This window comes from Pseudomonas sp. AB39(2026) (assembly GCF_059831485.1).
Genome location: NZ_CP195212.1, coordinates 3,250,689 through 3,478,126 on the forward strand (window position 1 = coordinate 3,250,689; position 227,438 = coordinate 3,478,126).

Consider the following 227,438-nt stretch of genomic DNA (forward strand, 5'->3'; position numbering starts at 1 on the left):
CCGACCAGCGGCCCGCCGTAGTAAGCGCGCACCGCCACGAGCTGGGCCTTGCCGCCTGCGAAATCGATCACCTGCAACGCGCCGGGATGCTCGATCAGCCGCTTGATATGGTGGGTGACCACCTGCTCAGGGCTGATGAGTACGTCCACTGGAATGGCAGCGTTGGCAAACAGTTCAGTGTTGGTCAGGTACGCCGCCTCTCGGACGCGCGCAATGCGCCGGGGCGTGTGAAACAGGGTGTAGGCCACCTGACAGGCCACCATGTTGGTTTCATCGCTATTGGTGACGGCGACCAGCATATCGGCATCGTCTGCGCCGGCCTGGCGCAGTACGGCGGGGAATGACGCCTTGCCCTGAACCGTGCGGATGTCCAGACGATCGCCCAGGCTGCGCAGGCGCTCGCTGTCCGTGTCAACGATAGTGATGTCGTTGGCCTCGCCAGCCAAATGTTCAGCCAAGGTGCCGCCCACCTGGCCCGCACCCAGAATGATGATTTTCACTTCGGTTCGCTCAACGGCCGCTCGACGCGGCGATTTTCATCAGTTTGGCGTAATAGAACCCGTCGTGCCCGCCATTCTGCGGGAACAACTGGCGCCCGTGGGGTTGGCGAACTCCGGCTTCAGTGGCCAGGTCCAGCTCGCGGGCCCCTGGGGTACGCCCCAGGAAAGCTGCCAGGGTGTCACTGTTCTCCATGGGCAGTACTGAACAAGTGGCATACACCAGAATACCGCCCACTTCCAAGGTGCCCCACAAGGCATCCAGCAACTCGCCTTGCAGGTGGGCCAGTGCAGCAATGTCATCGGCCTGCCGTGTGAGTTTGATGTCCGGGTGACGGCGGATCACCCCCGTGGCCGAACAGGGGGCGTCCAGCAAGATACGCTGGAACGGTGTACCGTCCCACCAGGCAGCAGTGTCTCGGCCATCCGCTGCGCGCAGGTCAGCGCTCAAGCCCAGGCGTGAAAGGTTTTCCTCCACCCTGCCGAGCCGTTTGGCCTCCAGGTCGATGCCTAGCACATGGCTCAGCCCTGGCATGCTTTCCAGAATGTGGCAGGTTTTGCCGCCAGGCGCACAGCAAGCGTCCAACACCCGCTGGCCGGGCTTGAGGTCCAGCAGGCCGGCGGCCAATTGAGCGGCCTCGTCCTGCACACTTACCCACCCCTCGGCAAACCCTGGCAAGCCCGTCACATCCATAGCGCTTGCCAAGGTGATACCGTCCGAACTGAAGCGGCAGGCGGTAGCAGCAATTTGTGCATCCGCCAGTAGCGCCAGGTAGCCGTCACGGGTGTTATGGCGAGCGTTCACACGCAGTGTCATGGGCGGGTGCTGATTGTTGGCGTCGCACAGGGTTTCCCAATGGTCCGGCCAGGCGGCCTTCAAAGCCTTCTGCAACCAGCGAGGGTGTGCAGTACGGGCCACGGGGTCGCGCTCCAGCCCGGCCAGCAATGCCTCCCCTTCACGTTGGGCTCGACGAAGTACGGCATTGAGCAGGCCCTTGGCCCAAGGCTTTTTGAGCTTGTCGGCACAGCCTACGGTTTCAGCGATGGCTGCGTGGGCAGGTACACGGGTATAGAACAATTGGTAAAGGCCCAGTAGCACCAGCGCGTGAAGGTCTGCGTCAGCAGCCTTGAAGGGCTTTTGCAGCAGGTGCTCCACCAACAGAGCCAGGCGTGGTTCCCAGCGAGCTGTACCAAACGCCAACTCTTGGGCCAGCCCGCGGTCCCGCGGTTCTACACGGGCCAATTGCGCTGGCAGCGCACCATTGAGCGAGGCTTTACCGCTGAGCACTGCGGCCAATGCATGTGTTGCAGCCAAGCGCGGGTTCATTGGCCCAACACCATGCCAACGCTGAAGTGCTCACGGCGGCTGTTGTACAGGTCAGCGAAGGCCAGCGGTTTTCCCCCTGGCAGTTGCAGGCGGGTCACGCACAATGCGCCCTCACCGCAGGCCACTGTGAGCCCATCCCTGCCGGCGGCGATTATTTCGCCAGGCGCGCCGACACCTTCTTCTGCATGGGCAGCCAGTACCTTAACCACTTCACCGTGCAACAGGCTGTGAGAAACGGGCCATGGAAAAAACGCGCGTGCTTGCCGATCCAGTTCGATGGCCGGGCGAGACCAATCCAGGCGTGCTTCTTCCTTGTTCAACTTATGGGCATAGGTGGCCTGGGTGTCGTTCTGCACCTCGCCCTCTAAGGTACCTGCTGCCAGGCCGGCAATGGCTTCAAGCACCGCAGGTGGGCCCAGCTTGGCCAAGCGGTCGTGCAGGCTGCCACCGGTGTCCTGGCCGCTAATGGGCGTGGTCACCTTGAGCAGCATTGGCCCAGTGTCCAGGCCTGCCTCCATGCGCATCACGGTAACGCCGCTTTCGCTGTCACCGGCCTCGATGGCACGCTGAATAGGCGCCGCACCGCGCCACCGCGGGAGTAGTGACGCATGGCTATTGATGCAGCCCAGGCGGGGAATATCCAGTACCACCTGAGGAAGAATAAGCCCGTACGCCACGACGACCATAAGGTCGGGTGCAAGGGCTGCCAGTTCAGCCTGCGCATCGACGTTACGCAAGGTAGGTGGTTGATAAACAGGAATGTCATGGGCCAGCGCCAGTTGTTTCACCGGGCTGGGCATCAGCTTCTGGCCGCGCCCTGCGGGCCGGTCCGGCTGGGTGTACACAGCCACTACCTGATGGGCACTGCCCAATAAGGCTTGCAGGTGTTCGGCGGCGAATTCGGGGGTACCGGCAAAAACTAGGCGCATGAGCTTCTCGCTGAAATGAAAAGGGCTTGCCGAAGCAAGCCCTTGGGCACGGGGCAGGTCACACCTGCTGGCGGTGCTGCTTCTCGAGCTTTTTCTTGATTCGATCACGTTTGAGCGTGGACAGGTAATCGACAAACAGTTTGCCGTTGAGGTGATCGCATTCATGCTGGATACATACGGCCAGCAGGCCTTCGGCAATCAGCTCGTACGGCTTGCCGTCGCGGTCCAGGGCCTTGACCTTTACCTTCTGAGGGCGGTCGACGTTCTCGTAGAAACCGGGAACGGACAAGCAGCCTTCCTGATACTGGTCCATTTCATCAGTGAGCGACTCGAACTCGGGGTTGATGAAAACCCGTGGCTCGCTGCGGTCCTCGCTCAGGTCCATGACCACGACACGTTTGTGTACATTCACTTGGGTAGCGGCCAACCCGATGCCAGGCGCCTCGTACATGGTTTCAAACATGTCGTCGATTAGCGTACGCAGCTCGTCGTCCACCACTGCAACCGGCTTGGCCAAGGTGCGCAGGCGTGGGTCCGGAAATTCGAGGATGTTTAAAATAGCCATATGCTTTAGTGATGCACTGTAAGGTAAAGTCAGTGGGAATGGCGCCGAGCGCTTGTTGAGCAGCTGCTGCTCATGGAAAGCCCCGCGGTACACAGGCCATGCCGGCGGCGGGGTTTGACGAATGCGTACATGATAAAGGGATTCACGGCATGAGGAAATCATTACTCGCCCTGTTGCTGCTTGCCGGCGCAAGCCTGGCGCAAGGCGACGAACTGCTTCGCGAGGGCCATCCGCAGCGCTATACCGTGGTGCAGGGTGATACCTTGTGGGATATTTCAGGCAAATTTCTCAACCAGCCCTGGCAGTGGCCCCGTATCTGGCACGCCAACCCCCAGATTGCCAACCCAGACCTGATCTACCCCGGCGATTCGCTGATTCTGGGCATGGTGAATGGCCAGCCCCAGTTATTCCTTGAACGAGGGCAGTCACGGGGTACGGTCAGGCTGTCGCCCCATGTGCGCGCTACTCCCGTTGCCGAAGCTGTACCCAGTATTCCCCTGGGGGCGATCAACGCGTTTCTGATCAATAACCGTATTGTGGACAGCGCCTCGGCGTTCGACAGCGCACCTTATATCGTGGCCGGTAACCAGGAGCGCGTGCTCAGTGGCATGGGGGACCGGATCTACGCGCGTGGGCAGTTCAACCCGGCCCATACGGTGTATGGCATCTTCCGCCAAGGCAAGGTGTATACCGACCCTGATACCCAAGAGGTGCTTGGCATCAACGCCGACAGCATCGGTGGGGGCGAAGTAGTCGCTACCGAAGGCGATATCGCAACGTTGAGCCTGCAACGCTCCAATGCTGAGGTGCGGTTAGGCGATCGCCTGTTCACCGGTGAAGAGCATGCCGTCAACTCCACGTTCTTCCCAAGCCCGCCAGTGACACAAATTGAAGGGAAGATTATCGACGTACCGCGCGGTGTCACTCAGATTGGCAAGTATGATGTGGTGACGCTGGACAAAGGGCAACGGGACGGATTGCAGGAAGGCAATGTCCTGGCGATCTACAAGACAGGCGAAACAGTGCGCGACCGCCTCAATGGCGATCAGGTCAAGGTGCCGGATGAGCGCGCAGGCCTGTTGATGGTATTCCGGGCCTATGAAAAATTGAGCTATGGGCTGGTACTGACCGCTAGTCGCTCCCTTGCAGTTCAGGACAAGGTGAGGAACCCATAGCGGGGATTCCAAAAAGTTATAAACATAGTTATCCACAGGTTGCTACGGTCTGTGGAGGCTAACGATCAAGGATGATCATATGCCTTTGTTTGCGTCCTGTACCCCTGCACTAGGTGAGCTTGAAGCACGCCTTCGGTTGCACCGCTTGCCTCACATCGGGCCTGCCCATTTCCGTACCTTGGTCAGCGCCTTTGGTTGCGCCAGTACAGCGTTAAGTGCGCCGACCGCAGCCTGGCGGGCATTGGGGATGCCCCTTGCTGCTGCCAGCGCACGAGGCGACATCGCCGTAAGAGAGGCTGCCACTGCCACCCTTCATTGGCTAGACTCACCGCAGCACCATGTGCTGGGATTCGACAGCCCTGATTATCCTGCCTTGCTGGGCGAAATTCCCAACCCGCCCCCACTACTGTTCATCGCCGGAGAACCCGGTTTGCTCGATCGCCCGCAGCTGGCGGTTGTGGGAAGCCGTCGCGCTTCGGCCCCTGGCCTGGATACCGCCAAAGCCTTTTCCCGGGCTTTGGCAGGCGCAGGTTTTGTGATCACGTCAGGCTTGGCGACGGGCATCGATGGTGCGGCACATCGGGCGGCACTGGACGTAAACGGCGCCACCATTGCCGTACTGGGCAGTGGCCTCCAAAAACTTTATCCACAGCGCCATGTTCGCTTGGCTCAAGCCATTGTCGACCAGGGTGGTGCATTGGTTTCCGAGTTCCCACTGCAGACGGCCCCTACCCGAGAAACCTTTCCACAACGCAACCGCATTATCAGTGGTTTGTCCTTGGGCGTACTCGTAGTGGAAGCCAATATTGCCAGCGGGTCACTGATTACTGCGAGGCTGGCAGCCGAGCAAGGTCGGGAGGTATTTGCCATTCCTGGCTCGATTCATCATCCCGGCATGAAAGGTTGCCATAAACTGATTCGTGATGGGGCTCAACTGGTGGAATCGGTGCAGCATATCCTTGAAGGCCTGCGCGGCTGGCAGGGGCCTTTGCCCAATAACGATACAACGGCACGTGCATCGGTGCCTTGCGATCCTCTCTTGCGACAACTCCTGGCAGCGCCACAGACAGCCCAGCAATTGGCGAGCAGCCTGTGCTGGCCCATGCCCAAGGTACTGGCTGCCCTTACCGAACACGAGCTAGCGGGCCGTGCGGTTTGTGAAGCCGGGCGTTGGTTTGGCCGCCCTGCCTAGTTACACTGCCTGCATTCAGGGGTATGAAGGGGCTCAAACTATGGAAAGCAGCTGGCGTGTGCAGCAAGCCGCTCGAGAAGTCCGGGCGGGTGCAGTGATCGCTTATCCAACCGAAGCTGTATGGGGCCTGGGCTGCGATCCTTGGAACGAGGAGGCCATGTATCGTCTGCTGGCCATCAAGGGCCGATCGGTGAACAAAGGGGTTATCCTGATTGCCGACAACATTCGGCAGTTCGATTTCCTGTTCGAAGATTTCCCTCAAGCGTGGCTCGACAAAATGTCCAGTACCTGGCCGGGCCCCAATACCTGGTTGGTACCCCACCGCAACTTGCTGCCTGAATGGATCACAGGCCAGCACGACAGTGTAGCGGTGCGAGTCAGTGACCACCCTTTGGTGCGGGAGCTGTGCGCGCTGGTGGGGCCACTGGTTTCAACGTCGGCCAACCCCCAAGGTCGCCCCCCTGCCCGCAGCCGGTTACGGGTTGAGCAGTACTTCAGGGGCGACGTGGATGTTGTGCTGAGCGGGGCACTGGGAGGGCGGAAAAGCCCGAGTGTAATCCGCGACCTGCGCAGTGGCGAGGTAGTGAGGCCCTGACAGCGCCAGCCCTGCAGGCGGAATAAGCCTGCGCAGCTTCTGGTCAGGCTGGCGCTTGTAAAACAGTCAAGGCAGCAGGATGCTGGACCCTGTGGTCAGGCGGCTGGAAAGCTCGGTATGCGCCTTGGCGGCATCGCTAAGTGCGTAGCGCTGGTTGATGTCTACAGTAATCTTGCCGCTGGCAATCATATCGAACAGCTCATCAGCCATGCCTTGCAAGGCGCCGGGTACTGCATAGGTGCCCAGCGTGGGCCGGGTTACGTAAAGCGAGCCTTTGCTGGCCAGTATGCCTAGGTTCACGCCGCTGACCGCCCCAGAGGCGTTGCCGAAACTTACCAACAACCCACGCGGCGCCACGCACTCCAGAGAGGTTTCCCACGTGTCCTTACCTACGCCGTCATAAACCACCGGGCATTTCTTGCCGTCGGTGAGCTCCAGCACCCGTTTAGCCACGTCCTCATGGCTGTAGTCGATAATTTCCCAAGCACCCGCAGCCTTGGCCTTTTCAGCCTTTGCTGTGGAGCTTACGGTTCCGATCACCTTCGCACCCAGCGCTGTGGCCCATTGGCAGGCCAGCAGGCCTACCCCTCCGGCGGCGGCATGAAACAGGATGGTCTCACCACTTTGGAGCCGGTATGTCTGGCGTAGCAGGTACTGTACCGTCAGGCCCTTGAGCATGACCGCGGCGGCCTGTTCGAAACTTACAGCGTCTGGCAGCTTCACTACGTTGGCAGCAGGCAGCACATGGACTTCACTGTACGCCCCCAAGGGCCCACCGGCGTAGGCCACGCGATCGCCCACTTGTAGCGCAGTGACCTGAGCACCTACGGCTTCGATCACGCCAGCCGCTTCGGTGCCAAGCCCGGAAGGTAACGATGGCGCGGGATACAAGCCGCTGCGGTAATAGGTGTCGATGTAGTTCAGGCCAATGGCGTGATTCCGCACCCGAACTTCAAGAGGGCCGGGTTCGGCCGGCTCAACGTCGACGAGTGTGAGTACTTCGGGACCGCCATTGCTGGAAAACTGGACGCGCTTTGCCATGGGTGTCTCCTTTTTCTTTTCAAGGGAAAGGCCTATCGGACGCTTTCCATAGACCGGCGTCAACTGCCCATGCAATTGTCAGTGGTATGCTACGCGCCGATTTCATTGGCCGTTTCCCTTGGCCATGGACACAGGCGTGCATGAGGTAATCAATGAACACTCGCACCGAGGCTGTGAAAGCCTATCTGCTGGACCTGCAAGAGCGCATCTGCAAGGCTTTGGAAGATGAAGACGGCGGCGCCCGCTTTGTTGAAGACGCCTGGGCGCGCCCGGCAGGTGGCGGTGGCCGCACGCGGGTGATTGATAGTGGTACGGTACTGGAAAAAGGGGGCGTCAATTTTTCCCACGTGTATGGGACCGGCCTTCCGCCTTCGGCCAGTGCCCATCGCCCCGAGCTGGCAGGGCGTGGGTTCGAGGCGCTGGGTGTTTCCCTAGTTATGCACCCCCACAACCCTCATGTGCCGACGTCCCACGCTAACGTGCGCTTCTTTATCGCCGAGAAAGAAGGCGAAGCGCCCGTATGGTGGTTTGGCGGCGGGTTCGACCTTACGCCCTACTATGGCAATGAGGCGGACTGTATTCATTGGCACCGGGTGGCTGAACAGGCCTGCGCACCGTTTGGCGAAGAGGTGTACTCCAATTACAAAGCCTGGTGCGACCGCTATTTCCACCTCAAGCACCGTAATGAACCTCGTGGGGTGGGTGGGTTGTTTTTCGACGACCTCAACCATTGGGACTTTGATACCAGTTTTGCCTTTATGCAGGCGATTGGTGATGCCTACATTGAGGCCTACCTGCCTATCGTGAAGCGCCGTCGGGATACGCCCTGGACCGATCAGCAAAAAGCCTTCCAGGAATTTCGACGTGGCCGTTATGTTGAGTTCAACCTGGTGTATGACCGTGGCACGTTGTTTGGCCTGCAGTCGGGCGGGCGTACTGAGTCGATTCTCATGTCATTGCCCCCCACCGTACGCTGGGGCTACGACTGGAAACCCGAGCCTGGCACTGAGGAGGCTCGCCTGACCGAGTACTTCCTGCAGGACCGTGATTGGTTAGGGAAGGGACCAGCTGTGGGCCTGAAGCCCTGAGGAGTACAGATGGACCGCTATGTTGTATTCGGTAACCCCATAGGGCATAGCAAGTCGCCCTATATCCATGCGTGCTTTGCCGAACAAACGGCTCAGGTCATGGAGTACAGCCCGCTACTTGCGCCTCTGGATGCCTTTTCCGCTACAGCCCGGGCGTTTTTCGAACAGGGCCTGGGCGGTAACGTAACAGTACCTTTCAAAGAAGAAGCCTGGCGCCTGTGTGACATACGGACGCCACGCGCGGAACGCGCAGGCGCAGTGAACATGCTTAGCCGCCTTGGGGATGGGCGGCTGGAGGGTGACAACACGGACGGAGAGGGCCTTGTACGTGATATGTTGCACAATTGCGGCATACCCTTGAAGGGCGCACGCATTATGCTGCTGGGGGCCGGTGGAGCAGCACGTGGTGTGATAGAGCCCTTGCTGGACCAGCAGCCGGCCTCTCTGGTAATCGCCAACCGCACGGTTGAAAAGGCACACGCCCTTGCAGAGCTGTTTGGTTCGCTTGGCCCGGTGTCTGCCTGTTCGTTCCAGGCGCTGCAGGGGCCTGTGGATTTGATCATTAATGCCACGGCCGCCAGCCTGGCAGGTGAGTTGCCACCCTTGCCGGCTGGCTTAGTCACGCCTGGCCATACTGCGTGCTACGACATGATGTACAGCGCCTCCCTCACACCGTTCAATGCCTGGGCATTGGAAAACGGGGCGTGGCAGGCAATCGATGGCCTTGGCATGCTGGTTGAGCAGGCGGCAGTAGCGTTCCGCAGGTGGCGCGGTGTAGACGTGTCCACCGCACCCGTACTGCAGGCGCTACGCGAAGGTAGCGTTTAGCGGAACGTAAAGGGCGGCAGGTCTAGCGCCTTGCGCAGGGCATTCTCGTTGAAAGGAAACGGGTTGGTATCCAGCGCAATGCTGTCCTTTTCGGTATCGAATGCATAAGGGGCCAGGCCTGTGGCGACCCCGATAGCTTGCAGCTCGCAGGCTGGAACATCGATGTCACGGCCACGGTACTTCACGCGTACTTCACCTCTGAAAACGGTGCCATTGATGGAGTTCCAGGCCATGCATAAGCTTCGGTAAAGCTCCAGTAGCGGTAGCTCTACAGTTCCAGCGCGGTAGGGCGCGAATAGAAGCGTACCGCCACTAAAGCCCAGCCCAGGCCTGCCGTTGTCTATGAAATGAGAGCCTTCGTCGCTTTCCTCGGTTGAGGGTAGGTAGGCTGTCCAGCCAATACCTGTCTGCTCGGTGATACGTACGGGATAGCCACGCCCCGGGCGCTCCAGGGCAGCCAGCAGGGTGCGCCCGATGGGCAAGCGACGTAACAGTTGCAGGTAGCTTTCAACTTCCTGCTTGAACCGGTCGGTGCCTGTGACCTCAAGGCCTTCTGCCCCGAGTGTTCGTGCCTCGTCGGGCACTGGCGCAGCCAGCAGATCATCGCCTTCTGCATTGCGTACCAGCACCGCACTGTCGCCAGGAGCACCCTTAAGGTAATAGCCGTCGATCACTACTTGGTCTGGCTCAGCGGCTTGAATAAAGGCCAGGCCTTCGCCAACGGTCACATGATGGTTTCCCTGGCCCAAGTGGACTTCAGCTAGCCCCGCCCCGGTCTGGAGGCGCGCGGGTCCATTTCCTGTATAGATCACCAAGGGACAATCCACGTCTGCAGCGACCTGCAGATTCAATGAACCACCTTGAGCGTCCAGGCAAAGGGCCTGGCCTGGCTCCAGGCGTACCGCGAACCGTTGGCCATTGATGGTCAAGCGAGTAACACACAGATACTGTGTCAGCTTGATCTCGTTTTGCGATGCCGTGCTTTTGAAAATGAGCCTGTCAATGAATGTGACCAACCCATTACGCGCAGGCAAGTAATGCTCTCGGCTGATCTCCAGCTTGTCACCGGAATAAATGCGTGTGTGCCGGACCACATGGTGGGGGTAGGCGTCGTCGTCGAAAGCTTCTTGGAAATAACCTGTCTCATTGCCAGCGATGAACAGCGCGGGTGTTCGCATGATTGGCCTTCCTGGTTCGAAATGATGAGCCAGGAAGGTTACGTACAGAGACTTTTACCGAGGCGGTAGAGATGTATGGCTCAGGTGATTACAGCGTAGCGGTCACTGCAGGCAAGGCTTCTTTGCCGTCCATGGTTTTCAGGCCAGCCAGCCAGCTCTTTAGAACCTCCGGGTGAGCCTTGAGCCAGGCTTTGGCCGCTACCGTATTGCTGACTTTGCTATCAGCCACTTCCGCCATGATGGCGTTTTCCATCTCCTGGGTGAAGGTCATCTGGCTGAACAGCTTGGCCACTTCTGGGCAGGCGTCGGCGTAACCATTGCGCGTCAGGGTATACACGCTTCCGGAAGCGCCGAAGTAGGCTTCGCCACCGGTGAGATAATGCATTTTCAGCTTCACGTTCATGGGGTGGGGTGTCCAGCCCAGGAAGGTCACGAACCGCTGGCTTTTCACGGCGCGGTTCACTTCTGCCAGCATGGCCTGCTCACTGGACTCCACCAGCTTCCATTGCCCAAGGTCAAAATCGTTTTTCTTTATGATGTCGGCAATGGACTGGTTAGCGGGCGCACCCGAACCGATGCCATAGATCTTGTGGCCAAACTTGTCGGCAAACCGGTTCAGGTCTTTGAAATCATGGACGCCTGCCTCATACACATAATCGGGAACGGCCAGGGTGAACTCGGTCCCTTTCAGGTTTTCGGCCAGGCGTGTCACTTTTCCGTTGGCCACGAACTGTTCGTCGAACCCCTTCTGCGCTGGCATCCAGTTACCGAGGAATACATCCACCTGTCCATCACGCAGTCCGCCATAGGTAATAGGAACAGCCAGCGAGTCTACTTTGGTTTTGTAGCCCAGGCCTTCCAGAACCACGCCAGCCAAGGCATTGGTTGCAGCAATATCACTCCAGCCAGGGTCGGCCATTTTGACAGGGCTGCAGCTGTCGGCTGCCTGCCCTACTGAAGCAGCGACGCTGCACGTTGCAACCAACAGCACGGTGGATAAGGTTTTCATGGTCTTCCCCCTTCGTTCTCGTTTAATGGGCAGGGTTGCGGAAAACGCGCCTTGCGCTCCAGATCGTCTAGGTCGATATGGTTGCGCATGTACTGCTGACTGGCATCTACCAGTGGCTGGTGGTCCCAGCTCTTGAGCGTGCCCAGCGTCAAGGCATGCCCTACAAAACGGCGGCGACGCTGGCTTGCCAGTACCTGGTGGTGGATCTGTGGCATATCCCATTTGGCCTGGGCTTCGATCACGAAGGCTGCCAGCACCTGAGCGTGGTCCAGTGAAGTGGCCAGGTTCTCAAGCTCTTTTGGGTCGTTGTGTACGTCATACAGCAAGTAAGGATCTGTTTCACTGTAGATGAATTTGTAATTGCCCCGGCGGATCATCATTAGCGGGCTGGTTGTACCCTCAGCCATGTATTCACCAAACACTTCGTCATGCCCACCCTCTCCTATCAGGTGCGGCACCAACGAACGGCCGTCCAATGGCAACTCAGGCATCGGCTCACCGCCCGCCAGCTCTACCAGCGTGGGCAACAGGTCGACAGTGGAAACACTGGCCTTTACGCGCCCAGGTTCAAACGTACCGGGCGCCCATACCAATAGCGGGACCCGCGCTGCCATTTCAAACCAGTGCATCTTGTACCACAGGCCACGCTCACCCAGCATGTCGCCATGGTCGCCACTGAATACCACAATCGTATCCTTGAGCAGGCCGGTGTCTTCCAGTACGGAAAGCAGGCTGCCTACTTGGTCATCAATGTAGCTGCACGCACCGAAATAGGCGTGGCGAGCATCGCGTACCTTGTGTTCTGGCAGTGGCTTGTCCCACAGGTCGTATACCTTCATCAGGCGTTTGGAATGAGGGTCAACGGTGTCCTGGGCCGGTGCTATACCCGGCAGAGGAATGTCGGCCTCGTTGTAGCGATCCCAGTACTGGCGCGGGATGGTGTAAGGGTCGTGGGGGTGGGTCATGGACACTGTCAGGCAGAACGGCTGGTCGGTGCCTTTGCGGACATGGTCGTAGAGGTATTGGCGAGCCTTGAATACCACTTCGTCATCGAAATCGAGCTGGTTGGTCCGCACGCATGGGCCTGCCTGAAGCACAGAAGACATGTTGTGATACCAGCTGGGCCGATCGTTCGGCTCATCCCAGTTCACAGCCCAGCCGTAATCGGCAGGGTAGATATCGCTGGTCAAACGCTCCTCATAACCGTGCAGTTGGTCTGGCCCGCAGAAGTGCATCTTGCCGGAGAGGGCTGTGTGATAGCCCAAGCGACGCAGGTAATGCGCATAGGTCGGAACGTCGGCAGGAAAGTCTGCAGCGTTGTCGTAGGCACCGATACGGCTGGGCAATTGCCCGCTGACCAGCGTAAAGCGTGATGGCGCGCAAAGCGGGCTGTTGCAGTAAGCCGAGTCGAACACCACCCCTTCTTCAGCCAGGCGTGACAGGTGAGGCATCTTGAGCGGAGACGACTGATAAAACGGCAGCATGGGCGCTGCCATCTGGTCAGCCATGATGAATAGAATGTGCTTGCGCTTGGCCGTGTGAGGGCGTTCCATACGGGGACCTTATGCCAGTGAGCTTTCTTTCAGCATGCAGGCCAGCAAGGCTGGCGGTAAATCCCGTATGTGCTAATGCCTAGGATAAGTACCGGTTATGTTTGAACAGCTAGGGCCGTTGTCGCTGGATACGCTGCGCACTTTCGAGGCAGCCGCACGCCATAGCAGCTTTACGGCGGCGGCCCTTGAGCTGGGCTCCACTCAACCCGCAGTAAGCCAGCAGATCAAGCGGCTTGAAGGGCAACTCAAGCACCGCCTGTTTGATCGCATCTACCGTGGAATTGCCCTGACCGAGGCAGGTGAGCGGCTATTCCAACAGGTTGCCGAAGGGTTTGGCAGCCTTGAAAACGGCTTGCTTGAGCTGGCCAGCCACCACCAGCGCGAGGTGCTGGAGGTCGCCACGGACTTTGCCTTTGCGGCCTATTGGTTGATGCCACGGCTACACCGCTTCCACCAGGCTTACCCTAACGTGGATGTCAGCATTGTTACCGGAGATCGCACCCCCGGCGCCCTGCGGGGAGATACGGACATTGCCATTGTCTTCGGCGACGGTCGCTTTCCTGGCCATGGGCACAGCCATTGGCTGTTCAACGAAGAGGTTTTTCCTGTCTGCAGCCCTCGGCTTATGGAGGGCCGCAGTATGCCAATGTCGCCAGCGTCGTTGCGAAGCCTGCCGCTGCTACATCTGCGAGGTGCCCAAGGCAACCGTTGGTTCGACTGGGCAGGGCTATTCAATGCGCTAGGTATCAGCACGGCTCCCGCACCTGGCCAATTGAGGTTCGACAATTACACATTATTGATTCAAGCGGCTATCGGCGGGCAAGGCGTCGCCATTGGCTGGCGCCACTTGGTGGATGGGCTGATCGAACAGGGCCTGCTGTGCAGGCCTGTCAACGGCAGTGTACGTTCCGAACTGGGCTACCACCTGCTGTTGCCGCCTCGTAAAAGACGGGGGCGGATGATCGAGCACTTCGTGGCGTGGTTAATGACTGAGCAGGCGCAATAAACAATATCGGGGTGATCTTAATCCAGAACGCCGTTCAGAATCTCGTAGACGATACCCGTGCCCACCGCAATCAACACAACATCCGTCCCCAGCCGGCGCCATTCGTAACCTTCGTAATGGGGCAGACGTGACAACGCGGAGCGGTCCAGGCGGTGGCCATATCCTTGAGGCAACGGGTGACCCTTGGCAACCTGAATACCTGGGGGTAACGGTGTGCCACGGCCAAAGTCGGTGCGGTGCTCGCGAATGGTGTCGCGTACGGGCCCGAAATCCTGCGGCGGGTGAGCGCCATTTCCTTGATTCCCGTGCTGGCCATTCTGGCTGTGGCCCCGGGCTTCGCCGTGGCCGTTACCCTGATTCTGTTGATGCTGCGGGCCGCCTGGTGGCGGATTGTCAGGGCCTGGTGCAGCCTGAGCCAGTGGCGTGCCCAAGGTGATCAGTGTGCCAAGGGTTATCGCAAGAAGAGCGCGTGAAGACGTGGCCATAGGGTTCCTCTAAAGTACGAAAAGGGAGCGTTCATCGCTCCCTGGATTCATACCTTCTTAGTCTGCGAAAACAGAGGGCAATTCCTCTGTATCAGGACCGTTACCTACGTGCGCTCCTAACCCCTTCCGCCAGTTCCCCACACAGCCCTAGCACATCGTTTACAGCCTGCTGCGGCGTGGCAGCCTTGGCTATCTTGTCCACCAGGGCCGAGCCTACAACCACCCCGTCTGCCAAGCGAGCAATGCCTGCGGCCTGTTCTGGCGTACGGATGCCAAAACCCACGCTTATGGGCAATGAGGTATGGCTACGCAGGCGTGCAATGGCTGCACCTACGTGTTCTGCGGTGGCAGCCCCTGCCCCAGTCACACCTGCCACAGAGACGTAGTAAACAAACCCAGAGCTTCGCTCCAGCACACGCGGCAGGCGGCTGTCGTCGGTGGTAGGTGTAGTCAGGCGAATGAAGTCGATGCCAACGGCCTGGGCGGGCTCGGCCAGTTCGGCATCATGTTCTGGCGGCAGGTCCACAATGATCAGGCCGTCTACACCCGCTTCCCGCGCCTGCGTCACAAAGTTGTCCACACCGAAGCGATGGATAGGGTTGTAATACCCCATAAGTACTAGCGGGGTTGTGGTGTCTTTTTCGCGGAATGATTTCACCATCGCCAGGGTCTTGAGCAATGTCTGGCCAGCATCCAGGGCACGCAGGGTGGCCAGCTGAATAGCCACCCCGTCGGCCATAGGGTCAGTGAAGGGCATACCCAGTTCGATCACATCGGCGCCCGCAGCAGGCAAGCCTTTCAGGATCTCCAGGGACGTTTCGTAACCAGGATCGCCCGCTGTCACAAAAGTAACCAATGCCGCACGGCCTTCGGCCTTCAAGTCAGCAAAACGTTGTTCTAGACGGCTCATGCCTGAGTCTCCTGCTGTGCAGCCATATGGTTCATCACGGTTTGCATGTCCTTGTCACCACGGCCTGACAGGCACACCACCATCAGGTGATCCTTGGGTAAAGAGGGCGCGCGGCGGATGGCCTCGGCCAAGGCATGAGCTGTTTCCAGCGCAGGAATGATGCCTTCCTTGCGGCAGGTCACATGGAACGCCGCCAGCGCCTCCTCGTCTGTGATGCTGACGTATTCAACGCGCTTGATCTCATGCAGCCAGGCGTGTTCCGGGCCAATACCGGGATAATCCAGGCCAGCGGAAATGGAATGGGCATCGGTGATCTGGCCATCACCATCCTGCAGCAGGTAGGTGCGATTACCATGTAGTACGCCAGGCACGCCCCCGTTCAGGCTGGCTGCATGCTTGTCAGTGGTCACGCCATGCCCGCCGGCCTCCACCCCAATGATTTGCACGCTGGCATCGTCCAGGAAAGGATGGAACAGCCCCATGGCATTGGAGCCGCCACCCACGCATGCGACCAGGCTGTCTGGTAACCGCCCTTCCTTTTCCTGGAGTTGCTGGCGAGTTTCCTTGCCGATAATGGATTGGAAATCTCGAACCATGGCTGGATAAGGATGCGGGCCTGCTACGGTTCCAATCAGGTAGAACGTATCTTCAACGTTGGAAACCCAATCGCGAATCGCTTCATTCATGGCGTCCTTGAGCGTGCCAGTGCCGGAGGTGACCGGTACGATTTCCGCGCCCAGCAGGCGCATGCGGAACACATTGGCCTGTTGGCGCTCAATGTCGGTAGCGCCCATGTAGATCACGCAAGGCAGGCCGAAACGTGCGGCTACGGTAGCAGTAGCTACACCGTGCATGCCGGCGCCGGTTTCGGCGATCAGGCGCTTCTTGCCCATGCGCTTGGCCAGCAATACCTGGCCAATGCAGTTGTTCACTTTGTGGGCGCCGGTATGGTTGAGCTCTTCACGCTTGAAGTAGATTTTGGCACCGCCACAGTGCTCGGTCAGGCGCTCGGCAAAATACAGAGGATTGGGGCGGCCAATGTAATCCCGTTGGAAATAGGCCAGCTGCTCAAGGAATTCCGGGTCCTGCTGGGCGGCTTCGTACTCACGGGCCAGGTCCAGTACCAGTGGCATAAGCGTTTCGGCAACGTAGCGGCCACCAAAGGTGCCGAACAGGCCATTGGCATCAGGGCCGTTTCGTAAGGTTTGAGCAGTCATGGCAGGTACCCAGGCAAAAAACAGATGCATGAACTGTAGCCGCGACAGCGTCGGTTGAAAACCGATAAGATCTCATCAACCTGTAAGGAAAACTCACATATCATGAGCCGTGACCTGCCTTCCCTAAATGCACTGCGTGCCTTTGAAGTCACGGCTCGCCTCGGCAGCCTTACACGGGCGGCTGTGCAGCTCAGCGTTACGCATGGGGCAGTAAGCCGACAATTGAAAGCCTTGGAGGCTGAACTAGGCATTGCCTTGTTTACCAAGGAAGGGCGAGGGATAAAGCTTACCGAGGCAGGTGTACGGCTACGTGATGCCAGTACCCAAGCTTTCGATGAGTTGAGGCAGGTATGTGCCGAACTGGCTGTAGCAGAAGCGGACGCGCCGTTCGTACTGGGTTGTTCAGGCAGCTTGCTGGCGCGCTGGTTTATCCCTCGGCTTGGCCGGTTGAATGCAGAGTTGCCGGACCTTCGTTTGCACCTATCGGCTGGTGAGGGTGATTTGGACCCTAAAAGCCCAGGTATCGATGCGTTACTGGTCTTCGCTCAACCGCCTTGGCCGGGTGAGGTGCACGTACACGAATTGATTGAAGAGCGTATCGGGCCCGTTGTCAGCCCTCATTACACAAAGTGTTCGGCACTGTTAGGTAGCGCACCTGAAGCGGTGCTGGGCGAGACGCTTCTGCAAACCGTATCGAGGCCGCAGGCATGGCCGGAATGGGCATCCGCTCATGGGGTAGATGCGTCGAAACTGGAGTTTAGCCAGCGCTTCGAGCATCTGTACTACCTATTGGAGGCTGCGGTAACTGGCTTGGGAGTGGCCATCGCGCCACACGCGTTAGTGGCCGATGACCTGCAGGCAGGGCGCTTGTTAGCGCCTTGGGGTTTCACTAAAACCCCAGCCTGCCTGGCACTCTGGGTACCGCATCGGCGAGCAGGCCGTCGTGCCGAACGCTTGGCTCATTGGCTACGACTGGAACTGGCTCGCCAGGCGGACTAGTCAGAGCGCTTGCACATCAGGTAGGCCGCAATCAGGCCAACGGCGCCAACAGCGATGCCGGCAGCAGTCAGCGGGTGCTCTTGTGCATATTCCTTGGTGGCCAGGCTGGTTTCGCGAGTTTTGACCTTGACGTCTTCGTACACGTCAGCCAACAGGCTGCGTGAATGCTTGAGTGCGGTTTCAGCGTTGGCCTTCAGCGCTTTGAGGGTTTTGCGAGACTCTTCCGAGGTATCGCCCTTCAAGCTTTCCAGTGAACGAAGCAGGCTTTCGATTTCTGCTTCCATGCTTTGCAGCGACGCTTTACGCAGCGAATTAGTAGCCATTGTTTCACTCCTGCTTGGTGATTGCGGTGTATGTGTCCGACTACGCCGCTCCGCAAAAGTGCAGTGCCTGTGAACTTTTGCCTGTCCTTGGCGCACAGATGTAAACGTAGCCATCTGCCGGTTGCCGATGGCAGTGCCATTGACCAAGGAGTTGTACATGAGTGATCACCACACTTACAAAAAAGTCGAGCTGGTAGGATCGTCTACCATTGGCGTTGACGACGCTATCAAAAATGCCATCGCTGAAGCTGCCAAATCCATTGAGCACATGGAATGGTTCGAAGTGACTGAAACACGTGGTCATATTCAAGACGGCAAGGTCATGCATTTCCAGGTGACCTTGCGAGTAGGTTTCCGAATCAGCAATAGCTGATCGAGCGAAAGGGCGCGGATGGCCGTCAAGTAAGGAGCTGCATACAGCTCCGCCGACTTTGTTTGAATCGACTCAAGGACTGTGAACGATGAAAAAAGTAGTGTTGGCAACGGTAATGGTCATGCTGGCCGGCAGCGCCCTCGCAGCAGGCAAGCCTTGCGATGAACTCAAGAGCGAAATTGACGCGAAGCTTCAGGCCAAGGGTGCCTCAGGCTACTCGCTGCAAGCGGTAGACAAGGGCAGCGCCACAGACGGTAAAGTAGTAGGTACCTGCGAAGGCGGCACCAAAGTGCTTGTTTACAAGCGTTGATTTGCCCTTGAATGAAGCGCCCGCACGCTGCGGGCGCCCTGCCGTTTTCAGCCCCGCATCAGCTGGGCCAGTAGCTCATAGGAGCGCAAACGGTCTGCGTGTTCGTACAGGTCACAGGTGAAGATAAGCTCGTCCACCTGTGTCTGCTCCATCAGTACATCCAGCCGAGCCCTTATCTTGGCTGGGCTACCGATCACCGCCATTCCCAGGAAACTGCCCACAGCTTCCCTCTCATGAGGCAGCCAAAGCCCTTGCATGGTGTCGACCGGAGGTTGGAGCAGCAAGGTCTGACCACGAATCAGGTTCAGGATACGCTGGTACACCGATGTTGCCAGATACTCAGCCTGCTCGTCTGTGTCTGCGGCTACCAGAGGTACGCCCAACATGACATAAGGCTTGTCTAGATAGGTAGACGGTGTGAAATGATCGCGGTAGACCCGGACCGCCTCGTGCATCATCCGCGGGGCGAAGTGAGACGCGAAGGCATAAGGTAAACCTTGCATCCCGGCCAGCTGTGCGCTGAACAGGCTTGAGCCCAACAGCCAGACAGGTACCTTGGTTCCCATACCCGGGACAGCCACCACTCGCTGCTGTGGTGTGCGCTCACCTAGGTAAGCCAGCAACTCTTCGACGTCCTGCGGAAAGTCATCCGAGCTGCCGCTACGCTCGCGGCGCAGGGCGCGTGCTGTCAACTGGTCCGAGCCAGGCGCGCGGCCCAGGCCGAGGTCTATGCGGCCTGGGTACAGGCTTTCGAGTGTGCCAAATTGCTCGGCAATCACCAAGGGCGCATGGTTGGGAAGCATGACACCACCGGAGCCTACCCGGATGGTGGAGGTGCCACCTGCCAGGTAACCCAATAGTACAGAGGTCGCCGAGCTGGCGATGCCGTCCATATTGTGGTGTTCAGCTACCCAAAACCGATTGTAGCCGTAACGCTCAAGGTGCTGAGCCAGGTCCAGGGAGTTGCGCAGTGCTTGCGCCGGGCCGGTCTCCTTGCGAACAGGTACCAGGTCCAAGGCTGAATATTTGATGTCGTTCAACGATTTCATGATTACTCCAAAAAGAGACACCCCCGCGCCTTTTCTTGTCTATGAATACATTGAACGCTTTGGGCCGCTTTCGCAAATCTGCGCTGAACTTGAGGCAACTGCCTGCTCTCTGAAAATAGTACTCTCCATTAATGAGGAACTCCGCACCATGGCGATCAAAACAGCTTCTGCAGTCTGGAAAGGCGACCTGAAAACCGGTACCGGTGAAATTTCTACCGAAACTGGCGTGCTCAAAAATGCACCGTATGGCTTCAAAGCCCGCTTCGAAAGCGGCCCAGGCACCAACCCTGAGGAGCTGATCGGTGCTGCGCACGCAGGTTGCTTCTCCATGGCACTGTCGATGATCTTGGGCGAAGCCGGGCTTACAGCTGACCAGATCGATACCACGGCCCAGGTCACGTTGGACAAGCAAGCGGATGGCTTCGCCATTACCAAGGTTCACCTGATTACCAAGGCAACCATCCCGAACGCTTCAAAAGAGCAGTTCCAAGAACTTGCCAACAAAGCCAAGACCGGCTGCCCAGTATCCAAAGTACTGGCTGGCGCTGAGATCACGCTCGATGCTTCGCTGGCTTAAGCGCGCAGCGCCAAGCGCTATAAGTAGTGCTTGCTTGGCCGGGGTTCTTGCCCTGGCCACGGCCCTGCCAGCTACCGCTGCCCCTTTGGACTGTGCTGAGCTCAAAGCTGAGATAGAGGCCAAGATTCAGGCTCAAGGTGTGGTGGCCTATACGCTGGAGGTAGTCCCTGCAGAGGAAGCCAAGGACCCGAGCATGGTGGTGGGCAGCTGTGAAAATGGCACGCGCCGCATTCTTTATCAGAAAAACGATACGTAAGCGCACGGTTAACCATACCGGCTGCTATGCAAGCAAACTCGTGCCTGTGAGGCACTGGCCATTCGTTGCTCAGTAGGTCAGAACAGGCAGTTGACTTGGCGCTCTGTGGCGACCCTTTCGCCCTTCGCGTTATAAAGAAAGGCAAAGGTTTGCAAGCCCAGGTGCCTTGCCTCAAACCGGTAACGTTCACCGGCCTGGAAACTGTCGTACTGCAAGCGGATATAGCAGATGCGCTCTGATGGTTGGCCAAAGGGCAGCGAGGGCACTGCTACGTCGTAATCAAAGCGTACCTGCAGCTCATGACTGCCTGGGGCGAATTGGTAATAACGGCCATCATCTAAGCGTGTGCCATCGAGTTTGTCGGCCATGACCAGCTTGCCGTTACGGGTGAACATCTCGACCCAGGCTTTGGTCGGGTCCTGCGGCGGTATGGGGGTTGTAGTGCAGGCCCCAAGCAGTAGGGCGGGCAGCAGCACAAGGTAGCGTTGCATAAGGCGCTAGACGCCCTGGCAGCCTGCCGGTTGAGCGCGGCCTACCAAACGCCGTTGCTGGTCATACAGTTTGGCCCATGGGGTAAAGCCCAGGCTACCGGCTTCCAGCTGGTATCGCTCACCCGCATTGAAACTACCGTATTTGATGTTTAGCTGGCAGTCCCGAGATAGCGGGGCGGCTTGCGGGCCAATGTTGTCAGGTGCAACGGTGAACTGGTAACGCACAGTGAGTTCATGGCTGCCTGGCTCTACTTCAAAGTAGCGAGCATCGTCCTGCACCTGGGCATCCACTTCCTGGGCCTGGAGCGCATTTTTCTCAGGGCCGTGCAGGTCAATCCATGCCTGGTTAGGGTCTGGCTTGGGCAAACCCATACACCCGGTAAGGGCAAGGGCAGCGGCGAACGGTAGGATTTTACGCATTAAGGGTTCCACGCAGGCATGATAGAGCACTGGAACAGGCTTATTCGAGGCAAGCTGCCCTATGCTCGGATTTATTGTCTGGCGCTCACGCCACGGCTCTCTCGACACTCTGAACAGGGTATTGGTTCCCCTGTTGGCAACACTTCTGCTCAATGGGTGCTCGTCATTGGATTACTACACGCAATTGGCCCACGGCCAATTTGACCTGTTATGGTCCCGTGAGCCGATCGAAAAGGTTATGGCTGATCCCGCCCGGGATGCAAGCCTGCGTGCACGGCTGGCTGATGCCCAGCACGCTCGCGTATTTGCCAGCGAGCAGCTGGGTTTGCCGAACAACCGTAGCTATCGTTTGTACGCTGATATCCACCGGCCCTTCGTGGTGTGGAACGTCTTTGCAACGCCTGAGTTTTCACTGAGTCCCGTGCAGTACTGCTTTCCCATCGCCGGCTGTGTGGCCTATCGAGGCTACTACCAGCAGGGGCGTGCCCGTGGGGCAGCAGCATTGCTTCGTCAGCAGGGCTTGGACGTGTACACCGGCGGTGTGGAGGCTTACTCCACGTTGGGCTGGTTTGACGATCCCATCCTTAGCTCCATGGCAGGCTGGAGCAGCGAACGCTTGGCTACGCTTATTTTTCATGAGCTGGCACATCAGCAGGTGTATGTTCCCGGCGATACCGCCTTCAATGAGTCGTTCGCCACCTTCGTGGAACAGGAAGGCACTCGGCAATGGCGCGCCGCACAGGGCATGCCACCTGAAAACGACCAGCAGGCCGCCCGCCGAGACGCCTTTGTGCACCTGGTGCTGGGCTTGCGGGATCGGCTTCAGGCTGTGTATTCCAAGCCTCTTGCAGCCGCTGCTATGGGCGAGGCCAAGCAAGCGGAAATCGAGCGGTTCAGGCGTGATTATTACCACCTTAGAGACAGCCAGTGGGGTGGCAAGGGCCTATACGATGCTTGGGTAGCGGCCCCAATCAATAATGCCAAACTGCTGCCGTTTGGGCTTTACGATCAATGGGTGCCGGCCTTTGCTGCCTTGTTCAACGACAATGAACAGCATTGGCCCGCCTTCTATCAGGCAGTACGTGCGCTAGGCGCATTGCCCACTGTGCAACGTACTCAGGCGCTACAGGCGCTGTTGAACAAACGCCAGGTGTAGCTGCGCCAGCGTATCAAAGCGGAACAGCGGTGCCTCGGCGATCAGTTCTTCAGCGCTGCCAAAACCGTAGCCGACCGCTACGGCCGCAAGGCCGTTGAGGCGTGCACCGATCAAGTCATGCTTGCGGTCGCCGACCATTACGGTGTCGGCAGGAGCCAACTGCTCCGTTTTCAGCAAGTGAGCAATCAGTTCAACTTTGTTGGAGCGAGTACCGTCGAATTCGCTGCCGTAGATGACTTTGAAATGGCTGTCGAAGCCAAAGTGGCGAGCGACCTCTTGGGCGAATACCCAAGGCTTGGAGGTGGCAATGAACAGGTGCCGGCCTTGAGCTTTCAGTGCTTCAAGCAGTTCGATAACGCCTTCGAACAGTTTGTTTTCGTATAGGCCAGTGACTTTGAAGCGATCGCGGTAGTGATTGACGGCTGCCCAGGCTTTTGTTTCGTCAAACCCGTAGAACTGCATGAAGGCCTCAAGCAGAGGCGGGCCAATGAAGGGTTCGAGCTTGCTCAGGTCGGGTTCGTCGATACCCAGTTGAGCGAGGGCATGCTGGATAGAGCGGGTAATGCCTTCGCGTGGGTCGGTGAGCGTACCATCGAGGTCGAACAGCACGTTGCGATAGGGCATCAGGCGTGCTCCAGGGCAGCGTTGTCAAAGCCTTCAGCCAGGTGCTGGGCCTTGAGCTTGACGTAGTTGCCGGCCGTATAGGCGAAAAACCCTCGCTCCTTTTCGGTCAAGGGCCGTACCTGCTTCACGGGGCTGCCCATATACAGAAAACCACTATTGAGGACCTTGCCAGGCGGCACCAGGCTGCCCGCGCCAATGATGACCTCGTCTTCCACAACGGCCCCGTCCATGACGATGCTACCCATGCCGACGAGAATCCGATTGCCAAGGGTGCAGCCATGCAGGATCACCTTATGGCCAATGGTGACCTCATCCCCGACAGTCAATGGAAATCCACCGTCGTTATAAGGCCCGGCATGGGTAATATGAAGCACGCTGCCATCTTGTACGCTGGTGCGGCGCCCAATTCGAATGCGGTGCATATCGCCGCGAATGACGGTCAAAGGCCATACGGAGCTATCCTCACCGATTTCCACGTCCCCGATGACCACTGCGCTAGCATCCACAAAGGCCCGTAGCCCGATCAAGGGCGTAGCGTTGGCAAATGTACGTATCACGATAGGCTCCTTCTGTTGTCCCAATAGCCGCCGCGGTTGCTGCGGCGCCCGGTGATTGTAATTAAGATGACCGGTGTTATCTCTCAAGCCAAGGTGTGTGACCGTGACCGAGACCAATCCGCTGCTCCAGCCCTATGACCTGCCGCCCTTTTCAGCGATTCTTCCAGAGCACGTGCAGCCGGCGATCGAGCGTATTCTCGCGGACAACCGTGCTGCGGTCAGTGCGTTGCTCGAGCAACAAGGTAGCCACCCCACCTGGGAAGGCCTGGTGCTGGCCATGGATGAACTCAATGACCGCCTCGGGGCCGCCTGGAGCCCAGTGAGCCATCTCAACGCCGTGTGCAACAGCCCTGAGTTGCGCCAGGCTTACGAGGCCTGCCTGCCGGCCCTGAGTGCCTACTCGACCGAAATGGGCCAGAACCCCAAGCTGTTCAAGGCGTTTGAAGCCCTGGCTAGCGGCCCAGCGAGTGAAGGTTTTGACGTGGCTCAGAAGACCATTCTGGAGCACTCGCTGCGCGACTTTCGACTGTCTGGCATCGACTTGCCACCTGAGCAGCAGCAGCGCTATGCCGAGGTGCAAAGCAAACTCTCGGAGCTTGGCAGTACGTTCTCCAACCAATTGCTGGATGCGACCCAGGCCTGGACCAAACACGTCACTGACGAAGCGGTATTGGCCGGCCTTACGGACTCTGCCAAGGCACAGATGGCCGCTGCGGCTCAAGCCAAAGGGCTTGAAGGCTGGCTGATTACCCTGGAGTTCCCCAGCTACTATGCCGTGATGACGTATGCCGAACATCGTGGGCTCCGTGAAGAGGTCTACACCGCCTACTGCACCCGTGCATCGGACCAAGGCCCGAATGCTGGGCAGAATGACAACGGCCCGGTGATGGAAGCTATCCTTACGCTACGCCAGGAACTGGCTCACCTGCTGGGCTTCGCCAATTATGCCGAACTGAGCCTGGCCACCAAGATGGCTGAGTCCAGCGATCAGGTGCTGGGGTTCCTTCGCGATCTGGCCCAGCGCAGCAAGCCCTTCGCCGAAAAGGATCTGCAGCAGCTCAAGGCTTATGCTGCCGAGCAAGGCTGCCCGGACCTGCAAAGCTGGGACAGTGGCTATTACGGTGAAAAGCTGCGAGAGCAACGTTACAGCGTGTCCCAGGAAACGCTGCGAGCCTATTTCCCCATCGACAAGGTGCTCAGTGGCTTGTTTGCCATTGTGCAACGCCTCTACGGGATCGAAATCAGCGAACTCAAGGGCTTCGATGCCTGGCACCCAGACGTGCGCCTGTTCGAGATCAAGGAAAACGGCCAGCACGTGGGCCGGTTCTTCTTTGACCTTTATGCCCGGGCCAACAAGCGTGGTGGCGCCTGGATGGACGGCGCGAAGGATCGCCGCCGTACGGCCGATGGCAGCCTTCAAAGCCCGGTGGCTAACCTGGTGTGCAATTTCACGCCTGCGGATGCTGGCAAGCCCGCCTTGCTTACCCATGATGAGGTCACCACCCTCTTCCACGAATTCGGCCATGGGCTGCATCACCTGCTGACCCGAATCGAGCATGCGGGTGTATCAGGCATCAACGGTGTGGCCTGGGATGCGGTAGAGCTGCCCAGCCAGTTCATGGAAAACTGGTGCTGGGAGCCGGAAGGCCTGGCGCTGATGTCTGGTCATTACCAGACCGGCGAGCCTCTGCCGCAAGACCTGCTGGAAAAAATGCTGGCAGCGAAGAATTTCCAGTCGGGGCTTATGATGGTGCGCCAGCTGGAGTTCTCATTGTTCGACTTCGAACTGCATGCCACCCATGGTGATGGCCGCACTGCGTTGCAGGTGCTTGAAGGCATTCGGGATCAGGTCTCGGTGATGCGTCCACCGGCCTACAACCGCTTCCCTAACAGCTTTGCGCATATCTTCGCAGGGGGCTATGCAGCGGGTTATTACAGCTACAAATGGGCAGAAGTGCTATCAGCTGACGCATTCTCTCGCTTCGAAGAAGACGGGGTACTGAACCCAGAGACCGGCCGTGCCTTCCGCGAGGCCATTCTGGCCCGAGGTGGGTCACAGGCGCCGTTGGTGCTGTTCGTGGACTTCCGCGGGCGTGAGCCTTCCATTGACGCTCTGCTGCGGCACAGCGGTTTGACGGAAAACGAAGCAGCCTGAGGGGGCATTGTGAGCATAACCATGAAGCGCTTTATTGCCGGGGCTGTGTGCCCGGCATGCAGCGAAATGGACACACTCAAGATGTGGAACGAGGATGATGTTCCACACCGCGAGTGTGTAGCCTGTGGCTACTCGGATACGTTGAATGCCCAGGGCCAGTCTATCCCGCGGGAATTGGGCACCCGGGTGAACAAGGCCGAGCCGAAACCGGCTCAACCGAAGGTGCAGACCGTACAGTTCTTTCCGAACCCCAAGCTTAAAAAACCATAGGCGACTGTTCGCAGGCTTGGCCTGCTCTTGCAAAGGCGCATGGCCTTTGAACTGGAGAACACACGCCTTAACCTTCAACCCGCATGAAACCGCTCCATGCTGTTGCTCAAATGCAGCAGCATGGCGGCGCGGGCAGCGTCGGCGTCCTGTCGGCGGATGGCTTGGTAAATCGCCTCGTGCTCAGCCTGGGCAACCTTGCCCAATTCACTGAAGTCTTCCCCACCCCGCTCCTGAGCATTGAGCTGTGTTCGTGGAATAAGTGCAGCCCCCAAATGCATCAGCATGTCTGGGAAGCAGTTGTTGCCTGTGGCCTGGGCAATCAGCACATGGAACCGGCGATCCGCGTCCACGCAGCTGTCGTTGTTAGCCAATAGCCGGCCATAGTCATCCAGTGCTTCACGCATCTGGGCCAATTGGCTGTCGCTTCGCCGCCGCGCAGCCAAGGCTGCCGCCTGGGTTTCCAGTCCCATGCGCAATTCCAGAACGCTTCGTACGTTGGTCAAGGTATCCACGTTCAGGCGAAGGCCTGCCTGTGGCTGACGCTCCAGTACAAAGGTGCCGACCCCATGGCGTGTTTCCACAAGCCCGGCGGCTTGGAGCTTTGACAGGGCCTCGCGCACTACGGTGCGGCTGACACCATGCTCGCCAACAATGGCCGTTTCCGAAGGCAGTTTCTGGCCTGTAGCAAAGTCGCCACGCAGGATGCGCTGGGTCAGTTCATTGACCAGGTCATGGGCCAGGTTGGGCGTGCGGCGCTTTGCAGGCGGGATGGTTTCCAAGAGGGCGTGGCTCATGTCTGGGCAATGTCGCTCATCTTAGCATTCACCCTCCAAGGCGGTATCTTGTATGACAACGTCCTGATATGGCCGCGAAGCGACTGGGGCTATCTGATGAATTTCCCTTATTTGTTGGCTTTGGCGTTGTTTGGTCAGCTTGTCAGTTGTATGATCTCATTCAGCGAGTCGCCTGCTTTTCTCGGCGACGCTGCGCTCGTTCAGGCGCGCCGCGCCTTTACCCCGCATAAAAATAACAGTGGGAGTGTTGAATGTGAGCAATCCAGGTCTGACTGCCGGCGCCGGCGAGATGGACACGGTGCTGGCCCGTGCCGTGAAAAAAGTAAAGAACCGCGTACTGCCGTTGTTCGTCATCATGTTTATCGTCAATTACATTGACCGGGTAAACATCGGCTTCGTCCGCACCCACCTTGAGCATGACCTTGGCATTGGTGCAGCGGCCTATGGGCTGGGTGCAGGGTTGTTCTTCATCGGTTACGCACTGTTTGAAGTGCCCTCCAACATGTTGTTGCAACGGGTTGGTGCCCGTGTGTGGCTTACCCGCATCATGTTTACCTGGGGCATCGTGGCTACGATGATGGCGTTCATCCAGAACGAAACCCACTTCTACATATTGCGGTTCTTGCTGGGCATTGCTGAAGCAGGCTTCTTTCCCGGCGTTATCTATTACTTCACTCGCTGGCTACCAGGCGTAGAGCGCGGCAAGGCTATTGCCATTTTCCTCAGTGGTTCGGCATTGGCCTCGCTGATCTCAGGCCCCCTCTCCGGCGCATTGCTGGGCATTGAGGGTATGAACCTGCATGGCTGGCAGTGGATGTTCCTGATCGAAGGCCTGGCCTCAGTGTGCCTGTGTTTTGTGGTGTGGTTCTGGCTGGACTCCCGCCCTCACGATGCTAAATGGCTGGCACCCGAGGAGCAGGATGCGCTCGTGAGTGCCATTGAGCAGGAACAGCGCGACCGTGAAGCACAGACCACCACCAAGCCTACGTTGGGAAAACTGCTCAAGGACGGCCAGATCCTGCTGTTCTGCGTGCTGTACTTCTGCATTCAGCTCACCATCTATGCCGCAACGTTCTGGCTGCCCAGCATCATCAAGAAAATGGGTACCCTGACAGACTTCCAGGTAGGGCTGTTCAACTCCATTCCTTGGCTGATTTCGATCATTGCCATGTATGCCTTTGCGGCAGCGTCGGGTAAATGGAAATTCCAGCAGGCCTGGGTCGCCTGCGCGTTGTTGATTGCCGCCTTGGGCATGTTTCTGTCCACCACGGGCGGCCCTGTGTTCGCCTTCGTGGCCGTGTGCTTTGCGGCCATTGGCTTCAAGTCTGCTTCTTCACTGTTCTGGCCTATTCCCCAGGCGTACCTGGACGCGCGTATTGCCGCCGGTGTCATTGCCTTGATCAACTCCCTGGGTAACTTGGGTGGTTTCTTTGCGCCAGCAACCTTCGGCTTTCTGGAGCAGCAGACTGGGTCTATTGTCGGTGGCCTGTATGGCCTGGCCGGTACCTCGGTGCTGGCAGCGATCCTTGTGTTTTTCGTGAAGGTACGCCCCGGCAGCCAAGCCCCTGCGCCTACCCCTATTGCCGGCCCTGCACTGGGCAAACACCACTGAACAAAGGACATAACCATGAATGACAGTGCCTACGTGGCCGGCCAGGCCCCAACCGTGACTGACCTGCAAGTTGTCCCCGTAGCAGGGCATGACAGCATGTTGCTCAACCTCAGCGGTGCCCATGGCCCGTTCTTCACCCGTAACATCGTGATTTTGAAGGACAGCGCTGGCCATATTGGCGTTGGCGAAGTACCCGGTGGTGAACGTATCCGGGAAACCTTGGAAGATGCCCGCAGCCTGGTGGTCGGCCAGCCCATCGGCCATTACCAGCAGGTGCTCAACCGCATGCGCGAAACCTTCGCGGCCCGTGACAGCGCTGGCCGCGGCCTGCAAACCTTCGACCTTCGCATCACCATCCATGCCGTAACGGCTATCGAAGCGGCTTTGCTCGACCTGCTGGGCCAGTTCCTGGACGTGCCGGTAGCGGCATTGCTAGGTGAAGGCCAGCAGCGAGACGCTGTGAAAATGCTGGGCTACCTCTTCTATATTGGCGACCGCCGCCAGACCACATTGAATTATCGTGGCGAGGCCGACGGGGATGACTGGTTTCGCCTGCGCAATGAACAGGCACTTACGCCTGAGGCGGTGGTGCGGTTGGCCGAAGCGGCAAAGGCCCGCTACGGTTTCAACGATTTCAAGCTCAAAGGCGGCGTATTGCGCGGCGAAGAGGAAATCGAGGCCGTGACTGCGCTGGCTGAGCGTTTCCCGGATGCACGTATTACGCTGGACCCTAACGGCGCCTGGTCACTTAAAGAGGCCATTGGGCTATGCCGCGATCAGCACGCTGTACTGGCCTATGCCGAGGACCCATGCGGGGCCGAGGAGGGCTATTCGGGGCGCGAAGTGATGGCCGAGTTCCGCCGAGCGACCGGTTTGCCTACCGCGACCAACATGATCGCCACCGACTGGCGCCAGATGGGCCATGCCATACAGTCTCAGGCCGTGGACATTCCATTGGCCGACCCTCACTTCTGGACGTTGCAGGGTTCTGTGCGGGTCGCGCAGATGTGCAATGACTGGGGGTTGACCTGGGGGTCGCATTCCAACAATCACTTCGACATCTCGCTGGCCATGTTCACTCAGGTGGCGGCCGCCGCACCGGGGAATATCACTGCGATCGACACGCACTGGATCTGGCAGGATGGCCAGCGCCTGACACGTGAGCCCCTGCAGATCAAAGACGGCTATGTGCAGGTCCCGAAAAAGCCTGGGCTGGGTGTCGAGATCGACATGGATGCAGTGGCGCAGGCGCACGAGCGGTACAAGGGCATGGGGCTAGGCGCACGGGATGACGCTGCGGCTATGCAGTTCTTGATTCCGAACTGGCACTTCGATAACAAGCGGCCGTGTCTGGTGCGCTGATTGATAAAGGGGCGGCGGGAAGCGGCAAGCGCGTTTATACTGTTTTTATATACAGTATTGAGGTTCTTGCATGTCTACCCGAGTGCCCCAGCGTGGTCGTGGCACGGCCAGCAACCCTGTCAATCGCTTCCACGGTCACCATTCGGTGGCCGAGGATGACGGCTGGTATCAGGATGTACCTGCCAGCGTAAATACTGAAGTGCGTATCGAGCTGGCCAAAAGCATCATCGCCCGCAACACCTCGCCAGATATTCCTTTTGACCGCTCCATCAACCCCTACCGAGGTTGCGAGCACGGCTGCATCTATTGTTTCGCCCGCCCTACTCACGCGTACTGGGACCTGTCACCTGGGTTGGATTTTGAAACCCGCCTGATTGCCAAGACCAACGCTGCCGAGCGCCTTGAAGAAGCCCTGAACAAGCCTGGGTACCGCTGTGCGCCTATCGCACTGGGTGCTAACACGGACCCCTATCAACCCATCGAGCAGCAGTACCGGATTACTCGGCAGTTGCTCGACACCTTGCTGCGGTACCGCCACCCGGTAACCATCACTACCAAAGGGGCGTTGGTGCTGCGGGACCTGGACGTGCTGCAGGAACTGGCCAACCACCGATTGGTACGGGTGATGGTCAGCCTTACCACCTTGGATGACGAACTCAAGCGTGCACTGGAACCTCGTGCAGCCTCAGGTAGCGCCCGCCTCCGGGCCATTCGTGTACTGGCCGAGGCCGGTGTCCCGGTGGGCGTGATTTGTGCACCTATTATCCCGATGATCAACGAACGGGAACTGGAAGCAATGATCCAGGCTGCTGCAAAAGCCGGCGCCAGCTCCGCTCATTACGTTCTTTTACGCTTGCCGCTGGAGGTTGCACCGTTATTCGAGGAATGGCTGAGTGTGCATTATCCGCAACGCGCTGCGCACGTTTTGAGCCTGATTCGGCAAAGCCGCGGCGGCCAACTGTACAACTCGGCGTTCGGTGAACGCATGAAGGGCGAAGGCGTTTTTGCTCAGTTGATTGCCAGGCGTTTTGCCGCTGCGATCAAGCAGGCTGGACTTGGCCTGCGAGAACAGGACCGGCTGGACTGTTCGCAGTTTTGCCCGCCAGGGCGTCAAATGACATTGCTATGACACCTGTCACACTATTAAAAGGGTTAAATCATATTGCCACTATTTCGGTATAAGCAACACGCATCCGGTTTCAGCTTTACTTAAGAAAAGGTGACTACTTTAGGATTTGTCTTATCCAGTCACATTTTCTGTAATACGTACTTTTAAGCTTTCAGTGTAGGATTTTTCTCCCGACCTTGTGGGACCTTTCCTACCACCAAGAGGATGCACTATGGACTCTAAGGATCAACCCGTGCCAGACCCTTCCACGCTGGGTGAAAGCGCGGACCAGGCACTGCAGCGTATTGTCGATGGCTTCCGGCACTTTCAACAGGAAGTGTTCCCGGAACAGGAAGCTTTGTTCAAGAAACTGGCCACCGCCCAGAAACCTCGTGCGATGTTTATTACCTGCGCCGATTCTCGCATCGTGCCTGAGCTGATTACCCACAGTTCCCCGGGTGACCTGTTTGTAACCCGCAACGTAGGTAACGTGGTACCGCCCTATGGGCAGATGAACGGTGGTGTGTCTACGGCACTTGAATACGCCGTAATGGCACTGGGTGTGCAGCACGTAATCATCTGTGGCCACTCCGACTGTGGCGCCATGCGTGCAGTGCTCAACCCCGATACGCTTGAGAACATGCCTACTGTAAAGGCCTGGTTACGCCACGCTGAAGTGGCCAAGACGGTTGTGCATGAGAACTGCAGTTGCACGACCGAAGCCGAAACCATGGCGGTGCTGACCGAAGAAAACGTCATTGCCCAACTGCAGCACCTGCGTACGCACCCTTCCGTCGCCGCAAAGATTGCCAGCGGCCAGTTGTTCATCCATGGCTGGGTGTACGACATCGAAACCAGCGGGATCAAAGCATACGACGCCGCCCAAGGCCGGTTCATGCCACTGGATGGCCCGCAACCCACGCCCAACGCAACGCCCAAGGGCCGTTATTGAGCTGGCTCAGCATTCGAAGGCCAAGCGAGCTACGTAACCCGTAGTTCCAGCTGTTTCCGTTTTAATAAAAATAATCAATAAACGGGTGTTATTTGCGTGCCAGGAACACAGGCAGCTTCAAGCGGCCTGTCGAGGGTGCGCGAACGGCCTGTTGCTACGGTTCGGCCATGGCCTGAAATGACTTCAGGAGAACGACATGGATATCTCGCAAATCAAGGCCGCAATTCCTCGTGAGCTAATGGCGTCGGTGGTGGTGTTCCTGGTGGCATTGCCACTGTGCATGGGCATCGCCATCGCATCAGGGGTCCCCCCTGCCAAAGGCTTGGTGACCGGTATCATTGGCGGCCTGGTAGTGGGGTTCCTTGCCGGTTCTCCTTTGCAGGTCAGTGGCCCAGCAGCAGGCCTGGCCGTGCTGGTCTTCGAACTGGTTCGCCAACATGGCCTGTCCATGCTGGGCCCGATTCTTTTGTTGGCAGGTGCACTGCAACTGATTGCCGGGCGGTTCAAGCTGGGTTGCTGGTTCCGGGTAACAGCACCTGCAGTGGTGTACGGCATGCTTGCAGGCATTGGCGTGCTGATCGTGCTTTCTCAAGCGCACGTGATGCTTGATCAAGCCCCGCAGCCCTCGGGCGTAAGCAACCTGCTTGGCTTCCCGGGCGCGGTCAGTGAAGCATTGCCCGTAATGGGCGGTGGGCTGGGGTGGCAGGCAGGGGCATTAGGCTTGCTGACCATTGCGATCATGTGGGGTTGGGAAAAGCTCCGCCCGGCACGGTTGCGTTTTGTACCTGGCGCGCTGCTAGGTGTGGCTACGGCCACTGTGTTAAGTGTGGCTTTAGCGCTGCAGGTCAAGCGTGTGGTAGTGCCTGCCAACCTCATGGATGCTATCGACCTGCTCAAGCCGGCAGACCTAATGGCCATGGCCGATCCTGCGCTGCTGATCGCCGCCGTGGCGCTCGCATTTATTGCCAGCGCTGAAACGCTATTGTCGGCAGCAGCGGTGGACCGCATGCACAATGGTGTGCGTTCGGATTTTGACCGTGAACTGTCTGCCCAAGGCGTTGGCAACATGCTATGCGGCTTGTTAGGCGCATTGCCAATGACGGGCGTGATCGTGCGCAGCTCGGCTAACGTGCAGGCGGGCGCCCAGACCCGAGCCTCGGCCATTCTCCATGGCGTGTGGTTGCTGGCATTCGTGGTGTTGCTCTCCAGCGTATTGCAGCAGATCCCTGTGGCGAGCCTTGCCGGGGTGTTGGTGTACACCGGCTTCAAACTTGTGGATCGGAAGGCCTTCAAGGGGCTGAGCCGTTACGGGCGCATGCCCATGTTGACCTATGCCGCCACGGCCTTGGCCATTGTATTCACTGATCTTTTGACAGGTGTGCTGCTGGGCTTTGCATTGACGCTGGTGATGCTTGCACTCAAGGCCGCGCGGCTGAAAATTGCAATAGTGCCTACAGGCGAGCGCCAGGTAGAGCTGAGGTTGGTTGGCGCGGCAACCTTCCTGAAGGTGCCAGCCCTCACTAAGGCGTTGGGTACGATCGAACCTGGGACAGAGGTCAATGTACCGCTGGGCGGGCTGAGCTACATCGATCACTCCTGCCTGGAGTTGCTTGAGGACTGGGGGCGCGCCAATGCCGCCAATGGCTCCCGATTGATCATCGAAAGCCGTGGGTTGAAGCGTCGGGTAGAGGGACGGTTGCGCACCTCTACCGAATTGAACGCACCGGCTTGAGGCCGCTTAGGGCATGTTGATTTCGATGCCCAACTGACGGGACAGGCAAGGCCAGCGTTTCCAGGCTGCGCCTGTCTCCGGGCTGGTAAGGCGGTCTTTATAGGCCTGGACAGCTTCATGTTCGAAGGCTTCTTCATTGAGCATTTGGTCTACGGAGTGGTGCACCACCTCGTCCAGCTCATTAGCAAAGGGCTCGCCGATCAGGTTATGAGCAATCAGGTTGGCCACCGTCGTATCCAGCGGGATCAAGGGTTGGGCGAAGTGGCGGATATATAGGTCGTTCACTTCCTCCACCAACCGATGGGCCAGGTAGGCCTCATCCAGCAAGCTGTCCAAGCCTTCATGCCCGGCCAGTATTTTCGGTGGCTGTATGAAGTATTCCAGCGCGATGTTCAAGACAGGCTGAATCTGGGCACTGATGCCGGCCTCCACCGCTACATTGGCCGCCGCGTCGATCAGGTCTGGCACCTGGTTAAGGTAAGCTTGGACAAAGCGATACAGGGTAGCTTCCGACTCCTGTGTAGCATCGCCCAAAGTAATAGAGGGGTGCAGGTCAGCACGACGACCATTCAGTAGCCGGGCCAGGTGGCCAGTCTGTGCCTCGTGGGCATGGGCCCGTTTGATCAGCTCGCGTAATGCGGCGGTATTCATGGTTTCTCCAGCAAATGCGTTACGCAAAGCCCCTACGATAGTCGCCGCTATGTCAGGGGTCAGATGAAATTCTCATAACCGCTCCCTGGTTATTTCGTCGAGTTACGTCAAAGCAGTGGTATGTCGTATTGGCTTGGCAGTCCTTGCCGGGAACGGTCAGATCCCATTACCGTATCCGCCTGTTTGAAAGAGCCCGAGTCATGACCCGAACTGAGATAACCGTCGCCGTGTTGATCATCATTGCTGCCTTGGGCACAGGCTGGATGATCGAAAAAGCCGTTACTGCCCGCGACCTGGACAATAACGCCAAACTGATGCAAGCCGGAATTATCCTATTGCAGCAAGGCCGCCCGATGCCCGCACTGCGCATGACCGACGAACAGGGCCAGCCAGTGGTGGTGAACGAACTCAAGGGCACGTGGAGCCTGTTGTTCTTCGGTTATACCTTCTGCCCAGACATCTGCCCTACGACCTTGGCCCAGCTGCGTGAAATAAAGCGCGCCTTGCCAGCAAAGAGTGCGGAGCGGTTACAGGTGTACCTGGTGAGTGTAGACCCCAATCGCGATACGCCAGCCCAACTGAAGGATTACCTCAGCTACTTTGACAAAAGCTTCAAAGGCCTTACCGCGCCCGAGGACATACTGGCCCAGTTCTCCACGGCTACCAGCATGCCTTACTTACCGGCTGATACCCGCCAGCCCAATTACACCGTGCAGCACGGCGGCAACCTGGCGATCATTGGGCCAGACGGGCAGTTGCGCGGGTTCATCCGCGCGCCCTTCGATACTCGCCTGCTGCTCAAGGCGCTACCTGACATGCTTGAGGGTAGCTGAACCGGCTTAAAATGCGGGTAGCACCGCACCCTTGTACTTTTCCAGAATGAATTGCTTGAGCTCAGGGCTATGCAACGCCGCTGCAAGTTTCTGCATGGCAGGCGTGTCCTTGTTGTCTTGGCGCGAGACCAGAATGTTCACGTAAGGCGAGTCGTTGCCTTCTATCACCAATGCATCGTGAGCCGGGTCCAGTTTAGCGTCCAGGGCATAGTTGGTATTGATCAGCGCCAGGTCCACTTGGGTCAGTACGCGCGGCAAGGTGGCCGCTTCCAATGCACGGATTTTGAGGTCCTTGGGGTTCTCGATAATGTCCTTTGGGGTCGCGAGGATATCCCGAGGGTTTTGCAATTTGATCAAGCCCGCTGCCTGCAGCAATAGCAACGCACGGCCGCCGTTGGTGGCATCGTTGGGAATCACAACATTAGCGCCACCTGGCAGTTCGTCTAGTTTTTTGTACTTGTTTGAATACGCCCCTAACGGCTCAAGGTGTACGCCGGTCACGGCCACCAGGTTGGTGCCCTTACCGTTATTGAACTCGTTCAGGTACGGCTGGTGCTGGAAGAAGTTGGCGTCCAGGCGCCCTTCCGCTACTTGAACGTTGGGCTGTACGTAGTCGGTGAATACTTTAACGTCCAAGTCCACACCCTCTGCTGCCAAGGCAGGCTTCACGAACTCGAGAATCTCGGCGTGGGGCACAGCGGTAGCGGCCACGGTAAGGGTGTCATTGGCCTGAGCGGCCAGGCTGAATACGGCAGCAAAGGCGACCAACAGTTTTTTCATGATGCAGCTCCTGTGCGCGACCAAGGTACGGCGCGCTACCACTCATTTACGGGAATAATGAACCACCAAGCGATCGCCAATGGTTTGCAGCACCTGCACCAGCACGATCAACAGCAGCACGGTGACAACCATCACGTTGGTCTGGAAGCGCTGGTAACCGAAACGGATGGCCAAGTCACCCAGCCCGCCAGCGCCTACTAGCCCGGCCATCGCGGTATAGGACACCAGCGTGATAGCAGTGACGGTAATAGCGGCAAAAATGCCAGGCCGTGCTTCAGGCAACAAGGCGTTGAGAATGATCTGCCATGTAGTGGCGCCCATGGATTGGGTAGCCTCGATGATGCCGCGGTCCACCTCTCGCAGCGCGGTTTCCACCAGCCGGGCAAAAAAGGGCGTGGCGCCGATGACCAGCGGCGGGATCGCCCCAGCGATGCCCAGTGACGTGCCGGTGATCAGGATGGTCAGCGGGATCATCACAATCAAAAGGATAATGAACGGCAAGGACCGCAACACGTTCACGACCAGCGATAGCAAGGCATAGACCTTGCGCTGCTCAAACAGTTGACGAGGGCTGCACAGGAACAGCAACACGCCCAGAGGCAACCCCAGCAGTACCGTGAACAGCAGGGAACCGCCCAGCATGAGCAACGTGTCTACAGTAGCCAGCCAGATGTCAGCCCAATCGATGTTAGCGAAGAATTCCATCAGCGCAGTACCTCCATATGAACGTCTGCCTGGGTGAAGCGAGCGAAGGCTGCGTCCATGTCACCCCCGGTAATGGCAAGGGTGAGCTGGCCGTAGGGCGCATCTTTGATACGGTCGATGCGGCCGGCCAGGATACTGTAGTCCACGCCTGTTTCACGGGCGACGGTGCCTAGCAGCGGCGCGTAGGTGGCATCGCCTTGGAAAGTCAGGCGCACGATGCGGCCTGGAACATGGGCAAAGTCGTTGCGCTGTTCGTTTTCATCGACCTGTTCGTCTTCCTGCACAAACCGTTTGGTGGTGGGGTGCGTCGGGTGCAGGAACACTTGGGCCACAGGGCCTTGCTCTACGATACGACCAGCATCCATGACGGCCACCTGGTCGCATACGCGACGTATTACATCCATTTCGTGAGTGATCAACACAATGGTGAGGTTCAGCTCACGGTTGATCTCGGCCAGCAGGCGCAGTACCGAAGCCGTGGTCTGAGGGTCCAGGGCGCTGGTAGCCTCGTCACATAGCAGTATCTTGGGTTCGGTCGACAAAGCACGGGCAATACCAACACGCTGCTTCTGCCCGCCAGACAGCTGGGCCGGGTATTTGCGCGCGTGTTCGCTCAAGCCCACCCGTGCCAGCAAGCTAGCGACCCGCTTATCGATATCGGCCGCCGATAGCTGGCCAGCCAGGCGTAACGGCAGTGCAACATTGTCTGCGACAGTCTTGGACGCCAGCAGGTTGAAGTGCTGGAAGATCATGCCCACTTGTTGGCGAAGTTGCCGAAGGCGGTCTGGGCGGTACGCGGTCACGTCCTCGCCATCAATGAGAATAGTGCCGCCACTGGGCTGCTCCAGGCGATTTATCAGCCGTAGCAATGTGCTTTTACCCGCGCCGGAATGGCCAATAAGGCCAAATACTTGGCCGGAAGGAATCACCAATCGGGTGGCATGAAGGGCGGGAATGTCCCGGCCAGCTACCCGGTAGGTCTTGTGGACGTCTTGAAACTCGATCACGGGTCACCTGCGTGCCACGCACCAAAGGTGCGCATGGGGGCGGTTGGCCAAAACCGCGTATTTTAGCCTGAGCATGGCGCCGGCTTCAGTATTTCTTTCGTAACCATTTGCCGCAGTGATGGACTGCATTTCAACGGAACGGTCACGCGCGTGGCGAGTCACTAACCAACGAGCCACCGTGACCACGACTGTTGCGTGCCCTGACCGGGCCGCTGCCTGCTAGGAGAAAAGCCAACATGGCAAACGAAACGAAAACGCCAAGCGAGATGGCAGGAACCGATACCCCAGACCGCGCCAATACCAATGAAAAACTTGAAGCGCTGGAAACTTTCCGCTCCGATGCCACAGGCCAGGCGCTACGCACCAACCACGGTGTGAAAATCAGCGACAACCAGAATACGCTGCGCGTGGGCGCGCGTGGCCCCTCGCTGCTTGAAGACTTCATCATGCGCGAGAAGATCACTCACTTCGACCATGAGCGCATCCCAGAGCGCATTGTGCATGCACGGGGCACAGCGGCCCACGGCTACTTTGAAACCTACGAAGACCATGGTGCGCTGTCCAAAGCCGGCTTCCTGCGCAACCCAGAGAAAAAGACGCCTGTATTCGTACGTTTTTCTACCGTACAAGGCCCTCGCGGTTCGGGCGACACCGTGCGCGATGTACGGGGTTTCGCGGTGAAGTTCTACACCGACGAAGGCAACTTCGACCTGGTGGGCAACAACATGCCTGTGTTCTTCATCCAGGACGCTTTCAAGTTCCCGGATTTCGTACACGCCGTGAAGCCAGAGCCGCACAACGAAATCCCAACAGGTGGCTCTGCACACGACACCTTCTGGGACTTCGTATCCTTAGTGCCCGAATCCGCGCACATGGTGGTCTGGGCAATGTCCGACCGGGCCATTCCGAAAAGCCTTCGCACCATGGAAGGCTTTGGTATCCACACCTTCCGCCTGATCAATACCGAAGGCAAAGCCGTCTTCGTCAAGTTCCACTGGAAGCCTGCCCAAGGCGTGTGCTCCCTGGTGTGGGACGAGGCCCAGAAGTTGGCAGGCAAGGACACTGACTACCACCGTCGGGACCTGTGGGAAGCTATCGAAATGGGCGACTACCCAGAATGGGAACTGGGCGTTCAGATCGTGCCGGAAGAAGACGAACACAAGTTTGACTTCGACCTGCTGGACCCAACCAAGATCATCCCGGAAGAACTGGTCCCTGTTACCCCACTGGGTAAAATGGTGCTCAACCGTAACCCGGACAACTACTTCGCTGAAACCGAGCAGGTTGCGTTCTGCCCGGGCCACATCGTGCCTGGCATCGATTTCACCAACGATCCCTTGCTGCAGGGCCGTCTGTTCTCCTACACCGATACTCAGATCAGCCGCCTGGGCGGGCCGAACTTCCATGAGATCCCGATCAACCGCCCCGTAGCCCCCAACCATAATGGCCAGCGTGACGGTATTCATCGCATGACCATCGACCGTGGTCGTGCCTCCTATGAGCCTAACTCCATTGACGGCGGCTGGCCGAAGGAAACCCCGGCAGCTGCGGAAAATGGCGGGTTCGAGACCTACCAGGAGCGCGTGGAAGGCCATAAGGTTCGCGAGCGCAGCGAATCGTTCGGCGACCACTTCTCCCAGGCACGGTTGTTCTTCCAGAGCATGAGCGAGCCTGAGAAAGAGCACATCATTGCCGCTTACAGCTTTGAGTTGGGCAAAGTGGAGCGTGAGTTCATTCGCGCCCGTCAGGTCAACGAGATCCTGGCCAATATCGACCTCACGCTGGCCAAGCGCGTTGCTGAAAACCTGGGCTTGCCCGCGCCGACAGCAGGTACTGTGGACGTGAAGGAGCAGACCCTCAAGGACTCTCCAGCACTGAGCCAGATGAACCTGCTGGTGGACAACATCAAAGGCCGCAAGGTCGCGGTGCTGGTAGCTGATGGGGTGGATGAAAAAGCTGTGGAGTCGGTGAAAGCTGCTCTGAAAGCTGAAGGTGCTCATGCCAAGGTGCTGGGGCCAACCTCTGCACCCGTCAAGACCGCCGGTGGTGCCACACTGCCTGTGGACGCGTCCATGGAAGGCTTGCCATCCATCGCCTTTGACGCGGTCTGGATTCCGGGTACTGACAAGTCAGTCAAGGCCATGAGCACCAATGGCGTGGCTTTGCACTACGTGCTGGAAGCTTACAAACACTTGAAAGCCATTGGTGTAAGCGACCAGGCCAAGGCCTTGATCGAGCAGTTGAAGCTGGAAGAGGACGCTGGCCTGCTGATCGGTGATGGCAAGGTGGCGGATTTCATTACTGCCATCAAGCAACACCGCGTGTGGGCTCGTGAGCCTAAGGCAAAGGCGATACCTGCCTGATGCCGGTTAACCGGTAGCTTGTAGAAAGGGACCTTCGGGTCCCTTTTCTATGGGCAAAGGTAACGTGCCGGCTGGGCTCAGCGCTTGGCCGGGCTGAGGATGACCATGGCGGGCTGGCGTTTCTCAAGGCGGTGGCTGAGCTTCCACTGCAAGCCTGGTGCACGCTGGGCGACACGCTTACGGAGCAAGGTTTCGAGCCATGGAATGTCGGCTTCCCGTGGGGCCTGCACAACAACATCGCATTGGAAGTTCACGATATCAGTTGTGAGGTCGTCCAGTTGTGCCCATAACTGCCGTTGGTTTCGCGTAGCCAGGGTGATGGGCGTACTGGCCGCATCAGGGTCGACTACCCGAGCGGCAGGCTTGGCTTCTGCCGCCCGCAATGCCGCTTCGGCCTTTTCCAGCTCAGCCTTGCGTGCCTGTGCAATAGCGCCATTTACCCCGCCGATCAGTGCCGGTGCCTGAGGCATCAATGAGCGCGCTCGTGCCAGCGCAGTGGCAGCAGCGTTCACGTCGCCTTTCTGCAACATGAGCTGGCTGCGCTTTAGGTAGGCCTCGGCCAGTTGCCGCTGAAGGTTCTCCAGCTGAGGATCATTGGGTGCCTGTGCTTGCAGGGCTGCAAGCTGAGCTTCGGCGGTCACCAGTTCGTTGCGGGTGATACTCTGCTGGAGCATGTCCGCCACGCTAGGCGGCGGCGGTTGAACAGGCGCACTCTGGCACCCGGCGAGCACCAGCGAAAACGTTGCAATCAGCAGACAACGACACGTAAAGGGCTGCATTGCGCCACTCTCTTTATGGGCAAAATCGAGCAAGTTTACACGCCCGATGCCTGCCGGAAAAAGCCCTGCGTGTACGCGCGTCTCATGTGCGCCTTGGCAAGGCATAACTGCACAGGAACAAAGCGCCTGCACACACTACGATCGAAGGCCCTGCTGGGGTGTCCTTGAACCAGGACATGGCCAGGCCTGCTCCCACGGCTATGATGCCAAGTAGGCTTGCACCCAAGGCCATCTGCTCGGGTGAGCGAGCATGGCGCTGTGCTGCAGCTGCAGGGATGATCAGCAGCGATGTAATAAGTAGCACCCCTACGATCTTCATGGCCACGGCAATTACGATAGCGATCAACAGCATCAATGCAAGCCGCAGCGGCGCTACCGGCAACCCTTCCACCTTTGCCAGTTCTTCGTGAACCGTGATGGCGATCAAGGGGCGCCACAACACGGCTAGCAACCCAAGTACCAATGCACTGCCGCCCAGAATCCAGTAAAGGTCTGTAGCGCTCATGGCCAGCAGGTCGCCGAACAGGTAACCCATCAGGTCGATGCGTACGTCACGCATGAAACTCAGTGCTACCAGGCCCAGTGAAAGGGTGGTAGGTGCCAGGATGCCCAGCAGGGTGTCCGAAGCCAGGGGCTGGCGCTGTTGCAAAGCCACCAGCACAAGGGCCAGTAGCAGGCAGCCTACCGTAACGGCCAGCGCAGGGCTCACATCCAGTGCAAGGCCCAGCGCCACCCCCAGCAGCGCCGCGTGGGACAGGGTGTCACCAAAGTAGGCCATGCGACGCCAGACCACAAAAGAACCTAAGGGGCCGGCTACCACGGCAAGCGCCAGGCCAGCAGCCAGGGCATAGATTAGAAAGTCATCCATGGTTGCAATGAGCCCCATGTTGGTGGGCCTGCCCCGCGACCACGTCCCCATGAAGCGTGTGGGCATGGTCGTGATGGTGATGGTAGATGGCAAGGCCGGGGGCATGCTCGCCAAACAATTCGATGAAGGCCGGGTCACCACTGACTTGCTCGGGATGGCCTGAGCAACAGACATGGTGATTCAGGCAGACCACCTGATCGGTCGTGCTCATGACCAGGTGCAGGTCGTGGGACACCATCAGCACGCCGCACCCGTATCGGTCCCGCAGCCGGGTGATAAGCCCATACAGTTCGGACTGCCCAGCCACGTCCACGCCTTGAACCGGCTCGTCCAGCACCAGCAGTTGCGGTTCTCGCAGCAGCGCACGTGCCAGCAGCACCCGCTGCATCTCGCCGCCAGAAATGGTTTGCACTGGCTTGTGGATCACCTGCGCAGCGCCGACTTCCTCAAGCGCAGCTTCTGCTTTGCTGCGACTTACGCCAGGTAGCAGGCGTAGAAAACGCAGGACTGACAGCGGCAGTGTGGGTTCCACGACCAGCTTTTGCGGCATGTAGCCGATACGCAGCCGGGGCTGACGCCATACCACACCGCTGGTGGGCTGCAATAACCCCAGCACGGCGCGCACCAGCGTGGTCTTGCCAGCCCCGTTGGGGCCAATCAGCGTTACGATTTCCCCAGGCCGCACCTGCAAATCGATACGCTCAAGCGTGGATTGGTCAGCGAAGGTGACGGATACCTGTTCCAGGCGGATAAGCGGGCTTGTCATCAGGCGGCCTTGCAGCTCGCGCACAGCCCAACAACCTCGACGGTCTGAGTTTCCACCGAGAAGCCTATGCCTGCGGCCCCTTGGTCGATCGCTTCGCTGATACCTGGGTTTTCCAGCTCCACGGCCACGTGGCAGGTACGGCAGATCAAGAACTGGCCCTGATGGCTATGCTCGGGATGGATACAGCCAATGAACGCGTTGAGCGAGGCAATCCGATGCACCAAGCCGTTATCGAGTAGGAAGTCTAGTGCTCGATACACAGTAGGCGGGGCAGCCTTGCGGCCATCCTGTTCGCTTAGTACACCCAGGATGTCATAAGCACCCAATGGCCTATGGCTTTGCCACACCAGTTCCAGCACCCGGCGCCGCAAGGCCGTCAGGCGCAGGCCTTTCTGTTCGCACAACACGTCCGCCTCTGCCAAGGCAGAATGGACACAGTGAGAATGGTCGTGAGGGCGGTTGGCTAGAGGCGTAATAAACATGAGCGGGGCACATCTGGTGGAGAGACGTTATTATGTTACCCCTTTCCGCGGCTAAAGGTGCCTACCGTGTCCCGTCTTTTTTCATTGCTACTGTGTAGTGCGCTAAGCCTGGGCTTCAGCGCTGCGGCCTGTGCAGACCTCAAGGTGCTCACCAGCATCAAGCCGTTGCAGCTTATCGCCGCCGCCATTCAGGACGGCGTAGGCACGCCGGACGTGCTGCTGCCGCCAGGGGCCTCGCCTCATAACTACGCATTGCGGCCCTCAGAGGTACGCCGCGTGGGCAGCGCAAACCTGCTGTACTGGATCGGCCCGGACCTTGAAGGTTTTCTACAGCGGCCACTGACTCAGCGCACCTTGCCCAGTGTGGCTGTACAGACGTTGCCAGGTCTGCATTTGCGCCATTTCGACGACCATGGGCAGGCCCATGACGAGGACAGCGACGAACACGACCACGATCACCGCCCCGGCTCACTGGATGCTCACCTATGGTTAGACCCAGCCAATGCCCAAGTGATTGCCACTAAAATGGCCACGGATTTCGCACAAGCCGACCCGGCCAACGCACAGCGTTATGAGCAGAACCTGGCCAGCTTCATCCAGCGCCTGGGCCAACTGGACACGCGTATCCGCCAGCGGCTGGCCGGCGTAGCGAATAAACCGTTTTTCGTATTTCACGAGGGGTTCGATTATTTTGAGCAGGCCTATGGGCTGAAGCACGCCGGTGTATTCACAGTAGGCGCCGAGGTGCAGCCAGGGGCCGCGCATGTGGCAGCCATGCGGGCGCGGCTGGCTGAAGCGGGTAAGAGCTGTGTGTTCAGCGAGCCGCCCGCACGGCCACGGCTGGCAGATACGCTGACGGCTGGCCTGCCGGTTCGCCTGGCAGAGCTGGATGCACTGGGCGGTTTCGACGAGGCCACCCCTCAAGGCTATGAGCATTTGCTCGAACGGCTTGCAGACGGCCTTGCTGGGTGCCTTGAAGCGCTCTAGAGCGCAAACGGCAGCATCTGCGTGACCTGCTGACGTTGTGCAAGGCGGTGCTCGAACTCGGCAGGGTCATGAATCAGCACGTCACGGCCAGCGAAGGACTGTGCAGCGATCAGCCGGGACAGCCAGAACCGTACGCAAGCAATGCGCAGCATCACTGGCCATAGCTGCACCTCGGTCGGGGTAAAGCGCCGCTGGCGCGCATAACCGCCAAGCAACGCATTGGCCAATGCAGGCTGGAGGTGGCCATCGGCAGTGGAGCACCAGTCGTTCACGCTGATGGCCACGTCATACAGCATCGGGCCTGCGCTGGCATTGTAGAAGTCGATCACGCCGGTCAGGTGCGTACCCTCGAACATAGCGTTATCTCGGAACAGGTCGCCGTGCAGGTTGGCCATGGGCAGCGCCAGTATGGCTTCACGGTGCTCGCGAATGTCGGCCAATGTTCCTTTCAACAGGTTGGCCTGGTCGGCCGCCATACCCTGCATCAGTCGCTCACCTTCGTTAAGCATCCAGGTCATGCCCCTGTCCGTACGCCGGTGCAGGATGCGGTCACGCGTGGCCACATGAAGGTGGGCCAGGAAACCACCCAGCTCCGTACAGTGCTGGGCGTTGGGCGTGCCGATATGCTTGCCGGCCAGGCGTGGCTGCAACAGGGCCGGCTTGCCGGCGAGTTCGCGCAGGGCGACGCCATCCTTGCCTGCAATGGCAAAGGGCACCGGCAATTCGGCCTGGTGCAGCACTTCGAGCAGTTCCACAAAGAAAGGCAAGTCCTGAGTGGGGCCGCGCTCGACCAAGGTCAATACGAACTCACCTTGCTCCAGGCTTACGAAAAAGTTGCTGTTCTCGGTGCCGGCGGCAATGCCTTGGAAGTCTCGCAGCCGGCCCAGGTCGTAGGCTTCAAGGAAGGTTTCCAGTTGTGGGCGCGACAGGGGAGTAAACACAGACATGGGTCAAGGCCTAAGGGTTAAACAAGCGCGGGCCAGTCTACCACTTGAAGATTTCCCATTGGGGAATGAGCATGTCGGGCTGGTCCGAGCGGATAAAGTTGGGGCTGGTGCCATCAGCACGCACCAGGAAGTAGGGCTTGCCGTGCTTGGGGGTGACTTTTACCGCATACAGAAAGCCATTCTGGCGATATTCCTGGATCGTTTTGTCGCCGTCCTGGCGGATGGTGACATCCGGGTCTGCCGAGGGCGCGTCATCAGCCGCCATGGCGGCCAATGGCGTGGCGATGAGTAGGGTAGCGAGCATCAGGCGTTTGAGCGAGCACATGATAACCTTGTCCTTTTGTGGTCCATAGTGTCGGTATTCTAGCCCCGGCCCTGTTCAAATAGGTTGATTCTGCTCATGAGCCAAGCGCCTCTCGTTCTGGTGGACGGTTCGTCCTACCTCTACCGCGCCTTTCACGCCCTGCCACCGCTGACGACCTCCAAAGGGTTGCCCACAGGCGCGGTAAAGGGCGTGCTGAATATGCTGCGTAGCTTGCGCAGGCAATACCCCGAAAGCCCCTTCGCAGTCGTGTTCGACGCCAAGGGCGGCACCTTTCGGGATGAGCTGTTCGCCGAGTACAAGGCCAACCGCCCGAAAATGCCTGATGACCTGCGCGTACAGGTAGAGCCCTTGCACGCTTCAGTGCAGGCCAGTGGCTACCCGTTGCTGTGTGTGGAGGGGGTGGAAGCTGACGATGTGATCGGCACCCTTGCCCGTATCAGCGCTGCCCAAGGGCGCCCAGTGGTAATTTCTACCGGCGATAAGGACATGGCGCAGTTGGTAGATGGCCATATCACCTTGGTAAACACCATGACCGGAACGGTGCTGGATATTCCAGGCGTGCGAGAAAAATTCGGCGTGGGCCCGGAGCACATCATCGACTTTCTGGCCTTGATGGGCGACAAGGTAGATAACATCCCAGGCGTACCAGGGGTGGGTGAAAAAACCGCCCAAGGCCTGCTGTTGGGCATTGGTGGTGGCCTGGCTGAGCTGTATGCGAACCTGGACAAAGTCCCGGCCTTGCCTATCCGTGGCGCCAAGTCACTGCCTGCCAAGCTTGAAGAGCACCGCGACATGGCCTTCCTGTCCTACGAGCTGGCCACCATCAAGACTGATGTGGTGCTGGACGTGGTGGTGGATGAATTGATGTGTGGAGAGCCGGACAGGGAAATGCTGGCGGCACTGTACTCGGAGCTGGAGTTCAAGGGATGGCTGGATGAACTCAAGCGTGAGACGGCGGCGACCCATGCGCCACTGGACGTACCCCCGGCCGCGCCCAAGGTTGAGCCTAAGTACGACATTGTTCTGGAGCAGGCACAGTTCGAACAGTGGCTGGAAAAGCTGCGTACGGCTGAACTGTTCGCATTCGATACCGAGACCACCAGCCTGGATGCTCAACAGGCTTCGCTGGTGGGGTTGTCCTTTGCAGTAAGCCCTCATGAAGCGGCCTACATACCGCTGACGCACACTTATATGGGGGCGCCGCCCCAATTGGACCGCGATACGGTACTGCGTGCGCTCAAGCCGCTGCTTGAGAACCCTGAAAAAGCCAAAGTGGCCCAGAACGCCAAGTACGACCTGAACATCCTGGCCAACTGCGCCATTGGTGGCGACCTTAACGAAGGCATCATTGTACAAGGCGTGGCCTTTGACACCATGCTCGAATCCTACGTGCTGGACTCCACGGCTACCCGACATGACATGGACAGCCTGGCGGTAAAGTACCTTGGCCACCAGACCATTCTGTTCACAGATGTAGCGGGCAAAGGCGCCAAGCAGGTCACCTTCGATCAGGTCCCGCTGGAGCAGGCGGGGCCTTACGCTGCCGAAGATGCGGACGTGACACTGCGTCTGCACCATGCGCTCTCGGCGCGGTTGGCTGCGGTACCCACCGTAGAGAGCGTGCTGCACACTATTGAAATGCCACTGGTGCCCGTACTTGCACGTATGGAGCGGACTGGCGCACTGGTAGATGCAAAACTGCTTGGTATTCAGAGTGTCGAGCTAGGTGAAAAGCTGCTTACGCTGGAGCAAGAGGCGTACACCATCGCAGGTGAAACCTTCAACCTGGGCTCTCCCAAGCAGCTAGGCGTGATTCTCTACGAAAAGCTTGGCTTGCCCATCATCAGCAAAACTGCAAAAGGCCAGGCCTCAACGGCCGAAGCGGTGCTGGCCGAGCTGGCCGAACAGGATTACCCGCTCCCCAAGGTGTTGATGCAGTACCGGACGCTGAGCAAGCTTAAAAGCACCTACACAGACAAGCTGCCCGACCAGATCAACCCTCGTACCGGTCGCATCCATACGTCGTATCAACAAGCCGTGGCGGCCACCGGCCGGTTGTCGTCCAGCGATCCCAACCTGCAGAACATCCCGATTCGTACCGCCGAAGGCCGCCGCATCCGCCAGGCCTTCGTACCTGCGCCTGGCTATAAGCTTCTGGCGGCGGACTATTCACAAGTTGAACTGCGGATCATGGCGCACCTGGCCCGGGACGAGGGCTTGCTGCATGCCTTCCAGAACGACCTGGATGTGCACAGGGCCACGGCAGCCGAAGTTTTCGGTGTGGAGGTATCAGCTGTCACTGTCGACCAACGCCGCAGTGCCAAGGCTATCAACTTTGGCTTGATCTACGGCATGAGTGCCTTTGGGCTGGCCAAGCAGATTGGCGTAGACCGCAAGCAGGCGCAGGAATACATCGACCGCTATTTCACGCGCTACCCTGGCGTTCTAGGGTACATGGAGCGCACGCGGGCGCAGGCGGCTGAAAAAGGCTATGTGGAAACCTTGTTTGGCCGCCGCCTGTATGTGCCAGACATCAATGCCAAGAACCCAAGCCTGCGCCGCGGTGCAGAGCGTGCTGCCATTAACGCGCCACTGCAAGGCACGTCGGCCGACATCGTGAAGCGCGCCATGGTAGCGGTGGACAATTGGCTGATGGATAGCGGATTGGATGCCCGCATGATTCTGCAGGTGCACGATGAACTGGTACTTGAAGTACGTGAGGATCTGGTTGACGTGGTACGTGAGCAGATCCAACCCCATATGGCCGGTGCTGCCGAGCTGGAGGTGCCGCTGCTGGTAGAGGTAGGCGTAGGCGATAACTGGGACCAGGCCCACTGATTCAGTTTATGAAACCTTGCCGCATTTGCGATTGATTAGCATCGGCAAGGAACTAACGCTGTGAATTTCAGCTCTGAGGGTGTGAATGGCTGCGAAGCCGTTCAGCTCCTATGTTGTGTTAAGTGTTGGCAGATATCCGGCCCGCCCCGGCGGCCCGGAGCTTGGACCCCGAACTTCACCCTCCCCATACGAAGTCCGGGGTTTTTTTTGCCTGCGCAAAAGTGCTACCAAGTGCCAGCCCTGGAACAGGTTTGCCTGCCCCAGCGTTACGCCTGCACAGCGTCGGTGGGGTCTTCCGGCATCAGGTCCAGCCAGGTCGCCAGCACTTCATAGGCTTCGTCCAGGCCGCTGCGCTTGGGAGCCGAGAACAGTTGGATGGTGACACTGTTGCCCCAACCCTTTCGGATCTCGGTCTGTACCTTGAGCAAGGTGCCCTTGGCTGCGCCATAGGTCAGCTTGTCGGCTTTGGTCAGCAGGATGTGCATAGGCATGCCACTGGCCACGGACCAGTCCAGCATCATCTTGTCGAAGTCAGTCATGGGATGCCTAACGTCCATCAGCAAAATAATGCCCTTGAGGCTTTCCCGGCTGCCCAGGTATTTCTCCAAGTGCTTCTGCCAGTGCTGCTTCAGGGGGATGGGCACCTTGGCATAACCATAGCCAGGGAGGTCCACAAGGCGTCGGCTGTCATCCAGGCTAAAAAAGTTCAGCAGCTGGGTACGACCCGGTGTCTTGGATGTGCGTGCCAGGCTGGCATGGGTGAGCGTATTAAGCGCACTGGACTTGCCGGCGTTGGACCGGCCAGCAAAGGCGACTTCGAAGCCCTGGTCTTCGGGGCATTGGTCGACCTTGGCAGCGCTAAGCATGAAGGACGATTGCTGGCACAGGCCAAGCACGGGGTTTTTGAACGACATTGGAATCCTGAGGGCACGGAGGCCGTGGCACGATGGGCGGCAGTATATCGGTTTGGCCACGTGGCTGTCGTTGCTGTGCGACAGGCTTCCATTTTACAAATGCAAATGTATTGTTACTTGCCATGCCAGCCTTGGCCATGTATTGAAGGCCATCCCTTAAACGCTCAGGAGTTAACCATGCGTAATCTGTTCATCGGCGCGGTAATGGCGCTGGCCAGCCTGTTCGGCGTCGCCGCCCACGCAGATGACACCCCGGCTGAAAAATACACCGTACTCACCAGCCCGGTACCCGTCTCCGAGCCAGGCAAGATCGAAGTGGTAGAGCTGTTCTGGTACGGCTGCCCGCATTGCTATGCCTTCGAACCTACTATCAACCCGTGGATCGAAAAGCTGCCCGCGGACGTTCACTTTGTACGTATTCCTGCCATGTTCGGCGGCATCTGGGACGTCCATGGCCAAATGTTCCTGACCCTCGAAGCCATGGGTGTGGAGCACAAGGTTCACACCGCTGTGTTCGATGCCATCCATAAGGAACACAAGATGTTCAAGACGCCGGAGGAGATGGCTGACTTCGTAGCCACCCAGGGCGTGGACAAGGCCAAATTCCTGGAAACCTACAAATCCTTCGCAGTGGCCGGCATGGTCAAGAAAGACAAAGACTTGGCTGTGGCGTACGGCGTAACAGGTGTTCCGACCATGATCGTCAACGGCAAGTACCGGTTCGACCTCGGTTCGTCGGGCGGCCCTGAAGAAGCGCTCAAGCTGGCCGATACCTTGATCGAGAAAGAGCGTGCGGCCAAGGGTGCCGGCCAATAATCCCACCGTAGTGCCTCTCTCGCACCCTTGCCAGGCAAGGGTGCACTTGCCTTGTTCAGTTTCTGCGCGCCGGCTTGTTTGCCTATGACCGATGAAGCCCAGCGCTGGAAAGAAAAGTACCTTCAAAGCATCGAAGCTCAGGAGTCGCAAGAGCGGCGCTGGAATGCTCGCCTGGACTTGCTTCGCCACGGGCTAGTACGCAGCACCTTGGCTGCCGAAGGGGCTGACACGGCCGTTGACCAATGCATGAAGGAAATGCGCGAGGTAGTGCGTAGCGACAACATGGACGCTGCCTTGGCCACCCTTATCCCGCGTTTGGAAAAGGCCGTGCTGGATTCCGAACAACGCCGAGAGGCCAGGCTTGACCAGATCGGCACCGCGCTGGGCTCGCTGGTAGCGCAACTCCAGACCTTGCCACTTCCCCGCGATGCAGCCAGACCTCTCAAGAAATTCGGTGCGGGCCTGGACAAGCGCCTGTCTCAGGTTAGGGAACTACCACTTTTGCTCAGCGAGCTGAGCCTGCTGCAGGGCAACGCGCTAGCCAGCCTGGACCCTGCCACGGCATCACGCCCAGGCCTGCTTGAGCGTTTGTTTGGGCACAGAGAAGCTGAGCCTATTCAAACACTTGTGAATACTCAGACGGCTCCCATGCCGCTGGCTATACCAGAGGTGGAGCCAGCGCTCACCCTCCCTGAACCGCTGGAAACCGCACCTTCCCCGGCCCATGTCGAGCCTGCACATGAAGATATTCCTCCGGGGGTAGTGGACACACAGGCCGTACCTGCAGTGCCAGCCGAGGCAGAAGAGGACGTATGCGAGAGCAAGGTCCAGCCTGAAGCGGCTATCGTCGAGGAGCAGCAAGCACCTACCCATGCTCCACAGCCGATGGCCGAAGCGCTTGCCCCTCATGCCATACCTGAACAGGAAGGGCCTGTTACTGCCGGCGTGCAGGCTGTGCTGGATGTATTGCCGCTCACTGCTGCCATGGTGCAAGCCCTGGTACCTACCACCGAACCGGCTGAAGCCACAGACGTCAGCTTTTCTCTGCCCGCTAGCCAGGAGCCTACCTACAGCTCAGTAGCCACGCATATCGAAAGCACGCTACTGAAAATGCTCGACGGCCTGGTGCTGCCACCCAAGTTGCTAGAGACCGCTGACTCCATGCGCGAAAGGCTGGAGCACGGGCTCAACTGGTACGAGCTGTTGCCCATGCTGGACGATGTGGCGCTCATGACGCTGACGATCAGTGATAACGGGCAACAGGAACTGCAGCGATACCTGCAACAGATCAATGAGCGGCTAGCGTGGTTCCAAGGCCAGCTTCACGAAGCCAGCCAAGGCCAGGCAGACAGCCAGGACCAAGCGCGCCAACTGGACACTGAGCTGCGTGAGCAGGTGGGCGACCTGCACGAAAGCGTGGCAGCGGTCGAGGATGCAGACGGCCTTAAGCGGTTGCTGGAGTCCCGGCTGGATGGGCTGCTGGGTTCTGTAGACGAGCACCGTCGCCGCCGTGAAGCCCATGAAATGGAAGTGGCCGAGCGTATGCGTGGCTTGTCCGATCGTGTGGCCAGCATGGAGCGCGAAGCCGAAGCCTATCAGAATGTGCTGGAGGAACAGCGCCAGAAAGCTCTGCTGGATCCGCTCACCGGCCTGCCAAACCGGGCCGGCTTGAATGAGCGTTTGGAAGCTTTGGTAAGCCAGCGTGCAACCGACGAGTTTCCTGCCCAGGTCGCCATCATGGACTTGGACCACTTCAAGTCCATCAATGACAACTATGGGCACCTGGCGGGCGACCGTGTGCTGAAAATCGTGGCTGACCAGTTGCGTCGTCAGCTCCGTAACGGGGATTTCCTGGCTCGATTCGGAGGTGAGGAATTTGTAGCACTTTTCCCAGAGTCAGCGCCCGAAGAAGCACACGCGGTGCTGGAACAGATGCGCCAGGCTATCGAAGCCTGTCCCTTCCACTTCAAGGGTATGCGCATTGTGGTCACCGTCTCCATGGGCATGGCCACCTTGCGCAGTAAGGAAGTTGCCCAGGCTGCCCTCAAGCGTGCCGACGAGGCGTTGTACCGGGCTAAGGACACAGGGCGCAACCGTATAGAAACCAGCCAAGTCGTGGGCTTGGCAAGGCATGTAGACTAAGGTTTTACTTTGAGGGCTAGCCTACACCATGAATGTGCGAAACCTGGCGGCAGTAGCCTTTGCAGCGTTGCTTGGCGGTTGTACCAATGGCCTGCACATAGATACCAGCCACCCCTCTGCCAATTACGACAGCCGTGTACAATTCATTGTGCTTCATTACACGGCGGCTTCGCTTGACCGGTCCTTGGCCTTGCTGACCCACGGCGAGGTTAGTGCGCACTACCTAATAGGCGATGGCCCTGCCACTGTCTATAAGCTGGCCGATGAACGCTACCGTACCTGGCATGCTGGAGAAAGCGAGTGGGACGGGCGTACCTGGCTTAATTCGAGCTCCATCGGTATCGAAATCGTTAATCCGGGTTTCCATGACACGCCTACAGGACGCGTCTGGTACCCCTATACCGACGCTCAGGTCAATGCCCTGATCGCCTTATTGAAGGACATCAGTACGCGTTATCGCATCGACCCTCGCTATATCGTAGGGCACAGCGACATTGCACCCCTGAGAAAACTTGACCCTGGCCCCTTGTTTCCTTGGCAGCGGCTAGCACAGGCCGGGTTTGGTCGGTGGCCTGACGCCGCTGCAGTAAGCCGCGCCCGGCAGCGGTTCGATACCAGCCTGCCTGCAGTAGGCTGGTATCAGGAGCAACTGGCAAAAGCGGGGTACGCCATCGAGCGTACCGGGGAGCTGGACGTCACGACGCGCCATGTACTAGCGGCTTTCCAAATGCATTACAGGCCTGCACGTTTTGACGGTGAGCCAGACGCCGAGACTGCCGCGTTGCTGCAAGTGGTGGCCGGCATGCGCTGAACCGGCGTTGCAGGAGGTTACACAGGCAGCGCCATATAAAACTGTGTGCCTTGGCCAGGGCGTGAATACACGCCCATCCGGCCGCCGTGCAATTGCACGATTTCCTTGCACAGTGCCAGGCCTAGGCCTGCACCGCCTTTCTTGCGACCTACCTGTACGAAAGGCTCGAAAATGCGCCCTTGCTGGCCGTAGGCAATACCCTCTCCGTTGTCTTCGACACTGATAATCACCCGCTCTGCATGGCGGCGGGCCTGCAAGCGGATATGCCCATTGGTAGGCGTATGACGCAAGGCATTGTCGATCAGGTTGTCTAGCACACGGTCCAATTGTGCAAGGTCGGCATGGAGGCGAGGCAAGCCTTCGGAGTATTCAAGGGTGAGCTCGGTGCCTTGGGCCAGCGCCGCTTCGCTGAACCGCCCCCGGGCGCGGAGCAGCAGGTCCTCAATGTCGCATGGCCCTAATGTCAGCTTCTGCAACCCACTTTGGTAGCGCGAGAAATTCAGCAGGTCATTGATCAACTGCATCAGGCGCTGCATTTCTTCGTTGACGGTTTTGAGCAGGTCGGCTTCCCGAGTATGCGCTTCGAACCGTACCCGTTCCTGCAGCAAGCCAAATGCCATGTGCATACCCGTAACCGGGGTGCGCAGTTCATGGGAGGCTCGCAACACGAACTCACTACGCACCCGTTCAAAGGCCCGCTGTTCCGTTACATCATGAAGCACCATCACCGCACCTAGAATATCGCCCTGAACATGGCTCACGGGGGTAAGGCTATAGGCCAGCAATCGAGTCTCGCCATCGACCTCAAGGCTCAGGTCATCAGGGGCGCGTTCTAGTGTTCCGCCGCGTAATACGGTTTGAAGTTGAGCATCGAGGTCTGGGCGGTCGAGCGCTTCGCCCAGGCTCCGCCCTTTGCGGTCGTTATCCCAACCCAGCTGGCGTTGGGCAACCGGGTTCAAATGCTCAAGCAAGCCCTGCCGGTCAATCATCAGCAAGCCGTCATCAATGCTGTCCAACACTGCCTGCATGCGTTGCTGGCCAGCAATCAGCTCATTGACGTTGGTCGCTTGATGGATACGCAATGCCTCGGCCATGGTGGCAAAGCGCTCACTGAGGCGGTTCATTTCGGGCGCCCTGGACACCGGCAGGGCGACGTCATAGTGACCGCGGCTGATGTCGTCCGCTGCGCTGACCAGCGCTTGAATCGGCTCGCCAAAGCGTCGAGCGATCCGGTGCGCGGTCACAAACCCTACACACAGCACACCGATGCCTATCAGGCCCAGGAGCGCGGATACCCAGACAGCTTGATCGTGAGCGGCTTGCTCATTGGCCGTAACGCGGTTCAACGCCGCCCTGTGCGCCTCAAGCAGGTCGTTGCGTACCCGGTTAAAGGTTTCGCTAAGCATACGATCTGAGCGTGGGTCGGTGCCCGCTTGTATCACTTGCGCGAAACGCTGCCTGAAAGCTTGGTAATGCTCCTCAATCAGTTCAAAGCGCAATTGTTGCTCAGGTGTATTGCCGGCTTGAGCTTTGGCCATAGCCGTTTCGAAATCTACGCGAGCACGTTCGAACGCAGGCATGTCGGGCGTTTGGGCCCATACCACGATCAACTGGTCACCTAGCGCCTGCCGCATGCGTAACCCGCTTTCCAGGTCATGGAAGCTGCCATGCAAGGCGCTTTGCTGGCTAGACGCCATTTGCGTCACACTCACCAGCCCCAGCACCAACCCCAGCAGTGCCATCGTGATAAGGGCAGAAATGCTGAGGAACAGCCGGGTACGCAGTGTCATCCCAGGCATCACAGGTTGTATTGCTTGCGTTTACGGTAAAGGGTAGAGGCATCGATACCCAATGTCCGTGCCGCTTGGTCCAAGGTGTCACTGTTTGCCAGAATGGCGCCGATATGCGCTTTCTCCAGCTCGTCCAGGCTCAGTGCAGCACCCACACGCGGAGCGTTGGTAGCAGGTTGTTCGGCCATTCCGAGGTGAATGACTTCCACGCGCTCTTGAGGGCAGATAATGCTTGCCCGCTCGATCACGTTGCGTAATTCACGAATGTTGCCAGGCCAGCGGTAGTTGAGCAGCGCCGAACGCGCTTCTTCGGTAAAGGTACGGGCCGGGCGCGCATAATCTTTTACAAAGCGTGCGAGGAACCGGTCGGCAAGGGTGAGGATGTCTTCACTGCGTTCACGCAGAGGCGGAAGGTGAAGCGTAATAACGTTCAGGCGGTAAAGGAGGTCCTCACGGAATCGCCCTTCCTTGACCATATCTTCAAGGTTAAGGTTGGTTGCCGCTAGAATCCGTACATCTGCACGGCGGGTTACGGCGTCACCTACGCGTTCGTATTCCTTGTCTTGGATGAACCTCAGCAATTTTGGCTGCAAAGCCAAAGGGAAGTCACCGATTTCGTCAAGGAACAGCGTGCCGCCGTCCGCTTGGTTCACTCGGCCAAGCGTACTTTCGCTCGCGCCGGTAAATGCCCCTCTGCTATGGCCGAACAGTTCACTTTCCATCAGGTCCGAGGACAATGACGGGCAGTTGATCGTGACAGAGGCTTTTTTTGCTCGCTTGCTCCAGCCGTGAATAGCCCTGGCCAGCTCCCCTTTCCCCGTACCCGACTCACCTAGGATGAGAATGTTGGCATCGGTATTGGCCACTTGCCGTGCTGTTTCCAGCACCACCATCATGGCAGGGCTATGAGAATCCAGACCGTCTTTGGGCTTGCGGATCTGACCTTCCAGCGCCTCAAGGCGCTGCGACAACTGCCGCACCTCTAGCTGCTTGGCTGTGGCCAGTCGGAGCTGGTCCGGGCTGCAAGGTTTTACCAGGTAGTCTGCTGCGCCAGCCTGAATAGCGTCCACAGCGGTGTCTACAGCCGAATGCGCAGTGACGATGACTACACGCATCCAAGGGGCAAGGGTGCGCATCTGCGCCAGTACATCCAGGCCGTTGTCCTCGCCCAGCCGAAGGTCCAAGAAGCACAGGTCGAACACCTGGCGCTGCAACAGTGCTTCTGCCTGGTTAGCACTGCTGGCAGTGGCGACGCTGTAGCCCTCGTCTTCTAAACAGTAGCGGAAGGTGCGAAGAATGGCTGCTTCATCATCAACCAGCAGGATACGGCCTTGATGATCCGCCCCAGATTCCATTTTCCTACGCTCCTTTAAAAAAGATCTTCTCTTAGTCCGAGAATTATCGGGCAAGTTGCAAGGTCAATTCTGAACGATTTTCACCCCTGCAGGTAGCACTGCCTTGCGGCTGGCTAATGCCATTGTCAGGCAGGCACTGAGCAGGGCAGTACGGAGCTGAAATGACACATTCCCGCCTGAACCTCACCAAAACCCTCGCTGCCTTGATGTTGTGCAGCGCCGGCATTGCACAGGCAGACCCCGTTGTTGATGCCCGCAAGGAGGGTGCTGCCAATATGGCATTGTCATTCAACGAGCGGCTTGCCTCAGATAACATCAAGGTGAAAGTGACCGATGCCAAGGCCATCGTGAGTGGCAAGGTTGCCAGTGAGGACGATAAGCAGCTCGCCGCTCAGATAACAACGGCAGTAACCGACGTAACAGCGGTTGAAAACCGGCTGGTGGTGGATGCGGCGCTGGAAGAGCAGCCTTTGGCCAAACCGGCACAGCTGATTGCGCTGGAGGACCTTACGTTGGCCACTACTCTGCGGGCACGGTTCAGCTGGAGCACGCCTACGATGGGCTCACCGCTAGACGTACGTGTGGAGGGAGGCGTTGTAACACTGAGAGGCCAGGCAGCCACTGCGCAAGCCAAGGAGTGGGCGGGGGTACTGGCGACCAATACGAAGGGTGTCATCGTAGTGAATAACCTGATTGGCTTGCGTGCATCGGATGCAAGGACCACCGAAGCGGAAGTGCAGGCCCGATCGCCAGACGAAAGAGTGACTGACGCATGGATCGCTAGCAAGGTAGCCAGCAGCTTCAAATATGACCGCGGGCTGGACGCCCTGCGTCTAGTGGTCAAGGTAGCAGACGGTGTAGTAAGCCTTAGCGGTGAGGCAGATAGCCAGGCACATAAGGCACATGCAGTAGCGATTACGCGACAGATCCGAGGTGTCAGAGGGGTGGATGCCGACTTGCTACGGGTAGCTTCTACAGCCGCTTCGGTAGAGGGGTGAATAATGATCATGCAAAACGCCCGGTCACTGACAGGGCATCGTGCAGGTTGCGCTCCCTATAGGGGGCGCAAGGTTAAGTAAACCCCCGAAAAATAAGACTTTTCCTACAAACTCAAAGCTGGCATGCAGCCTGCAATATCTTCTTCAAACGCATCAAGCGATGCAGGAACTTGGAGGGGGTGCATATGAAACAGTCAGCGAATCAAGGTGGCAGCTCAGCGCCCGTTGTCTCCATGCACACCCTTCGTCAAGGCCTGTTTGCCTCGCTTGCCCTGATGCTTACCCTAATTGGTGCTCAGCAGTATCACGCATGGAACCAGCCGGCCGAGCCGTTGATCCATACCTTGCACTCGATGCACACGCCAGCCTTCCACGCTGTCAGTGCGCCGGCTTCCCAAGCCAACCGCTTGCAAACGGTTGAACAAAACGACCAGTTCCAGCGACCAACCGAAACCCGCTGGGTGTTTTGAACAACCAACGAAATCACAACATAAAGGAGTATCAATATGCTGAGTTGGGCCATTACTTTCCTGATCATTGCAATCATCGCCGCAGTACTGGGCTTCGGTGGTATCGCTGGTACGGCTGCAGGGATCGCTAAAATACTGTTCGTTATCTTCCTCGTGCTGTTCGTGGTGTCGTTCTTCTTCGGCCGTCGTGGTCGGCCGTAACATGAACAAAGCAATCAGGGTAATGATGTTTGCCGTCGCGATGGCAACAACTGTGCCGGCGCTTGCCGACAATGACGGGCAAGAGCGGGCGGGTAACCTGATTGCAACGAACAAGCAGTACCGTGAAGCCTGGCAGGACGCTATAAGGAAGCAGGAACGCCTTCCCGAGTGGGTTATCAACCTCTCTGGAGCCTCCTCTCCAATGACTGCCGTTACGGAAGACGGCGACAAATACCTTGTTGGGCAGGTGTGCGAAACAGCAGATGATTGCCTGCACAACCGCGTCATTGTGGCTTTTAGCTGGGATAAGTCTAAAGCGTACGTGCTGTGGGTAACCGTGCCGACAGCAGTACCGGATGACAAGACGCCTTCCCGCCATGCGGATTACCGCTGGCTGGGCGACCCGGACGAAGGCATGCAAGGCCTGCTGAGGGAGCAACTCAAAAGCGACCCTAAGTGGTACTGATTGCTCGTATCGGCGTTTGTTGAAGTGTTGTGTACCTGTACAGCCCAAAAGGCTGATGCATGACCAGGGGGCCGGGATGTTCTAGCCGTAGTAGCGCTGGAGTGACCTAGGGGTACAGGGAGTACCTCCTATTCGGGCCGGGTTAGGTAAAGAGCCTCGTTGCATGAGCGATAACGTCTTTAAAAGGCATCGCTACCTGCTGCGGGGCTTTTTTGTTGCCCGACTATCGAGCAATCGGTGCCTTCACTCCGTTACCTATGTGTTCGGAAAACCGAATACGACAGAAGGTAATATCCCCCAACCCTAATAAAAGGGAACGCTTCGGCGTTCGGCCTTCCGAACGCATATTCCAAGCCTTGCTTTTGTCATTCAAATCAATAGATTACGCATGCTGATCTGGCATGGGGCACTCATTTCCGGCATTAGACGCCTCTTAGCGACTTCTCGATAGTCCCTCTCCTGCTGTCACAGGCCTATTGCCTATGTGACGCAATCACATCGGCATGCTTCAGGGCATGGCCTCGATGAACCTGACCAAGGGTGCATAATGACAAAGCCAAAACTCAGCCTTGCGTGGCAAATTCTTATTGGCCTGGTGATGGGCATTGCCCTAGGCGCTGTGCTTAACCATTTCGGGAGTGAAAAGGCCTGGTGGATCAGCAATGTGCTTCAACCGGCTGGAGACATCTTCATTCGCCTGATCAAGATGATCGTGATTCCTATCGTGATCTCGTCATTGGTCGTTGGCATCGCAGGCGTAGGGGATGCCAAAAAACTTGGGCGCATTGGTCTCAAAACCATCATCTACTTCGAAGTCGTAACCACGATCGCGATTCTGGTAGGCCTGGTGCTCGCCAACCTGGTTCATCCAGGCACAGGGATCGACATGAGTACGCTAGGTACTGTGGACATCTCGCAATATCAGAAAACGACTGCTGAAGTGCAACACGATCATGCGCTGATCGCTACGATCCTCAACCTCATCCCCTCCAACATCTTTGCTGCCGTGGTACGGGGAGAAATGCTGCCGATCATCTTCTTCTCTGTACTGTTTGGTTTGGGCTTGTCCAGCCTTCCAGGCGAAGCGCGCGAGCCATTGGTACGTACGTTCCAAAGCATTTCGGAAACCATGTTCAAGGTCACTCACATGATCATGAACTACGCGCCTATCGGCGTGTTTGCTTTGATTGCCATCACCGTCGCCAACTTTGGCTTCGCTTCGCTGATTCCTTTGGCCAAGCTAGTGGTGCTGGTGTATGCCGCGATTCTGTTCTTTGCGTTAGGCGTGCTAGGGCTGATCGCCAAGCTGTTCGGGTTCTCGGTATTCAAGCTGATCCGTATCTTCAAGGATGAGCTGATCCTGGCGTACTCCACTGCCAGCTCGGAAACCGTATTGCCCCGCATCATCGAGAAGATGGAAGCCTATGGTGCGCCAAAGGCTATCAGCAGTTTTGTGGTACCCACGGGGTACTCCTTCAATTTGGATGGCTCAACGCTCTACCAGAGCATCGCAGCCTTGTTCATCGCGCAGTTGTACGGGATCGACATGCCTATTGGGCAGCAGATCCTTCTGGTACTCACACTGATGGTGACGTCCAAGGGTATTGCAGGCGTACCGGGTGTGTCCTTCGTGGTATTGCTGGCTACGCTAGGCAGTGTGGGTATTCCGTTGGAGGGCCTTGCGTTTATCGCAGGTGTAGACCGCATCATGGACATGGCGCGTACTGCCCTGAATGTGATCGGCAATGCCCTGGCTGTGCTGGTAATTGCGCGTTGGGAAGGCATGTATGACGATGCCAAAGGCGCTCGCTACCTGAACAACTTGCCTCGCTTGCGCAGCCGTGAGGCCACTGCCGAGGTCTCCACCTCGCGGTGACCGACCTCAAAAGCATGTACCCCCAAGTGCCGGGCCGATTATGATGCCGGCATTGAAATTCGGGGGTGCATGATGCTGAACGGCCTGTGGCTTGGCTTTTTCGTGGTAGCAGCCGTTGCTGCGCTGGCTCAGTGGTTGGTAGCAGGCAACAGCGCCGTTTTTGCGGCCATGGTGGAAGCTATTTTCAACATGGCCAAATTGTCGGTGGACGTAATGGTGTTGTTGTTCGGCACCCTTACGCTCTGGCTGGGCTTTCTCAAGATTGCCGAGAAAGCCGGAATCGTGGACTGGTTTGCAAAGGTGTTGGGGCCATTGTTTGCACGGCTTATGCCCGAGGTACCGCGCGGCCACCCGGCCCTGGGCCTGATCACCATGAATTTCGCCGCCAATGCACTAGGGTTGGATAACGCCGCCACCCCTATCGGGCTGAAGGCCATGCGGGCCCTGCAGGAGCTGAACCCACGGCCGGAAAGTGCCAGCAATGCGCAGGTCCTTTTCCTGGTGCTCAACGCTTCGTCTCTTACCCTATTGCCCGTCACCATTTTCATGTACCGCGCCCAGCAAGGCGCACCAGACCCTACCATGGTGTTCCTGCCCATTCTGCTAGCGACTAGCGCGTCTACACTCGTAGGCCTGCTGTCTGTCGCGTTCATGCAGCGGCTGCGGCTCTGGGACCCGGTAGTACTGGCTTACCTGCTACCGGGTGCGCTGCTGTTGGGCGGTTTCATGGCTTTTCTGGCGGGCTTATCAGTTACTGCCGTGGCCAGCTTGTCGTCGCTGCTGGGTAACCTCACGTTATTCGGCCTGATTCTTGGGTTTTTGCTAGTAGGCGCTTTACGCCGGATACCGGTGTACGAAACTTTTGTAGAGGGGGCGAAGGAGGGGTTTGACGTTGCCAAAAGCCTGTTGCCCTACCTGGTGGCCATGCTGTGCGCCGTAGGTGTACTTCGGGCGTCTGGCGCATTGGACCTGCTATTGGAAGGTATCCGGCATGCCGTGCAATGGTTAGGCATGGACACGCGGTTTGTAGATGCCCTGCCTACGGCGCTGGTGAAGCCGTTCTCGGGTAGCGCAGCCCGTGCCATGTTGATTGAGACCATGCAAAGCAAAGGTGTGGACAGTTTTCCTGCCCTGGTAGCGGCCACCATTCAAGGCAGTACCGAAACAACCTTTTATGTGCTGGCCGTATACTTCGGCGCGGTCGGCATTCAGCGTGCCCGCCACGCTGTAGGCTGTGCCCTGCTGGCAGAGCTGGCGGGGGTTATCAGCGCAATCCTGGTGTGTTACTGGTTCTTTGCCTGAGCCTGCGCATTCACTTGGGTTGCCCCGTCTGGCGTGACTGTAAAGCGCAGGGCACCAATGATCTGGCCGTCTTCGGTTTCCACCCGTACTTTCCAGTTGCCTGCGGGGTCGCCTGGGAAGTTCTGCTTACGGGTCCAGGCACGGTAGCCTTCCTTGCGGCCGCCATGAATATCCAATGCAATACGGTCTACTTCGTCGCCGTTCAGTTCCCATACGTGGAAAATCCGTTCATCGAGGCCACGTGGCGCATTGATAGCGGTGTAGGCGTATATACCGCTTCGAGCCTGGCTAGAGGTAAGTGTATTCAGGGCATCGCCGGGCGTTCGCGTCTGGTTGTCTAGGCTCAGCGTGATCACGTCCTCGGTCATCCACAGCGTGGCAGGCGGCACCCAGGTGCGCAGCACCCAACCGGCCCCCCCGATAGACAATGTCATAACGATCAGCCCCAGTGCACGGCGCCAATGGTTGAAAGGAAAGCTGCTGGCCAGGCTAGGGAAAGACAGCACCATGGCCACTGCCAAGGCAATCTTGAACGTTTCTGCCGTGGTCAGGTGCAGAATGATCGGCATCGCCGTCAGCATGGCGGCAAACAGTGTAAAGGTGTGCAGGGCCAGGAACAGCCATCGCCTTGGCGCTACCCAATGGTAGTACAAAGGGTCAATGATCGAGACGAGCCCGGCGATGGCCAACAGCCCGGTGAACACCAGTTGCCCACTGTTCCAGGTGGTGGTCACAAAGAAGAAGGGCAGTACGAAAAACAGGCTTTCCTGATGGATCATCTGGGTGGCATAGCGCAGCAAAGGCTGCGGTATTTCACGCTTGAAGAACCGGCTGAACAAGCGGTTGAAACTGTTCTCCAGCATCAGCCATACCCAACTGACCAGCAGCAGGATAGCGATAGGGCTAGCCAGGGTGGCCTGACGGTCTACTAATACAAAGCTGCCCAGGCCGGAACAGAAGCCAAAGGCCGCGACAATGCCTGGGTAGCGTTTGATCAGGTCAATGACTTTGAGCACAACGGGCGGTAATGACTTCATAAGGAGCACACGCTAGGGGCACGCCCCAAAAATAGTGGTTTGAGCGTTACGCCATTCATCGGCTGGCCGACCGCTGCCGGTAGCGTACCAGCACGATGCAGGCTGACAGGATGAGCAAGGCACCCAGGATTGCAACAACAGTGATTGACAGGGCCAAGTCGTCGTAGCCTATGAGAGGCTTTTCAATGCGTACATAGCCGGAGTCGGCAAACAGCTGTTGGACCGCTTCGTTGGCCTGCGCCAGCGTGACCTCCTTGAGCGCACGGGCAGGGTCGGCAAAACGACCCTCTTCATAGTCGCTCAGTGCCCCCCAATAGTAGTCGGCCAAACCGCTGTCCCCTTGAACCGCCCAGGCTAGGCGAGCCACTGCGGCAGCCTTGAGCCGCTCGAACATGACACGGTCCAGGCCATGGGTATGTAATTGCTGTGTAAGGTTCTTGAGAGCAGCCTGGGCCTTCTTGATATCGCTTCGGTCCAGGTCAGCGTTCAGGCTTATAAGGCCGGTATCACCGAACGCTTCCACTTGGCTGCCAGGGCTGTAGGACAGTCCCTCTTCAAGCCGCAGTTTTTTGTACATCGCCCAGTCCAGATAGGCCTGCAACAGGTCCCATACCCCCGGAGGCAGGTCTTCGGCCGTCGGCTGCACGAAATACCAATGGAGTTTGGCAGCGTCGCCCACCCAGCCCTGCATCAAGGTGCGTTCGCGCTCAGCTGCTCGACGCGTCACCGGAGGCGCCGGGTGATCGCTGGGCAGGATGGCAGCCAGCTCACCGTAGGTACGTTGTAGGTAGGCCGGAAGGAGCTTGTCCAGTTCGCCCACCACAATCAACGTCATGTTGTTAGGGGCATACCACTGCTGCCGCACCTGCTTTATCTGTTCCAGTGTAATGCCTGCCGCGGAAGCGCGGTCGGCACAGCGCAGGCCCATTTCGATGGCCAACTGGTTGCTGGCGTCTTTACCCAAGTCTTGGTGGTCCAGCCAGCGTTGCAGGTGGGAATAATGGCCCCCGTCTTCACGCTCCACGATCTTACGGGCAGCCTCAAGCCGTGCTTCAGTCAGTTCCGTCTGCGTAACGGCCTGGAATAATAGATCGAGCACCTTACGCTGGTTACGTGCGGGCGCCTCAATCACAAACGTAGTATCTGTTTCGCTGGTGAACGCATTCCACTCGCCACCTAGCGACTGCATACGCTCTTCAAGGCCACCTTCGCCGGAATCGTCCAGGCCACTGAACAACAAGTGCTCAAGCACATGGGGTAACTCTTGCTGAGCACAGCTGAAGTCGCTAAGGCCCACGCCTACTACTAACCGTATGGCCACGTGAGCGCGGTCTGTGCCTGGCTTGAGCAACACCTGCAGACCGTTCGGCAACAGGTACCCTTCCACTTGCAGCCGGTCCAGCGCCAGGCTGGGCAGGGCAATCAGCAGCAGGCAGGCGAACAACATGCAACGCATTACGGGCTTCCTTGCGATAACCGAAAGGGCCGGGCGCCTCCCGGCCCTTGTAACAGACTGCAACGAAGCGGTGATGTTCAGGAAGGTAGAACAGTAGACCCTTCATCGTCCGCCAGCAGAGCCCCGGTATCCCCTGTACCCAATACGGCATAAGCGCTGCCGCAGAACAGGGAGTTGAGGCGCTTCATGTCGGCAATCAGCTCCAGATGCAATGAACTGGTTTCGATGCTTTGCACAACCTTGTGCTGCAGGCGGCTGACATGGGCATGGGTAAGTTTGCGTTCCTGTGCCCTGAAGCGACGTTTCTCCTGCAGCAATTGACGAGCGCTTTGTTCGTCCCGGCTGAGAAATACATTAAGACCCAGGCGCAGGTTGCTCAGTAATTGAGCATGAAGGGTGGTGAGTTCGTTCAAGCCCATGTCGGAAAATGACCGGCGCTGGGAGGTTTTCTGCTGTTGCACCTTGCGTAACATACGCTCTATCAGATCACTGGCCAGGTTGAGGTTGACCGATAGCTCAATGATCTCTGCCCAGCGGTGCCGGTCCTGGTCGCTGAGGTCATCTCGTGGCATTTGTGCCAAGTACAGCTTGATGGCGTTGGACAAGGCTTCGGCATCATCGCCCAGGTTACGCACCTCCGCCGTCACGGCAGTCTGTGTACCTCTGAGTACGTTGAGCATGGCGCCCATCAGGCTCTCGATGATGTCGCCCATGCGCAGGGTTTCCCGCACGGCGTTAGCCAGGCCGAGGCTAGGGGTGCTGATAGCCGTAGGGTCCAGGTGCCGAGGTGTGGCGCGGCCCCCGGTGTCCGGGCGCTCAGGCAGCAAGGCAGCGCACAGCCGCCCCATGAGGCCAGTAGTGGGCAGCAGCAGCAGGCAGCGCAGGCTGTTATAGAACACGTGGAACCCAATCACCATGGCCTGCGGGTCAAAACCAAGGGTGTCCATCCAACCGACCAGCGGGCCCAGTACCGGAATGATCACTACCAGCCCGATTAACTTGTACAACAAGCTACCCAAGGCTACCTGACGGCCAGGGTTGTTCTGCATGTTGGTGGACATGAACGCCAGCAGCCCGCTGCCAATGTTGGCACCGATCACCAGGCCTACGGCCACAGGCAAGCTGATCACACCGGCTTCGGCCAGGGTGGCCGTTAGCAGCACAGCTGCCAGGCTGGAATAGGACACCATGGCGAAAAGAGCGCCTACCAGTGCATCCAGCAAAATATCGCCTGTAAGGGACGCGAACAGCACCTGCACGCCTTTGGCCTGGGTAATGGGCGCTGCGGCTTCGACAATCAGTTGCAAGGCCAGCACGATCAGGCCTAGGCCTATGCCCACACGGCCCATTTGGCCAAGGCGGGTTTGCTTGCGCGACAGGAAAAAAACCACCCCGAGGAAGATCAGCAGTGGCGATAGCCATGACAGGTCGAAAGTGAGCACCCGTGACATGACGGCAGTACCCACGTCCGCCCCTAGCATGATCGCCAAGGCAGGGGTAAGGCTCATGAGGCCCTGGCCCACGAATGACGTGGTCAGCATGGCCGTAGCATTACTGCTTTGTACAACGGCGGTAACCAGTATGCCGGCCAGAAAGGCCAACGGCCGGTTGGCCATGTTTTGCCCGAGCAGGCGGCGCAAGGCTGTGCCGTATACCCGCAGGATACCGGTACGCACAATATGCGCACCCCATACCAGCAAGGCGACAGCAGAGAGAAGATCCAGCAGGGTGAGCATAGGCAGCAGCCTCCCTGTTAAGCCCCAAAGGGCGAACATCCAGAACCGCAGAGGCCTGTACTAGAGCCCGGCAGCGTACAGGCCGGGTTGAAACAAAATTGTAACATATGCCGCAGGCCTGGCAGCGGCGTGCCAGGCCTCATTAGACAATCAAGCTTGTGTGTTACGTTTTTTCGCCACGCTGGTGCGCATCTTGATATTGATGGCTTCCACGGCGAGTGAGAACGCCATGGCAAAGTAAACGTAGCCCTTGGGCACGTGAACGTCGAATGCTTCACCGATCAGTACAGTCCCGACCACCAGCAGGAAGGATAGCGCCAGCATCTTCAAAGAGGGGTGTTGATCGATGAAGCGGCTGATGGTCCCTGAGGCCAGCATCATGACCAGTACGGCGACTACGATCGCGGCAATCATCACCGGTACATGAGAGACCATGCCCACGGCTGTGATGACTGAGTCCAGTGAGAACACAATATCGATGATTGCGATCTGAATGATGGTGTAAATGAAGTTTCCGCCTTTGCCGGAGGGCTCGTCTGCGCCTTCTTCTTCACCTTCCATGCCATGGTAGATTTCCTGGGCGCTTTTCCATAGCAGGAACAGCCCGCCGAAGAACAGAATCAGGTCGCGGCCGGAAATGCCTTGGTCGAATACCGTGAACAGGTCTGCCGTAAGGCGCATGACCCAGGTGATGGACAGCAGCAGCAAGATGCGCGTGACCATGGCCAGGGCCAGGCCAAACAGGCGGGTACGGGTCTGCATTTCCTTGGGCATGCGGCTCACCAGGATCGAGATCATGATGATGTTGTCGATGCCCAGCACAATCTCCAGTGCCGTCAGGGTGAAGAAAGCAACCCAGATTTCCGGGCTGGTCAACCATTCCATTATTGATTCCTTTGAGAAGACAATCGCGCCCTAAGGCGCGGTAACAACAGATTGAACAATTAGAGGCTGCCCACCAAGGGAAAGATCCCCATCAGCAGCGCGGCCAACATTATGCACAGGCATACCAGCACCGCCCACTTCAGGGTGAACCGTTGGTGGTCGCCGAACTCGATGCCTGCCAAAGCCACCAGCAGGTAAGTGGAGGGTACCAGCGGACTAAGCAGGTGTACGGGCTGGCCGACAATGGAGGCCCGGGCCATTTCAACAGGGGAAATGCCGTAATGCGCAGCCGCTTCGGCGAGCACCGGCAAAACGCCGTAATAGAAAGCATCGTTGGACATGAAGAAGGTAAACGGCATGCTGACCAAGGCGGTGATCACAGCCAAGTAAGGCCCAAGCGCATCTGGAATCACAGCCAGCAGGCTTTTGGACATGGCGTCCACCATCCCGGTACCCGACAGAATCCCGGTAAAGATACCTGCTGCGAAAATAAGCCCTACTACCGCCAATACACTGCCAGCGTGAGCGGCCACGCGGTCTTTCTGAGCCTGAAGGCACGGGTAGTTGACCACCATGGCGATACTGAAGGCGATCATGAACAGTACAGGCAACGGCAGCAGGCCGTTGATCAGCGCGATCATCAGCACCAATGTAAGCAAGCCGTTGAACCAGATGAGCTTGGGGCGGCGGGCTTCGGGGAATTGGGATACCGTAATGTCACTGGAGGGCAATTCGTCGCCGGGCAGGTGCAATTCGCCAAGGCGCGCGCGCTCGCGTTTGCCATACCACCAAGCGATAGCCAGAATGGCGACTACACCGGCGGCCATAGCCGGGATCATCGGCACGAAGATATCAGAAGGGTCTACATGCAAGGCGCTGGCAGCGCGGGCAGTTGGGCCACCCCAAGGCGTCATGTTCATAACGCCCCCGGCGAGAATGATCAGGCCGGCCATGATTCGAGGGCTCATGCCGAGACGGCTGTACAGCGGCAACATGGCGGCGCAGCAGATCATGTAGGTGGTTGCGCCATCGCCGTCCAGGGAAACGACCAGTGCCAGTACGGCAGTACCGACGCTCACCTTGAGCGGGTCGCCTTTGACCAGCTTGAGGATCTTGCGTACGGCAGGGTCGAAGAGCCCAGAGTCGATCATCAAGGCGAAATACAGGATAGCGAACATCAGCATCACGCCTGTTGGCGCCAGCTTGCTGATGCCTTCGAGCATCATGGGGCCGATCTTGCTGGCGAAGCCACCAAAGAGCGCGAACAGGATAGGGACGATGATTAGAGCAATGAGGGCGGACAGTCGCTTCGTCATGATCAGGAACATGAACGTCACGACCATGGCGAAGCCAAGGAAGGTCAGCATAGTGGATCTCTTGTTGTCTGTCTTATTGAGCCCGGGCACGGCGGCCGGTTAAGGCAGATCCTAAGAGCTGACGCTTTCAACTCCCTTTCAGGGCAAAACAAACCCGCCGCTGGCTTTGTGCAGGTCGCGCAGGTGCTGGCCGATCTGCTTGAGGTTGGCTTCACTGGCTGCAATGTCGGCGGCACGCTCAGGCGTAAGCAGTGCGCGTACTTCTTTGTCCAGGTCCAGGCTCAGCTTCTGCAACTGCTGTTGGCGTTCGCCAGACACCTGTTCAAGGCGCTGTACCTCGTTTGCCTGTGGCAAACCATACCCGTCACTGCCCAACAGCTCGGCCGGGCGGCTGAGGAACCCGCTGTTAGCCAGAATCGCCTGAAGCGTTTCATTGGCATTGCCGACGCTGTTGTCATTAACCTCGCGGCCACTGAGGTAGCGCTGCTTTACTTCTTCCTGGGCCAGCAGCAGCTGCCGTCGGTAACCCGCTTGTTCGAGCAGCAACAAGGCTGCGCTGGTACGTAGATCGGCCTTTGCAAACCACATACGCCGTTCAGTGGCCGGCTGTTCCAGCCAGGCCTCGACGGTGGCTTGAGGAATGGGCAGGTGCTGCTTGAGCACTGTGAACATGGCCTGATAGCGATCCCGGAAGGAGTCGAACAGGTAGCCACGCCGCAGTGCCTGGCGTTTGTCGTTCAGCACGCTGCCGTCGGCCAGCCCCCGAGATTCCAGTACGCTCAACAGGCCATTCGGCACAATGCTGTCCATGTTCTGCAAGCGCGGATCTCGGGTGCCTGCGCGTAGCAGTTTGAGCGTTTCCACCGCGCAATTGTTGGACAGGAAGTAGTAATTGCCGTCATAGCTCCAGTGCATTTCTGCTGCATGCCGAACCAGCGAGTTGATTTCGTCCCGCTCCAGCTTCAAGGGGACGGAGGCCAGGCTGCGCAGTTCGGTTTTGGTGTATTCGTCGATCACCTGGGACAGAGGGAGCACGAATAGCCGCGAGGGGTATGCGCCGTTCAACCCACCCCAGGTGGAGAGTTGGACGTCGTTGACGAAAGCACGGAACGACAGCACCAAACTGTATTCCAGGTCTAGACGGCAGTCCGGCCCACGCGGGCGGCCTGGGGCGCAAATCACCAGCCGCAGCATGCTGTGGCCCCAGCGGCTTACCCAGTTTTGGTTGGCTTCTGCCAGCAGGTAATCCACCTCATATACCCGCTCCGGATCGATCATGCCCAGCGGCTGGCGGCCAAAGTCACTGCCTGCATTAAGAAAGGGCAATACGGTTGGACAGGTAGCTCGGTTAGGGGGCGCCCAGCCAAAGTGATTGCGCAGGTAGCCGTACAGTTCGGGGCGGCGGCAGGCATAAGCGGGGTCCAACAGGAAATACTCCATGTTGACCGCGATGAATTCCTTCGGGTTGCTGGTTTCGTACAGGTCTGGGCTGCGGGCGACCTGGCGATTGTCTTGTTCGCGCTCACCTCTTCGCCCCACGGCCTGGGGCCATCCGGCCAGGTCGAGCAATTGGGGATCGTCGCTCAATGTAAACCGGCGTTCAGCTTGCCCCTGGCAGGCCTGGGCCAGCCCGACCTTACCCAATGTGGCCTGTTGCTGGCGGCAACGGTTCAGTAAGGTGCGCTCAGGCGCAGGCCATAGACGTGCCCGGTCATAGAGGTGAGTCAGTTCGTGCAGCACCGTGGCCAGTAACTCCTCGCGTACAGTGCCGTGAGGTCGCCCTGTTTTCGCTGTAGCTGCGCTGCCATCGACCAGGCCAGGTAACAAGCGCTGGTTAAGCTCAAGGGTGGAGACCAGCGACGCTTGGCCGTAGGCGGCATCTGGCATGCGAGTGGTCCAGCTGACGCGAACCTCTCGATCCAGTTCGGCGATAAACACTGGGGGCAGCGCAGCTGTGGCTTCGTTGAGCAGCGTTTGGGTGGCACTTCGCTCGGCAGGGGTCAGGCCTGGCTGGTCAATGACCAGCCGGAGCCCAGCGTTGGCGGCAACGCTGGACAGGAACAGGCCGCCGGCCAGCAGCCAGGCGGCAAGGGTTTTCACAGGGCCAGAATAGCTTCAGCCAGGGCCTGGTCGCTGGCACCTTGGGCTTGTGGCAGGTGAGCACGCAATGTAGCGAAGGCTGATTCGAGCTGGGCGCCGCGGATGTCACCTTTGCTGGCAACATAGCTTGCGGCATCTTCCTTGGCCTGCAGGACTACTTTGGCATCACGCACAGAGGTGGTGGTGTCGGACGTGAAGTCGATCGAACGGCCGAAGGCGCGGACAATGATATTACTGGTTTGAACCAGGGTTTGAGCTTGCGCTACATCTGCCAAGGCAAGAAAGCCCAAGGTAGCGGCGATCAACAGGTTACGCATGGATGTCTCCGGTAATGCAGGATCGAAAAGTGACTATTGGACGAGGATCGACTGTGCCAGTTCAAGGTCACTGGCTGTCAGGTGTGGGATGTGATGCCGCAAGGCATCAAGCGCAGCTTCAAGCCTTACACCTCGATCAAGGCCTTCACTGGCCACGAACACCGCCGCATCGTCGCGCGCATGAATGAGCAGTTTCCGATCAAAAGGCGCGGTAGTGACTTTGCTGGTGACGTAGCCACTGACGACCAAGCCCTGGGTGGTGGCGTCGAACGCGTAAGCACCAGGGGCCCAGAGCAGGCAGGGGGCAAGTAGCAACAAATAGCGCATGTGTAAGGGATAGCCTCGGGCAATGCCGCTAGGCTAGCGTATGTACGCATTCGAGGCCAGCACGCTCCCCTTGTACCTTAGCCTCTGCCCCTCTTGGTTAGCCTGCCAAAATGGCCTGGGCCAACTGTGCATCACTGGCCTGCGACTGGGGAAGTTGTACGCGAAGCCAGGCCAGTGCGCTTTCAAGCCGTGCGCCACGAATCTCGCCATTGCTGGCAATGAAACTTGCAGCATCGTCTTGGGCCTGACGAACGATCTTGTTGTCCCGCAGTGAGGAGGACACGTCTGACGTTGCATTAGTACTGGCATCCACTGCACGTACAACAGCATCAGTGGTGACCACAAAGCTGGAAGCCTGCACGCTGCTGGCGAGCGCAAGCGCCATTGCCCCAACGATGCTTAGACACTGTTTACCTGTACGCATGCTCTTCTCCTGTTCCGGCCGGCAAAGCGCCAGCCCGCAAGCCGTTTATTAGAGCTTGGCGGAGGAAAAGGTTCCAGTGCAATGAAGTGCTGGTAAGTACAGTTATCAAAAACCTTATTTCAATGAAAACTGTATTTACCGAATGCCAGCCATGAAAAAGCCCGCTGCGGCTGACCGGAGCGGGCTTTGTTGCAGCCTTAGGTTGGCACTTAGCGCCAGAAAGGCTTGCTCAGCTCTTCATAACGCTGAGATTCGCTAATGCCAGCGTCGGCCAGCAAGCGGCTGTCCAGGCGAGCCAGCTGATGACGGCTGGCAAGGCGGCGCTGCCACAAGCTCAGGTTGGCCAGGATGCGCAGCGGCAGGGAAGCTTGGGTGCGGCTAGCGGTGTTATCGAAATGCAGGTCGGAACTGAGGGTACGTTCCATGATGTTGTCCTTCCGCTTGTGGCGGGCTAGAGAGTGATTTGAATATGGGCAAATGATGCGCCTTAGCGTCCCCTATTCATACATACAGTTCTCTTTTAAGAGAGGCATTCAGTTATCTGTTTAGCGGCACTGTGCTGCTCATCATGGTGCAGACTGTACCGGTCCGCACCTTAATGATGCATTTCTGTGAGTTTGACTGGCTGGGCGTCAGTATTTTGGGCGGTCAGGACAGGTACAGCAGAACAGTTTTATAAAAAACTACTGTTGCGTACCCAAAGCGTTTCAAACTGCATAGGTATACAACCGCTCTGTCAGCGAGCCAGCATGTGCCCGGTTTCTTCAGCGTTGATATGCCAAGCTAATGCATCCCGCAGAATATGAGGGGTGTGGCCACCTTTGGCGCAAGCTGCATCGAAATACGCCTGCAGCGCAGGCCGATAGTCAGGGTGAACGCAGTTATCGATAACAACCTGCGCGCGCTCTCTTGGAGCGAGGCCTCGGAGGTCCGCCAGGCCCTGCTCGGTAACCAGCACGTCCACATCGTGCTCGGTGTGGTCCACATGGCTGACCATGGGTACTACGCTGGAAATGGCACCGCCTTTTGCAACGGACTTGGTCACGAAGATGGCCAAGTGAGCATTGCGGGCAAAATCGCCAGAGCCGCCAATGCCGTTCATCATCCGTGTGCCTGCGACATGGGTAGAGTTGACGTTGCCATACAGGTCGAACTCCAGCGCTGTGTTGATCCCTATGATGCCAAGGCGACGAATGACCTCCGGGTGATTGGAGATCTCCTGAGGCCGTAGTACCAGCCGGGATTTGTACCGGTCCAGGTCTCCAAAGACTTGTGCATGCCTACGGGCTGACAGCGTGATCGAGCTGCCGGAGGCAAAGCTCAGCTTCCCAGCGTCGAACAAGTCGAACGTGGAGTCCTGAAGCACTTCGGAATACATGGTGAGGTCGTGGAAAGGCGAGTCGATCAGGCCATGCATCACCGCGTTGGCAATGGTGCCGATTCCCGCCTGAAGCGGCATCAGCTTAGGGGTAAGGCGCCCCAAGGCTACTTCCTGATTGAAAAAGGCAACCAGGTGGTCAGCAATGGCCTTAGTGTCGGTGTCAGGTGGCAACACCGTTGAATTGGAGTCAGGCTGATTGCTGATCACGATGCCTACGATTTTTGCCGGGTCAATGGGTATGGCTGTTTGGCCAATACGGCTGTCGCAGGCGACGACAGGAATAGGTGTGCGTGTGGGGCGGTAGGTAGGAATGTAGATATCGTGCAGCCCCTCCAGCGACATGGGCTGTGCCAGGTTGATTTCAACTATCACCTTGCTGGCCAAGATGGCAAAGCTGGCGGAGTTGCCAACAGAGGTGGTGGGCACGATATGGCCTTGCTCGGTGATAGCCACGGCTTCGATCACAGCAATGTCTACCGGTTTGATCTGGAGATTGCGCAGTTGCTCCACGGTCTCAGACAAGTGCTGATCGATGAACATGACGCGCCCCTCATTGATGGCCTTGCGCAGCGTACTGTCCACCTGAAACGGCATGCGTCGCGCTAGCACGCCGGCTTCGGTCAACTGTTTGTCCAGGTCATTACCCAGGCTAGCGCCTGTCATCAGTGTTATCTGCAACGGCTGTTCCCGTGCGCGATCGGCAAGGGCCTGCGGTACTGCCTTGGCCTCACCCGCGCGCGTAAAGCCGCTCATACCCACCGTCATGCCGTTTTCGATTAACGCAGCGGCTTGCGAGGCAGGCATGACCTTGTTGTGGAGGTCAGTGAGGCGGATGCGGTCGGAATACATGCTAAGGTCTCGCAGGAAATAATCAGGCGAGAAGTCTATTCAACCTATCCCTGTTCCCGCCTACGACAATGGTCTTAAAAGCGGCCTAAGAGCGCTCATCTGGCTGTAAAACACTATTGCGCCATACGTAACGAATTTATGTTTGAGCCAGGTTTTCAGTAGCACACGTGGCGTAGTTTCTTGCCGTTTGCCATAGCCAATCCCTGAACGCTTTCAGTGAGGCCGATTCCACTTTCCGTTCAGGGATCATCAGGTGGTAAGCGCGGTTGTCTGAAAAGGCTTGAGGCACTGCAATGACCAGTTCGCCCCGGCTCAACTCCTGCTCGATAAGAAACGGTGGGATCAGCGCCACCCCCATCTGATGAATGGCAGCCTGGGCAAGCATTGAGAACAGCTCGTAGCGGGGGCCAGTAAGGTCTCGAGCGACCTGCAGGCCAGCAGCATTGAACCAGTGGCGCCAGGCATAAGGGCGCGTGGTTTGCTGTAACAAAGGAAGCGTGGCCAGGCAGGTAGCGTCCACGGGCGCATTGCCCGGCAGCAAGGCGGGGCTGCATACGGGCACAACCTGCTCGCTCATCAACCGGTAGGCATGGGCGCCTGGCCATTCTCCATCGCCACAATAAATAGCCGCATCGAAAGGCGTGTCGGCGAACAGAAATGGCCGAGTGCGGTTGGTAAGGTTCACCGTAATTTGAGGGTGCAAATGCTGAAACGCCTTGAGTCGTGGCAGCAGCCAGCGAGTCCCGAAGGTGGGTACCACTGCCAGTTCAAGCGCCACTGCGCCTTGCTGGCCCATCACGGATAGCGTGTCGCGTTCCACAGCATCCAGCTGAATAGCCACTTGGCGGGCATAGGACAAACCCGCCTCAGTAAGCTTTACCCCTCGGCGCGAGCGCCTGAACAATTCCACATTAAGAAAAGCTTCAAGGGCAGCGATCTGCCGACACACAGCACCTTGGGTCAGTGACAATTCTACCGCTGCCTTGGTAAAGCTTTCATGCCTGGCGGCAGCTTCAAAGCTGATAAGGGCGGCGGTACTGGGGATCTTTCTGCGCATAGCTCATAACCTTGGCTTGCATACCGGCCTTTGTGCAACGTTCGGAGTGAGAAATCAACACAACCTCTTGTTTAAAGCTCGTTTGAGGTGCGCCTATAGAGCTTCTAGGCTTAGGGCATGTGACTATCTGAAGGAGCAAAAGCCATGGCGACCCGTGCAAGCTTTAACTGGATCGACCCGTTGCTGCTGGACCAGCAACTGACAGAAGAAGAGCGCATGGTGCGCGACAGCGCAGCTCAGTTCGCCAATGCTAGCCTGGCGCCGAGGGTGCTTGAGGCCTTTCGCCATGAGCGCACAGACCCGTTGATTTTCCGCGAGATGGGGGATATGGGGCTATTGGGCGCCACTATTCCCGAGCAGTACGGCGGCAGCGGCCTTAATTATGTGTGCTATGGCTTGATCGCGCGTGAAGTAGAGCGCATCGATTCCGGCTACCGCTCCATGATGAGTGTGCAGTCCTCACTGGTGATGGTGCCTATCAATGAGTTCGGCACTCAAGCGCAGAAAGAAAAGTACCTGCCTAAGTTGGCTAGCGGCCAATGGATTGGCTGTTTCGGCCTCACCGAGCCCAACCACGGGTCAGATCCAGGGGCCATGCTTGCTCGCGCCAGGAAAGCCGAAGGCGGCTATCGCCTGAGCGGCAATAAGATGTGGATTACCAATAGCCCTATCGCTGATGTGTTCGTAGTGTGGGCCAAGGATGACGCTGGCGACATTCGTGGCTTCATCTTGGAGAAGGGCTGGGAAGGGCTTAGCGCGCCAGCGATTCATGGCAAGGTGGGGCTGCGCGCTTCCATCACCGGCGAAATCGTAATGGACAACGTGTTTGTTCCTGAGGAAAACGCGTTTCCAGACGTACGAGGCCTGAAGGGGCCTTTTACTTGCCTTAACTCTGCGCGCTACGGCATTGCTTGGGGGGCCTTAGGGGCTGCCGAGTACTGCTGGCACACCGCTCGGCAATACACGCTTGACCGTCAGCAGTTTGGCCGGCCCCTGGCCGCGACCCAGCTTGTACAGAAGAAGCTTGCAGACATGCAGACCGAGATCACCTTGGCGCTGCAGGGCTGCCTGCGACTGGGCCGTATGAAGGACGACGGTACAGCTGCGGTGGAAATCACCTCTATCATGAAACGCAACTCCTGCGGCAAGGCGCTGGACATTGCTCGCCTGGCGCGGGACATGCTGGGCGGCAATGGCATCTCCGACGAATTTGGGGTGGCCCGCCACCTGGTAAACCTGGAAGTGGTGAATACCTACGAAGGCACGCACGACGTTCACGCGCTCATTCTTGGGCGCGCACAAACGGGTATCCAGGCCTTCTATTAAGGAGCGGCTCAGATGGGGGCGTTATCGTCTGTAAAGGTACTCGACCTTTCTCGCGTACTGGCCGGCCCCTGGGCTGGACAGATACTGGGTGACCTAGGCGCAGAGGTGACGAAAGTAGAGCGCCCTGGCTGTGGCGATGACACCCGCGCATGGGGGCCGCCTTACCTAAAGGATGGCAATGGCGAAAGCACGGGCGAGGCGGCGTATTACTTGTCAGCCAATCGCAACAAGGCTTCGGTAACCATCGATTTCACGCGCCCGCAAGGCCAGCAGTTGATAAGGGCCTTGGCTGCCAAGGCCGACGTAGTGATCGAGAACTTCAAGGTAGGGGGCCTGGCCGCCTATGGGTTGGACTATGCCTCGCTGAGCGCCATCAACCCAAGGCTGATCTATTGCTCCATTACAGGCTTTGGGCAAACAGGCCCGTATGCCAAGCGAGCAGGCTACGACTTCATGGTGCAAGGGCTGGGTGGCTTGATGAGCCTGACGGGGCGCCCACAGGGCGAAGAAGGCGAGGGGCCGGTAAAAGTTGGCGTAGCGTTGACCGATATTCTCACCGGGTTGTATTCGACTGTAGCGATACTGGCGGCACTGGCTGAGCGCGAGTCCAGCGGCCAGGGGCAACATATTGATATGGCCTTGCTGGATGTACAGGTCGCGTGCCTGGCCAACCAAGCCATGAATTACCTGACTACCGGGGTAGCGCCAAAGCGGCTTGGCAACGCACACCCTAATATAGTGCCTTACCAAGACTTCCCTACTGCCGATGGCGATTTCATCCTGACCGTAGGGAATGATCAGCAATTTCGCAAATTTTCCAAGGTGGCGGGTTTTGAACATTGGGCAGATGACCCCCGCTTTGCTACCAATGCAGCGCGTGTGGCCAACCGGATGACGTTGGTGCCTTTGATTCGCCAGGCAACCGTGTTCAAGACGACTGCACAATGGGTTGCGCTCTTGGAGGCAGCCGGCGTGCCTTGTGGCCCTATCAATAACCTGGAGGACGTGTTTGCAGACCCTCAAGTAAAAGCCCGTGAGCTTGAGGTGGTACTGAATCACCCCTTGGCAGGTGTATTGAAGCAGGTAGCGAGCCCATTAAGGTTGTCGCGTACACCTGTGAAGTACCGGTCAGCCCCGCCTTTGCTCGGTGAGCACACTGATGCCGTACTTAGAGAGCAGCTAGGGCTTGAGCCCGAGGCCATTGAACTATTAAGGCACGAAGGGATAATTTGAACTAATTTGAAAATACCTGTTGACGCCCTTTCAAATCCCCTTATAATGCGCCCCACTTCCAGCGACAACGGAACAGCAAACTTCTTGAGAATCAAGGGTTTACAGTTTCAGATGTGCTGGAAGCGCTTCGGTCTCCGGATCGGATGCGGTGAAAAAGGGAGTTGACAGCAAGTTGTAACGCTGTAGAATTCGCCTCCCGCTTCGAGAGGTTGGTGAAGCGGTCAAGTGTTTGAAGTTGAACGAGAAATTCTGAAAACTTCGCAAAATAAACGCTTGACAAGATGTACAGGCAGCGTAGAATGCGCGCCTCGGTTGAAGCGAAACACTTCAGCCACCGCTCTTTAACAAATGAATCAAGCAATTCGTGTGGGTGCTTGTGAGTTGGACTGATTGTCACAATGATTATCAGCATCACAAGTAACTCAGCGAAGAAATTCGAATGAGTGGCTTCCTTCGGGAAGTCTTGCGATTGCTGAGCCAAGTTTAGGGTTTTCTCAAAACCCAAGCAGTATTGAACTGAAGAGTTTGATCATGGCTCAGATTGAACGCTGGCGGCAGGCCTAACACATGCAAGTCGAGCGGCAGCACGGGAGCTTGCTCCTGGTGGCGAGCGGCGGACGGGTGAGTAATGCCTAGGAATCTGCCTGATAGTGGGGGATAACAACCGGAAACGGTTGCTAATACCGCATACGTCCTACGGGAGAAAGTGGGGGACCCTCGGGCCTCACGCTATCAGATGAGCCTAGGTCGGATTAGCTAGTTGGTAGGGTAAAGGCCTACCAAGGCGACGATCCGTAACTGGTCTGAGAGGATGATCAGTCACACTGGAACTGAGACACGGTCCAGACTCCTACGGGAGGCAGCAGTGGGGAATATTGGACAATGGGCGAAAGCCTGATCCAGCCATGCCGCGTGTGTGAAGAAGGTCTTCGGATTGTAAAGCACTTTAAGTTGGGAGGAAGGGCAGCTAGCGAATACCTGGTTGTCTTGACGTTACCGACAGAATAAGCACCGGCTAACTCTGTGCCAGCAGCCGCGGTAATACAGAGGGTGCAAGCGTTAATCGGAATTACTGGGCGTAAAGCGCGCGTAGGCGGTTTGTCAAGTCGAATGTGAAATCCCCGGGCTCAACCTGGGAACTGCATCCGAAACTGGCAAGCTAGAGTATGGTAGAGGGTGGTGGAATTTCCTGTGTAGCGGTGAAATGCGTAGATATAGGAAGGAACATCAGTGGCGAAGGCGACCACCTGGACCAATACTGACGCTGAGGTGCGAAAGCGTGGGGAGCAAACAGGATTAGATACCCTGGTAGTCCACGCCGTAAACGATGTCAACTAGCCGTTGGGATCCTTGAGATCTTAGTGGCGCAGCTAACGCATTAAGTTGACCGCCTGGGGAGTACGGCCGCAAGGTTAAAACTCAAATGAATTGACGGGGGCCCGCACAAGCGGTGGAGCATGTGGTTTAATTCGAAGCAACGCGAAGAACCTTACCAGGCCTTGACATCCAATGAACTTTCCAGAGATGGATTGGTGCCTTCGGGAACATTGAGACAGGTGCTGCATGGCTGTCGTCAGCTCGTGTCGTGAGATGTTGGGTTAAGTCCCGTAACGAGCGCAACCCTTGTCCTTAGTTACCAGCACGTTATGGTGGGCACTCTAAGGAGACTGCCGGTGACAAACCGGAGGAAGGTGGGGATGACGTCAAGTCATCATGGCCCTTACGGCCTGGGCTACACACGTGCTACAATGGTCGGTACAGAGGGTTGCCAAGCCGCGAGGTGGAGCTAATCTCACAAAACCGATCGTAGTCCGGATCGCAGTCTGCAACTCGACTGCGTGAAGTCGGAATCGCTAGTAATCGCGAATCAGAACGTCGCGGTGAATACGTTCCCGGGCCTTGTACACACCGCCCGTCACACCATGGGAGTGGGTTGCACCAGAAGTAGCTAGTCTAACCTTCGGGAGGACGGTTACCACGGTGTGATTCATGACTGGGGTGAAGTCGTAACAAGGTAGCCGTAGGGGAACCTGCGGCTGGATCACCTCCTTAATCGACGACACAGCCACCCATAAGCACCCACACGAATTGCTTGATTCCTTGTAAAGACGATTAGGTGAAACGCCTCACGTCGGTCTGTAGCTCAGTTGGTTAGAGCGCACCCCATGCTTTGTGGTAAAGAGCAGGGTGAGGTCGGCATGCAGCGACCCAGTATTTGGGTCTGTAGCTCAGTTGGTTAGAGCGCACCCCTGATAAGGGTGAGGTCGGCAGTTCGAATCTGCCCAGACCCACCAGTTGTTTGGGGCCATAGCTCAGCTGGGAGAGCGCCTGCCTTGCACGCAGGAGGTCAGCGGTTCGATCCCGCTTGGCTCCACCACCTACATCATCGGTCAAAAGCTTAGAAATGAGCATTCCCTCAAGGCGAGGTTGAATGTTGATTTCTGGTCTTTTCCAGAATCGTTCTTTAAAAATTTGGGTATGTGATAGAAAGTTAGACTGAATAGCACTTTCACTGGTGTTCATTCAGGCTAAGGTAAAATTTGTGAGCTGTTCCTAGAACAGAAGTGCGAATTTTCGGCGAATGTTGTCTTCACAACCGTAATCCCGAGATTGCTTGGGGTTATATGGTCAAGTGAATAAGCGCATACGGTGGATGCCTTGGCAGTCAGAGGCGATGAAAGACGTGGTAGCCTGCGATAAGCTTCGGGGAGTCGGCAAACAGACTTTGATCCGGAGATCTCTGAATGGGGGAACCCACTCAGCATAAGCTGGGTATCTTGTACTGAATCCATAGGTGCAAGAGGCGAACCAGGGGAACTGAAACATCTAAGTACCCTGAGGAAAAGAAATCAACCGAGATTCCCTTAGTAGTGGCGAGCGAACGGGGACCAGCCCTTAAGTTGGTTTGAGATTAGCGGAACGCTCTGGAAAGTGCGGCCATAGTGGGTGATAGCCCTGTACGCGAAAATCTCTTGTCAATGAAATCGAGTAGGACGGAGCACGAGAAACTTTGTCTGAACATGGGGGGACCATCCTCCAAGGCTAAATACTACTGACTGACCGATAGTGAACCAGTACCGTGAGGGAAAGGCGAAAAGAACCCCGGAGAGGGGAGTGAAATAGAACCTGAAACCGTATGCGTACAAGCAGTGGGAGCAGACTTGTTCTGTGACTGCGTACCTTTTGTATAATGGGTCAGCGACTTATATTCAGTGGCGAGCTTAACCGAATAGGGGAGGCGTAGCGAAAGCGAGTCTTAATAGGGCGTTTAGTCGCTGGGTATAGACCCGAAACCGGGCGATCTATCCATGGGCAGGTTGAAGGTTAGGTAACACTGACTGGAGGACCGAACCGACTACCGTTGAAAAGTTAGCGGATGACCTGTGGATCGGAGTGAAAGGCTAATCAAGCTCGGAGATAGCTGGTTCTCCTCGAAAGCTATTTAGGTAGCGCCTCATGTATCACTGTAGGGGGTAGAGCACTGTTTCGGCTAGGGGGTCATCCCGACTTACCAAACCGATGCAAACTCCGAATACCTACAAGTGCCGAGCATGGGAGACACACGGCGGGTGCTAACGTCCGTCGTGAAAAGGGAAACAACCCAGACCGTCAGCTAAGGTCCCAAAGTTATGGTTAAGTGGGAAACGATGTGGGAAGGCTTAGACAGCTAGGAGGTTGGCTTAGAAGCAGCCACCCTTTAAAGAAAGCGTAATAGCTCACTAGTCGAGTCGGCCTGCGCGGAAGATGTAACGGGGCTCAAACCATACACCGAAGCTACGGGTGTCACGCAAGTGACGCGGTAGAGGAGCGTTCTGTAAGCCTGTGAAGGTCAGTTGAGAAGCTGGCTGGAGGTATCAGAAGTGCGAATGCTGACATGAGTAACGACAATGCGAGTGAAAAACTCGCACGCCGAAAAACCAAGGTTTCCTGCGCAACGTTAATCGACGCAGGGTTAGTCGGTCCCTAAGGCGAGGCTGAAAAGCGTAGTCGATGGAAAACAGGTTAATATTCCTGTACTTCTGGTTACTGCGATGGAGGGACGGAGAAGGCTAGGCCAGCTTGGCGTTGGTTGTCCAAGTTTAAGGTGGTAGGCTGAGATCTTAGGTAAATCCGGGATCTTAAGGCCGAGAGCTGATGACGAGTGTCCTTAGGACATGAAGTGGTCGATGCCATGCTTCCAGGAAAAGCTTCTAAGCTTCAGGTAACCAGGAACCGTACCCCAAACCGACACAGGTGGTTGGGTAGAGAATACCAAGGCGCTTGAGAGAACTCGGGTGAAGGAACTAGGCAAAATGGCACCGTAACTTCGGGAGAAGGTGCGCCGGCGAAGGTGAAGGGTTTACCCCGTAAGCTTTTGCCGGTCGAAGATACCAGGCCGCTGCGACTGTTTATTAAAAACACAGCACTCTGCAAACACGAAAGTGGACGTATAGGGTGTGACGCCTGCCCGGTGCCGGAAGGTTAATTGATGGGGTTAGCGCAAGCGAAGCTCTTGATCGAAGCCCCGGTAAACGGCGGCCGTAACTATAACGGTCCTAAGGTAGCGAAATTCCTTGTCGGGTAAGTTCCGACCTGCACGAATGGCGTAACGATGGCGGCGCTGTCTCCACCCGAGACTCAGTGAAATTGAAATCGCTGTGAAGATGCAGTGTATCCGCGGCTAGACGGAAAGACCCCGTGAACCTTTACTATAGCTTTGCACTGGACTTTGAGCTTGCTTGTGTAGGATAGGTGGGAGGCTTTGAAGCGTGGACGCCAGTCTGCGTGGAGCCAACCTTGAAATACCACCCTGGCAACCTTGAGGTTCTAACTCAGGTCCGTTATCCGGATCGAGGACAGTGTATGGTGGGTAGTTTGACTGGGGCGGTCTCCTCCCAAAGAGTAACGGAGGAGTACGAAGGTGCGCTCAGACCGGTCGGAAATCGGTCGTAGAGTATAAAGGCAAAAGCGCGCTTGACTGCGAGACAGACACGTCGAGCAGGTACGAAAGTAGGTCTTAGTGATCCGGTGGTTCTGTATGGAAGGGCCATCGCTCAACGGATAAAAGGTACTCCGGGGATAACAGGCTGATACCGCCCAAGAGTTCATATCGACGGCGGTGTTTGGCACCTCGATGTCGGCTCATCACATCCTGGGGCTGAAGCCGGTCCCAAGGGTATGGCTGTTCGCCATTTAAAGTGGTACGCGAGCTGGGTTTAGAACGTCGTGAGACAGTTCGGTCCCTATCTGCCGTGGACGTTTGAGATTTGAGAGGGGCTGCTCCTAGTACGAGAGGACCGGAGTGGACGAACCTCTGGTGTTCCGGTTGTCACGCCAGTGGCATTGCCGGGTAGCTATGTTCGGAAGAGATAACCGCTGAAAGCATCTAAGCGGGAAACTTGCCTCAAGATGAGATCTCACTGGAGCCTTGAGCTCCCTGAAGGGCCGTCGAAGACTACGACGTTGATAGGTGGGGTGTGTAAGCGCTGTGAGGCGTTGAGCTAACCCATACTAATTGCCCGTGAGGCTTGACCATATAACACCCAAGCAATCTGTGCCTGCACAGAGCGCGGTGGTGAAGACGCATCCGAAAAGACGCACACTCACACATCACATACCCAGATCTGCAGCCGCGTGAACACGAGGCCGCAACCCGAATTTCTTGACGACCATAGAGCATTGGAACCACCTGATCCCATCCCGAACTCAGCAGTGAAACGATGCATCGCCGATGGTAGTGTGGGGTTTCCCCATGTGAGAGTAGGTCATCGTCAAGATTCAAACCCAAAACCCCTGGTCGCCCTGCGATTAGGGGTTTTGCTTTTAAGTAGAAGTATCAAGAATTCTGCCAAGGCGCCTGTAAGGCGAAACGGCACCCCGAATTTCTTGACGACCATAGAGCATTGGAACCACCTGATCCCATCCCGAACTCAGTAGTGAAACGATGCATCGCCGATGGTAGTGTGGGGTTTCCCCATGTGAGAGTAGGTCATCGTCAAGATTCAAACATAAAAGCCCTGGCCGCTCACGCGACCAGGGCTTTTGTCTTTTAAGTCCAATTACACCGTTGCAGCATTCACCACACGGCTGGCCTCCTGCATAGCCCCATCAGCGAAGCCCTGCAGGAACGCGCTGAATGCATCACCGTTCAACTCGGCATCAGGCAAGGGCTCCGCTTGAATTGTCCAAGTGGCCCTCGACCTTTCCTCTCCAAGCACATTCACCTCCATGGCCGCCCATAGGTTGGCTACGGGAAGCGATGTATGAATCAGCGTCCAGGTCATACGCATCTCAAGTGAGTCATGGCTGTTAAGCTGTTCCACAGCAAAGTGGCCATCCTTGAAGGTTTTCCAGCGTACCTCCCCCACGCCTTGCCCGATCAGCTGAGTCCCCTCCAATGCTGTTATAAACCGTTGGAAGCCACCAAAATCGCCCACCACCGCCCAAGCCTCAGAAGCCGGTGAATCGATTTCCACAGTAGCCTGAACACGTACGCCAGTAGGGTTGTGAATGCGGGTATCGGGTTTGAGTTGAGCCATGGTCGTGCTCCTCTGGATAAAGCCAATGGATTGAAGGTAATCACAGCCGCGTGCGAGCAGTGCTGCGTCTTTAACGGGATAAGTGGCTGCCATGCGCTGAACCACACCAGCAGCGTTGTGGTAATCGATATTGGAGATGTCGCCAATGTCTTCTTCGAAGCCGCTCAGATAGAACCCCAGTACGCCAAATAGCGCATTGGCGCTGTCGACCTCAGCCAGGCGACGCTGCCAAGCTTCAACGGGCACCACGTCAAACGTGTGGCCTGCTGAGGCAAAAGCACGCACATAGTCCATCCAGCGCAATGGCATAGGGTTATGCAGGTTGAACACCGCGGCAGAAGCGTCGTGCCGGCTGGATTGGAAGGCGATCAGCTTCGCAAGGAAGTCCACTGGCATCAGATCGAAATCCAACTCCAATGCAGGGACGGCAGCGAGCTGCAGGGACCCCTTAAGCATCAGCATCAAACGATTCTTGTAAGGCTGAGATACCCCAGTTGTACTGTTGAAGCTGATATTGCCCGGGCGGAAGATATTAATGAAACAGCCGGCCTGATGTGCACGCTCTAGTATTCGCTCACCCGCCCATTTGGACAGGTTGTAGCCATTACGGATATACAAGGGGGGAGTAGGGGCAGGCCAGGTTTCCAAGACGGTGCCTGAAGGATCTATAGCGCTGCATGCAGACAGCGTGGAAACGAAGCTCAGGATCTTTTTACGTTTGCTCTCGCAAAAGCTCAACAAATGGAACAGCGGCTCAACGTTGTCGCCTGCAAGCGCAGCGTAATCCAGTACGTGATTCACATTAGCTGCGTTGTGGATAACTGCACCGCAGTTATTTTCAAGCTGTTGATAATCTGATTCAGATAAACCAAACCGGCGTTGAGCAATATCGCCTGAAACAACTCGCACACGCGACCTGTCCACAGCCAAACAGTTATCCACAAGTGCTGCTGAGAACCTGTCTTCTGCCGTTTCATTCACTCCAGGCCTGACCAGGCACGTTACTTCCGTTGCACCCCAGTCCAGCAGAGAGGCTACGATATGCACACCCAAAAAGCTGTTTGCACCGGTGACCAGAGGTTTATGCACATCCCCCAGCGCACTCAGCAACAAGGGAGTTATCCCCAGGGGCCGCGAAAGGTGATTCGCGATCTGTGGATCAATCGAATGCGCTGTTTCGGGTTCCCCGGCAGCGAGTAGTTGTTCAAGACATTCGATCGTCGGCCGCTCAATAAACCGATTAATCGAAATCACACAGTCAAATTGTTCCTTGAGTGCAATGAGTAAGCGTGACAACAGGATGGAGTGCCCGCCCAGATTGAAGAAGCTCTCATCGACAGGCATCTCTGCTGCACTCAATTCCAGCAGATCCGCCCATAGCGCTTGAAGCGTCCGCTGTCGATCCGTTCGAGGCGCATTTGCGCGAGAGGCTGTTGGGGGAAGGGGATAGGATTTAAGCGCCTGCCGGTCCACCTTGCCGTTCGCGCCTGAGGGCAATTGCTCGACCTGAACGTACATGGCGGGATGCATATAAGTAGGCAGGCGAGCTGCAACGTATTGCCCCAACTCATGTGCCATATCCGTACGAGAGGTTAGAGGCCCCGCAATAAAGGCAATGATCCGACGGTCATCGTTTACCATTACGGCTACTTGTTGACATAGCCGCGCATCACGCAAGCAACATTCGATCTCCTCCGGTTCCACCCGAAAGCCTCTGATCTTTACCTGGTTGTCCTTACGGCCTACCAGCTCCAGACCGCCCGCGCCCCAACGTGCAAGGTCACCGGTGCGGTAGGCACGTACCTGGTGCTCGTCTGGCAGCGTAAGGGATACGTAGCGTTCGCAGGTTAAGGCCGGGTTGTTCAAATAGCCCAGGCCAACACCTGGGCCAACGATATACAGTTCACCGGCCTCGCCATTGCCCACAGGCTGCCCTTGTTCATCCAGCAACCAGCATTGGCTATTGGCGATAGGGCTGCCCAGGGAGCGATTGGTGCTTGAAACATCGAACTGGGTAGCCGTCACCAGAACGGTCGCTTCTGTGGGGCCATACAAATTGAGAAAGCGGCACCGGCCCGCAAGCGCCTCGATGATCCACGGTTCACAGACATCGCCACCGGTGGCGATGCAGGTGATACCGTCCAAGCGGCTTAGCGGCAAGATGGCCAGCAAGGCGGGGGGCAGGAATCCTTGGCTCACGTGCTCGTTGGTCAGCAAGTCCAGAAGCCGCCCAGGATCACGCCGCTCGTCGTCGTTGGCAACGATCAAACATGCACCGGTCAGCCAGGTAGGGAAAAGGTCGATAGTGGCAGAATCAAAGCTTAGGGTGGAGAACTGCAGCACCTTTGAGCACTGGTTGAGCCCTGTGTAATCGGCATACCAAGCCGTGAAGTGGCTGAGGTTATGCTGACTTAGCAGTACTCCTTTGGGCTGCCCCGTGGTGCCAGAGGTGTAGAGCGCCATGCAAGGCCTGTCTGCGCTAAACGCTACTGGCTCCGAAGCAGTATTGCAGTGGGATAAATGCGAAGGTTCTACCGACTGCCAGTTTCCACCCGCCACTGCGCCTTCGCTGTCATGAAGCAACAGGCTGGCGCCGCTGTTCTCAAGAATATAGCGCCGGCGCTCCAAAGGATGACTGGGCTCGAGTGGTAGATAAATCGCACCCGCCAACAGTATGCCGAGCACGCAGGCAAACAATTGGGGGCTTTTACCCATGCATAGCCCCACCACTGGCGGTGACCCTGAACTCGCTTGGGCGACGATATGCTGGCGAACAACTTCTGCAGCCGCTCTGAGTTGCCCATAGGTGTGGCTCTCACCTTCCCAGCGAAGTGCAATGTGGTCGGTATGGCAAGCAAAGCTTTCCTCCAAGCGCACGCTTAAAGGCACATTGGCTATGGCCAGCAAATCGGGCCTTGAGGTCTGGTTAAGGCTGTGACGGTAGGCGATGGCATCGAAGGCTAATAAATGGCGGCGTAGGCCTGCAACAGGGGTAATCGGCGCAAGGGCCGCTAGCGCTGCTGCATCGCGTGAGTATTGGCCTACCCAGTCGCACAACGCTTGGACCCATTGCTGCAATGCCATGTGGTGCAGCACCTGGCCGTTGCCACGATGGTCGGCCTGAGCCGTGCAATGCGCTACTTCCTGCCCCTGGCACGTTACGACTAACGTCGCGAACGGCAGGCTGCCATGTGCTTCTATTCCGAGGTTCACACTTAACAGCAGTACCGTCGCATTGCCAAAATCGCGCCTTGCGGTAGCTTCCAGCACCAGGCTGCCGTCATCAATGATCAGGCTAGCCGCTACGCGCGGGAGGTCGAAGGGCGTTGTGTGTAAAACGCACAGGTGCCCATAGGCTTCAAGTTCCTGTGCCAGCGCACGCGCCAGTGCACTGTGCCCAAGCACCCAGATAGTAAGTTGTTGCATAACGTTCTCCGGCTATCAAGTGAGGTAGGACGCCAAGGCGGTATTGACACAGGGCGCGTCGAGCAAACTGCTGCGCCTGAAAAAGCGAACAATGTTCATGACCAGCGGATGACTGGGACCTATGGGAAATGCCAGTTCTGCCACTTCTCGCTTGAGTGCCTCTGCAACAGAGGCCGGTACGGGCAGCGCATCGATCAGCCGGATGTCGAATGCCTTCTGGATGTCGTTGGTAAGGTATTGCTCAATAAAGACCGGCAGCAGGCCAGCAATCACTTCACGGTCAGGCTGTGAAGCATTAGCCCAATACAAACGTGTCAATGCTGCCCAGAAACTGGAGTGCCTGCCTTCATCAGCCAAGTGATCAGCCATCAGCCCTTTTATGGACGGCTTTACACTGTCGTCTTTGGCAAAGGCTGCTACATCGTTGGTCACTGTATTTTCAGCAATGGCCACGCAAATCAGCTCCATGGCTGCCTTGAGGGATTCAGGCGCGCGAGCGACGGCTGCGGGAATGGCACGGCTGAGTTCTATCTCTTGGGGCATGTCGATGGGTTCGATACCCGTGGCTGCAATGGTTTGCTGCAGGAAGTCCATGGCAACTAGCGCGTGATAGTCCTCGTCCACCACAACCGTCATTGCGTCATAGCGGCAGGGCAAAGGGAAGGCCACACCGAAACGGCCCTTGGCAATATTGCGCGCCGTCTTGTCAACGATTTCCGTTTCAAAGATCACGATGTCGTTGATGAACTTGTATAACGTCTGCAGCAGAATAAAGTCCCTTTGTTCTGGGCAAGCGCGTTGAAGCACGGCGCTCATTGCCAAGGGCTGTCGGCTCAGCGGGTATATAAGCCGGTTATCGTTTTCCAACCGTCGGCGAGGGCGTGTACGAATAGTGGCCCGTTGTTCCCATTGCTCGGCAAATGACACGTAGGTAAATGCGCTCATGCCACCGCCTCCTTGCGAGAAGTCTGCAAGCTGGCCTGAAGGCGATCCCACAGGCGTAGTCGGCTGTCGACTGCTGAGATCGCGGCTTCAAAGACTTCCCTACGTAGAACTGGGTCATCGCCGGTAAGGCGATACAGCAGCCTTTCGGCGGCAGGGCCATGGTCTTCACTGTCCACATCGATGTGGCGCTGCAGGTAATAGCGGAAAGTAGGCGCCTGGGCCTGTGATACGCCCAAATCATCCAGCAAGCGCTGAAACATGGCAGGAATCACGCTCTCGCGACCATGCAGGAAGGCAGCCGCCACCTGGTGGGCAGGCGCGTGACAAGCCGTTTCCAAGGTATGCTTCACGAAGTGCATCGCCGCGCCATCGGCACCTGCGCTTACCAAGGCTTGTTGGTAACCTTCGCCATTACGCTGCAGCGTAATGAAGTGCTCGATGGACTGGGTACTAGCGCCTACTTCACGCATGGCATCAAGGTAAAGTTCGAAGTGACTGTAGTGCCCACCACCCAAACGTTTGTCAGATTCTTCACCCGCTACAATTTCATTGATCAAGCGGGCAGATTCCGGATCAGTAGGGGGTAACCAAGGCAGGCCTGTGCAAGTAAGCTCGTTCTGCAGGCGTTTTGTCAGAGACATGAAGTCCCATACTGCGTACACATGGGTCTGCATGAAAACACGCAAGTCTGCCAAGGTTGTTATTGCCGAGAATATGGGATGTTGGGCAAGCGCCTGTTTGCGGACAAGCAGGGCGTTTTCAAGTACATGCATATGGAGCCTCCAAAGTATAAAGATGTAGTCCATCCATCCCCGGAAAAATGGGCAAAACCGTAACAGTGGCTCTAGGCCGCAGTTTTCAAGCAATGTAGGACGTTGTGCCGTGGTACGGGCGTATAAAGACAGCGCAGACGCGGCTGGGCTTATACAAAAATGGATCCGTATCGGCTTATTTAAGCTAGTTCAGTGGAAGTGCGTTTTGCAAGAACTTTTAAGTATATTTCTTATTCTATGTTTTTTAGGGGCGAGCAACTTCATAAAACCTCTTTTTCAGGTTTTTAAAGGCGTAGAACTTCCTTCCGATCAAATATGATCGAAACCAGGAGGTGCGCATGAGGGCGCAATACGCTAAGGGCTTGGGCGTTCAGATAGGGGAATTTGTAAGCCGCTTTACAGGCGGCAGGCGCAGCCTCCTCGAACCGGCGTCTCGGAACGAGACTTTTACCGATCAAAATAAAGAGTGTGCGTTTTGTCCGCGCATTACCATCAGGCCAATGTGTATCTGTTAATTACCTGAATGGCGCGCAGCAGGGTGCAGCACGCAGGGCGTGCCGTCAGAAGGAAGGGATTAGCGCCAGCAGGCTGGCGCAGACGTTACTTTTTCTGTGCGCTTTCCAGGTAGCGAGTAATAACTTCGATACCCCGCTGGAGATGAACTGTAAGCAATTGAACGGTTAAGTCCACATCGCCGGCCCGTGCTGCAGCAACCAGCTGGCGATGGTCATCCTGGGATACCTTGCCAAGGCCCATAGCCTTCAGGTTGAACCGCAAGAACCGTTCTTCCTCTTCCAGGCCTATAGTCACAAGCGTCATCAGGCGACGGTTGTGTGCCTTGCTGTACAACCTCAGGTGAAGCTGTTTGTTGAGTTCGCCCATCAGCGAATAGTCTGTTTCAGCTTCCAGGCGTTCGATCAGCTGATCCGCTTCGCCCAGCTCCACCTCGGTGAGGTGCGGCACCGATTGGCGCAAGGCCTCACACTCCAGCAGAATCCTGAGTTCGTAGGTTTCAGGGGCGTCCCAAGTAATCAATGGCGCAACCACAGCGCCCTTGTGTTGTTCTACTGTGAGCAGCCCTTGTGCTTCAAGTTGACGCAGGGCTTCGCGCACGGGCATGCGGCTTACGCCAAACAGCGTGGCCAGTTCCTGCTGACGGACGGCCATCCCAGTGGGCAAGCTTCCATCCAGGATAGCGTTGCGCAAGCGCTCTTCGATGATCGACCGAGCAAGGTGAGGTGGAAGCTGTTCTGCAGACAGCACAACACTCAAAGGGCTGGGTTTTCTAGGCACGTTGACTACCTTGATAAATGTGAAACTACTAAATGCTATCGACCGAAGTCCTGCCGGATTTAGCTCCCTGCTATTCAAACACGCCAATTGATGTGTGGGCCGGGACCTACAATCACAATGGAAAGGAGCTTACGTCCTTTGCGGAACGTTTTCAGCACTTACCATTGCCGTTCAGTGGCTTATCGCGCTTATTTGACAACCCATCGACAAATGTCGATAAAGTGATACCACGTTGCCATTGTATTTTGCTGACTCTACCCTCACCATCCGTTTCTTTCCAGTGTTGGTCAGGCCGGCCGTAGTGGTGAAAGGTCGTTCCATAGGTGTACTGCTACGCCGCCTAGCGATGGTGATGGCGGTGAGCTTTGGCTTGCTTGGGGTTTTACAGGCCGACTGGGACTTTTCCGCGATCAGCCGCCGTGCACAGGCACTCTATGGCCCCTTAGGTGCAGGCCAGCAGCGGATCGATGCATGGCAACGGCTGCTTGCAACCGAGAAACAGGTTCCTGAAGCCGAACAACTGAACGTAGTGAACCTGTTTTTCAATCATCAGATGCAGTACCGGGAAGATATCGATCTTTGGCAGGAGGTCGATTACTGGGCCACCCCCGTACAGTCTCTGTGGAAAGGCGCCGGTGATTGTGAAGACTATGCTATCGCGAAGTATTTCAGCCTGCGCCATCTTGGCGTTTCAGGGGAGAAGCTACGCATCACCTACGTCAAGGCGCTGCGACAGAACCGTGCCCATATGGTACTCACCTATTATTCAAGCCCTGAGGCCATGCCTTTGGTGCTCGATAGCCTGATGGATGGCATTCTTCCGGCCAGCCAGCGTACGGACCTCTTACCCGTGTATGCCTTTAATGCCGAGGGCCTGTGGTTAACCGGCGCTGGCGGGAACAAGCGGGTAGGGGATACCAAGCGGCTTTCCCGCTGGCAGGATGTACTGAAGAAAATGGCCGCCGAAGGCTTTCCGGCTGACCCTACTCAATAAACTGGAGCCATGATGTCCCTGTTCAAGCAATTATTGCTCGCCATCTGCCTGTTTCTGATCGTGGCGTTCAGCGGGAGCTTCATGGTTAGCCTGGAAAGTTCGCGCGCCCAGTACGTCAATCAGTTGCGTTCCCATGCACAGGACGCCGCCACGGCACTGGCGCTATCCCTGACCCCGAATATCGATGACCCAGCCATGGTCGAACTGATGGTCAGTTCGATCTTTGATAGCGGCTACTACGCCAGCATCCGTGTGGTGGACTTGGCGGATAACAAGGTAATGGTCGAGCGCAGTGCCGAACCGGACAGTGCAGGAGTACCTGGGTGGTTTATCCGGCTCATTGGCCTGGAGGCAGCGGGCAGTGATGCTTTGGTCAGCCGTGGTTGGCAGCAGGCTGCGCGGGTTGAGGTGGTAAGCCACCCCATGTTTGCCCTGGCCAAGTTATGGGAAAGCGCCTTGGGGAGCCTGAGCTGGCTGCTGATCTGTGGCGCTGTCAGTGGCGTGCTTGGTGCGCTGCTGCTAAAACGGCAGTTACGTCCGCTTGATTATATGGTCGAGCAAGCCCACGGCATTGCCCGTCGAGAATTTCTGATCTTGCCGCAGTTGCCTCGCACACCTGAACTGCGCCGTGTCGTGCAGGCCATGAATCAGATGGTAGAGAAGCTCAAGGCACTGTTCATGGAGCAGGCCGAGCGTAGTGAGCGGCTGCGGGAAGAGTCGTACCAAGACACCCTCACAGGCCTTGCCAACCGTCGTTATTTCGACATGCAGTTGCAGGCTCGCGTGAGCCACGCTGAAGAAAACGGCGCTGGCTATCTGCTTCTACTACGCGTCAATGATTTGGCCGGCCTTAACCTGCGCATGGGGGCACCTGCTGCCGATGCCTTGCTCAAGGAAGTTGGGGCCATGCTGGTCAGGCACTGCGCACGGCACCCCGAAACCAGTAACCTGATCTGCCGCAGCCGCGGTGGTGAGTTTTCCGTGCTGGCGCCAGGCGTTACCCTCGAAGAAGCCAAGCAGCTGGCTGAAACGCTGGATACTGCACTGCACAGCCTGTATGAAACAGGTGCCTCGGACGTGTACCCCGCCGCCTGGATGGGGTTAGCGCCCTATACGGCAGGTGAGGCACCCCAGGACCTGCTCAAACTCGCAGACCAGGCATTGGCTCAGGCGGAGGGCGCTGGCGAAGCCCATTGGGTATGCCTGGATCAACAAGCCGCACAGGTGGGGGGTGACGACCACCATGCGTGGTATCAATTGCTGGACGAAGCGTTAACGACCTCCCGCTTTCAGCTGTTCTTCCAACCGGTTGTCAATACCCACGATGCCACGCCCTTGCATTACAAGGTGCTGTCTCGCGTGCTGGATGCCCAAGGCCAGGCCGTCGCGGCGGGGCGGTTCTTGCCGTGGATTGAGCGGTTTGGCTGGTCCAGCCGGCTGGACCTGATCATGCTGCGCCTGGTGCTGGCACATTTGCAAGCACGCCCAGGGGTACTGGCCCTCAACCTCTCTGCCGCTACCTTGGACGACCCCCAAGCCCTAGGCCGTATCTTCGAGCTGTTGAACCAGCACACTGCGCTGGGGCCTCGGCTGGTCTTCGAAATCGGCGAAGAACAATTACCAGAGCAACAGGTGCTTGAACATGTCACACGGCGCCTTCACGCCTTAGGCTTCGGCCTGGCGCTACAGCACTTCGGTGGGCGCTTCAGCATGATTGGCAACCTGGCGAACCTGGGCCTGGCGTACCTGAAAGTGGACGGTAGCTACATCCGCGCCATCGACCAGGAAAACCACAAGCGGCTGTTCATTGAGGCCATTCAGCGGGCAGCACACAGTATCGACTTGCCCGTGATCGCCGAGCGGGTAGAAACCGAGGGCGAACTGGCGGTTATCCGCGAGATGGGTATTTCAGCCGTGCAAGGCCGGCTGGTAGGTGAGCCCGGCCCTTGGCAATAAGCCGCCCGTCGCGGTTTAGCGCAGCATGCCCCAGCGCCTGATGGTCAGGCGCTCTAGGGTATCGAACACGAGGTTTTCTACCAGCAATCCGATCACGATGACCACGGCAAGCCCGGCAAACACTTTGTCGGTAAACAGCTCATTGCGGTTTTGGTAGATGTACCAGCCCAGGCCACCTTTGCCGTTTGTGGCACCGAATACCAGCTCTGCCGCAATCAACGTGCGCCAGGCAAAGGCCCAGCCGATCTTGAGGCCTGACAGAATCGATGGCAGCGCTGCCGGGATAAGGATCAGCCCCACCAGCCGCAGACCACGCAAGCCGTAGTTGCGGCCCGCCATACGCAGGGTTTCGGACACCCCCATAAAGCCTGAATACGTATTGAGCGCCAAGGGCCATAGCACGGAGTGCACCAGTACAAACACCAGGCTTTTCTCGCCCAGGCCGAACCACAGCAGCGCCAAAGGCAGCAGGGCAATGGGTGGCAGGGGGTTGAGCATAGAGGTGAGCGTACTGAGTAAATCTCGACCCAGCTGTGTTGTGACCGCCAATGTAGTGAGGGCAAATGCCAGCACGATACCCAATGCATACCCTTTGAGCAGCACACCCATGGACACCATGACCTTGGCCGGTAGCTCGCCACTGAGCGTATCCTCTACCAGTGCGCGGGCGGTCTGGGTCACGCTGGGCAGCAGCAGGTCGTTGTTGGTATAGAGCGCCGCAGCCTGCCACACCAGGCCTATTACCAGCAGAATAATCCCCTTGCGCAGCCAGCCCTGTTGCCACAGCCGCTTTGCCAGCGAAAGCTCGCGCTCCAGTGGTACGTCCACCAGTGGGGCGAGCGCAACTTCATATTCCTGTCTCATGGGCGGCCCTTAATAAGCGATACGCAAATCATTGAAGGTGGTGTGCTGTTCGCGCGGGCATTGCGGCACTTCATCGAACAGCAGCGTATGAATGTGCCGAGCAGATGCCTGGAAGGCATCGCTTCCCAGGCTATGCAGGCCATAGTGATGGCTGTGAACCTCTGCCCGAACACGGCCAGGGTGTGGCGATAAGAGCAAAATACGGTTGCCTACTACCAGTGCTTCTTCAATGGAGTGAGTGACGAACAGCAACGTGAAACGTACCTCTTCCCACAGCGCCAGCAGTTCTTCCTGCATCTTGCGGCGGGTAAGGGCGTCCAGGGCGGCGAAGGGCTCGTCCATCAGTAGCACCTTAGGTTGTGTGGCCAAGGCGCGGGCGATGGCAGCACGGGCTTTCATCCCCCCAGAAAGCGTGTGTGGGTAGGCATCGACAAAGCGCGCCAGCCCCACCTTGTTCAGGTAATGCAATGCTCGCTCTTCCGCCTCTGCACGGCTGGCAGCGCGTGAAGCCAGCAAGGGGAACATCACATTCTGTTTGACCGTTTTCCAGGGCGGCAACTGATCGAATTCCTGGAATACCACAAGCCGATCCGGCCCTGGGCCGGTCACTGGGTTGCCAGCCAAACTGATAGTGCCGTCCGCCGGCTCGATGAAGCCGGCAATGGCTTTGAGCAGCGAGCTTTTGCCGCAGCCCGAAGGGCCTAGCAATATGAACCTGTCGTTGGCATCTACTTCAAAGCTTACCTGGTGCGTGGCACGCACAACCTGGCGGGGCGTCTGGTACTCAAGGGTTACCTTGTCTACTGCCAGCAGCGGCGCAGAGGCAGAGGGCTGGCCATTCGCAGGAAGGGTCATGGGGGCGGTTACCTGATAGCAGCCGCCGCACGGATCGACGCGTGCGGCAGAGGGGCATGGGGAAGGTATTGACGCTGTAGCAGGCCGCGTCAGTAGGGCGCGTCGCCCTGAATGGTGGTGCGGTACAGTTTTCGCCGTAGATGGCTTGGGCAACCGGCCGCCAGATGAATCAACGAGCGGTTGTCCCAAAACACCAGGTCATGGGGCTGCCACTGGTGCCGATAAATGTTTTCAGGCAATACGCTGTAGCGGTAGAGCTCCTCAAGCAACTGCCGGCTTTCATCCTCAGGCAGGCCCACAATACGCGTGGTAAACCCTTCGCTGACGAACAGTGCCGGGCGGCCGTTTTCAGGGTGTGTACGCACGACGGGGTGTACCACTTCCTGCACTTGAGCTAATTGCTCGGCGCTGAGCGTAGGGCGCCAATTGCCTTCAAACTTGGTTTCACTGTAGCGAGCGGTGTAGGAGTGCGCGGCACTGCGGCCTTCTATGGCTTTGCGCAGTTCGGCAGGTAGTGCAGCCAAGGCCTTGTGCATGTCAGCAAAGAGGGTATCACCGCCTTCGCTGGGCAGCTCTTGGGCATGAAGCATGGAGCCCAGGCTTGGCAGTGGCTTGTAGGACAGGTCCGAATGCCAGAATTTGCCAGCGTCTCCCAGGCCCAAAGGCGTGCCGCCCTCCACGATATTGGAGACGATCAGAATTTCGGGATGGCCCGCCAGCAGGAACTGCTTGAGCACATGAATCTGCAGCTCGCCAAAGCGGCGGCTGAAGGCAATCTGCTGTTCAGGGGTAATGCGCTGGTCGCGAAACACCACCACGTGGTGATCCAGGTGTGCTTGATGCACGCGGGCAAAATCAGTGTCTGAAAGCGGCTGGGTCAGGTCCAGGCCGATGATTTCGGCGCCTACTGCGCCATCGAAGGGAATGATCTCGAACGCCGGCCCGTGGGCTACGGTAGGGGCGTTAAGGGCCGAAGGCATAGTGACTCTCCACACATTGACGAGAAACTCACGGGGACGACCGTGTTCGTTCTATTCATGCGGCGCGCCGGTTGGCCGGCAGGTACGCGAGAGCCAATATAAAAGAATAAAAAAAGCGTATTAAATACCGTTAGGGAATAACGTTAGTACAGATGGCACAGTGCTTGGTACGTATGTGCAACGACGCCGTAAAGCGCCGTTGCACCATGCACCTGACGGGGCTAACCCTATCGCTCGTGCAACGCCTCGGCGCGTGCGCGCAGAATGGGCTTGAGCAGGTAGCTCAGGATGCTTTTGTGGCCCGTAATGATATCCACCGACGCCACCATCCCCGGGATAATCAACAAGGGTTTGTCATCCGGCCCCAAGTGATTACGGTCAGTGCGTAACCGAATCATGTAATAGGTCTGCTTCTTGTCTTCGTCGGTGACGGTATCGGCACCGATCTGCTCCAGCTCGCCCTTCAAGCCCCCGTAGATGGTGTAGTCATAGGCCGTAAACTTGATCATGGCCTCCTGGCCTGGATGCAGGAAAGCAATGTCCTGGGGGCGGATCTTCGCTTCCACGATCAGCGTATCGTCCAGCGGCACAATCTCTACGATATCGCTGCCCGGCTGAATTACGCCACCTACGGTGTTCACCAATACCGACTTGATGATACCCCGCACTGGCGAGGACACCATGGTGCGACTCACTCGATCCTCCAGCCCCTTGGCCGTGGCGGTGTACTTGCTTAGGTCCGTGCGGGCTTCGTTCAATTGGGTCAGGGCATCGCTGCGGAATTTGCCGCGGGTCTCATCGATCTTGCGCTGCACTTCGGAAATCGCCGCCTGGGCCCGCGGCATGGCCAAGGACGTTGCGTCCAGCTGGCCACGGGTCTCAACTTCCGAACGTTTGAGGCGCAGTACTTCCACGGGTGACACGGCGCCTTGCTTGACCAACGGTTCAGACATGCCGATTTCCTGGCGCAGCAGGTTCAGGCTGTTGCGGTACTGCTCTTGCTTGGAGCCGAACTCACGCAGTTCCTGCTGCTTCTGAGTAAGCTGCGCCTGCAGGCCGCCTATTTCGTCTGCCAATTGCTGGCGACGGCTGCGGTACAGCTGCTCTTCGTCATTGGCTTGTTTGGGTGCGTTCTTGCGCAATTCAGCATCAAAATTCAGCGGGCGGTCTTCCACTTCGGCACTCAAGCGTTCTACACGCAGGGCCATGCCTACACGGTCGGCCTCGGTTTCGCCTACGTTGGAGGCAAAGCGGGTGTCATCCAGGCGAATCAGTGGCGCGCCGGGGTCCACGATCTGGCCTTCCTTCACATAGATCTGCGCAACAATACCGCCTTCCAGGTTCTGGATTTTCTGGATCTTGGAAGAGGGGACTGCCTTGCCTTCGCCCTTGGTCACTTCATCGATCACGGCAAAATGCGCCCAACCGATCAAGAACACGAAGAACAAAATGACGCCCCAGATAGTCAGCCGCACAATACGTGGAGCATCGTCGATCAGCGCCTTGTTCACTTCCGGCAGGGGTTGCCCGGAGAGGTTGTCCCGGCCTTTGAAGTAGGCGCCAATGCCGCCGCCCTGCTTTACATTAAGCGACATTGACTTGCCCCTTCTTCAACGCTTCAAGCACAGCCGCTTTCGGGCCGTCCGCCACAATCTGTCCGCGATCGATCACGATCAACCGGTCCACCAACGAAAGCAGCGACGCTCGGTGGGTAACCAACACCATGGTCTTGTCTGCAATGAACGGTTGCAGGCGCTGCTTCAGGCGCTCCTCACCGCTGTTATCCATGGCGCTGGTAGGTTCGTCCAGCAACAGGATCTGTGGGTTCAGCAACAGCGCGCGAGCCAGGGCGACGTTCTGCCGCTGGCCGCCTGAGAGGTTCTGGCCGCGCTCGCCCACTTGCATTTCATACCCCTGTGGGTGAAGGCGAGCGAACTCATGCACACCTGCCAGTTCAGCGGCCTGCAATACCATTTCGTCTTCCACGTAGCGCGCGCCTGACACCAGGTTGTCGCGCAGGGTGCCGGCCAGCAGCTGGATGTCCTGGGGTACGTAACCGATGTTGTGGCGCAGTTCGCTGACATCGATCTGGCGGATGTCCACGCCATCGACCAGCAAGGCTCCTTCATCGGCTTCGTACAAGCCCACCACCAGCTTGGCCAACGAGCTCTTGCCCGAACCGCTCCGGCCAATGATGCCGATCTTCTCGCCAGGGCGAATAGCCAGGTTAATACCGCGAAGGGCCACGTTCTGTTGGTTCGGGTAGGTAAAGCCCAGGTTACGGAATTCTATAGCCCCTTGAAGAATAGGCCGACTAAGCGGGCGCTCCTCGAAATTGCGTTCCTGGGGCAGCTCCATCATCTGGTTGACCGACACCATGGTGACTTTCGTCTGCTGGTAGCGGGTCAGCAGGCCGGATAGCTGTGCCAATGGCCCCAGTGCACGGGTGTTGAGCATATAGCAGGCGATCAAACCGCCCATGCTCAGGTTATTGTCGATGATCTGGTACACACCAAAGATGATCATTGCCACACCCGCCAACTGCTGGATCATCAGCGTCAGGTTCATGGCCAGGCTGGACAGCACCTTCACGCGCAGCTCAAGGCGGCTAAGGGTGCCGATGGTTTGCTCCCACTGGTACTGGCGTTCGCTCTCGGCATTGTTGACCTTGATGCCATCCAGCCCTCCCAGGGTTTCGATCAGCGCAGACTGCCGCTCGGAGGCCAGTTGCATGGTGCGCTCAAGGGTGGCGGTCAGCGGCTTCTGCAACAGGTGGCCCAGCAGAAGGGCCAGGGGGAAGGCCACGATAGGAATCCATACCAGGTTGCCACCCAGGATGGCGATCACCAGCAGAATGAGCACGGTGAACGGCAGGTCGATCAGGGTGGTTAGGGTAAGCGAGGTCAGAAAGTCTCGCATGCCCTGAAACTCGTGGATGTTCTGGGCGTAGCTGCCCACACGGGCTGGGCGCATTTTCATGGCCATGCCCACCACGCGCTCGAACAGCGTGGCGGAGATGATCAGGTCAGTTTTCTTGCCAGCAAGGTCCAGGCACAGGCCCCGCAAGCCCTTGAGCAACAGGTCGAACAGGTAAGCGCCGGTAATGCCTGCGGCCAGCACCCACAAGGTTGCTGTAGCCTGGTTGGGTACAACCCGGTCATACACGTTCATCACGAACAGCGGTGCGGCCATGGCAATCAGGTTGATTACCAGGCTGGCGGCGATGGCATCCATGTACAGCCAGCGCGAACGCTTGAGCGTGTCCTTGAACCAGGATTTTGCCCGTGGAATCAGGGAACCATGGCTTACGTCAAATTTATGCTGAGGCTGAGCGAAGAAGACGCGACCGCTGTAGTCCTCCTGCAGCAACTCACGGGCAACGCGCACTTCACCACCGTCGCTCTCGCTGAGCAGTAGCCGTGCGCTGTCGCCTTCCCACCCCACCAGTACGGCGCTGCGGTTGTCTTTCAATAGCAGCAGGACCGGCATGGCAATGGCCGGGATTTGCTCCAGCTTGCGCGTCAGCAAGCGCCCTTGCAGGCCAGCCCGTGCTGCCGAACGGGCCAACAGCGCAGGCGACAGGCGCTGGTTGGGCAGCGGCAAGCCTGTGGTGAGCATGGCGCGGCTGGCCGGCTTCTGGTGCAGGTAGCAGAGAGACAGCAACCCGTCGAGCAACGGGTCATCGTGCAAGCTGCGTGGATCATGAGTGGGTAGGTCTCGACCGGCTTCTGAATCCACGCTGCGCTCTCTGTTTTTCGAAGTTACAAGGAATGATTCGTCAAGGTTTGTTCAGGCCGGGCACTTTAACGCCGGTGGCTGCTTTTCGGGCGCCACCAGCGTACAGGTTGAGGGTCACGCGTGCCATGGCTGGCCTGCCATTGTCATGGCCTTTTCACGACTACTGCGGTTATCGGCACTGCATAAGGGTTCTGTATCAATTTGCAGGCTGGGCGATGAGCGGGCCCAGGAAACAGACCCTTTAAATGGCCGGCAACAGGAAGCGCCTTGCCAAACCTCATCAAAAAGCAGCCACAGCGCTTCAGATTTTCTTTTACCAGCCGAACCTATTCTCGACAGGTGATGGCACTTGGGTAACGGTTGCGCTGCCGCTGGTCTGGAGAAGGGCGCGACAAGCCGTTAGCGACAGGCAGCCGGACAGATATTGCAAGAGTGCTAAGCCAAGGGAATCAATAAATAATTCCTTTATAAACAATAAGTAATGGCAGAAGAACGTGCAGCGTATGTGTGTAGTTGCCAGGTGCTTAAACCTGCGTGATCACGGGCGGGACATACAGGCGCGTTAAAGCTGATATGGCGTATTAATATCAAAGTGACATTACTGAATCAATTGTTTAGGATGCGCGTCATTCGGTCAATAGTTTGCAGAATGCTGTTGCCTCAAGCCAGCCATTAAAACGGCGTCAAAAAATAAAGCGCGCTTCCCAGTGAAATGGCCGGGGTTTCCTCGCCAGTCGTACGGCAGCGACCTAGAACGGAAACCCTCGGAGCAGTCCCATGAGCAGTGTCGTTGCCATCGTTAAAAGCATTGTTGGCCAAGTCATCGCAGTCTCACCAGAAGGCATCCGCCGCGTCCTCGTCGAGGGTGATCGGTTGATGACTGGAGAGGTGGTTGAAACCGGCGCTGCCGGTGCGGTGACACTGACACTGAACGATGGCCGCACACTGGATGTAGGCCGCGACAGCCAATGGAACGCAGGCGCACCAGATATGGTGCGTGCTTCGGAAGACGATGCAGCCCAGGCACCTTCTGTTGCTGAGCTTCAAAAAGCCATCGCGGCCGGCGCAGACCCTACCACTGAGCTTGAGGCCACTGCCGCAGGTGATACTGGCGATACCGGCGGGTCTGGTGGTGGCAGCCACAGTTTCGTCATGCTAGAAGAAACGGCAGGTGCCGTAGACCCCACGGTCGGCTTCGACACGGCAGGCCCTTCAGGTGGGGACAACACGGCTGCCGTGCAAGCAGCGCCCACCGAAAGCCCGACCATCGCTACGGCAGATACCGTAACGATAAGTGAAGACGGGGTGGCAGCTGGCAACGTGCTGAGCAATGACAGCGACGCCGACAGCACGTTGGCGGTGAGGGGGTATACCGTGGCGGGCGTGGCCGGAACGTTCGCCGCCGGCCAGAGTGCAGCCATCGCAGGTGTAGGAACCCTGGCCCTTGCGGCCAATGGGGACTACACCTTTACGCCTGTCGCCAATTACAGCGGCACCGTGCCAACCATCACCTACACCACCAACACCGGCGCCTCCAGCACCCTGGAGCTTACGGTTTCGCCAGTTGCCGATGCGCCTGCGATTGCCACTACCACCCTCACTACGGCCGAAGACACGCCTATTGCATTGGGTACCGTGGCAACCTACGCCGACAATGACGGTTCGGAAACCCATACGACGGTCATCAGTGGGGTGCCTGTAGGGGCCACCCTTACAGACGGCACCTTTACCTACACCGCACAGAGCGGTGGTACGGGGTCGGTAGATGTCAGCGGCTGGAACTTGACCGCCATCAGCCTTACACCTGCCGCCAACTCCAGCGACACTGTCACCCTGACCGTGACTGGCACGTCCACTGAAACGGCCAACGGTAGCTCTGCGACCAACAGCAATACCATTGTGGTCAACGTTACACCGGTGGCTGATGCGCCAGTAGTCGTTCAGCAAACGCTGACGACTAACGAAGACACACCTGTGACCCTAGGCACCGTCGCCACCTACGCCGACAACGACGGCTCAGAAACCCACACCACTGTGATCAGCGGCATTCCCGCTGGCGCCACATTGACCGATGGCACTCATACCTACACGGCAGGCGCTACCGCAGGCAGCGTGGACGTGAGCACTTGGAACCTGGGCAGCATACGCGTCACGCCCCCTGCCAATTCCAGCGACACCATCACGTTGACCGTAACGGGCACCTCGACCGAAGTGGCCAACGGCAGCACCGCTACGACCAGCAACACCATCACCGTCAACGTAAATGCTGTGGCAGATGCGCCGGCCATCACAGACCCCCGTGCGGTGACTGGCGACGAAGACACCAACATTGCCTTGGGCACTGTAGCCACCTATGCCGACAACGATGGCTCGGAAACCCATACCACTGTGATCAGTGGCATTCCTGCTGGCGCTACCCTGACCGATGGCACCCACAGCTACACCGCGGGCGCTGCCACTGGAAGCGTGGACGTCAGTACCTGGAACCTGAGCGGCATTAGCTTCAATGCTGGTACCAACGTAAGTGGCGATTACACGCTCACCGTCACCGGTACTTCGCTTGAGGCCAACGGCAGCACCGCCACAACGACTGGCACCATCGGTGTGACCGTAACGCCTGTGGCGGATGCGCCTGTGATTGCCGCGCAAACCCTGACCACCAACGAAGACACCAGTATCGCCCTGGGCACCGTCGCCACCTACGCAGACAACGATGGCTCGGAAAGGCACGTGACGGTCATCAGTGGCATTCCGGTAGGTGCGGTGATTACTGACGGCAGCCACAGTTATACGTCCAAGGCGACGGGTGACGGCGCTGTGGACGTGAGCACCTGGAACCTGAGCGGCATCCGTATCACACCGCCAGCCAACGCCAGCGACACCATTACCCTGACGGTAACCGGCACCTCGACCGAAATCGCCAACGGCAGCACCGCCACCACCAGCAATACGCTCACCCTTACTGTGACCCCGGTTGCCGACGCGCCCGCTGTGGCACACCAGGAACTGACCACGCCCGAAGACACACCTGTCACCTTGGGCACTGTGGCTGCCTATGCCGATAACGATGGCTCGGAAACCCATACCACCGTTATCAGCGGCATCCCGGTGGGCGCCACCCTGACCGATGGCACCCACAGTTACACCGCTATCACAACCGGCGACGGTACCGTAGACGTAAGCGGCTGGAACCTGAGCGGCATCAGCCTCACACCACCAGCCAACGCCAGTGGCACCATTACCCTGACCGTCACGGGCACGGCAACCGAGGGCGCCAATGGCAGTACCGCCGCACCGGTGAGCAACACCATTGTGGTCAACGTTACGCCAGTGGCCGATGCGCCTGACATTGCGCATCAGGTACTGAGCACCCGCGAAGACACAGGCATTGCCCTGGGCACCGTGGCCACTTATGCCGACAATGACGGCTCGGAAACACACGTGACGGTCATCAGTGGTATCCCGGTGGGCGCCGTGATCACCGACGGCAGCCATAGCTACACGTCCAAGCCCACGGGCGATGGCACGGTGGATGTGAGTACGTGGAACCTGAGCGGCATTACCCTCACGCCGCCTGCCAATGCTGGAGACACCATTACCCTGACAGTGACCGGCACCTCGACCGAGACCGCCAACGGCAGTACCGCCACCACCACCAACACCATTGTGGTCAACGTGGCGCCTGTAGCGGACGCGCCAACCGTGGCTCATCAAACTGTCAGTGGCAGTGAAGACACGGCGGTTGCTCTGGGCACGGTAGCGACCTATGGCGATAACGACGGTTCGGAAACCCATGTTACCACCGTCAGCGGTATTCCATTGGGCGCTACCCTCACCGACGGCACCCACAGCTATACCGCCGCGGCGGGAGGCGATGGCACGGTAGATGTGAGCGACTGGAACCTGTCGGCGATTACCTTCAAGGCCGGCGAAAACGTCAGCGGTAACTGGACGCTGACGGTCACAGGCACTGCAAAAGAAAACGCCAACGGCGACACCTCTGCGCCAGTGGTCAATACCATTGATGTGACCGTCACCCCGGTTGCCGACGCACCTAGCATTGTGGTCAACCCGGTAAGCATTGGGGCAGAAGACAGCGCCATCAAGCTGAGCCCGATCACTATCGCGCTGGTAGACACTGACGGTTCGGAAAGCATCACCAGCAAAACCTTGTCGGGCATTCCGGAAGGCGCCACCCTTAACGATGGTGGAGGCCACAGCTTCACGGCGACCGCAACCAGTGGTGCCCTGAACCTGGAGGGCTGGGACTTGGCCAGCCTGAGCCTTACGCCCCCCAGCAACTACAATGGCACCTTCAGCCTGACTGTGAGCGCGACCTCCACCGAAAGCGCGAACCAAAGCGCTGCCACTAGCACCGCCACGTTCAACGTGACAGTGGTGCCGGTCAACGATGCACCGGTTATTACCCACCAGGACGGCCGCACCGAAACCAATAACTTTGGCAACACCTTTATCGAAGCCCCGGCCCTAGGCGAAACCCCGCACGTGGGGCAGGGCGTGGCGCTGATTGCCGCCGACCTGAAGCTGACGGACGTAGACAGCCCTACCCTCAAGGGCGCCACCGTGGTGCTGACCAATGCCTTCCAGGAAGACAGCCTGGCCGTGAACACCGGCAACACGGGCATCAAGGCAGAGATCACCAAGGTGATCGATGCCAGTGGCAAAGGTACAATCACGATCAACCTGGGCGGCGACGCGACTCCTGACCAATACCAGGCCGTGATCAGGACCATCACCTACGACAACAACTCGCAGAACCCGGACCCGACCACGCGCGACATTACGATTACGGTCACCGATGACCAGGGTGCCAAAGCCACGGCTACCGCCCACATTGGCGTGATTCCGGAAAACGATGCGCCTGTGGTAACAGGTTCGCCTACGCAGTTCACCGAGGGCGATTCAGCCACGTCCATCGTGAAGGGCCTGGCTATTTCCGACGTGGACAACACCACCTTGAAACAGGCGGTGGTCACGGTTGATCACTTGGGTACCGGAGACAGCGTAGCGTTCAGCGGCAGCCTCCCGGCAGGTGTCAAGCTGACGGTAGGCGACGTGGTCAACGGCACACAGACCTTCACCTTCAGTGGTACTGCGTCCATTGCCACCTACGAAACGCTGATCAGCGCGCTGAAGTTTTCCAATGCCACGGACAACCCTGCAGAAGGTGTTCGTAACGTAACAGTGGCCGTGACCGATGTGGGTGGCCTCGACCAGGCGCGTGCACCGGCTTCGACGACTGAGTACAAGAGCACCCTGACTGTTACCGTTGTAAACGATGCGCCGGTTATCACTCACCAGGACGGCCGCACTGACACCAACAACTTTGGTAACACCTTCATCGAAACTCCGGCCCCAGGCGAAACCGCGCACGTAGGCCAAGGCGTGGCGTTGATCGCCAAAGACCTTAAGCTGACCGACGCGGACAGCCCTACCCTCAAGGGCGCCACCGTGGTGCTGACCAATGCCTTCCGGGAAGACAGCCTTGCTGTAAACACCGGCAATACCGGCATCAAGGCAGAGATCGCCAAAGTGATCGATGCCACTGGCAAGGGCACGATCACGATCAGCCTCAGTGGTGACGCAACCCCGGCTCAGTACCAGGCCGTGATCAGGTCCATCACCTACGACAACAACTCGCAGAACCCGGACCCGACCACGCGCGACATTACGATTACGGTCACCGACGACCACGGTGCCAAAGCCACGGCTACGGCACACATCGGCGTGATCCCTGAGAACGACGCACCTGTGGTGACTGGTTCGCCAGCCAGCTTCACCGAGGGTGACTCCGCCACCTCCATCGTCAAAGGCCTGGCCATTTCCGATGTGGACAACACCACCCTGGCCAAGGCCGTGGTGAGCATCAGCGGCCTGGGCGCAGGCGACAGCGTGGCATTCACCGGCACGCTGCCGGCTGGCGTTAAGCTGGTGGCCGGTGAGGTGGTCAATGGGGCACAGACCTTTACCCTCAGCGGCAAAGCCTCTATCGCTACGTATGAAACCCTGATCAGTGCGATCAACTTCTCCAACGCCACGGACACGCCAGTGGACGGCCTACGCAACGTGAGCGTTGCTGTGACCGACGTCGGCGGCCTGGACCTGGCACGTGCACCGGCTGCGACCACCACGTACAACAGCACGCTTAAAGTGACTGCCGTGGACGACGCCAGTGTGCTCAAGGCGGACACCAACACGATCAACGAAGACGGCAAGGCCAGCGGCAACGTGCTGGCCAATGACAGCGACGTGGACAGTGTGCTCAGTGTTCGCTCGGTCACCGTGGGCGGGCAGACGTATGCCGCGGGCAAAGACATCAGCACCGGCGTAGGCACGCTTAACATTGCGGCCGACGGCAGCTACACCTTTACCCCTACAAAGGACTGGGCCGGTACCGTACCGGTGGCGACCTACACCACCAATACCGGTTCGACCAGCACCCTGAGCATCACCGTAAACCCGGTGGCCGATGTGTCCACACTGACCACCACCGGTAAGACCACCGTGGCTGAAAACGGCTCGACCACGCTTAAGCTGGTGGCCAACGCCACCGACATCGATGGTTCGGAAACGGCGTCGGTCACCAAGATCAGCAGCATCCCCGTAGGCGCGACCCTGTCCGACGGCAATGGCCATAGTTTCACAGCGACCACGGGTGCTACATCCGTGGATGTGAGCCAGTGGACCGTCAACACCCTCACCTACACCCCGGCCGCGTACCACAACGGTACCGATACGCTGCAAGTGACCACCACCTCTGTGGACGGAACGTCCACCCTGGATACCGTGACCAGCCTGCCGATTACCGTAACGGCTGGCGTGTACAAGCATCAGGATGGTAGCGCCGGTGATGGCACCTCTACGGGCACCGAGCACAACGACATCATCACCGGGGACACGTCTGGTACGCAGTTCGTGGCGGGTCAGAACTACAACATTGCGTTCATCGTCGACACCTCGGGCAGCATGGGCAGCCAGTCCGTGGCCGACTCCGTGAAATCACTGACCGCCATGTTCGAAAGCCTGCAAAACAGTGCGGCCAGCAAAGGCGCCGGCACCGTGAACATTTTCCTTGAAGACTTCGATACCACGGTCAAGAAATCGGTGACCGTCAACCTGGCAGATCCCACCGCCCTGGACCAGCTCAAGGCTGTGCTGTCCAGCATGACCAACGGGGGCAATACCAACTACGAAGACGCCTTCAACGCGGCGTCCAATTTCTTCCAGAGCCCCACAGCTACCAGCAATACCAACGCTCAGAACATCACCTACTTCATTACCGACGGTGAACCGAACACGTACCAGAAGAACGAAAGCAACCCAACGGTCTACACCAAGGGCGCTACCTCGTACACCCTGGACCAGCTGGTTACCATGAGCAACTACACGCTCGGCTCTGGAAAAGCGTTGGTACAGACCATCGATGGCCGGTCGGTCACCTTGGTCGATGCCACAGGCCATGTGATCAAGACCACTGTCACGGCCACAGGCGTCAGCACCGCCACGGTCGGCACCATTCACGCCCAGGGCGATGGGACCTTCGACGTGTCGACGACCGACAACAGCGGGGCCAGCAGCGGCGGCAATGTGGATACCGCGACTGCAGAAGCGAAGGCCGCGTTCCTGGTGCTCAAGGACCTGAGCCCTACGGTCGAAGCGATCGGGATCAACGACTCTATCAGCGCCGAAAAGCTTAAGCCCTACGACACTGACGGCAACGTACAAACCAACGTTGACCCTTCGAAGCTGGCAGAGGCAATCCTTGGCCACGACGTAGCTATCCCAGCCGGTGCCGACACCATCTCAGGTGGGGCAGGTAATGACATCATCTTCGGCGATGCCATCAGCCTGTCGGGGTACAACAACGAAGGTGTTGAAGCGCTGCGCTCGTATGTGTCGGACGTCACCAAGGTGTCTTCCGTAACCGACTCGGCGCTGCACCAGTATATAACTGAGCATGTGGCAGACATCGCCAAGCTCACCGGTACAAGCTCAGGCGGCGCGGACACGCTCTATGGCGGTGACGGCAACGATATTCTCTTCGGCCAAGGGGGCAATGACATCCTCAACGGTGGGGCAGGCCATGACATTCTGTTGGGTGGTGCTGGCAACAATACCCTGACCGGTGGCGCTGGCGCTGATACCTTCATGTTTGTGAAGGGCGATGCCGGCACCAGCACCATTACCGACTTCAATATCGGCCAAGGGGATGTGATTGACCTGAGCGACCTGCTGTCCGGCCACGGCGAAGACCTGACCCAATACCTGCAGGTAGGCAAGGATGCGGATGGCACCGCCACCTTGCTGGTTAGCAGCGCGGGTAAGTTGAGTTCCACGGCGGCAGACAGCACCAATGCCTCGGCAGCCGATGTGAGCGTCAAGGTCAGCGGCATTGGCTACGACGCGCTCAAGAGCCTGGTAGCGGGCGCGGACAGTCATATCAAGGTCACCCCGGACCACGCCTGATGCAACACGGCCCGGTGAGTTAACCCTCACTGGGCAACCGGTCCATGGCCTATGCTGTGGCCCGCTGAAGGCAATGATCATTATGAGGGTTGAAAGATGTTTTACGTCCAGCGCAATGCCGAGGGCCGCCTGCTTAAGGTGCAGCCCACGGAATTTGCCGGCTACACCGAAACCTTGGCCGCTGACCACCTGGACGTCCAGGCTTGGTTCAGCAGCGAGACCGTTGAGCTGAGCCTCAAGCAACTGCAGCAAAGCGACTTGGACATGATTCGGGTACTGGATGACCTTATCCAGTTACTCACCAGCAAAGGCGTGATCCGTATTACCGACCTGCCGCCGCCTGCCCAGGCCAAGCTGATGGAGCGTACTCAGGCACGTTCCAACCTTGGCGGCTTGAGCCGGCTGATCAACGACGACGAAGAAACCGGCCTCATTTGAGGCCGGTTTCATTTCCACAGCTGTTCACAGCGTGGCGAGAAGTTGTTGGACCGGGCAAAGCCCGGGAACAGGCACCACCAGCGATCGGCTCTTATTTGTAACTATTGACTACAAAGGCAACTTGATCGAGTATTGATAGTTAGCAACCTATCAATTATGTGGCCTGCGTGAACTCACTCGACAAGCTCCAGCTCAACATCAGCAGTGGCATGGTGGCCGCCGCCCGGCACTGGCGGCGTATCTGCCAGACCACCTTGGCCAACTATGGTATTTCCGAAGCCTGCGCTGTGCCGTTGCTGGCCATCGTGCGATTGGGCGACGGCGTGCGCCAGGTTACCGTGGCACAAGCTTCCGGGCTTGAAAGCCCCTCACTGGTACGGCTGCTGGATCAGCTGTGCGCCCAGGGTTTTGTGCAGCGTACCGAAGACACCACCGACCGGCGCGCCAAGGCCCTAAGCCTTACGCCGCAAGGGCGTGCCTTGGCGGAGGCCATTGAAAGCGAACTGGTGCGTTTGCGCCGGGAAGTGCTCAAAGGCGTGGACCAGGCGGACTTGGAAGCTGCTTTGCGCGTGGTGCGGGCCTTTGAAGACGCAGGCCAGGGGTCGGCTGTATGGGCATCCTGAAGGGCTTTTTCAGCGACCTGCCGCCTGCACGAGACTGGTGGTATGGGGTCCGCACGTTCTGTGCGTCCATGCTGGCGTTGTATATCGCCCTCAAGCTGGAAATGCCCCGGCCCTATTGGGCCATGGCCACGGTCTACATCGTTTCCAGCCCCTATGTAGGCCCCACCAGTTCCAAAGCGGTGTATCGGTTCCTAGGTACATTGCTAGGAGCCAGTGCCGCCGTGCTGCTGGTGCCGCTGTTCGTTCAAGCACCCGTATTGCTGACGACGGTCGTTGCCTTATGGACAGGTACGTTGCTGTTTCTGTCCCTGCACCTGCGTACCGCCAATTTCTACGCCCTCATGCTGGCGGGCTACACCATGCCCATGATTGCGCTACCCGTGGTAGACAACCCTGCTGCCGTGTTCGATGTGGCGTCTGCACGCACCCAGGAAATCTTTATCGGCATCGTCTGTGCTGCAGTAGTAGGGGCTATCCTGTGGCCACGGCGGCTGGCGCCCGTGGTATCGGGCGCGTTGAACAAGTGGTTTACCGAAGCTGATGCCTACAGTTCCCGCTACCTCACGCGCACCGTAAGTGCCGAAGAAATAGGACCGCTACGGGCCTCCATGGTGGTGACCTTCAACTCGCTGGAACAGATGATCGGCCAGTTACCCCATGAGGGGGCAACGCCGCAGAGTGTGCGTAACCGCAAGGAACTGCGAGGGCGCATGATCCACCTGTTGCCTACCGTCGATGCGCTGGATGACGCCTTGGTAGCAGTGGAGCGGCGCACGCCCGACGTGATGGCACACCTGTCACCCGTGCTGGCGCATGCCCATGACTGGCTGCAATCCACGGCAGATAACCCTAGCGAAGCCGCCTGGCGAGCCCTGCACCAGCATATCGAGGCTGCACGGCCGGCGACCGAAGCGCTCAGCGACCGTCACCAATTGTTGCTGGCCAACGCCCTGTACCGGCTGGAAGAGTGGGTCGACCTCTGGCAGGACTGCCGCATGCTGCATGTGGCTATCCGCGATGAGCATCGTACGCCGTTCAAGGCCGTGTACCGACACTGGCGCCTGGGCCGGCTGACGCCTTTCTTCGACCGTGGCCTGATGCTGTACTCCGCCCTGTCCTCAGTGACTGCCATCATGGCGGCCTGCGCCATCTGGATAGCGACAGGCTGGGCGGACGGCGCCAGTGCGGTGATCCTGGCGGCCGTGTCCTGCAGTTTCTTTGCGGCCATGGACGACCCTGCGCCACAGATCTACCGGTTCTTTTTCTGGACACTGGTGGCGACAGTCATCTCAGGGTTGTATCTGTTTCTGGTACTGCCCAACCTGCATGACTTCGCCATGCTGGTGCTGGCCTTTGCAGTACCTTTCATCTGGATCGGTGCACTCACCGTGCAGCCCAAGTTCTATCTGGGAACCTTGCTGACCATCGTTAACAGTTCCACGTTCATCAGCATCCAGAGTCAGTACGACGCAGACTTCATGAACTTCATCAATGCCAACATCGCCGGCCCAGCCGGCTTGCTGTTCGCGTTCTGCTGGACGTTGGTGGTGCGGCCGTTCGGCACCGGGGCGGCGGCCAAGCGCCTGACCCGCTTTGGCTGGGCGGACATCACCCGGCTGGGCAAGCCGGGCACACTTAACGAACACCGGCAAATGGCCGTGCGGCTGTTGGACCGGTTGATGCAGCTGTTGCCCCGTTTGAGCCAGATTGGCCAGGACACGGGCGGCGCCCTGCGTGACATCCGTGTGGCGCTCAACCTGCTGGACATTCTGGCCTATGCCCCGCGCGTGCAGGCCAATGCCCAAGTACTGCTGCAACAAGTGGTCGATGAAGTGGCTGTGTATTTCGCCGCCAACCTCAAGGCCGGAGAGCGGTTGCCGCCCTCAATGAACATGCTCAAGACCATGGACCGTGCCCGCCGCACCTTGAACGAGTGCCTTGATGTTGACGCCTGCCCGCACCTGTTGCTGGCACTGAGCGGGCTACGCCTGGCGTTGCTGCCCGGCACCGAAGTGGTGGTGGAGGGTGAGGTGGTCGAAGAACAGCCCCCTCAGGGTATCGACGGAGCGCCGCTGTGATTGGTGAACTGGACATTGGCGGTATCTACCTGCCTACGCTGCTCGGAATCATGGGCCTAGCCTACGGGCTGTTCCTGGTCGTGCATGCGGTGCTCAACCGGCTGCATTTCTATCGTCTGGTGTGGCACCGGGCCCTGTTCAATATTGCCCTTTATGCCGTGCTGGTTAGCGCGGTAGACGTAATCTGCCGAAGCCTCATGACATGAAAAAACCTCTGCTTACGTTTGGCCGCTTTTTGCTGACTTTGATTGTGGTGATCCTTGCCGCCGTGCTGGTGTGGCGCATGGTGATGTACTACATGTTCGCCCCCTGGACCCGGGATGGGCACATCCGTGCTGATATCGTGCAGGTCGCCCCCGATGTATCCGGGCTGATTCAGCAGGTGGCGGTGCACGACAACCAACCTGTAAAGCGTGGCGATGTCCTGTTTACCATCGATCAGGACCGCTTCCGGCTGGCCTTGCGCCAAGCCCAGGCTTCCTATGCCGACCGTAAGGAAACCCTTGCCCAAGCCCAGCGGGAAAACAAGCGTAACCGAGGCCTTGGCAACCTTGTGGCCAGGGAGCAATTGGAGGAAAGCCAGTCCCGCGAAGCCCGGGCCCAGGCAGCGCTTCTGGAAGCCCAGGTATCCGTGGACGCCGCACAGCTCAACCTTGACCGCTCCACCATTCGCAGCCCGGTGAACGGTTACGTGAACGATCGTGCCCCGCGCGAGCATGAGTTTGTGGCCGCCGGGCATCCGGTATTGTCCGTGGTGGACAGCGATTCCTATCACATCGACGGCTACTTCGAAGAGACCAAGTTGTCCCACATCCGCATTGGCCAGGCCGTGGACATTCGCGTCATGGGCGACTCGGCTCACCTCAGCGGTACCGTACAAAGCATTTCCGCTGGTATCGAAGACCGTGACCGCAGCAGCGGCAGTAACCTGCTGCCCAACGTGAACCCAGCCTTCAGCTGGGTACGGCTGGCACAGCGGATTCCCGTGCGTATCGCCTTTGACCAGGTGCCGGCGGACTTCCGCATGATTGCCGGGCGTACCGCTACGGTGTCCTTGCTGGAGGATGCGCAGGCCGCGAGCGAGCAGGGGGCTGCACAATGACGAGCGCCTTTCGTGCTTTGGCACTGGCCGGGCTAGCGAGCCTGGCTGCTTGCCAGGCTGTCGGCCCTAACTATCATGTGCCAGCCTCGGCGGCTGTTCAGCGGCCCGACCTCCAAGGCGCGCTCGGCACAGGCAACCCTAATGTGGTGTCCGCGCCTGTACCCGCCAACTGGTGGCGGCTGTATCAAGACCCGCAACTGGACCAACTGGTGCGTGAAGCCCTGGGTTCGAATACGGATTTGCGCGTGGCCGCGGCGAACATCGCCCGTGCTCGTTACCAGACTGAACAGGCTGAAGCCGAAGGCGGCTTCAATGCCAGCGCGAGCGCAGAAGCGCAGCGTTTGCAGGAGTCTGGCCAGGCTTTCCTGTTAACGGAAAAAGTACCGGTTTCCAATATTGGTGCGGCTTCCATCAAAACCTCCTACCAGTTTGACCTGTGGGGCACCCTCAAGCGCGGGGTAGAGGCGGCCAATGCCAATGCTGATGCAGCCCAGGCGGCAGCCGATACAGCCCGTATCACGGTGGTGGCTGATGTGGTGCGGGCCTATACCCAAGTGTGCGCCGCCAACGAAGAGCGCCATATCGCGCTGGAGTCGCTTGACCTCCAGCAACAAGGACTAAAGCTGGCTCAGCGGTTGCGGGATGCAGGCCGCGGCGACGAAACCCAGGTCACGCGTACCACCACGCAGTTCAAGTCCCTGCGCGCCGAGTTGCCGCGTTACCAGGCCGAGCGTGCGGCGGGGTTGTATCGGCTGTCCATGCTGCTTGCCAAGCCTGTCAATCAATTACCTGCAGGGGTAGGTGACTGCGCCGAGCTACCTCGTATCGGCCAGGTACTGCCAGTGGGTGATGGGGCCAGCCTGCTCAAGCGCCGGCCCGATGTACGTCGCGCCGAGCGTCAGTTGGCGGCTGCTACGGCACGCATCGGCGTTGCGACTGGCCAGCTGTACCCTGATATCAGCATTGGCGCTACGGTGGGTACTGTAGGGCTGCTTGAAGACCTGGGTGGGCCGGCTACCAACCGCTGGGGCTTTGGCCCCATGATCAGCTGGACCCTGCCCACCAACGGCGCCCGTGCACGCATTCGTGAAGCCGAAGCGGCCAGCCAAGGTGCACTGGCCAGTTTCGACGGTGTGGTGCTCAATGCCGTGCGTGAGGCGCAAACTGGCCTCACCACTTATGCGGCAACACTGGAACGTCGAGATGCCTTGGCCGAAGCCGAGCGTTCTGCACATGAGGCAGCGGACCAATCTCACCGCTTCTACCTGGCCGGTCGTCAGTCCTTTCTAGAAGACCTGCAGGCCACCCGTACCTATACCAATGCCCGGGCACAGTTGGCCGAAGCCAATACCCGCGTGGCCATGCAGCAGATCGACCTGTTTCTGGCGCTGGGGGGCGGTTGGGAGGGAACACATTAACGTCTTTCCATGTGGGAGTGGGCGCAGCCCGCGAACAGGGCGCTCACCGAACCTACCGCAGTGTACGGACCTGACCAAGTTCGCAGGCTGTCGCCTGCTCCCACACAGGGCGCGCGGGGTTTTGTAGCCAACAAGGCACTCACCGCAGCAGGCTGAACACGCCTTTGACCCCGCGCTTGATGCGGTCCATTTCCTTAGTGACAGAGAACTCGCCTGCTTCGCGGCGGCGGCGGTTGAGCTGCACATTGACCGCCTTGGCGTATAGCGTCTGCAAGCGCTGCTGCAGGTCGCTTAAACCAACGGCCGGCTGCTGCGGCGGCAGTGCCACCGCGACCAGTTCAGGCAGCGCTAGCAATTGCTGGTTGTAGGTCGATGCGTCCTCAATCGCTCGGGCAGCTTTGCTGCCGTCTCCAAACGCGAAACCCTCCGGCCAACTGCCGCCTGGCAATAGCCGGTCAGCCTGGGTCAGCACCGCCAGCAGGGCTGGGGGCTCATGCTCAAGGTTTTCAGGGCGAGCAAACCAGGTGTTGAGCCTTTCTCGAAACTGCCGATCCAGTGCCCGTGCTGGCTGGTTGGCTTTCAAGGCCCAGAGCAGCAGGTCGCACTCCCGTGCTTCCTTGAACACAAGGTCGCCCACGGCCTCACTACCGTCCAGGCCAGGCAGGTCGATCAGGCGAATATTCGGTGCGCCTTCGATAGCGCACTCATACACCGCCACGCCATCGGTCGCCGGCAAGGCGCTCACTTCCGCGTTCAGGCTGCCGGTCAGGGCATTGATCAGCGAAGATTTGCCCGCACCTACCTGGCCCACCAGGCCAATACGCACCGGGTCCAATACAGGCGCCTTGCGCTCATCATCCTTAGAGGTGACCCGCGCCTGCTGCAATTGATCATCCTCCAGGCGGAAATGCCCACCGTAAAGGTCGATGGCGGCACGCAGCACTTCCATCAGCAACAGGTACTTCAAACGGTCCTGCAACTCGTCACTCAGGCCATCAAACACTTCACCTCGGATCTGCGTGAGCGCTTCGGCCACAAGCCCCTGTGGCGAAATCAACCGGGCAGCGCGGTACAGGTTGAATACCTTTCGCGCCAGCGGCCCATAACGCTCTACCTGGTCGTTGAGGTTCATAAGGGTGGACAGGCGTACGTGTTCCACACCCGGCACATGGGCTTTGAGCACACGGCGATAGCGCCGGCTCACCTGCTCTACAATGGCCAGCAGCTCAGGCGCTGTAAACGCCCAATGGGCACGGTCAGAGCGCTCGTCGTAACGCACCGCGACCAGCCTCACCACCGCCAGGCCGGTTTGCGGAAGCGCTTGCCAAGAGAAGTCAGTGGCCACCAGCGCTCGCACCTCAGGAATCAGTGCTTGTTGCACCTCTCGGTCCTTGGCGCGCCAGTAGTCTGGCGTACGAGGGCTGGCTTCCAAGGCTTCCTGCACCGCCGGGCCTACCCGCTGGCCAAAGCGCCGGCGTGCCACCAGCAGGCCCAGGCTGGTGAGCAGGGTGCAGGCCAGCATGATCATGATCAGGTGCAGGATGTAGCCATACCGTACGGCGGCATACAGGCCAAAACCTGCCATTACCAGCACCGGCATCACGACAGACAGCAACGCATAGGGCACCGCCCGGTCGGACAGCCGGGCCAGGGCTGCCAAACCGCTAAAGGTTCTTTTCATCACGGGCTACCGGAAGAATATGAGTGAACGCCTGCTTGTACAGCGCCTGGAGTTCAGCTGCGCTGATGGGTTCGCCATGGGATAACCGATAGAAATACATGCACGCTGCCCGCCCTAGCGCGTAGGTCAGCCCATAGCTGGAGGCGGCGGCCGAAGCACTGCCCACGGTCTGCCCTACCACCGGGATCAGCTTCACCAACTGGCGCACGCCAAGGCGCGAGGCGTATTGCAGGCCGAAGCCGGTACCCAAGGCGGCGGCAAATTCGGCCAGCAGTCGCCGGCTGTATGTCACGTTGTAACGGTTGGCCAGGCTATGCAGCATTTTCAATTGCAGTGTAGGAACTGCAACCAGCCCCACGGCAGGCAGCGCATCGGCCGCACCCGCTGCGCCGGCATACCACATGACCTCTTTCTTCAGGCGCTGGAAGTTACGGTCTTCTACGTCCGAATGGCCTTGGTCCACAAACAGTTCAGTGATGATGGGCAAACGCGCCCCCAACTGTTCGGTCAAGGCCTGCACGCCGAAGGGCTCACCGTTTGCACCGATAAAGTCCACCTGCGCCTGTGCCATTTTCCCCCAGGCCTTTTCAACCTGCTGTTGGTTGAGGGCAATACAACGCTCGCGCTCGCTGGGGTCGGTGATCTGCAGTACGCCGGTATGCACTAGTAGCGTTTCGCGAATCTTGCCAGCGCGGCGTATCTGTTTAAGTGCGTTGATTACCTGGGATTGCTCCGGATCTTCGGCTTTCATTACCACGATCAGCGCGTGGCTGGCCCGCTCGAACGCCAGCAGGTCTTCGTGGGCATCGTAATCAGCTTCTGCCAGGCCACGGGTGTCCATGAAGGCCATTACCGGTGTATCAGCAGGATAGGCGTAGCGGGAGGAGGTCAGGGTGCAGGGGCGAAAGCCTGTGCCTACTTCTACCCGGTCCAACCCTGTAAGGGCGCGCACCAATGAGGATTTGCCGGCCCCTGTCTTGCCCAGCAGCCACAAGGTGGGCAAGTGATCCTCGCTTCGCTGGAAAGCCGTTTCCAGTGCCGGGTTGGCTTCGGGGTTAAGCGCTCGGTACACGCGGTCAAGCAGGCTCATGGTGGGAAGCTTCCAGTCAAATACGAGGTATTAGGCCCGTTACGCTCGAGAAAGGTCCTGGTACCCCAGGGTGCGGCACCCTGCCGCAACGGCGCCATAGGGGAAATTGACCCAGGTCAATATCGGCGCCGTTGCGCTGAGGACAATGCGCGCACCCCCAAGAGTATCCACCATGGCCGCCCATTTCGACCTTCTGAACAAGCCGCTGGCTAAAGAAATCGCAGTGACCCTCGTGCTCAAGCTGGTGTTGCTGTTGGGTATTCGCGCGCTCTGGTTCGGGGCGCCAGACACCATCACGGACGATAGCGTCAAGGTCGGCCAGCACCTGCTTGGCTCTGTTGCAGACTCTCCTGAGAAACTTCAAAAATGATTACCGAATCGGTTGTCGACCTGTCGCGGCTACAGTTTGCCATGACCGCGCTGTACCACTTTCTGTTTGTGCCGCTTACCTTGGGCATGACGTTCCTGCTGGCCATCATGGAGTCGGTGTACGTCATGACCGGCAAGCAGGTGTACAAGGATATGACCCAGTTCTGGGGCAAGCTGTTCGGCATCAATTTTGCGCTGGGCGTGACCACCGGGCTGACCATGGAATTTCAGTTCGGCACCAACTGGGCGTACTACAGCCACTATGTTGGCGACATCTTTGGCGCGCCGTTGGCAATTGAAGGCTTGATGGCGTTCTTCTTGGAATCGACCTTTATCGGGTTGTTTTTCTTCGGCTGGGATCGCCTCTCCAAGCGCCAGCACCTGGCGGTGACCTGGCTGGTGGCACTGGGCTCCAACTTGTCGGCGTTGTGGATTCTGATCGCCAACGGCTGGATGCAAAACCCTGTGGGTGCGGCGTTCAACTACGAAACCATGCGCATGGAACTCACCAGCTTTTCGGCATTGGTGTTCAACCCGGTGGCGCAGGTGAAGTTCGTGCACACCGTGGCCTCGGGCTACGTGACCGGCGCAGTCTTTGTGCTGGCCATCTCCAGTTTCTACTTGCTCAAAGGCCGCGATGTTGCCTTTGCCCGGCGTTCGTTCGCCATTGCCTCGGCATTTGGCATGGCCTCTATCCTGTCCGTGATCGTGCTGGGCGACGAGTCTGGCTACGAAATCGGCGACGTGCAGAAAACTAAGTTGGCTGCTATCGAAGCCGAATGGGAGACCGAGCCAGCTCCCGCAGCTTTCACCTTGTTCGGGCTGCCCAACCAAGCCGAGCAACGCACCGATTACGCGGTAAAGATCCCCTATGTGATGGGCATCATCGCCACCCGCTCATTGGACACACCCGTCACCGGCATCAAGGACCTGGTAGCCGAGCACGAAGGGCGTATCCGCAATGGCATGGTTGCCTACGAACTGCTGGGCAAGCTGCGTGCCGGTGACCGTACAGACGCTACCCGTGCGGCCTTTGACAAGGTGAAGGGCGACTTGGGCTATGGCCTGCTGCTCAAGAAGTACACCGACCGGGTAGTGGATGCCACAGATGAGCAGGTCCGCCAGGCTTCGCTGGATTCCATTCCTGGCGTGGCGTCGATTTTCTGGACCTTCCGCATGATGGTATTCAGCGGCGTATTGATGCTGGCGCTGTTCATCTGCGCGTTCTGGGCCTCGGCGCGCAAGGTGGAACACCGTCAGCGCTGGTTGCTTAAGTGGGCACTGTTCAGCCTGCCGCTGCCTTGGGTCGCCACGCAAACCGGCTGGTATGTGGCCGAGCACGGTCGCCAGCCTTGGTCCATCGGTGAGGTACTGCCGACCCACCTGTCGGCGTCCAGCCTTACCACGGCTGACGTATGGGGTTCGTTGCTGGCCTTGGTGGCGTTCTACACCGTGCTGCTGGTGATCGAGATGTATCTGATGATCAAGTTCGCCCGCCTGGGGCCAAGCAGCCTGCATACCGGGCGCTATCACTACGAGCGTGAAGAGGTACCCCTACGGAACGTACCGGTCACTGGAGGCGTTGCACATGTTTGATTATGAAACACTCAAGCTGCTGTGGTGGGTGCTGGTGGGCGTGCTGCTGATCGGCTTTGCCGTGGCCGATGGCTTTGACCTGGGCGCCATGTTGCTGATGCCGCTGGTAGGCCGTAATGACAGGGAGCGCCGCGTGGTGATCAATACCATCGCGCCTCACTGGGACGGGAACCAGGTGTGGCTTATCACCGCTGGCGGCGCGCTGTTCGCAGCCTGGCCGCTGGTGTACTCGGCCGCCTTCTCGGGGTTCTACTGGGCCCTGCTGCTGGTGCTGTTCGCCTTGTTCGTACGGCCAGTTGGGTTTGACTACCGCAGCAAGCTGACCAATGCACGGTGGCGTAAAAGCTGGGACTGGGCGTTGTGGGTCGGGGCCATCGTACCGTCGCTGGTGTTCGGTGTGGCCTTCGGCAACCTCTTGCTGGGTGTGCCTTTCCGTTTCGACGACACCTTGCGCCTGAGCTATCACGGCACCTTCTGGCAATTGCTCAGCCCCTTCGGCCTGGTGGCAGGTGTGGTCAGCCTGGCGATGCTGGCCGCCCATGGTGGCAGCTGGTTAATGATGCGCACCGACGGCCTGTTGGCTGAACGCGCGCGCCGGGCCGTGCTGGGGTTCAGCCTGTTGTACCTGGTGGCCTTCATCGGGGCAGGTGCGTGGCTGGCCATTGGCTCGGTCTCCGGCCTGGTGCTCGACAGCGGCCTGGACCTGAGCGCTGCCATCAATCCCTTGGTGAAATCCGTACACACTGGCAACCCCGGATGGATGGACAACTACCGCCTGTACCCCTACACCGCAGCCGCACCATTGCTCGCCGTACTCGGCGCATTCATGGCATTGCTGGCCGCCACCCTGGGCCGGGGAGGCTGGTCTTTCCTGGGCACCGCGCTGGCTATTGTCGGCACCTTGTGTACCGCAGGTTTTGCGCTGTTCCCGTTCGTAATGCCTTCCAGCCTGGACCCTACCTCCAGCCTTACCGTATGGGACGCCGTCTCCAGCCGCACTACCCTGAGCATCATGACCGTAGCCGCCGGTATCTTTGTACCGATCATTCTGGCGTATACCGCGTGGTGCTACTGGAAGCTGTGGGGGCGGGTAACGCCTGCACATATCGACCAGAACCCCCACGGCCTTTACTGAGGAGTTTGAACATGTGGTACTTCGCCTGGATTCTCGGTGTACTGCTGGCGTGCAGCTTCGGCATCATCAATGCCCTCTGGCTCGAGGGCGCCGGCTGCCTTGAGGACGTTCACCATGATCGCTAAGGCTTTTCTGGCACGCGGCCTGTTGTCGGGTCCCAGCCGGGCCCTATCGCTGGTGCTGGCGGTGCCGCTGAGCCTGGTCCTGCTATTGCACCCCTTTGCACTGGTCAACGCCGATGGGCACTACAGCCACGGCCTGCTTGCCCTGGCCATGTGGGGCATCAGTGCTGGCTTTGTGCACGGCATGGGCTTCGAGCCTCATGCCCTGGCATGGCGGTGGCTCTTCAGCCCACTGGTGGCCTGGCCACTGATGGGGCTGGGCTATTCATTGCTTGCCGTTTGATAGCAGCCCGCCTGCGACAGGGGTTCGCAGGCAGGGCGGCCACTTTCCTACGCCAACTTAAGGCCGGGCCTATATAGGCTTCGGCCTGGGCGAGCCTATAGTCCCGGCTGAATTCGTTAGGAAGGACGCCAGGGCATGTTCGACCATCGCCAGTATGTACCGGTGCTGAAATGGCGCCAGGGGGGCTACGAAGCGCTTGCGCGCATGAGTGACGTGTTGCGAAGCCGGGTAACGCCCTTGCTGGAAATCCCTGCCGAGGCGTGGGATTACGAGAAGGAGCGACCGCAGCGCAGCATTGATGAGCACATCGGGCTGTTTGGCCATCGGCTGATCGGCGCCTGGGGCAGCCTGCCTTGCTTCGTGGATTCCTGCTATTTACCACCTGATGCGCTCTGCGCTGATGGCACCCACCACTTCGAACGTTTGCTGGCATTGGCGGCTCAGGCAGGCTGCCAGGCGCTTCCGGTGACCAGCCTGGCTCGCCATTATCAGTACCAGGCCGCCACCGCACGCGTCGTTCGGCGGTACGGGCGAGGTTTCTGCCTGAGGCTGTTCTGTGAAGACTTCGACCACCCGGAACTGGCCACACAGATAGGTGCCTTGCTGGCGTACATGGGGGTAAGCGCCGGCCAAGTGGACCTGCTGATCGATTTCAGCCAACACGTAGCGCGAAGTGCAGCCGCCCAGGCGGGCCATGCCTACGCCTTGCTGGCACAGACGCCACTATTGGCACACTGGCGCAGTCTCGCGATCATTGGCACGGCTTTTCCTGCGCTCTCGACTACCCAGCAGGTGTGCTCCGGCAGCCTTTTCCCACGCTATGAGTGGCTGGCCTACAAGCAATTGCTAAGGCGGCTCAGCGCTGGCGAGCGGCGCCCTGCATTTGGCGACTATACCGTTGCCCATCCGCACACGGGTGTAATGGACCCTAGGCTCAATGAGCCCTGTGCACGTATCGAATACACGGTGGCCGATGGTTGGTTGGTTATGCAGGGCTGGTCTGCCCAAAGCAATAACGGGGCACAGTATCGAACGCTCAGCCAACGCGTACTTGCTTCCGGCCACTTCGACGGCGCGTGTTTTTCTTGGGGGGATGATTTCCTCCACCAATGCGCCGAGCTGAGCGAGCCTGCGGGAGACAGTTCGACCTGGGCCTGCGTGAGTAACAATCACCACCTCACACGTGTGGTGCTGGAGCTGGCCAATTTTCATGCGGCCTAGGGAATGGCGTTTCTGGCCATTGATCGCTGGCAGCAACCTGACGTGATTTCGTACGCCATTCGTGCCTTTGAGGCGCTTTCATGAAAAGCTGTGCAGCTTGAAAGCAAGGAGCCCTTCCATGAGCAAAGTTCTTCCCGTTGTCGTTGGTGTTGTCGTTATCGCAGGCGCGGCCATTACCGGTGTCGCCTGGTACACCGGTACGCAGGTTGAACCCCTGCTGCGCCAGCAGGTGGTGGAGGCCAACACACAACTCAAGTCAGCCCTGGCAGGGTATCCCGCCACCGTTACGCTGGAGCTGACAGGCTTCGAGCGGCGGCTGTTCAGCAGTACCGCTCACTACGTCACCACTGCCCAAAGTGCCGATTTCAACGCCGGCGCGCCGTTGCGTATGGAAGCGACTGCCGACATCGAACATGGCCCATTCCCTTGGTCGCAGGTGAAGCAACTGAAGCTGTTGCCTGTGATGGTGGCAGCAAATTACCGCACTCAAAGCAGCCCGGAACTGACCCAGTTGCTGGGCATGCCCAGCGGTGAGCCGCCTTTGCAGGCATACGCCACGGTAGGGTACGGCCGCACACTGGACAGCCATATCCAGATACTGCCCAGCAAATGGCAGAGCAACCAGAGTGCGCTGGTGCTGTCCGCCGTAGACGGCACCCTGGCCGGTACACTCGACAGCGCGAAAATGGAGTTCAACGCGCGCGTTGACAGTGCCGAATTCACGGGCGTGGGCCCACAAGGCGAAGTGCAGCTGAACCTTAAAGGCGTGAGCGTGCATAGCGGCGGTATCAAGGGCGCCTCAGGTTTCTATCTGGGTAACAGCGCTTTCCAGGCCGATCGCCTGACGGTCGGCGAGGCCTCGGCCCCTCTGCTTGAGATAGCCAAGCTCACGGCTCAAGGCTCGCTTGAAGAGCTTGAAGGCAAGCTTAAAGGCACTGGCGATTATCAAGTTGAACACATGAACATTGCCGGCTTGCCCGTTGGCAGCCTGCAACTGCGCATGCTGTTCGACAACTTGAACATCGAGGCCATGCGCAACCTGGCGGTGTTCTATCAAAACGTGGTCGCGCCTCAAGCTGCCCAGGCCACTCAGGCGCAGCAGCCTTTGCAACTTCAGCTAACACCACAGCAACAGGCCGAGGTTCAAGCTGACCTAGACAAACTGTTGGAAGGCCGCCCTCATATGGAACTGCAACCGGTAGGGTTGAAAACAGCCAATGGCGAAAGCCACTTGAACGTAGCCCTGGACTTGGCCAAGCCCACAGCGCCGAACCTGCCGCCCGAGCAGTTGATGCAACAGATGATCACCCGCCTGGACGCCAACCTGTCCCTGGCCAAGGGCACACTGCGCGACTTGGCAACGGTGCAAGGCCAATTGGGTGGCCTAACCGACCCCGCAGCCCTGGCCAAGAACGCCGAAGGCGCCGCCAACTTGGCCGTCACCCTGGCCACCCTGCAAGGGCTGGCGAAGCTGGAAGGCGAAGCGCTGGTGTCATCACTGCACTATGAAAACGGTATGGTGGATTTCAATGGGCAGAAACTCACCTTGGAGCAGTTCGCGCAGTTTCTGATGGGGGCGGTGGGGCGGGGGTGAGGTGCTTTGCTACAAAGCAATGGTATAGTCCTGCCTCTATTTTGCAGAACAGCGGCAGGATGCTGCTGGAGGAAAACACACATGGCAATTTATACAGCAGGCTATGAAGGGTTGAGCATTGACGCCTTCATCGCACGCCTCAAGCAGGCCCGGATCGATAAGGTTCTGGATGTTCGGGAATATCCTCTTTCCAGGAAAAAAGGATTTTCCAAAAAAGCGTTTGCTCAATGCCTAGCTGATGCAGGCATTAGTTACGAGCACTGCCCGCCTCTCGGCTGCCCTAAACCCATTCGCAACAGTTACAAACTTACAGGCGATTGGGCGGATTACGCCCGCGACTTCCGAGCCTACGTTCAAACGCAAACGAATGTGCTACTAGACTTGGCTGCGAAGGCTTCGGTACAACGTATTTGCATGGTTTGCTACGAGGCAGACGCAAATTTCTGCCATCGTAGCTTGATTGCGGAAGCGGCACAGCAGCTGGATGCTGATTTAGAGACTCGGCATCTTCCTCTCAAAATAGAAGCATTTGCCGACTTGCTTCTGGTTGCTTAGGGGGGTAGATCAGGCTAATGATCAGCCATTGGTGGGGAAAGCGGTGAATTGTCCCCATCAATAGCATTAGATCTCTACTTGGCAGTTCTACCTCAAGTTTTTGACGAAAAGGGGTTTCCCAACCTGCAGGTCCGTGAATTCGAAGAAGATTTCTGTAGAGCTGACTTGCCTCCCAGTCTACGATTTTATGCCGGTTGGCTTCCGAATTTTCTCCTGAAGCGCACTCGTATCTGTAGTGGAAATCATAGGGTACTTTTTCAAGGCGCTTCAAGCTTGACTTAACGTCATCTTGCTCGAATAGGCCCGGTTGAATCTGTAGCTTCTGCAGTTTTTCTAACTCTTCATCGGTCCAGCTTTCCGAAGAAGCCTTTTTTATCTCAAGTGCTGTAATTCGGCGAGGTCGTATCAAACCCAAGGTCACGTTACATTCAAGACGAGCTTGTTCAAGCGCCGCAAAGCTTTCGTAGATAGGTAGCTTTTCCAATACGGCTCGCCGCAGGTTCCAACCCTTTTTGGCTGGGACCATTTCACGCGGCTGGATCGTATCGACGCCTATTTTATGGCTTTCCGGTCGATGATCGTTGGCTGTTTTCTCAATGGATGCCTCAATCCACTGCCATTTTGAAAACTGTTGATCTTCTGTAATCAACCGAAACGGCACTGGATAAAGTCTAATCAAGTTTCCTTCCGTATCGACGCCTGCAACACACGATGTTTCCATATGTGCTGCACTAGGGGAGGGGTAGGTCTTGCAAAGAATGAGTATACGAGCTTTCCTTCTCATAAGGCCTTTGTCCTTACTTTTCTAAATTTTTATAAAGGGCTATGATAGTTTCTTGCGCAGTATAGTATCCAGAAGTGGTTTTGTAATTGGTTGCGGAAAAATTAATTTAAATGTATTGCTTGATTCACGTTGGCACGGTTTTATCCAAAGTCATATAACTATTATATATTATTTGATGCTTTTTTTGTTTTGGTTGCGGTTTTAGCTTGTTCTTGCTGTGTTTCTCTAGAAGGCTGCATAGGCTTCAACGGCGCCGACCACTTTTCTGCATCGTTCACATAAGCCTTCTGTGCTTTTTTGTCGTACAGGCATAGCTTGGCTTTGGAAGATCCGCGCGTGCGGTCCTTCACCAGCATGGCAACCGTGCCCACGCGATCGTCAAAACCGATGATGGCTGAAGGCGCTGGCTTGCTGAGACCACTGGCCGCTATACAGGCGCGCGTTACCCGCGTGTCGAACTCCGCCCAGGCTTGGTCGCTTGAGGCATGGGCGGAACCGATGGCCAGCCAAGCAAAGGTAACTGTCCCTACAATCGTTGAAACCCGCATAAAATCTCCTGAAAGGGGTGGGCCTTGGGCTGTCGCTTAACGACTCATCTCATGCAAGCATAACGAACCGTAGCGGTTTGGCCGCGCCGGTTCTCATTCACAGGTCTATATGACGAAAATCCTGACCCTTCTCGGCTCGAACATCCACGACATTCCGTCGTTTTATGCCGAGATCAACCGCGTGTTCATGGCAGGCGAAGACTGGGCGCTGGGGCACAGCCTCGACGCCTTGGATGACATGCTATACGGCGGCTACGGTGCCATCCGCGGCAAAGAGCCCATAAGGCTTGTGTGGCAGGGCATGGCGCAGAGCCGTACGAGCCTTGGTGTGAGCGTCACACAGGCGTTTTTAAGCGAAAAGCTCAAGCAGCCCGAGGTGTTCAACGTAGCGCACATTCGTACTCAGCTGGACGCGCTGGAGCGAGGCGTGGGCAAGACCTACTTCGAGATCGTGATGGATATTTTTGCGGCACATCCGACTATCGAGGTTGTGGCGGAGTAGGCGCAATGAAGAGACCAGGGGGATGGTGTTGATTTGAGACCTGAAGGGTCAGCCCTTGGGGCCAAGGGAAAGAAAAGATGGCGCACTCGACGGGATTCGAACCCATGACCCCTGCCTTCGGAGGGCAGTACTCTATCCAGCTGAGCTACGAGTGCAACGCGGGCGCCATAATACCCATGTACGGGGTGCCCGTCCATCCTCTCAGGCTATGCATCGTTTCAGAACCTGCACGGTCCTATAAACAGAAGCAAAGCCAACACCCTGGCTGAGCCTGCTGTTCTTTTTTTCGAACACCCCTTGTCCTTTTTCGCCCCAGATCCTAGGATGCGTTTGAGATTTCAAACGCCCGATGCCTGGGCCATCCTCCGCCAACTTCAGGTTTCGCCACGGCGAAGCCCGCCATGGGAGCCGACATGCAGCTTAAAGATGCTCAATTGTTCCGCCAGCAAGCCTATGTAGAAGGTGCCTGGGCCGATGCCGACAGTGGCCAGACGCTCAACGTCTCCAACCCAGCCACGGGTGAAACCCTGGGTACCGTACCGAAGATGGGCAAGGCCGAAACCCGCCGGGCCATCGAAGCCGCTGACCGCGCCCTGCCGGCCTGGCGTGCCCTCACTGCCAAAGAGCGCGCAGCCAAGCTGCGCCGCTGGTATGAGCTGATGCTGGAGCACCAGGACGACCTAGGCCGCCTCATGACCCTGGAGCAGGGCAAGCCGCTGGCTGAAGCCAAGGGCGAAATCGCCTACGCCGCTTCTTTCCTGGAGTGGTTCGCTGAGGAAGCCAAGCGCGTTTACGGCGACGTAATCCCTGGCCACCAGCCAGACAAGCGCCTGATCGTGATCAAGCAGCCTATCGGTGTTACTGCGGCTATTACGCCCTGGAACTTCCCGGCAGCGATGATCACCCGCAAAGCCGGCCCGGCCCTGGCCGCTGGCTGCACCATGGTGCTCAAGCCCGCTTCGCAAACCCCGTACTCGGCCCTGGCCCTAGCCGAGCTGGCCGAGCGTGCCGGCATCCCTAAAGGCGTATTCAACGTTGTGACCGGCAGTGCCGGTGAAGTGGGCGGCGAGCTGACCAGCAACCCCATCGTGCGCAAGCTGTCGTTCACAGGCTCTACCGATATCGGCCGCCAGCTGATGGCTGAATGTGCCCAGGACATCAAGAAAGTGTCTCTGGAGTTGGGTGGCAACGCGCCCTTTATCGTGTTCGACGACGCGGACCTGGATAAGGCCGTCGAAGGCGCCATGATTTCCAAGTACCGCAACAACGGCCAAACCTGTGTATGTGCCAACCGTCTCTACGTGCAGGACGGTGTGTACGACGCCTTTGCCGAGAAACTGAAAGCTGCTGTGGCCAAGCTGAAAATCGGTAACGGCCTTGAAGAAGGCACGACTACTGGCCCGATGATCGATGAAAAGGCCGTCGCCAAGGTTAAGGAGCACATTGCTGATGCCGTTGGCAAAGGCGCCACCGTGCTGTTTGGCGGCGAGCAGATCGAAGGCAACTTCTTCCAGCCTACCGTGCTGCTGAACGTGCCAGCGAACGCGGCTGTGGCCAAGGAAGAAACTTTTGGCCCGCTGGCGCCGCTGTTCCGCTTCAAAGATGAAGCCGAAGTGATTGCAGCCGCCAACGATACCGAATTCGGCTTGGCGTCCTACTTCTACGCCCGCGACCTGAGCCGTGTGTTCCGCGTAGCCGAAGCGCTGGAGTACGGCATGGTGGGGATCAACACCGGCCTGATCTCCAACGAAGTGGCACCCTTCGGTGGTGTGAAGGCCTCCGGCCTTGGCCGTGAAGGGTCCAAGTACGGTATCGAAGACTACCTGGAAATCAAATACCTCTGCCTGAGCGTTTAACGCCGGCAGTTACTTTCAGGCACTGAGTACCGCTGGGCAGTCGATCATCGCATGCTGCCCAGCTTCGTCGAAGTGCCTCATCCCGATCAGCGCCGACGATGAGCGGCGATTGAGGAGCTTCCATGAGCAAGACCAACGAATCCCTGATGCAGCGGCGCATGGCCGCTGTACCGCGTGGCGTAGGCCAGATCCACCCGATCTTCGCTGACCACGCGAAAAATTCCACCGTGACCGACGTGGAAGGCCGTGAATTTATCGATTTCGCGGGTGGCATCGCCGTATTGAACACCGGCCATGTACACCCGAAGATCATTGCCGCAGTGGAAGCACAGCTGCACAAGCTGACCCACACCTGCTTCCAAGTGCTGGCCTACGAGCCCTACGTGGAGCTGTGCGAGAAAATCAACGACAAGGTGCCCGGCGACTTCGCTAAGAAGACCTTGCTGGTCACCACAGGCTCTGAAGCCGTCGAGAACGCCGTGAAGACCGCCCGTGCTGCAACGGGCCGTGCCGGTGTGATTGCCTTCACCGGCGCCTACCATGGCCGCACCATGATGACCTTGGGCCTGACCGGCAAGGTCGTGCCTTACTCGGCGGGCATGGGCCTGATGCCAGGCGGCGTCTTCCGTGCACTGTTCCCTTGTGAGCTGCATGGCGTGAGCGTCGACGATTCCATTGCCAGCATCGAGCGCATCTTCAAAAACGATGCTGAGCCACGTGATATCGCGGCCATCATCATTGAGCCGGTTCAGGGCGAAGGTGGCTTCTATGTGGCGCCCAAGGCCTTTATGCAGCGCCTGCGTGCCCTGTGTGACCAGCACGGCATTCTGTTGATCGCCGATGAGGTTCAAACGGGCGCCGGCCGTACAGGCACCTTCTTTGCCATGGAGCAGATGGGCGTAGTGCCAGACCTCACCACCTTTGCCAAATCCATCGCGGGCGGTTTCCCACTGGCGGGCGTGTGCGGCAAGGCCGAGATCATGGACGCTATCGCACCCGGCGGCTTGGGCGGCACCTATGCAGGCAGCCCACTGGGTTGCGCGGCTGCGCTGGCGGTGATGGAGGTATTTGAGGAAGAACAGCTGCTGCAACGCTGCAAGGACGTGGCCGAGCATCTGACCTCGCGCTTGCGCGGCCTCCAGGCCAAGTACCCGGTGATCGGCGATGTGCGTGGCCTGGGTGCCATGATCGCGATCGAGCTGTTCGAAGGCGGCGACAGCCACAAACCCAATGCCGCTGCTGTGGCACAAGTGGTTGCCAAGGCGCGCGAGAAGGGCTTGATCTTGCTGTCTTGCGGTACTTACGGCAACGTACTGCGCATTCTGGTACCGCTTACCGCGCCTACCGAACAACTCGACCAAGGCCTGGCTATCCTGGAAGCGTGCTTCGCTGAGCTGTGAAGTACCGGTTTCCCTGAGTACAAGACCCGCCGGAAGGCGGGTTTTTTATTTGGAGAACTGGCCATAGCCGCCTATACCTTTTTAATGACTGGATGCTGCGCTACCGCCATCAGGGAGGCTGGATGATAGGGCTATCAACTGCTGTACCACGGATACTGGTCGCTGAGTCAGACCCCTGGAGCCGAGACCTGCTCATGCAGCTGCTGTTAAGCGTGCGCTGCGATGCTAAGGTCGAGCTGTGTGAAAACGGTAAGCAGGCCATGCAGGCACTGGAAAACCTGCCGGACCTGGTCATTGCCAGCCGCGAGCTGTCGGGGACCGACGGCCTGGAGTTGCTGCGGCAGGTTCGCCGTGGCGGGGCCGTACCAGGGTTGCCATTTATTCTGCTGAGCAGCCGTAGTGACAGCGCCAGTGTGCGTGATGCCGTGCCGCTCCAGCCTACCGCTTACCTGAGCAAACCGCTCAATTTTGAAGCCCTGCGTGAACGCCTCAGTGCTTTGCTCCTCGACAACGGCGAAGCCATCGTATGCGAGCTTCCACCCGTAATGCCAGGCATCGATCTGAATGGGTTTCTGGACATGCGGCGAGAAGCCTCCGACGGCGCCCCCATAATGAGCGAAGTGCATGACGCCGTGGTGCGCAGCTTGAAGGCACGGACCCTGAACCTCCGGTTGCTGGAGCAAGATATCCGACGTGACCCGCAAACCACGGCTGTTCTTTTGGCAGCGGCCAATAGCGCTGCACGTCAGCGTGAGGCCCCGGCTACGACACTGCTGCAGGCCCTGAGCCAGTTAGGTGCTACCCAAAGCATGAACCTTATTCTAGGCTTGGCACTAAAGCGCAGCGCAAGGCTGGACAATCCTCTACTGGCTAAACAGGCCCAAGCGTACTGGACGCTGTCCCGACAAACCGCCGAGTTGGCCCGCACGCTAGCGCGACAGCAGGGTATCGATCACGAGTTGTGCTATTGCGCCGGGCTATTGCATAGGCTGGGCGAATTGGCCCTGTTGCGTACCCTACACGAGTGGACATTGGCCGGGGGCGCACTAGAAACGGCCCAAGTCAGCGCCTCGCTTGATCGGCTCGGGCCCAACTATGGTTCGGCCCTGCGTGCGCGCTGGCGCCTGCCCCACGACCTGCGAGACTTGATCGCCTCGGTGTATGCGCTAATGGGCGTCTACGGCAAGCCGTCACTGGTAATGAACCTGGCCGGCCAATTGGTGAACCTGCCTGCACAAGCGGACATCCAGCTTGTGGCCAACAGCAAGGCAGGGCGCCTATTAGGCGTAGAGGTAGCAGAGCTAACGGCGTTGCGCAAAAACGTAGGGATTGTGGCCGCTGGCACCTGAGCGCACAGGTACCTGCTTCAGGACATGATGATTTGGTTCTTGCCCTGGCGTTTGGCCTGGTACATGGCCGCATCAGCACGGGAATAAAGGTTGTCCAAGGCCTCATCGTCAGCTTTGAGGTTGGTCAGGCCCTGGCTGACGGTTACGCCATAGCTTTTGCCATTGCGGCTAAAGCTTAAGCGTTGCACTTCCCGCTGCAGTCGTTCGGCGATCTGCCGCGCCATGTCTGGCGCACAACCCGGAAACACCGCTGCAAACTCTTCACCGCCAATTCGGCCGAACAGGTCGCCTCGGCGCAAGGCACCCTTGCCACTTTCAGCAATGCGCTGAAGCACCAGGTCACCGTCCTGGTGACCATAGGTGTCGTTGATCATCTTGAAATCATCGATGTCCAGCAGCAGGAAGGCCATGGGCGTGTCATTGAGCCTGGATTGCTCGAACTCGCGGTGGGCACATTCGAAGAAGTGCCGGCGATTGCTGCTCTGGGTAAGCACGTCAGTTGTGGCAAGGCGTTGAAGCTCGTCTTCCAGGTGCTTCTTTTCAGTAATGTCCTCCGCAATGCCTACCACAATCACCCGCTGACCAGACTCAGGGCGATGGCTTATGAAGCACTTGTCGCTCAGCCAACGGATTTGCCCGTCTGCACGAATGATCCGGTATTCGCGATCTTCCACAGATCCCTTTTCCAGTACCTCGGCACGGCTGCGCTCAGCGTAATCCAGATCATCCGGGTAGATGCTGTCCCGCCACTCATTGAAGTCTGCCAGCAGCAGCCCGGCGGAGCGACCGAAGATGCGTTCGTAAGCAGGGCTTACATACACCATCTGTTGGGTTTCCCAATCGAATGCCCATAGCACGGCATTCACACTGACCAACAGCGCACTAAACAGCTCTTCCCGCTCTTTGAGCCGTGCCACTTCACCTTGGGCATGCATAAGGGCAAGCAGGGTTTCCGCAGCTTCCGGAATTTGCTCAAGCGATGTGGAGGGAGCAGGTGTGTTGGCCATCATCACGGCTTCTTGGGAACACGTCGAGGTCGAGGGTGAGCCCACCGACAGGTGGCCATGGTAAGGCCCGCCGAACCAGCGAGGGTCTTCCTCAGAGCGAAAAACCCGCTTAAAGTTCCCTGAATCTGGGCTCGGGCAGGGCTCGGGCTCCGATTGGATCACGCCATGGCAGGGCGTAATGAATACGTCTTGAGGTTGCCGGCGAACTCATGCAACGACTGGATGCCGCTTGCCTCGGCTTCTTGAACCCATTCTTTGATAGCAGCGAGCATGTCATGACCATTGGCACTGGTGCGTGCCCAGATAAGCTGCAAAGCCAGGCGTTTTTCATAGATCACCTTCAGTGCGTGGCTGGTCTCCAGCATGCTGTTGATGCACGCATGGTGGCGGTCGTCCAGCAAGCTGGGCTCGCGTGACAGCAGCCGTTTGGCCCGGTGCAGGCGATGGCGTACGGAATGGTCGACCCGTGCTACCTCCTGTTTAACCAAAGGGCCGATCACTTGTTTACGGTACTGGGCCATGATCTGGAAACGGTTGTTCAAGATAGCCATGGCCGTGTCCATGTCCATGGAGCCCTTGCCAGGAATTCGATGAGCGATGGGTGCTACTCGGTTTACCTTTGCCAGGCGCAGCGCGCTGAACACGCGAATCCACAGCCAACCCATGTCGAATTCCCACTTTCTTACCGACAATTTGGCTGAATTGGGGTAGGTGTGATGGTTATTGTGCAGCTCCTCCCCACCAATGATGATGCCCCACGGCACCAAGTTGGTGGCCGCATCCCGGCATTCGAAATTGCGGTAGCCCACCGCATGGCCTAGCCCGTTCACTACGCCAGCAGCCCACACGGGAATCCACATCATCTGCACAGCCCACACCGTGATGCCAATCACGCCAAACAAGGCTAGGTCGATAAGCGCCATCAGCACAATGCCGCCCATTGTGAAGCGGCTGTACAGGTTGCGCTCAATCCAGTCATCAGGGCAATTCTTGCCATAGATACGCAAGGTTTCCGCGTTTTTGGCTTCCTCGCGGTACAGCTCTGCGCCTGTGCGCAACACTGTTCCCAACCCCTTGATCACAGGGCTGTGCGGGTCGTCTGGAGTGTCACATTTCGCATGGTGCTTGCGGTGGATAGCCGTCCATTCGCGGGTGTTCTGGCCTGTGGTCAGCCAAAGCCAGAAACGGAAGAAGTGCTTCAGGCCGCCGTTGAGTTCCAACGAGCGATGGGCCGAATAGCGGTGCAGGTAAACCGTCACGCCAACGATAGTGACATGCGTAAGCAGCAGAGTTGCAGCGACCACTTGCCAAGGGGTCAGGTCCAGCAAACCGTTGTACCACATAGGTGGAAAAGCCTCGGTCAGGTATTGAATAACGCTGCTGAATCTATCGGTAATACCAGGCAATCACCAGCCATTCGGGGTGAAGGGTCGGGGATAAGCCGATTCTTTGGTAAGTAGATATTTCCTAGCGTTAAACCTCATTCGCATAAGGTTTTTATTACTTTTACGTCTATAAAAATTCTTAAATATTATTTTTAAGAATAAAATCACGCTTTTATAGTGCGCCTATGCCGGGTACCGCACCAGGCCATTCTTTTTTCAGGAGCTAACCATGAGCGCACCACTGCGTAGCGTCGACGGGCAGGACGAAACCGCGATTCTTCGAGAAATTCAGAGCGCGTTGCGTGATCTGCGTTTTGGCGCGGTGGAGATCACGGTTCATAACGCTCAGGTCGTACAGATCGAGCGAAAGGAAAAATTCCGCCTGCAACAGGCAAGTCCTAAATCAAGCTAAAGGCTTAACGCCGGCCACCGGAAAACCGGAAGTCGCCGCCCTTTGGCAGCCACTTTTCGTACAAAGCCTAATAAAGCGCTGCCATCAGGAGCATCACCATGTCCACCCGCCGTTACGCGCTTGCCGCCCTGGCCGCTGCGCTGTTCACAGGCTCCGCTGTTGCCAAGGATTATGAACTGCTGAACGTGTCTTACGACCCCACACGGGAGCTGTACCAGGAATACAACGCGGAATTCGTGAGCTACTGGAAACAGCAGCACCCGGATGACGCTGTAAAAATCCAGCAGTCCCATGGCGGCTCGGGCAAGCAGGGCAGGTCGGTGATCGATGGCTTGCCTGCCGATGTGGTAACCCTGGCACTGGCCGGTGATATCGATGAAATCGCCAACCTGAGCAAGAAATTGCCTACCGATTGGCAAAAGCGGCTGCCAGACGCGAGCACACCCTACACCTCCACCATTGTATTCCTTGTGCGCAAGGGCAACCCCAAGGGCATCAAAGACTGGGGCGACCTGGTAAAAGAGGGCGTATCGGTGATTACGCCTAACCCCAAAACCTCGGGCGGTGCGCGCTGGAACTTCTTGGCCGCCTACGCCTATGGCCTGAAGGCCAACAACGGTGATGAAGCCAAGGCCAAGGCTTACGTGCAGCAGCTGTTCAAGCACGTACCCGTACTGGATACCGGTGCCCGCGGCTCGACCATTACCTTCGTTAACAATGGCCAGGGCGATGTGCTGCTAGCCTGGGAAAACGAAGCGCACCTGGCGTTGAAAGAAGACGGTGGGGCTGACAAGTTCGACATCGTAACGCCTTCGCTATCGATCCTGGCCGAACCTCCCGTGGCCGTTGTAGACAAGAACGCAGAGAAAAAGGGCAACACAGCCATTGCCACGGCCTACCTGGAGCACCTGTATAGCCCAGCCGGACAGGAAATTGCTGCGAAAAACTTCTATCGGCCACGTAACGCCGAGGTGGCGAAAAAATACGAAGCCACGTTCCCGGCACTGAACCTGGTGACTATCGACAAAGACTTCGGCGGCTGGAAAACTGCCCAGCCAAAGTTCTTCAACGATGGCGGGATCTTCGACCAGATCTACCAGGCCCAGTAGTTTCCAGGTACTGGCAAGAGCGCGCCCGGGTATAGCCCGGGCTCGGTTCGTTTAACACAAGGACCTTTATGTCGCGTCGGATCTCTCCCGTCATACCCGGCTTCGGGCTGACGCTGGGCTACACCTTGGTGTACCTCAGCCTGATTGTGCTGATCCCTCTCGGGGCCATGTTCGTCAACGCTGCGCAATTAAGCTTTGATCAGTTCTGGGCCATTGTCAGCGCCCCTCGCGTGCTCGCCGCGCTTAAGCTCAGCTTCGGAACAGCCCTGTACGCTGCGCTACTCAATGGCGTGATGGGCACACTGCTGGCTTGGGTGCTGGTGCGCTACAGCTTTCCAGGCCGGCGCATCATCGATGCCATGATCGACCTGCCTTTTGCACTGCCTACGGCGGTAGCCGGTATCGCGTTAACAGCGCTCTACGCCCCCAATGGCCTGGTAGGCCAGTTCGCCACGGACCTGGGCTTCAAGATTGCCTATACCCCTTTGGGTATCACCTTGGCGCTTACCTTCGTAACGCTGCCTTTTGTAGTGCGTACGGTACAGCCCGTGCTGGCCGACATTCCCAGGGAGGTTGAAGAGGCGGCCGCCTGCCTGGGCGCCAAACCTTGGCAGGTATTTCGCCACATTTTGGCCCCTGCCTTGTTCCCGGCCTGGCTGACTGGCTTTGCACTGGCCTTCGCACGGGGGGTGGGGGAGTACGGTTCAGTCATTTTCATCGCGGGCAACATGCCGATGAAAACCGAGATTCTGCCGCTGCTGATCATGGTCAAGCTGGACCAGTACGACTACACAGGCGCCACCGCCATTGGTGTGCTGATGCTGGTGGTGTCGTTCATCCTGCTGCTGTTGATCAATCTGCTTCAGCGCCGTATCGAAACTCCTTGAGGGAAGGCCCATGTCCAGTTCGACCGTTTCGGCCGCGCAGGCGGCCAATGCTGCCCGGCGTGGCAGCCCTGTAGCCAGAGGGGTGCTTATCACCTTGGCCTGGTTGTTTTTTGCACTGTTCCTGCTATTGCCGTTGTTTATCGTAGTGTCCCAGGCACTTAAAGCAGGTGTGGGTACCTTTTTCAGCGCCATGTTGGAGCCTGACGCGCTCAGCGCCCTGAAACTAACCGTGCTGGCCGTCGCGATTTCGGTACCGCTGAACCTGGTATTCGGTGTGAGCGCCGCATGGTGTGCCAGCAAATATGAGTTTCGTGGCAAAAGCCTTCTAATTACGCTGATCGACTTGCCGTTCTCGGTATCGCCTGTTATTGCCGGCTTGGTCTACATACTGATGTTTGGGGCGCGTGGCGTGATGGGGCCCTGGCTGTCAGACCACGACATCCAGATTGTCTTCGCCCTGCCTGGCATCGTACTGGCCACCATTTTCGTGACCGTGCCTTTCGTCGCACGTGAGCTGATTCCGCTGATGCAGGAGCAGGGTACTCAGGAGGAAGAAGCTGCGCGCCTGCTGGGCGCCAACGGCTGGCAAATGTTCTGGCATGTCACGCTCCCTAACATCCGCTGGGGCCTGATCTATGGCGTGGTGCTGTGCACGGCACGGGCCATGGGTGAGTTCGGCGCCGTGTCCGTGGTGTCTGGGCATATTCGAGGGGTGACCAACACCTTGCCGCTGCACGTGGAAATTCTCTACAACGAATACAACCATGTTGCTGCCTTCGCCGTAGCCAGCCTTCTGCTGGCCCTCGCCCTGTTCATTCTGCTGCTCAAGCAGTGGAGCGAAAGCCGTATTAACCGCCTGCGCCACAGCGCCGCGGAGGAATAAGCCATGTCCATCGAAGTACGTAACGTCAGCAAGCGTTTCAACCAGTTCCAGGACCTCGACCGTATCGATTTGGACATCCGCAGCGGCGAACTGGTCGCCCTGCTAGGGCCGTCAGGGTGTGGCAAAACCACGCTGCTACGCATCATTGCTGGGTTGGAAACCCCCGACCAGGGCAGCATCGTGTTCCACGGTGAAGACGTGTCCGGCCACGATGTGCGGGATCGCAACGTGGGCTTCGTGTTTCAGCACTACGCCTTGTTCCGGCATATGAGCGTGTTCGATAACGTAGCGTTCGGCCTTCGGATGAAGGCCAAGCATGAGCGGCCAAGCGAGGCGAAGATTGCTGAAAAGGTGCATGAGTTGCTGAGCATGGTGCAGCTGGATTGGCTGGCCGACCGCTACCCCGAGCAGCTCTCCGGTGGCCAGCGGCAGCGTATTGCCCTGGCCCGCGCTTTGGCAGTAGAACCCAAGGTACTGCTGCTGGATGAGCCTTTCGGTGCACTGGATGCCAAGGTACGCAAAGAGCTGCGTCGCTGGCTGGCCCGCTTGCACGAGGAGATCAACCTGACGTCTGTGTTTGTGACGCACGATCAGGAAGAGGCCATGGAAGTGGCGGATCGCATCGTGGTAATGAACAAGGGTGTGATCGAGCAGATTGGCTCACCTGGCGAAGTGTACGAACAACCGGCCAGCGATTTTGTGTACCACTTCCTGGGCGACTCCAACCGCTTGCACCTGGGCCAGGACCAGCCGATGCAGTTTCGCCCCCATGAAGTGGCGCTGTCGCGTTCAGCCTTGGACGCGCACCATGCCGCCCAGGTGCGCGACATTCGCCCACTTGGCGCAACCACGCGGATCACGCTGAAAGTGGAAGGCCAAGATGAGCTGATAGAGGCTGAAGTGGTTAAGGATCACGACAGCCTTTCAGGCCTGAACAAAGGCGATACGCTGTTCTTCAAGCCTAAAAGCAGGTAACAGCGCTTTACTCGGCCAGTTCGATCTGCCCCTTGAGTTCGTCGCCTAACCCCAGCAGGAAGCCAAATTCCACCACCACAAACAGCGGGCCAATCAACAGCCCGCTGAGGTCATCGGTAAACGCAGGCTTTCGGCCTTCGTAATGGTGCCCCAGGAACTGGATAGCCCAACCAATCACAAACATCCCGACACCGATGATCAGCCAAGGTGTGGTGGACAAGACGGCCACTGCATGGCCAAACCACAGGCTAAGGCCAAGAATGGCCGCCATCAGAAAGCCCAAAAGCTTGTCCAGCCGAATATAGAACGCACTGGTCGCTAGCATCACCAGTACTGCCGGGGAAAGGCCATGCCAATGGGGCCGGGAAAGCAGCACCGCGACCGCCAATACGATAAATGGAATGCCGATAAAGTGGGTGGCGACATTGCGGGGGTCTCGGTGATAGGCGGCGTAGTCCCCCAGGTACTGTGTCAGGCTTTTCATTGTTAGCATTCCTGGTTATTAATAAATAGCTTCTTATTCCTTAACGTATATATGGTGGATCCCTATACTTGCCTCATGAAAGCAGACAGGGGCAGGAGATGCCATCATGCGTACTGAATCCATTCGATACCTGATCGTCCCCGGCTGGCAAGGCTCGTCGTCGGAGCACTGGCAACATCACTGGCATGTGACCTTGCCCCACAGCGACTGGCTCGAACAAGCCGACTGGATGACGCCCCACCGCGACGACTGGTTAGCCGCACTGCACCACGCCATTGAACGAAGCAGCCAACCTACGGTGATCATTGCTCACAGCCTGGGCTGTATTACGGTGGCGCACTGGGCTGCGAAGGCACCGGCCCACCTTCTGCAACGCGTACGGGGCGCACTGCTGGTAGCGCCGGCAGATGTAGAGCGACCCAACCGACCCGCGGCCTTGGCCAACTTCGCTCCTGTGCCGCGTAACGTGCTGCCCTTCCCTAGCCAAGTGGTCGCTTCGGACAACGATCCTGCCGTGACAGTCGCTCGTGCATTGGACATGGCCAGAGACTGGGGCGCCGAAGCAGGCGTACTGACAGGTGCAGGGCATATCAACGTAAAGTCTGGCCATTGCCGCTGGGAGCAAGGTTTTGCCTATCTGTATCGCCTGCAAAACCGCGCGCAACGCAGCGCGCTCCGCCGTGCATGATGTCGCCTTTGCCAATCGGGCAGGGGCAGGAGTGAACCCATGAGTTTGAGTGCCGCTACAGGCCTTCCCTTGCTAACGTTCCCGGACGCAGACCGCAGTCCCTTGAGCATCCGTGCCAAGGCGCTGGTATTCGTTGACCCTCGCTCCAAAGCCTTGCGCGAGCGCTTGGAGGCCTTGGCGCCTAGCGCACTGCCTGTGTTGATTCATGGCGAAACTGGTACAGGCAAAGAGTTGCTCGCCCGGCACCTGCACAAGGCCAGTAATCGCCCCGGCCTGTTTGTATCGGTTAATTGTGGTGCCCTTAGCCCCGCTTATGCGCAGGCCGAGCTGTTCGGGCATGCGCCGGGTGCCTCGCCAGGGTCTGCAGCCAGCCGAGCGGGCTGGTTTGGGTCAGCCAACGGCGGTACCCTTTACCTGGATGAAATTGCTGATTTGCCGCTGGCCATCCAGGCGGCCTTGCTCGACGCCTTGGAAAACCATGAGGTGATACGCCTGGGTGCAGCGCAACCCACACCTGTAGACGTGCGCTTAGTCGCAGCGTCCAGTATCGACCTGAGCCGTGCCGTAGCGGCTGGCAAGTTCAATGAGCAGTTGTGGCGCTACCTGGATGAGGGTCGGCTGGTGCTGCCAGCCTTGCGTGAACGGCCGGGGGATATCCTGGCGCTTGCCGATTATTTTCTTGGTGTATACAGCCACCGCCTCAGCCTACCTGTGCCAGCGTTCAGCGAAGACGCAGCACAGCTGTTATTGACCCATGCCTGGCCAGGCAACACACGAGAGCTGGAGAACGTGGTGCACTTTGCACTGCTGATCAGCGAAGGCGACGATATTCTGCCCACTCACCTCCACCAAGCGGGCGTAGGGAACCACTTGGCTGCTTTGGAACACCATCTGGTTCAGTGCATAAAGGTGTCGGCAAAGGGTGAAAAAGCGGCGGCGTTGGCATTGCTGCAGCGCTATACGGCTGTACTTGAAAATAATTCATAAGCAGCTATCAAAAAGATATTTCAATGGCATAAGGGAATTGCGTATTGTCGCGGTCATGCCAGCCTAATGGCACTTCGACCAATAAGGACCCTCCATGAAAAAGGCTTTACTGTTTTCCGCATTCGCTGCTGCTTTGTCCGTTGCAGGCTTTACTCATGCAGGTGAGAAGCTGGTCGTAGCGGCTACGCCTATTCCTCACGCGGAAATTCTGGAGTTGGTCAAGCCTACGCTGGCGAAGGAAGGCGTGGACTTGGAAATCAAAGTGTTCACCGACTACGTACAGCCCAACGTGCAGGTGGACCAGAAACGCCTGGACGCTAACTATTTCCAGACCCTGCCTTACCTGACCAGCTTCAATGAAGGCAAAGGCACTCACTTGGAAACCGTAATCGGCGTTCACGTGGAACCCTTCGGCGGTTACTCCAAGAAAGTGAAAAGCCTGGCTGACCTCAAGGATGGCGCTACCGTGGCCATTCCTAACGAAGGCAGCAACAGTGGCCGTGCCTTGCTGCTGCTGCAAAAGGCTGGCCTGATCACCCTCAAAGACCCTAGCAATGCCCTGGCTACCCCCAAGGACATCGCCACCAACACCAAGAACCTGAAGTTCAAGGAGCTGGAATCGGCCATGCTGCCGCGCGTGCTCAATGAAGTTGACCTGGACATGATCAACACCAACTATGCGCTGGAAGCCGGGCTGAACCCCGCCAAGGACGCGCTGGTGATCGAAGGCAGCGACTCGCCTTACGTGAACTACCTGGTTGCCCGCCCGGACAACAAGAACAGCGATGCCATCCAGAAGCTGGCCAAGGCCCTGACCTCGCCTGAAGTCAAAGCCTTCATCGAGAAAAAGTACAACGGCGCAGTCCTCCCCGCTTTCTAAGCTTCTTCTCTAGCTGCCTGCTTTGCAGGCAGCTACAGGGGCTGTGCGCATAGCACAGGCCCTGTAGGCATGATGCTTTGCGCAAAGCCACAATCACGCCCCCACAATCGGTTACAGTTGCACCACAAAAATCTCGTGCAAGGAGTGTGCATGACGCGCGCGTGGGGCAGGATAACCGCCTGGGTGGTGATGGCAGTGCTGTGTGGCTGTGGCGAAAAGCCCGCCCCTGAGCCCGAACGCCCTCGGGTGAAGGTACAGACTGTAAAGGCTGTGGATTTCACACCCAAGGTTGAAGTGTCGGGTGATGTGCAGGCACGTGTGCAAACCCAATTGTCGTTTCGTGTAGGCGGCAAGATCATCCAGCGCACAGCGGAGGTGGGCGACAGGGTAGGCCCTCGCCAGGTGCTCGCCCGCCTGGACCCTAAAGACCTCCAGATCAATGTGGCTTCGGCAATGGCCGCGGTAGGCGCCCAACAGGCCCAGGTCACACAGGCCAGCCTGGCGTTCGAGCGTCAGGCCAAACTCTTGCCCAAGGGCTACACCAGCCGCAGCGAATACGACTCCGCACAAGCAGCACTTAAAGGTAGTCAGAGTGCCTTGGCGGCGGCCCGTGCTGAACTCGCCAATGCCCGTGAGCAATTGGGTTACACCGAGCTGGTGGCAGACGCAGCCGGTGTGATCACTGCACGGCAGGCCGAGGTAGGCCAAGTGGTGCAGGCCACACAACCCATGTTCGGGTTGGCGCGAGACGGCGAGCGTGATGCCGTATTCAATGTCTACGAAGCCTTGCCCGTGAAACCTGCCAGCGATGCGCCTATTACGGTGCGGCTGCTCGAAGACCCGACTGTGACCGTTCAAGGCAAGGTGCGTGAAGTCACGCCTACCGTTTCTGCACAGACCGGCACCTTGCAGGTAAAAGTCGCGCTCGAAGCGCTCCCTACGCGCATGCACCTGGGGTCAGTGGTCAGCGGAACGCTGATGGCACCTGCTCGGCAGGCCATAGAGCTGCCGTGGTCGGCCCTCACCAAAGACATACATGACCCCGCCGTATGGCTGCTCAAGGGCAACACAGTCAGCTTGCACAAGGTTGCCGTAGGCCGTTACCTCACCGGCAAGGTCGTGATCACCGAGGGCCTGGCTGCAGGCGACAAGGTGGTGGTGGCGGGTGGGCAGTTGCTGCACCCGGACATGCAAGTGGAAGTTGCCGAGGAGGCCGCGCAATGAAGCTTTGGTATGCGCTGCCATTTGTAATGCTGGCGGGCTGTGGCGAAGACGCTCCACCGCCTGAGCCCGTGCGGCCTGTATTGTCAGCCACAGTCACTGCTGTGAATGAGCAGGTATTGGGCCGATTTGCAGGCAACATCGCCCCACGCTATGAAAGTACGCTGGGCTTTCGGGTGGGTGGCCGTATTGCCCGCCGCTTGGTAGATGTGGGCAGCGAAGTCAAAAAAGGCGATCTGCTTGCTGTGCTGGACCCTACCGACCAGCAGAACCAGCTGCGCTCGCGCCAGGGCGATCTAGCCCGCGTCGAGGCACAATGGATCAACGCCCAGGCCAACAGCCGTCGTCAGCAGGAGTTGTATGACCGGGGTGTGGGTTCAACTGCGCTGCTGGACCGTGCAACGGCGGATTTGAAAACGTCCCGCGCTTCCCTTGAGCAAGCCCGAGCAGCGGCCAGCCAGGCCAAAGACCAGGTGGGTTACAGCGAGTTACGCGCCGACCACGACGCGGTTGTCACGGCCTTGAGCGCCGAAGCCGGGCAAGTGGTTACGGCCGGCCAGGAAGTGGTCACGCTTGCCCGCCCGGACATCAAGGAGGCGGTAATCGACCTGCCCACAGCGCTGGTAGAGCAACTATCCCCAGCGGTGGACTTCTTTGTGCAGGCCCAGCTGGACCCCAGTGTGGCCACTCAGGCCACCTTGCGGGAAATCGAGCCCCAGGCCAACAGCACCACGCGCACACGTCAGGTGCGCCTTAGCCTGGCAGAGGCGCCCCCTGGCTTGCGTCTGGGCACGGCCATTAGCGTGAGCGCCTCGCGCAAAGTGGAACCGCAAGGGGAGGTGCCCCTGCAAGCGCTGCAGGAAAAAGACGGTAAAACCCAAGTGTGGGTGATCGATGAGCAGGCCCACACCGTGTCACCGCGCTCGGTTCAGGTCATGCAGCGTAAAGACAGTACCGCAATCATCGACGCCAGCGTTCGCCCAGGTGAGCGTGTGGCCATTGCCGGGTTGAACAGCCTCACGCCGGGGCAGCAGATAAAAACAGATCAAGGAAAGGCCCCATGAGCGGCAGCAAGTTCAACCTCTCAGACTGGGCGCTGCGGCATCAGTCGTTCGTGTGGTACCTGATGTTCGTGGCACTGCTCATGGGCGTGTTTTCCTATATGAAGCTGGGCCGCGAAGAGGACCCGGCCTTCACCATCAAGACCATGGTGATCCAGACCCGGTGGCCGGGTGCCACACAGGAAGAGACGCTTAAGCAGGTCACTGACCGTATCGAGAAAAAGCTCGAAGAGCTGGATTCTCTGGATTACACCAAAAGCTACACCCGCCCTGGGGAGTCCACGGTATTCGTGTACCTGCGTGATACCACCAAGGCCGGGGCGATTCCCCATATCTGGTATGAAGTCCGTAAAAAGATCGACGACATTCGTGGCGACTTTCCCCAGGGGTTGCAAGGGCCTGCGTTCAATGACGAGTTCGGAGACGTGTTCGGGTCTATCTATGCCTTCACCGCCGATGGCCTGAGCATGCGCCAGCTGCGCGACTACGTGGAGCAGGTACGCGCTGGTATTCGGCAAGTGCCCAACCTGGGCAAGGTCGAAATGATCGGCGAGCAAGATGAGGTCATCTACCTCAACTTCTCCACCCGCAAGCTGGCGGCTCTGGGGCTGGATCAGCGCCAGGTGGTGCAGGCTTTGCAGGCCCAGAACGCTGTCACGCCGGCCGGTGTGATCGAAGCCGGGCCGGAGCGCATTTCTGTGCGTACCACGGGGCAATTCCGCTCCGAAGCGGACTTGCGTGAACTGAACCTGCGGGTCAACGATCGCTTCTACCGGCTGGCCGACGTGGCCGACATCACGCGCGGTTATGCTGAGCCGCCTACGCCACAGCTGCGTTTCAATGGCCAGCCTGCAGTAGGCCTGGCGGTAGCTATGCGCGACGGTGGCAATATCCAGGCCTTCGGCAAGGCATTGCACAGCCGCATGACTGAGCTGACGGCCGAGTTGCCCGTTGGGGTAGGCGTACACACGGTGTCCGACCAGGCAGCGGTGGTGGAAAAAGCGGTGGGCGGGTTCACCAGTGCGTTGTTCGAAGCGGTGGTGATCGTGATGGTGGTGAGCTTCGTCAGCCTCGGTATCCGGGCTGGCTTGGTAGTGGCCTGCTCCATCCCCTTGGTGCTGGCCATGGTTTTCGTATTCATGGAGTACAGCGGCATCACCATGCAGCGGATTTCCCTCGGCGCACTCATCATCGCCCTGGGCCTGCTGGTGGACGATGCCATGATTACCGTGGAGATGATGGTGACTCGGCTGGAGCTGGGGGACAGCCGGAAGAAGGCCGCTACCTTTGCCTATACGTCTACGGCTTTTCCGATGCTCACCGGTACGCTGGTAACGGTCGCAGGCTTCACGCCCATCGGCTTGAATGCTAGCTCAGCCGGCGAGTACACCTTCACCCTGTTCGCCGTGATCGCCATTGCCATGCTGGTGTCGTGGGTCGTGGCGGTGTTCTTCGCGCCGGTAATCGGCGTGCACATTCTCAGCGAAAAGGTTGCCAAACAGCAGTCCGAGGAACCGGGCCGCATCGGCCGAGCTTTCAATAGCGCATTGGTGGGCTGCATGCGCCACCGCTGGCTGACCATCATTGGCACCTTGCTACTGTTTGCCTTGGCGTTGTTCTGCATGCGCTTTGTGCAGAATCAGTTCTTCCCGTCGTCGGACCGCCCAGAGTTGTTGGTGGACCTGAACCTGCCGCAAAATGCGTCTATTCACGAAACCGCCAAAGCCGTGGACAAGCTGGAAGCCATGATCAAGGACGACCCGGATATTGCCCGGTGGAGTACCTACATCGGTGAGGGCGCTATCCGGTTCTATCTGCCTCTGGACCAGCAATTGCAGAACCCTTACTACGCCCAGCTGGTCATCGTGAGCAAAGGGCTTGAGCAGCGTGAAGCCTTGGCCGAGCGGCTACGTGAAAAGCTGCGCAAAGACTTTGTGGGTATCGGTACCTATGTGCAGCCGCTGGAAATGGGCCCGCCTGTGGGGCGGCCGTTGCAGTACCGGGTCAGTGGCAAAGACATTGACGAAGTACGCCGGCATGCCATCGACCTGGCCACCTTGCTGGACCAGAACCCCCATGTGGGCGACATGATTTTCGACTGGAACGAGCCGGGCAAAGTACTGCGTATCGACATTGCCCAGGACCGCGCGCGCCAGTTGGGGCTGTCGTCCGAAGATGTGGCCAAGCTGATGAATACTATTGTCAGTGGGGCGGCCATCACCCAGGTGAACGACGATATTTACCTGGTAAATGTGATTGGCCGTGCGGAAGATGCCGAGCGTAACTCACCCGAAACCTTGCAGAACCTGCAGATCGTGACCCCCAGTGGCGTGTCCATTCCGCTGTTGTCGTTCGCCACTGTGCGGTATGAACTGGAGCAACCGCTGGTATGGCGCCGGGACCGGCTGCCCACGGTCACCCTCAAGGCTGCCGTGCGGGACCAGATGCAGCCCACAGACCTGGTCACCGAGCTCAAGCCGGACATCGACCGCTTTTCTGCCGACCTGCCTGCCGGCTACAAGGTGACCACGGGCGGTACGGTAGAGGAGAGCGGCAAGGCCCAAGGGCCGATTGCCCAAGTAGTGCCGTTGATGATCTTCCTGATGGCTACATTCCTGATGATCCAGCTGCACAGCGTACAGAAGATGTTCCTGGTCGCTAGCGTGGCCCCTTTGGGGCTGATTGGTGTGGTGATCGCGCTAGTGCCTACTGGTACGCCGCTGGGTTTTGTGGCGATCCTTGGGGTGCTGGCACTGATCGGGATCATCATCCGCAACTCGGTGATCCTGGTGACCCAGATCGACATCTTCGAGCGTGACGGCTACAAGCCATGGGATGCGGTGGTGGAGGCGACACAACACCGCCGGCGCCCTATCCTGCTGACCGCCGCCGCTGCCAGCCTGGGCATGATTCCCATTGCCCGCGAGGTGTTCTGGGGGCCTATGGCCTATGCCATGATCGGCGGCATCATCAGCGCTACGCTACTGACGCTGTTGTTCCTGCCCGCGCTGTATGTGGCCTGGTACCGAATAAAAGAGTAGAGGCGGTCCGGTGCTGCCCGGGTTCTGGCCTGCCCCCTATGGGGCCAAGCCAGAACCCGGGAACACGCCTCAGATCAACGCTTGTTGAGCCGCTGCGCCAACCGGTCCCCGCCCAATTGAATCACCGCCACCAGCAGTACCAGCAACACGATCACGGTCAGCATCACCTGGGTGTCGAACCGCTGATACCCATACCGGTAAGCGATGTCCCCCAGGCCGCCGGCCCCCACGGCGCCTGCCATGGCAGAACTGTTGATCATGGTGACCAAAGTGATGGTAAACCCGCCCACAATGCCAGGCCGGGCCTCAGGCAGCAGCACATGCCAGATGATGTGCCAGCGACGGCACCCCATGGCCTGGGCAGCCTCTACCAAACCATGATCGACTTCGCGCAGGCTTACCTCTGCAATACGCGCAAAGAAAGGCGTGGCCGCCAGCGTCAGCGGCACTACTGCTGCCCATACCCCATAAGTAGTGCCCACGATCCAGCGCGTGAAAGGGATCAGCGCCACCATCAGGATCAGGAACGGAATGGAGCGGAACAGGTTTACAAAGCCCCCCAGCAGGCGGTTGACCAACGGCGCCTCGAAAATGCCGCCTCGGTCGCTGGTCACCAGAATCACCGCCATGGGAATGCCTGCCAGTAATGCGATCAGCGAACTCAGCCCTACCATCAACAGGGTATCCAGCGCGCCTTGCAACAAACGCTCAGTCCACATAGCCCAACACCTCTACCTGTTCAGCCCACTGACGAGCACGCTCTGCGCACTGCGCAGGCTCCAGCGGAGACTGTGCGACCGACACCGTCAACTGCCCGAGCGTATGGCCCTGGATCTGATCGATACCGCCATGTAACAGGCGTACGTGCCCACCCAGCAGGCGGAACAGGCCGGACAGGTCAGGCTCGGCCGTGCCAGCGCCTATGAACCGCAAGGCAAGTACCAGCGCTGAACCGCTATGCGGGGTGGCGTGCAGCCGTGCTACCAAGGCGGGCGGCAAGCCCTGCTGCAGGGGCGCCAACAGCGTACGGCTCACCTCATGCTGCGGGTTGCCATACACTTGCCATACAGGCCCTTGCTCCACGATACAGCCTTGCTCCAGCACTACCACGCGATGGCAGATATCGCGAATCACGGCCATTTCATGGGTGATCAGCACAATGGTCAGCCCAAGGCGCTGGTTGATATCTCGCAGCAGTTGCAGGATAGAGGCCGTGGTTTCCGGGTCCAGCGCGGAGGTGGCTTCGTCACAGAGCAGTAGGGCGGGGTCGTGCACCAAGGCGCGGGCGATCCCCACTCGCTGCTTCTGCCCGCCAGAGAGCTGGGCAGGGTAAGCATCATGCTTGCCTTCCAGGCCCACCAGCGAGAGCAACTCACTGACTTTGCGCTGGCGAATGGCACGGGAAACACCTGCCACTTTCAGCGGCAGCTCAACGTTCTGCGCCACGGTCTTGGCAGACATCAGGTTGAAGTGCTGGAAGATCATGCCGATGCCACGGCGTACCTCGACCAGCCGGTCTTCGGTCAATGTGCTCAAGTCAATGTGGTCAACCCACACCTGGCCTTCAGTGGGAGATTCCAGCCGGTTCAGGGTGCGCAACAGTGAAGATTTGCCCGCCCCGCTGCGCCCGATAATGCCGAACACTTCGCCCCGCTGGATCTCCAGGTTGATGCCCTTGAGTGCGTGAACCGGCCCCAGGGCACCTTGATACACCTTGCTGATGCCCTGCAAGCGGATTAGCGGCGTAGCGCTTTGAGGTGGTGAAACAGGCTGTTGTCCGATGGCGGTAGAGAGGGGGGTGACCAGCTTGAGCGAAGGAGCACTCATGGTTTAACCCTTCCAGCCAGGCTGATAGAGGGTACCCAAGGACTTGTCCAGCGCTGCTTTGACGACAGGCGAGTGCTGGTAGATATCGATGAATTTGGCCAGGCGGGGATCGTTTTTATTCTTTGGCTGAATCACGAACTGAATCACGTATTCAGGGTGGTCCAGGCCGTCGAAGAGCAAGGCGGATTCAGGGTCGAACGTCTTGGCCAGGCGGATGTAGGCAGGATAGCCCTGCACCAGGTCGGCATCGTCATAGGCCCGTACCAGCTGAACGGCCTCGACCTGAAGGATCTTCAGCTTCTTGGGGTTGCTGACGATATCGTCTTCAGTGGCCTTGTAGCCTACGCCTGGCTTGAGTTCGATCAAGCCAGCCTTGGCCAGCAGCTGCAGGCCGCGGCCACTGTTGATAGGGTCGTTGGCGATGGCCACCGAAGCACCCTCAGGCAGGTCTTGGAAGCTTTTGTAACGCCTGGAGTACAGGCCCACGTTATTGATAATGCCCGGGGCGTAAGACACCAAGTCAAAACCCGCCGCCTGTTTGGCGTTTTCAAGGAAGGGGATGTGCTGGAAATAGTTAACGTCGATGTCGCCTGCAGCCAGGCTCACGTTGGGAGCAATCCAGTCGGTGTACTCCACCAGCTCGACTTTCAACCCCTGCTTGTCAGCCTCGGCAACGGCAGCCTCCAGGGGAATGGCAAAGGCAGCGGTTGTGCCGACTTTCAACGGCGCGTCAGCTGCATAGGCGCTGCCGGCGATCAGGCCGGCACTCAAAAGCAGCACCCGCAATGGGGTAAACAAAGCAGCGCGAACCATACCGTCCTCACGTAATAGAAACCGCACCAAGGCGGTGTGTCTGTGATGGTCCGGTGGTCCGGTCGTTATACCCTAGAGGAGCTTAAAGATATTTTGAAATAACCTTTGGCAATTGATATAGAAGTGGGCGTATCAAGATTGAGCCAGGAATTTCCCTAGGAATTGGCGAGTGCGTTCATGCTTTGGCGCCGCGAACACGACTGCTGGGTCTCCTTGTTCAACGATTTTCCCCTTGTCGAAGAACACCACACGGTTGGCTACATCTCGCGCGAAGCTCATTTCGTGGGTCACGATGACCATGGTGCGCTTTTCTTCGGCCAGGCTGCGAATGGTCGCCAGCACTTCGCCGACCAGCTCCGGGTCCAGTGCCGAGGTAGGTTCGTCGAACAGGATCACCTGCGGCTCCATGGCCAGCGCGCGGGCGATGGCTACTCGCTGTTGCTGACCGCCAGACAGCCGACGTGGGTAAGCGTCTTCCTTGCCGGCCAGCCCTACTTTGGCCAGCAGGGAACGGCCCAGGGCCTGGGCTTGCGCAACGGGCATTTTCTTGACCACCACCGGCCCTTCAATCACGTTTTCCAGTGCGGTGCGGTGAGGGAACAGGTTGAAGTTCTGGAACACGAAGCCCACCTGCTGGCGTAACTGGCGCACCTGCGCCTGCTGCTTGGCAATAGCGCGGTTTGCATCGATGGTGACGCCCCCCACTTGAATCGTTCCCGCGCTGGGTGTTTCCAGGAGGTTGAGGCAGCGCAGGAAGGTGGTCTTGCCCGAGCCACTGGGGCCAATGATGGCTACCACTTCACCTTCACTGACGGTCAGGTCGATGTTGTCCAGCACAGGCGTGTCGTTGAAGCGTTTGGTGAGGTGTTCCACCACAATCATTGCTTAGGCTCCAGGTCGTGGCGGTTAACGCGGCGCTCCAGGCGGTTCTGGACGTACGCAAGAAGGCTGGCCAGCACCCAGTAGATCAAGGCGGCGGACAGGTACATGGCAAAGATCTCGAACGTGCGGGCTGTAACCAACTGCGCCTGCCGAAACAGCTCTGGCACCTGGATGGTGGCTGCCAACGCCGTATCTTTCACCAGCGAAATGAAACTGTTACCCAAGGGCGGCAATGCAGTACGTGCCGCTTGGGGCAGAATGGTTCGGCGCAGGGTTTGTGCCCGTGTCATGCCTATGCTGGCCGCTGCCTCCCACTGGCCCCGGTCGATAGAGCCGATTGCCGCCCGCAGGATTTCACACGCATAGGCGGCCATGTTCAGGGAGAAACCTATCAGGGCAGCTGTCAGCGGGCTTAGCTCAAGCCCTATGGACGGCAAACCGTAGTAGATCAGGAACAATTGCACCAGCAAGGGCGTGCCGCGAAAGAACGACACGTACACCCGCGATACGCCCCGCAGGATGGCCAGCTGCGACAGGCGCATCAGCGCCAGCGCGAAACCCAGCAGCAGCCCGAAGAACATGCCCCCCAGGCTCAGTACAATCGTGAACCAGGCGCCCTGAAGCAGGAAGGGAAGCGACTCCAGGGCGATGCGCAGGCTGTCCTGGTTCATTGGGTAACGTCAGCGCCAAACCATTTCTGCGACAGCTGAGTCAGCGTGCCGTCCTTGCGCAGCTTGGCCAAGGCATCGTCCACAGCCTTGAGCAGCTCAGGCTCGCCTTTGCGCAGGGTAACGCCGGCTTCCTGGCGGGAGAACGCTTCACCGGCCACGCCCAGGCGGTCGCCAGTCTTCTTGACGGTATCCAGCGCTGCCAAGCGGTCCACCAGAATGACATCGATGCGCTTGTTCATCAGGTCTTGGAACTTGGTCGGGTCATCTTCATAGGTACGTACGTCAGCTTGCGGCACATTCTGCTTAAGCCACTGCTCGTAGTTGGTACCCAGGCCTACACCTACTTTCTTGCCAGCCAGATCAGCAGGCTTTGCAATAGACGCAGCGTCTGCCTTGCGGGTCAGTGCCTGGATGCCGGAGACCGTGTACGGCACAGAGAAGTCGTACTTTTTCTTGCGCTCGTCCGAAATGGTGACCTGATTGATCACCACATCCAGGCGCTTGGATTCCAGCGCGGCCAGAATGCCATCCCATTTGGTGGGTTGAATGTCTGCCTTCACGCCCAGTTCCTTAGCCAAGGCTTGGGAAAGTTCCACTTCGAAACCTGTGAGCTTGCCGCTTTCATCTACGAAGCTGAACGGCGGGTAGGTGCCTTCAAGGCCCACTTTCAAGGCGCCGTGGTCCTTGATCTGTTGCAGTTGCTCACCGGCATGGGCCTGGGCACCCAGTGCAGTGGCCAAGGCGAGGGCGGTAACGGCGAGGTGGCGTCGCAGGGCATTCAAGCGCATCAAGGTATCCTTATTGTGTGGAAAAAGTCAGGCAGACCAGGCATCCGTGTAGGCAAACAGCGCCGGAGCACCACCGGTGTGCAAAAACAGAATGGGGCCATCGTTCAAACGCTGTCGGCCTACGCCGTCCAGCAAACCGGCCATGGCTTTGCCGGTGTAGACAGGGTCCAGCAGAATGCCTTCCTGGGCGGCCAGCAATTTGATTGCCGCCAGCCCACCTGCGTTCGGTTCACCGTAGCGAGGCCCGTAGTACTCGTCCCACAGATGGACCTTGAACGCGTCCGGCAACGGTACGCCCAACAGGTTGGCCGTGGCTTCAGCCAATGCCTGCACCTTGGGCCGTTGCTGGTCTTCATCGCGGGACACCGTCACACCAATGACAGGCAGCTGCGGCAAGCGTTCGCTAAGGGCCAGTGCAAGCCCCGCCTGGGTACCTGCACTGCCGCTGGCCAACATGACCGCGCAGAATTCGACGCCGGTGGCGTCGATCTGTTCAGCCAGTTCCAGCCCCGCGCGCACATAACCCAGTGCACCGATCGGGCTGGAGCCACCGATCGGCACGATGTAGGGCTTCTTGCCACCGGTGCGCAGCCGGGCAGCCAAGGCTTCAAGGGAGGCTTGAGCGTTGTCTAGGTTTTCCACGAGCTCCACGCGGGCCTCGAACAGGTCCAGCAGCAGGCGGTTACCGTTGTTCAGGTAATCCGGATGTTCCGTTCCAGTAGGGTTTTCCAGTAGCGCAAAGCAGGCCAGGCCCAGGCGTGCTGCCAGGGCAGCGGTCTGGCGTACGTGGTTGCTCTGGATAGCGCCTGCGGTTACGAGGGTATCAGCACCTTGCGCCAGGGCATCGGCGGCCAGGTATTCGAGTTTGCGCAGCTTGTTACCGCCCAGGGCCAGTGGGGTAAGGTCATCGCGCTTGATATAGATGTCCCGCTCCAACCAGGCCGACAGGCGTTCTAGCTTGTCCAGTGGGGTTGCGCTGGGCATCAGGTTCAGGCGGGGAAAACGTGAAAGCTGCTGGCTGATCATGAAAGGTCCGAGTGGTGGCCGGTCAGCGACTATAGGCATGCCACCCCGGCCAGGCAATACGTTCACCTCCGTATCGTGAGCAGGCGAGTACATATTCCACTCAGCAAGGCGGCGTGAGAAAAGGGTTATTTTTTCAATGGGGCAATTTCCCGTAAAGTAGGCGTCGGAACGGCGCATGCGCACGTTTTCAGGACCTTGGGAGAAGCGATCGTGAACCAGAACAACGGCGGCCATTGGCACCTGAATAGCATCGTGGGTGAACTGCGCGCCGCGCGCGAGCAATGGCGCCGGCAAAATGGCCGAAGCTGTGGCTCCACAGGCGGCCGGGAGCTTCCCTCGCGCGAAGCCATGGCCACACTGCTCGAACACCTGTGCGGTGCCCTCTTTCCCATGCGGCTAGGGCCTGTAGACCTGCGCGAGGAAAGCGAAGACTTCTATGTAGGGCATACCTTGGATGCTGCGCTCACCCTCCTGCTGGCTCAAGCGCGGCTGGAACTGCGGTACGCCGGGCGCCATGGCCCGTGCGATGCTGACGCGCTGGACGCTAGCGCATTGAGTCTTACCCAGGGCTTTGCTGCTGCGTTGCCGGGCATTCGCCGCTTGCTGGACACAGACGTACTAGCTGCCTACCAAGGCGACCCTGCCGCTCGTAGCGTGGATGAAGTGCTGCTGTGCTACCCCGGCGTGCTGGCGGTAATCCACCATCGTCTGGCTCATCACCTGTATCGGTCCGGGCTGCCACTACTGGCCCGTATTGCCTCCGAACTGGCCCACTCCAGCACTGGTATCGATATTCACCCTGGCGCACAGATCGGCCCGAGCTTCTTTATTGACCATGGCACAGGTGTAGTCATAGGTGAAACTGCGATCATCGGCGAACGTGTGCGCATCTACCAGGCTGTTACCCTTGGCGCGAAGCGTTTCCCGTCTACCGAAGACGGTAGCCTGCAGAAGGGGTTGCCGCGTCACCCTATCGTTGAAGACGACGTGGTGATCTACGCCGGCGCTACCATTCTGGGGCGCATTACCATCGGCAAAGGGTCGATCATCGGCGGCAATGTGTGGCTCACTCGCAGTGTACCGCCGGGGAGCAATTTGACCCAGGCGACGTTGCAGCAGGATGAGGGCAGCGCTCGCTAGGACAGGGCCGCCTGGAGGGCGCCGTTTGGCGCAGAAGGCGTTTCATGTTTTAATTGAACGCTCGTTCAACTTAAAACATGTTCGCACGCTGCGTTCATCCGGAGGCCCGACCTGTCCGTGAGCAGTCTTTCCGCACCTGTTCGTATGAACCCGCCAGTGTTCGCTTTTGCCGCTGGCGCCATCCTTCTCTTTGCTACCGTTGTGCTGGCCTTCCCGACCCAGGCCGGGGCCTGGCTGATTGCTGCTCAAAGCTGGGCTGCTAATACCGTAGGCTGGTATTACCTGCTGGCCATGACGCTGTACCTAGTGTTCGTGGTGGTCACCGCGTTATCTGGTTATGGCCGTATCAAGCTAGGGGCCGACCATGACGAGCCTGAGTTCAGTTACCTGTCTTGGGCCGGTATGCTCTTTGCGGCCGGGATCAGTATCACGCTGTTCTTCTTCTGCGTATCCGAGCCACTGACCCATTTTGCCCACCCGCCGCAAGGGGAGGGTAATACTGCAGCCTCGGCACGTCAGGCCATGCAGTTGCTCTTCCTGCACTGGGGCCTGCATGGCTGGGGCGTATTCGCGTTCGTAGGCATGGCGCTGGCCTACTTCGCTTACCGCCATAACCTGCCGCTAGCGCTCCGCTCCGCGCTTTACCCTCTCATCGGCAAACGCATCAATGGCCCGATCGGGTATGCCGTGGACGGCTTCGGTATCATCGCTACCGTGTTCGGCCTTGGGGCAGACATGGGCTTTGGCGTACTGCATTTGAACGCAGGCCTGGACCAACTGTTCGGTGTGCCCCACAACCAGTGGGTACAGCTGGGGCTAATTGTGCTGATGATGGGGGCGGCCATCCTGGTGGCAGTGTCCGGGGTAGACAAAGGCGTGAGGCTGATGTCAGACCTGAACATGCTCCTGGCCTGCGGCTTGCTGCTGTTTGTGCTGTTTGCAGGCCCTACCCAGCATCTGCTCAATACGCTGGTGCAGAACATCGGTGATTACTTGTCAGTGGTGCCTGGGAAAAGCTTTGACCTATATGCGTACGGCCACTCCGGCAGCTGGCTGGGCGACTGGACCGTGTTCTATTGGGCCTGGTGGATTGCCTGGGCGCCGTTCGTGGGCCTGTTCATCGCCCGTATTTCCCGGGGCCGCACCATCCGTGAATTCGTGTTCGGTGTACTGCTGATTCCGTTGGGCTTTACCTTGGCCTGGATGTCCATCTTCGCCAACAGCGCGCTGGACCTTCAACTGAATGGGGTGTTGGACCTTGCCAGCTCAGCCGTGGCAGACCCTTCGCAAACCCTATACCTGATGCTGCAGCAGTACCCCTGGAGCCGTACGGTCATCGGCGTCACTGTGTTCGTAAGCTTTGTGTTCTTCGTGACCTCGGCCGATTCGGGCACGGTGGTCCTGTCCACCTTGTCTGCCAAAGGCGGCAGCCCAGACGAAGATGGCCCCAAGTGGCTACGTGTGTTCTGGGGTGCCGCAACGGCCATGGTCACAGGCGGCCTGTTGTTCGCGGGCAGTATCGATTCGCTCAAGAGCGCCGTGGTACTGACATCGTTGCCGTTCTCGCTGATTCTGCTGCTGATGATGTGGGGGCTGCACAAGGCGTTCTACATGGAGTCCCAACGCAAGATCGCGCAACTGTACTCGCTGGCGCCTACCACCTTGGCGGGGCGTGCGAGAGGGCGCGGTGGCTGGCGTCAGCGCCTGAGCCAGGCCGTGCATTACCCCTCGCGAGACGAGGTATACCGGTTCATGGAAGGCTCAGTGCGCCCAGCCATGCAGGACCTGTGCGCCGAGTTTGTGGGCAAAGGGCTCAATGCACGGGTGGAGGAAGACACCGGCCATGGGGCCGAAAGCCTGATCGTGACCCACGGTGAGGAGCGGCCGTTCGTGTATCAGGTGCGGATGCGGGGGTTCTTTACGCCGTCATTTGCCCGTAGTGGCATGGGCAACCGTGAGCTGAAGAACCGCCGCTACTACCGTGCCGAGGTGTACCTGGCCGAAGGCAGCCAGGATTACGACCTGGTGGGCTACAACAAGGACCAGATCATCACCGACATGCTCGACCAGTACGAACGGCACATGCAGTTCCTGCACCTGGTGCGTTAAACGATCCCGCCGTTGGCCCGCACGACCTGGCCATTCACCCAGCCGCCTTCCGGCCCTACGAGGAAGGCGACTATCCCGGTAATGTCGCCAGGCTCGCCTAGCCGCTCCAGCGGCGGCCGTTTCGCCAAGGCCTGCACCTGCTCATCGCTCTTGCCTTCGAAGAACAGGTCGGTGGCAACAGGCCCAGGGGCCACGGCATTCACGGTAATGCCCCGGCCTCGAAGCTCTTGGGCAAACACTTTGGTCAGGGACTCCACGGCGGCCTTGCTGGCAATGTAGAGCGAGTAGTTGGGCAAGTTCATGCCCACCGTACTGCTGGAGAAGTTGACGATACGGCCCCCGTCGTTAAGGCGGGTGGCCGCTTCGCGCAGGGTATTGAACGTGCCACGTGTATTGATGTTGAAGGTAGCGTCGTAGAGCTCGTCGGTACTGTCGGCCAGCGAGACCATCTTCAAGATGCCCGCGTTATTGACCAGTACATCTACCTTGCCCAAGGCCGCTTCGGCCTCGTCGAACAGCCGACGAACATCCGCGCTGCTGGACACGTCCGCCTTGATCGCCACAGCCCGCCCGCCTTCGTCGACGATGCGCTTGGCCAGTGCGTTGGCTTCACCTGCGCTATTGGCATAGTTGATCACCACGGCAAAACCATCGTCTACCAATCGCAGCGCCAGGGCTGCGCCTATTCCGCGCGAGGCACCGGTGATAAGGGCAACTTTCGGAGAAGGCTTGGGCATGGGGCGCTCCTTTGAATGAGTAGGTCGGGGAAACCGTAGCCCACCTGGGGAGTGGGCTTGGGTGAAACAGGCTCAATACTTGGAACGTAAAGCGTGAGGGAAGTGCTTATGAATCACTGCATGCTGGTAGGAAGGCCAAGGTGGTAAGAGATGCGGCACCAATAAGATTACCTCTTACGAATTCATTTTCATTGGCTCAACAATGACCAAACCGTCACTCATCGAACTTAAGCAACTTCACCGCCACCGGTGAGGCATACAGTTCATTGGCACTGTGCCCCACACCAGGTACCTCGGCGTTCTCTCGCTTTAGAGAGCTATGCCATTCCTTCCCCAGCAGCTGCTCATAGGCCAGGTAATAGCGTTGACGCGCCAGCCGGCTTTCACCTTGGGCTTCGGCAGCACAGGATTTGTCCAGTAACGGGTGTTTAGGGTCATTGTCCTCTGCGCCAACCAGGTAGGTGATATGGCGTGCGGCATAGCGTTTGAACAACTCATGTGGCATAGGTTGCTGAGGCGACAGGGCGGCCGGTACGGCTTCCAGCCCATAGCGGTAGTAGTTCACTTCCGGGCACTGTGCCACGGCGTCTTGGCCGAATGCGCTTCCCTCAGGGCGCCGATCGTCGAAATACAGGTAGCTGGACGGGCTGGAAATGACATAGCGAACCTTAATGCCCTTGGCTGCCAGGCGCTGTTCGGCACTTCCAAATACGGTGTAGCGTTGAAGCAACTGCGCGCCAGCAGAATGCCCAATCAGGGTGACCTGTTTGAGTTTAGGGTAGTGCGTGCCGTCGCCTACCCAGGCCAGCAGGTCGTCAAGTGCTTGAACAGGCGTGATGCCTACCTTGCCTTGCACCGAAGGCCGGCCTTGCATCCAGCGGCTGTCCCAGAGGGGGAGGTCTGTGCCGGGTGGCGTGTCACGGGCCGTGAAGAAACCAGGCGCCAACAATAGCGTATGGTCGTCCGACCAGTGCTCAGCCGCCAACAGTTGCTGACCAATATGGAAGTAATCCTCGGCATTGCGGCGCACGCCATGCAGGATGATCACGGCCTGCTCCACGGCTGGCCCAGGGGCCGTTATGGATTGGTTAGCGAAAACATCCAGGCCATAGGCCGTATTGATGCGTGCGGTTTGCACAGCCTGCGCGTGGGCAAGCAGAGGGCAGAGCAGGAACACAATAGGCAGCAGGTAACGAGGCAACATCCGTAAACTCCATTTTAGGGCGGCCTCATTTTGGACTAATCAGTGCATAGGCATCAACGTGGGATATCGCCCAGTATGGTCGCCCGGTGCATTACCCGGCGTGCCGGGCGGTAATCATCTACGGCGTAGTGTTGGGTTACGCGGTTGTCCCAGAACGCCACATCATCGGCCTGCCACTGCCAGCGTACCGTGAACTCTGGCCGGGTGGCGTGAGCAAACAGCATGGGCAGTAGTGCCGCACTTTCGTGTTCAGACACTTCATTGATGCGTGTGGTGAACCCGTCGCTGACGAACAAAGCCTTACGCCCGCTGACTGGATGGGTACGCACTACCGGGTGGCTCACAGGCGGGTGGCGTCGCCGGGTTTCGTCCCAGCGCGCAAGGCCTTCGGGCGTATGGCCAAAGCGCTCCAGTGGGAAGGACTTGCTGAAATCGTGAGTGGCTGTCAGCCCGTCAAGCAGCCGCTGCAACGGTGCAGACAAGCCCTCCCAGGCGGCGATCCCACTGGCCCACAAGGTATCACCTCCATAGGCCGGCACCTGTTTGGCCGCTAGTACCGCACCCATGGCGGGCGTGGGCAGAAAGGTCACGTCTGTATGCCAGATGGCATTGTCGCGCACGTCTGTGACAGCGGTGTCCAGTATCAGCACCTCTGGCTGTTCGGGCACGTTTGGGTAGATAGGGTGAATGTGCAACTCGCCAAAGGCCATGGCCAGGCGCGCCTGCTGCCGTGGGGTCAGCGGCTGGTTGCGGAAGAACAGCACCTGGTGCTCAAGCAGCGCCTGCTCCAGCGCTGTCTGCTGCTGTTCATCAAGGGGAGCGGCCAGGTCGAGACCTTCAACCCGCGCGCCAATGGTGGGGTTCAGCGGGGTAATGGACAGTGTCATAGGGGGTTCGCTCGGTGGTCCAATACGAAAGGTCGGTCAGTGCCCTTGGCCGTGCCAGGGCACCAGCTTGCGTTGCAATGCACGCAGGCCCAGCTCAAGGGCAAAGGCCACGACAGCAATAATCAGAATGCCCAGCACCACCACATCAGTAACCAGGAATTGCGCAGCGGACTGCACCATAAAGCCTAACCCCCGTGTGGCGGCGATCAGCTCGGCGGCTACCAGCGTGGACCAGCCCACACCCAAGCCGATGCGTACACCGGTGAGAATGTCTGGCAGGGCACCGGGCAGGATCACATGCCTGATCAGTTGTGAGCGGGTGGCGCCAAGGCTCTGTGCCGCCCGCAGGCGTGCCGGGTCTACCGTACGAACGCCGGTCGCCGTAGCAATGGCAATGGGGGCAAAGATGGCCAGGTAAATCAGCAATACTTTGGAAAATTCCCCAATACCGCACCAGATCACGATCAAGGGCAGGTAAGCCAGCGGTGGAATGGGCCGGTAGAATTCAATTAGCGGATCGAAGATGCCACGTGCGATGCGATTGCGCCCAATGGCAATACCTACTGGAATGGCGGTGACGATAGCCAGCGCCAGTGCAATACCGATGCGCTGCAGGCTGCTGCCCAAGTGCTCCCACAGGGTTGAGTCCATGTAGCCAGTAGTGGCGAGCAACCAACCTTTCTCAACCACGGCCGCCGGTGCGGGCAGAAAGAGGGGGTCAATCAGGCCGAAGTACGTGACAGCCCACCAGGCCAGTAGCAGGCTGGCCGCGGTCAGCAGGCTGATGGTACGGGTGCTGATCTGCCAACCTGTTTGCTCAGGGATACGAGCGGTGGCCGATTGCAAGGCAAGCGGTGTGCTGCTCATAGGGCTTCCTCAAGCGTGTTCTGCTGGGAAAACACCCGTGACAGTACGTATTCACGGGTTTCAATAAACACAGGGTCGGACTTGATCGCTCGCGCGGACTCACCTTCAGCAAAGCGGCGGCCGAACTCAAGCGACAGCCGCTCCACAATACGCCCAGGGTTGGGCGCCAGCAGTAGCAGCTCAGTGGCCAGAAAAACAGCTTCTTCTATATCATGGGTAATCAGGAACACCGGTTTGGCCGTGCGCTTCCACACGTTTAACAGTAAGGCCTGCATCTGTTCACGCGTAAAGGCATCCAAGGCGCCGAAGGGCTCATCCATCAGCAATACCCGTGGGTCGGCTGCCAAGGCCCGCGCGAGCCCAACACGCTGCTTTTGCCCGCCAGACAGTTCCCATACGCGCCGCTCGCCGAACTCGGCCAGGCCCACCAACCTTAGTAATTCCTGAGCGCGGGCCTCGCGCGCTGGGCGGCTGATGCCCGCCAGTTCCAGGCCAAATGCAATGTTCTGCTGCACGTTCTGCCACGGCAGCAGCACGTCATCCTGAAAGACCACGCCACGGTCGGCACCCGGCCCTTGTACAGGCTGGCTATCCAGGCTGATCCTTCCTGCACTGGGGGATACGAACCCCGCAATCAGGTTAAGCAGCGAGGTTTTACCGCTACCTGAGGGCCCTAGGGCTACCGTTAACTGGTTGGGCCCCAGCCGCAGGGAAATGTCCTGCAACACCGGCACCGCAGCACCGGGGTAGTGCGCGCTTACATGGTCGAGTTCCAGGTACGCCATAGTGAGTCTCCTGCCGTGCGTAGCGGGTTACTTGATATAGCTGGCGCTGACGTAGGGGCTGTAGTCCGGTAGCACCGTTTCGACCTTCCCTTGTTCTTTGAGGAACTGGGCGGTTTCACTGATGGCTTTGGCAGTGCCGCCTTCGAGCAGTTGCGCCGAGGCCTGGGCCTGAGCATCCGGGAACGCTGAACCGGCTAGCAGTTCGGGTACGTCGGCTGCATTGGAGCCTGTCAGTTTGGCGATTTTCTGTACGGGCGCAGAGTCAGCCGTCCATTCGCCTTTATGGGCGTCATAGTCGGCGTAGGCCTCCAGGGTGACCTTGGCGAACTTGGCGATCACGTCTGGGTGTTTCTCGGCGTAGTCCTTGCGCGCCACCCATACTTCAAAGGTCGGTGCGCCCCACTGGCCGACTTGCGCTGCATCGGTAAGCACGGTGCCCGTCTTGCGGATTTCACCCAGTGCCGGGGACCACACGAACGCACCGTCGATGTCACCACGCTTCCAGGCTGCGGCAATTTCCAGGGGTTGCAGGTTCACGACCTTGACCTTGGTGGTATCCAGGCCCCAATGCTTGAGCGCCCCCAGCAGGCTGTAATGGGAGGTAGAAACAAATGGCGTGGCAATGGTTTTGCCAACCAGATCCTCAGGTTTGGTGATGCCACTGCCATTGCGCACCACCAGTTGCTCAGAGGAGTTGATCTGCGCCGACACAATAAACGCCACGATTGGCACCTTGCGCGAGGCCGCAGCTGCCAGAGGGCTTGAGCCCAGGTTGCCGATTTGCACGCCGCCCGACGCCAATGCCGTCACCACTTCAGGGCCACTGTTGAAACGGCGCCAGTCGATCTTTTCGCCAATGGCTTTTTCGTAGGCACCGTCGGCCTGGGGCACTTTGCTAGGGTCGATACCGGTCTGGTAGCCCACCGTAAGGTCTGCAGCGTTAGCAGACAGTGTTGCAGCGGCGAGCGCGATAGCGGCGAAGATCGTGCGAAGGGCAAAGGTGTGTGCCATGGGAAGTACCTTGAGAAAGGAGCGTATGGCACCTAGATTATAGTTATAAAAATTCTGTGATAAATACCCAGTGGTTATTAGCTTATGGCGTAAGCAATATTCGAATTTGCAATCGCTCAAAGCCCTGCCTAAACTGCTTTTATTACAAAAACGAATCGCGGGATTTAGATGAGGGTAGTGACACACCGGCGAATCAGAGAGGCATCGCTGCAATGGCCTCATACTGCGACAGCGTTGGAGGTTTGGTACAAACGGATGGTTAAGGAGAGCCCTGCAAATTTTTCTCAGATGAAATCTCTGTTCCTTGCAGTTGATCTAGTAGGCCCCCTGCATGTGTTTGATATTGGCGGGAACAAGATCAGGCTTATTGTCGGCGTGTCTTACAGTACCCAGCAAGTCTTCATCAAGCACGTGCTTAGCCATGCGGAATACGACAAAGACAAGTGGAAGGGTGAGCGATGAATGCACTGGTACAAAATGCAGCTGATCATTGGGTGTACGTAGCTCCGTTGCTTAGCCCGCCGCAAAGCCATGAGCAATACGAGGTACTGGTCAGCGCCTTGGACGAGCTTCAGAACATTACCGGCTACGACCAAAACCATCCCTTGGATGGGTTAGTCATGGCGTTGGCAAACCTGATCAGCGACTACGATCAGAAGCACTTTCCGATCCGTAATGCTTCGGCGGGTGACGTGCTTCGGTCACTTATGGAAGAGTACAAGGTCAGCCAGCGAGAGCTCCCTGAATTAGGGAGTCAGTCAACTGTCTCACAGCTACTGGCGGGCAAGCGTAAATTCAGCGTACGCCAGATAAAGGCAGCCGCCGCTCGATTCGGCGTAAGCCCGCAAGTGTTCATGGGCTAGCCTGCACGTTACTGCGCAGTGTCTGCTTTTCGTGTAAGAAGTTATAGCGAAAGCACTATTTATTCTTTTTACGTTCAGCGGCAGCCATGCACCATGGCCTGAACTGGACCCTAACCGGAGCTGACCACATGGGCCTCAAGCTTGGCGACATCGCCCCTGATTTTGAACAGGATTCCAGCATTGGCCGCATTCGCTTTCACGAATGGCTGGGCAACAGCTGGGGCGTACTGTTCTCGCACCCGGCAGACTTCACCCCTGTATGCACAACGGAGCTGGGCTTTACCGCCAAGCTCAAGGATGAGTTCGATAAGCGTGACGTGAAGGCCATTGCGTTGTCGGTAGACGCGGCGGATTCTCACGTGGAGTGGATCAAGGACATCAATGAAACCCAGAATACCCAGGTCAATTTCCCAATCCTGGCCGACGAAGACCGCAAGGTGTCGGACCTGTACGACCTGATCCACCCCAACGCCAATGACACGCTCACCGTGCGCTCGCTGTTTGTGATCGATCCGAACAAGAAGGTGCGCCTGACCATTACGTACCCGGCCAGCACAGGCCGTAACTTCAATGAAATCCTTCGCGTGATCGATTCGCTACAGCTTACCGACAGCCACAAGGTGGCCACACCTGCCAACTGGCAGGACGGCGACGAAGTAGTGATTGTGCCGTCGCTCAAGGATGAAGCCGAAATCGCTCAGCGGTTCCCCAAAGGCTACCGCGCCGTCAAACCCTACCTTCGTTTGACGCCACAGCCTAACCGCTGACAGGTCTGCCTAGCAGGGCTTGGGGGCTACTCGCATGGCCCCCTTTTTTGTGCCCGCGGCACGTTCGGTCACTGAGGCATAGCGGAACCTGCACAGTGTGATTCACCACTCAGAAAGCCTTACTCCCAATAGGACGCTGACATGAGACCTGTCGGTGCTTCTCCGCATTTAGCCTTTACGCCACCGCCCGACACAGTGCCCTCCGAAACAAGGCCGACGGTTACCTCTCAACCGCTTATCGCCACCCAAAGCCCTAACCTTGAGCGGCAGCGCGCTGCATCTGCTGAGCCAGCCGAACCTACTCGGCCGCGCGTGGCCGCAACGTCTTTGGTCGAGCAGCGTCTGCACGGGCTCCTACAGTCGCAAGTGGAGATGTCTCCGCCGTCGCCCCTTGTTCGGCGCCGCAGCCTGGACGCCGCCTCTGACGGGTTGTCGCAGCGGCAGCCCGGGTATGACGCCGCGCCTCTTAAACGCCAGCGGGTCGACGCCGTTGTGGACCCTGCCGAGGCAGCGACGTTACGGCGCATCATGCTGGAGGCTAATCGGTACAGCCTCAAGCCTGCCAGTGATTCACACCTGGAGCATGTGCGTCGCCTGCAAGGCTGCTTTGCACGCGCTGCTGAAGGGGGGATGAGTGCGTTAACAATGCCGACTCGCTTGTCATTGACCCCTGGTGGCGCATCCCAGTCATTGCCTGCCCAGACCGAAACCGCTTCGCAGTGGCTCAAGCGCATCGACAAGCCTGGCAGTTACCTAGTGCTCAACGGCAACAACGATGAAGGCTATGTGAAGCATGTGGCAGAAGTGATGCGCGATAGCCAACATACCCGGTTGATTTGCAGCGGGTTTGGCGGCCATGGCACCACGGGTCGGTACCCGATTTCAATCAACCGTACTGAGGGCGATCGCTTTCGGCAGATTCTCGAGGCGGGTGGCATCGATTCCGCACGCATCCTTGTGGACCCACGATCAACCAATAGCGGCGAGAACGCGATCTATGTTGGCCGCATCCTTGATGAGGAGAAGGTCCTAGGGCGTGCTGTTGACCGCGTGATAGTAGCGGGCACTCCAGCAGCGGTCTTTCGCCAAACGCACACCTATGCGCAGCAGCTGCGCATGAGCGATGCCCAGCCATTGGAAGTGGAGTCCTTTCCTTTCAGTGATGCAGCGCGCTATTGCGAATTAGCAGACCATGTGGCGGTCCTGCGCGAGTTTTCTACCACCCTTAACTACCTATGTAACACTGGTTACCTGCCTCAGAGCCCTGATTTGTACCCAAAGGCATTTTTCCAAGCTGCGCAGCAAAGCTTCTCAAGCCTTGCGAAAGGTATGCGCAGCGAGTACCCATCTGTTGATAAAAACGTATTGCACGCTTTTGAACACCTTAGTGATGCCCTCAGCACGCGCTTCCCTAAAGACGCGATGACTACTGAAGACAAGGACCAGGCACGAGTTGCGGACCGCTTTATGCGTTCAATGTTCGACGCGCTGGAGCGGACCTTCCCCCGTCGCCTCACTTGAGGGCAGTGATAACGAACGGCTTACCAGCAAGCTTTTTTCAGGCGCAAGGTCGCGCTCGCGCTGCCGATCATCCAGGCATGCGGCCGATCCATTACCGGTCGGGTATGAGTTAGAGGGCGTGGCCGCACGCATACCCTCAAACAAACTGCATGAACAACCAATACAGCCCTGCCGATAGTGCAATGGCTGCCGGTAGCGTAAGCACCCAGGCAAGCATCAGGTTACGTACGGTACGCATTTGCAGGCCTGAGCCGTTTGCCGCCATGCTGCCTGCGACCCCCGAAGACAGCACATGGGTAGTCGATACCGGCAGGCCGTACATGTCTGCGGCGGCGATAGTGAGCATGGCTACGGTTTCAGCACTGGCACCCTGGGCATAGGTCAGGTGGGCCTTGCCAATACGCTCGCCTACGGTGACGACGATGCGCTTCCAGCCGACCAGAGTGCCCAGGCCTAATGCCAAGGCGACCGCTACCTTCACCCAAGGTGGAATGAAGCGCGTGGCCTCGCTGATGTAGTCGGAAAACGCCTTGAGCTTGTCCCGGGTATCGGCATCGAAGGTTACCACCTTGTCCTTTTCCATCACCCGGATGGCTTCGGACGCCAGGTACATGTCGTTACGCACGTTGGAGCTGGCACGTGGGGGCACACGGTCCAGCGAGCCATAGGTTTTAACCTGCTCGCCAATATCCCCTACCAAAGCCGCCAGGGCAGGCACCAACGCTGGAATAGGCTTATGGTCGATCAGGAAACGCTCCAGGTGTTTGCGTGGGTCTTCGGTCGGTGCCTTGGGCTCGGCTTTTATCAGCGCCTGCTGGGTAACCTGGGCCAGGGCAACGAACTGTTGAGTCTGCTGCTCGGGAATGGCGCGGTTCAGTGCATAGGCCATGGGCAGCGTGCCGATCAGAATCAGCATGATCAGGCCCATGCCTTTCTGCCCATCATTGGAACCATGGGCAAAGGACACGCCAGTGCAGGTCAGGATCAGCAGCCCGCGAATCCAGAAGGGAGGCGGGGTATTACCTTCCGGTGCCTGGAACAGCTCACGGGTTTTGACAAGGCGGCGCAGCGTCAGCAGTACCAAGGCCGCACATACAAAGCCGATCAAGGGTGACAGCAGCAGTGCATAACCCACCTTGGCCGCCTGCCCCCAATCCACGCCGGAGGTACTGTCCCGGCCGCTCATCCACGCATTGGCCACCCCTACGCCAATGATCGAGCCGATCAAGGTATGGGACGAGGAGGCGGGCAGGCCTAATGACCAGGTTGCCAGGTTCCATATGATCGCCGCGATCAATAGCGCAAAGATCATGGCAAAGCCCGCTGAAGAGCCGACCTGGAGGATCAACTCCACCGGCAGTAGCGCGATAATGCCAAACGCAACCGCGCCACTGGAGGTCAGCACACCCAGGAAATTGAAGGCGCCGGACCACATCACTGCCACATGCGCAGGCAACGAGTGGGTATAGATCACGGTCGCCACGGCATTGGCCGTGTCATGGAAACCGTTCACGAACTCGAAACCCAGGGCAATCACCAGTGCCACGCCTAGCAATATGTAAGGTGCCCACGTGGTAGTGGCTGCGTTGCTCTCATCCAGGTCACTTCTGAGGCTGAAAAACATGTAGCTCAGCCCGATTGCCAGCACTGCATAGAACACCGTTTTGATCAGGGGAGATGCACGACGGTCAAGCACAGGGCCCTTTCTGGCAGCACCTGTGTTGAAGGTATGAGTGGTCATCGGGGAGGCTCCGGGCCATGGGGGACCTGCCCCATGATCCTCGCAAAATGTGACAGAAAGTTTCCAGATGGCGCGAATGGTGACCCATTAGACGTGCGGTAATTCTTTTTAAGTATAAGCAAATAAAAAAATATGATTTATGGATATAAAAAGATCCCTGTACTCTCGCTTCATGTTCACACGGCGGCCTTGATCCGCATACGCCGCAGGGCTTGAGCGCCCTTCAAGTGGCAGCCCGCGAAGGCGCAGCCGGTCACCACCCCCTTATTGAGTTTTCAAGGAGAGCGCCATGCGCCCACTGACCTTGCGTCGCCGGCTGGCTGCAGTATTTGTAGCCACCCTAGCCGTTGGCGTATTCAGCCAGGCCCAGGCCGATACCTTGCGTATCGGTTACCAGAAGTACGGCACGCTGGTGCTGCTCAAGGCCAAGGGCACGCTGGAAAAGCGCCTGGCCGAGCAGGGCGTTACCGTACAGTGGACCGAGTTTCCCGGCGGCCCCCAATTGCTTGAGGGCTTGAACGTGGGCTCTATCGATTTCGGGGTAACCGGTGAAACGCCGCCGGTGTTTGCCCAGGCTGCTGGTGCCGACCTGCTGTATGTCGCCCATGAGCCACCAGCACCTACCAGTGAAGCCATCCTGGTGCCCAAGGACTCACCTGTTACCAGCGTGAAAGACCTCAAAGGAAAGAAGGTGGTGCTGAACAAAGGCTCCAATGTTCATTACCTGTTGGTACGTGCCCTGGAAGATGCTGGCTTGAAGTACAGCGACATCCAGACAGTGTTCCTGCCACCTGCCGACGCCCGCGCAGCATTCGAGCGTGGCAGTGTAGACGCCTGGGTGATCTGGGACCCCTACCAGGCGGCGGCCGAGCAACAGCTAAAGGCGCGCACCCTGCGCGACGGTAGCGGCCTGGTGGACAACAACCAGTTTTACCTGGCCACACGCCCTTATGCGCAGGCCCACCCGGCTGTAGTGGCTGCGTTAGTGGATGAAGTGCGCAAGACCGGCGAGTGGTCCCGGGCCAACCCTGAAGAAGTCACCCAGCAAGTTGCGCCATTACTGGGCCTGCCTGAGCCCATTGTGTTGACCACAGTGAAGCGTCAAGGCTTCGGGGCAACCTACGTGGCACCTGACGTGGTAGCCGCGCAACAGAAAATCGCCGATGCCTTCTATCAGCTCAAGCTGATTCCAAAGCCGCTGAGCATCAAGGACGTGATCTGGACACCGCCGGCTAACGTTGCGGCCAAATGACTTTGCGCCGGCGTGTCCGGCCCCTACTCTGGAGACAACTCCCATGAGCCTGAATATTTTCTGGTTTCTGCCTACCCACGGTGACGGTCATTACCTGGGCACCTCCGAAGGCGCCCGTGCCGTCGACCATGGTTACCTGCAGCAGATCGCACAGGCTGCCGACCGCCTGGGCTTTGGTGGCGTACTGATCCCTACCGGGCGTTCCTGTGAGGACTCTTGGTTGGTGGCCGCGTCACTCATTCCGGTTACCCAGCGGTTGAAATTCCTGGTGGCCCTGCGCCCTGGAATCATTTCGCCCACCGTGGCCGCCCGCCAGGCAGCCACCCTGGATCGCCTGTCCAATGGCCGGGCCTTGTTTAACCTGGTGACCGGGGGCGACCCGGACGAGTTGGCCGGCGACGGCCTGTTCCTCAGCCACGAAGAGCGTTATGAAGCCTCGGTGGAGTTCACTCGCATCTGGCGCAAGGTGTTGGAAGGCGAAACCGTGACCTACGAAGGCAAGCACTTGCAGGTCAAGGGCGCGAAATTGCTGTATCCGCCTATCCAGCAACCGCGCCCCCCACTCTATTTCGGAGGGTCTTCGGAGGCTGCTCAGGACCTGGCCGCCGAACAGGTGGAGCTGTACCTCACTTGGGGCGAGCCGCCTGCCGCCGTTGCAGAGAAAATCGCCCAGGTACGTGCCAAGGCTGCCGCACAGGGGCGTACGGTGCGCTTCGGTATTCGGCTGCATGTGATCGTGCGTGAAACCAACGAAGAGGCCTGGACCGCCGCCGACCGGCTCATTGCGCAGTTGGACGACGAGACCATTGCCAGGGCGCAGTCTGCGTTCTCACGTTTCGACTCGGTAGGCCAGCAGCGCATGGCGGCCCTGCACGGCGGTAGCCGCGACAACCTTGAAGTCAGCCCTAACCTGTGGGCAGGCGTGGGCCTGGTACGGGGCGGCGCAGGTACTGCTCTTGTAGGCGATGGCCCCACGGTCGCAGCCCGCGTGAAGGAGTACGCCGACCTGGGTATCGACACGTTCATCTTCTCCGGCTACCCGCACTTGGAAGAGTCCTACCGCGTCGCCGAACTGCTGTTCCCCCATCTGGACATACAGCAGCCGCAGGCACCGGGTGGCAAAGGCTATATCAGTCCGTTTGGAGAAATGGTGGCCAATGACATTCTGCCCAAAGCAGCAGCACAAAGCTGAGGGGTTGGCATGAGTATTTCAAACAAGATCGCCGACAGGCTGGCACCGTGGGCGTTGCCGGTTCTACTACTGGCCGCCTGGCAACTGGCGGTCAGCGCTGGCTGGCTTTCTACGCGCATCCTGCCAGCGCCCAGCGCTGTGCTGGAGGCAGGTGTGCAACTGGTACGTTCCGGTGAAATCTGGACGCACCTGGCCATCAGCAGCTGGCGTGCGGCAGTGGGCTTTTCCATCGGCGGCGCCATAGGCCTTGCGCTGGGCTTTGTCACTGGGCTGTCGCGCTGGGGTGAACGGTTGCTGGACAGCTCTGTGCAGATGATTCGCAACGTCCCTCACCTGGCGCTTATTCCCCTGGTCATCCTGTGGTTCGGCATCGATGAGTCGGCAAAAATCTTCCTGGTCGCATTGGGTACGCTGTTCCCCATCTACCTGAACACCTACCACGGCATTCGCAACGTGGACCCCGCTTTACTGGAGATGTCACGCAGCTATGGGCTGTCCGGCTTTGCATTGTTCTGGCAGGTGATCCTGCCCGGTGCGCTGCCGTCCATCCTGGTAGGGGTGCGGTTTGCACTGGGCTTCATGTGGCTCACCTTGATCGTGGCCGAAACCATCTCTGCCAGTTCCGGGATTGGCTACCTGGCCATGAACGCACGGGAGTTTCTGCAAACCGATGTAGTGGTGCTGGCCATCGTGTTGTACGCGGTGCTGGGCAAGCTGGCAGACCTGGCTGCTCGTGGCCTGGAGCGCGTATGGCTGCGCTGGCACCCGGCCTATCAAACGAAGGAGGGCCGCGCATGAGTATCCTGAACGAGACGCCCCACTTCCTGCGTGGCATTGGCCTTGACGTGGCCCAGCTCACCAAGACCTTCGGCGAACGCCAAGTGTTGCAAGGCATCGACCTGCATATTCCTGCGGGGCAGTTCGTAGCAGTAGTGGGGCGCAGCGGGTGTGGCAAAAGTACCTTGCTGCGTTTGCTGGCAGGCCTGGACAAGCCCAGCGCTGGCCGGTTGGACAGCGGAGAGACCCGCCTGGAGGCTGTGCGTGACAGCACGCGGCTGATGTTCCAGGAGCCGCGCCTGCTGCCGTGGAAAACCGTCATCGAAAACGTGGGCCTGGGCTTGAAAGGCGACTGGAGGCCCAAGGCACTGGAAGCCTTGAATGCCGTGGGCCTGGCAGAGCGCGCCAAAGAGTGGCCAGCCGCGCTGTCCGGTGGGCAGAAGCAACGCGTTGCCTTGGCGCGCGCGCTGATCCACGAACCTCGGCTGCTGCTGCTCGATGAGCCCCTGGGTGCCCTGGATGCGCTCACCCGTATTGAAATGCAACAGCTGCTCGAACGCCTGTGGGCCCAACACCGCTTTACGGTTGTGCTGGTAACCCACGACGTGTCTGAGGCTGTGGCCGTCGCGGACCGTGTGATTCTGATCGAGGAGGGCCGCATTGGCCTGGACGTAGCAGTAGACCTGCCGCGGCCTCGCCAACGGGGCTCGCACGCCTTGGCCGACATTGAAACCCGCATCCTGGACCGTGTGCTGTTGCTGCCCGGCCAGGAAGCACCGCAAGCACCCGAAACGCCCCTGCCTACGCAATTGCGTTGGGCCTACTGATGTTACGAGGAAATTGCCATGACCATTAAAGCCATCAACGTTCGCAACCAGTTTAAAGGCACCGTGAAAGAAATCATCGAAGGGCCGGTGCTGTCGGAAATCGATGTCCAAACGGCATCGGGTATCGTGACGTCTGTTATCACGACGCGCTCTGTAAAAGAACTGGAACTGGGCGTGGGCAGCGAAGTGATCGCCTTTGTGAAGTCCACTGAAGTGTCGATCGCCAAACTCTAACCCTGCGGGCAAATCTGGGTCTGATAGCCTGCAAATTCGGCCAGGCCTGTTGCGTACAACAGGCTTTCGTCAGTAGGTTCCCGGCCTCCGCCTTCGGCTCCAACCGGTCCCACAGCACGTGACATAGCTGCCGTGGGAGCGGAGGGCCAGCCTGCATAAGGCATCACACCGTATGCAGGTACCAGTTGTACTCCAGGTCCGAAATGGAGTGCTCGAACTCCGCCAGTTCGCTTTCCTTGCACGCTACGAAAATATCGATGTATTTAGGGTCGATGTACCGGGCCATGATCTCGCTGTCGTCCAGCGCACGTAGTGCGTCGCGCAGGTTGTTTGGCAAGCTGGGTTCGGTTTGTTCGTAAGCGTTGCCTTCCAACGGGTCACCCGGTTCGCATTGGCTGGTCAAGCCATGGTGGACACCCGCTAGAACCGCTGCCATCAGCAGATACGGGTTGGCGTCGGCGCCTGCCACACGGTGCTCAATGCGTACGGCGTCGGCTGACGCCGTAGGGACGCGCAGGGCCACGGTGCGGTTGTCCAGCCCCCAGGTAGGGGAGTTGGGCACATAGAACTGCGCGCCAAAACGGCGGTATGAGTTCACGTTCGGGCAGAGAAAGGCCATGGAGGCCGGCAGGGTCTCGAGCACACCGCCGATTGCGTGACGCAATGCGGCGTTCTGCTCGGGATCCTCGCTGGTGAAGATGTTCTTGCCGTCCCTGTCCAGGATTGAAATGTGAACGTGCAGGCCGTTGCCTGCCTGGCCTGGATAGGGCTTGGCCATGAAGGTGGTGTCCATTTCATGGTCGTAGGCAATGTTCTTGATCAGCCGCTTGAGCAATACCGCGTAATCGCACGCCTTGAGCGGGTCGGCCACATGGTGAAGGTTCACTTCGAATTGTGCCGGCGCACTTTCCTTCACGATGGCGTCTGCAGGGATATGCTGTTCCTTGGCGCCCTCGAGGATGTCCTGCAGGCAATCCACATATTCATCCAAGTCGTCGATCAGGTAGACCTGAGTTGATTGCGGGCGCTTGCCGGAAATGGGAGAACGCGGTGGCTGAGGGCGCCCGTTTACGTTTTCCTGATCAATGAGGTAGAACTCAAGCTCGAAGGCCGCGCAAATGGTCAGGCCCATGTCGTCGAACTTCTGCACCACTTGGCGCAGTACTTCGCGAGGGTCTGCGAAGAACGGTTCGCCTTCCAACTCATGCATGGTCATCAGCAACTGCGCGGTAGGGCGCTTCTGCCAGGGCTCGTTGCTGAGTGTGTTGGGAATGGGATAGCAGATACGGTCGGCGTCGCCGATATCCAGGCCTAGCCCTGTGCTTTCTACTGTGGAGCCGTTGATATCCAAAGCGAACAGGGATGCTGGAAGGTTGATGCCTTTTTCGTACACTTTGTGCAGGCTGGTGCGCTCAATGCGCTTGCCACGCACTACACCATTCATATCTGCAATTAGAAGGTCAACGTACAGAACCTCAGGATGATCCTTAAGGAATGCGTTCGCTTCGTTAAGCTGAACGGCACGCGGGGGTACCGACATGATGCAACACCTTTGTTGTTAAAAATATCAATCACTGGCTTACAGCAGTCTCAGTCAATCCGAAAGCCAATACGAAGTCAAGCGGGCCTCTGAGCGCCTTTTTACAAGGCATTCCTGGCCTGATTGCCCATTTAAGGTGCGTTTTCCGATAAGTTATCCAACATGCTGCAACTCTCCTTTTTGGCTTGTGCCGAATTTTTTACAGGGTGTTGTGTAAAAAATTGAACGACGCTAAGCTCGGCTACATCCCAGAACAGCAACAATAACGGGGAGTATCATGGCACGCCTGGTCCGCTTCGGCGCAAATGCCTGGTTTGCAGGGCCACTGCATGTTTTGCAGCCGTTGGCCGGTACAGCGACACCCTATCACTACAACGCTTGCGGCTCGACCGCGGCGCGCCCCGAATCTTTACCTGTTCGTATTACCATACTGCCAGAAGTCGCCCCTGCGTGCCCGGCTGCCTTGCCGGCCGGCGGCAGCACAGGCGCGCCTGCAGCACATGGCTTTAACACTTTACAGGGCATACCGGCCTGGGTGCTTTCAGCGCGCAAGGTATGCCCGAGCACCGCGCACCACACGCTGACGCACAGGCGTCAAACACACCAGGCCTTCTTCAGGCCAGGCCCTTACCTCCTGAGGTATTTATGAGTACCAACCTCGACCAGCTCACTGATTGGTTGAAAAAGCACAAGATCACTGAAGTCGAATGCCTGATCAGTGACCTGACCGGCATTACCCGCGGCAAGATTTCGCCGACCAACAAGTTCATTGCCGAAAAAGGCATGCGCCTGCCGGAAAGCGTACTGCTGCAGACCGTGACGGGTGACTATGTAGAAGACGACATCTATTACGAGCTGCTGGACCCGGCCGACATCGACATGCTCTGCCGCCCGGACGAGCATGCTGTGTTCCTGGTGCCCTGGGCCATCGAACCTACTGCGCAGGTGATCCACGACACCTATGACAAGCAGGGCAACCCGATCGAGCTGTCTCCTCGCAACGTGCTCAAGAAAGTGCTCAAGTTGTATGCCGACCGCGGTTGGCAGCCCATTGTGGCGCCGGAGATGGAGTTTTACCTGACCAAGCGCTGCGACGACCCGGACTTCCCGCTGCAGCCGCCCATTGGCCGCTCCGGCCGGCCGGAAACCGGTCGTCAGTCCTTTTCCATCGAAGCCGCCAACGAATTCGATCCTTTGTTCGAGGACGTGTACGACTGGTGCGAGTTGCAGAACCTGGACCTCGATACACTGATCCACGAAGACGGCACGGCGCAGATGGAAATCAACTTCCGTCACGGCAGCGCCCTGGCATTGGCGGACCAGATCGTGGTGTTCAAGCGCACCATGCGCGAGGCCGCGCTCAAGCACAACGTGGCCGCAACCTTCATGGCCAAACCCATGACCGGCGAGCCAGGTAGTGCCATGCACCTGCACCAGAGTGTGGTCAGCGTGGAAACAGGCAAGAGCATCTTTTCCAACGAAGACGGCTCCATGAGCCAGCTGTTCCTGCATCATGTGGGTGGGTTGCAGAAGTACATTCCCGAATCGCTGCCCTTGTTCGCACCTAATGTGAACTCGTTCCGCCGCTTCCTGCCAGATACCTCGGCCCCGGTAAACGTGGAGTGGGGCGAAGAGAACCGTACAGTCGGCTTGCGCGTGCCAGACGCCACCCCGCAGAACCGACGTGTGGAAAACCGCCTGCCTGGTGCGGACGCCAACCCGTACCTGGCCATTGCTGCCAGCCTGCTGTGTGGCTACATCGGCATGGTAGAAGGCATTCCGCCCAGTGCGCCGGTTCATGGGCGTGGTTATGAGCGCCGCAACCTGCGCCTGCCGCTGACCATTGAGGATGCGCTGGAGCGGATGGAAAACTGCAAGATCATCGAGAAATACCTGGGTCGCAAGTTTGTGACCGGGTACGTGGCGGTGAAGCGGGCAGAGCATGAAAACTTCAAACGCGTGATCAGTTCGTGGGAACGGGAATTCCTGCTGTTCGCGGTCTGATCATCACCGGCCAGCCTGCAGGGCTGGCCGGCCCAGGAGGCAAGCATGAGCAACAACAACCCACAAACCCAGCAGTGGCAAACCCTGAGCAGTGATCATCACCTGGCGCCCTTCAGTGATTACAAACAACTGAAGGAGAAAGGCCCGCGCATCATTACCAAGGCACAGGGTGTCCATCTCTGGGACAGCGAGGGCCACAAGGTCCTCGACGGTATGGCGGGGCTGTGGTGTGTCGCCGTAGGCTACGGGCGTGAAGAACTGGTGCAGGCGGCGGCCACCCAGATGCGCGAGCTACCGTATTACAACCTGTTCTTCCAGACCGCTCACCCACCTGCGCTGGAACTGGCACGGGCCGTGGTTGATGTGGCACCTGAAGGCATGAGCCATGTGTTCTTCACCGGTTCCGGCTCCGAAGGCAACGATACGGTGCTGCGGCTGGTTCGCCACTATTGGGCACTGCAAGGCAAACCGCATAAAAAAACCATCATCAGCCGCGTCAATGGCTATCACGGTTCGACCGTCGCCGGTGCCAGCCTGGGCGGCATGTCCGGTATGCACGAACAAGGCGACCTGCCCATCCCGGGCATCGTGCACATTGCCCAGCCCTATTGGTACGGCGAAGGCGGCGACCTGTCGCCCGACGCCTTTGGGGTATGGGCCGCAAACCAGCTGGAAGAGAAGATTCTGGAGCTGGGCGTGGACCAGGTCGGCGCATTCATTGCCGAGCCGATTCAGGGCGCTGGTGGCGTGATCATTCCGCCGGACACCTACTGGCCGCGCATCAAGGAAATCCTGGCCAAGTACGACATCCTGTTTGTGGCTGATGAAGTGATCTGTGGCTTTGGCCGCACTGGCGAGTGGTTCGGCAGTGATTACTACGGCCTTGAGCCAGACCTGATGACCATTGCCAAAGGCCTGACCTCCGGTTATGTGCCTATGGGTGGTGTAATCGTTCGGGATCGCGTGGCCAAGGTCATCAGCGAAGGCGGCGACTTCAATCATGGCTTTACCTATTCTGGCCACCCGGTGGCCGCTGCCGTTGGCCTGGCCAACTTGCGACTGCTCCATGACGAAAACATCATAGGGCGAGTTAAAGCCGAAACGGCACCGTACTTGCAAAAGCGCCTGCGGGAACTCGCAGACCACCCGCTGGTAGGCGAGGTCCGGGGGTTGGGCATGCTTGGCGCTATCGAACTGGTAAAAGACAAGGCAACGCGCCAGCGATACGAGGGCCAAGGCGTAGGCATGATTTGTCGGCAGTTCTGTTTCGACAACGGGCTGATCATGCGCGCCGTGGGCGACACCATGATCATTGCGCCGCCCTTGGTGATCAACCGCGAAGAAATCGACGAGTTGGTGACCAAAGCACGCATGTGCCTGGACCTTACGCTTAATGCAGTTTATGGCTAAATGCTAGGCTGTGCGGCGGTGCGCTTGATCAAGCGTACCGCCGACTGGTAAGGCGCCGACGCCCAACAGGTGGTTATCAAAAAATTTGGAGCATGACGGATGAAGAAATTTGGCAAGACACTGCTCGCCATGTCATTGATGGGGGCCGTAGTCGGGGCAGTGCACGCTGACGACAAGGTGCTTCATGTGTATAACTGGTCGGACTACATCGCACCAGACACCGTGAAGAAATTTGAAGACGAGTCGGGCATCAAAGTGGTGTACGACGTGTTCGACAGCAACGAGACCCTGGAAGCCAAGCTGTTGGCGGGCAAGTCCGGTTACGACATTGTGGTGCCGTCCAACAACTTCCTGGCCAAGCAGATCAAGGCTGGCGTTTACCAGGAACTGGACAAGGCCAAGCTGCCTAACTGGAAAAACCTGGACGAGTCGCTGCTCAAGGCGGTAGGTGACGCCAGCGACCCCGGCAACGCCCATGCCTTCCCTTATATGTGGGGCACTATCGGTATCGGTTACAACCCTGAGAAGGTCAAGGCTGCGCTGGGCGTGGACAAGATCGACTCCTGGGACACACTGTTCAAGCCAGAGAATATCGCCAAGCTCAAGTCCTGCGGCGTGAGCTTCCTGGACTCACCGACCGAAATGCTGCCTGTGGCACTGCATTACCTGGGCCTGCCAACCAATACCCAGAAAAAGGACGAGTTGAAGAAAGCTGAAGAGCTGTTCCTGAGCATTCGCCCCAGCATCACGTACTTCCACTCGTCCAAGTACATCTCGGACCTGGCCACCGGCAACATCTGCGTGGCCGTGGGCTACTCGGGTGACGTACAGCAGGCCAAGTCCCGTGCGGCAGAAGCGGGCGGCAAGGTGAAGGTCAGCTACACCATTCCCAAGGAAGGTGCAGGCACCTTCTATGACATGGTGGCCATTCCCAAGGATGCCGAGAACGTCGAGGGTGCTTATAAGTTCATGAACTTCCTGCTCAAGCCGCAAGTGATGGCTGAAATCACCAACGCTGTGCAGTTCCCGAACGGCAACAAGGCGGCCACTCAGTTCGTGGACGAGGCAATCAAGTCTGATCCCAACATCTACCCATCAGACGACGTGAAAGCCAAGTTCTACGCGATTTCGGACCTGCCGGCGGCCACTCAACGCGAGATGACCCGTAGCTGGACCAAGATCAAGTCGGGCAAGTAAAACCGGTCGGCTTGGAGGCCTGTCCCGCCGCTTGGCGGGCAGGCAACCGGACCTATCCTTCGGATTTTTAAAGAATTCATTTTGCCCAATTGCTTTATGGAAGGTAAGTTGCGCGCCGGTTTCGCATTCTGGTCGGTCGATCGCCGTCTGAAAAGAACACGTTTCGAGAGGATACACATTTGTCTCACTCCCTAATTGGCAAAGCGATCCTGCTCTCCACCGGCCTGGCCCTTGCAGTCGGCGCCCAGGCAGCGGGGCAGGTGAAGATCTACAACTGGTCTGACTATGTTGGCGAGACAACCCTGGCCGACTTCGAGAAAGCGACAGGTATCAAGCCTTCCTATGACGTGTTCGACTCCAACGAGACCCTCGAAGGCAAATTGCTGGCGGGACGTACCGGCTATGACGTCGTGGTGCCGTCCAACCACTTTCTCGGAAAGCAGATAAAAGCCGGCGTATTCCAGAAGCTCGACCGCAGCCAGCTACCGAACTGGAACAAGCTGGACCCTGCGCTGATGAAACGGCTGGAAGCCAACGACCCAGGTAACCAATACGCTGTGCCTTACCTGTGGGGCACTAACGGTATCGGCTATAACGTGGCCAAGGTGAAGGCCGCGCTGGGTACAGACAAGATCGACTCCTGGGCTGTGCTTTTCGAGCCCGAGAACATGAAGAAACTGCAGAAGTGTGGCGTAGCGTTCCTCGACTCCCCGGACGAGATGATGCCGGCCGTTCTGCAGTACCTGGGGCTGGACCCCAACAGCACCAACCCCGATGACTACAAAAAGGCAGAAGCCAAGTTGTTGGCTGTTCGGCCCTATATTCGCTACTTCCATTCTTCCAAGTACATCACCGACCTGTCAGCGGGCAACATTTGTGTTGCAGCCGGTTTCTCCGGGGATGTATTCCAGGCGCGCAACCGTGCCAAGGAAGCCAAGAACGGCGTGAACGTTGCCTATGCCGTTCCAAAGGAAGGCGGCAACCTCTGGTTCGACATGCTGGCCATTCCTGCAGATGCGCCGGACGTGAAAGCCGCCCATGCCTTCATCAACTATATGCTTGAGCCAAAGGTGATTGCGCAGGTCAGTGACTATGTGGGCTATGCCAACCCGAACCCTGAGGCGCGAGCCGACATGGACAAAGCCGTAAGCGAAGACCCTGCGGTGTACCCGCCACAGGACGTGCTCGACAAGGCATATGTGAACCATGAGCTGCCGCCAAACATTCAGCGCTTGATGACCCGTTCCTGGACGCGCATCAAGACAGGCAAGTAATTAACCTTTTGCCCGCCACTTTGGGCGGGCGCGTGAACAAGTTGGGAGTTCGTTGATGGCCGTTGCCTCCAGTGCCTACAAGAAAGCCCTCGAAGGCGGGCAGCACCTCAAAGAGGTGTTGGTCAAGATCGATCGGGTGACCAAGAAATTCGATGAAACGGTCGCTGTAGACGACGTTTCCCTGCAGATCCACAAGGGCGAAATCTTTGCCCTGCTGGGCGGGTCCGGGTCGGGCAAGTCGACCTTGCTCCGCATGCTGGCCGGCTTCGAGCGGCCCACGGAAGGCCGGATCTTCCTGGATGGTGAGGACATTACCGATATGCCGCCTTACAAGCGGCCCATCAACATGATGTTCCAGTCCTATGCGCTGTTTCCGCACATGACAGTGGCGCAGAACATTGCCTTCGGCCTGAAGCAGGACAAGATGCCTAGCGCCGAAATCGATGCGCGCGTAGCTGAAATGCTCAAGCTGGTGCACATGACCCAGTATGCCAAGCGCAAGCCGCATCAGTTGTCAGGTGGGCAGCGCCAGCGTGTGGCCCTGGCGCGCTCCCTGGCCAAGCGGCCCAAGCTGCTGTTGCTCGACGAGCCCATGGGCGCCCTGGACAAGAAGCTGCGCTCGGAAATGCAGCTGGAACTGGTACAGATCATCGAGCGCGTAGGCGTTACCTGTGTGATGGTGACCCACGACCAGGAAGAGGCCATGACCATGGCCGAGCGCGTGGCGATCATGCACCTGGGCTGGATTGCTCAGATCGGCAGCCCGGTGGACATCTACGAGACGCCGACCAGCCGCCTGGTGTGCGAGTTCATCGGTAACGTCAACCTGTTCGAAGGCCAGGTGGTCGAGGACATGGAAGGCTATGTCTTGATCAGTTCACCGGAGCTTGAACGTAGCATCTATGTGGGCCATGGCGTGAGTACGGCGGCTGAAGACAAGAGCGTGACCTACGCCCTACGGCCGGAAAAACTACTGGTGACCACCGAGCAGCCTACCACCGAGCACAACTGGTCCCGTGGCAAGGTGCATGACATTGCCTACCTAGGCGGGCACTCGGTGTTCTACGTGCAACTGCCTAGCGGCAAGATCGTGCAATCCTTCGTGGCCAACGCAGAGCGCCGCGGAGCCCGACCTACCTGGGACGATGAAGTGTTCGTGTGGTGGGAAGACGACAGCGGCGTGGTGCTTCGTTCATGAACCGAAAAAAAATCAAGCGCATCTACAACCGCTGGGTGCCCGGCGGCCGGCAATGGGTAATTGGTGTCCCATTCATATGGCTGTTCCTGTTCTTCATGCTGCCGTTCTTCATCGTACTGAAGATCAGCTTTGCCGAAGCCGACGTGGCCATTCCGCCCTACACGGACATCTGGCAGTACGCCGAGGGCAAGATCAATATCGCCCTCAACCTGGCCAACTACCTGCTGTTGGGCGACGACGACCTCTATTTCGCGGCCTATTTCGGCTCCCTGAAAATGGCGTTCTTCAGCACCCTGCTGTGTGTGCTGATCGGCTATCCCATGGCGTACGCCATGTCCATTGCCAAGAAAGAAACCCAAACGGTCCTACTGCTGCTGATCATGATGCCCACCTGGACGGCCATCCTGATCCGCGTGTATGCGTGGATGGGCCTGTTGAGCAACAACGGCTTGCTCAATGGCTTTTTGATGTACCTGGGCGTGATCGATCAGCCCCTGCAGATCCTGAATACCAACCTGGCGGTGTACATTGGCGTGGTGTATTCGTACCTGCCGTTCATGATCCTGCCGCTGTTTGCCAACCTGGTGAAACACGACCAGAGCCTGCTTGAAGCGGCGTCGGACCTAGGCTCCAGCCGCTTCAACAACTTCTGGAAAATCACCGTGCCGCTGTCGAAGAACGGCATCATCGCCGGTTGCATGCTGGTGTTCATTCCTGTGGTAGGTGAGTTCGTGATTCCCGAGCTGCTGGGTGGCCCGGAAACCCTGATGATCGGCAAGGTGCTGTGGCAGGAGTTCTTCAACAATCGCGATTGGCCGGTGGCATCCGCATTGGCCGTTGTGATGCTGGTGCTGTTGATCATTCCGATCCTGCTGTTCAACCGTAGCCAGGCCAAAGAGCTGGAGGGCAAGCTATGACGTCTCGTTTCCGGTTCTCCACCTTCATGCTGTGGGCAGGGTTGATCTTCATCTATGCGCCCATGCTGATCCTGGTGATTTTCTCGTTCAACGCCTCCCGGCTGGTGACAGTGTGGGGCGGTTGGTCGGTGAAGTGGTATCAAGGGCTGTTACACAACGACCAGTTGATGAGCGCGGTCTTCCGTTCCCTGGAAATTGCCACCTACACCGCCATCTCCTCGGTCATTTTGGGAACGCTGGCGGCATTTGTGCTAACGCGTGTACCTCGCTTCAAGGGCCGCACCCTGTTTGGTGGCCTGGTCACGGCGCCCCTGGTGATGCCTGAAGTGATCACCGGCCTGTCATTGCTGCTGCTGTTCGTGGCCATGGCACAGGTAGTCGGCTGGCCGCAGGAGCGTGGGGTGCCGACTATCTGGATTGCGCACACCACCTTCTGTGCGGCCTATGTAGCCGTGGTGGTGTCTGCCCGCCTGCGTGAACTGGACCTGTCCATCGAAGAAGCAGCCATGGATCTGGGCGCCCGGCCTTGGAAGGTATTCCTTCTGATTACCATTCCGATGATCGCGCCTTCGCTCGCAGCAGGCGGCATGATGTCTTTCGCGCTGTCGCTGGACGACCTGGTATTAGCAAGCTTTGTGGCCGGCCCGGGTTCGACTACGCTGCCCATGGAGGTGTTCTCACAGGTACGCCTGGGCGTGAAGCCGGAGATCAATGCCATCGCCAGCCTTATTCTGCTGGTGGTGTCTGTCTTCACGTTCTTTGTGTGGTTCTTCAGCCGCCGTGCCGAAGAGCGACGTCGCCGGGCCATTCAGCAGGCTATCGAGGAAGCGGCCGTAGCCAACTCGTCACAGCCAGACCCGCGCCGTGCCAGGCCTGAGGTGGTTTCGGCCTGAAGGTGCTTGTTCAATAGCCGTGGGCAGGGGTAGGGTTGCCCGTACAACCGGGTGACCCTGATGACTGCGACCTTCCATCCTGATCGGCTGCGCGCCAGCCTTTCCTTGCTCAACGAGACGTGTGCGCCTTGCCAGCAAGGCGCAGCGTATCAGCGTTTCTACGGCTTGGACCTGCCAGGCAGTGCCGTGCGGTTCGATACGCTTCTGGGGCGCTTTGCGGCTGAAGGGTTCGAGCTGGTGTGCCAGGTATGGCTACCTCGTCAGCCACGGGGCACGCTGTTTCTGTTGCACGGGTTCTACGATCACATGGGCTTGTTCCGCCATGTGATTGCCTGGGCCTTGGGCTGCGGGCTGGCGGTGGTGTCATGCGACCTGCCAGGGCATGGGCTGTCCAGTGGGCCACGCGCCAGTATTCGACACTTTGGCCATTACCAATCCACCCTTGATGGGTTGTTTGCCCAAGCTCAAGCCCTGGGCCTGCCACGGCCCTGGCATGCGTTAGGGCAAAGCACTGGGGGTGCGATCCTGATCGACCATGCGCTGCATAAAGGCAGTAGCAGCCCTGTGGACGGTCGCCTCATGTTGCTGGCGCCTCTGGTTCGCCCACGTGCCTGGGGCTGGTCCCAGTTGAGCTATCACGTGCTTAGCCCTTTTGTGGACGGTATTGCCCGGCGCTTCAGCGAAAATAGCAATGACCCAGCTTTTTTGCCCTTTCTGCAGGCAGACCCTCTGCAGCCTTTGAGGTTGCCAACCGCGTGGGTAGGTGCGCTGGTGGAGTGGGTACGCCGGATCGAAGCGGCGCCTGCGTGCACCCTTACGCCACTGATCGTGCAGGGCGAGCAGGACATGACAGTGGACTGGCGGCACAACCTGCGGGTGCTGGAGCGCAAGTTCAAGCAGCCCGAAGTACTACGCCTGCCTCCAGCCCGACACCATTTGGCCAACGAGGCAGACTATATTCGTGCGCAATACCTGCCGTTTCTGGAGCAGTATCTGTAACCGGTGTGACGGCATACGCGTCAGGTTCCAGGGCTCCGCCGGCATAGTAGTGCTGCTACCGCGCCCCGACCGCCAACCCCGCCTTTACCGCCGCCAGTGCGGCCTGGTAGTACGCATGCCCCTCCGGCGATTCGGCAAAGTTCACAAACTCCTCCAGCTCCGGATCACTAAGGCCTCGGTAGACGTACAGCAGGGTGTTGTCCAGGTCTGTGCCAATCTGCTGCATCAACCGTTCACGTTGGCCATTGAGCATGCTCTGGGCCGGCGCGCCCCCTAGCAGCCCAGGAATCATTGAGCTGAGGCTGTCAGCCGCCACGCCTGCAATCGCCAGGCTCACCTCGGCGCCTGCTTCACGCGCAGGCAAGGCGCGGGAAAGGTGGCCAATGAGCAACTGGCGAGTATCGCTGGCCTGCATCTTCGGCAGGCCCTGAGCATTGCGCGCCAGTTGGTCCGGGCGGGTAGCCAACAACTCGGCCGCCACTACTTTGCGGCCCAATGGGGACTGGAAGAACGTTAAGGCGGGCTGAGGGTTTGCCAGTGCCTGGCGCAGGCTGCCTTCAGCACGTTGATCGACGGTCTGGGCTGAAAAACGTTGGTTGCTGTTGTTTACCAAGGCTTGGAACACCGCCGGTGGAAGGCTGTTCTGGTAGCGTTGCTGAGCCGCCTTTAGCGCATCGGTGAAATGAGCACGTTGTTCTGGCCAGCCGGCAGCCTTGTAAAGCGCGTCGTGGAGGTCTGCCCACGCCGGCAAGGCGCAGAACATCAACACAACGAAAAGAAAACGACGCATGAAGGACTCCTGTCGGCAGGGCGCTATTGTCTGTGTCAAGGGCGGCCTTTGTCGAGAGAGGCAAGGCAGTAGCCGATGAAACTCGGCCTGCGCTTCGTAGGTGCTGTTTGTTTCACGGGCGTATCGCTAACATGTGTCGATGAAAATAGCCCTCGATCACCCATTGTTCACGCGTATCGCTTCCGACCTCGCCGATCATGGCTGGTCGCATCACACTATTTTCCTTCCGCCGGCACTGACCCAGGCCTTGGCCACGGATTGCCAGCGCCGGGCGGCCGATGGGCTGCTTACGCCTGCAGCGACAGGGCGTGGCATCGGCGCTCAGGTTCGCGAAGGTATCCGCGGCGACGCTATCGACTGGGTGGAGCCAGGGCAGTCTGCGCCTGTCGACAGCTGGCTCACACTGATGGATTGCTTGCGGCAGAGCTTGAACCAGTCCCTTTACCTGGGGCTGGAGGATTTTGAGGGGCATTTTGCCTGCTACCCACAGGGTGGCTATTACACGCGCCACCTGGACCGCTTCAACGACGACGACCGACGCGTGGTGTCCACCGTTTTGTATCTGAATGACGCCTGGTTACCCGAAGACGGAGGCCAGCTGCGCCTGTACCTGCCTGATCAGCGAGTACATGACGTGGTGCCTACGGGGGGCGCATTCGTGGCCTTCATGTCGGGGCAGGTTCCCCATGAAGTGATGCCAGCCATGCGGGAGCGGCGCTCGCTGACCGGCTGGTTGCGCCGCCGGGGCGAGCTGCCTTTGTGAGGCACAGTGAAGCTCACATGCTTACGTTGTAGCGTACGCCGCCCCTTTCAGGGCGGCCGATGCCATCAGAACAATACGCGGCAGCGAATGGTGCCGTTAATGTGCTGCAACTTGGCTTGTGCCAGGTCCGAGTATTCGGCGTCCACGTCAATGACGACATAGCCGACCTTCTCGTTGGTTTGCAGAAACTGACCGGAGATGTTGATGCCATTCTCCGCAAACACCTTGTTGATCTCGCTCAGCACGCCCGGAATGTTCTCGTGGATGTGCAACAGGCGATGCTTGCCAGGGTGAGCCGGCAAAGCCACTTCGGGGAAGTTGACCGACGATACGGAAGTGCCGTTGTCGCTGTACTTGACCAGCTTCTCTGCCACTTCCAGCCCGATGTTGGCTTGGGCTTCGGCGGTGGAACCACCGATATGCGGGGTGAGGATCACGTTGTCCAGGCCACGCAGAGGGCTCTCGAAAATGTCTTCGTTGGAGCGCGGCTCCACCGGGAACACGTCGATGGCTGCGCCGATCAAGTGCTTGTCTTTGATCGCTTCGGCCAAAGCTTCCAGGCGCACCACGGTGCCGCGGGCCGCGTTGATCAGGATGCCGCCTTTTTTCATGGCGCGGATTTCTTCTTCACCAATCATCCACTTGGTGGACGGCAACTCAGGTACATGCAGCGACACAATGTCCGCCAGGCCCAGCAGCTCCTTGAGCGTAGGCACCTGTGTAGCGTTGCCCAGCGGCAGCTTGGTCAGCGGGTCATAGAAGAACACCTGCATGCCCAGGCCCTCGGCCAGTACGGACAGCTGCGTACCGATCGAACCATAGCCGACGATGCCGAGCTTCTTGCCACGGATCTCGAACGAGTTCGCGGCGCTCTTGATCCAGCCACCGCGGTGGCAGGAGGCGTTCTTTTCAGGGATGCCCCGTAGCAGCAGAATGGCCTCGGCCAGTACCAGCTCGGCCACTGAACGGGTGTTGGAGTAGGGCGCGTTGAAGACGGCAATACCGCGTTCACGGGCAGCGTTGAGGTCGACCTGGTTGGTTCCAATGCAGAAGCAGCCGACCGCTACCAGTTTTTTCGCACAGTCGAACAGCTCTTCGGTCAGGTGCGTACGCGAACGAATACCGATGAAATGGGCATCGGCGATCTTGGCCTTGAGGTCCGCTTCGGGCAGGGAGCTGGAGTGGTACTCGATGTTGGTGTAACCGGCCGCCTTGAGCGTGTCCACGGCAGTCTGGTGTACGCCTTCGAGAAGAAGGAACTTGATCTTGCTCTTGTCGAGAGAAGTCTTGCTCATCTGCTTAAACCTGGTTCCGAAAAAATGGCGGGGAGAAGAACGACCGCTACGTGCGCGCTGCACCTGAGCAGCCCTGCAGCGGGGGCTTATGCTAGCATGTTCGCCTTCCTTGACGCCCGCGCTCAGACGTGAAGATGCCTCAGGCAGCGTATGAGAGAATTACGGGTTCGCTTATCTGCTTGAGTGTTACTAGGTTCCGTCTGAAATATGTTTGTGCGAAGGTCAGGCAAGGCGAAAGCAGGCGAGGAAGCGGAGTTTACTGGTTGTAAATGAGCATTCCGAGCCTGCTTTCAACGCAGCATCACCGAGCACAGATATATTTCAGACAGAACCTAAGGGGTCGATCATGAACTACCAGCACCAGTACGCCGACGGCGCCCACATTCATTTCCCGTTAGGGAAAGTGGTGTGCATTGGCCGCAATTATGCCGAACATGCCGCAGAGCTGAACAACCCGGTGCCCACCGAGCCTTTGTTGTTCATCAAGCCGGGCAGTTGCGTTGTGCCCGCCGAGGGCGGGTTCAAGATTCCCGAAGGCCGTGGGTCGGTCCATTATGAAACCGAAATTGCCGTGTTGCTGGGCAAGCCGCTGTCCAACCAGCCCAGCGAGGAAGAAGTGCGAGACGCCATTTCCGGTTTCGCACCTGCCTTGGACCTTACGCTGCGTGACGTGCAAGCGAAGCTGAAGGAAAAAGGCCTGCCTTGGGAAATCGCCAAGTCATTCGACGGTGCTTGTGTGCTGTCGCCCTTCGTCCCTGCCAGCCAGTTTCCGGACCTGGCCGACATTCCTGTGCGCCTTACCTTAAACGGCGAGGTTCGGCAGGACGGTAACAGCGGGATGATGCTCAATGCCATCGTGCCGATGATCCAGCACATGGCAGCCCAATTCTCGCTGCAAGCGGGTGATGTGGTGCTCACCGGCACACCTGTAGGCGTTGGCCCGTTGGCGAGCGGTGATGAACTAGTGATCGAGTTGCCAGGCGCCACTCGCGTCGAAACCCGAGTGCTCTGAAGCGTTGAGTTCGAAGCGGTCGGGTTTCCCGATTTTTTCACATCGGGTACGGATAATACGCCAGCATTCCGCACCCGACCGCAGGTAACGCTTATGTCCAGCACTGCCACTTCGCCCAACGCCCTTGGTAGCCGGCGCTCGCCGGATCGCCGGCGGTTATTGCTAAGCGCCTTGGTGCTGATAGTGGCCTACGTGATCGCGGCCGTGTTGCACTGGGACGATCGCGCGGTGTTGTGGTTCAAGGAGTACTTCACTTCCTCGGCCGAGCAGGCACAAGCGGTCTGGCTACCGGGTTACCGCGCCACCATCGATGCCAAGCCGCTGCCTGGCATGGAAGACGACGAGGCCTCGGACCTGACCTACGATCCGGTCAGCCATACCCTGTACGCGGTGATGGGTAAACATCCGTTTCTGGTTCAACTGAGCCTGCAAGGGGATGTGCTGCGCAAGATTCCCCTTGTGGGCTGGGCCAACCCGGAGGGTGTGGCCATGCTGGGTGACGGGCGCCTGGCAATCACCGATGAGCGCCTGCATACCCTGGTGGTGGTTACCGTACAGCCAGAGACAACAACCCTGAACTACCAAGCGTTTCCAGCCGTGGACCTAGGCACGTCCCCCAACCAGAACAAAGGGTTTGAAGGTGTTGCCTGGGATGCCAAGCATCAGCGACTGTTGTTGGGGCAGGAGCGCCCGCTAGAACTGTTCAGCCTCAAGCAGGCAGACAACGGCCGCTTTGTCGTAGACAAGCAGCCCGTGGCCAGCGATGCCTTGGACATGCGCAATTTGTCGGCCATGGATATCGATCCTCGTACTGGCAACCTTCTACTGCTTTCAGCCGATTCGCACCTGTTGATGGAGGCCAACCCAGAAGGCAAGCCGGTCAGCTTCATGGCCTTGCTCGGTGGCTTCAATGGCATCAAGAACACCATTCCTCGTGCCGAGGGTGTTGCGCTGGACGAGCAGGGCACGCTGTATATGGTCAGTGAACCTAACCTGTTCTACGCCTTCAAGAAAAAATAGGCCTGCGCTTAAGTCGCGCTTCAGGGAAATATGGTTTTATCGGCAGGTTTCTTCCTGAACGATACCTCCATGCTCTCGCTATTATCTGCTCGCCCTGTGCGTTTTTGTCTGTTCCTTGCTGTGTTGGTGGTAGGCGCCAGCCTGGCCTACCGGTCCCCTGTGCCTGCTCGGCTCTGGTTCGAGGTGAGCCGGTGGTTTTCTTCCGATACGTCTGCCATAGGGCTTGACCATTACCGGGTTACGCTCGAGGCCCTGCCCTTGGCAGGCCTGGACAATATTTCGGCGCTGACCTATGACCCGGATCGTAACACCCTCTTTACCGTCACCAATAAACAGCCAGAGCTGATAGAGCTTTCGCTGGAAGGCGAGGTGTTGCGGCGCATTCCGCTTGAGGGGCTCGATGACCCTGAAGCGGTGGAATACATCGCCCCTGGCACTTACGTGATCAGTGATGAGCGGCAGCAGCGGCTGGTGCAGGTGGAAGTGGACGATCACACCCAGCGCCTGAATGCAGCCGATGCGCACCATCTTTCATTGGGGTTAGGCCTCAATGGCAACAAAGGTTTCGAGGGCCTGGCCTATGACGGCGCCAGCAAGCGCCTGTTCGTGGCCAAGGAGCGCGACCCGGTGCGCATCTATGAAGTGAGCGGGTTTCCCATGGGTGGGGCAGGGCCTGTTGCCGTTAGCATCGCGGAAAACCCGGAGCGGGACCGGGCCATGTTCGTGAAAGACCTGTCCAGCCTGCAGTTCGACCCCCGCACGGGGCACCTGATGGTGGTCTCCGACGAATCGCGGGTGCTGGTTGAGCTCAACACCAACGGCAAGCCGGTGGCCAGCCTGTCGCTGGTCGCGGGGGCGGCCGGCTTGAAGCGCAATGTGCCCCAAGCCGAAGGTATCGCTATGGATGCCGAGGGCACTTTATATATCGTGAGCGAGCCGAATCTGTTTTATCGTTTTGAGCCGCAGCCCGTTCATTAGCCTCAGCGGGTATACCGCTTCACACCCTCGGCAGTACCCAGCAGTAGCAGGTCGGCAGGGCGCGCGGCGAACAGGCCGTTGGTCACTACCCCCACGATCTGGTTGATGCTGGCTTCCAGCGCCACGGGGTCGGTGATGTGGAAGTTGTGTACGTCAAGGATGATATTGCCGTTGTCTGTCAGCACGCCGTCCCGGTACACCGGATCGCCTCCCAGTTTCACCAGCTCGCGAGCTACGTGGCTGCGGGCCATGGGCACTACTTCAACGGGTAACGGAAACTGCCCCAACACAGGGACCAGCTTGCTGGCGTCGGCAATACAGATGAACTGCTGGGCCACCGCCGCCACGATCTTTTCCCGCGTCAGGGCCGCGCCGCCGCCCTTGATCAGGTGCAGGCGCTCGTCGCTCTCATCGGTGCCGTCCACGTAGAACTCCAGCTCGCCTGCTGCATTGAGGTCATACACGGGAATGCCATGGCCCTTGAGGCGTGCGGCCGTGGCGTCGGAGCTGGCGACTGCACCATCGAAGGCACCCTTGTGGCGGGCCAGGGCGTCGATGAACAGGTTTGCAGTCGACCCGGTGCCTACGCCGACGATGCTCTTGTCGTTCAGGCCGGGCAGAATGTGATCGACGGCCGCCTGGGCCACGGCCTGTTTGAGTTGATCCTGGGTCATGCTAGGGCTCCGCAAGCGGCTGGTGTTCAAGAAGGGGCAGCATTATAGCCATCGATGGCCTTCGAGTGTGGTGGCGGCACAGAACGCTGGGTTAGACTCACAAGCCCTGTACCTCTCAGCAGTGACCCTGTGCGCCCATGCTCGAACAGTACGTAAAGAAGATTCTCACCTCGCGCGTTTACGACGTGGCCGTTGAAACCCCCTTGCAGCTCGCCAACCAGCTGTCGCGACGGTTGCAAAACCAGGTACTGCTCAAGCGCGAAGACCTGCAGCCGGTGTTTTCCTTCAAGATCCGGGGCGCCTACAACAAGCTGTCTCACCTGACCGACGCGGAGCGCAGCCGTGGTGTAGTGACCGCCTCAGCGGGCAATCACGCCCAGGGCCTGGCACTGGCCGCTCGCGAAATGGGTGTGAAGGCAGTGATCGTGATGCCTACCACCACCCCAGAGATCAAAATCGAAGGGGTTCGCTCGCGTGGCGCCACAGTGGTACTGCAAGGCGATTCCTTCCCCGAGGCACTGGCCTGGTCCCTCAAGCTGGTGGAAGAGCAGGGCTACGTATACGTTCACCCGTATGACGACCCTGACACCATCGCCGGCCAGGGCACGGTGGCCATGGAGATCCTTCGTCAGCACCGCGGGCCGCTGGACGCCATCTTCGTGCCGGTCGGTGGCGGCGGGCTGATCGCCGGTATCGCGGCCTATGTGAAATACCTGCGGCCTGAAGTGCGGATCATCGGCGTAGAGCCGGACGACTCCAACTGCCTGCAAGCGGCCATGGCCGCCGGCGAACGGGTGGTACTGTCCCAAGTGGGCCTGTTTGCCGATGGCGTGGCGGTGGCGCAGATCGGCAAGCACACCTTCGACATCTGCCAGCATTATGTGGACGAAGTGATCACGGTGAGCAGCGACGAGATCTGCGCGGCCATCAAGGATATCTTCGACGACACGCGCTCCATTACTGAACCTGCCGGTGCGCTGGGTGTTGCAGGCATCAAGAAATACGTGGAAAGCCGGGGCGTCACGGGGCAGACGCTGATTGCCATCGACTCGGGCGCCAATGTCAATTTCGACCGCTTGCGCCATGTGGCTGAGCGGGCAGAGCTGGGCGAAGGGCGCGAAGCCATTATCGCCGTCACCATTCCTGAACAGCCTGGCAGTTTCAAAGCCTTCTGCGAAGCAGTGGGCAAGCGGCAGATCACGGAATTCAACTACCGCTACCACAGTGGGCACGAGGCGCACATATTCGTGGGCGTGCAGACGCACCCAATCAGCGATCCACGCTCAGCCTTGATCGCCAACCTCACCGACCAGGGGTTCCCCGTACAGGACCTGACTGACAACGAGCTGGCCAAGCTGCACATACGCCACATGGTGGGTGGGCATGCGGTGAAGGTGAGCGACGAGATGGTGTTGCGGTTCGAATTCCCGGAGCGGCCAGGTGCGCTGTTCAACTTCCTGAACAAGCTGGGGGGGCGCTGGAATATCTCGATGTTCCACTACCGCAACCATGGCTCGGCAGATGGCCGCGTAGTAGCAGGCCTGCAGGTTCCAGAGGCTGAGCGGCCTGAGGTAATCGCTGCACTCGAAGAGATCGCCTATCCCTTCTGGGATGAAACCGACAACCCGGCCTACCAGCTGTTCCTCGGGTAGCACCTGCCTTTTGTTGGAGCCCGCGCGCAGCGGGCGAACCTGGGCGGCTACCACGCTGCAGTGCCTGCTACAGGGTAGGCACTTACTCGCGCAGTGAAATAACCTTCCAGCCCCGGCGCATGGCCTCGCCGTGCAACACAGGGTCCGGGTCTACGGCTACAGGGTGCGCTACACGCTCAAGCAAGGGCATGTCGTTCATCGAGTCGCTATAGAAATAGCTGTCTTCCAGGTTCAGCCCGTTTTCGCCCAGCCAGCGCTCCAGGCGTGTGACCTTGCCTTCACGGAAGCAGGGCACGTCTGTACTGCGGCCCGTGTAGCGATCACCGTTCATTTCGCATTCTGTGGCCAGCAGGGTTTCAACACCCAGGCGCTTGGCAATAGGGCCCGTAACAAAACGATTGGTGGCTGTGATGATCACCAACTTATCGCCTGCTGCACGGTGCTCTTCCAGCAGCGCCAGGGCCTTTGGCAAAATGATGGGTTCAATGCACTCGCGCATGAATGCGTCATGCCATTGCTTGAGTTGTGCCGGCTCGGTAGCCGCCAGAATCTCCAGGCTGAAGTTCAGGTAGGCCTGCAAATCCAGCTTGCCTGCCAGGTAATCCTGGTAGAACTCATCGTTACGCTGCTTGTAGGCCACCGGGTCCAGTATGCCTTTTGCGCACAGGTAATCACCCCAGGCATGGTCGCTATCGCCGCCAAGCAGCGTGTTATCAAGGTCAAAAAGGGCCAGGCGCATGAATTGGCTCGCATTAATGGCGGAAATGGCCCACAGAATACGGCCTTTTATGAATGCTGCACATAAGGCTGAACGCCTCGTTGCCGCTCTGCCGGGCTTTGTGGAACAATGCCTGAACATGCGTTTGCGAGGTTGCTGCCGTGATCGACCCCGATGGATTCCGCCCCAATGTTGGCATCATCCTTACCAATGATGCTGGCCAGGTGCTATGGGCGCGCCGAATCAATCAGGACGCCTGGCAGTTTCCCCAGGGAGGCATCAACCCTGAGGAAACGCCCGAGCAGGCTTTGTATCGCGAGCTTAATGAAGAAGTCGGCCTTGAGCGTCAGGACGTGGAAATCCTCGCCTGCACCCGCGGTTGGCTGCGCTACCGCCTGCCACAGCGGCTGGTCCGTACCCATAGCCAGCCATTGTGCATAGGGCAGAAGCAGAAATGGTTCCTACTGCGGCTGGTGTCCAATGAGCAGCGTGTAAGGATGGACCTGACCGGAAAACCGGAATTTGATGGCTGGCGTTGGGTCAGCTATTGGTACCCCCTGGGCCAGGTGGTCACTTTCAAGCGGGAAGTGTACCGTCGAGCCTTGAAAGAATTGGCCCCACGCCTGTTATCGCGCGACTGACGACGGAGTTCGACCCCGAGCCATGCTCAATACGCTGCGCAAGATCGTTCAGGAAGTAAACTCCGCCAAAGATCTCAAAACGGCGTTGGGGATCATTGTCATCCGCGTGCAGGAAGCCATGAGCAGCCAAGTATGCTCGGTGTACCTGTTGGACCCGGAATCTAACCGTTTCGTACTGATGGCCACCGAGGGCTTGAACAAACGCTCCATTGGCCGCGTGAGCATGGCGCCCAACGAGGGCCTGGTGGGCCTGGTCGGCACGCGCGAAGAACCCCTGAACCTCGAAAACGCAGCAGACCACCCCCGCTATCGCTACTTCGCCGAAACGGGCGAAGAGCGCTATGCCTCGTTCCTAGGCGCGCCCATCATCCACCACCGCCGGGTGGTGGGTGTGTTGGTGATCCAGCAAAAGGAACGCCGGCAGTTCGATGAAGGCGAAGAGGCCTTCCTGGTGACCATGAGTGCGCAATTGGCCGGCGTTATCGCCCATGCCGAAGCCACAGGCTCCATTCGCGGGCTGGGCCGCCAAGGCAAAGGCACTCAGGAGGCACGTTTCGTAGGTGTTCCTGGCTCACCAGGCGCTGCCGTGGGCACTGCGGTCGTGGTATTGCCTCCGGCAGACCTGGAGGTGGTGCCAGACCGCACCGTTACGGACATCCAGGCCGAAATACAGCTGTTCGAAACGGCCCTTGAAGGCGTGCGCAACGACATGCGTACCCTCTCGGCAAAGCTGGCAACCCAGCTTCGGCCAGAAGAGCGTGCCCTGTTCGATGTGTACCTGATGATGCTGGACGACGCCTCGCTGGGCAGCGAAGTGCGTAACGTGATCAAGACCGGCCAGTGGGCCCAGGGTGCGCTGCGCCAGGTGGTCACCGAGCATGTAAACCGCTTCGAGCTGATGGACGACGCTTACCTGCGCGAGCGCGCCTCGGACGTGAAAGACCTTGGCCGCCGCCTGCTGGCCTACCTGCAGCAGGAGCGGCAGCAAACCCTGGTGTACCCTGACAACACCATTCTGGTGAGTGAAGAGCTGTCGCCTGCCATGCTAGGGGAAGTGCCCGAAGGCAAGCTGGTGGGCCTTATCTCTGTGATGGGCTCCGGCAACTCCCACGTGGCGATCCTGGCGCGTGCCATGGGCATTCCTACGGTCATGGGCCTGGTAGACCTACCGTACTCGAAGGTCGACGGCATCAAGATGATCGTCGATGGCTACCATGGCGAGGTCTTCACCAACCCCAGCGACATCCTCACCAAGCAATACGCTGCCGTGGTCGAAGAAGAGCGCGAACTGGCCAAAGGCCTGGACGCGCTGCGTGAGCTGCCCTGCATAACCCTGGACGGCCACCGTATGCCGCTGTGGGTCAACACCGGGCTGCTGGCCGATGTGGCCCGCGCCCAGCAGCGTGGCGCCGAAGGTGTAGGCCTGTACCGCACCGAAGTGCCGTTCATGATTAACCAGCGCTTCCCGTCCGAGAAAGAGCAGACGGCGATCTACCGCGAGCAACTGGCCGCCTTCCACCCGTTGCCCGTCACCATGCGCAGCCTGGATATCGGCGGCGACAAGGCCTTGTCCTACTTCCCGATCAAGGAAGAAAACCCCTTCCTAGGCTGGCGCGGCATTCGGGTCACGCTCGACCACCCGGAAATCTTCCTGGTGCAGGCGCGGGCCATGCTCAAAGCCAGCGAAGGCCTGGACAACCTGCGCATCCTGCTGCCGATGATTTCCGGCACCCATGAACTTGAAGAGGCCCTGCACCTGCTGCATCGGGCCTGGGGCGAGGTGCGCGACGAAGGCACCGACGTGCCGATGCCGCCGATTGGCGTGATGGTGGAAATCCCTGCTGCCGTGTACCAGACCCGGGACTTGGCACGCCAGGTGGACTTCCTGTCCGTAGGTTCGAACGACCTGACCCAGTACCTGCTAGCGGTGGACCGCAACAACCCGCGTGTAGCCGACCTGTATGACTACCTGCACCCGGCCGTACTGATGGCCCTGCAGCATGTAGTGACCGAGGCCCATGCCGAGGGCAAACCCGTAAGCATCTGCGGTGAAATGGCCGGCGACCCTGCTGCGGCTGTGCTGCTGATGGCCATGGGGTATGACAGCCTGTCCATGAACGCCACCAACCTGCCCAAGGTGAAATGGATGCTGCGCCAGGTCAGCCATGAAAAATCCTGCGAGCTGCTGGCCCAATTGATGAAAATCGACAACCCACAACTGGTGCACAGCACGCTGCAACTGGCCCTGAAAAACCAGGGCTTGGCACGGATGATCAACCCGGCCGCGCCGAAAAGCCTCTGACACGCATTGGAGGCTGTGGCACCGGGCAAAACCCAGGAACAACCCACCTGAGCCGTATCCAGGCTAGGCCGGAACCACCCGTTTCACTTCCCCCAATGGCCTGCCCCCAGGCCCAAAGCTACGCTCGATCAGGGTTCTCGCCCCATTAGCCTGGGTAACCAGCACAGTACTGGCCCGTGTGCCGTACGCTTCGCTGGCAATAAATATGCTCGATAGCAACCGCTCCGTCACAAGCCCCACGCCCGTCTGCGGAAGGTAGGCATCCTCCGCAGGTTCAGGGTTGGCGAGCATGTCGAACCACGTGTCCGGCGTATCATCCAAATGGTCTGCCAAGGCCGCACGAGCCTTCAGTAATTTGGGCCAAGGCGTGTTCAGGCCAGCGTTGGACAACCCATATACCCCTTCACCCAGGGCCTCGGGTGCGGTATGGCTGCTGAGGTAATACAGCGCCTGCCTGTCGCCCAGCAGCAGGTTGAACCCCCCATACTCACCTGCCTGGGTGTGCACGGTGTGGGCATAGGCCTGCAGCGAGCAGTCGCCTTTCAGATACGCCGCGCACAACTTACCTCTGGACCGCTGCCCCTGCGTCTTACCACCGCCACGGATGTTGGTCACCACCGCAAAGCGACCCGCTGGCCCGATACCTAGCCAAGTGCCACCGGCTTCCAGGTCCCGCCCGGCACATACTCCCGGCGCGTCTGGCCAAGCCGCTAGGGGAGCAGTGGGGCGTGCGTAGAACTCGTCCCGGTTGGCAGCAACGATAAGCGGCTGGGCGTGGCCAGGGCGCCACGCGAATGCAATCAGGCACATGGGAGGTTCCGTGGGTGAGGGCTGTATGAGCATCATAAGGGAGGTGGGGGGTGGAGGGTGATTTAAGGGGGTGCTAATAGTAAGAGCAGGGACAGATGCTTTGTAGGCTGATAACCAGCTGCTCTCTTTAGCGCCTTCATTGAACTGGTCAGTGAAAAACCAGGCACGGATGCATGTACGCAATCACGATATGCCTTACAGCTCCGTTGCACACGCCATGACGGGCTGGTGCGAAACGGCGACAGCGGTCGCGGTTAGGCTTGGAGTGGATGACGTAATCGAAGTGGCAGCTCCATTCGGGCTGGATGACCTTTTCAATCTCGTTGTCCGACCAACAGCAAGATTCCAACTGGAAAAAAAGCCGATTTATCTAGAGCGCGTCAGATCGAAAAACTGGCTTGCTACCTGGCCTAGCCTAAAAATCTTAGATTATTGATGAGCAGGGCAGTGCGCGGGGTTTTTTACGAGTATTAAAGCAAATAGCCTAGGGCCGCACGACGCGTGCTTTTGGGCACCCCCCCGGTGTGGCCCCTCGCAACCTCAGCCGACTAATCGTTTGCGCATGGGCGTGCATGCCAGCTTAAGTCCCGAAGGTGAGATATATATACCTGCAACCTCTCCGTGGTAACCGCAGCGGCGGTAGAACGCAGTGGCATTCGGGGTCGCGTCCAGATGAATCTCGGCAAGCCCAGCCTTAAGCGCCAGCCGTTCCAGATACTTGATCATGGACTTACCAACTCCCTGCCCCATGAACGCAGGCAGTACAAAAAGGGCACCCAATTCTGCGGACTTTAAATCGATCAGCCCCGTGGCAATCGCCACTTCGCCCCACCATGCAATATGGTACTGGCGCTCTACATTGGCCCTGTACCGATCCGTCAGCGGCACCTCCGTCCAGGCCTGAACCTGTTCTGACGTGTAGACAGTAATACACTGGTGTCGTATCGCCTGAAACCGAATATCAAAAGCGGCCTCGGCATCGCTGTACCTGGCTGGGCGGATCTGCAACATGCTCACGCTCCTTGTCGTATTCGTTCATGACCGGAGCATGAAAAAGCCCCGACCATTAGTGGCGGGGCTTTGGGTATGCGTTGGATTTACGCGCGAAACACCCTATGGCCCGCCGAAGGAGGTCATCATGGAACGTATCATGGGCAGGCGGCTGCAAGTAATCATGAGAGCATCATCTGATGTTTCAGAAATGAGTGTCAAATTCCAGAGAGCAAACATGCACGAATGCATATAACTGGATGGCTATCGATCCATTACCGTCTCCCGGCAGGATCGGTGATAACCAAATCCAGCCTCTCGTGGCCAGATACTGGCTAATGCTAGGCTTCGGGCTTCTCAGCATAGGCAAGGAAAAATGCAATGCGGAAGATTCTCGGGCGGTCGTCTTCTATCAATGTGCGGAAAGTGCTGTGGGCTTGCACAGAGCTTAGGCTGCCCTTTGAGCATGATTCCGACTGGGGCTTAGGTTTTAGATCAACCAAAACATCTGAATTTTTGGCTCTGAATCCTAACGCCCAGATTCCAGTGTTGGTAGAGAATGACTTCGTTCTGTGGGAGTCCAACAGTATCCTACGTTATCTCGCGAACGGCCCTGGTCAGGGAATGCTTTATCCTCAGGAGCCAAGAACCAGGGCTCGAGTGGACCAATGGCTTGACTGGCAAGCCGCAGAACTCAATCCCTCATGGAGTTATGTCTTTCACTCCATAGTGCGAAATAAACCGGATTACCAGGACCCTGATCTATTGCGCCAAGGTCAGGCCCGGTGGGCAGGCACTATGGCTATTCTCGATCGGCAATTGACAGAGACAGGTGCGTTCGTTACTGGAGAACATTTCACCTTGGCCGACATTGCTATTGGACTTTCGGTGAATCGTTGGTTCCAGACGCCATTCGAGCGTCCCATGTTCCCTGCAGTTAGTGCGTATCAGGATCTATTAAACCAACGGGAAGGTTATGCCCGCTACTCTGGAGAAGGGCAGCCGTAACGCGATAACGGATAGCCATAAGTAGGCAAAGTCTGGCTGCCCGTGGCCGAAAATTGCTTACAGTGACTGTCCGCTTCGAACCGAGAACCACTTCTGCCCTTGGTCCGCCCAGGCTTTTCTCTCCCATCTCTACCCCCCCGACACAACACACTCCCATCACCTTCACTGGAGGGGGCACCGCCTGATCCGTTACCATGCGCCCTCGCTCACGGTAGCGGACCTCAACGAGGCCGTTCCCGGACCCTGCCGTTTGGCGTGAGCTTTGGCTTTGATCGAGGAAGAGACATGCTGCCTTACCCGCAGATAGACCCCGTGGCCTTGAGCCTGGGGCCCCTGAAGATTCACTGGTACGGCTTGATGTACCTGGTGGGCATTGGCAGCGCCTGGCTGCTGGCACCAACCCGTTTGCACCGCTTCGACCCCACCTGGAACCGCGAAAAGCTGTCGGACCTGATTTTCTGGGTCGCCATGGGGGTGATATTGGGTGGGCGGCTGGGTTATGTGCTGTTCTATGACTTACCCGCCTACATTGCCCAGCCGGCCCTTATCTTCGAAGTGTGGAAAGGGGGCATGTCCTTCCATGGCGGCCTGATCGGCGTGATGCTGTCGACCTGGTGGTTCGGCAAGCGTAACAACAAGACCTTCTTCGAACTCATGGACTTTATCGCCCCCTTCGTGCCGCTGGGCCTGGGTGCCGGGCGTATCGGCAATTTCATCAACGCCGAGCTATGGGGCAAGCCTACTGATCTGCCGTGGGCCATGGTGTTCCCAGCCTTCAGCGACCCCGCCCAGTTGCCGCGCCATCCGTCGCAGCTGTACCAGTTCGCGCTCGAAGGCGTCGCGCTGTTCGCTATCCTGTGGCTCTACTCGCGCAAGCCGCGCCCCACCATGGCAGTTTCCGGCATGTTCGCGCTGTTCTATGGCATTTTCCGGTTCATCGTGGAGTTCGTGCGCGTGCCGGACGCCCAGTTGGGCTACCTGGCCTGGAACTGGCTGACCATGGGCCAGGTGCTGTGCCTGCCCATGATTATCGGCGGCCTTGGCCTGATCTGGTTCGCCTACCACCGTGCCCCTGCCGCCCGGCAAACCGCCTAACGCTTGTCAGCGGGGCTGCTGGCCCCGCTTTGTTCAGGATGCTTATGAAGCACTATCTCGATCTCGTCGCTCAGGTTATTCAACAGGGCAGCCGCCAGGCCAACCGTACAGGGGTGGATACCATCAGCCTGCCAGGCGCCATGTTGAAGTTCGACCTCACCCAAGGCTTCCCTGCCATCACCACCCGCAAGCTGGCGTTCAAGGCGGCTGTGGGGGAAATGGTCGGCTTCCTGCGCGGTGCCAACAGTGCGGCGGACTTCCGTGCCTTGGGGTGCAAGGTGTGGGACCAGAATGCCAACGAAAACAGCCAATGGCTGAACAACCCGTTCCGGCAGGGTACGGACGACCTAGGCGAGATCTACGGCGTGCAGTGGCGCAAATGGCCTGCCTACAAGCGCATCGCCGTGAGCAACAGCGCAGCCATCGACGCCTGCCTGGCGCAGGGCTACCGCCGCATTGCTGAAGACGAGGAGGGCGGCGAAGCCTTCGTGGTGTTGTACAAGGCCATCGACCAGGTGCGCCAGTGCCTGGACACCATCATCAACGACCCTGGCAGCCGCCGCATCCTGTTCCATGGCTGGAACTGCGCGCAACTGGACGAAATGGCGCTGCCACCGTGCCACCTGCTGTACCAGTTCCACCCCAACGCACAAACCCGCGAATTGTCCCTTACGCTCTATATTCGCTCGAACGACCTGGGCTTAGGTACGCCGTTCAACATCACCGAGGGCGCTGCCATGCTCTCGCTGTTCGGCCGCCTGACCGGCTACACCCCACGCTGGCTCACCTACTTCGTAGGCGACGCACATGTGTACGTAAACCATCTAGACATGCTCAACGAGCAGATGCGCCGCGAGCCCTTGCCTGCGCCGAAGCTGGTGATCTCGGACCGTATACCGAATTACGCCACCACGGGCGTGTATGCACCTGAATGGCTGGAGCAGGTGGAGCCGAGTGACTTTTGGCTGGAAGGGTACGAGCATCATCCGCCAATGACGGCGCCGATGGCGGTGTGAGGGCCTAGAAACTGATCACGCGAGCGGCATTGCTTGTGATGCAACCCTTGCGTTTAAGCGTTATCAAACATAAAATTGCCGCAAATGGACTGGGGGATCCCGGTCGGCGTCTAGGCCTCGGTGCGATCACCGGGGCCTTTCGCTTTCTGGTTTTGGATAAATTTTCAGTCCCCACTCCTCAAAGCCTATCCCTACCTGCCTACGACCACCACTGCAGAAAAATTTTCGCTTTAATAATTCGAAAGCTCGGTTTGGTTGAGTTGGTTTCACTACCGAAAGCCCAATTGGTCTCGCTACCAAATCAGCTAATTGTAAACCGGATGAATTGGTTTTTTTGTTAGCGAAAACAATCTCGAAAGGTAATGTTCTATTGAACTTGTTTTCACCGGCACATATTCTTCTGAATTCGAGCTCAAGATCAGCATCTTCTCGCTTGCCACGGCACTCGACTACAACGTGGGTTACAAGGTGGCCTTGATTTTTCTCTTGCATGAATTCATATAATGTTTCTAGACAGAATCCTAGTGCCATATGGTATGGGTTACTATCACGCTCTTTCAAACGTTTTTTGTCGATGACCGAGCTTATTAAGACAAAATTGCTTTTTTCAATTATATCAGTAAGCTCTGAAAGAAATTGTTCTCGATGATGGCGCCCAGTAAACCTAAAACCACCTCTTTCCTTCCTGATGTCTGTCTCATGCAGAACTATGAGGTCATGACCAAAGTGTTTGAATTTAAATTCCTCGATAGATGGTACTACGTTTCGAGCGTAATAAGTTTTCTGAAAGACGCAGAATGCTAAGGAGAAAACCGGGTAATTCTGATCAATACTGTCTAGGCCATGATCACCGCTTTCATCAACATAGACAATATGAGTGCTAAATTTCTGATCCGGCATTTTGGCTGCTATTTTTGTGGGCTCAGACACGTTTGAGGAAAGCGGGTATTGCTGAGAAGAGTCTTGTTGGGGAGATAAAATATATTTAGGCGAGTTTTCTATCATTCTTCGACCCAGCTATTGCAGATTTTCTGGTGAGACTAGGATGTTACATCAATGCCCATGACTGCGCCCCACATGGCTAGCCTCGGCCTCCAGCTCCACGGCGCCGCTGACTTCAAGCCGTTCCAGAATGCCGCACTGCGCAGTGGTATCACTGACCTGACAGCGTTCACGCAGCCCGACCAGTTGTGCCTCCAGCGCCAGCAAGCCATTGATACGCGCGCGCACATGGTTGATGTGTTCATCCACCAGCGTATTCACGCTTTCGCACGGCGCACTGGCATTGTCCCGAAGGGCCAGCAGGGCACGAATTTCATCTAGGGTCATGTCCAGCGTGCGGCAATTACGGATAAACGTAAGCCGCTCCACGTGGGCCTGGGTGTACTCTCGATAATTACCTTCGGTACGTGCGGGTGCAGGCAGAAGCCGCTCGCGCTCGTAATAGCGGATCGTTTCCACTTGGCAATCGGTGGCCTTGGCCAGGGTGCCGATTTTCATGTCGAAGTCCTCAAGGTGCTTGACCCTATAGTGGCTACAGGGTGTTGACTAGGCAATAGTCAATTTCTGGAACCGACCATGGACCGCGTTACCGAGCCGTCGCCTGATCCTGCACCCCCTACCAAGGCCCCTTGCGCCCATGCTGCAGAGCAAGGTCATGATCACCACGACCACGACCACGACCACGACCACGACCACGACCACGACGCGCCAAGCAGTGTGAGCTTTAGTGAGGCCAGTGGCGGAACGCTCAGCCGTTTTCGTATAGAGGCCATGGACTGCCCTACCGAGCAAACCCTGCTCCAGAAGCGCCTTGGCACGGTAGCGGGTGTGCAGGGCTTGGAGTTCAACCTGATCAACCGTGTGCTGGGCGTGCGCCACTCGCTGCCGGATACCCGCACCATTGAAAGCGCCATCACGGAAGTGGGCATGACCGCCGTACCGCTGACGGACGCGCAGGCGGATGCTGCCCAGGAGCCTGCGCCCGATAAGCGTGGCAAGCCGGCCTTGATCCTGGGGTTTATTGCAGCTGGTGCTGCCGAAGTATGCCACCTGTACCAGGTCGGCCCGCCCTGGCTGGTCACTGCCCTGGCACTGCTCGCCATCTGCACCACAGGCCTGGGTACGTACCGCAAAGGCTGGATCGCGGTACGCCAGCGCAACCTGAATATCAATGCGCTGATGAGCCTGGCGGTGACCGGCGCGGCGGTGATCGGCCAATGGCCAGAAGCTGCCATGGTCATGGTGCTGTTCGCCCTGGCCGAGCGGATCGAAGCTCGTTCATTGGAGCGCGCCCGCAATGCCATCGGTTCACTGATGCAATTGGCACCGGAAACCGCCACCGTGCAAGACGAGCATGGCCAGTGGGTATCTCGCAAGGTCGCGGACATTGCAGTGGGCAGCCTGCTGCGTGCGCGGCCAGGTGAGCGTATTGCGCTGGACGGGGAAGTCACCTCGGGGCGTTCCACTATCAACCAGGCGCCTATCACAGGTGAAAGCCTGCCTGTGGATAAAACCGTGGGCGATGCCGTGTTTGCGGGCACCGTCAATGAGGCGGGGGAATTAGAATACCGTGCGACCCAGTTGGCGAGCGAGTCTACCTTGGGTCGTATTCTCAAGGTGGTAGAGCAGGTACAAGGCAGCCGGGCCCCTACCCAGCGGTTTGTGGACCGTTTCTCGCGCATCTATACCCCCGCAGTGATGCTGTTGGCGTGCGCGGTAGCCGTACTGCCTCCCCTGTTTGGTTTCGGCGCCTGGTTGGACTGGGTATACCGAGGCCTGGTGCTGCTGGTCGTCGCCTGCCCCTGCGCCTTGGTGATTTCCACACCTGTCACACTGGTTAGCGGGCTGGCTGCTGCAGCGCGGCGCGGGATTCTGGTAAAGGGCGGTGCCTATTTGGAAATGGCCCACAGCCTGGAATGGCTGGCGCTGGACAAGACCGGCACCCTGACCCAGGGCAAGCCCGTGCTGACGGATACCGTACCGTTCGCAGGTGATGTGGATGCCGCGAAAGCCATCGCCGCCAGCCTGGCCAGCCGGTCGGACCACCCCGTTTCCAAAGCGCTGGCGGCGGGGCTGAGTGAAATACCCACTCACACGGTCGCTGATTTCGAAGCCATTGCCGGGCGCGGCAGCCGAGGCCGTGTCAACGGCCAGGTGTACACACTGGGCAACCATCGGCTGGTGGAAGAGCTGGGCTTGTGCAGCGCATCCCTTGAAGCCGTGCTGGAAGGCCTGGAGCAGGCAGGCAAAAGTGTGGTGGTGCTGTGTGACAGTGAGCAGCCTCTGGCAGTGTTCGGGGTAGCCGATACGTTGCGCGACACCAGTACGTTGGCCATAGCCGCCCTGCACGACCTAGGTGTGAAAACCATGGTGCTCAGCGGTGACAACCAGGCCGCCGTGTCAGCCATTGCGGCGCAAGTGGGCATCGATGAGGCACGGGGCAACCTGTTGCCTCAAGACAAGCTGGCGGCCATCGAAACTTTGGCGAGCAGCGGCAAGGCGGTGGGCATGGTGGGCGATGGCATCAACGATGCGCCTGCCCTGGCACGGGCGAACATTGGCTTTGCCATGGGCGCGGCCGGTTCACACACCGCCATTGAAACTGCCGATGTTGCACTGATGGACGACGATTTGCGCAAGGTAGGCGAATTCATTGCGCTGTCCCGGCGCACCCGCAAGCTGCTGATTCAGAACATCGTGTTGGCGCTCGGGATCAAGGCCGTGTTTCTGGTGCTGACCCTGTTGGGCATGGCCACCCTGTGGATGGCCGTATTCGCTGACATGGGCGTGAGTTTGTTGGTGGTGTTCAACGGCTTGCGGTTGTTGCGGGCTGGCCCGTCTACAAGTCTGCCGCCAGCGCGGTAAGCGCTTGCTCTCGCTCAGCCTGGCGCTTGCGAAAGGCTGGGTTGAGCGTGGACCACTCCGGGTGAGCACGTGTGCGCTTGAGCACGGCAGGCAAGCGCCCTTCACGCCATTGCTCCGGGTCTTGTTCAGGCACATGCACACTGCCCTGCGCAGCGTGACCACGGCGTGCCAGCGCTACCAGCAGCGCCTGTTGCCGAAGGGCCAATAGCCGCAGTACCGCATCGTCCACACTGAGCACCTGTTCGCCACGCCATTTGCCTAACAAGCGACCGCCGTAGCCCCGAGCGGTTTGCAAGGCACCCCCGGCAATGGCCCCCGCCAACGTGGCCAGCCCTAACGTAAGGCCACCAGCCATCAGGTCTACCCCAACCCCGGCGGCGGCGCCAGCGGCCATGCCACCGCCCACTTTTACGCCAAGCTGGCGCAACGTCTCGGGGTTGAACAGGTCATCACCCCAACGGCCATCCAGCAAGGGCAGGCTGCCGGCTTCGGCATCACCTGGGCGAAACCCAAACAGCGCCAGCAACGCACTGACGCAAGCTTGCTCGCGCTGTCGAACCACTTGGCGCAACGCATCGATTTCCACTTGGTCCGTATCCGTTGCCACCGTTCGGCGGCAGGCGGCGCAGTCGATCAGCAGGTCCGCGATCAGCCGGCGGCCTGCCATCTGGCGCTGCGCTACTTGCTGCTCAATGTCGCTGATCAAGCGCTCCAGTGCAGGGCGGGCGCGCTCGATCAACAAGGCGAGGCTTTCATACAAGCGGCGTTCGCCGTCTTCAGGCGGGGCAACGCTGTCGAAGGCCACTTGTGCATGCAGCCCAAGCCTGGCCAGCGCTTCCTGCCAAGCCTCACGGCGTGCCGTTGGGGCGCTTACGAAGTTGAGTACCGGTAACAGCGGCTTGCCGCAGCTGGCCAGGATCTGCAACTCATCCCGGTATTTGGCCAGTATCGGCTCTCGCGCATCAATCACGTACAGGCCAGCGTCTGAGGCACTGAGCTGCCGAACCACCTTGGCTTCCTGTTCGAAACGCTGGCGGGCCTCGGCTGAATTCAGGAACGCATCGATACGGCCAGGGCCATCCAGTTTCAGCTGGCCACCGCCCAAACGCTCCAGGTATTCCAGCAATGCCACAGCATCCTCAAGCCCAGGCGTGTCATACAGCTCCATCAGTGCCTGGCCTTGTACGGAAAGCCGGGCACCTTCCACGTGGCGGGTGGTGCCAGGGTTGTAGGACACTTCGCCAAAAGTGACATCGCGGGTAAGGGTGCGCAGCAGCGATGTCTTGCCCACGTTGGTATGGCCGACAACGGCCAGCTTCACTACATCAGGCATGCTCAGGCTCCAGCCAGGCGGCAGGGAACAGGGTGTCGTGAACCAGCCCCAGCGGTTCAAGGGCGTTATGCCAGACCTGTAGGCGGGTAGGGTCGAGGGTTTCACCGGCGGGCGGCGGCATCAGCCACACACGCGTGTCCCCGGCACTTCGAGACAGTTCTGCCAGCAAGGCCTGAGTACCGCGGTCTGGCGAGCGACGCGGATCGCATACCAATAGCAAGCGCTGTGGAGGGTGGGCCGCCAACAGCTCCAGCACGCGCTGACGCGAGGTTCGATCATCCAGTAGGCCTGCATCCCCAACCTGTGTGCTTGTCACAGGCGGCCAGGGCAGGTCGCTGTCCAGTTCGATCCCCGCCATGACCGCCCCGCTCCCTGAGGGTGGCAGGGTAACCACCGACGGCACCCACGCGGGGATAGCAGGCAGGTCGGTAGCCCCTAATTGTTCGGCAGACGGCATCAGCCGTTCGCGCAATGCTGCGGTCTGAGGGCTATCCATGTCGGGCTGCAACCCCGTCCGGCCATGGCGCCAGCGCAGCCAGCAGGCAACAGCCAGTACGGCGCGCGGCAGTACGCCGTAGCAGGTTAGTACGCCAACTAGCCAACCGGCCCACGCCTGGCGGGCGCCTTCGAGGGTAGCAGGGCCATTGCCGCTGGCCTGGATCAGCGCCGCCTCTGGAACAGGAAAACCTAACCAACCTGGCAGCTTGCCGAGGGCCACTGTCAGCGCGATAAAGGTGTCGCTGTTGAGCAGGGTGGTCTCCCACACGAAATCATAACGGCGGGTGGCAAACATCAGCAGTAGCGTAGCCAGGGCCGTTAGCATGCACAGCGTCCACAGCCCGTTGACCGTGGCACCCAGCAGCCAGCGGTTGAGGCGATGGCGGTGCAAAAGGGAAATAAGTGCGCTGCCCAAGTGAGCGGCCTTGGCATCACGGGCCAGGCGCTGGGTCAGCCCTAGCCATAGCTGGCCTAGCCAGGGCGCACGGTTGCCGCTGCTTGCAAGGCTGAGCAACCAGCCCGCCAATAACAGCAGGTTCAGCCCAAGCAAACTGCCGGTAGCCCAGAACACGTTCACCGGGTTTGGCGCGCCGGCCAAGGCGGTGACGGCCATGCCGGCCCCACTGACAACACTTAGCACAGCCAAGGCAATCAGCCCTAGCCGCGCACCTTGTTTCCAATGGCCCAGCGCATTGACCAATCCGTCCCGGCGCGCCAGCCACAAGGCACGGGCCTGCCAGCGCGCGGAAAAGTCCCCACCGCCTTGGCGCGCGTGGCGGTTGGCTTCGCCGTCTTCCAAGGGGCCTGTGTCGCGCTCGCGCAGGCTGATGGCTTCGGTCAACCAGAGAGTGTCCAGCTTGTTCACGCAGGCTCCTGCAATAGGTTCAGCGCCTGAGCATACCGCACCTGCAGCTGCTGGAGGCGCATGGCTCTGTTATCCTGCGCCCATGAAAAAAACACTCCCGCTAAGCCTGATCGCCGCGCATGCCGAGAACGGCGTCATCGGCATCGATAACCGCATGCCTTGGCACCTGCCAGGGGATTTTCGTTACTTCAAGGCCACCACGCTGGGCAAGCCCATCATCATGGGCCGTAAAACCTGGGATTCCTTGGGCCGGCCGCTGCCAGGCCGCTTGAACCTGGTGGTCAGCCGCCAAGCCGGGCTGGCGCTGGACGGTGCCGAAGTGTACCCGACGCTGCAAGCCGCCCTGGCCCGTGCCGAGGCCTGGGCCAAGGCGCAGAGGGTTAATGAAGTGATGCTGATCGGCGGCGCGCAACTGTATGCGCTAGGCCTGCCGTTCGCGGACCGGCTTTACCTGACCCGGGTTGAGGCCTCCCCTGAAGGCGACGCCTTCTTCCCACCGTTTGACCGTGCAACCTGGGCCAAGGTATCGGACACGGCGAACGCGGCCGAAGGTGGGGCGCCGGCCTATCACTTTGAGGTATGGGAACGCATTTAAGCGGCCATCAGGGCACGGCACGCGCCGTGCCCTGAATGGGCAGGGGTTTAACCGTCGAGCAATGCCTTGTTGCGTACGGCGCCCTTGTCGGCACTGGTGGCAAGCAGGGCGTAAGCCTTCAAGGCGGTGGTCACTTTACGTGGCCGTACTTCAGCCGGCTTCCAGCCTTTCTCGTCTTGCTCGGCGCGGCGTGCTGCCAGTTCGCCGTCATCTACCAGCAGGTTGATGGCACGGTTAGGGATATCGATCAGCACCTTATCGCCATCACGGGCCAGCGCGATGATGCCGCCCGCTGCGGCTTCCGGCGAAGCATGCCCGATGGACAGGCCCGAAGTACCTCCTGAGAAGCGTCCATCGGTCAGCAGTGCACAGGCTTTCCCCAGCCCCTTGGACTTGAGGTACGACGTGGGGTACAGCATTTCCTGCATGCCGGGGCCGCCCTTGGGACCCTCGTAGCGAATGATCACCACGTCACCCGCCTTAACCTCGTCATTCAGGATGCCGCGCACAGCGCTGTCCTGGCTTTCAAAGATTTTAGCAGTGCCTTCGAAGCGGTGGATGGACTCATCCACGCCCGCTGTTTTTACGACACAGCCATCGACCGCCAGGTTGCCATACAGCACTGCCAGGCCACCTTCTTGCGAATAGGCATGGGCCACACTGCGGATACAGCCATTTTCACGGTCTGCGTCCAGGGTGTCCCAGCGGGTGGACTGGCTGAACGCGGTTTGTGTCGGAATGCCGGCAGGGCCTGCGCGGAAGAAGGTATGAACCGCTTCGTCATCGGTTTGGGTAATGTCCCATTGGGCGATACCGTCGGCCATGGTTCTGCTGTGTACGGTGGGCAGGTCCGTGTGCAGCAGGCCGCCACGGGCCAGCTCGCCCAGGATGCTGAAGATACCGCCAGCACGATGCACGTCTTCCATGTGGTACTTCTGGATGTTCGGCGCCACTTTGCACAGCTGCGGTACGCGGCGCGACAGCCGGTCGATGTCACGCAGGTCGAAGGCGATTTCAGCCTCCTGCGCCGCCGCTAGCAAATGCAGAATAGTGTTGGTGGAGCCGCCCATGGCGATGTCCAGCGTCATGGCGTTCTCGAACGCCTTGAAATTGGCGATATTGCGCGGCAGCACAGACTCATCGTTTTCGCCGTAGTAGCGCTGGCACAGTTCCACGATGGTACGGCCAGCCCGCAGGAACAGCTCTTCGCGGTCGCTGTGAGTGGCCAAGGTGGACCCATTGCCTGGCAAGGCCAAGCCTAGCGCTTCGGTCAGGCAGTTCATGGAGTTGGCAGTGAACATGCCTGAGCAGGAGCCGCACGTAGGGCAGGCGCTGCGCTCATATTCGGCCACTTTTTCGTCCGATGCCGTGCTGTCGGCAGCAATGACCATGGCGTCTACCAGGTCCAGGCCGTGGCTGGCCAGCTTGGTTTTGCCGGCTTCCATAGGGCCGCCAGACACAAAGATCACAGGGATGTTCAGGCGCAAGGCCGCCATCAACATGCCAGGGGTGATCTTGTCGCAGTTGGAAATGCACACGATAGCATCGGCACAGTGGGCGTTGACCATGTACTCCACGGAGTCCGCGATAATCTCCCGGCTTGGCAGGGAATACAGCATGCCGTCGTGGCCCATGGCAATGCCATCGTCCACCGCAATGGTGTTGAATTCCTTGGCAACACCACCCGCGCGTTCAATTTCGCGAGCTACCAGTTGGCCCAGGTCTTTGAGGTGAACATGGCCAGGTACGAACTGGGTAAAGGAGTTGGCAATGGCGATGATCGGCTTCTTGAAGTCGGCATCTTTCATCCCTGTGGCACGCCATAGCGCGCGGGCACCGGCCATGTTGCGGCCATGTGTGGATGTTTTCGAACGGTAATCGGGCATGAAGCACTCCAGGCGGCAAATCAGGTTCCAAGGGAAAAGTGAGCCGTGTGCGGTTCCGGGTAGGGCGGCCGTTGGGCTGCTGTTACGGAAGTGGCCGACAGCTGCGCGGGATCGCCGCAAGCCTGGGCCTGGCTCATAAACCCGCCGGGGGATGTTTGGCGATGAATAAGCCGATTCTACACCGCTGGCCGCCTAAGGGAACCTGAATGCTGACCCCCGGCGCCTGCGTATAAAGGTGGAACTATTGTGTAGGACATTTCCCTGAAACGTTTCAGCTCGTATGGGAGGGCTGGTGCAAGCCTGCTGACCTCCCTACTATCCCCGAGCCGCATTTGCGGCGGCCAGAGACTTGCCTAAATGGACCTTCCCAGTTCATTGACCTTCAACTTGCTTTACACAAGCGTGCACGGGCGTGGCGCGGTGAACTGAGCGGCTTTGCGCTGCGTGTTCCCGGCCCTCCTTTGCGCCGGAGAACATCATGACGACTGTAACGCCCACCACCGAACTGTTTGGTACTCCCAACGTCAACACCGCCAAGGCCCAGCTGTCTGCGGATACCGCCCGCTACCTTGCCCTCATGAATACCACCGAGGCCCTTGGGGCCCTTGCCCAGGTGGAACTGGCCAAACGCGCAGAAGTATTCGGCTACCTTCCCCTGGAGCGCCAGGTTGAGCTGGCCGGGCAAATGTCCCGGGCTCAGTTGACCGAGCTGATCAAGGCCATGTCCGCAGACGAACGCGCCGATCTTTTCCAACGCCTTGGCGACAGCCTGCGCATCAGCCTGCTGGCAGCGTTGGCCCAGGCTGAACGAGATGACCTGCTTCAGCTTGCTGGGCATGAACCCGGCACCGCTGGCGCCATCATGACCAGCGACTACTGCACGGTAGGGCATGCCCTGAGCGTAGACCAAGCCATCAAGGCGCTACGCGAAAGCGCACCCGAGGCGGAAACCATCTATCAAATCTATGTACTCGATGCCGAACGGCGGCTCGTTGGGGTGCTATCCCTGCGCGACCTGGTTGTTGCCGAGCCAGAGGCTCCCGTGGAGGGCCTGGTATGCAGCCATCTGGTCAGTGCCACCGTAGACAGCACTCAGGAAACGGTAGCGAAGTTGATCCGGGAGTACGACCTGCTGGCATTGCCCATTGTTGACGGCGAACAGAAGCTGGTAGGCATTGTGACCTGTGATGACGCCATGGACGTTGTGGTGGATGAGGCTACCGAAGACTTTCACAAAGGTGCCTCCATCGCTACCCATATCGGCAACCTGAGGGACGCCACCATCGGGCTGCTGTACCGCAAGCGGGTTTTCTGGCTGGTGCTGCTGGTATTCGGCAACCTGTTCTCCGGGGCAGGCATTGCGGCCTTCGAAGACGTGATTGCTGCCAATATCGCGTTGGTGTTCTTCCTGCCACTGCTGGTGGACAGCGGCGGGAACGCGGGGGCCCAATCTGCCACCCTGATGGTACGAGCACTTGCCACCGGCGAAGTGGTGTTGAAAGACTGGCTAAAGCTGCTTGGGCGTGAATGCCTTGTAGCCCTGGCGCTCGGCCTTACCATGGCAGTGGCGGTGGCATTATTGGGTGTGATGCGTGGAGGGCCAGCCATCGCGGCCATTGTTGCCAGCAGCATGGTGATCATCGTGATTCTGGGCAGCGTAATTGGTATGAGTCTGCCTTTCCTGCTCAGCCGCCTGCGTCTGGACCCAGCCACGGCCAGCGGTCCGTTGATTACCTCCATTGCGGATGCCGCCGGGGTGCTGGTGTACTTTGCTATTGCGACTCAGGTGCTGGAGTTGTAGGCGCAGCCTTGGCAATGCCTTCCTGTGCTGCCAGCGCGTAGCATAAAGACGCCCCTGCCGTTCCAAGGGTTACAAGAACGGCAGGGAGCGTCCAGGAGGCCAGGGTGGCGTACTGGCCCAGTACAAAGGTGATGGCGCCTCCACCCAGGTAAGTCAGGGTATTAAGCCCGGCTGCTGCAGCCCCGGCGCGGCCCGGCAAGGCATTCATGGCAATGGTCACGGCTGCGGGCCGCACGAGCGTGACGCCTAGAGTCATCAAGCAGGCGCTAGCCAGTACGCTGAGCGTGGTCATGCCCAGGCAGGTGTGGGCCATGGCCATGATCATACCCGCCATCCCGATCAGGCCCAAGCCTATGCGTACCTGAGGCAACTCCGCCGAACGTTTGGCAATGTAGAGGGCTAGCATCCCGCCCAGCAGGTAGGCTCCGCCATATCCCAGCATGATCAGCCCATAGGTGCCAGGGCGTGTACCGAGGGTTTCCAGAAATATAACGGGCGATAACACGATAAACGAGAAATGGCAGGTAAACGCCAGCATGGCCAGCCCGCTGGCGCAGGCAAACCGTACCTTGCAGGCGGATGAAGGTTGATCTGACGAGGCAGTGGTACTAGGCCGGTTCCTGTTGGGCAACACCCATGCAGCAAGTGCCAGGGTACAGCCCCCGATCAAGGCAAACGCCCAGAAGCTGCCTTGCCAGCCCCACCGCTGCTCAAGGAACACCCCGAGCAAAGGCGAAACTGAAATGAACACCCCTCCGGCCGTTCCCAGCCAGATACGTTGACGCGTGCGCTGACGTGCGTCGAACAGGTCCTGCACCAGAGCATGGGCCAATACGAACCCGCCGCAGCCTAGGGCCTGGACAGCGCGCCAGGTATGGAAGGAGGCAATGCCGTCAGCCAGGGTAGCGCCAATTGCGCCCACGATCGCCAGGGCCAGGCACACGATGAACAACCGCTTGCGGCCATACCGGTCCGAGGCCGGCCCTATGATCAACTGCGCCAGTGCTACAAGCACTGTGAGCAGCCCGATACTTGAAGTGATCGACTGTGCAGTACTGTTGAATCGAGTGGCCAGGGTGGGTATGGAGGGGAGTATGACGTCGATCGGGAATACCCCTAGCAACGTCATGCAGACCAAAAGTACGGTTACTGGTTTGACCACTGTCATGAGAGGCTCAGCGTAAGCAAGACGACTGCAAGCGTAGCGCACGGCAGGTAAGCAATAGGAGCTGAAAGCCGTGTAGGAAAATTCAAGCCGCTTTCAGCTGAGCTAATGGGCAACGCTCGAAAGCGAAGCCCATTTGCCATTAGCCATCAGCTATTGGGCAATAACCGGCAGGTAATGCTCTTGATATAGCGCGTTTCCGGAATGGCTGGGTGTACCGGGTGGTCCGGGCCTTGGCCGCCGCGCTCCAGTAGCTGGATGTTGCGGTCCAGGTGGCGTGCGCTGGTCAGCAGGATGTTCTGCAGGTCGTCTTCGGGCAGGTGCATGGAGCACGATGCGCTGACCAGGATGCCGTCCTTGTTAAGCAGGCGCATGGCCTGTTCGTTCAGCCGGCGATAGGCGCCTTCACCGTTCTTCAGGTCCTTCTTGCGTTTGATGAAGGCGGGTGGGTCGGCCACGATCACATCAAAACGCTCCTCTGCCGCTTTCAGCTCCTTCAAGGCTTCAAACACATCGCCTTCCACGCAGGTCACCTTCTCGGCAAAACCGTTGAGGGCTGCATTGCGCTCCACGCCGTCCAGCGCAAAGGCCGAAGCGTCTACGCAGAACACTTCACTGGCGCCAAAGGCCCCTGCCTGCACGCCCCAGCCGCCGATGTAGCTGAACAGGTCCAGCACCCGCTTGCCTTTCACATAGGGTGCCAGGCGCGCACGGTTCATGCGGTGGTCGTAGAACCAACCGGTTTTTTGCCCCTGCATCACCGGTGCTTCGAACTTCACGCCGTTTTCTTCAAGGGCTACCCATTCAGGAACGACACCAAAGGGGGTATCCACATAGCGCTCAAGGCCTTCGGCATCGCGTGCGGCCGAATCGTTCTTGAACAGCACACCGCTGGGCTTGAGCACCTGAACAAGTGCAGCCAGCACGTCGTCTTTCAATGCTTCCATGGTGGCCGAGGCCAGTTGCACCACCAGGATATCGCCAAAACGGTCCACTACCAGGCCAGGCAACAGGTCCGAGTCGCCGTACACCAGGCGGTAGAAGGGCTTGTCGAACAGCCGTTGCCGTAACGACAGAGCAACGTTGATGCGGTGCACCAGCAGGGACTTGTCCAACGCGATGCGTACGTCACGCGAAACCAGGCGGGCGCAGATTAGGTTGTTCGGGCTGATGGCCACAATGCCCAAAGGCTTGCCGCCTGCGGCTTCAAGAATGGCTTGGTCACCTGCCTGGAAACCGTTCAGCGGGGTAGCGGCAACGTCAACCTCATTGCTGAACACCCACAGGTGGCCGGCGCGCAACCGGCGGTCGGCATTGGCTTTGAGACGAAGGGTGGGCAGGGACATCAGCGCGCTCCAGGCAAAAGAGCGCGAGTATAACCCGGCAGTGTGCCGGGCCGCTGTGGTGGCCGACGATCACACAACGGTTAGATGAAAGGTTCGAGCAGGTACCCGCGAGCCGCATACCAAGCGCTAGAATGTCGAGACACTGGAGTATCTGCTGTTATGGCACACGCGTTGACCCCCCAACAACTTGAGCAAGCCTTGCAAGGTATCAGCGTGCCCCCGCAGCCGCAGATCCTTGTGGACCTTCAGATGGAGCTTTACCTGCCTGGCCCGGACCTTAAGGCTATCGGCAAATTGATCACACTCGACCCTGGCCTGTCCGGTGCCGTGCTCAAAGTGGCCAACTCAGCTCCATTTGGCCTGCCCGAACCCACGGCCTCCATCGCCCAGGCGGCCGAGCTACTGGGCGCTGACGTGGTGATTGCCCTGATCAACGCCCAATCCATAAAGGGCGAGATGGCCGACGAAACCATCGTGACGCTCAACCGCTTCTGGGACGATGCCCAGGATGTGGCCAGCGCCTGTGCTGCCATTGCCCGGCACCTGGGCACGGTCGCTATGGACGAGGCCTACCTGGCAGGGCTGCTGCACGATTGCGGTGTGCCATTGATGTTGATGCGTTTCCCCGGCTACATGCAAACCCTGGAAACGGCCTATGCCGTTGCCGAGCAGGGCCTACGCATCGTGGACACGGAAAACCAGGCATTCAACACCAACCATGCCGTGGTGGGCTACTACGCTGTCAAAGCATGGCGCCTGCCCACCAGCGTCTGCATGGCCATTGCGGGTCATCACAATGCTCAGGCGCTGATGAGCGACGAGCGGGGGCAGCACAGCGCCCAGAAAGACCTGCTTGCCGTCCTCAAGATGGCTGAGCACATCAGTGCCTCCCATCACCGGGTAGGCAACCAGCCTATGGACCATGAATGGAACCGGGTCGGTGAGTTGGTGCTCGATTACGTAGGGTTGAGCGAGTATGACTTCGACAACCTTAAAGAAACCCTTCGCGAATCAGGCGCCCGATAGCGCGCCTCCTGCCGAGCTTTTCAATGCCTGAGCTACCTGAAGTCGAAACCACACGGCGCGGCATCGTGCCTCATGTTGAAGGCCAACGTGTGACGCGCGTCATCGTGCGAGACCGCCGCCTGCGCTGGCCTGTGCCAGAGGACTTGGACACCCGGCTTTCCGGCCAGCGTATCGTCAGCGTGGAGCGGCGGGCCAAGTACTTGCTCATCAATGCCGAGGTGGGCACCTTGATCGCCCATTTGGGCATGTCTGGCAACCTGCGGCTGGTGCCAGCAGGGCAGGCCCCGCTCAAGCACGAGCATGTGGACATCGAGTTCGACTCAGGCCTTGCACTACGTTACACAGACCCGCGCCGGTTTGGCGCCATGCTGTGGAGCAATGACCCCCATGCTCATGAATTGCTCAAAGGACTGGGCCCGGAGCCCTTGACCGATGCGTTCGATGGCGAACGGCTGTTCAAGCTGTCTAGAGGGCGCAGTGCAGCCGTGAAGCCCTTCATCATGGACAACCATATTGTTGTGGGTGTGGGCAACATCTACGCCACAGAGGCTTTGTTTGCGGCGGGCATTGACCCACGCCGGCCGGCCGGCGGAATCTCCCGCGGCCGTTACCTGAAGCTGGCTGTCGAGATCAAACGCATTCTGGCCTACGCCATCGAGCGGGGCGGTACGACCTTGCGGGACTTTATTGGCGGGGACGGGCAGCCAGGCTATTTCCAACAAGAATTGTTTGCCTACGGGCGTGGCGGTGAATACTGCAAGGTGTGTGGCAAGGTGTTGAGAGAAACACGGCTTGGCCAGCGTGCTAGCGTTTATTGCCCGGGGTGTCAGAAATAATTTCGGCGCCTGACAGCGCCCATGGCCCTGATATAGTGAACTGACCCTGCAGTTGCTTTCCCGGTGGGAAAAAGGAAGTCACATGAAGCCGTTTCGCGCCCTTTCATTTGCCTTGGCACTGGCTCTGGTGCCCTGTGTTCCCGCTCTGGCCGAGGTCTCCCAAGGCAGCACCAGTGGCGACCCGGTCTATGACGTGCAGGCGCCGCCGGCCTTCGCCATGATCGGCGACCTGGTGATTGCCCGGCCCTTGCTGATTGCTGCCACGGTGGTCGGCGCAGGGGTATTCGTGGTGTCACTGCCCTTCACCGCCTTGGGCGGGAATGTGGGCGCAGCGGGCAAGGCGTTGGTGGTCGATCCGGGCAAGGCCGCATTCGTACGGTGCCTGGGGTGTACAGAAAGCGGCTATAAACGCGATTAAGCGTTTCCGGTAATCCGCTTGTACTTGTCCATCAACTGCTCGGTGGTTTCCGGGTTGGCTTCGTCCAGGGGGATGCAGTCCACAGGGCAGACTTGCTGGCACTGGGGCTCATCGTAATGCCCTACGCACTGCGTGCACAGGTTCGGGTCGATCACATAGATCTCTTCGCCCTGGGAAATGGCAGCGTTCGGGCACTCGGGTTCGCAGACGTCGCAATTGATGCAATCGTCGGTGATGATCAAAGACATGAAAACTCCAGCCCAGGCCGGCGCCAGGGCGTTCAGGAACAGAACAATACCTGTATTTTGCCCCAATAACCGGCGCCTTGCACGCCGGCATGTCGGGTCAGCCCTTGAAGCGCTCCTTCAAGGCGTCAGCAACGGCAGGGTGCACGAACTTGCTGATATCCCCTCCCAATGCGGCAATTTCTCGTACCAGCGTGGAGGATATGAATGAATAGCGCTCCGAGGGCGTGAGAAACAGGCTTTCGATATCCGGCGCCAGTTGGCGATTCATGTTGGCCAGCTGGAACTCGTATTCGAAGTCCGACACGGCACGCAGGCCGCGCAGCAGCACGTTGGCGCCTTGCTCCTTGGCAAAGGCAGCCAGCAGCGTGGAAAAACCGACCACCTCCACGTTGGGCAGATGAGCGGTGACTTCTCGCGCCAGCGCTACACGCTGCTCCAGTGGAAACAAAGGGTTCTTTTTCGGGCTGGCCGCGACAGCGATCACGACAGTGTCAAACAGGCGCGAAGCCCGGTCGACCAGATCGCCATGGCCCTTGGTAATAGGGTCGAAGGTGCCTGGATACAACACTCGGTTCATCGGATCGTCCTGAAGGGGAAACCGTTAGGGACTGGGATGGTAGCGCAGCCGGCTGTACCCGCGCCAGCCATGGCAGTAGGTGGTCAATGGGTGCGGGTAGTGGCTGCGAGCAGGCCAGCGGGGGTGGGATTGGAGAAAAACAGCCGTACATCCATGCCAGTGCTGTACTGGGCGCTTAGTTCGTATACCAGGTGCAGCACCTGTATGGAGTCGCCCCCTAGCTCGAAAAAATTGTCCTGGTCAGTCACAATTTCCACGTGCAGGTGCTTCTTCCACAGGGTGGCGATGTCATCGCGCGATAAATTCATTACAGCCTCACTGCCAACGGGCACCGGCTTACAACTGCCGGGCCTTAGGTACAAACAGGTGGTGGCACAGAGCCACATTACGCGAATCTACTGCACTTTTACATGGGCTGTGTGCAATCTCTCCTTTGCAATGACCTGTGTCACTATTGGCCATAATCACGATGGGCCTACCTAAAAGCCGTTCAGCCAGGAAGCACCTGCCTTTGAAAGCGTCGTCCAAAACCCGTGAACACATTGCCAAGGTCAGCCTTGCGCTGTTCAACGAGCAGGGGGAGCGCAACGTTTCGACTAATCACATTGCGGCTGCGGCCGGTATTTCGCCCGGCAACCTCTATTACCACTTCGCCAACAAGCATCAGGTGGTCGCCGTTCTGTTCGCTGACTACAAGGCGCAGATGAATAGCGCATTGCAAGTGCACGCTGACACACCTTCAGGGGCAGAGCGCCTGCGCCTGTGCGTGGGCAAGGTCATTGCCGCTATTTGGGCGTATCGGTTCATTTACAGGGATCTTGAGCAGCTGGTACAGGCAGACCCCGAGCTGGGCGCCGAGCATCGGGTGTTTTCAATAAGCTGCCTGCGCGAAGGCCGTCAGTTGCTGGAACACTTGTGCCGCTGCGGCTTGCTAAGCATGACGCCCCTGGAGCAACAAACTGTGGCTATCAACGCCTGGCTTATTCTCACGTCCTGGGTGCGTTATCTCTACACCACCTTGCCAGCGCCGGTGGTCATTTCGCCTGCTGCTGTCCAGCGTGGCGCCTGGCAGGCGCTAAGCCTGCTACAACATTATGCCCTGCCATGCCCGCCGGGTTGGATAAGCGAATTGATGGCCGCTTTTAAAGGCACTGCACCGGACGACAAGCCCTTGCACACTCGTGTGGCGCTTGAGGAACTTCAATCCCAGCCGTGAATCAATCCAGCACTTGTCAGGCTGTGCAGATGCATTCTGAGCTGATGTTCAGCCTTGCATAGCCATATTTTCAGGACGTTTCACGCCTAGCCCAGGGAACCCGACATGCCTATCGCGCAACTGATCTCGCCTGAAAACCTGTACCAGCGACTTGAAGAGCCAGGCCTGGTTATCCTCGATTGCCGCGCATCGTTGGGGGACCTGGACTATGGCCGTCGCAGTTATGCGCAGGGCCACATTGAGGGTGCGCGGTTGGCAGACCTGGATCGCGACCTCAGCGGCAAGGTGGTGAGGGGGGTAACAGGGCGCCATCCCTTGCCCAGCCCTGGGCACCTGCTTGAGCGCTTCCAGGCCTGGGGTATCAATGCTAACTCCGACGTGGTGCTCTACGATGACGGGCCTGGCGCCTATGCCGCCCGAGCGTGGTGGCTGCTGGCCTGGTTAGGAAAGCGTAGCGGTGTCTCTATCCTTAATGGTGGCTTGAAGGCCTGGCATGAGGCGCGCCTGCCGCTTAGCCTGAATGCTCCCCCCAGCGAGCGTGGCCACCTGAGTGCAAAGCCTGATGCCAGCCTGGTGGTGACTGCACAACAACTGGCTGCACAACTGCCTGAAGGTCGCTTGACCTTGCTCGATGCGCGGGCCCAGCCCCGCTTCAACGGGGAAGCAGAACCCATCGACCCAGTGGCAGGGCATATTCCAGGCGCCCATTGCCTGGACTTCAGTAAAAACATCGGCCCTGCAGGGACTTTCCTGGCGCCCGAGCAACTGCATGAGCGCTTCAAGGCCTATGAGGGCAAAGAAGTGGTTGCGTACTGTGGCTCAGGTGTGACGGCTTGCCACAACCTGTTTGCCATGTGCCTGGCGGGCCTGCCGCTGGCAAAGCTGTACGCCGGTTCGTGGAGTGAGTGGATCACCGACCCCCAGCGGCCAGTGGCCACAGGCGCGGGTTAAACCGTGCCGAGCCACTGGGGTATGCGGCGCTCCAAGTAATAGCTTGGCTTGCGCAGGCTGCCTTCCACAAAGCCCACATGCCCGCCCGCGGCGTGGCGCTCGAACGTGGTGCCCGGCGCCAGTTCGTCAGGCCCTGGCAAGCTGTGGGCGAACACAAAGGGGTCGTCCTCGGCCTGGATCAACAGGCAAGGCCGCCTGATGTGCTTGAGAAAATAGCGGCTTGACGCGCGGCGGTAGTAGTCACCGGCGCCCTCGAAGCCATGCAGTGGTGCCGTAATGCGGCCGTCGAAGTCCCAGAACGTGCGAATGCCTTCCAGCGATCCTAGGGCTGATAGAGCCTGAAGGTGCTGGGTGTGCCCGTTCTGCTCGAAGCGCTCCCGTTTGTGCTTGAGGTATCCCAGCATCTCGCGCATGAAGTGTGCCTGGTACACCCTGGAGAACCCTAGCCCCATACGGTCGGCACATTGGTCCAGGCGGAACGGTACCGACACGGCCACGCCGGCCTGTAACGGGCATGCGTCACCCGTTTCACCCATGTACTTGAGCAGAATATTGCCGCCTAACGAGTACCCTACTGCATACAGCGGCACCATGGGGCGCCGCGCCTGGATCAGCCCGATGACTTCAGCCAGGTCTTCGGACGCCCCGGAGTGGTAACTGCGTGGCAGCAGGTTGGGCTCACCTGAACACCCCCGCCAGTTCAGTGCGGCGCTGGCCCAGCCACGCGCCGCCAAGGCACCCTGCAAGCCCGCCACATAGGGCGAGTTGGAGGAGCCGGTAAGCCCATGCAGCACCAGCGCCACAGGGGCTTGAGCGGCATGGGGCCCATGCCAGTCCACATCGATAAAGTCGCCGTCTGCCAGCCATAGCCGTTCACGTGTACGTGCCAGGCCAGGCACTTTGCGCCACAGCGGCCCCCACAAGGTTTGCATGTGTGGGTTGCCCAAACCCAAGGCAGGGCGGAAGCTCGAAGCAGCCGTTGCCATCATTGTGTTCAGCGCCCTGTTGACCACAGTGCGTAATAGACCTGCCCGGCCTGTTTTTCCCGGTGAAGGTGCCAGTCGGCTGGCAGTTGGAGGCTGGAAGGCGGCGTTTCGCTCTCTGTATAGATCCAGGCCTGCTCAGCCAGCCACCCTTTGCTGTCCAGCAGTGCGCAGACGGGTGCCAGCAGGTTCTGATGGAAGGGCGGGTCCAGGAACACAAGGTCGAACGGCTGCGCGGGCTGGTTTTCCAGGTAGCGTACGGCGTCAGCCTGCAACAACTGGCCGACCGGGCATTTGAGCAGGTCCAGGTTGCCCCGAAGGCTGGCAATGGCAACGGCATTGCTGTCCAGTGCCAAGCCCATGGCTGCGCCGCGGGACAAGGCTTCCAGGTACAGCGCGCCACTGCCAGCGAACGGGTCCAGCACCCGTGCGCCAGCAATGTAAGGCGCTAGCCAGTTGAATAGCGTTTCGCGGACACGGTCTGGCGTGGGTCGCAGGCCAGGCCCCTCGGGGAAGTTAACCCGACGGCTGCGCCATTGGCCGCCGATGATACGCAGTTGGCCCTGGCCGCCACGCGGGCCAGATTTGGCAGGTTGAATGGCCATCAGTGCTCCGGGGTGCCGAGGGTTGGCTCGGCAGGGTGGTCAGTGGGTGGGGGCAAAGGGTCTTGGGCAACCGTAGGCCCTACCGTTACAACAAGCAGTTTGTCGGCATCAAGGTGCCGATTCATGGCACGTTTGACCTGCTCTATGGTGAGCTGCTGGGATTGCGCCATGAAGTCTTCCAGGTAGGACACGGGCAAGTTGTAGAAACCCATGCCTCCCAGCTGCCCAACGATGCTGGCGTTACTGGCATTGGACAAGGGGAAACTGCCTGCCAGCTCCTGCTTGGCGGCGGCCAGTTCGGCCTCGGTAGGGCCATCGCGCAGGAAGTCGCGCAATACCTGGCGCACCAGCTCCAGCGTACCTTGGCTCGCCTGCGCTCGGGTTTGAAGGCTAATCAGGAAAGGGCCCTGCGCCTGCATGGCAGAGAACCCGGACGACACGCCATACGCCAGGCCGCGGCGTTCGCGTACTTCGGTCATCAGCCGGGTACCGAAACCGCCGCCGCCCAGAATCTGATTACCCATGGTCAGTGCCACATAGTCAGGGTCGTCACGGGCAATGCCTAACTGGCCGACCAGTACATGGGTCTGCTTGGATGGGAATTCGATATGGGTGGCAGCAGGGGCTGGCGCTTTTGCCTGAGGGGCCAACGGCAAGGCGGGCCCTGCTGGCAGTGCACGTGACACCTGCTCGGCCAAGGCTTCGGCCTGGGCACGGTCCAGGTCGCCCACCAGGGCTATGACAGCGTTGCCAGCCGCATAAGCCCGTTTATGGAAGGCACGCATTTGCGCGACGGTGATTGCCTGCACCGACTTGGCATCCCCTTCACTGCCATGTGCGTAGGGGTGGCTGCCGTACAGCTGGGTCATGAACGCCTGGTTGGCCAAGTGCGAAGGGTTCTGTTTCTGGTATTCAAAACCTGCCAGCAGCTGGTTCTTGATGCGCGCGACTGAGGCAGCTGGGAACGTTGGCTTGCCTAATACCTCACTGAACAGAGCCATGGCGGGCTCGCGCTTGGAAGGGTCTACCAGGCTGCGCAGGTTGGCGACGGCCATGTCCCGATACGAGCCATTGCCGAAGTCCGCCCCCAGCCCTTCGAAACCTCGGGCGATAGCATCCACATCCTTGCCGGGTACGCCTTCGTTGAGCATGGCGTTGGTCATCAACGCCAGGCCCGGTGTACGGCCATCCTGAGCGCTACCGGCTGCGAACGTAACGCGCAGGTCGAACATCGGCAATTCATGGGCTTCGACAAACAGCACGCGTGCGCCAGCCTGGGTGGTCCAGCGCTGTACGTTGAGCTGGCGATACGTAGGCGCGGCTGCCTTGGCGCTGGCCAGGGTTTCCAAGTGAGGGCTTGCTGAGGAGGCCGGTGGCGCGGGTTCGGCAGCCTGCAACGTAGCGCTGGTGCTCAAGAGCAAGGCCAGCAGCGTGGCTGCAAAGGGGCGGTGCTCAGTCATGGGGTGCAGCCTCCGGTAAAACATGGGCCACGGTCAGGCGGCTGTGCGTGAAGTAGGTACGTGCCGCTTGGCGAATATCTTCCGGCGTTACCTGGCTGAGGGCCTCGACTTCGTTGTCCAGCAGGCTCCAGGGCAGGCCAACGGTTTCCAGTTGGCCGATGGCCGTGGCCTGGGACGTTATGGAGTCCTGGTCGTATACCAGCCCAGCAATGAACTGGGCGCGTACGCGCTCAAGCTCTTCGGCGGTGGGCGGGGTGCGTTTCAAGTCATCAAGCAGGGCCCACACGGCCTTCTCGGTGTCAGCGAGGGTTTTATGTTTTTCACTGTTTGGCGTCGCCGACAGGGTAAACAGGCTATCGCCACGTTCGTAAGCGTCGTAGCTGGCAGAGGCAGCGGACACCACCTCCGAGCCGCGCTCCAATCTGGAGGCCATGCGCGCACTGTAGCCGCCGTCCAGCAGGGCAACCGTCAGGCGCAGGGCCTGCACACTACGGGCATCTGCTGCTGTGGCGGCACTGGGCACGTTGAAGGCCATCAACACGCTGGGCAACTGGGTACGCACGGGCAGTACTAGCCTGCGCTCACCGGGCTCGGCTAGTTCGACCGGGCGCTTGGCCACAGGCACCGGCCGTTGGGGAATAGGCCCAAAGAAGCGTTCGGCCATGGCTTTGACGTCTTCGGGCTGAACATCGCCCACCACCACCAGCGTGGCGTTATTGGGCGCGTACCACGTACGGTACCAGTCACGTGCATCCTGAACAGACGTGCGCTGAAGGTCGGCCATCCAGCCGATGGTTGGCGTGCGGTAGCTGCTGGAAGGGTAGGCGGCTGCCTTGAACAGTTCGAAGGCCTTCTGAGAGGGCTTGTCATCGGTACGCAGCCGCCGCTCTTCCTTGATGACTTCGATTTCCCGTGTGAATTCTGACTCAGGTAGCGTTAGGGTTGCCATGCGGTCGGCTTCCATTTCCAGCGCCACGGGCAGCCGGTCCCGGTCCAGAACCTGGTAGAAAGCTGTGTAGTCATCGCTGGTAAAAGCGTTTTCTTCCGCACCCAGGTCGCGCAACACGCGGGAGCTTTCTCCAGGGCCCAGCTTGCTGCTGCCCTTGAACATCATGTGTTCCAGCACATGGGACAGCCCTGTCTGGCCGGGGCCTTCGTAGGTGGAGCCCACCTTGTACCAAAGCTGTGAAACCACCACGGGTGCGCGGTGATCTTCACGCACTATCACCTTCAAGCCATTGGCCAGAACGTACTCGTGGGTAGGCTGGGCGGCTAATGCAGTGCTGGCCAGGGTGCAGCAGGAAAGGCCTGCCAGTAGCCCGGCAAGGTAGCGGGAGAGAACTGTCATTTTAATCGCGGAACCTGTACGGATGCCCCCTGGCCTTAGCGTCGGCGGGCGAGGAGGTGCTAGGATACTGATCCGCCCGGCCTAGGGCCACGCCTGTGACCATGATTGCCAGGTGGCCCGGTTTTTGAGCAGTGACGAACGCGTCGGGTGAAAAAAGGTCTGTTTTTTTTCCGAGGCGCCCCCGCTGGCGCTTCGCTACTTTGAGATAGCCACCTTCCATGTTTGGTTCCAGTGACGATAAGAAGACCCCGGCCCCGGCCGGCGAGAAAAAAGGCCTGTTCGGTTGGCTTCGCAAAAAGCCGCAAGCGCCTGTTGTTCAGCCTGAACCTGAGCCGGAGCTGCCTGTTCCCGCTGCAGAAACCGAAGAGGCTGCGGCCGAGCGCGCAGTAGCCCTTGCGCCAGAGCCAGTGCTGGCGCCAGAGCCAGAGCCAGAGCCAGAAACCGCCCTGGCGCCTGTCGTTGAGCCTGCGCTTGTGCCGCCAGCCCGGCTCGAACTACCTGTTCCGGAGGAGGCGGTAGGCATTCAGCCAGAGCCAGAACCGGCCCCGCTGCCGCCGCCAACGCCCGCACAGGCTGCCCAGGCTGCGGCAATCCCAGAGGTATCAACGCCCGCCCCTGCGCGCCTCCCCGAGCCCGAGGTGCCACTGGCCGAGGTTGCGCCGCCGGTCATTGCGCCCCTTGCACCCGTGGTTGCCCCAGCGGTACCTGCACCTGTGGCCGAAGAGCCTGCCAAGGTCGGCTTCTTTGCCCGGCTCAAGCAGGGCCTGAGCAAGACCAGCGCCAGTATTGGCGAGGGTATGGCCAGCCTGTTCCTGGGCAGAAAGGCCATTGACGACGACTTGCTCGACGACATTGAAACGCGTTTGCTTACAGCCGACGTCGGCGTAGAAGCAACGTCCGTCATCATCCGCAACCTGACGCAGAAGGTTGCACGCAAGCAACTGACAGACGCGCAGGCCCTGTTTGTTTCTCTCCAGGAAGAGCTAGCTGCCATGCTCCGCCCTGTTGAGAAACCGCTGGTCATCAGCAAGCAGCAAGGCCCCTTTGTCATTCTGGTTGTGGGTGTAAACGGCGCCGGTAAAACCACCACCATTGGCAAGCTGGCGGCCCGTTACCAACGCGAAGGCAAAAAGGTGATGCTGGCGGCGGGTGACACCTTCCGTGCCGCTGCGGTGGAGCAGCTGCAGGTGTGGGGCGAACGCAATGGCGTGCCGGTGATAGCCCAGCACACAGGCGCAGACTCTGCCTCGGTCATCTTTGATGCCGTGCAGGCTGCCAAGGCGCGTGGGGTGGATGTGCTGATTGCCGATACGGCTGGCCGTTTGCATACCAAAGACAACCTCATGGAAGAGCTCAAGAAGGTGCGTCGGGTAATCGGCAAGCTGGACGAAGCGGCACCACACGAAGTGTTATTGGTACTGGACGCCGGCACTGGGCAGAACGCGATCAACCAGGCCAAGCATTTCAATCAGTCCGTGGCACTCACCGGCCTGGCGCTGACCAAGCTAGACGGCACGGCCAAAGGCGGCGTGATCTTCGCACTGGCCAAGCAGTTCAGCCTGCCCATTCGTTACATCGGCGTGGGGGAAGGTATCGACGACCTGCGCGCGTTCGAGGCCGATGCTTTCGTTAAGGCTTTGTTCGCCGAGCGTGAGGCATGATCCGTTTCGAACAGGTGGGCAAGCGCTATGCAAATGGCCATGTGGGGCTGCACGAACTCAGCTTTCGGGTGCGCCGTGGTGAATTCCTGTTCGTGACCGGGCACTCCGGGGCGGGTAAAAGTACGTTGTTACGCCTGCTGCTGGCGATGGAGCGGCCTACCAGTGGCAAGTTGCTGCTGGCCGGGCAAGACCTGGGCCAGATCAGCAATGCGCAGATCCCTTTCCTGCGTCGGCAGATCGGGGTGGTGTTCCAGAACCACCAGTTGTTATTCGATCGCACGGTGTTCAACAACATCGCGCTTCCTTTACAGATTCTTGGCCTGCCCAAGGACGAGATCGCCAAGCGGGTGGACTCTGCGCTGGACCGTGTATCGCTGAATGAGAAAGGCCCGCTGTACCCAGGCGACCTGTCTACAGGCCAGCAGCAACGTGTGGGCATCGCCCGCGCTATCGTCCATCAGCCGGCCTTGCTGCTGGCCGATGAACCTACGGGCAACCTCGACCCTCGATTGGCTGCGGAAATCATGGGCGTATTCGAACACATCAACCGGTTGGGGACCAGTGTGCTGATCGCCAGCCATGACCTGGCATTGATTGCCCGCATGCGCCATCGCATGCTCACGCTGCAACGTGGCCGCCTGATCGGCGATGGGGAGGCTGGCCAATGAGTGCGACGCGCAGCCCAAAGGTATCGGACCGTGTGGCACCCAAGCCTTCCGATAATGCGCCGAAGAAAAAACCTCGGCGCAACGACCAGGATGACGGGCCAGGCTTCAACGCCCTGTTCAATGCTTGGCTTGAAAGCCACCGAGCGAGCCTGGTCGATAGCCTCAAGCGATTAGGGCGCCAGCCCTTCGGCAGCTTTTTCACCTGCCTGGTGATGGCTGTTGCGCTCAGCCTGCCCATGGGGTTGTCCCTGCTGCTCAAGAATGTGGAGCGCCTGGGCGGGTCCTGGCAGCGCGCGGCGCAGATCTCCCTTTATATGCGCATGGATGCTGGTAGCCGGGAGGGCGAGGCGCTGGTTGCGCAGGCTAAAGGCCTGGCAGGTGTGGCAGACGCTGAATTCATCAGCCGTGAAGAGGGCCTTGACGCGTTCCAGCAGCAGTCAGGGCTCGGTGAGGCGCTCAAGGAGCTGCCGGACAACCCCTTGCCGGGCGTGGTTGTCGTCACACCCTTGGAAGTAGACAAGCCTGCGCTCGAGGCGCTGCGTACCCAGTTGGCGGCGCTACCGAATGTGGAGCAGGCTCAACTGGACCTCGTATGGGTAGAGCGCCTGGCGGCCATCCTCAAGTTGGGGGACCGCTTTGTGTTCGGGCTGGCGGTCTTGCTGATTTCGGCCCTCTTATTGGTGATCGGTAATACCATTCGGCTGCATATCGAGAACCGGCGTAACGAGATCGAGGTCATAAAACTGGTAGGGGGTACAGATGCCTATGTTCGGCGCCCGTTCCTGTACATGGGTGCCCTCTATGGCTTTGGTGCCGGGCTATTGGCCTGGGCCGTGCTGGCCTTCGGGCTGGACTGGCTCAATGGCGCCGTCGTGAACCTTGCCGGATTGTACGGCAGCGACTTCGCCCTTGGTGGGGTACCGTCTTCAGACGGTTTTTCCCTCTTGCTAGGGGCGGTATTGTTGGGGTATATCGGTGCGTGGATCGCTGTGGCGAGGCACCTTCGGGAGCTGGCGCCGCGTTAACCATATTTTTGGCGCCAAGGACTGTGCCGCCGGAACTCGGTCCGAGTGGTACGGTCTATTGGTGTCGGCGCCCACAAGGCGCACATCTGTTTGTTGGAGGTTTTTGAATGACCACTTCCTTGCAACCTGCGCACATGCTGGTTCCGGGTGCGAACCTGGAAGCCTACGTGCATGCGGTGAACAGCATTGCCCTGCTGACACCGGAGCGGGAGCGCGAGCTGGCAGATAAACTCTACTACAGCCAGGACCTCGAAGCCGCCCGTGAAATGGTGTTGGCCCACCTGCGCTTCGTTGTACACATTGCCCGCAGTTATTCGGGCTACGGCCTGGCACAGGCCGACCTCATCCAGGAAGGCAATGTCGGCTTGATGAAAGCTGTCAAACGCTTCAACCCGGAAATGGGCGTGCGCCTGGTGTCCTTCGCTGTCCACTGGATCAAGGCTGAAATCCACGAATTCATATTGCGCAACTGGCGCATTGTGAAAGTGGCTACTACCAAGGCCCAGCGCAAACTGTTCTTCAACTTGCGCAGCCAAAAGAAACGCTTGGCCTGGCTAAACAACGATGAAGTGCACCGTGTAGCTGAAAGCCTGGGCGTAGAGCCGCGTGAAGTGCGCGAAATGGAAAGCCGCCTGACGGGTCAGGACATGGCCTTTGACCCGGCGGCAGAGGCCGATGACGACAGTGCGTTCCAGTCACCGGCTCATTACCTAGAAGACCACCGGTACGACCCGGCACGGCAGCTTGAGGATGCTGACTGGACAGATACGTCTACCAGCAACCTTCACGAAGCCTTGGAAGTACTGGACGAGCGTAGCCGCGATATTCTCTACCAGCGCTGGCTGGCTGAGGAAAAGGCCACCCTGCATGAGCTGGCAGCCAAGTACAACGTGTCTGCCGAGCGCATTCGTCAGCTGGAAAAGAACGCGATGAACAAGCTTAAAGGCTCCATCGCCGCCTGAACCCTGTCACGGCCACGCCAAGCCCTACAGTGCCGAAACTGTAGGCCTGGCGTAGCCAGGGAACGAATTGCACCTGATATCGCAGGTATCTGTTCGCCGGCTGCGCCAGCTCCCACAGAGCACAGCCTGGTGCAGATCCTGTAGAACCTGGCGCAGCCAGGGAACAGCTTTTTCTGATGTTTCAGGGTTTGGGAAGGCTTGATCTGCCGGCTATGCCAGTGCCAACAGGTTCTGATACAACGGGTTAGCTTAATCTGCCCAAGGTAGGGCTCTGGCCTTGTTCAGGTTGTTCAGGTAATCCGCCCCGCCCAATTGCCCCATCTGTTGCCGAATCCATGCTGCCCTACGCAGTACATACGGGCTGGGCCTGGCAGCACTCCATTCCCGTGGTGCAGGCAGCACAGCTGCGAGCAGGCTGGCCTGTTGGCGCGAGAGGTTGGTTGCACTGGTATGGAAGTGGTGCTGCGCTGCCGCTTCCGCACCGAATACGCCGTCGTCCCATTCAGCACTGTTCAAGTAGACCTCTAGAATACGCTCCTTGGGCCACAGCACCTCGATCAATACCGTGAACCAGGCTTCCAGCCCTTTGCGCAGGTAGCTGCGCCCAGACCACAGGAACAGGTTCTTGGATACCTGCTGGCTGAGCGTGCTGGCGCCTCGAAGTGCACCACCTTGCTCGTTGTGGGAAAACGCGGCACGTATGGCCTGGAGGTCAAAACCCCAATGGAAGGGGAATTTCTGGTCTTCGCCTGCGATAACCGCGACTTTCAAGTCGTCTGGCAGGCTGCTCCAGGGGCGCCATGTGCGCTGCAGGTCGATGGGCTGGCCGTCGAGCCACGACTGAACCTTGCGTTCTACCATTAACGCCGTGCCAGGTGGCGGTACCCAGCGAAGCACCAGTACCAGCGCTACGCTACCAATGACAAACCACATGAGAACGCGACGAATGTGGTGCAATAAAGTCCCTAGCATAGTGAGCTTGGCCCGGCCGAAAGAGCGGGCCATTATACAGGCCTGATGCCTGTGGATCTGGACGAACCTTTATGTTGCGTAGTTTCCTGATGTTGGCGGCCGTCTTCGGCTTTAGCGGTGTTGGCTTGGGTGCTTTTGCTGCTCACGGCCTCAAGGGCCGCCTTACGCCTGAGTACCTGGCTATCTTTCAAACCGGTGTGCAATACCAACTGGTTCACGCCCTGGCCTTGCTGGGCGTTGCCGTGCTGGCTAACCTGCTGCCGGGCCGCCTGATCGGTTGGGCGGGCGCGTTGTTTTGCTTGGGTATCGTCTTGTTTTCCGGCAGCCTCTACGCACTTACCCTGACCGGTGTTGCTCGCTTGGGGATCATTACGCCCTTCGGTGGGCTGGCTTTCCTGGCGGGCTGGGCCTGCCTGGGGCTGGCCGCCTGGCGCCTGGGCTGAGCCAGGCCGTCGCACGCGTCTTGGTCGAGAAGGGGGATCGGGCTAGAATGCACGCCCTCACTTTTCCAGATGGCGCCCTACATGCGCATACAGTTGAACGGAGATGCCTTCGAGCTGCCCGACGGTGAAACGGTCGCGGGCCTATTGGCCCGCATGGACCTGGCCGAGCGTCGTGTCGCTGTCGAGCTGAACCTGGACATCGTGCCTAGAAGCGCACATGCCAGCACGCTACTGAACGAGGGTGACCAGGTGGAAGTGGTGCAAGCCATCGGTGGTGGCTAGCCCTGCCTGTGTTCCCTGTTCACCCACCTATGAGGATTATCCAATGAGTACCTCCCGCAGCGACAAGCCGTTCGTTCTCGCTGGCCGTACCTACCAATCCCGCCTGCTGGTGGGCACGGGCAAGTACCGCGACCTGGAAGAAACCCGCCAGGCCATCGAAGCCTCCGGGGCCGAGATTGTGACAGTTGCCGTACGCCGCACCAACATCGGCCAGAACCCAGGGGAACCCAACCTGCTGGACGTGTTGCCGCCCAGCCGTTACACCATCCTGCCCAATACTGCAGGCTGTTACGACGCCCTGGAAGCCGTACGCACCTGCCGCCTGGCCCGCGAGTTGCTCGACGGTCACAACCTGGTGAAGCTGGAAGTACTGGCTGACCAGAAAACCCTGTTCCCCAACGTGATTGAAACCCTCAAGGCTGCCGAAACGCTGGTCAAGGAAGGGTTTGACGTGATGGTGTACACCAGCGACGACCCGATCATTGCACGCCAATTGGCCGAAATCGGCTGCATCGCGGTCATGCCGCTGGCGGGCCTGATCGGTACAGGGCTGGGCATCTGCAACCCTTACAACCTGCAGATCATCCTGGAAGAAGCCAAGGTGCCCGTACTCGTGGATGCCGGTGTAGGTACTGCGTCGGATGCTGCCATTGCCATGGAGCTAGGCTGCGAAGCCGTACTGATGAACTCGGCCATCGCGCATGCACAGCACCCCGTGCAAATGGCCGAAGCCATGAAACACGCGATCATTGCCGGCCGCCTGGCCTGGCTGGCCGGTCGCATGCCGAAAAAACTCTATGCCAGCGCGTCTTCACCGCTGGATGGCCTGATCAAATAAGAGCGTCCATGACTGATTCGCATAACACCCCGGCTGAGGGTGAAGGCACCCCGGCCCATCACCGTGCCATCAAAAGCTTCGTAATGCGTGCTGGCCGCATGACTGAAGGCCAGCAGCGGGGCCTGGAACAAGGCGGGCCGTTGTTTATCCTGCCTTTGGCCGACGCCCCTGTAGACTTCGATCAGGTATTTGGCCGCTCAGCCCCGCGTACCTTGGAAATCGGCTTCGGTATGGGGCATTCCCTGCTGGAAATGGCCGCCGCCGCGCCGGAGCAAGATTTCATTGGTGTGGAAGTTCACCGGCCCGGTGTGGGTGCGCTGCTCAACGGTGTGCTCACACAAGGTTTGAAAAACCTGCGCGTGTACGACTGCGATGCAATAGAAGTGCTCAAGCGCTGCGTGGCCGATGCCAGCCTGGACCGGTTAATGCTGTTCTTCCCCGACCCTTGGCACAAGAGCCGCCACCACAAGCGGCGCATCGTGCAACCAGCCTTTGCCGAACTGGTACGCACCAAGCTCAAGCCCGGCGGCGTGTTGCACATGGCCACCGACTGGGAACCTTACGCTGAGTACATGCTGGAAGTGATGAACGTAGCCCCTGGCTACCGCAATCAGGCCGTTGGCGGTGGTTGCGTGGAGCGGCCCAGCGAACGCCCCATTACCAAGTTCGAGCGCCGTGGCGAGCGGTTGGGGCATGGGGTGTGGGACTTGAAGTTCGAACGGGTGGATTAACGGCTGCCTCTGTAGGAAGCGGGCAACGCCCGCGAATACCTCTGGGCCTTAGCCCGTTTGTTCGCGGGCTTCGCCCGCTCCCTACAGTAGTTTGGCTATTTCCTGTCAGCTACCACCCCAATGGCCACCAGTACTGCAATCAATGCGGGTGCCAGGCTGTAGTTGTTGAATTGCTGCAAACCACGCAATACCCAAGGTGTGGCGTGAATCAGCAACGCGCCACTGCCCACTGCGCAACCTAGCGCTAGCACCGGGGCGCGCAATGCGCCACTGAAGCTTCCTACTTTCTGCGCGCCCCAGCTTTTCACATGGGAGCCGAACAGCACCAGCGCGCAGCCTACCAATGCCAGAGCAATTTCCGACAGGTTGCCTCGGCACCAGCGCGACATTGTTTCAAGCACATCCAGTAGCGGTTCCATCTCGGGTCCTTAGGTCAAAAACAGTTGCAGAAGGTCGTTGAGAAACAGCTGGCCTCGTGCGGTCGCGGCCAG

General features: G+C 58.8%; 208 protein-coding genes, 3 tRNA genes, 4 rRNA genes and 1 pseudogene (2 of these 216 cut by a window edge). 118 read left to right on the forward strand and 98 right to left on the reverse strand.

The window, feature by feature from the left end; all coding sequences use genetic code 11:
• The 4 genes in view from trkA to def are tightly spaced (at most 58 nt apart) and all read right to left on the reverse strand, a layout consistent with a single transcriptional unit that may run on beyond the window.
• Positions 1-500 carry the start of a Trk system potassium transporter TrkA gene (gene trkA / locus ACSAMW_RS15030; protein WP_500590962.1) on the reverse strand. The gene continues 874 nt to the left of window position 1, outside the view, so the window shows 500 of its 1,374 coding nt (coding positions 1-500); its start codon is at positions 498-500; its stop codon lies off the left edge, out of view.
• Between the two features lie 10 nt (positions 501-510).
• Complete coding sequence (gene rsmB / locus ACSAMW_RS15035; protein ID WP_500590963.1) at positions 511-1,824, reverse strand: 16S rRNA (cytosine(967)-C(5))-methyltransferase RsmB; 1,314 nt, start codon at positions 1,822-1,824, stop codon at positions 511-513.
• A complete protein-coding gene (fmt, locus tag ACSAMW_RS15040; RefSeq protein ID WP_500590964.1) occupies positions 1,821-2,753 on the reverse strand; it encodes a methionyl-tRNA formyltransferase in 933 nt (310 codons plus the stop codon). The genes rsmB and fmt overlap by 4 nt, the downstream gene beginning before the upstream one ends.
• A 58-nt stretch (positions 2,754-2,811) precedes the next feature.
• Positions 2,812-3,318, reverse strand: a complete 507-nt coding sequence (gene def, locus ACSAMW_RS15045; RefSeq protein WP_500590965.1) for a peptide deformylase — start codon at positions 3,316-3,318, stop codon at positions 2,812-2,814.
• A gap of 149 nt (positions 3,319-3,467) precedes the next feature.
• On the opposite strand from def, the gene ACSAMW_RS15050 reads away from it, so the two are divergent.
• The 3 genes from ACSAMW_RS15050 (at position 3,468) to tsaC (ending at position 6,280) form a co-directional block, all read left to right on the forward strand.
• The gene (locus ACSAMW_RS15050; protein ID WP_500590966.1) at positions 3,468-4,493 is read left to right on the forward strand and encodes a LysM peptidoglycan-binding domain-containing protein; all 1,026 of its coding nucleotides are present in this window, start codon (positions 3,468-3,470) and stop codon (positions 4,491-4,493) included.
• A 79-nt stretch (positions 4,494-4,572) separates the two neighbouring features.
• A complete protein-coding gene (gene dprA / locus ACSAMW_RS15055) occupies positions 4,573-5,685 on the forward strand; it encodes a DNA-processing protein DprA (RefSeq protein ID WP_500590967.1) in 1,113 nt (370 codons plus the stop codon).
• A gap of 40 nt (positions 5,686-5,725) precedes the next feature.
• Positions 5,726-6,280, forward strand: a complete 555-nt coding sequence (tsaC, locus tag ACSAMW_RS15060) for an L-threonylcarbamoyladenylate synthase type 1 TsaC (RefSeq protein ID WP_500590968.1) — start codon at positions 5,726-5,728, stop codon at positions 6,278-6,280.
• 66 nt (positions 6,281-6,346) lie between these two features.
• Here the strand turns inward: tsaC and ACSAMW_RS15065 are convergent, their stop codons facing one another.
• The gene (locus ACSAMW_RS15065; RefSeq protein ID WP_500590969.1) at positions 6,347-7,321 is read right to left on the reverse strand and encodes an NADPH:quinone reductase; all 975 of its coding nucleotides are present in this window, start codon (positions 7,319-7,321) and stop codon (positions 6,347-6,349) included.
• Between the two features lie 152 nt (positions 7,322-7,473).
• Between ACSAMW_RS15065 and hemF the strand changes: the two genes are divergently transcribed.
• Together hemF and aroE are read left to right on the forward strand one after the other, a co-directional pair.
• Complete coding sequence (gene hemF, locus ACSAMW_RS15070) at positions 7,474-8,409, forward strand: oxygen-dependent coproporphyrinogen oxidase (protein ID WP_500590970.1); 936 nt, start codon at positions 7,474-7,476, stop codon at positions 8,407-8,409.
• A 9-nt stretch (positions 8,410-8,418) separates the two neighbouring features.
• Entirely contained in the window at positions 8,419-9,237 is an 819-nt protein-coding gene (gene aroE, locus ACSAMW_RS15075) for a shikimate dehydrogenase (protein ID WP_500590971.1), read from the forward strand.
• On the opposite strand, the gene ACSAMW_RS15080 is transcribed toward aroE, so the two are convergent.
• From ACSAMW_RS15080 to betC, 3 genes are all read right to left on the reverse strand, one after another.
• Positions 9,234-10,415 (reverse strand): type III secretion system effector protein, encoded by a 1,182-nt coding sequence (locus ACSAMW_RS15080; RefSeq protein ID WP_500590972.1) that lies wholly within the window; start codon positions 10,413-10,415, stop codon positions 9,234-9,236. The genes aroE and ACSAMW_RS15080 overlap by 4 nt on opposite strands.
• A gap of 88 nt (positions 10,416-10,503) precedes the next feature.
• On the reverse strand, positions 10,504-11,424 hold the full coding sequence (choX, locus tag ACSAMW_RS15085; protein ID WP_500590973.1) for a choline ABC transporter substrate-binding protein: 921 nt from the start codon (positions 11,422-11,424) through the stop codon (positions 10,504-10,506).
• A complete protein-coding gene (betC, locus tag ACSAMW_RS15090) occupies positions 11,421-12,977 on the reverse strand; it encodes a choline-sulfatase (protein WP_500590974.1) in 1,557 nt (518 codons plus the stop codon). Before betC ends, choX begins: the two co-directional genes overlap by 4 nt.
• Positions 12,978-13,074: 97 nt before the next feature.
• Here betC and ACSAMW_RS15095 point away from each other — a divergent pair, with 97 nt between their 5' ends.
• Positions 13,075-13,983, forward strand: a complete 909-nt coding sequence (locus ACSAMW_RS15095; protein ID WP_500590975.1) for a choline sulfate utilization transcriptional regulator — start codon at positions 13,075-13,077, stop codon at positions 13,981-13,983.
• A 17-nt stretch (positions 13,984-14,000) separates the two neighbouring features.
• Here the strand turns inward: ACSAMW_RS15095 and ACSAMW_RS15100 are convergent, their stop codons facing one another.
• The 3 genes from ACSAMW_RS15100 to trpB form a co-directional block, all read right to left on the reverse strand.
• Complete coding sequence (locus ACSAMW_RS15100; protein ID WP_500590976.1) at positions 14,001-14,468, reverse strand: anti-virulence regulator CigR family protein; 468 nt, start codon at positions 14,466-14,468, stop codon at positions 14,001-14,003.
• A gap of 100 nt (positions 14,469-14,568) precedes the next feature.
• Entirely contained in the window at positions 14,569-15,378 is an 810-nt protein-coding gene (trpA, locus tag ACSAMW_RS15105; protein WP_500590977.1) for a tryptophan synthase subunit alpha, read from the reverse strand.
• On the reverse strand, positions 15,375-16,595 hold the full coding sequence (gene trpB / locus ACSAMW_RS15110; RefSeq protein WP_500590978.1) for a tryptophan synthase subunit beta: 1,221 nt from the start codon (positions 16,593-16,595) through the stop codon (positions 15,375-15,377). The genes trpA and trpB overlap by 4 nt, the downstream gene beginning before the upstream one ends.
• Before the next feature lie 54 nt (positions 16,596-16,649).
• Between trpB and ACSAMW_RS15115 the strand changes: the two genes are divergently transcribed.
• Entirely contained in the window at positions 16,650-17,594 is a 945-nt protein-coding gene (locus tag ACSAMW_RS15115) for a LysR family transcriptional regulator (RefSeq protein ID WP_500590979.1), read from the forward strand.
• Here ACSAMW_RS15115 and ACSAMW_RS15120 read toward each other — a convergent pair.
• On the reverse strand, positions 17,591-17,917 hold the full coding sequence (locus ACSAMW_RS15120) for an ElaB/YgaM/YqjD family protein (RefSeq protein ID WP_168085533.1): 327 nt from the start codon (positions 17,915-17,917) through the stop codon (positions 17,591-17,593). The genes ACSAMW_RS15115 and ACSAMW_RS15120 overlap by 4 nt on opposite strands.
• A 157-nt stretch (positions 17,918-18,074) precedes the next feature.
• On the opposite strand from ACSAMW_RS15120, the gene ACSAMW_RS15125 reads away from it, so the two are divergent.
• Together ACSAMW_RS15125 and ACSAMW_RS15130 are read left to right on the forward strand one after the other, a co-directional pair.
• Positions 18,075-18,290 (forward strand): dodecin, encoded by a 216-nt coding sequence (locus ACSAMW_RS15125; RefSeq protein ID WP_168085534.1) that lies wholly within the window; start codon positions 18,075-18,077, stop codon positions 18,288-18,290.
• A gap of 88 nt (positions 18,291-18,378) precedes the next feature.
• The gene (locus ACSAMW_RS15130) at positions 18,379-18,600 is read left to right on the forward strand and encodes a DUF1161 domain-containing protein (RefSeq protein WP_168085535.1); all 222 of its coding nucleotides are present in this window, start codon (positions 18,379-18,381) and stop codon (positions 18,598-18,600) included.
• 47 nt (positions 18,601-18,647) lie between these two features.
• Here the strand turns inward: ACSAMW_RS15130 and ACSAMW_RS15135 are convergent, their stop codons facing one another.
• On the reverse strand, positions 18,648-19,649 hold the full coding sequence (locus tag ACSAMW_RS15135) for an LLM class flavin-dependent oxidoreductase (RefSeq protein ID WP_500590980.1): 1,002 nt from the start codon (positions 19,647-19,649) through the stop codon (positions 18,648-18,650).
• Between the two features lie 148 nt (positions 19,650-19,797).
• Here ACSAMW_RS15135 and ACSAMW_RS15140 point away from each other — a divergent pair, with 148 nt between their 5' ends.
• Both ACSAMW_RS15140 and ACSAMW_RS15145 read left to right on the forward strand, forming a co-directional pair.
• On the forward strand, positions 19,798-20,226 hold the full coding sequence (locus ACSAMW_RS15140) for an OsmC family protein (protein ID WP_500594050.1): 429 nt from the start codon (positions 19,798-19,800) through the stop codon (positions 20,224-20,226).
• Positions 20,210-20,482 (forward strand): DUF1161 domain-containing protein, encoded by a 273-nt coding sequence (locus ACSAMW_RS15145; protein ID WP_500590981.1) that lies wholly within the window; start codon positions 20,210-20,212, stop codon positions 20,480-20,482. Before ACSAMW_RS15140 ends, ACSAMW_RS15145 begins: the two co-directional genes overlap by 17 nt.
• Before the next feature lie 77 nt (positions 20,483-20,559).
• On the opposite strand, the gene ACSAMW_RS15150 is transcribed toward ACSAMW_RS15145, so the two are convergent.
• On the reverse strand, positions 20,560-20,973 hold the full coding sequence (locus ACSAMW_RS15150) for a PA0061/PA0062 family lipoprotein (RefSeq protein ID WP_500590982.1): 414 nt from the start codon (positions 20,971-20,973) through the stop codon (positions 20,560-20,562).
• Between the two features lie 6 nt (positions 20,974-20,979).
• Positions 20,980-21,393: a PA0061/PA0062 family lipoprotein gene (locus ACSAMW_RS15155; protein WP_500590983.1), complete on the reverse strand. Its 414-nt coding sequence runs from the start codon at positions 21,391-21,393 to the stop codon at positions 20,980-20,982.
• A 61-nt stretch (positions 21,394-21,454) separates the two neighbouring features.
• Here ACSAMW_RS15155 and ACSAMW_RS15160 point away from each other — a divergent pair, with 61 nt between their 5' ends.
• A complete protein-coding gene (locus tag ACSAMW_RS15160; RefSeq protein ID WP_500590984.1) occupies positions 21,455-22,549 on the forward strand; it encodes an aminopeptidase in 1,095 nt (364 codons plus the stop codon).
• Here ACSAMW_RS15160 and ACSAMW_RS15165 read toward each other — a convergent pair.
• The gene (locus tag ACSAMW_RS15165; protein ID WP_500590985.1) at positions 22,517-23,173 is read right to left on the reverse strand and encodes an HAD family hydrolase; all 657 of its coding nucleotides are present in this window, start codon (positions 23,171-23,173) and stop codon (positions 22,517-22,519) included. The genes ACSAMW_RS15160 and ACSAMW_RS15165 overlap by 33 nt on opposite strands.
• A complete protein-coding gene (locus ACSAMW_RS15170; protein ID WP_500594051.1) occupies positions 23,173-23,733 on the reverse strand; it encodes a gamma carbonic anhydrase family protein in 561 nt (186 codons plus the stop codon). The genes ACSAMW_RS15165 and ACSAMW_RS15170 overlap by 1 nt, the downstream gene beginning before the upstream one ends.
• A 100-nt stretch (positions 23,734-23,833) precedes the next feature.
• Here ACSAMW_RS15170 and prlC point away from each other — a divergent pair, with 100 nt between their 5' ends.
• Both prlC and ACSAMW_RS15180 read left to right on the forward strand, forming a co-directional pair.
• A complete protein-coding gene (gene prlC / locus ACSAMW_RS15175; RefSeq protein ID WP_500590986.1) occupies positions 23,834-25,885 on the forward strand; it encodes an oligopeptidase A in 2,052 nt (683 codons plus the stop codon).
• Positions 25,886-25,906: 21 nt separating this feature from the next.
• The gene (locus ACSAMW_RS15180) at positions 25,907-26,155 is read left to right on the forward strand and encodes a YheV family putative zinc ribbon protein (RefSeq protein ID WP_168085586.1); all 249 of its coding nucleotides are present in this window, start codon (positions 25,907-25,909) and stop codon (positions 26,153-26,155) included.
• Between the two features lie 74 nt (positions 26,156-26,229).
• Here the strand turns inward: ACSAMW_RS15180 and ACSAMW_RS15185 are convergent, their stop codons facing one another.
• The gene (locus tag ACSAMW_RS15185; protein ID WP_168085544.1) at positions 26,230-26,949 is read right to left on the reverse strand and encodes a FadR/GntR family transcriptional regulator; all 720 of its coding nucleotides are present in this window, start codon (positions 26,947-26,949) and stop codon (positions 26,230-26,232) included.
• 289 nt (positions 26,950-27,238) lie between these two features.
• On the opposite strand from ACSAMW_RS15185, the gene ACSAMW_RS15190 reads away from it, so the two are divergent.
• From ACSAMW_RS15190 to ACSAMW_RS15210, 5 genes are all read left to right on the forward strand, one after another.
• On the forward strand, positions 27,239-28,561 hold the full coding sequence (locus ACSAMW_RS15190) for an MFS transporter (protein ID WP_500594052.1): 1,323 nt from the start codon (positions 27,239-27,241) through the stop codon (positions 28,559-28,561).
• A 15-nt stretch (positions 28,562-28,576) separates the two neighbouring features.
• Entirely contained in the window at positions 28,577-29,923 is a 1,347-nt protein-coding gene (gene gudD / locus ACSAMW_RS15195) for a glucarate dehydratase (protein ID WP_500590987.1), read from the forward strand.
• Between the two features lie 70 nt (positions 29,924-29,993).
• Positions 29,994-31,052 (forward strand): PA0069 family radical SAM protein, encoded by a 1,059-nt coding sequence (locus ACSAMW_RS15200; RefSeq protein ID WP_500590988.1) that lies wholly within the window; start codon positions 29,994-29,996, stop codon positions 31,050-31,052.
• 211 nt (positions 31,053-31,263) lie between these two features.
• The gene (locus tag ACSAMW_RS15205) at positions 31,264-31,983 is read left to right on the forward strand and encodes a carbonic anhydrase (RefSeq protein ID WP_500590989.1); all 720 of its coding nucleotides are present in this window, start codon (positions 31,264-31,266) and stop codon (positions 31,981-31,983) included.
• 196 nt (positions 31,984-32,179) lie between these two features.
• Positions 32,180-33,715 carry a SulP family inorganic anion transporter gene (locus ACSAMW_RS15210; RefSeq protein WP_500590990.1) on the forward strand — a complete coding sequence of 512 codons (1,536 nt, stop codon included), beginning with the start codon at positions 32,180-32,182 and terminating at the stop codon, positions 33,713-33,715.
• Positions 33,716-33,721: 6 nt separating this feature from the next.
• On the opposite strand, the gene ACSAMW_RS15215 is transcribed toward ACSAMW_RS15210, so the two are convergent.
• Positions 33,722-34,366, reverse strand: coding sequence for a hypothetical protein (locus ACSAMW_RS15215; RefSeq protein ID WP_500590991.1), 645 nt, complete (start codon positions 34,364-34,366; stop codon positions 33,722-33,724).
• Positions 34,367-34,566: 200 nt separating this feature from the next.
• Between ACSAMW_RS15215 and ACSAMW_RS15220 the strand changes: the two genes are divergently transcribed.
• Positions 34,567-35,199, forward strand: a complete 633-nt coding sequence (locus ACSAMW_RS15220; RefSeq protein WP_500590992.1) for an SCO family protein — start codon at positions 34,567-34,569, stop codon at positions 35,197-35,199.
• Between the two features lie 6 nt (positions 35,200-35,205).
• On the opposite strand, the gene ACSAMW_RS15225 is transcribed toward ACSAMW_RS15220, so the two are convergent.
• Genes ACSAMW_RS15225 through ACSAMW_RS15235 form a run of 3 tightly spaced genes read right to left on the reverse strand, consistent with a single transcriptional unit; the run spans position 35,206 to position 37,691 of the window.
• Positions 35,206-35,979 carry a MetQ/NlpA family ABC transporter substrate-binding protein gene (locus ACSAMW_RS15225; RefSeq protein ID WP_500590993.1) on the reverse strand — a complete coding sequence of 258 codons (774 nt, stop codon included), beginning with the start codon at positions 35,977-35,979 and terminating at the stop codon, positions 35,206-35,208.
• Positions 35,980-36,021: 42 nt separating this feature from the next.
• Positions 36,022-36,684, reverse strand: coding sequence for a methionine ABC transporter permease (locus ACSAMW_RS15230; protein WP_168085552.1), 663 nt, complete (start codon positions 36,682-36,684; stop codon positions 36,022-36,024).
• Entirely contained in the window at positions 36,684-37,691 is a 1,008-nt protein-coding gene (locus ACSAMW_RS15235) for a methionine ABC transporter ATP-binding protein (protein ID WP_500590994.1), read from the reverse strand. The genes ACSAMW_RS15230 and ACSAMW_RS15235 overlap by 1 nt, the downstream gene beginning before the upstream one ends.
• Before the next feature lie 236 nt (positions 37,692-37,927).
• On the opposite strand from ACSAMW_RS15235, the gene katE reads away from it, so the two are divergent.
• Positions 37,928-40,054, forward strand: a complete 2,127-nt coding sequence (gene katE / locus ACSAMW_RS15240) for a catalase HPII (RefSeq protein ID WP_500590995.1) — start codon at positions 37,928-37,930, stop codon at positions 40,052-40,054.
• A gap of 77 nt (positions 40,055-40,131) precedes the next feature.
• On the opposite strand, the gene ACSAMW_RS15245 is transcribed toward katE, so the two are convergent.
• From ACSAMW_RS15245 to ACSAMW_RS15260, 4 genes are all read right to left on the reverse strand, one after another.
• Positions 40,132-40,833, reverse strand: a complete 702-nt coding sequence (locus ACSAMW_RS15245; protein WP_500590996.1) for a PA5502 family lipoprotein — start codon at positions 40,831-40,833, stop codon at positions 40,132-40,134.
• An 82-nt stretch (positions 40,834-40,915) separates the two neighbouring features.
• Entirely contained in the window at positions 40,916-41,701 is a 786-nt protein-coding gene (gene znuB / locus ACSAMW_RS15250; protein ID WP_500590997.1) for a zinc ABC transporter permease subunit ZnuB, read from the reverse strand.
• Positions 41,694-42,467 carry a zinc ABC transporter ATP-binding protein ZnuC gene (znuC, locus tag ACSAMW_RS15255; RefSeq protein WP_500590998.1) on the reverse strand — a complete coding sequence of 258 codons (774 nt, stop codon included), beginning with the start codon at positions 42,465-42,467 and terminating at the stop codon, positions 41,694-41,696. Before znuC ends, znuB begins: the two co-directional genes overlap by 8 nt.
• Complete coding sequence (locus ACSAMW_RS15260; protein ID WP_168085557.1) at positions 42,467-42,949, reverse strand: Fur family transcriptional regulator; 483 nt, start codon at positions 42,947-42,949, stop codon at positions 42,467-42,469. Before ACSAMW_RS15260 ends, znuC begins: the two co-directional genes overlap by 1 nt.
• Positions 42,950-43,015: 66 nt before the next feature.
• Here ACSAMW_RS15260 and ACSAMW_RS15265 point away from each other — a divergent pair, with 66 nt between their 5' ends.
• The gene (locus ACSAMW_RS15265; protein ID WP_500590999.1) at positions 43,016-43,936 is read left to right on the forward strand and encodes a zinc ABC transporter substrate-binding protein; all 921 of its coding nucleotides are present in this window, start codon (positions 43,016-43,018) and stop codon (positions 43,934-43,936) included.
• Here ACSAMW_RS15265 and ACSAMW_RS15270 read toward each other — a convergent pair.
• Both ACSAMW_RS15270 and ACSAMW_RS15275 read right to left on the reverse strand, forming a co-directional pair.
• A complete protein-coding gene (locus ACSAMW_RS15270; protein ID WP_500591000.1) occupies positions 43,933-44,883 on the reverse strand; it encodes a homoserine kinase in 951 nt (316 codons plus the stop codon). The genes ACSAMW_RS15265 and ACSAMW_RS15270 overlap by 4 nt on opposite strands.
• A 37-nt stretch (positions 44,884-44,920) precedes the next feature.
• Complete coding sequence (locus ACSAMW_RS15275; RefSeq protein WP_500591001.1) at positions 44,921-45,208, reverse strand: DUF2782 domain-containing protein; 288 nt, start codon at positions 45,206-45,208, stop codon at positions 44,921-44,923.
• A gap of 75 nt (positions 45,209-45,283) precedes the next feature.
• Here ACSAMW_RS15275 and polA point away from each other — a divergent pair, with 75 nt between their 5' ends.
• Positions 45,284-48,046 (forward strand): DNA polymerase I, encoded by a 2,763-nt coding sequence (polA, locus tag ACSAMW_RS15280; protein WP_500591002.1) that lies wholly within the window; start codon positions 45,284-45,286, stop codon positions 48,044-48,046.
• Positions 48,047-48,312: 266 nt separating this feature from the next.
• Here polA and yihA read toward each other — a convergent pair whose 3' ends face one another.
• Positions 48,313-48,960 carry a ribosome biogenesis GTP-binding protein YihA/YsxC gene (gene yihA / locus ACSAMW_RS15285; protein ID WP_500591003.1) on the reverse strand — a complete coding sequence of 216 codons (648 nt, stop codon included), beginning with the start codon at positions 48,958-48,960 and terminating at the stop codon, positions 48,313-48,315.
• A 177-nt stretch (positions 48,961-49,137) separates the two neighbouring features.
• On the opposite strand from yihA, the gene ACSAMW_RS15290 reads away from it, so the two are divergent.
• From ACSAMW_RS15290 to ACSAMW_RS15300, 3 genes are all read left to right on the forward strand, one after another.
• On the forward strand, positions 49,138-49,776 hold the full coding sequence (locus ACSAMW_RS15290; RefSeq protein ID WP_500591004.1) for a thiol:disulfide interchange protein DsbA/DsbL: 639 nt from the start codon (positions 49,138-49,140) through the stop codon (positions 49,774-49,776).
• Between the two features lie 84 nt (positions 49,777-49,860).
• Positions 49,861-51,918, forward strand: coding sequence for a GGDEF domain-containing protein (locus ACSAMW_RS15295; protein ID WP_500591005.1), 2,058 nt, complete (start codon positions 49,861-49,863; stop codon positions 51,916-51,918).
• A gap of 28 nt (positions 51,919-51,946) precedes the next feature.
• Positions 51,947-52,729, forward strand: coding sequence for an N-acetylmuramoyl-L-alanine amidase (locus ACSAMW_RS15300; RefSeq protein ID WP_500591006.1), 783 nt, complete (start codon positions 51,947-51,949; stop codon positions 52,727-52,729).
• A gap of 17 nt (positions 52,730-52,746) precedes the next feature.
• Here ACSAMW_RS15300 and ACSAMW_RS15305 read toward each other — a convergent pair whose 3' ends face one another.
• Positions 52,747-54,531, reverse strand: coding sequence for an ATP-binding protein (locus ACSAMW_RS15305; RefSeq protein ID WP_500591007.1), 1,785 nt, complete (start codon positions 54,529-54,531; stop codon positions 52,747-52,749).
• Entirely contained in the window at positions 54,528-55,874 is a 1,347-nt protein-coding gene (gene algB / locus ACSAMW_RS15310) for a sigma-54-dependent response regulator transcription factor AlgB (RefSeq protein WP_168085566.1), read from the reverse strand. The genes ACSAMW_RS15305 and algB overlap by 4 nt, the downstream gene beginning before the upstream one ends.
• A 161-nt stretch (positions 55,875-56,035) precedes the next feature.
• On the opposite strand from algB, the gene ACSAMW_RS15315 reads away from it, so the two are divergent.
• The 6 genes from ACSAMW_RS15315 to ACSAMW_RS15340 all read left to right on the forward strand — a co-directional run bounded on the left by ACSAMW_RS15315 (position 56,036) and on the right by ACSAMW_RS15340 (position 61,187).
• On the forward strand, positions 56,036-56,872 hold the full coding sequence (locus ACSAMW_RS15315; protein WP_500591008.1) for a BON domain-containing protein: 837 nt from the start codon (positions 56,036-56,038) through the stop codon (positions 56,870-56,872).
• A gap of 185 nt (positions 56,873-57,057) precedes the next feature.
• Complete coding sequence (locus ACSAMW_RS15320; RefSeq protein WP_500591009.1) at positions 57,058-57,342, forward strand: hypothetical protein; 285 nt, start codon at positions 57,058-57,060, stop codon at positions 57,340-57,342.
• 36 nt (positions 57,343-57,378) lie between these two features.
• Positions 57,379-57,543 (forward strand): DUF1328 domain-containing protein, encoded by a 165-nt coding sequence (locus tag ACSAMW_RS15325; protein WP_040260491.1) that lies wholly within the window; start codon positions 57,379-57,381, stop codon positions 57,541-57,543.
• 1 nt (position 57,544) lies between these two features.
• On the forward strand, positions 57,545-58,009 hold the full coding sequence (locus ACSAMW_RS15330) for an inhibitor of vertebrate lysozyme family protein (protein ID WP_500591010.1): 465 nt from the start codon (positions 57,545-57,547) through the stop codon (positions 58,007-58,009).
• Between the two features lie 547 nt (positions 58,010-58,556).
• Positions 58,557-59,885 carry a glutamate/aspartate:proton symporter GltP gene (gltP, locus tag ACSAMW_RS15335; protein WP_500591011.1) on the forward strand — a complete coding sequence of 443 codons (1,329 nt, stop codon included), beginning with the start codon at positions 58,557-58,559 and terminating at the stop codon, positions 59,883-59,885.
• 72 nt (positions 59,886-59,957) lie between these two features.
• Positions 59,958-61,187 (forward strand): nucleoside recognition domain-containing protein, encoded by a 1,230-nt coding sequence (locus ACSAMW_RS15340; protein WP_500594053.1) that lies wholly within the window; start codon positions 59,958-59,960, stop codon positions 61,185-61,187.
• Here the strand turns inward: ACSAMW_RS15340 and ACSAMW_RS15345 are convergent.
• The 12 genes from ACSAMW_RS15345 to ACSAMW_RS15400 all read right to left on the reverse strand — a co-directional run bounded on the left by ACSAMW_RS15345 (position 61,169) and on the right by ACSAMW_RS15400 (position 74,072).
• The gene (locus ACSAMW_RS15345; protein WP_500591012.1) at positions 61,169-62,224 is read right to left on the reverse strand and encodes a DUF5924 family protein; all 1,056 of its coding nucleotides are present in this window, start codon (positions 62,222-62,224) and stop codon (positions 61,169-61,171) included. The two genes, ACSAMW_RS15340 and ACSAMW_RS15345, sit on opposite strands and share 19 nt — an antisense overlap.
• Before the next feature lie 55 nt (positions 62,225-62,279).
• Positions 62,280-63,680, reverse strand: coding sequence for a M16 family metallopeptidase (locus ACSAMW_RS15350; protein WP_500591013.1), 1,401 nt, complete (start codon positions 63,678-63,680; stop codon positions 62,280-62,282).
• 77 nt (positions 63,681-63,757) lie between these two features.
• The gene (locus ACSAMW_RS15355; protein WP_500591014.1) at positions 63,758-65,416 is read right to left on the reverse strand and encodes a Na/Pi cotransporter family protein; all 1,659 of its coding nucleotides are present in this window, start codon (positions 65,414-65,416) and stop codon (positions 63,758-63,760) included.
• 150 nt (positions 65,417-65,566) lie between these two features.
• Positions 65,567-66,301, reverse strand: coding sequence for a TerC family protein (locus tag ACSAMW_RS15360; protein ID WP_500591015.1), 735 nt, complete (start codon positions 66,299-66,301; stop codon positions 65,567-65,569).
• Positions 66,302-66,360: 59 nt separating this feature from the next.
• Positions 66,361-67,668, reverse strand: a complete 1,308-nt coding sequence (locus ACSAMW_RS15365) for a CitMHS family transporter (RefSeq protein ID WP_500591016.1) — start codon at positions 67,666-67,668, stop codon at positions 66,361-66,363.
• Positions 67,669-67,755: 87 nt separating this feature from the next.
• Positions 67,756-69,717, reverse strand: coding sequence for a DUF7844 domain-containing protein (locus tag ACSAMW_RS15370; RefSeq protein WP_500591017.1), 1,962 nt, complete (start codon positions 69,715-69,717; stop codon positions 67,756-67,758).
• The gene (locus ACSAMW_RS15375; protein ID WP_500591018.1) at positions 69,714-70,034 is read right to left on the reverse strand and encodes a DUF2388 domain-containing protein; all 321 of its coding nucleotides are present in this window, start codon (positions 70,032-70,034) and stop codon (positions 69,714-69,716) included. Before ACSAMW_RS15375 ends, ACSAMW_RS15370 begins: the two co-directional genes overlap by 4 nt.
• Before the next feature lie 33 nt (positions 70,035-70,067).
• On the reverse strand, positions 70,068-70,361 hold the full coding sequence (locus tag ACSAMW_RS15380; protein WP_500591019.1) for a DUF2388 domain-containing protein: 294 nt from the start codon (positions 70,359-70,361) through the stop codon (positions 70,068-70,070).
• 97 nt (positions 70,362-70,458) lie between these two features.
• On the reverse strand, positions 70,459-70,785 hold the full coding sequence (locus tag ACSAMW_RS15385; RefSeq protein ID WP_500591020.1) for a DUF2388 domain-containing protein: 327 nt from the start codon (positions 70,783-70,785) through the stop codon (positions 70,459-70,461).
• Between the two features lie 209 nt (positions 70,786-70,994).
• Positions 70,995-71,210 (reverse strand): DUF1127 domain-containing protein, encoded by a 216-nt coding sequence (locus tag ACSAMW_RS15390; RefSeq protein WP_168085579.1) that lies wholly within the window; start codon positions 71,208-71,210, stop codon positions 70,995-70,997.
• 311 nt (positions 71,211-71,521) lie between these two features.
• Positions 71,522-73,015: a succinyl-CoA:acetate CoA-transferase ScpC gene (gene scpC, locus ACSAMW_RS15395; protein WP_500591021.1), complete on the reverse strand. Its 1,494-nt coding sequence runs from the start codon at positions 73,013-73,015 to the stop codon at positions 71,522-71,524.
• 136 nt (positions 73,016-73,151) lie between these two features.
• A complete protein-coding gene (locus ACSAMW_RS15400; RefSeq protein WP_500591022.1) occupies positions 73,152-74,072 on the reverse strand; it encodes a LysR family transcriptional regulator in 921 nt (306 codons plus the stop codon).
• Positions 74,073-74,216: 144 nt separating this feature from the next.
• Here ACSAMW_RS15400 and ACSAMW_RS15405 point away from each other — a divergent pair, with 144 nt between their 5' ends.
• The 8 genes from ACSAMW_RS15405 (at position 74,217) to rrf (ACSAMW_RS15440) (ending at position 82,611) form a co-directional block, all read left to right on the forward strand.
• Positions 74,217-75,398 carry an acyl-CoA dehydrogenase gene (locus ACSAMW_RS15405; RefSeq protein ID WP_500591023.1) on the forward strand — a complete coding sequence of 394 codons (1,182 nt, stop codon included), beginning with the start codon at positions 74,217-74,219 and terminating at the stop codon, positions 75,396-75,398.
• Between the two features lie 12 nt (positions 75,399-75,410).
• The gene (locus ACSAMW_RS15410) at positions 75,411-76,631 is read left to right on the forward strand and encodes a CaiB/BaiF CoA transferase family protein (RefSeq protein ID WP_500591024.1); all 1,221 of its coding nucleotides are present in this window, start codon (positions 75,411-75,413) and stop codon (positions 76,629-76,631) included.
• Positions 76,632-77,144: 513 nt separating this feature from the next.
• Positions 77,145-78,683: ribosomal RNA gene (locus tag ACSAMW_RS15415) — 16S ribosomal RNA — on the forward strand.
• Between the two features lie 165 nt (positions 78,684-78,848).
• Positions 78,849-78,925 (forward strand) — tRNA-Ile (locus ACSAMW_RS15420).
• A 7-nt stretch (positions 78,926-78,932) separates the two neighbouring features.
• A tRNA-Ala gene (locus ACSAMW_RS15425) sits at positions 78,933-79,008 on the forward strand.
• A gap of 249 nt (positions 79,009-79,257) precedes the next feature.
• Positions 79,258-82,146 (forward strand): 23S ribosomal RNA (locus ACSAMW_RS15430).
• A gap of 125 nt (positions 82,147-82,271) precedes the next feature.
• Positions 82,272-82,387: ribosomal RNA gene (gene rrf / locus ACSAMW_RS15435) — 5S ribosomal RNA — on the forward strand.
• Between the two features lie 108 nt (positions 82,388-82,495).
• Positions 82,496-82,611 (forward strand): 5S ribosomal RNA (gene rrf / locus ACSAMW_RS15440).
• Together the 16S, 23S and 5S rRNA genes with 2 tRNA genes alongside form the textbook arrangement of a ribosomal RNA operon.
• Positions 82,612-82,669: 58 nt before the next feature.
• Here rrf (ACSAMW_RS15440) and ACSAMW_RS15445 read toward each other — a convergent pair.
• From ACSAMW_RS15445 to ACSAMW_RS15460, 4 genes are all read right to left on the reverse strand, one after another.
• Positions 82,670-86,575 (reverse strand): amino acid adenylation domain-containing protein, encoded by a 3,906-nt coding sequence (locus ACSAMW_RS15445; RefSeq protein WP_500591025.1) that lies wholly within the window; start codon positions 86,573-86,575, stop codon positions 82,670-82,672.
• A 15-nt stretch (positions 86,576-86,590) separates the two neighbouring features.
• Entirely contained in the window at positions 86,591-87,520 is a 930-nt protein-coding gene (locus ACSAMW_RS15450; protein ID WP_500591026.1) for a diiron oxygenase, read from the reverse strand.
• On the reverse strand, positions 87,517-88,293 hold the full coding sequence (locus ACSAMW_RS15455) for a DUF3050 domain-containing protein (protein WP_500591027.1): 777 nt from the start codon (positions 88,291-88,293) through the stop codon (positions 87,517-87,519). The genes ACSAMW_RS15450 and ACSAMW_RS15455 overlap by 4 nt, the downstream gene beginning before the upstream one ends.
• Before the next feature lie 600 nt (positions 88,294-88,893).
• On the reverse strand, positions 88,894-89,586 hold the full coding sequence (locus ACSAMW_RS15460) for a GntR family transcriptional regulator (RefSeq protein WP_500591028.1): 693 nt from the start codon (positions 89,584-89,586) through the stop codon (positions 88,894-88,896).
• A 319-nt stretch (positions 89,587-89,905) separates the two neighbouring features.
• On the opposite strand from ACSAMW_RS15460, the gene lapG reads away from it, so the two are divergent.
• Together lapG and lapD are read left to right on the forward strand one after the other, a co-directional pair.
• Entirely contained in the window at positions 89,906-90,580 is a 675-nt protein-coding gene (gene lapG, locus ACSAMW_RS15465) for a cysteine protease LapG (protein WP_500594054.1), read from the forward strand.
• A gap of 12 nt (positions 90,581-90,592) precedes the next feature.
• Positions 90,593-92,536, forward strand: a complete 1,944-nt coding sequence (gene lapD, locus ACSAMW_RS15470) for a cyclic di-GMP receptor LapD (protein WP_500591029.1) — start codon at positions 90,593-90,595, stop codon at positions 92,534-92,536.
• Positions 92,537-92,551: 15 nt separating this feature from the next.
• Here lapD and ACSAMW_RS15475 read toward each other — a convergent pair whose 3' ends face one another.
• The 5 genes from ACSAMW_RS15475 to ACSAMW_RS15495 all read right to left on the reverse strand — a co-directional run bounded on the left by ACSAMW_RS15475 (position 92,552) and on the right by ACSAMW_RS15495 (position 98,973).
• Positions 92,552-93,400 (reverse strand): ABC transporter permease, encoded by an 849-nt coding sequence (locus ACSAMW_RS15475; RefSeq protein WP_500591030.1) that lies wholly within the window; start codon positions 93,398-93,400, stop codon positions 92,552-92,554.
• Between the two features lie 9 nt (positions 93,401-93,409).
• Positions 93,410-94,255, reverse strand: a complete 846-nt coding sequence (locus ACSAMW_RS15480) for an ABC transporter ATP-binding protein (RefSeq protein WP_500591031.1) — start codon at positions 94,253-94,255, stop codon at positions 93,410-93,412.
• An 89-nt stretch (positions 94,256-94,344) separates the two neighbouring features.
• The gene (locus ACSAMW_RS15485) at positions 94,345-95,235 is read right to left on the reverse strand and encodes a TauD/TfdA dioxygenase family protein (protein WP_500591032.1); all 891 of its coding nucleotides are present in this window, start codon (positions 95,233-95,235) and stop codon (positions 94,345-94,347) included.
• Positions 95,236-95,462: 227 nt separating this feature from the next.
• Positions 95,463-96,830, reverse strand: coding sequence for an HlyD family type I secretion periplasmic adaptor subunit (locus ACSAMW_RS15490; RefSeq protein WP_500591033.1), 1,368 nt, complete (start codon positions 96,828-96,830; stop codon positions 95,463-95,465).
• The gene (locus tag ACSAMW_RS15495) at positions 96,820-98,973 is read right to left on the reverse strand and encodes a type I secretion system permease/ATPase (RefSeq protein ID WP_500591034.1); all 2,154 of its coding nucleotides are present in this window, start codon (positions 98,971-98,973) and stop codon (positions 96,820-96,822) included. Before ACSAMW_RS15495 ends, ACSAMW_RS15490 begins: the two co-directional genes overlap by 11 nt.
• Before the next feature lie 777 nt (positions 98,974-99,750).
• Here ACSAMW_RS15495 and ACSAMW_RS15500 point away from each other — a divergent pair.
• The 7 genes from ACSAMW_RS15500 to ACSAMW_RS15530 all read left to right on the forward strand — a co-directional run bounded on the left by ACSAMW_RS15500 (position 99,751) and on the right by ACSAMW_RS15530 (position 113,119).
• Complete coding sequence (locus ACSAMW_RS15500; protein WP_500591035.1) at positions 99,751-107,460, forward strand: retention module-containing protein; 7,710 nt, start codon at positions 99,751-99,753, stop codon at positions 107,458-107,460.
• 96 nt (positions 107,461-107,556) lie between these two features.
• The gene (locus ACSAMW_RS15505) at positions 107,557-107,898 is read left to right on the forward strand and encodes a tryptophan synthase subunit beta (protein WP_500591036.1); all 342 of its coding nucleotides are present in this window, start codon (positions 107,557-107,559) and stop codon (positions 107,896-107,898) included.
• Between the two features lie 209 nt (positions 107,899-108,107).
• The gene (locus tag ACSAMW_RS15510) at positions 108,108-108,521 is read left to right on the forward strand and encodes a MarR family winged helix-turn-helix transcriptional regulator (protein ID WP_500594055.1); all 414 of its coding nucleotides are present in this window, start codon (positions 108,108-108,110) and stop codon (positions 108,519-108,521) included.
• On the forward strand, positions 108,518-110,599 hold the full coding sequence (locus ACSAMW_RS15515) for an FUSC family protein (protein WP_500594056.1): 2,082 nt from the start codon (positions 108,518-108,520) through the stop codon (positions 110,597-110,599). Before ACSAMW_RS15510 ends, ACSAMW_RS15515 begins: the two co-directional genes overlap by 4 nt.
• Positions 110,596-110,805 (forward strand): DUF1656 domain-containing protein, encoded by a 210-nt coding sequence (locus ACSAMW_RS15520; RefSeq protein ID WP_168085331.1) that lies wholly within the window; start codon positions 110,596-110,598, stop codon positions 110,803-110,805. Before ACSAMW_RS15515 ends, ACSAMW_RS15520 begins: the two co-directional genes overlap by 4 nt.
• On the forward strand, positions 110,802-111,701 hold the full coding sequence (locus ACSAMW_RS15525) for an efflux RND transporter periplasmic adaptor subunit (RefSeq protein WP_500591037.1): 900 nt from the start codon (positions 110,802-110,804) through the stop codon (positions 111,699-111,701). Before ACSAMW_RS15520 ends, ACSAMW_RS15525 begins: the two co-directional genes overlap by 4 nt.
• The gene (locus ACSAMW_RS15530) at positions 111,698-113,119 is read left to right on the forward strand and encodes an efflux transporter outer membrane subunit (RefSeq protein WP_500591038.1); all 1,422 of its coding nucleotides are present in this window, start codon (positions 111,698-111,700) and stop codon (positions 113,117-113,119) included. The genes ACSAMW_RS15525 and ACSAMW_RS15530 overlap by 4 nt, the downstream gene beginning before the upstream one ends.
• A 139-nt stretch (positions 113,120-113,258) precedes the next feature.
• On the opposite strand, the gene ACSAMW_RS15535 is transcribed toward ACSAMW_RS15530, so the two are convergent.
• On the reverse strand, positions 113,259-114,800 hold the full coding sequence (locus tag ACSAMW_RS15535; RefSeq protein WP_500591039.1) for a GTPase family protein: 1,542 nt from the start codon (positions 114,798-114,800) through the stop codon (positions 113,259-113,261).
• Positions 114,784-115,890 carry a YcjF family protein gene (locus ACSAMW_RS15540; protein WP_500591040.1) on the reverse strand — a complete coding sequence of 369 codons (1,107 nt, stop codon included), beginning with the start codon at positions 115,888-115,890 and terminating at the stop codon, positions 114,784-114,786. Before ACSAMW_RS15540 ends, ACSAMW_RS15535 begins: the two co-directional genes overlap by 17 nt.
• A 172-nt stretch (positions 115,891-116,062) precedes the next feature.
• Here ACSAMW_RS15540 and cydP point away from each other — a divergent pair, with 172 nt between their 5' ends.
• From cydP to ACSAMW_RS15580, 8 genes are all read left to right on the forward strand, one after another.
• Entirely contained in the window at positions 116,063-116,260 is a 198-nt protein-coding gene (cydP, locus tag ACSAMW_RS15545; protein WP_500591041.1) for a cytochrome oxidase putative small subunit CydP, read from the forward strand.
• Positions 116,257-117,855 carry a cytochrome ubiquinol oxidase subunit I gene (locus ACSAMW_RS15550; protein WP_500591042.1) on the forward strand — a complete coding sequence of 533 codons (1,599 nt, stop codon included), beginning with the start codon at positions 116,257-116,259 and terminating at the stop codon, positions 117,853-117,855. Before cydP ends, ACSAMW_RS15550 begins: the two co-directional genes overlap by 4 nt.
• Entirely contained in the window at positions 117,848-118,990 is a 1,143-nt protein-coding gene (cydB, locus tag ACSAMW_RS15555) for a cytochrome d ubiquinol oxidase subunit II (RefSeq protein ID WP_500591043.1), read from the forward strand. Before ACSAMW_RS15550 ends, cydB begins: the two co-directional genes overlap by 8 nt.
• An 11-nt stretch (positions 118,991-119,001) precedes the next feature.
• Positions 119,002-119,115: a cytochrome bd-I oxidase subunit CydX gene (gene cydX, locus ACSAMW_RS15560; protein ID WP_500591044.1), complete on the forward strand. Its 114-nt coding sequence runs from the start codon at positions 119,002-119,004 to the stop codon at positions 119,113-119,115.
• Positions 119,105-119,395, forward strand: coding sequence for a cyd operon YbgE family protein (locus ACSAMW_RS15565; protein WP_500591045.1), 291 nt, complete (start codon positions 119,105-119,107; stop codon positions 119,393-119,395). The genes cydX and ACSAMW_RS15565 overlap by 11 nt, the downstream gene beginning before the upstream one ends.
• Positions 119,396-119,530: 135 nt before the next feature.
• Complete coding sequence (locus tag ACSAMW_RS15570) at positions 119,531-120,616, forward strand: beta family protein (RefSeq protein WP_500591046.1); 1,086 nt, start codon at positions 119,531-119,533, stop codon at positions 120,614-120,616.
• 118 nt (positions 120,617-120,734) lie between these two features.
• Positions 120,735-122,210, forward strand: a complete 1,476-nt coding sequence (locus ACSAMW_RS15575; RefSeq protein WP_500591047.1) for a YdgA family protein — start codon at positions 120,735-120,737, stop codon at positions 122,208-122,210.
• A gap of 81 nt (positions 122,211-122,291) precedes the next feature.
• On the forward strand, positions 122,292-122,765 hold the full coding sequence (locus tag ACSAMW_RS15580) for a DUF488 domain-containing protein (RefSeq protein ID WP_500591048.1): 474 nt from the start codon (positions 122,292-122,294) through the stop codon (positions 122,763-122,765).
• Here the strand turns inward: ACSAMW_RS15580 and ACSAMW_RS15585 are convergent.
• Positions 122,725-123,549 carry a DUF8758 domain-containing protein gene (locus tag ACSAMW_RS15585; protein ID WP_500591049.1) on the reverse strand — a complete coding sequence of 275 codons (825 nt, stop codon included), beginning with the start codon at positions 123,547-123,549 and terminating at the stop codon, positions 122,725-122,727. The two genes, ACSAMW_RS15580 and ACSAMW_RS15585, sit on opposite strands and share 41 nt — an antisense overlap.
• A 161-nt stretch (positions 123,550-123,710) precedes the next feature.
• Positions 123,711-124,097, reverse strand: coding sequence for a hypothetical protein (locus ACSAMW_RS15590; protein ID WP_500591050.1), 387 nt, complete (start codon positions 124,095-124,097; stop codon positions 123,711-123,713).
• 109 nt (positions 124,098-124,206) lie between these two features.
• Here ACSAMW_RS15590 and ACSAMW_RS15595 point away from each other — a divergent pair, with 109 nt between their 5' ends.
• Complete coding sequence (locus ACSAMW_RS15595) at positions 124,207-124,599, forward strand: barstar family protein (RefSeq protein WP_500591051.1); 393 nt, start codon at positions 124,207-124,209, stop codon at positions 124,597-124,599.
• Positions 124,600-124,677: 78 nt separating this feature from the next.
• Here the strand turns inward: ACSAMW_RS15595 and ACSAMW_RS15600 are convergent.
• A tRNA-Arg gene (locus ACSAMW_RS15600) sits at positions 124,678-124,754 on the reverse strand.
• A 258-nt stretch (positions 124,755-125,012) separates the two neighbouring features.
• Between ACSAMW_RS15600 and gabD the strand changes: the two genes are divergently transcribed.
• The 3 genes from gabD (at position 125,013) to ACSAMW_RS15615 (ending at position 129,204) form a co-directional block, all read left to right on the forward strand.
• Positions 125,013-126,455, forward strand: coding sequence for an NADP-dependent succinate-semialdehyde dehydrogenase (gabD, locus tag ACSAMW_RS15605; protein WP_500591052.1), 1,443 nt, complete (start codon positions 125,013-125,015; stop codon positions 126,453-126,455).
• A gap of 122 nt (positions 126,456-126,577) precedes the next feature.
• Entirely contained in the window at positions 126,578-127,855 is a 1,278-nt protein-coding gene (gene gabT / locus ACSAMW_RS15610) for a 4-aminobutyrate--2-oxoglutarate transaminase (RefSeq protein WP_500591053.1), read from the forward strand.
• 122 nt (positions 127,856-127,977) lie between these two features.
• A complete protein-coding gene (locus tag ACSAMW_RS15615; protein ID WP_500591054.1) occupies positions 127,978-129,204 on the forward strand; it encodes an HDOD domain-containing protein in 1,227 nt (408 codons plus the stop codon).
• A 17-nt stretch (positions 129,205-129,221) separates the two neighbouring features.
• Here ACSAMW_RS15615 and ACSAMW_RS15620 read toward each other — a convergent pair whose 3' ends face one another.
• The gene (locus ACSAMW_RS15620; protein WP_500594057.1) at positions 129,222-130,211 is read right to left on the reverse strand and encodes a GGDEF domain-containing protein; all 990 of its coding nucleotides are present in this window, start codon (positions 130,209-130,211) and stop codon (positions 129,222-129,224) included.
• Positions 130,212-130,369: 158 nt separating this feature from the next.
• A complete protein-coding gene (gene desA / locus ACSAMW_RS15625) occupies positions 130,370-131,554 on the reverse strand; it encodes a delta-9 fatty acid desaturase DesA (RefSeq protein WP_500591055.1) in 1,185 nt (394 codons plus the stop codon).
• Between the two features lie 271 nt (positions 131,555-131,825).
• Here desA and oscA point away from each other — a divergent pair, with 271 nt between their 5' ends.
• The 5 genes from oscA to ACSAMW_RS15650 all read left to right on the forward strand — a co-directional run bounded on the left by oscA (position 131,826) and on the right by ACSAMW_RS15650 (position 135,862).
• The gene (oscA, locus tag ACSAMW_RS15630; protein WP_500591056.1) at positions 131,826-132,008 is read left to right on the forward strand and encodes a sulfur starvation response protein OscA; all 183 of its coding nucleotides are present in this window, start codon (positions 131,826-131,828) and stop codon (positions 132,006-132,008) included.
• Positions 132,009-132,106: 98 nt separating this feature from the next.
• Positions 132,107-133,117 (forward strand): sulfate ABC transporter substrate-binding protein, encoded by a 1,011-nt coding sequence (locus ACSAMW_RS15635; RefSeq protein WP_500591057.1) that lies wholly within the window; start codon positions 132,107-132,109, stop codon positions 133,115-133,117.
• 68 nt (positions 133,118-133,185) lie between these two features.
• Positions 133,186-134,004: a sulfate ABC transporter permease subunit CysT gene (cysT, locus tag ACSAMW_RS15640; protein WP_500591058.1), complete on the forward strand. Its 819-nt coding sequence runs from the start codon at positions 133,186-133,188 to the stop codon at positions 134,002-134,004.
• Between the two features lie 10 nt (positions 134,005-134,014).
• Positions 134,015-134,887, forward strand: a complete 873-nt coding sequence (cysW, locus tag ACSAMW_RS15645; protein ID WP_500591059.1) for a sulfate ABC transporter permease subunit CysW — start codon at positions 134,015-134,017, stop codon at positions 134,885-134,887.
• 3 nt (positions 134,888-134,890) lie between these two features.
• Positions 134,891-135,862, forward strand: a complete 972-nt coding sequence (locus ACSAMW_RS15650) for a sulfate/molybdate ABC transporter ATP-binding protein (protein ID WP_500591060.1) — start codon at positions 134,891-134,893, stop codon at positions 135,860-135,862.
• A gap of 7 nt (positions 135,863-135,869) precedes the next feature.
• Here ACSAMW_RS15650 and ACSAMW_RS15655 read toward each other — a convergent pair whose 3' ends face one another.
• Positions 135,870-136,346, reverse strand: a complete 477-nt coding sequence (locus tag ACSAMW_RS15655) for an Mpo1 family 2-hydroxy fatty acid dioxygenase (protein WP_500591061.1) — start codon at positions 136,344-136,346, stop codon at positions 135,870-135,872.
• Positions 136,347-136,452: 106 nt separating this feature from the next.
• On the opposite strand from ACSAMW_RS15655, the gene ACSAMW_RS15660 reads away from it, so the two are divergent.
• From ACSAMW_RS15660 to ACSAMW_RS15685, 6 genes are all read left to right on the forward strand, one after another.
• Positions 136,453-137,034 (forward strand): alpha/beta hydrolase, encoded by a 582-nt coding sequence (locus ACSAMW_RS15660; RefSeq protein WP_500591062.1) that lies wholly within the window; start codon positions 136,453-136,455, stop codon positions 137,032-137,034.
• 39 nt (positions 137,035-137,073) lie between these two features.
• Complete coding sequence (locus ACSAMW_RS15665) at positions 137,074-138,021, forward strand: sigma 54-interacting transcriptional regulator (RefSeq protein ID WP_500591063.1); 948 nt, start codon at positions 137,074-137,076, stop codon at positions 138,019-138,021.
• Positions 138,022-138,115: 94 nt separating this feature from the next.
• Entirely contained in the window at positions 138,116-138,901 is a 786-nt protein-coding gene (locus ACSAMW_RS15670; RefSeq protein ID WP_500591064.1) for a MetQ/NlpA family ABC transporter substrate-binding protein, read from the forward strand.
• Between the two features lie 150 nt (positions 138,902-139,051).
• Positions 139,052-140,125, forward strand: coding sequence for an efflux RND transporter periplasmic adaptor subunit (locus ACSAMW_RS15675; RefSeq protein WP_500591065.1), 1,074 nt, complete (start codon positions 139,052-139,054; stop codon positions 140,123-140,125).
• Positions 140,122-141,186: an efflux RND transporter periplasmic adaptor subunit gene (locus ACSAMW_RS15680; protein WP_500591066.1), complete on the forward strand. Its 1,065-nt coding sequence runs from the start codon at positions 140,122-140,124 to the stop codon at positions 141,184-141,186. Before ACSAMW_RS15675 ends, ACSAMW_RS15680 begins: the two co-directional genes overlap by 4 nt.
• Positions 141,183-144,224: an efflux RND transporter permease subunit gene (locus tag ACSAMW_RS15685; RefSeq protein ID WP_500591067.1), complete on the forward strand. Its 3,042-nt coding sequence runs from the start codon at positions 141,183-141,185 to the stop codon at positions 144,222-144,224. The genes ACSAMW_RS15680 and ACSAMW_RS15685 overlap by 4 nt, the downstream gene beginning before the upstream one ends.
• A 74-nt stretch (positions 144,225-144,298) precedes the next feature.
• Here ACSAMW_RS15685 and ACSAMW_RS15690 read toward each other — a convergent pair whose 3' ends face one another.
• The 7 genes from ACSAMW_RS15690 to ACSAMW_RS15720 form a co-directional block, all read right to left on the reverse strand.
• The gene (locus ACSAMW_RS15690; protein WP_168085289.1) at positions 144,299-144,943 is read right to left on the reverse strand and encodes a methionine ABC transporter permease; all 645 of its coding nucleotides are present in this window, start codon (positions 144,941-144,943) and stop codon (positions 144,299-144,301) included.
• Complete coding sequence (locus ACSAMW_RS15695) at positions 144,933-146,051, reverse strand: methionine ABC transporter ATP-binding protein (RefSeq protein WP_500591068.1); 1,119 nt, start codon at positions 146,049-146,051, stop codon at positions 144,933-144,935. The genes ACSAMW_RS15690 and ACSAMW_RS15695 overlap by 11 nt, the downstream gene beginning before the upstream one ends.
• Positions 146,052-146,054: 3 nt before the next feature.
• Complete coding sequence (locus tag ACSAMW_RS15700; RefSeq protein WP_500591069.1) at positions 146,055-146,864, reverse strand: MetQ/NlpA family ABC transporter substrate-binding protein; 810 nt, start codon at positions 146,862-146,864, stop codon at positions 146,055-146,057.
• Between the two features lie 132 nt (positions 146,865-146,996).
• Positions 146,997-147,746: an L-cystine ABC transporter ATP-binding protein TcyN gene (tcyN, locus tag ACSAMW_RS15705; RefSeq protein ID WP_500591070.1), complete on the reverse strand. Its 750-nt coding sequence runs from the start codon at positions 147,744-147,746 to the stop codon at positions 146,997-146,999.
• On the reverse strand, positions 147,743-148,417 hold the full coding sequence (gene tcyL, locus ACSAMW_RS15710; protein ID WP_500591071.1) for a cystine ABC transporter permease: 675 nt from the start codon (positions 148,415-148,417) through the stop codon (positions 147,743-147,745). Before tcyL ends, tcyN begins: the two co-directional genes overlap by 4 nt.
• Positions 148,414-149,205: a cystine ABC transporter substrate-binding protein gene (gene tcyJ / locus ACSAMW_RS15715; RefSeq protein ID WP_500591072.1), complete on the reverse strand. Its 792-nt coding sequence runs from the start codon at positions 149,203-149,205 to the stop codon at positions 148,414-148,416. Before tcyJ ends, tcyL begins: the two co-directional genes overlap by 4 nt.
• A gap of 27 nt (positions 149,206-149,232) precedes the next feature.
• Positions 149,233-150,231 (reverse strand): D-cysteine desulfhydrase, encoded by a 999-nt coding sequence (locus tag ACSAMW_RS15720; RefSeq protein ID WP_500591073.1) that lies wholly within the window; start codon positions 150,229-150,231, stop codon positions 149,233-149,235.
• Between the two features lie 210 nt (positions 150,232-150,441).
• Between ACSAMW_RS15720 and epsC the strand changes: the two genes are divergently transcribed.
• Together epsC and betT are read left to right on the forward strand one after the other, a co-directional pair.
• The gene (gene epsC / locus ACSAMW_RS15725; protein WP_500591074.1) at positions 150,442-151,371 is read left to right on the forward strand and encodes a serine O-acetyltransferase EpsC; all 930 of its coding nucleotides are present in this window, start codon (positions 150,442-150,444) and stop codon (positions 151,369-151,371) included.
• Between the two features lie 144 nt (positions 151,372-151,515).
• Positions 151,516-153,480, forward strand: a complete 1,965-nt coding sequence (gene betT, locus ACSAMW_RS15730) for a choline transporter BetT (RefSeq protein ID WP_500594058.1) — start codon at positions 151,516-151,518, stop codon at positions 153,478-153,480.
• Here betT and ACSAMW_RS15735 read toward each other — a convergent pair.
• From ACSAMW_RS15735 to tauA, 6 genes are all read right to left on the reverse strand, one after another.
• Positions 153,477-154,217: an SDR family oxidoreductase gene (locus ACSAMW_RS15735; protein ID WP_500591075.1), complete on the reverse strand. Its 741-nt coding sequence runs from the start codon at positions 154,215-154,217 to the stop codon at positions 153,477-153,479. The genes betT and ACSAMW_RS15735 overlap by 4 nt on opposite strands.
• 214 nt (positions 154,218-154,431) lie before the next feature.
• Positions 154,432-155,421, reverse strand: a complete 990-nt coding sequence (locus ACSAMW_RS15740) for an alpha/beta fold hydrolase (protein WP_500591076.1) — start codon at positions 155,419-155,421, stop codon at positions 154,432-154,434.
• Between the two features lie 53 nt (positions 155,422-155,474).
• Positions 155,475-156,308, reverse strand: coding sequence for a taurine dioxygenase (tauD, locus tag ACSAMW_RS15745; protein WP_500591077.1), 834 nt, complete (start codon positions 156,306-156,308; stop codon positions 155,475-155,477).
• A 36-nt stretch (positions 156,309-156,344) separates the two neighbouring features.
• Entirely contained in the window at positions 156,345-157,175 is an 831-nt protein-coding gene (gene tauC, locus ACSAMW_RS15750) for a taurine ABC transporter permease TauC (protein ID WP_500591078.1), read from the reverse strand.
• A complete protein-coding gene (gene tauB, locus ACSAMW_RS15755) occupies positions 157,172-157,960 on the reverse strand; it encodes a taurine ABC transporter ATP-binding subunit (protein WP_500591079.1) in 789 nt (262 codons plus the stop codon). Before tauB ends, tauC begins: the two co-directional genes overlap by 4 nt.
• Before the next feature lie 27 nt (positions 157,961-157,987).
• Positions 157,988-158,971 carry a taurine ABC transporter substrate-binding protein gene (gene tauA, locus ACSAMW_RS15760; protein ID WP_500591080.1) on the reverse strand — a complete coding sequence of 328 codons (984 nt, stop codon included), beginning with the start codon at positions 158,969-158,971 and terminating at the stop codon, positions 157,988-157,990.
• 168 nt (positions 158,972-159,139) lie between these two features.
• On the opposite strand from tauA, the gene ACSAMW_RS15765 reads away from it, so the two are divergent.
• The 4 genes from ACSAMW_RS15765 (at position 159,140) to ACSAMW_RS15780 (ending at position 162,122) form a co-directional block, all read left to right on the forward strand.
• Positions 159,140-159,433: a type II toxin-antitoxin system HigB family toxin gene (locus ACSAMW_RS15765; RefSeq protein ID WP_500591081.1), complete on the forward strand. Its 294-nt coding sequence runs from the start codon at positions 159,140-159,142 to the stop codon at positions 159,431-159,433.
• Positions 159,430-159,834: a helix-turn-helix domain-containing protein gene (locus ACSAMW_RS15770; RefSeq protein ID WP_500591082.1), complete on the forward strand. Its 405-nt coding sequence runs from the start codon at positions 159,430-159,432 to the stop codon at positions 159,832-159,834. The genes ACSAMW_RS15765 and ACSAMW_RS15770 overlap by 4 nt, the downstream gene beginning before the upstream one ends.
• Positions 159,835-159,962: 128 nt before the next feature.
• Positions 159,963-160,601, forward strand: a complete 639-nt coding sequence (locus ACSAMW_RS15775) for a peroxiredoxin (protein WP_500591083.1) — start codon at positions 159,963-159,965, stop codon at positions 160,599-160,601.
• Positions 160,602-161,186: 585 nt separating this feature from the next.
• Positions 161,187-162,122, forward strand: coding sequence for a YdcF family protein (locus ACSAMW_RS15780; RefSeq protein WP_500591085.1), 936 nt, complete (start codon positions 161,187-161,189; stop codon positions 162,120-162,122).
• Positions 162,123-162,258: 136 nt separating this feature from the next.
• Here the strand turns inward: ACSAMW_RS15780 and ACSAMW_RS15785 are convergent, their stop codons facing one another.
• Positions 162,259-163,863, reverse strand: coding sequence for an inorganic phosphate transporter (locus tag ACSAMW_RS15785; RefSeq protein ID WP_500591086.1), 1,605 nt, complete (start codon positions 163,861-163,863; stop codon positions 162,259-162,261).
• Between the two features lie 289 nt (positions 163,864-164,152).
• Between ACSAMW_RS15785 and ACSAMW_RS15790 the strand changes: the two genes are divergently transcribed.
• From ACSAMW_RS15790 to ACSAMW_RS15810, 5 genes are read left to right on the forward strand one after another with little or no spacing between them, the layout of a single operon-like run.
• Positions 164,153-165,115 (forward strand): sulfonate ABC transporter substrate-binding protein, encoded by a 963-nt coding sequence (locus tag ACSAMW_RS15790; protein ID WP_500591087.1) that lies wholly within the window; start codon positions 164,153-164,155, stop codon positions 165,113-165,115.
• Between the two features lie 43 nt (positions 165,116-165,158).
• Positions 165,159-166,307: an FMNH2-dependent alkanesulfonate monooxygenase gene (gene ssuD / locus ACSAMW_RS15795; protein WP_500591088.1), complete on the forward strand. Its 1,149-nt coding sequence runs from the start codon at positions 165,159-165,161 to the stop codon at positions 166,305-166,307.
• A 9-nt stretch (positions 166,308-166,316) separates the two neighbouring features.
• On the forward strand, positions 166,317-167,105 hold the full coding sequence (gene ssuC, locus ACSAMW_RS15800) for an aliphatic sulfonate ABC transporter permease SsuC (RefSeq protein WP_500591089.1): 789 nt from the start codon (positions 166,317-166,319) through the stop codon (positions 167,103-167,105).
• Complete coding sequence (ssuB, locus tag ACSAMW_RS15805) at positions 167,102-167,911, forward strand: aliphatic sulfonates ABC transporter ATP-binding protein (RefSeq protein ID WP_500591090.1); 810 nt, start codon at positions 167,102-167,104, stop codon at positions 167,909-167,911. The genes ssuC and ssuB overlap by 4 nt, the downstream gene beginning before the upstream one ends.
• An 18-nt stretch (positions 167,912-167,929) precedes the next feature.
• The gene (locus ACSAMW_RS15810; RefSeq protein WP_168085268.1) at positions 167,930-168,145 is read left to right on the forward strand and encodes a TOBE domain-containing protein; all 216 of its coding nucleotides are present in this window, start codon (positions 167,930-167,932) and stop codon (positions 168,143-168,145) included.
• Positions 168,146-168,308: 163 nt separating this feature from the next.
• Here the strand turns inward: ACSAMW_RS15810 and ACSAMW_RS15815 are convergent, their stop codons facing one another.
• Positions 168,309-169,685: a glutamine synthetase family protein gene (locus ACSAMW_RS15815; protein WP_500591091.1), complete on the reverse strand. Its 1,377-nt coding sequence runs from the start codon at positions 169,683-169,685 to the stop codon at positions 168,309-168,311.
• Positions 169,686-170,330: 645 nt separating this feature from the next.
• Here ACSAMW_RS15815 and ACSAMW_RS15820 point away from each other — a divergent pair.
• From ACSAMW_RS15820 to bipL, 8 genes are all read left to right on the forward strand, one after another.
• On the forward strand, positions 170,331-171,689 hold the full coding sequence (locus tag ACSAMW_RS15820) for a glutamine synthetase family protein (RefSeq protein ID WP_168085266.1): 1,359 nt from the start codon (positions 170,331-170,333) through the stop codon (positions 171,687-171,689).
• Positions 171,690-171,734: 45 nt separating this feature from the next.
• Positions 171,735-173,099, forward strand: coding sequence for an aspartate aminotransferase family protein (locus ACSAMW_RS15825; RefSeq protein WP_500591092.1), 1,365 nt, complete (start codon positions 171,735-171,737; stop codon positions 173,097-173,099).
• 99 nt (positions 173,100-173,198) lie between these two features.
• A complete protein-coding gene (locus tag ACSAMW_RS15830) occupies positions 173,199-174,296 on the forward strand; it encodes a polyamine ABC transporter substrate-binding protein (protein WP_500591093.1) in 1,098 nt (365 codons plus the stop codon).
• Positions 174,297-174,475: 179 nt separating this feature from the next.
• Positions 174,476-175,570, forward strand: a complete 1,095-nt coding sequence (locus ACSAMW_RS15835) for a polyamine ABC transporter substrate-binding protein (RefSeq protein ID WP_500591094.1) — start codon at positions 174,476-174,478, stop codon at positions 175,568-175,570.
• 55 nt (positions 175,571-175,625) lie between these two features.
• Positions 175,626-176,768 carry a polyamine ABC transporter ATP-binding protein gene (gene potA / locus ACSAMW_RS15840; RefSeq protein ID WP_500591095.1) on the forward strand — a complete coding sequence of 381 codons (1,143 nt, stop codon included), beginning with the start codon at positions 175,626-175,628 and terminating at the stop codon, positions 176,766-176,768.
• A 35-nt stretch (positions 176,769-176,803) separates the two neighbouring features.
• Positions 176,804-177,685 (forward strand): ABC transporter permease subunit, encoded by an 882-nt coding sequence (locus ACSAMW_RS15845; protein WP_168085344.1) that lies wholly within the window; start codon positions 176,804-176,806, stop codon positions 177,683-177,685.
• Positions 177,682-178,578, forward strand: a complete 897-nt coding sequence (locus ACSAMW_RS15850; RefSeq protein WP_500591096.1) for an ABC transporter permease subunit — start codon at positions 177,682-177,684, stop codon at positions 178,576-178,578. Before ACSAMW_RS15845 ends, ACSAMW_RS15850 begins: the two co-directional genes overlap by 4 nt.
• 60 nt (positions 178,579-178,638) lie before the next feature.
• Positions 178,639-179,577, forward strand: a complete 939-nt coding sequence (gene bipL, locus ACSAMW_RS15855) for a phospholipase BipL (RefSeq protein ID WP_500591097.1) — start codon at positions 178,639-178,641, stop codon at positions 179,575-179,577.
• A 55-nt stretch (positions 179,578-179,632) separates the two neighbouring features.
• Here the strand turns inward: bipL and ACSAMW_RS15860 are convergent, their stop codons facing one another.
• Positions 179,633-180,367 (reverse strand): hypothetical protein, encoded by a 735-nt coding sequence (locus tag ACSAMW_RS15860; RefSeq protein ID WP_500591098.1) that lies wholly within the window; start codon positions 180,365-180,367, stop codon positions 179,633-179,635.
• Positions 180,368-180,506: 139 nt separating this feature from the next.
• On the opposite strand from ACSAMW_RS15860, the gene ACSAMW_RS15865 reads away from it, so the two are divergent.
• Complete coding sequence (locus ACSAMW_RS15865) at positions 180,507-181,130, forward strand: 2OG-Fe(II) oxygenase (RefSeq protein WP_168085258.1); 624 nt, start codon at positions 180,507-180,509, stop codon at positions 181,128-181,130.
• A 65-nt stretch (positions 181,131-181,195) separates the two neighbouring features.
• Here ACSAMW_RS15865 and serA read toward each other — a convergent pair whose 3' ends face one another.
• A complete protein-coding gene (serA, locus tag ACSAMW_RS15870; RefSeq protein WP_500591099.1) occupies positions 181,196-182,425 on the reverse strand; it encodes a phosphoglycerate dehydrogenase in 1,230 nt (409 codons plus the stop codon).
• Between the two features lie 346 nt (positions 182,426-182,771).
• Between serA and ACSAMW_RS15875 the strand changes: the two genes are divergently transcribed.
• From ACSAMW_RS15875 to ACSAMW_RS15885, 3 genes are all read left to right on the forward strand, one after another.
• Positions 182,772-183,437 carry a fumarylacetoacetate hydrolase family protein gene (locus ACSAMW_RS15875; protein ID WP_500591100.1) on the forward strand — a complete coding sequence of 222 codons (666 nt, stop codon included), beginning with the start codon at positions 182,772-182,774 and terminating at the stop codon, positions 183,435-183,437.
• Positions 183,438-183,530: 93 nt separating this feature from the next.
• Positions 183,531-184,457 (forward strand): SdiA-regulated domain-containing protein, encoded by a 927-nt coding sequence (locus ACSAMW_RS15880; RefSeq protein ID WP_500591101.1) that lies wholly within the window; start codon positions 183,531-183,533, stop codon positions 184,455-184,457.
• Between the two features lie 69 nt (positions 184,458-184,526).
• The gene (locus ACSAMW_RS15885; RefSeq protein ID WP_500591102.1) at positions 184,527-185,435 is read left to right on the forward strand and encodes an SdiA-regulated domain-containing protein; all 909 of its coding nucleotides are present in this window, start codon (positions 184,527-184,529) and stop codon (positions 185,433-185,435) included.
• Between the two features lie 2 nt (positions 185,436-185,437).
• On the opposite strand, the gene rpiA is transcribed toward ACSAMW_RS15885, so the two are convergent.
• On the reverse strand, positions 185,438-186,109 hold the full coding sequence (gene rpiA / locus ACSAMW_RS15890) for a ribose-5-phosphate isomerase RpiA (RefSeq protein ID WP_500591103.1): 672 nt from the start codon (positions 186,107-186,109) through the stop codon (positions 185,438-185,440).
• A 137-nt stretch (positions 186,110-186,246) separates the two neighbouring features.
• Between rpiA and ilvA the strand changes: the two genes are divergently transcribed.
• Positions 186,247-187,761: a threonine ammonia-lyase, biosynthetic gene (gene ilvA / locus ACSAMW_RS15895; protein WP_500591104.1), complete on the forward strand. Its 1,515-nt coding sequence runs from the start codon at positions 186,247-186,249 to the stop codon at positions 187,759-187,761.
• 82 nt (positions 187,762-187,843) lie between these two features.
• Here the strand turns inward: ilvA and ACSAMW_RS15900 are convergent, their stop codons facing one another.
• Positions 187,844-188,500 carry a histidinol-phosphatase gene (locus ACSAMW_RS15900; protein WP_500591105.1) on the reverse strand — a complete coding sequence of 219 codons (657 nt, stop codon included), beginning with the start codon at positions 188,498-188,500 and terminating at the stop codon, positions 187,844-187,846.
• Between the two features lie 140 nt (positions 188,501-188,640).
• Between ACSAMW_RS15900 and ACSAMW_RS15905 the strand changes: the two genes are divergently transcribed.
• Positions 188,641-189,120 (forward strand): RNA pyrophosphohydrolase, encoded by a 480-nt coding sequence (locus ACSAMW_RS15905; RefSeq protein ID WP_181113787.1) that lies wholly within the window; start codon positions 188,641-188,643, stop codon positions 189,118-189,120.
• 22 nt (positions 189,121-189,142) lie between these two features.
• The gene (ptsP, locus tag ACSAMW_RS15910; RefSeq protein ID WP_500591106.1) at positions 189,143-191,422 is read left to right on the forward strand and encodes a phosphoenolpyruvate--protein phosphotransferase; all 2,280 of its coding nucleotides are present in this window, start codon (positions 189,143-189,145) and stop codon (positions 191,420-191,422) included.
• Positions 191,423-191,485: 63 nt separating this feature from the next.
• Here the strand turns inward: ptsP and ACSAMW_RS15915 are convergent, their stop codons facing one another.
• Positions 191,486-192,232 carry an NRDE family protein gene (locus ACSAMW_RS15915; RefSeq protein ID WP_500591107.1) on the reverse strand — a complete coding sequence of 249 codons (747 nt, stop codon included), beginning with the start codon at positions 192,230-192,232 and terminating at the stop codon, positions 191,486-191,488.
• 115 nt (positions 192,233-192,347) lie between these two features.
• On the opposite strand from ACSAMW_RS15915, the pseudogene ACSAMW_RS15920 reads away from it, so the two are divergent.
• Positions 192,348-192,668, forward strand: a pseudogene (locus ACSAMW_RS15920) (nucleotidyltransferase family protein); the annotation flags it as partial.
• A 104-nt stretch (positions 192,669-192,772) separates the two neighbouring features.
• Here the strand turns inward: ACSAMW_RS15920 and ACSAMW_RS15925 are convergent.
• Positions 192,773-193,243, reverse strand: a complete 471-nt coding sequence (locus ACSAMW_RS15925) for a GNAT family N-acetyltransferase (RefSeq protein WP_500591108.1) — start codon at positions 193,241-193,243, stop codon at positions 192,773-192,775.
• 360 nt (positions 193,244-193,603) lie between these two features.
• Here ACSAMW_RS15925 and ACSAMW_RS15930 point away from each other — a divergent pair, with 360 nt between their 5' ends.
• From ACSAMW_RS15930 to ACSAMW_RS15940, 3 genes are all read left to right on the forward strand, one after another.
• Positions 193,604-194,230 (forward strand): glutathione S-transferase family protein, encoded by a 627-nt coding sequence (locus ACSAMW_RS15930; protein ID WP_500591109.1) that lies wholly within the window; start codon positions 193,604-193,606, stop codon positions 194,228-194,230.
• A gap of 285 nt (positions 194,231-194,515) precedes the next feature.
• The gene (gene lgt / locus ACSAMW_RS15935; protein WP_500591110.1) at positions 194,516-195,325 is read left to right on the forward strand and encodes a prolipoprotein diacylglyceryl transferase; all 810 of its coding nucleotides are present in this window, start codon (positions 194,516-194,518) and stop codon (positions 195,323-195,325) included.
• A 44-nt stretch (positions 195,326-195,369) separates the two neighbouring features.
• A complete protein-coding gene (locus tag ACSAMW_RS15940; protein ID WP_500591111.1) occupies positions 195,370-196,341 on the forward strand; it encodes a thymidylate synthase in 972 nt (323 codons plus the stop codon).
• Between the two features lie 126 nt (positions 196,342-196,467).
• Here the strand turns inward: ACSAMW_RS15940 and ACSAMW_RS15945 are convergent, their stop codons facing one another.
• Together ACSAMW_RS15945 and cadR are read right to left on the reverse strand one after the other, a co-directional pair.
• Entirely contained in the window at positions 196,468-197,346 is an 879-nt protein-coding gene (locus tag ACSAMW_RS15945; protein WP_500591112.1) for a DUF3800 domain-containing protein, read from the reverse strand.
• Positions 197,347-197,394: 48 nt separating this feature from the next.
• Positions 197,395-197,841 carry a Cd(II)/Pb(II)-responsive transcriptional regulator gene (cadR, locus tag ACSAMW_RS15950; RefSeq protein ID WP_168085243.1) on the reverse strand — a complete coding sequence of 149 codons (447 nt, stop codon included), beginning with the start codon at positions 197,839-197,841 and terminating at the stop codon, positions 197,395-197,397.
• Positions 197,842-197,919: 78 nt separating this feature from the next.
• On the opposite strand from cadR, the gene ACSAMW_RS15955 reads away from it, so the two are divergent.
• Entirely contained in the window at positions 197,920-200,208 is a 2,289-nt protein-coding gene (locus tag ACSAMW_RS15955; RefSeq protein WP_500591113.1) for a heavy metal translocating P-type ATPase, read from the forward strand.
• Here the strand turns inward: ACSAMW_RS15955 and ACSAMW_RS15960 are convergent.
• Together ACSAMW_RS15960 and ACSAMW_RS15965 are read right to left on the reverse strand one after the other, a co-directional pair.
• Positions 200,183-201,541: a GTPase/DUF3482 domain-containing protein gene (locus ACSAMW_RS15960; protein ID WP_500591114.1), complete on the reverse strand. Its 1,359-nt coding sequence runs from the start codon at positions 201,539-201,541 to the stop codon at positions 200,183-200,185. The genes ACSAMW_RS15955 and ACSAMW_RS15960 overlap by 26 nt on opposite strands.
• Positions 201,534-202,904, reverse strand: coding sequence for a DUF2868 domain-containing protein (locus ACSAMW_RS15965; RefSeq protein ID WP_500591115.1), 1,371 nt, complete (start codon positions 202,902-202,904; stop codon positions 201,534-201,536). Before ACSAMW_RS15965 ends, ACSAMW_RS15960 begins: the two co-directional genes overlap by 8 nt.
• Positions 202,905-202,986: 82 nt before the next feature.
• Between ACSAMW_RS15965 and ACSAMW_RS15970 the strand changes: the two genes are divergently transcribed.
• Positions 202,987-203,499, forward strand: coding sequence for a dihydrofolate reductase (locus ACSAMW_RS15970; protein WP_500591116.1), 513 nt, complete (start codon positions 202,987-202,989; stop codon positions 203,497-203,499).
• A 47-nt stretch (positions 203,500-203,546) separates the two neighbouring features.
• Here the strand turns inward: ACSAMW_RS15970 and ilvD are convergent, their stop codons facing one another.
• Complete coding sequence (gene ilvD / locus ACSAMW_RS15975) at positions 203,547-205,385, reverse strand: dihydroxy-acid dehydratase (RefSeq protein WP_500591117.1); 1,839 nt, start codon at positions 205,383-205,385, stop codon at positions 203,547-203,549.
• Between the two features lie 478 nt (positions 205,386-205,863).
• Between ilvD and mgtE the strand changes: the two genes are divergently transcribed.
• Complete coding sequence (mgtE, locus tag ACSAMW_RS15980) at positions 205,864-207,186, forward strand: magnesium transporter (protein WP_500591118.1); 1,323 nt, start codon at positions 205,864-205,866, stop codon at positions 207,184-207,186.
• On the opposite strand, the gene ACSAMW_RS15985 is transcribed toward mgtE, so the two are convergent.
• Positions 207,158-208,354: an MFS transporter gene (locus ACSAMW_RS15985; RefSeq protein WP_500591119.1), complete on the reverse strand. Its 1,197-nt coding sequence runs from the start codon at positions 208,352-208,354 to the stop codon at positions 207,158-207,160. The two genes, mgtE and ACSAMW_RS15985, sit on opposite strands and share 29 nt — an antisense overlap.
• Before the next feature lie 146 nt (positions 208,355-208,500).
• Positions 208,501-209,697, reverse strand: coding sequence for a class I SAM-dependent rRNA methyltransferase (locus ACSAMW_RS15990; protein ID WP_168085234.1), 1,197 nt, complete (start codon positions 209,695-209,697; stop codon positions 208,501-208,503).
• Between the two features lie 159 nt (positions 209,698-209,856).
• Between ACSAMW_RS15990 and ACSAMW_RS15995 the strand changes: the two genes are divergently transcribed.
• The 3 genes from ACSAMW_RS15995 to ACSAMW_RS16005 all read left to right on the forward strand — a co-directional run bounded on the left by ACSAMW_RS15995 (position 209,857) and on the right by ACSAMW_RS16005 (position 211,977).
• On the forward strand, positions 209,857-210,723 hold the full coding sequence (locus tag ACSAMW_RS15995) for an HDOD domain-containing protein (protein ID WP_500591120.1): 867 nt from the start codon (positions 209,857-209,859) through the stop codon (positions 210,721-210,723).
• A 23-nt stretch (positions 210,724-210,746) separates the two neighbouring features.
• Entirely contained in the window at positions 210,747-211,559 is an 813-nt protein-coding gene (mutM, locus tag ACSAMW_RS16000; RefSeq protein WP_500591121.1) for a bifunctional DNA-formamidopyrimidine glycosylase/DNA-(apurinic or apyrimidinic site) lyase, read from the forward strand.
• A gap of 82 nt (positions 211,560-211,641) precedes the next feature.
• Positions 211,642-211,977: a multidrug transporter gene (locus ACSAMW_RS16005; protein ID WP_500591122.1), complete on the forward strand. Its 336-nt coding sequence runs from the start codon at positions 211,642-211,644 to the stop codon at positions 211,975-211,977.
• Here the strand turns inward: ACSAMW_RS16005 and ACSAMW_RS16010 are convergent.
• The 3 genes from ACSAMW_RS16010 to ACSAMW_RS16020 all read right to left on the reverse strand — a co-directional run bounded on the left by ACSAMW_RS16010 (position 211,974) and on the right by ACSAMW_RS16020 (position 213,110).
• Complete coding sequence (locus ACSAMW_RS16010; RefSeq protein WP_168085231.1) at positions 211,974-212,225, reverse strand: YfhL family 4Fe-4S dicluster ferredoxin; 252 nt, start codon at positions 212,223-212,225, stop codon at positions 211,974-211,976. The genes ACSAMW_RS16005 and ACSAMW_RS16010 overlap by 4 nt on opposite strands.
• 97 nt (positions 212,226-212,322) lie before the next feature.
• Positions 212,323-212,802 (reverse strand): pantetheine-phosphate adenylyltransferase, encoded by a 480-nt coding sequence (gene coaD / locus ACSAMW_RS16015; protein WP_500591123.1) that lies wholly within the window; start codon positions 212,800-212,802, stop codon positions 212,323-212,325.
• Between the two features lie 83 nt (positions 212,803-212,885).
• Positions 212,886-213,110, reverse strand: coding sequence for a phosphopantetheine-binding protein (locus tag ACSAMW_RS16020; protein WP_500591124.1), 225 nt, complete (start codon positions 213,108-213,110; stop codon positions 212,886-212,888).
• A 203-nt stretch (positions 213,111-213,313) separates the two neighbouring features.
• On the opposite strand from ACSAMW_RS16020, the gene ACSAMW_RS16025 reads away from it, so the two are divergent.
• Complete coding sequence (locus tag ACSAMW_RS16025; RefSeq protein ID WP_500591125.1) at positions 213,314-214,018, forward strand: TetR/AcrR family transcriptional regulator; 705 nt, start codon at positions 213,314-213,316, stop codon at positions 214,016-214,018.
• A gap of 105 nt (positions 214,019-214,123) precedes the next feature.
• Positions 214,124-214,969: a sulfurtransferase gene (locus tag ACSAMW_RS16030; protein ID WP_500591126.1), complete on the forward strand. Its 846-nt coding sequence runs from the start codon at positions 214,124-214,126 to the stop codon at positions 214,967-214,969.
• Here ACSAMW_RS16030 and ACSAMW_RS16035 read toward each other — a convergent pair.
• The 4 genes from ACSAMW_RS16035 to ACSAMW_RS16050 are packed head-to-tail and all read right to left on the reverse strand — an operon-like array spanning position 214,966 to position 219,365.
• Complete coding sequence (locus ACSAMW_RS16035) at positions 214,966-215,958, reverse strand: hydrolase (RefSeq protein ID WP_500591127.1); 993 nt, start codon at positions 215,956-215,958, stop codon at positions 214,966-214,968. The two genes, ACSAMW_RS16030 and ACSAMW_RS16035, sit on opposite strands and share 4 nt — an antisense overlap.
• 5 nt (positions 215,959-215,963) lie before the next feature.
• Positions 215,964-216,557, reverse strand: a complete 594-nt coding sequence (gene rsmD / locus ACSAMW_RS16040) for a 16S rRNA (guanine(966)-N(2))-methyltransferase RsmD (RefSeq protein WP_500591128.1) — start codon at positions 216,555-216,557, stop codon at positions 215,964-215,966.
• On the reverse strand, positions 216,557-218,017 hold the full coding sequence (locus ACSAMW_RS16045) for a M16 family metallopeptidase (protein WP_500591129.1): 1,461 nt from the start codon (positions 218,015-218,017) through the stop codon (positions 216,557-216,559). Before ACSAMW_RS16045 ends, rsmD begins: the two co-directional genes overlap by 1 nt.
• On the reverse strand, positions 218,010-219,365 hold the full coding sequence (locus tag ACSAMW_RS16050) for a M16 family metallopeptidase (RefSeq protein ID WP_500591130.1): 1,356 nt from the start codon (positions 219,363-219,365) through the stop codon (positions 218,010-218,012). The genes ACSAMW_RS16045 and ACSAMW_RS16050 overlap by 8 nt, the downstream gene beginning before the upstream one ends.
• A gap of 218 nt (positions 219,366-219,583) precedes the next feature.
• On the opposite strand from ACSAMW_RS16050, the gene ftsY reads away from it, so the two are divergent.
• From ftsY to rpoH, 4 genes are all read left to right on the forward strand, one after another.
• Positions 219,584-221,026, forward strand: a complete 1,443-nt coding sequence (gene ftsY, locus ACSAMW_RS16055; protein ID WP_500591131.1) for a signal recognition particle-docking protein FtsY — start codon at positions 219,584-219,586, stop codon at positions 221,024-221,026.
• Positions 221,023-221,694, forward strand: a complete 672-nt coding sequence (ftsE, locus tag ACSAMW_RS16060; protein WP_500591132.1) for a cell division ATP-binding protein FtsE — start codon at positions 221,023-221,025, stop codon at positions 221,692-221,694. Before ftsY ends, ftsE begins: the two co-directional genes overlap by 4 nt.
• A complete protein-coding gene (gene ftsX, locus ACSAMW_RS16065; RefSeq protein ID WP_500591133.1) occupies positions 221,691-222,719 on the forward strand; it encodes a permease-like cell division protein FtsX in 1,029 nt (342 codons plus the stop codon). The genes ftsE and ftsX overlap by 4 nt, the downstream gene beginning before the upstream one ends.
• Before the next feature lie 107 nt (positions 222,720-222,826).
• Positions 222,827-223,681, forward strand: coding sequence for an RNA polymerase sigma factor RpoH (gene rpoH / locus ACSAMW_RS16070; protein WP_168085220.1), 855 nt, complete (start codon positions 222,827-222,829; stop codon positions 223,679-223,681).
• A gap of 249 nt (positions 223,682-223,930) precedes the next feature.
• Here rpoH and mtgA read toward each other — a convergent pair whose 3' ends face one another.
• A complete protein-coding gene (mtgA, locus tag ACSAMW_RS16075; protein ID WP_500594059.1) occupies positions 223,931-224,653 on the reverse strand; it encodes a monofunctional biosynthetic peptidoglycan transglycosylase in 723 nt (240 codons plus the stop codon).
• A gap of 71 nt (positions 224,654-224,724) precedes the next feature.
• Here mtgA and ACSAMW_RS16080 point away from each other — a divergent pair, with 71 nt between their 5' ends.
• From ACSAMW_RS16080 to trmB, 4 genes are all read left to right on the forward strand, one after another.
• Entirely contained in the window at positions 224,725-225,096 is a 372-nt protein-coding gene (locus ACSAMW_RS16080) for a DUF423 domain-containing protein (protein WP_500591134.1), read from the forward strand.
• An 81-nt stretch (positions 225,097-225,177) separates the two neighbouring features.
• Positions 225,178-225,378, forward strand: a complete 201-nt coding sequence (thiS, locus tag ACSAMW_RS16085; protein ID WP_168085049.1) for a sulfur carrier protein ThiS — start codon at positions 225,178-225,180, stop codon at positions 225,376-225,378.
• A gap of 43 nt (positions 225,379-225,421) precedes the next feature.
• Complete coding sequence (locus tag ACSAMW_RS16090; RefSeq protein WP_500591135.1) at positions 225,422-226,216, forward strand: thiazole synthase; 795 nt, start codon at positions 225,422-225,424, stop codon at positions 226,214-226,216.
• An 8-nt stretch (positions 226,217-226,224) separates the two neighbouring features.
• The gene (gene trmB, locus ACSAMW_RS16095) at positions 226,225-226,947 is read left to right on the forward strand and encodes a tRNA (guanosine(46)-N7)-methyltransferase TrmB (protein WP_500591136.1); all 723 of its coding nucleotides are present in this window, start codon (positions 226,225-226,227) and stop codon (positions 226,945-226,947) included.
• A gap of 95 nt (positions 226,948-227,042) precedes the next feature.
• On the opposite strand, the gene ACSAMW_RS16100 is transcribed toward trmB, so the two are convergent.
• Both ACSAMW_RS16100 and hemW read right to left on the reverse strand, forming a co-directional pair.
• Positions 227,043-227,366 (reverse strand): DUF3392 domain-containing protein, encoded by a 324-nt coding sequence (locus ACSAMW_RS16100; protein ID WP_500591137.1) that lies wholly within the window; start codon positions 227,364-227,366, stop codon positions 227,043-227,045.
• Between the two features lie 9 nt (positions 227,367-227,375).
• Positions 227,376-227,438, reverse strand: the end of a protein-coding gene (hemW, locus tag ACSAMW_RS16105) for a radical SAM family heme chaperone HemW (RefSeq protein WP_500591138.1). It continues 1,077 nt past the right edge of the window; 63 of the gene's 1,140 nt are visible here — the last part of the coding sequence; its start codon lies beyond the right edge, outside the window — the gene reads right to left on this strand; the stop codon is at positions 227,376-227,378.

Bases quoted from the DNA above. Each gene is read 5' to 3' on its own strand.
- rsmB (WP_500590963.1), bottom strand. From the start codon at position 1,824: ATGAACCCGCGCTTGGCTGCAACACATGCATTGGCCGCAGTGCTCAGC.
- fmt (WP_500590964.1), bottom strand. From the start codon at position 2,753: ATGCGCCTAGTTTTTGCCGGTACCCCCGAATTCGCCGCCGAACACCTG.
- def (WP_500590965.1), bottom strand. From the start codon at position 3,318: ATGGCTATTTTAAACATCCTCGAATTTCCGGACCCACGCCTGCGCACC.
- ACSAMW_RS15050 (WP_500590966.1), top strand. From the start codon at position 3,468: ATGAGGAAATCATTACTCGCCCTGTTGCTGCTTGCCGGCGCAAGCCTG.
- dprA (WP_500590967.1), top strand. From the start codon at position 4,573: ATGCCTTTGTTTGCGTCCTGTACCCCTGCACTAGGTGAGCTTGAAGCA.
- tsaC (WP_500590968.1), top strand. From the start codon at position 5,726: ATGGAAAGCAGCTGGCGTGTGCAGCAAGCCGCTCGAGAAGTCCGGGCG.
- ACSAMW_RS15065 (WP_500590969.1), bottom strand. From the start codon at position 7,321: ATGGCAAAGCGCGTCCAGTTTTCCAGCAATGGCGGTCCCGAAGTACTC.
- hemF (WP_500590970.1), top strand. From the start codon at position 7,474: ATGAACACTCGCACCGAGGCTGTGAAAGCCTATCTGCTGGACCTGCAA.
- aroE (WP_500590971.1), top strand. From the start codon at position 8,419: ATGGACCGCTATGTTGTATTCGGTAACCCCATAGGGCATAGCAAGTCG.
- ACSAMW_RS15080 (WP_500590972.1), bottom strand. From the start codon at position 10,415: ATGCGAACACCCGCGCTGTTCATCGCTGGCAATGAGACAGGTTATTTC.
- choX (WP_500590973.1), bottom strand. From the start codon at position 11,424: ATGAAAACCTTATCCACCGTGCTGTTGGTTGCAACGTGCAGCGTCGCT.
- betC (WP_500590974.1), bottom strand. From the start codon at position 12,977: ATGGAACGCCCTCACACGGCCAAGCGCAAGCACATTCTATTCATCATG.
- ACSAMW_RS15095 (WP_500590975.1), top strand. From the start codon at position 13,075: ATGTTTGAACAGCTAGGGCCGTTGTCGCTGGATACGCTGCGCACTTTC.
- ACSAMW_RS15100 (WP_500590976.1), bottom strand. From the start codon at position 14,468: ATGGCCACGTCTTCACGCGCTCTTCTTGCGATAACCCTTGGCACACTG.
- trpA (WP_500590977.1), bottom strand. From the start codon at position 15,378: ATGAGCCGTCTAGAACAACGTTTTGCTGACTTGAAGGCCGAAGGCCGT.
- trpB (WP_500590978.1), bottom strand. From the start codon at position 16,595: ATGACTGCTCAAACCTTACGAAACGGCCCTGATGCCAATGGCCTGTTC.
- ACSAMW_RS15120 (WP_168085533.1), bottom strand. From the start codon at position 17,917: ATGGCTACTAATTCGCTGCGTAAAGCGTCGCTGCAAAGCATGGAAGCA.
- ACSAMW_RS15125 (WP_168085534.1), top strand. From the start codon at position 18,075: ATGAGTGATCACCACACTTACAAAAAAGTCGAGCTGGTAGGATCGTCT.
- ACSAMW_RS15130 (WP_168085535.1), top strand. From the start codon at position 18,379: ATGAAAAAAGTAGTGTTGGCAACGGTAATGGTCATGCTGGCCGGCAGC.
- ACSAMW_RS15135 (WP_500590980.1), bottom strand. From the start codon at position 19,649: ATGAAATCGTTGAACGACATCAAATATTCAGCCTTGGACCTGGTACCT.
- ACSAMW_RS15140 (WP_500594050.1), top strand. From the start codon at position 19,798: ATGGCGATCAAAACAGCTTCTGCAGTCTGGAAAGGCGACCTGAAAACC.
- ACSAMW_RS15145 (WP_500590981.1), top strand. From the start codon at position 20,210: ATGCTTCGCTGGCTTAAGCGCGCAGCGCCAAGCGCTATAAGTAGTGCT.
- ACSAMW_RS15150 (WP_500590982.1), bottom strand. From the start codon at position 20,973: ATGCAACGCTACCTTGTGCTGCTGCCCGCCCTACTGCTTGGGGCCTGC.
- ACSAMW_RS15155 (WP_500590983.1), bottom strand. From the start codon at position 21,393: ATGCGTAAAATCCTACCGTTCGCCGCTGCCCTTGCCCTTACCGGGTGT.
- ACSAMW_RS15160 (WP_500590984.1), top strand. From the start codon at position 21,455: ATGCTCGGATTTATTGTCTGGCGCTCACGCCACGGCTCTCTCGACACT.
- ACSAMW_RS15165 (WP_500590985.1), bottom strand. From the start codon at position 23,173: ATGCCCTATCGCAACGTGCTGTTCGACCTCGATGGTACGCTCACCGAC.
- ACSAMW_RS15180 (WP_168085586.1), top strand. From the start codon at position 25,907: ATGAAGCGCTTTATTGCCGGGGCTGTGTGCCCGGCATGCAGCGAAATG.
- ACSAMW_RS15185 (WP_168085544.1), bottom strand. From the start codon at position 26,949: ATGAGCCACGCCCTCTTGGAAACCATCCCGCCTGCAAAGCGCCGCACG.
- ACSAMW_RS15190 (WP_500594052.1), top strand. From the start codon at position 27,239: ATGGACACGGTGCTGGCCCGTGCCGTGAAAAAAGTAAAGAACCGCGTA.
- gudD (WP_500590987.1), top strand. From the start codon at position 28,577: ATGAATGACAGTGCCTACGTGGCCGGCCAGGCCCCAACCGTGACTGAC.
- ACSAMW_RS15200 (WP_500590988.1), top strand. From the start codon at position 29,994: ATGTCTACCCGAGTGCCCCAGCGTGGTCGTGGCACGGCCAGCAACCCT.
- ACSAMW_RS15205 (WP_500590989.1), top strand. From the start codon at position 31,264: ATGGACTCTAAGGATCAACCCGTGCCAGACCCTTCCACGCTGGGTGAA.
- ACSAMW_RS15210 (WP_500590990.1), top strand. From the start codon at position 32,180: ATGGATATCTCGCAAATCAAGGCCGCAATTCCTCGTGAGCTAATGGCG.
- ACSAMW_RS15215 (WP_500590991.1), bottom strand. From the start codon at position 34,366: ATGAATACCGCCGCATTACGCGAGCTGATCAAACGGGCCCATGCCCAC.
- ACSAMW_RS15220 (WP_500590992.1), top strand. From the start codon at position 34,567: ATGACCCGAACTGAGATAACCGTCGCCGTGTTGATCATCATTGCTGCC.
- ACSAMW_RS15225 (WP_500590993.1), bottom strand. From the start codon at position 35,979: ATGAAAAAACTGTTGGTCGCCTTTGCTGCCGTATTCAGCCTGGCCGCT.
- ACSAMW_RS15230 (WP_168085552.1), bottom strand. From the start codon at position 36,684: ATGGAATTCTTCGCTAACATCGATTGGGCTGACATCTGGCTGGCTACT.
- katE (WP_500590995.1), top strand. From the start codon at position 37,928: ATGGCAAACGAAACGAAAACGCCAAGCGAGATGGCAGGAACCGATACC.
- ACSAMW_RS15245 (WP_500590996.1), bottom strand. From the start codon at position 40,833: ATGCAGCCCTTTACGTGTCGTTGTCTGCTGATTGCAACGTTTTCGCTG.
- znuB (WP_500590997.1), bottom strand. From the start codon at position 41,701: ATGGATGACTTTCTAATCTATGCCCTGGCTGCTGGCCTGGCGCTTGCC.
- znuC (WP_500590998.1), bottom strand. From the start codon at position 42,467: ATGACAAGCCCGCTTATCCGCCTGGAACAGGTATCCGTCACCTTCGCT.
- ACSAMW_RS15260 (WP_168085557.1), bottom strand. From the start codon at position 42,949: ATGTTTATTACGCCTCTAGCCAACCGCCCTCACGACCATTCTCACTGT.
- ACSAMW_RS15270 (WP_500591000.1), bottom strand. From the start codon at position 44,883: ATGTCTGTGTTTACTCCCCTGTCGCGCCCACAACTGGAAACCTTCCTT.
- ACSAMW_RS15275 (WP_500591001.1), bottom strand. From the start codon at position 45,208: ATGTGCTCGCTCAAACGCCTGATGCTCGCTACCCTACTCATCGCCACG.
- polA (WP_500591002.1), top strand. From the start codon at position 45,284: ATGAGCCAAGCGCCTCTCGTTCTGGTGGACGGTTCGTCCTACCTCTAC.
- yihA (WP_500591003.1), bottom strand. From the start codon at position 48,960: ATGTCGTTCAAAAACCCCGTGCTTGGCCTGTGCCAGCAATCGTCCTTC.
- ACSAMW_RS15290 (WP_500591004.1), top strand. From the start codon at position 49,138: ATGCGTAATCTGTTCATCGGCGCGGTAATGGCGCTGGCCAGCCTGTTC.
- ACSAMW_RS15295 (WP_500591005.1), top strand. From the start codon at position 49,861: ATGACCGATGAAGCCCAGCGCTGGAAAGAAAAGTACCTTCAAAGCATC.
- ACSAMW_RS15300 (WP_500591006.1), top strand. From the start codon at position 51,947: ATGAATGTGCGAAACCTGGCGGCAGTAGCCTTTGCAGCGTTGCTTGGC.
- algB (WP_168085566.1), bottom strand. From the start codon at position 55,874: ATGGAATCTGGGGCGGATCATCAAGGCCGTATCCTGCTGGTTGATGAT.
- ACSAMW_RS15315 (WP_500591008.1), top strand. From the start codon at position 56,036: ATGACACATTCCCGCCTGAACCTCACCAAAACCCTCGCTGCCTTGATG.
- ACSAMW_RS15320 (WP_500591009.1), top strand. From the start codon at position 57,058: ATGAAACAGTCAGCGAATCAAGGTGGCAGCTCAGCGCCCGTTGTCTCC.
- ACSAMW_RS15325 (WP_040260491.1), top strand. From the start codon at position 57,379: ATGCTGAGTTGGGCCATTACTTTCCTGATCATTGCAATCATCGCCGCA.
- ACSAMW_RS15330 (WP_500591010.1), top strand. From the start codon at position 57,545: ATGAACAAAGCAATCAGGGTAATGATGTTTGCCGTCGCGATGGCAACA.
- gltP (WP_500591011.1), top strand. From the start codon at position 58,557: ATGACAAAGCCAAAACTCAGCCTTGCGTGGCAAATTCTTATTGGCCTG.
- ACSAMW_RS15340 (WP_500594053.1), top strand. From the start codon at position 59,958: ATGCTGAACGGCCTGTGGCTTGGCTTTTTCGTGGTAGCAGCCGTTGCT.
- ACSAMW_RS15345 (WP_500591012.1), bottom strand. From the start codon at position 62,224: ATGAAGTCATTACCGCCCGTTGTGCTCAAAGTCATTGACCTGATCAAA.
- ACSAMW_RS15350 (WP_500591013.1), bottom strand. From the start codon at position 63,680: ATGCGTTGCATGTTGTTCGCCTGCCTGCTGCTGATTGCCCTGCCCAGC.
- ACSAMW_RS15355 (WP_500591014.1), bottom strand. From the start codon at position 65,416: ATGCTCACCCTGCTGGATCTTCTCTCTGCTGTCGCCTTGCTGGTATGG.
- ACSAMW_RS15360 (WP_500591015.1), bottom strand. From the start codon at position 66,301: ATGGAATGGTTGACCAGCCCGGAAATCTGGGTTGCTTTCTTCACCCTG.
- ACSAMW_RS15365 (WP_500591016.1), bottom strand. From the start codon at position 67,668: ATGCTGACCTTCCTTGGCTTCGCCATGGTCGTGACGTTCATGTTCCTG.
- ACSAMW_RS15375 (WP_500591018.1), bottom strand. From the start codon at position 70,034: ATGCGTAACCTGTTGATCGCCGCTACCTTGGGCTTTCTTGCCTTGGCA.
- ACSAMW_RS15380 (WP_500591019.1), bottom strand. From the start codon at position 70,361: ATGCGCTATTTGTTGCTACTTGCCCCCTGCCTGCTCTGGGCCCCTGGT.
- ACSAMW_RS15385 (WP_500591020.1), bottom strand. From the start codon at position 70,785: ATGCGTACAGGTAAACAGTGTCTAAGCATCGTTGGGGCAATGGCGCTT.
- ACSAMW_RS15390 (WP_168085579.1), bottom strand. From the start codon at position 71,210: ATGGAACGTACCCTCAGTTCCGACCTGCATTTCGATAACACCGCTAGC.
- scpC (WP_500591021.1), bottom strand. From the start codon at position 73,015: ATGTATTCCGACCGCATCCGCCTCACTGACCTCCACAACAAGGTCATG.
- ACSAMW_RS15400 (WP_500591022.1), bottom strand. From the start codon at position 74,072: ATGCGCAGAAAGATCCCCAGTACCGCCGCCCTTATCAGCTTTGAAGCT.
- ACSAMW_RS15405 (WP_500591023.1), top strand. From the start codon at position 74,217: ATGGCGACCCGTGCAAGCTTTAACTGGATCGACCCGTTGCTGCTGGAC.
- ACSAMW_RS15410 (WP_500591024.1), top strand. From the start codon at position 75,411: ATGGGGGCGTTATCGTCTGTAAAGGTACTCGACCTTTCTCGCGTACTG.
- ACSAMW_RS15445 (WP_500591025.1), bottom strand. From the start codon at position 86,575: ATGCAACAACTTACTATCTGGGTGCTTGGGCACAGTGCACTGGCGCGT.
- ACSAMW_RS15450 (WP_500591026.1), bottom strand. From the start codon at position 87,520: ATGAGCGCATTTACCTACGTGTCATTTGCCGAGCAATGGGAACAACGG.
- ACSAMW_RS15455 (WP_500591027.1), bottom strand. From the start codon at position 88,293: ATGCATGTACTTGAAAACGCCCTGCTTGTCCGCAAACAGGCGCTTGCC.
- lapD (WP_500591029.1), top strand. From the start codon at position 90,593: ATGTCCCTGTTCAAGCAATTATTGCTCGCCATCTGCCTGTTTCTGATC.
- ACSAMW_RS15475 (WP_500591030.1), bottom strand. From the start codon at position 93,400: ATGAGACAGGAATATGAAGTTGCGCTCGCCCCACTGGTGGACGTACCA.
- ACSAMW_RS15480 (WP_500591031.1), bottom strand. From the start codon at position 94,255: ATGACCCTTCCTGCGAATGGCCAGCCCTCTGCCTCTGCGCCGCTGCTG.
- ACSAMW_RS15485 (WP_500591032.1), bottom strand. From the start codon at position 95,235: ATGCCTTCGGCCCTTAACGCCCCTACCGTAGCCCACGGGCCGGCGTTC.
- ACSAMW_RS15490 (WP_500591033.1), bottom strand. From the start codon at position 96,830: ATGTCGCTTAATGTAAAGCAGGGCGGCGGCATTGGCGCCTACTTCAAA.
- ACSAMW_RS15500 (WP_500591035.1), top strand. From the start codon at position 99,751: ATGAGCAGTGTCGTTGCCATCGTTAAAAGCATTGTTGGCCAAGTCATC.
- ACSAMW_RS15505 (WP_500591036.1), top strand. From the start codon at position 107,557: ATGTTTTACGTCCAGCGCAATGCCGAGGGCCGCCTGCTTAAGGTGCAG.
- ACSAMW_RS15510 (WP_500594055.1), top strand. From the start codon at position 108,108: ATGGTGGCCGCCGCCCGGCACTGGCGGCGTATCTGCCAGACCACCTTG.
- ACSAMW_RS15525 (WP_500591037.1), top strand. From the start codon at position 110,802: ATGAAAAAACCTCTGCTTACGTTTGGCCGCTTTTTGCTGACTTTGATT.
- ACSAMW_RS15530 (WP_500591038.1), top strand. From the start codon at position 111,698: ATGACGAGCGCCTTTCGTGCTTTGGCACTGGCCGGGCTAGCGAGCCTG.
- ACSAMW_RS15535 (WP_500591039.1), bottom strand. From the start codon at position 114,800: ATGAAAAGAACCTTTAGCGGTTTGGCAGCCCTGGCCCGGCTGTCCGAC.
- ACSAMW_RS15540 (WP_500591040.1), bottom strand. From the start codon at position 115,890: ATGAGCCTGCTTGACCGCGTGTACCGAGCGCTTAACCCCGAAGCCAAC.
- cydP (WP_500591041.1), top strand. From the start codon at position 116,063: ATGGCCGCCCATTTCGACCTTCTGAACAAGCCGCTGGCTAAAGAAATC.
- ACSAMW_RS15550 (WP_500591042.1), top strand. From the start codon at position 116,257: ATGATTACCGAATCGGTTGTCGACCTGTCGCGGCTACAGTTTGCCATG.
- cydB (WP_500591043.1), top strand. From the start codon at position 117,848: ATGTTTGATTATGAAACACTCAAGCTGCTGTGGTGGGTGCTGGTGGGC.
- cydX (WP_500591044.1), top strand. From the start codon at position 119,002: ATGTGGTACTTCGCCTGGATTCTCGGTGTACTGCTGGCGTGCAGCTTC.
- ACSAMW_RS15565 (WP_500591045.1), top strand. From the start codon at position 119,105: ATGATCGCTAAGGCTTTTCTGGCACGCGGCCTGTTGTCGGGTCCCAGC.
- ACSAMW_RS15570 (WP_500591046.1), top strand. From the start codon at position 119,531: ATGTTCGACCATCGCCAGTATGTACCGGTGCTGAAATGGCGCCAGGGG.
- ACSAMW_RS15575 (WP_500591047.1), top strand. From the start codon at position 120,735: ATGAGCAAAGTTCTTCCCGTTGTCGTTGGTGTTGTCGTTATCGCAGGC.
- ACSAMW_RS15580 (WP_500591048.1), top strand. From the start codon at position 122,292: ATGGCAATTTATACAGCAGGCTATGAAGGGTTGAGCATTGACGCCTTC.
- ACSAMW_RS15585 (WP_500591049.1), bottom strand. From the start codon at position 123,549: ATGAGAAGGAAAGCTCGTATACTCATTCTTTGCAAGACCTACCCCTCC.
- ACSAMW_RS15590 (WP_500591050.1), bottom strand. From the start codon at position 124,097: ATGCGGGTTTCAACGATTGTAGGGACAGTTACCTTTGCTTGGCTGGCC.
- ACSAMW_RS15595 (WP_500591051.1), top strand. From the start codon at position 124,207: ATGACGAAAATCCTGACCCTTCTCGGCTCGAACATCCACGACATTCCG.
- gabD (WP_500591052.1), top strand. From the start codon at position 125,013: ATGCAGCTTAAAGATGCTCAATTGTTCCGCCAGCAAGCCTATGTAGAA.
- gabT (WP_500591053.1), top strand. From the start codon at position 126,578: ATGAGCAAGACCAACGAATCCCTGATGCAGCGGCGCATGGCCGCTGTA.
- ACSAMW_RS15615 (WP_500591054.1), top strand. From the start codon at position 127,978: ATGATAGGGCTATCAACTGCTGTACCACGGATACTGGTCGCTGAGTCA.
- ACSAMW_RS15620 (WP_500594057.1), bottom strand. From the start codon at position 130,211: ATGGCCAACACACCTGCTCCCTCCACATCGCTTGAGCAAATTCCGGAA.
- desA (WP_500591055.1), bottom strand. From the start codon at position 131,554: ATGTGGTACAACGGTTTGCTGGACCTGACCCCTTGGCAAGTGGTCGCT.
- oscA (WP_500591056.1), top strand. From the start codon at position 131,826: ATGAGCGCACCACTGCGTAGCGTCGACGGGCAGGACGAAACCGCGATT.
- ACSAMW_RS15635 (WP_500591057.1), top strand. From the start codon at position 132,107: ATGTCCACCCGCCGTTACGCGCTTGCCGCCCTGGCCGCTGCGCTGTTC.
- cysT (WP_500591058.1), top strand. From the start codon at position 133,186: ATGTCGCGTCGGATCTCTCCCGTCATACCCGGCTTCGGGCTGACGCTG.
- cysW (WP_500591059.1), top strand. From the start codon at position 134,015: ATGTCCAGTTCGACCGTTTCGGCCGCGCAGGCGGCCAATGCTGCCCGG.
- ACSAMW_RS15650 (WP_500591060.1), top strand. From the start codon at position 134,891: ATGTCCATCGAAGTACGTAACGTCAGCAAGCGTTTCAACCAGTTCCAG.
- ACSAMW_RS15655 (WP_500591061.1), bottom strand. From the start codon at position 136,346: ATGAAAAGCCTGACACAGTACCTGGGGGACTACGCCGCCTATCACCGA.
- ACSAMW_RS15660 (WP_500591062.1), top strand. From the start codon at position 136,453: ATGCGTACTGAATCCATTCGATACCTGATCGTCCCCGGCTGGCAAGGC.
- ACSAMW_RS15665 (WP_500591063.1), top strand. From the start codon at position 137,074: ATGAGTTTGAGTGCCGCTACAGGCCTTCCCTTGCTAACGTTCCCGGAC.
- ACSAMW_RS15670 (WP_500591064.1), top strand. From the start codon at position 138,116: ATGAAAAAGGCTTTACTGTTTTCCGCATTCGCTGCTGCTTTGTCCGTT.
- ACSAMW_RS15675 (WP_500591065.1), top strand. From the start codon at position 139,052: ATGACGCGCGCGTGGGGCAGGATAACCGCCTGGGTGGTGATGGCAGTG.
- ACSAMW_RS15680 (WP_500591066.1), top strand. From the start codon at position 140,122: ATGAAGCTTTGGTATGCGCTGCCATTTGTAATGCTGGCGGGCTGTGGC.
- ACSAMW_RS15685 (WP_500591067.1), top strand. From the start codon at position 141,183: ATGAGCGGCAGCAAGTTCAACCTCTCAGACTGGGCGCTGCGGCATCAG.
- ACSAMW_RS15690 (WP_168085289.1), bottom strand. From the start codon at position 144,943: ATGTGGACTGAGCGTTTGTTGCAAGGCGCGCTGGATACCCTGTTGATG.
- ACSAMW_RS15695 (WP_500591068.1), bottom strand. From the start codon at position 146,051: ATGAGTGCTCCTTCGCTCAAGCTGGTCACCCCCCTCTCTACCGCCATC.
- ACSAMW_RS15700 (WP_500591069.1), bottom strand. From the start codon at position 146,864: ATGGTTCGCGCTGCTTTGTTTACCCCATTGCGGGTGCTGCTTTTGAGT.
- tcyN (WP_500591070.1), bottom strand. From the start codon at position 147,746: ATGATTGTGGTGGAACACCTCACCAAACGCTTCAACGACACGCCTGTG.
- tcyL (WP_500591071.1), bottom strand. From the start codon at position 148,417: ATGAACCAGGACAGCCTGCGCATCGCCCTGGAGTCGCTTCCCTTCCTG.
- tcyJ (WP_500591072.1), bottom strand. From the start codon at position 149,205: ATGCGCTTGAATGCCCTGCGACGCCACCTCGCCGTTACCGCCCTCGCC.
- ACSAMW_RS15720 (WP_500591073.1), bottom strand. From the start codon at position 150,231: ATGATCAGCCAGCAGCTTTCACGTTTTCCCCGCCTGAACCTGATGCCC.
- betT (WP_500594058.1), top strand. From the start codon at position 151,516: ATGAACCCGCCAGTGTTCGCTTTTGCCGCTGGCGCCATCCTTCTCTTT.
- ACSAMW_RS15735 (WP_500591075.1), bottom strand. From the start codon at position 154,217: ATGCCCAAGCCTTCTCCGAAAGTTGCCCTTATCACCGGTGCCTCGCGC.
- ACSAMW_RS15740 (WP_500591076.1), bottom strand. From the start codon at position 155,421: ATGTTGCCTCGTTACCTGCTGCCTATTGTGTTCCTGCTCTGCCCTCTG.
- tauD (WP_500591077.1), bottom strand. From the start codon at position 156,308: ATGACACTGTCCATTACCCCGCTGAACCCCACCATTGGCGCGCGGGTT.
- tauC (WP_500591078.1), bottom strand. From the start codon at position 157,175: ATGAGCAGCACACCGCTTGCCTTGCAATCGGCCACCGCTCGTATCCCT.
- tauB (WP_500591079.1), bottom strand. From the start codon at position 157,960: ATGGCGTACCTGGAACTCGACCATGTAAGCGCGCACTACCCCGGTGCT.
- tauA (WP_500591080.1), bottom strand. From the start codon at position 158,971: ATGGCACACACCTTTGCCCTTCGCACGATCTTCGCCGCTATCGCGCTC.
- ACSAMW_RS15765 (WP_500591081.1), top strand. From the start codon at position 159,140: ATGAGGGTAGTGACACACCGGCGAATCAGAGAGGCATCGCTGCAATGG.
- ACSAMW_RS15770 (WP_500591082.1), top strand. From the start codon at position 159,430: ATGAATGCACTGGTACAAAATGCAGCTGATCATTGGGTGTACGTAGCT.
- ACSAMW_RS15775 (WP_500591083.1), top strand. From the start codon at position 159,963: ATGGGCCTCAAGCTTGGCGACATCGCCCCTGATTTTGAACAGGATTCC.
- ACSAMW_RS15785 (WP_500591086.1), bottom strand. From the start codon at position 163,863: ATGACCACTCATACCTTCAACACAGGTGCTGCCAGAAAGGGCCCTGTG.
- ACSAMW_RS15790 (WP_500591087.1), top strand. From the start codon at position 164,153: ATGCGCCCACTGACCTTGCGTCGCCGGCTGGCTGCAGTATTTGTAGCC.
- ssuD (WP_500591088.1), top strand. From the start codon at position 165,159: ATGAGCCTGAATATTTTCTGGTTTCTGCCTACCCACGGTGACGGTCAT.
- ssuC (WP_500591089.1), top strand. From the start codon at position 166,317: ATGAGTATTTCAAACAAGATCGCCGACAGGCTGGCACCGTGGGCGTTG.
- ssuB (WP_500591090.1), top strand. From the start codon at position 167,102: ATGAGTATCCTGAACGAGACGCCCCACTTCCTGCGTGGCATTGGCCTT.
- ACSAMW_RS15810 (WP_168085268.1), top strand. From the start codon at position 167,930: ATGACCATTAAAGCCATCAACGTTCGCAACCAGTTTAAAGGCACCGTG.
- ACSAMW_RS15815 (WP_500591091.1), bottom strand. From the start codon at position 169,685: ATGTCGGTACCCCCGCGTGCCGTTCAGCTTAACGAAGCGAACGCATTC.
- ACSAMW_RS15820 (WP_168085266.1), top strand. From the start codon at position 170,331: ATGAGTACCAACCTCGACCAGCTCACTGATTGGTTGAAAAAGCACAAG.
- ACSAMW_RS15825 (WP_500591092.1), top strand. From the start codon at position 171,735: ATGAGCAACAACAACCCACAAACCCAGCAGTGGCAAACCCTGAGCAGT.
- ACSAMW_RS15830 (WP_500591093.1), top strand. From the start codon at position 173,199: ATGAAGAAATTTGGCAAGACACTGCTCGCCATGTCATTGATGGGGGCC.
- potA (WP_500591095.1), top strand. From the start codon at position 175,626: ATGGCCGTTGCCTCCAGTGCCTACAAGAAAGCCCTCGAAGGCGGGCAG.
- ACSAMW_RS15850 (WP_500591096.1), top strand. From the start codon at position 177,682: ATGACGTCTCGTTTCCGGTTCTCCACCTTCATGCTGTGGGCAGGGTTG.
- bipL (WP_500591097.1), top strand. From the start codon at position 178,639: ATGACTGCGACCTTCCATCCTGATCGGCTGCGCGCCAGCCTTTCCTTG.
- ACSAMW_RS15860 (WP_500591098.1), bottom strand. From the start codon at position 180,367: ATGCGTCGTTTTCTTTTCGTTGTGTTGATGTTCTGCGCCTTGCCGGCG.
- ACSAMW_RS15865 (WP_168085258.1), top strand. From the start codon at position 180,507: ATGAAAATAGCCCTCGATCACCCATTGTTCACGCGTATCGCTTCCGAC.
- serA (WP_500591099.1), bottom strand. From the start codon at position 182,425: ATGAGCAAGACTTCTCTCGACAAGAGCAAGATCAAGTTCCTTCTTCTC.
- ACSAMW_RS15875 (WP_500591100.1), top strand. From the start codon at position 182,772: ATGAACTACCAGCACCAGTACGCCGACGGCGCCCACATTCATTTCCCG.
- ACSAMW_RS15880 (WP_500591101.1), top strand. From the start codon at position 183,531: ATGTCCAGCACTGCCACTTCGCCCAACGCCCTTGGTAGCCGGCGCTCG.
- ACSAMW_RS15885 (WP_500591102.1), top strand. From the start codon at position 184,527: ATGCTCTCGCTATTATCTGCTCGCCCTGTGCGTTTTTGTCTGTTCCTT.
- rpiA (WP_500591103.1), bottom strand. From the start codon at position 186,109: ATGACCCAGGATCAACTCAAACAGGCCGTGGCCCAGGCGGCCGTCGAT.
- ilvA (WP_500591104.1), top strand. From the start codon at position 186,247: ATGCTCGAACAGTACGTAAAGAAGATTCTCACCTCGCGCGTTTACGAC.
- ACSAMW_RS15900 (WP_500591105.1), bottom strand. From the start codon at position 188,500: ATGCGCCTGGCCCTTTTTGACCTTGATAACACGCTGCTTGGCGGCGAT.
- ptsP (WP_500591106.1), top strand. From the start codon at position 189,143: ATGCTCAATACGCTGCGCAAGATCGTTCAGGAAGTAAACTCCGCCAAA.
- ACSAMW_RS15915 (WP_500591107.1), bottom strand. From the start codon at position 192,232: ATGTGCCTGATTGCATTCGCGTGGCGCCCTGGCCACGCCCAGCCGCTT.
- ACSAMW_RS15925 (WP_500591108.1), bottom strand. From the start codon at position 193,243: ATGTTGCAGATCCGCCCAGCCAGGTACAGCGATGCCGAGGCCGCTTTT.
- ACSAMW_RS15930 (WP_500591109.1), top strand. From the start codon at position 193,604: ATGCGGAAGATTCTCGGGCGGTCGTCTTCTATCAATGTGCGGAAAGTG.
- lgt (WP_500591110.1), top strand. From the start codon at position 194,516: ATGCTGCCTTACCCGCAGATAGACCCCGTGGCCTTGAGCCTGGGGCCC.
- ACSAMW_RS15940 (WP_500591111.1), top strand. From the start codon at position 195,370: ATGAAGCACTATCTCGATCTCGTCGCTCAGGTTATTCAACAGGGCAGC.
- ACSAMW_RS15945 (WP_500591112.1), bottom strand. From the start codon at position 197,346: ATGATAGAAAACTCGCCTAAATATATTTTATCTCCCCAACAAGACTCT.
- cadR (WP_168085243.1), bottom strand. From the start codon at position 197,841: ATGAAAATCGGCACCCTGGCCAAGGCCACCGATTGCCAAGTGGAAACG.
- ACSAMW_RS15955 (WP_500591113.1), top strand. From the start codon at position 197,920: ATGGACCGCGTTACCGAGCCGTCGCCTGATCCTGCACCCCCTACCAAG.
- ACSAMW_RS15960 (WP_500591114.1), bottom strand. From the start codon at position 201,541: ATGCCTGATGTAGTGAAGCTGGCCGTTGTCGGCCATACCAACGTGGGC.
- ACSAMW_RS15970 (WP_500591116.1), top strand. From the start codon at position 202,987: ATGAAAAAAACACTCCCGCTAAGCCTGATCGCCGCGCATGCCGAGAAC.
- ilvD (WP_500591117.1), bottom strand. From the start codon at position 205,385: ATGCCCGATTACCGTTCGAAAACATCCACACATGGCCGCAACATGGCC.
- mgtE (WP_500591118.1), top strand. From the start codon at position 205,864: ATGACGACTGTAACGCCCACCACCGAACTGTTTGGTACTCCCAACGTC.
- ACSAMW_RS15985 (WP_500591119.1), bottom strand. From the start codon at position 208,354: ATGACAGTGGTCAAACCAGTAACCGTACTTTTGGTCTGCATGACGTTG.
- ACSAMW_RS15990 (WP_168085234.1), bottom strand. From the start codon at position 209,697: ATGTCCCTGCCCACCCTTCGTCTCAAAGCCAATGCCGACCGCCGGTTG.
- ACSAMW_RS15995 (WP_500591120.1), top strand. From the start codon at position 209,857: ATGGCACACGCGTTGACCCCCCAACAACTTGAGCAAGCCTTGCAAGGT.
- mutM (WP_500591121.1), top strand. From the start codon at position 210,747: ATGCCTGAGCTACCTGAAGTCGAAACCACACGGCGCGGCATCGTGCCT.
- ACSAMW_RS16005 (WP_500591122.1), top strand. From the start codon at position 211,642: ATGAAGCCGTTTCGCGCCCTTTCATTTGCCTTGGCACTGGCTCTGGTG.
- ACSAMW_RS16010 (WP_168085231.1), bottom strand. From the start codon at position 212,225: ATGTCTTTGATCATCACCGACGATTGCATCAATTGCGACGTCTGCGAA.
- coaD (WP_500591123.1), bottom strand. From the start codon at position 212,802: ATGAACCGAGTGTTGTATCCAGGCACCTTCGACCCTATTACCAAGGGC.
- ACSAMW_RS16020 (WP_500591124.1), bottom strand. From the start codon at position 213,110: ATGAATTTATCGCGCGATGACATCGCCACCCTGTGGAAGAAGCACCTG.
- ACSAMW_RS16030 (WP_500591126.1), top strand. From the start codon at position 214,124: ATGCCTATCGCGCAACTGATCTCGCCTGAAAACCTGTACCAGCGACTT.
- ACSAMW_RS16035 (WP_500591127.1), bottom strand. From the start codon at position 215,958: ATGATGGCAACGGCTGCTTCGAGCTTCCGCCCTGCCTTGGGTTTGGGC.
- rsmD (WP_500591128.1), bottom strand. From the start codon at position 216,557: ATGGCCATTCAACCTGCCAAATCTGGCCCGCGTGGCGGCCAGGGCCAA.
- ACSAMW_RS16045 (WP_500591129.1), bottom strand. From the start codon at position 218,017: ATGACTGAGCACCGCCCCTTTGCAGCCACGCTGCTGGCCTTGCTCTTG.
- ACSAMW_RS16050 (WP_500591130.1), bottom strand. From the start codon at position 219,365: ATGACAGTTCTCTCCCGCTACCTTGCCGGGCTACTGGCAGGCCTTTCC.
- ftsY (WP_500591131.1), top strand. From the start codon at position 219,584: ATGTTTGGTTCCAGTGACGATAAGAAGACCCCGGCCCCGGCCGGCGAG.
- ftsE (WP_500591132.1), top strand. From the start codon at position 221,023: ATGATCCGTTTCGAACAGGTGGGCAAGCGCTATGCAAATGGCCATGTG.
- ftsX (WP_500591133.1), top strand. From the start codon at position 221,691: ATGAGTGCGACGCGCAGCCCAAAGGTATCGGACCGTGTGGCACCCAAG.
- rpoH (WP_168085220.1), top strand. From the start codon at position 222,827: ATGACCACTTCCTTGCAACCTGCGCACATGCTGGTTCCGGGTGCGAAC.
- mtgA (WP_500594059.1), bottom strand. From the start codon at position 224,653: ATGCTAGGGACTTTATTGCACCACATTCGTCGCGTTCTCATGTGGTTT.
- ACSAMW_RS16080 (WP_500591134.1), top strand. From the start codon at position 224,725: ATGTTGCGTAGTTTCCTGATGTTGGCGGCCGTCTTCGGCTTTAGCGGT.
- thiS (WP_168085049.1), top strand. From the start codon at position 225,178: ATGCGCATACAGTTGAACGGAGATGCCTTCGAGCTGCCCGACGGTGAA.
- ACSAMW_RS16090 (WP_500591135.1), top strand. From the start codon at position 225,422: ATGAGTACCTCCCGCAGCGACAAGCCGTTCGTTCTCGCTGGCCGTACC.
- trmB (WP_500591136.1), top strand. From the start codon at position 226,225: ATGACTGATTCGCATAACACCCCGGCTGAGGGTGAAGGCACCCCGGCC.
- ACSAMW_RS16100 (WP_500591137.1), bottom strand. From the start codon at position 227,366: ATGGAACCGCTACTGGATGTGCTTGAAACAATGTCGCGCTGGTGCCGA.